The following is a 229,479-nucleotide window of genomic DNA, read 5'->3' as shown; positions in this document are numbered from 1 at the left end:
CGAGCGGCGCGGCGTCGTGGAGGTCACCGTGCGCGACGACGGCGTCGGTTTCGACACCGCCGCACGCGCGCACGGCTTCGGCATCGAGGGGTTGCGAGCACGCCTGAGCGCCCTCGGCGGGTCGCTCGAGGTCGACGGCACCCCCGGGGCGGCGAGCGTGCGGGCCGGGGTTCCGGTGACGGCGGGGCGCTCGTGATCCGCGTCGTCGTCGCGGACGACCACCCGATCGTGCGCGCCGGGCTCGTCGGCATGTTGGACGCCGCCGACGGCATCGACGTCGTCGGAGCGGCATCCGACGGGGTGGAGGTCGTGGCCCTCGTCGAGAAGGAATGTCCCGATGTGGTGCTGATGGACATGCGGATGCCGCGCCGCGACGGCGACGAGGCGACCGCGATGCTGCGCGAGAGCGCACCCGCGACGCGTGTCATCGTCTTGACGACCTATGAGAGCGACGACGTCATCATGCGTGCGATCGCCGCGGGTGCAAGCGGATACCTGTTGAAAGCCGCCCCCGAAGCGGAGCTGCTCGCCGGTATCCGCGCGGTCGCAACCGGCGAGGTCGCTCTCGCGCCGAGTGTCGCCCGGGTGCTGGTGGCGCAGGCGGGGCGGGCGCCCGACGCGCCGACGCTGACCCCTCGAGAGGTCGAAGTGCTCTCCCACGTCGCGCAGGGGCTGAGCAACCGCGAAATCGGCGCTCGTCTCCACCTCGGCGAGGCGACGATCAAGACCCATCTGCTCAAGGCCTACGCGAAACTCGACGTCGCGGATCGCACACGCGCGGTCACGAGGGCGATGGAGCTCGGCATCCTGCGATCGCCCTCGTGAGAGGTCGGAATTGGTCGCTCCGCTCTCTGACAGGCGACACCCTCCGGCCCCTCACGCCGACATCCGGATGCCGCGGCCCCGGTGTCGGTGGCCGGGTCTAGCGTGGAGGAATGGTCGCTTATCGCTATCTCGGCAACAGTGGATTCAAGATCTCGGAGATCACCCTCGGCAACTGGGTGACCCACGGCTCGCAGGTCGGTGACGACGCGGCGATCGCCACGGTGCACGCCGCCCTCGACGCGGGCATCACGACGTTCGACACCGCCGACACCTACGCCAACACGGCCGCGGAGACCGTCCTCGGCAAGGCTCTCGAGGGGCAGCGGCGCGAGTCGCTCGAGATCTTCACGAAGGTCTACTTCCCGACCGGTCCGAAGGGACCCAACGACACCGGCCTCAGCCGCAAGCACATCATGGACTCGATCAACGGGTCGCTCAAGCGCCTCGGCACCGACTACGTCGACCTCTACCAGGCGCACCGCTTCGACTACGAGACGCCGCTCGAAGAGACCTTCCAGGCGTTCGCCGACATCGTGCGCCAGGGCAAGGCGCTCTACATCGGCGTCTCGGAGTGGACGGCCGAACAGCTGCGCGACGGACACGCGCTCGCGAAGCAGCTCGGCATCCAGCTCATCTCGAACCAGCCGCAGTACTCGATGCTGTGGCGCGTGATCGAGGGCAAGGTCGTGCCCACGAGCGAAGAGCTCGGCATCTCGCAGATCGTCTGGTCGCCGATGGCCCAGGGCGTGCTGAGCGGCAAGTACCTGCCCGGTCAGCCCGTGCCCGAGGGCTCGCGCGCGACCGACGAGAAGAGCGGGGCCACGTTCATCAAGCGGTTCCTCGCCGACGACACCCTCGAGGCCGTGCAGCGACTCAAGCCCATCGCCGACGAGGCGGGGCTCTCGATGCCCCAGCTCGCGATCGCGTGGGTGCTGCAGAACCCCAACATCTCCGCAGCCCTCGTCGGAGCGTCGCGACCCGAGCAGCTCGCCGACACCGTGAAGGCCTCGGGCGTGACCCTGGATGCCGACACCCTCGCCGCGATCGACTCGGCCCTCGGCGATGCGGTGTTCTCCGACCCCGAGAACACCTACGAGGTGTCGCCGAAGCAGCGCGTGGCCTGACCCGCGCAAGACGGTGGGGCGGGGCTTCGGCTCCGCCTCACCGTCTCCCGTTGCGCGAAGAGGGGCGCTCGGCTGCGCCTCAGGCCGCGCTCAGGAGAGAGCAGGGTGGGCGTCGTACCCTGTGCGAATGTCCTTTTCCGCTCACCGGCCGGGCCGCTTCGGCTCCGATGGCCGCATCGAGTTCACGACGGACGAGGAACGCGAGCAGTATCTCGACGACATCCTCGCCGCGCAGAACGCGGCCCACCGCCCCGCCGAGGCCCAGGACCACACGTCCGAGCCATGGGGTGCGCCGCGCGCCGACGACGAGCCCGTCGACCCGTTCGTTTACGACGCACGCGACGCCGAGCCGGCCGAGACCCCCCGCGACGACGCCCCCGCCGACGACCACGACACCGTGGTGATCGACCGCGCCGAGCGCGCCCGCGCCGACGACGAGACCGCGGTCATCTCCGACGAGGAGCCCGAGCGAGAGCTCGAGCCCGTGGCATCCGCCCCCGTCTCTTCGGAGCCGCGCCAGCCGCGCCTGCGTCGGCACGACCCGCGGCGGCCGCGCCTGTCGCTCATCCGTCGCATGGCAGTGCTCGGCGGTGCCGACAACGACGTGCTCGACGAGGTGCCCGAAGAGGTGCCGCGTTTCGTGCAGATGTTCCTCGTGCTCGCCGGAACCGCGCTGGTGTCGGCCCTGTCGATGATGTTCGCGCTGCTGACCGGGGTGCGCGTCAGCATCCTTCTCGCGATCCCCCTGGCCCTCATCTGGGGCCTCATCATCTTCAACCTCGACCGCTTCCTCACCTCGACGATGCGCTCGACCAAGAACATCTTCCGGCTGCTGGGCCTTGCCATGCCCCGCGTGATCATGGCCGCGCTCATCGGCATCGTGGTGGCCGAGCCGCTCGTGTTGCAGGTGTTCCAGAACGACATCGCGCGCGAGGTCAACGCCACCAACATCACCCAGGCCCTGGGCGACCAGGACGCCGTGACCAGCGGCCCCGAGAAGCAGGCCCTCGACGCCGCCAGCGCACAGGTGTCGGCGCTCGAGAATCAGGCCGCGACCGGCATCGTCACCGGAACCTCGTCGACCTCGGCCGAATCCGCCGCCGCGCAGCAGACCGTCGACCAGCTCACCCAGCAGCTCGCGGCGCAGCAGACGGTGATCGACCAGGCCCGCGCGGTGTACCAGTGCGAGCTGACCGGCCAGGGCGCCGGCACCGTCCCCGGCTGCACGGGCGTCGCCGGCAACGGCGCAAGTTCCGACGCCGCCCAGGCCCAGCTGCAGCAGGCGCAGTCGGCGTACGACGCGCTGTCGACGCAGCTGCAGCAGGCGCAGTCGACCCTCGCCTCGGCCAACTCCGCCGGTGCCGAGGCCGCGGCTTCGTCGGCCGACGCCAACAAGCAGCAGGCCGAAGACCAGCTGCCCGCGGCCCGCGCGCAGTACGAATCGGCGCTCGCCGCGTACAACCAGCGCGCGTCGTCGATCGCCGACGGAAACGCCGGCGCCGTCGGTCTGCTGAGCCAGATCACCGCCCTCGAACGCCTCTCCGACCGTGAGCCGGTGCTCCGCTGGGCGCACTACCTGATCGCGGCGCTGTTCTTCATGATCGAGCTGCTGCCGGTGCTCGTGAAGGTGCTCACCGGATTTGGCGGACCGTCGCTGTACGAGAAGGCCGAGAAGATGCGCGGACAGATCGCCCTCGACCGCGTCTCGGCCCGCACGTTCCGCAAGCGCGCCGACATCATCGCCGACGAAGCGAACCGGGTGCCGGCCACCGTCACCTGATGGTCGTGTGGAGTGCGGGACTGCTGCTGTACCGGCTGACGCCGGAGCCGCAGGTGTTCATCGCGCACATGGGCGGCCCGTTCTGGGCCAAAAAGGACGCCGGCGCCTGGTCGATCCCCAAGGGCGAGTTCGACCCCGAATCCGAGGGTGCTCTGGACGCCGCGCGCCGCGAGTTCCGCGAGGAGCTCGGCGTCGAGCCGCCTGAGGTCGAGTGGGCCGAGCTCGGCACCTTCGCGTACTCGAGCGGCAAGAAGGTGGTCGTCTTCGTGGGCGACGGCGCCGGGTTCACGGCATCCGGAGACAATTTCACCTTCGGGGAGTTCGAGATGGCCTGGCCGCCTCGGTCGGGACGCACGGCCTCGTTCCCCGAGGTCGACCGTGCGGAGTGGATGGCTCCGGATGCCGCGCGCGAAGCACTCGTGAAGGGCCAACGCCCCGCGATCGACGCGCTCGAAGCTGCGCTGGCGGAGCTGCCCGGGTCGTGACGCGTCGCGGATGCCCGCGGTCCCGTCGAGTGTCCACGACACGCCGCATTCCGTCGCGTGGGGCGGCGTGTTTCGGACACTGAACCGGGGGTTCGCGCCAGCGGGGGACCGCCGCGGCACCCGCTCAACGCGCGAGTGTCCAGAACACCCGGACGTTTCGAAAAACGGTCCGGGTGTTCTAGACACTCAGGGGTGGCGGCGGGGCCCCCGGCGCCGCGAGGCGCGCGGCGCGACCAGCCTCACGGGCGCAGCAGCACCTTGCCGACGCGGGGCGAGTCGCTCGCGCGGGCGGCCTCGCGGGCGTCCTCGAGACCGAAGGTGGCCGCGACCGGGAGCGTCAGGGTGCCGTCGGCGAGGTAGCGCGACAGCTCGCCGAAGAGGGCGCCGCGGGTCTCGGCATCCATCGTCTTGCTGACGACGCTGCCCCAGAAGCCCTTCACGGTGGCCTGGCGGAAGATGATGTCACCGGCGCCCAGCTCGAGCTTGCCGGCGCCCATCGACCCGAAGATCACGAGCGTGCCGTTCTCGCTCAGGAGCGACAGCACCTGACCGGCGGCGGGTCCGCCGACCGAGTCGACGCCCGCGACGATGCGCGCACCGTCGGCGAGGGCGAGGGCCTTGTCGCGCCAGTCGTCGGCATCGGTCGACACGACGTTGTCGATGCCCTGCTCGGCGAGCTCGGCGACCGCGCTCTCGCGGCGCACGAGGCCGATGACGTTGACGCCGCGCGCCTTGGCGATCTGCGCGACCATGCGGCCGACCGCGCCGTTGGCGGTGTTCTGCACGATCCAGTCGCCCGCCTTCAGGTCGAGCGAGTGCAGCAGGCTGATGGCGCTGAATGGCATCGAGACGAGCTGTGAGGCGACCTCGTCGGACAGGCCCTCGGCGACGGGGATGAGGCCCGCGGCCTTGGTGATGACCTGCTCGGCCCAGACGCCGAAGGTGCCGCCGGTGGCGACGCGCTGGCCGACGGTCAGGTTCTCGACGCCTTCACCGAGCTCTTCGATGACGCCGACGGCCTCGGTGCCGGCGCGGGCGGGCAGCTCGGGCTTGAAGCCGTAGGTGCCGCGGATGGTCCACAGGTCGTGGTTGTGGATGGGCGACAGCAGCACGCGCAGCCGCACCTCGCCGGGGCCGGGGGTCGGGGTCTCGACCTCTTCGACGCCGAGGACGTCGGCGGGCTCGCCGAACTCGTGGTGGATGACTGCGCGCATGGAATGCCTCCTGTGGTTATTTTGTAACGACTGGTCTAATATAGACCCGGAAGAGCTAAAGAGAAACCGTGAGGACCCTGAGCCCGTCGAAGGGTCCGGTGGCTTCGACAGGCTCAGCCACCCGTGGGAGGCTCAGCCACCCGTGGGAGGCTCAGCCGCCTTGATGAGGGAGAGAACATGGGACGGATGCCGAGCTTCGAACGCTCCACCGTCGTCGACGCCGCGCGTGACGTGTTCTGGCGCCGCGGCTACGCCGAGACCGGTATCGCCGAGCTCGAGCAGGCGACCGGGCTCACCCGGTCGAGCATCTACAACGCCTTCGGCAGCAAGCGCGGACTCTTCGACGCGGTGCTCGCGGCGTACCTCGACGATGTCGTGCGCACGCGCCTGCGGCCCCTGGGCGGGGGAGACCCCGGCGCGCTCGAGGCGTACATCGCCGAGATGCGCGAGGGCATCGAGCACGACACCCCCCGCGCCCGTCTCGGCTGCCTGTTGCTGAATGCCGGGTCGTCGTCGCTCGCCACTGACGACGCCGAGGTGCGCACCACGATCTCGTCCTACGCCGCCGAGATGCGCGGAGCCATCCGCGCCGCCGTGGCCGACCGTCGCCCCGATCTGACTCCGGATGCCGTGGACGCCCTGGCCGCGGTCTGCGCCTCCCTCGTCGTCGCGGGCCTCACCCTCGCCCGCGCCGATCGTGACGGAGCCCTGGCGACCCTGGCATCCGTCCCCACCACCCTGGAGTCGTGGGGTCGCGTCTGATCGCGTGCCGGCGCGCGTCACCGGTCGGCGACGACCTCGCGGCGACGGATGCCGAGCACGGCCGCTCCGCCCGCCACGATCACGACGATCGCCCAGACGACGGCGCCGCGCGGATCGACCGTGTCGCCGCTGACGACGGGGACGGATGCCAGCGGTGAGGCCCGCACCACGGCATCCGGCAACCCGAGGAGCGGGCCGAAGAGCCCGACGATCGCGGCGATGCCGACGACCGCCCATCCGATGACCACCGCGAGACGCGGCACGAAGACGAACGCGAGGGCCGCGATCACGGCGATCGCCGCTGCCGCGAGAGCTTGGCCGCCGGCGCTCACGACGGCGTCGCGCAGCAGCGAGGTGTCGCCACCGTCGGTCGTGGCCAGGCCCACGGCCGCGCCCACGACGGCCGCACCGAGCACGCCGATGATCGCCGCGGCGCTGAGGGCGAGCCCCGCGCCGAGCCAGCGCGAGCGACTCACGGCGGCGGCCAGGAGGGGTTCGGCGAGGCCGGCCGCCTCGTCCTGACGCAGGCGCGCGATCATCTGCACGCCCGCACAGGCGGCGAGGATCCCGGCGAGGGTGAAGAACACCTCCACCGCGCCCTGGGCGAGCGAGCCCTGCGCGGCGAGGGCCTGCAGTACGGCCTGGACCGAGGGGATCGTGTCGCCGATCTGCGCGATGACCGACGACAGACGCGTGGCGAGGAGCCCGACGACGAGGCCGCCCACCGTCCAGCCGATGACGGCACCACGGCCCTCGCGCCACGCCAGACCGAGGGGGCCGGAGAGCAGGCGTCCGGCCGCGGCGGCGCCGCGCGGCGCGGGCAGGAGAGAAGCCCCCAGATCGCGCGAGCGGTGCAGCGCGAACGCGACGAGAGCGCAGACCACCGTGAGCGCGAGCGACAGCAGCAACGGCCGGGCGTCGTCGGCGTCGAACGCCCGCACGTTCTCGGCCCAGCCGTAGGGCGAGATCCACGCCAGGGGAGCGCTCCGCATCCGCTGCAGATCGGCGCTCGGGGTGCCGAGGGCGTTGCCGAGACCGCAGACCAGTAGCCCGATCAGCACCGCCCACACCCCGATGGCGTTCGCGACGCGCGAGGTGCGGACCACCTGCGCCGCGACCAGCGCCACGGCGAAGAAGACGAGTCCGGTCGCCGTGACCGACAGGCCCAGCACGAGGCTGCCGCGCGCGGGGTATCCGAACCCGAGGAAGGCGAGTGCGACGAGCGCCCCGAGAACGACGTCGGCCAGGATGCCGTGCCACACCGTCGCGATCAAGGCCGCGGAGCGCCCGGCCGGGGTCGCCGCGATCAGCTCGGCTCGGCCCGTCTCCTCGTCGCCGCGGGTGTGCCGGACGGCGAGGAACGTGCTCATGAGCGCGGCCAGCAGCATGAGGAACGGCGCGATGAGGAACGTCGCGAACGCCGCCTCGTCGCTCCCCGAGGGGAGCCCCCGGAAGAGCAGGATGACGGGATTGGCGATCGCGGCGGCGAGCAGGCCCTGGCGGTCCTCGACCGTGGGGAACTGTCCCCGCACCCCCACCACGGCCGCGGCGGCGAGGGCCAGCGTGCAGGCGATCCACAGCGTCAACTGCACGGCGTCGCGGCGCAGACGGGCGCGCAGCAGCGGCCCGATGACGTTCATTCGCCCACGCCTGCGTCGACCCGCTCGCCGTAGCGGCGCAGGAAGAGCTCCTCGAGCGACGGCGGCTCGACCCGCAGGCCCGTGACGCGCGCCGCGCCGAGGGTGGGGAGCACGGATGCCACGTCGTCGCTGTCGACGGTGAAGCGCACGCGTCCGTGGTCGCGCTCGACGTCGTGCGCTCCGGGCAGCGGCGGCAGGGCCGCCCCGGTGTCGGCGAACGACACCTGCGTGCGCGTGAGCTGACGCAGGTCGTCGAGGGTTCCGGTCTCGGCGACGCGTCCCGCCCGCACGAGGCTCACGCGATCGCACAGCTGCTCGACCTCGGAGAGGATGTGGCTCGACAGCAGCACGGTGGTGCCGTGCTCGTGCACGCGGCGGAGTTCCTGCTGGAAGACGACCTCCATGAGAGGGTCGAGGCCGCTCGTGGGCTCGTCGAGCAGCAGCAGATCGGCCGGGCACGCGAAGGCGGCGACGAGGGCGACCTTCTGGCGGTTGCCCTTCGAGTAGGCGCGGCCCTTCGTGCGGGGATCGAGGGCGAAGGCGTGCAGCAGGCGGTCGCGCTCGCGACGGTAGGCGGACGACCGGCCGTAGCCGCGCAGCCGTGCGAGCAGGTCGATGGTCTCTCCGCCCGAGAGGTTGGGCCACAGCGTCACGTCGCCGGGCACGTAAGCGAGACGCGCGTGCAGCGACGCGGCGTCGTGCCAGGGGTCGGCCCCGAGCACCTCGGCGGTGCCGTCGTCGGCCCGCGCGAGGCCGAGCAGGATGCGGATCGTCGTCGACTTGCCCGCTCCGTTGGGGCCGAGGAAGCCGTGGATCTCGCCGGGGGCGACCTCGAGGTCGAGGTCGTCCAGAGCCACCGTGCGGCCGTAGCGCTTTCGCAGGCCCGCGGTGCGGATCGCGGTACTCATGTCGCGGACGATACGCCGGGTGAAGTCACCCTTCAAGGGGTGTCTCTGTATACGCAGGACCCCCTCCGGAGGGTGGCGGCCCGACGGAACGGTGCGTAATGTATACACGACGGAGGTCATGATGAGAGCAGGCGAGCGCGCGTACGCGACCCTCCTCGACGAGATCCAATCGGGCACCCTCAGCCCCGGAATGGTGCTCGGCGAGGTGGAGCAGGCGACCCGTCTGGGCGTCAGCCGCACGCCGCTGCGCGAGGCCCTGCGCCGCCTGGCATCCGACGGTCTCGTCGTACAGACGTCGCCGCGCGTGACGGTGGTCGCCGGCATCGACGTCGACGACATCCGCGCACTCTTCGAGTTGCGCCGCGCCCTCGAGACCGAGGCGGCCCGCCTGGCCGCGGTGCGCGCCGAACGTCGCATCTTCGCCGCCCTCGCGCGCGAGTTCGCGGACGTCGACACCGTCGACGCCGACACCTACTACTCCCTCATCTCGCGCTTCGACGCGGCCATCGACACCGCCGTCGACAACGCCTACCTCGCGGGCGCCCTGCGCAGCGTGCGCACCCATCTCGTCCGCGTGCGCCGCATGGCCCGCGACAACCCCCAACGTCTCACCGCCTCGGCGAGCGAGCATGAACTGATCGCGCGAGCGATCGCCGCCGGCGAGCCCGACCTGGCCGCCCACGCCACGCACGTGCACCTGCACAACGCCGTGTCGACCATCCTCGAAGCCCTCACGGAGGAGCACTCATGACGATCACCCACCACGTGCGCGTGCACCGCAGCGACGAGAACCTCGCCCGAGAGGGTCAGCTCGCCTGGGCCCTGGCCCGCGTCGCCGTCGATCCCGTCGCCGTCGACGACGACGTGACCGAGATGATCGTCAACCGCCTCATCGACAACGCCGCGGTCGCCGCGGCCTCGCTCACGCGTCAGCCCGTGAGTGCCGCGCGCCAGCAGGCGCTCGACCACGCCGTGTCGATCGGCGGAGCGGGCTCGACGGTGTTCGGCTGCGCCCTCGAACGGCACTCGAGCCCCGAGTGGGCGGCCTGGGCCAACGGCGTGGCCGTGCGCGAGCTCGACTACCACGACACCTTCCTCGCCGCGGACTACTCGCACCCCGGCGACAACATCCCGCCCGTGCTGGCCGTCGCCCAGCACACCGGTCGCGACGGCGCCGCCCTCGTGCGGGCGCTCGCCACCGCGTACGAGATCCAGATCGATCTCGTACGCGCCATCTCGCTGCATAAGCACAAGATCGACCACGTCGCCCACCTCGGCCCCGCCGCCGCGGCCGGCATCGGCACCCTGCTCGATCTCGACCAGGAGACGATCTACCAGGCCATCGGTCAGGCCCTCCACGTCACCACCGCCACGCGCCAGTCGCGCAAGGGCGAGATCTCGACGTGGAAGGCGCACGCCCCCGCCTTCGCCGGGAAGATGGCGATCGAGGCCGTCGACCGGGCGATGCGCGGCGAGACGAGCCCCTCGCCGATCTACGAAGGCGAAGACGGCGTGATCGCCTGGATGCTCGACGGCCCCGACGCCTCGTACGACGTGCCCCTGCCCGGCGAGGGCGAGAGCAAGCGCGGCATCCTCGACTCGTACACGAAGGAGCACTCCGCCGAGTATCAGGCGCAGGCCTGGATCGACCTCGCCCGCCGCCTCGGCACCGAGCGCCCGGAGCTGCGCGACCCCGCCCACGTGGCATCCGTCGTGCTGCACACCAGCCACCACACGCACTACGTGATCGGTTCCGGGGCGAACGACCCGCAGAAGTACGATCCGACCGCGTCGCGCGAGACGCTCGACCATTCGATCCCGTACATCTTCGCCGTGGCCCTGCAGGACGGCGCGTGGCACCACGTCGACTCGTACACCCCCGAGCGCGCGGGCCGCGCCGACACCGTCGAGCTGTGGCACAAGGTCACCACCGCCGAAGACGCCGAGTGGACGCGCCGCTACCACTCCGAAGACCCTCAGGAGAAGGCGTTCGGCGGCCGTGTCGTCATCACGCTGACCGACGGGTCGACCGTCGAAGACGAGATCGCCGTCGCCGATGCGCACCCGCTCGGTGCGCGGCCGTTCGCCCGCGAGGACTACGTGCGCAAGTTCCGTCTGCTCGCCGAGCCCGTGCTGCAGCCGGAAGAGATCGAGCGCTTCCTCGAGCTCGTGCAGCGCCTGCCCGAGCTGACCCCGGCCGAGGTCATGCAGCTCTCGATCGTCGCCAAGCCCGGCGTGCTGGCTCTGGCGCCCGCGCCGAAGGGGCTGTTCTGATGCGCGGCGGCGGGTGCGCCCCCGAGAAGCCCGAGCCGCCGGTGCGCGAGATCCACACGACGAAGCGAGGTCGCTGATGCTCTACGCCCAGACCACCGCGCAGCAGAAGCGTCGCGCGTTGCGCGAGAAGTTGGCATCCGGAGAACTCGTGCGGATGCCGGGAGCCTTCAACCCGCTGTCGGCTCGACTCATCGAGCGCAAGGGCTTCGAGGGCGTCTACATCTCGGGCGCTGTCATCTCGGCCGACCTGGGCCTGCCCGACATCGGACTCACGACGCTCACCGAGGTCGCCGGTCGCGGACAGCAGATCGCCCGCATGACGGAGCTGCCGGCGATCATCGACGCCGACACCGGGTTCGGCGAGCCGATGAACGTCGCGCGCACGATCCAGACGCTCGAGGACGCGGGGCTTGCGGGCACCCACATCGAAGACCAGGTCAACCCGAAGCGCTGCGGTCACCTCGACGGCAAGAGCGTGGTCGATGCCGACACGGCGATCAAGCGCATCCGCGCGGCGGTCGATGCCCGGCGCGACCCCGACTTCCTCATCATGGCCCGCACCGACGTGCGCGCCGTGGAGGGGCTCGATGCCGCGATCGACCGCGCGAAGGCCCTGGTCGACGCGGGCGCCGACGCGATCTTCCCCGAGGCGATGCGCGACCTCGGCGAGTTCGAAGCGATGCGCTCGGCGCTCGAGGTGCCGATCCTCGCGAACATGACCGAGTTCGGCAAGAGCGAGCTGTTCTCGACGCAGCAGCTGCGCGATGCCGGCGTGAACCTCATCATCTGGCCGGTCTCGCTGCTGCGCCTCGCGATGGGCGAAGCGGGTCGGGGCCTCGACGCCCTGGCATCCGAGGGACACCTCCGCGACAAGCTCGGGCAGATGCAGCACCGCGCCGACCTCTACGACCTCATCGACTACGAGGGCTACACCCGCTTCGACGCCGACGTGTTCGACTTCACCGTCGAGCGCTGAGGCCCCGCGCGGGCAGTGAGGTGACCATGTCCCGAAATGCGCAAACCATGTCCCGAAAGTGGTCGTCTGGACACGGCTCAGACAGCCGAAATCGGGACATGAGCCCCCGTACGAACACCGCACACGACTCAAGGGAGAGACGATGACCGACATCAAGAAGGGCCTCGCCGGGGTCACGGTCGACGAGACCGCCGTCAGCAAGGTGAACCCCGAGACGAACAGCCTGCTCTACCGGGGTTACCCCGTGCAGGAGCTCGCGGCCACGCAGTCGTTCGAGGCGGTGGCGTACCTGCTGTGGAACGGAGAGCTTCCGGATGCCGCGCAGCTCGCCGACCTGCGCCGCACCGAGCGTGAGCACCGGGCATTGGGCCACGACGTCCGCGCCGCGATCGACCTGCTGCCGACCAGCGCCCACCCGATGGACGAGGCGCGCACCGCCGTCAGCGTCATCGGGGCGCGCGAGACGGCCGGCATCTCGAACGTGATGGATGCCGTGGGCACCCCCGCAGAGAACCTCGAGCGCAGCATCCGTCTGTGGGCGCAACTGCCCGCGGTGGTGGCCTACGGCCAGCGTCGCCGCCGCGGCGAGGAGCTCATCGAGCCGCGCGACGACCTGGACTACGCGGCCAACTTCCTGTGGATGACCTTCGGCGAGGAAGCGGACGAGGTCGTCGTCGACGCGTTCAACCGCTCGATGATCCTGTACGCCGAGCACTCCTTCAACGCCTCGACCTTCACCGCGCGCGTGATCGCGTCGACCCTCAGCGACCTGTACTCCGCCGTCGTCGGCGCGATCGGCGCCCTCAAGGGCCCGCTGCACGGCGGCGCCAACGAGGCGGTGCTGCACGTGTTCACCGAGATCGGCTCGGCCGAGAACGTCGGGCCGTGGCTCGACACCGCCCTCGCCGAGAAGCGCAAGATCATGGGCTTCGGACATCGCGTCTACAAACGCGGCGACTCGCGCGTGCCCACGATGAAGGCCGCGCTCGACACCCTGGTCGCGCACTACGACCGCCCCGACGTCGCCGCCCTCTACGACGCGCTCGAGTCGCAGTTCGTCGAGCGCAAGGGCATCTACCCCAACCTCGACTACCCCTCGGGCCCCGCCTACGACCTGATGGGCTTCGACACGCTCACCTTCACCCCGCTGTTCGTCGCTGCGCGCGTGACGGGCTGGACCGCGCACATCCGTGAGCAGCAGGCCTCGAACGCGCTGATCCGCCCGCTGTCGGAGTACGTCGGTGCCGACGAGCGGCACATCGAGGGCTACGTTCCGGATGCCGACGACCTCGAGGCCCAGAAACGCCCCGAGGAAGCCGCGGGCTGATGTCGGCGCCGAAGATCGTCCTCGTCTCGGGAGCGCGCACGCCCATCGGGTCGTTCGGCGGTGCCCTGTCGGGCGTCGACTCGTACGAGCTCGGTGCGGTCGCGGTGTCGGAGGCCTTGCGCCGCGCCGGAGTCGCGAAAGACGACGTCGACGAGGTCGTCATGGGCTGCATCGCCCAGAACGGCCCCGACGCCTACAACGCGCGTCGCGTCGCGCTCGCCGCGGGACTGCCCACGCGCGTGCCCGCTTTCACGGTGAACCGGCTCTGCGGCTCGGGCCTGCAGGCCATCTGGTCGGCGGCTCAAGAGCTGCGTTGGGGCGGCATCGACGTGGCCGTGGCCGGTGGCGACGAGAGCATGTCGCGAACGCCGTTCCTCGAGTACGGGGCCCGCGGCAACTCCCGCCTCGGCGACCGGACGCTGCTCGACGGCACGCTCGCGATCCTCACCGACCCCTTCAGTGGCCGGCACATGGGAACGACGGCCGAGGTCGTGGCATCCCGATACTCCGTCTCGCGCGAGGAGCAGGACGCCTTCGCCGTCGAGAGTCAGCGGAGAGCTGCGACGGATGCCGCGCGCGCGGCCTTCGCGGAAGAGATCGTGCCCGTGACCACCGGTGGCCGGAAGCCCGTCGAGGTCTCGGTCGACGAGCACCCGCGGCCGGGGACGACCATGGAGGCCCTGGCGGGGCTTCGGCCCGCGTTCGAGAAGGACGGGTCGGTCACCGCCGGAAACTCCTCGGGCATCAACGACGGTGCCGCAGCGACGGTGCTGATGCGCGAGGACGACGTGCGCGAGCGCGGGCTGACCGGGCTCGCGACCCTGGAGGCCGTGACCACCGCGGGCGTCGACCCCGAGATCATGGGCTACGCCCCCGTCCTGGCCTTGCAGCGACTGTGGGAGCAGACGGGGCTCAGCCCCGCCGACGTCGACGTGATCGAGCTGAACGAGGCCTTCGCGGCCCAGGCTGTGGCGGTCATCCGAGACGGCGGTCTCGACCCCGAGAAGGTGAATCCCTACGGCGGCGCGATCGCCCTCGGCCACCCCGTCGGGGCGACGGGCGCGATCCTCACCGTGCGCGCGGCCCTCGACCTGCAGCGCCGCGACCTCGAGTACGCGGTCGTGACGATGTGCATCGGCGGCGGCCAGGCCCTCGCCGCGCTGCTGCGGCGGTACTGACCGGGGTCGCGCCCGCGCGCCGCCTCGCCGGATCGTGCCGTCGTGCGGATGCCGGCGGTGACACGCCGGTCGGGAGGGGCCGTGGGGCGGCGTGTCGGGTGCGGGGTCCGCAGGACGGTCGGGTCGGGAGGGGATCGGCCCACCTCGCCGGATCGTGCCGTCGTGCGGATGCCGGCGGTGACACGCCGGTCGGGAGGGGCCGTGGGGCGGCGTGTCGGGTGTGGGGTCCGCAGGACGGTCGGGCCGGGAGGGGCGAAGGCGGAACCCCCAACCCTCGAGCGTGGAACCGCTGTCCGCCCGCGCCCCGGGATACTGGGCGCATGAGTGTTTTCCTCCTGGGCGGCGGTCGCGACCTCGCGCGCTGCGGCGACCTGCTGCGTCCGTTCGTCACCGAGGCGCGGCAGCGGGCCGCGCATCGCGCCCCCGTGATCGCCCTGCTGCTCGTCCTCGAGGCCGACGACGACTCGTCGGTCGCGCGCTTCACCGCGATGCTCGAGGCGGCCGGCGCCGCGGCGGAGGAGATCCGCGTGGAGTCGATCGTCGAGGGCGAGGTCTACGAAGCCTCGGCGCTGGACGCCGACGGGCTGTTCGTCGGCGGTGGCCTCACCCCGGCATACCTGAACGCCTTCGGACGGATCGGGGATGCCGTGATCCACCGAGTCCTGGAGGGGGTCCCCTACGCCGGGTTCTCGGCCGGTGCGGTCATCGCCGCCGCCCCGGCGCTCGTCGGCGGATACCGCGTCGGCGGGGTCGAGGTCGTGTCGCAGGACGCGAGCGAAGAGCTCGACGAGGTCGAGGTGCGCCCGGGTCTCGGACTCCTCGACTTCGCCGTCGACGTGCACGCCGCCCAGTGGGGCACCCTCTCGCGTCTGGTCGCGGCGGTCGATGCCGGCCTCGTCGCCGAGGGCGTGGCGATCGACGAAGACACGGCCCTGGTGGTCTCGGCGCAGGCGGCCCCGACCGTTCGCGGCAGCGGGCAGGTCTGGCGCGTCGAGTCCGCGGCATCCGGGGTGCACGTTCAGGTGCTCCGCGCCTGAGCGCCGCGCCCGCGTGAGGGGTCGACAAGTGTCGCCTGGCGCGCATCCAGGTGACACTTTCCGACCCCTCACGCGAACGGGAACGGCCCCCACCCGCGAGGGTGAGGGCCGTTCCGGTGTCGGGCGTCAGACGGTGCGACGCTTGCGCAGGGCGAAGGCGAGACCGCCCGCGACCACGAGGAAGCCACCCGCGAGGGCGATGCCCCAGGGTGCCTCGACGCCGGTGTTGGCGAGTCCCTCGCCGGGAGTGCCCGCCGGCTGGCCGGGCTGGGCGCCGGGCTGACCGGGCTGACCGGGCTGCGTGCCGGGGTCGCCGGGCTGCTCGCCGGGCTGACCCGGCTCACCGGGCGCGGGCGTCTCACCCGTCGACAGCATCGCGCGGCCGAGCGGAGCGGGGTCGACCACGGGGGTCGCCTCGAAGTACGCCAGGGTCGCGTCGAGGTCGATCTGACCCGTGTCGGTGCGGTCGGTGCCGGCGGCGAAGGTCGGGAAGCCGTCTCCGCCGTTGGCGAGGAACGAGTTCGTCACGACCGTGAACGTGTCGGTGTCGGCGATCGGCTGGCCCTGGTAGGCCATCGAGACGACCGAGCCGACGCGCGGGTTCGCGGCGTCCTGCACGTACTCGTAGGTGAAGCCGTCCGAGACGCCGAGGTGCAGCTTCGGGCGGTCGCCCTCGGCCTTCCACTGCTCGTTCAGGATCTCGCGGATCTGCTCACCCGTGAGGGTCACCGTCACCAGGGTGTTGGCGAAGGGCTGCACGAGAGCGGCCTCCTTGTAGGTCACCACCCCGTCGTCGCCCTTCAGCAGGTCGGCGCGGAGGCCGCCCGGGTTCATCAGCGCGATCTGCGCCGTGGTGCCGGCGTAGGCGGGGTTCTGCGAGGTCGCCCACAGGTAGACGTCGGCGACCCAGTTGCCCATCGACGACTCGACGCCGCGGTCGGAGCCCGAGGGGGTGCCACCGCGCAGGATGTCGCCGCTGATCTCGCCGACCGGCTTCGCTCCGATCACGTCGGCCTGTGCGACGTACTCGGCGACCTTGGCCTCGATCGCGGCATCCGGAGCGAACGCTCCCGCGAGGGGGAACGTCGTGCCCGAGACGGATGCCAGGGAGTCGGTGCGGGTGTTCCAGCTCAGCGACAGCTGGCCCATGGCCTTGCCGTACTCCGAGGCCTGGATCACCGGTCGGGTGCGGTCGGTGCCGGCGACCGGCACGTCGCAGGCGTAGGTCTGGTGCGTGTGCGCCGAGACGATCGCGTCGATCTCGGGCGAGGCGTTCACGGCCAGCTTGCCGAATCCGGCCTGGTCGGCCTCGAGCGCGGCGCAGTCGTTCGACGAGGCGGCACCCGAGTGGGTGAGCAGCACGATGACGTCGGCGAGGTCGCCGGCTGTGATCTCGTCGGCCACGCGGTTCGCGGCCTGGAGCTGGTCGCCGAACTCGAGGTCGGCGATGCCGGCCGGGTCGACCATGGTCGCGGTGTCGGGGGTCACGGTGCCGATGAAGGCCACGCGCACGCCGTCGACGTCTTTGATCGCGTACTCGTCGAGGACGGGCTCCTTCGTGCCCTTCTTGTAGACGTTCGCGCCGAGGCCGAACTCGCCGCCGCCGTACTCGGGGAGCACGCGATCGGTCAGGTCGGCGAAGCCGCGGTCGAACTCGTGGTTGCCGACGGCCGAGACGTCGAGGCCCAAGGCCTTCAGCGTGTCGATCGTGGGGGAGTCGTCCTGGATGAGCGAGGTGAACGTCGACGCGCCGATGTTGTCACCGGCCGAGACGAACAGCGTGTTCGGGTTCGCGGCCTCCTTCGCCTTCACGGCGCCGGCGATGACGGCAGCGCCGGCCTCGCCCTGCGATCCCGCCTCGAGGCGGCCGTGGAAGTCGTTGATCGTGAGGATGTCGATGTTCTTCACGTTCGGGTTCTCGACGGAGAAGACCGTCGTGGTGCCCGAGACCTCGTTGCCGACGGCCACGAGCGGGCGACCGGTGGGCGAGTTCTCGGCGGCGATGAACTCGACGCCCTCGGGGCCGAGGTCGCCGGCCTTGGCCAGCAGCTCGCGGTCGGCGGTCTCGTCGCCCGTCAGCTGGTCTTCGACCGAGATCGAGAAGTCGCGGTTGTTGACGTAGCCCGCGTAGGTCGCATCGGAGGGGGCGGTGATGTCGTAGGTCATCACGCCGCCGACGCGCTCGAGGCCGATGAAGGCGTAGGTGCGTCCGTCGACCTGGCCGATGGCGAGGTTCTCGGGCTCGGGGCCCTTGTCGTCGCTGCGGCCCTCGAGGTTCGAGGCGGAGTGGTTCGAGTTGAAGAACTCGGGGTTGGCGTCGTGCGTGATGCGCTCGAAGTCGGAGCCGGAGTCGAAGACCTGCTCGCCGTCGGTGGTCCACACCGAGAAGCCGCGGCCGCCGAACGTGTACAGCTCGGAGTAGCAGGTGCCGTCGGCGTTCAGGCCCATGTCGGTGGCGACGTTGAGGCGACCCAGGTCGGCGTCGTCGAGCGAACCCGCGAGTGGGCTGTCGGCGCAGACGGGGGCGAGGCCGTCGTCGCCGAGGTCTTTCACGCGAGCGGTGTCGTTGAAGTCGCCCCACTCGCGGCCGTCGCCCTCGTTGGCGGTGACGAGGTAGGTCTCGCCGTTCGCCTCGTAGGCCTGGATGCCGTCGGGCATGTACATGCCGAACAGCCCGGGATAGCTCTTCTCGGTGTAGGTGGGGGCGTCCTCGGGGTCGCGGTCGCTGGCGTCGAGCGTCTGCACGCCGTAGTCCTTGAACCCCAGGGGGTGGATGCCGGTGACCTCGGCCGACGCGAGGTCGACGACCGCGATGGCGTTGGCCTCCTGCAGGGCGACGAAGGCGGTGGAGCCTGCGATCGTCACGAACTCGGGCTCGAGGTTGCGGCTGACGCGGTTCGCGGCGAGCGGGGTGCTGCCCTGGTCGGGGGCGGCGACGTCGGGTCCGAAGACGCGGACGGCGGGGTCCAGGGTCTTCGACCCGCCCTGCTCGAACGCGGCGAATCCGGCGGTGCGCACGGCGCTCTGGGCCGGGGCTGCCTTGGCGGTGGGCAGCGAGACGACGCCGACCGAACCCTCGGGGTCCACCGAGAAGTCGTCGGCGGGCTCCGCCTCGTTGGCGACGACCGCGGAGGTGCCGTCGTCGGAGATCGACACCATGTCGGGCAGAGCGCCCACGGTGACCTCTCCGAGGATCGTCGGCTCCGCGGCATCCGCGTCGAAGAACACCAGGCGACCGGGCGCGGTCTTGTCGACGTCTTCGAGCGCGATGACGCCGAGGCCGTCGGCGCGGACGGCGAGGGAGTTGGCGACGCCGGTGCCGGTGATCGAGTACAGCTTCGTCGGGGCCGCGGGGTTGCCGTTGTCGAGCACGTCGACGGCGCCGGCCTGCGCGTTGACGACGAACAGACGGTTCTTGTAGGCGTGCACGATCTCGGCGGCCGACTGGTCGAACACCCCGGTCTCGTAGCTGCCGAGCGGGCGCAGGCTCACCGCGCTGTCGGCGGGAGCGTCGCGGACCGGGTCGGGGACGATGGCGGCGGATGCCGCGGAGGCACTCGATAGCGCGAGTGCGCACACGGCCGCGGTGGTCGCGCTGAACGCGACCGCACGGCGGAGGAGGGGCGAAGGCATGCTGTGTCCTCGGGTACGGGGAGAAGGCGATGCGCGGTGTGGCGGGGGCGCACCGATCCGCGGCGGAGGCGCGCGGACGCAGCGATCCTCGCGGGGCTCGGTGACCCGCCGGTGAACGAAGGGCGAACGCCTCCCCCTCCGGTGCGGCGCAAGCCCGTCCCGCCGTCGGTGGGCGGGTCTACCCTGACCGCATGACGACAGCGAACGGGGCTCACTCCGACGAGCCGCACCGCCAGGGACTCTCCCAACGACTCAACTGGCTGCGCGCCGGGGTGCTCGGCGCCAACGACGGCATCGTCTCGACGGCCGCGGTCGTGGTCGGTGTCGCGGGGGCGACGCGCGACACCGGTCCCGTGCTCATCGCGGGTCTCGCCGCTCTCGTCGGTGGGGCCATCTCGATGGCGCTCGGCGAGTACGTCTCGGTCTCGAGCCAGCGCGACAGCGAGCACGCCCTCATCCAGAAGGAGAAGCGCGAGCTCGCCGAAGAACCCGAGGCCGAGCTCGCCGAACTCGTGGGCATGTACGAGGCCCAGGGCCTGTCGCGCGACACCGCGACGCGCGTGGCGACCGAGCTCACGGCATCCGACGCCCTCAAGGCCCACCTCTCGGTCGAGCTCAACATCGACGCCGAAGACGTGGTGAGCCCGTGGGCCGCGGCCTTCGCCTCGGCGGTCGCCTTCACGATCGGTGCCCTGCTGCCGCTCGCGACGATCCTGCTCGCGCCGGTCGAGATCCGCGTGCCGCTCACCTTCGTCGCGGTGCTCATCGCGCTCGCGATCACGGGCTACGTCGCGGCGGTGCTGGGCGGAGCGCGGCGCGGTCGAGCGGTGCTGCGCACGGTGATCGGCGGGGCGCTCGCGCTCGCCGCGACCTACGCGGTCGGCGCGTTGTTCGGGGTCTCCGCCTCGTAGTCGGTACCTCTACCAATTAGTAGGACGTCCAGGTAATCTGGCGGGAGCGACGACGCCGTCGCTTTCCGAAGGAGAGCCGCATGGACACCACCCCTGCTCCCGCGCTCGACGCCCCGTCGACCGGCACCCTGAGTTCCGACGAGCGCGACGCCATCCTCGACGCCGTGCGCGACTTCGCCGCGACCGAGTTCGCCCCGCACACCCTCGAATGGGATGCCGAGAAGCACTTCCCCCGCGACGTGCTGCGCCGCGCGGGGGAGCTGGGCCTCGGCGGCGTCTACGTCAATGACGACGTGGGCGGCGCCGGGTTGTCGCGCGCCGACGCGGTGGCGATCTTCGAAGAGCTCGCCTACGGCGATCCCACGGTGACGGCCTACATCACGATCCACAACATGGTGGCGTGGATGATCGACACCTACGGCACCGCCGAGCAGCGCGAGCGGTGGCTGCCGTCGCTTGTCGCCATGGAAGACCTCGGCGCCTACTGCCTCACCGAGCCCGGCGCGGGGTCGGATGCCGCCGCGATCACCACCTCGGCGATCCGCCACGGCGACACTTACGTGCTGACGGGGGTCAAGCAGTTCATCTCGGGCGCCGGCGAGGCGTCGGTCTACGTCGTCATGGCCCGCACGGGGGAGCCCGGAGCGCGCGGCATCAGCGCCTTCATCGTGCCCGCCGACTCCGAAGGGCTGTCGTTCGGACCGAACGAGAAGAAGATGGGCTGGAACGCTCAGCCCACTCGCGCCGTGATCCTCGACGAGGTGCGGGTCCCCGCCGAGAACCTGCTCGGCGGCGAGGGTCGCGGCTTCTCGATCGCGATGAACGCCCTCAACGGCGGCCGCCTCAACATCGCCACGTGCTCGATCGGCGGGGCGCGCTGGGCGCTCGACCGTGCGATCTCGTACGTGCACGAGCGCTTCACCTTCGGCGAGGCCCTCGCCGAGAAGCAGTCGGTCGTGTTCGCGGTGGCCGACATGGCGACCGAGCTCGAAGCCGCGCGCCTGCTCGTGCGCGATGCGGCGACCGCGCTCGATGCGAAGACTCCGGATGCCGCGACCCGGTGCGCCATGGCGAAGCGGTTCGCGACCGACGTGGGCTTCCGCGTCGCCAACGAATCGCTCCAGCTGCACGGCGGCTACGGCTATCTGCAGGACTACGGCATCGAGAAGGTCGTGCGCGATCTGCGCGTGCACCAGATCCTCGAGGGGACCAACGAGATCATGCGGCTCATCGTGGGCCGCAGCGTCCTCGCGGCGTGAGGGGGCCCTTATTCCGTTTGGGGCGGATTCCGTCGCTTGGGGCGTGAATTCCCCGCCCCGAACGACAGGATCCGCCCCGAACCGGGCCGACGCCGCCGCGAAGAGCGCTGCCGCCGACGCCGTGCGGCAAGACCCTCGATCGATGTCGGTGGGGCGTGCGAGCATTCGAGGGCGGGAGAAGCCGCTGCGACCATCACTCGAGACGACGGGAGTCACCATGACCGAACCGGATGCCGGATACGAGACGATCCGCGTCGAGCAGCGAGGCCGCGTGGGGTGGATCTTCCTCGACCGGCCCGAGGCGCTGAACGCGCTGAACACGCAGTCTATGCTCGACGTCGTCGCGGCTGCCGAAGCCTTCGACGTCGACGAGGGTGTCGGGGCGATCGTTGTGACGGGGAGCGAGAAGGCCTTCGCCGCGGGCGCCGACATCAAAGAGATGGAGCAGAAGTCGGGTCTCGACATGATGCTCACCGACCACTTCGGCGCGTGGGCGCGCTTCGCGGCCGTGCGCACCCCCGTGATCGCGGCGGTGTCGGGCTACGCCCTGGGCGGAGGATGCGAGCTCGCCCTCATGTGCGACGTCATCCTGGCCTCGGATCGCGCGAAGTTCGGCCAGCCCGAGGTGCAGCTGGGCGTCATCCCGGGAATGGGCGGCACGCAGCGTCTCGTGCGGGCGCTCGGCTATTACAAGGCGGCCGAGCTCGTGCTGACCGGCCGCATGATCGACGCCGCCGAGGCCGAGCGCGCGGGACTCGTCTCGCGCATCGTGCCCGCGGCCGAGCTGCTCGACGAGGCCGAGAAGGTCGCGCAGACGATCGCCGAGAAGCCGCTACCCGCCCTGTACGCGGCGAAGGCGGCCCTCGACGTCGCGCTGGAGTCGACCCTCGCCGAGGGCGTGCGGTTCGAGCGTCAGGCCTTCGCGGCCCTGTTCGACACGGCCGATCAGAAAGAGGGGATGGCGGCGTTCCGCGAGAAGCGCGCGCCGTCGTTCACGCACCGATGAGTGCTCAGAGCGGGTCGGGCACCGGGGCGGGGTCGGCGAAGTCGCCCGCACCCTTGCGGAAGCGCGCGATGATCCGCACGAGCGCCCTCGCATCGTCGTCGTCGAGGCCGAGGTCGGCGAACACGGCGTTGAGCGCGTCGGTGGCTTCGTCGACTCGGCGTCGGCCGGCGTCGGTCAGCGCGAGCAACGCCGCGCGGCCGTCGGTCGGATGCGGCTCGCGCGTCACGTACCCGTCGCGCGCGAGGCGCTCGACCGTGTTGGTCACGCTCGTCGGGTGCACCTGCAGGCGCGCGATGGCGCTGGCCATCGGCATCCGCCCCTCGCGCGTGAAGGCGAGCAGCCGCAGCATCTCGAAGCGCGAGAACGACAGGTCGAAGGGCTTGAGCGCGCGGTCGATCGCCGCCATCAGCAGCTGGTGCGCGCGGATCACCGAGGTCACCACGGTCATGCCATCGGCGGCGTCGTCCCACCCGTGCGCGAGCCACTGGCGCTTCGCCTCGGCGATCGGGTCGACAGGCAGTCGTCGCGTCATCGGTCCTCCTCGCGATTCACGGTACCGCTCGGGCGGGTCGGGGACCTCACGTGAGCGGTGGCTGAGCCTCTCGAAGCCCCCGGTCCCTTCGACAGGCTCAGGGACCTTGCTTTCGCGGCGGGGCCTGTCCGGACTCTCGCGCCCGGCCCTGGTCCCTTCGACAGGCTCAGGGACCTTGCTTTCGCGGCGGGGCCTATCCGGACTCTCGCGCCCGGTCTCGGTCCCGTCGACAGGCTCAGGGACCTTGCTATCGCGGCGGGGCCTGTCCGGACTCTCGCGCCCGGTCCCGGTCCCGTCGACAGGCTCAGGGACCTTGCTTTCGCGGCGGGGCCTGTCCGGACTCTCGCGCCCGGTCCCGCTCCCTTCGACAGGCTCAGGGACCTGGGGTTCGCGCCTCGCACTCACACGCTGCCGCGATGCAGCGGCATCCGCCCTCTCTCCGAAGGAGCCCCGTCGATGAAGATCGTGGTCCTGATCAAAGAAGTGCCCGACACCTGGGGCGAGCGTCGGCTCGACCTCGAGACCGGGCTCACCGACCGCGCGGGAGCGGCGGCCGTGCTCGACGAGATCGGCGAGCGGGCCGTCGAGGCTGCCCTCGCATATGCCGACGCGCACGCGGGCACCGAGGTCGTCGTCGTGGCCATGGCGCCCGCCTCGGCCACGGCGACCGTGCGCAAGGCCCTCGCGATGGGGGCGACCTCGGCCGTGCACGTGGTCGACGACTCCCTGCGCGGGGCCGACCTCGTGCTCACCGCCGAGGTGCTGGCCGCGGCGATCCGGCGCACCGGTTTCGACCTGGTGATCGCGGGCAACCTGTCGACCGACGGGGGAGGGGGCGTGTTGCCGGCGATGGTCGCCGAGCTGCTGGCAGTACCGCAGCTCACGGCCCTGTCGCGCCTCGAGGTGTCGGACGACGCCGTCTCCGGCGACCGCGTGAGCGACGCGGGCACCATGCGTGTCTCGGCGGCGCTGCCGGCCGTCGTGTCGATCACCGAGGCGATGCCCGAGGGGCGGTTCACGACCTTCAAGGGGATCATGGCGGCCAAGAAGAAGCCGTACGAGACCGTGGATGCCGCCGAACTCGGCGTCGAGGTCGAGGATCCCGCCGTCGCGCGGTACATCATGCTGTCCGTCGACGAGAGGCCACCGCGCGCGGGCGGCACGAAGATCGTCGACGAGGGCGATGCGGGCGAGAAGCTCGCAGCCTTCCTCGTGGCCGAGGGGGTGGCGTGATGACCGCGGCCCTCGTGCTGCTCGAGGTGCTGCCCGGCGGGGCGTTGGCCGCCTCCGCCCCCGGCCTGCTCGCCGCCGCCGCGACCGTCGGAGACCCCGTCGCTCTGATCGCCTCCACGGCCGATGTGCTCGAACGGGCGTCTGCCGAGGCGGCGGAGCTCGGCGCGACGCGCGTGCTCACGGCCGTCACCGATGCCGATGCCCTGACCGGTCCGGTCGTCGACACGCTCGCCGCGGCGGTCGCAAAGGAGAGCCCCGACCTCGTGCTCGCGTCGCACGCGGTCGAGTCGCGCGACGCGCTCGCGCGACTGGCCGCACGCCTGCGCATGCCCCTCGCGACAGACGTCGTGGGCGTCGGCCGCGACGACCTCGGCGTGGTCGCCCATCACGCGGCGTTCGGCGGCGCCTTCACCGTCGACGGGGCACCCACCTTCGGCCCCCTCGCGGCGACGCTCCGCCCCGGATCCGTCGAAGAGCGTCTCGATGCGCGACCGCTCGTCGTCGAGAGCCTCGAGGTCGCGGCATCCGGAACCCCCCACGCCCGCGTCGAAGGGTTCGCCGAGACCGCTGTCGCCTCGTCGCGTCCCGAACTGCGCGGGGCCGCGGCGGTCGTCGCCGGCGGTCGCGGAGTGGGCTCGCGCGAAGACTTCGCCCTCGTCGAGCAGCTCGCCGACGCCCTCGGTGCGGCGGTCGGCGCTTCGCGGGCCGCGGTCGACGCGGGGTACGTGCCGGCCGCCGCGCAGGTCGGACAGACCGGGGTGACGGTGTCGCCGCGGCTGTACGTGGCGCTCGGCATCTCGGGGGCGATCCAGCACCGCGCGGGCATGCAGACCGCGCGCACGATCGTCGCGATCGACAAGAACCCGGAAGCCCCCATCTTCGAGATCGCCGACTTCGGTATCGTCGGAGATCTGTTCACCGTCGTCCCGCAGCTCCTCAGCGCGCTGAACGCCCACAAGAAGTAATCCCGAGAGTAGATGGCGTCCACACCCCGCACCCCGCGACGCGGGCTGCCGCGCACCCCCGGCGGGGAGCCCTGGCCGCCCGCGGCCTCGAGCGTGCCCGGAGCGGGTGACGCCGACGGCGCGGACGCTGCTCTGGCCGCAACGGATTCGGACCCGCGCGACGGATCCGGATCCGAGACGCCCGGGGATCGGCGTCCGGTGCACCCGTCCGGCTCTGTGGCGCCCGCGTCCGCGCCGACCCCTCCTGCCTCGCCCGAGGCCGAGACGTCGCCCGCTTCCGTGTCGCCTGAGGCCGAGGTACCGACCGCTCCCGCGCCGGCCGCGGCGGGCGGTGTGCGTCGCGGACTGCCGCGCGAGCCCGGCGGGGAGCCGTGGCCGTCGGCATCCGCCGTTCCGTCCTCCACTGGACGTCCTGGTGCCGCAGCAGAACCGGGGAACCGCCCCGGGACCGGATTGGCCGAGCCCGCGCGCCCGGTCTCGGTGGGTGGATCCGACCCGGGTGCGGATGCCGGGAACCCGGCGCCCTCGACGGCGAGCGGTTCCGGCGCCGAGGCCCCGACGGTGAGCGCTTCCGGCCCAGGATCGGATGCCGCGACCCCCGCGGGCGAGGAAGCGGCCGGCATGCGTCGGGGACTCCCGCGCGAGCCCGGCGGGGAGCCCTGGCCGCCGGCATCCGCCGTTCCGCCCTCGATCCAGCACCCCGACACCGCCCGAGAAGCGCAGAATCGCGGCGCGCTCGGAGAGGTCGATCCCGAGCGTCCGATGTCGGTGGGCGGATCCGATTCCGGTGCGGATGCCGAGACCCCGGCGACCGCGACGGTGAGCGGATCCGATGCGGACCTGGACGCCGTGCCTGCGGCGAGTTCCGACGAGACCGCTCGCGCGACGGCGGCGTCCGCGACCCCGGCCCCGGCCGCAGACGCCCGACCATCGACGCCATCCCCGCGCCCGCCCCTCACCGTTCCGCGCACGGTCTGGCCGGGAGCCGCGGCCCGGAACCGCGCGACGACGCCGGCGCTCACGCAGAAGCGCCCCCCGGCGGCCCCGCCACGTGCGGCAGCAGCAGGTACCCGCCTCGCCGACTTCTCACCCGTGCAGCTGCTGGGCTCGACCGCCGTGCTCGGCGTCTTCGCGCTGGCACTCGTCGGCATCGTCGTGCTCGTCGCGCGCTTCGTGCTCGCGATCGGGCCGGGCCGCGAGTTCCTCGCGGCGTTCCCCGGCGAGTACCACCTGCCCGAGTCGGCGCCGGTCGGGCTCCCGGCCTGGCTGAACTGGTCGCACTTCCTCAACAGCTTCTTCCTGCTGCTGATCATCCGCACCGGCTGGCAGGTGCGCCGCGAGAAGCGCCCGGCCGCGTTCTGGTCGCCGCGCAACAACAAGAAGCGGCGCATCAGCCTGGCGCTGTGGTTCCATCAGGCGCTCGACGTCCTGTGGATCGCCAACGGCGTGATCTTCGTCGTGCTGCTATTCGTCACCGGACAGTGGATGCGGATCGTGCCGACCTCGTGGGAGGTCTTCCCCAACGCGCTGTCGGCTGCCCTGCAATACGCCTCACTCGACTGGCCGACCGAGAACGGGTGGGTGAATTACAACAGCCTGCAGCAGCTGTCGTACTTCGCCATCACGTTCGTCGCCGCGCCCCTCGCGATCATCAGCGGCGTGCGTCTGTCGGGGGTGTGGCCCAAGAACGCCGAGAAGCTCGACAGGCTGTATCCGGCCGAGTGGGCGCGCAAGGTCCACTTCCCCACGATGCTCTTCTTCGTCGCGTTCATCGTCGTGCACGTCGCCCTCGTGCTGGCCACCGGGGCGCTGCGAAACCTCAATCACATGTACGCCGCACGCGGCTCGGAAGACCCCGCCGCGTACACGAGCGACCCGACCGGTCTGCTGATCTTCGCGGCCTCGCTCGTGGTGATGGCCGCGGCGTGGGTGGCGGCGCGGCCGGCGGTGCTGGTGCCCATCGCGCGGTTGTTCGGCGACGTCAAGCAGCGCTGAGGCCGGCGCGGGTCGAGACCGCCGCTCCGACGCAGCGAAGGCACGTCAGACGCGTCCGCGCGCCCGCAACCCCGCGGCGATGAGCTCGAGCCCCGAGGCGAAGTCGTCGGCGGCCAGTCCGCCCGCGGCGCCCTCGCGAGCTCCTGTGCTGTCGTATTGCAGGCGCTGCTGCTCGTGCCACACGAAACCGAGCACGTAGTGCAGCACGGTGGTGGCGACCCGGCGGGCGGTCTCGTCGTCGAACCCGTCGGCGACCACGGCCGCCGCGAGTCGGTCGTGCGCCACCGTCGAACCGAGACCCATCGCCAGGGTGCTCGAGACCACTTCGGCGCCGTCGCGGTACGCCAGGAGGGCCTCGCGCAGGGCGCGGGCTTCCGCCACGAGGTCGACCGAGGGGCCGGATGCCATGCGCCCGACGATGCGGTCGGAGAGACCGGCGAGCAGTGTCTGCTTGTTCGGGAAGTGCCAGTACAGCGCGCTCGGCTGCACCTCGAGGGCGGCGGCGAGGCGCCGCATCGTCAGGTCGGGGAGCCCGTGCTCGTCGAGGATCCGCAGCGCGGTGAGGGCGACGTCGTCGGCGGAGTGTCCTCGGGGAGCCATGGTGTGAGTATAGTGAACGCCGTTCAGGTGAACACTGTTCAGGAAGGCTCCTCATGACTCGCACCCTCGACGCCACCGACCTCGCCCGCGTCGCCGTCTTCTCCGCTCTCATCGCCGTGCTGGGGTTGCCCGGCAGCTTCCCGGTGTTCGGCGGCGTGCCGATCACGGCGCAGACCCTGGGCGTGATGCTCGCCGGGGCCGTGCTCGGGCCGTGGCTCGGCGCGCTCTCGGTGACCGTGCTGCTGGCGCTCGTCGCCGTGGGGTTGCCGTTGCTCGCCGGAGGCCGCGGCGGGTTCGGCGTTTTCGTCGGGCCGACCGCCGGCTACGCGCTGGGGTGGATCCTGGGTGCCGCGGTCATCGGTCTCGTCGTGCACGCGGGCGCTCGTCGCCCGGTCGTCTGGCGCACGGCGCTGGCCATGATCGTCGGGGGCGTGCTGGCGATCTACGCGATCGGCATCCCGGTGCAGAGTCTCGTCACGCGCCTGCCGCTCGGTGAGACGGCGCTGTCGAGCCTCGTGTTCGTGCCGGGCGACCTGCTCAAGGCCGCCGTCGCCACCCTTGTCGTGACGACACTCGTGCGCGCCTACCCGCGCGGATTCCGCCGCACGTGGCGGGTCGCGGCGCCCGATCGGGGTCGGGTCGGCGTCGCGGCGTGAGCGTGATCCGCTGCGCGGGGCTGGGCGTCCGCCTCGGCGGGCGCGAGGTGCTGCGTGACGTGTCGCTCGACCTGTCGGCGCGCACGATCGCCCTGATCGGCGACAACGGCTCGGGCAAGTCGACGCTCGCCCGGGTGCTCGCGGGTCTCGTGCGGCGCACGGAGGGAGACCTGCGCGTGCTCGGGTGCGACCCCGACCGCGATCCCGCCGCGCTCCGCGCGAAGGTCGCGCTGGTGCTCAGCAATCCCGACGCCCAGATCATGATGCCCACCGTCGCCGAAGACGTCGCGCTGTCGTTGCGCGCGGCACGTCTGCCGCGGCGCGAACGTGACGCCCGCGTCGAGGCGGCCCTCGCGCGGTTCGGACTCGACGGGCTGGGCGACCGCCCCGCTCAGGATCTGTCGGGTGGACAGAAGCAGCTGCTCGCCCTCTGCGGTGCCTTCGTGCGCGAACCCGCGCTGGTGATCGCCGACGAGCCGACGGCCTTGCTCGACGGGCGCAACGCGCGCCGCGTCGCCGATCACCTGCTCGCCGACGCCGGACACGCGCTCGTACTGGTCACGCACGACCTCGCCCTGGCCCGACGCTGCGAGAGCGCGGTGCTCATCGCGGACGGCCGGGTCGCGGCATCCGGTGCCTCCTTCGACGTCGTCGACGCCTACGAGGAAGCGCTCGCGTGCTGAGCCTGTACGTCCCCGCGACGGGATGGCTGCACCGGATGCCGGCGGGTCCGAAGCTCGCGATGCTCGCGCTGGTCGCCATGGCGGTCGCGGCGCTGCCGTCGACGTGGGTCACGGCGATGGTGCTGTTGCTGCCGCTCGTCCTGTATGCCGGGAGCGGCATGGGGGTCGGGCGGGGCCTGCGCGTCTTGGCGGAGTCGGTGTGGGGGCTGCGGTGGGTCATCGTCGTCACCGCCGCCGGTCAGCTGATCTTCCTCGGCCTCGAACCCGCGGTGGCGAACACCGGTCGCGTCGTGGCAGCGCTGCTGGTCGTGAATCTCGTGCCGGTGAGCACGCCGGTCTCGGCGCTGCTCGACGCCCTCGAGCGGGGACTCGCTCCTCTCGCGCGGTGCGGTGTCGATCCCGGCCGCGCCGCGCTGCTGCTGACCCTGACGATCACCACGATCCCCGTGATCGCGCGGCTCGCCGCCGAGGTGCGCGATGCCCAGCGGGCGCGGGGGCTGCGTCCCTCACTGCGGCGCGGTGCGCTGCCGCTGCTGGTGTCGGCTCTGCGCCACGCCGATGACCTCGGCGAGGGCCTTGCGGCTCGCGGCATCCGCTGAGCTTCCGCGCCCCGGCCGCCCGACGCGGGAGCATGTCCCACTTCTGGCTGCCTCGAAGGGCTCCACCCAGCCATAACTGGGACACGGTCTGCGCATATCGGGACATGGTCCCGTCGGCCCCGCCCGCGGTGGAGAGGCGCCCGCGGCATCCGCTGAGCTCCCGGCCCTGGCCGCCCGACGCGGGAGCATGTCCCACTTCTGGCTGCTTCGGAGGGCTCCAGCCAGCCATAACGGGGACACGATCTGCGCATATCGGGACATGGTCCCGTCCGCCCCGCCCGCGGTGGCGAGGCGTCCGGCAGCCCGACGCGCGACGCCAGCCCGACGCGCAACGTCAGCCCGACGCGCAACGTCAGCCCGACGCGCAAACGTCAGCCCGCGACGCCAGCCCGTCGTGCTCAGCCCGCGGCGTCTCGCCCCGCGGCAAACCCCTCGGCGTACGCTTCGTCGGCGCCCTGGCGGAACATGTCGCGCACCGGATCCCGCACGATCGAGCGCGCACCCGGCAGGTCGAGGTCGCCCACGAGGTCGGCGCGCCCGCGCACGATCGCGACGGGGCGCCGCGCGGCCTTGCCCTTGACCAGGTCGGTGGCGGCGGCGATCTCGTCGGCGACGCACGGCAGGGTCACCACGAGGGGGCGGCCTTCGGCATCCGTCGTCCCGCGGAGGTCTTCGAACACGTGGACGCCGCCGGCCCCGATCGCGTGATCGGTCTGGCCCTCGCGCCACGCGCGCCCGAGCGTGTCGGTGATGATCACGCCCACGTGCGCCCCGGTCGCGGCGCGCAGTCCGGTCGCAAGGGCGCGGGCCGAGGCGTCGGGGTCGACCGGCAGCAGCAGCACGGTGCCCTCGGGGGTGTTGCTCGCATCGACGCCGGCCGCGGCCGAGACGATGCCGAGCGGATTCTCGACGATGCGCGTCACGTGCCCGGTGGGGGAGGTGCGGGATGCGACGAGGCGCACGGTCTCGCGCGTGATGGCGTCTTCGCGGTCGTCGGCGCGGATGATGCGCCCCTCGGCCTTCGACACGACCTTGCTGGTGACCACGACGATGTCGCCGTCGCGCAGGGGGTCGCCCACGGCATCGAGGATCGCCTGGACGAGGTCATCGCCCGGGGTGATCTCGGGGATGCCGTCGAGGGCCCAGATCTGCAGCACGTCAGCGGACGAAGCGCACCTCGGTGAGCTCCTCACCGAGGAACGGCTCGGTGTGCGAGGCGCCGTCGAGCGTGAATCCGTTGCGCTGGTAGAACCGGTGCGCGCGCGGGTTGTCGTCGGCGACCCAGAGGTATAGTCCTTCGCCCTCTCCGACGGCGGCGTCGAACAGGCGCTGGCCGATCCCGGTGCCGTGGTAGGCGTCGAGCAGGTAGATGAAGTACAGCTCGCGCTCGCGCGGGGCGTCGTCGTCGCGTGCGGGGCCGGAGCCGACGAACCCGACGATCTCGCCGTTCACGAGGGCGGCGTACATGCGGTAGTCCTCGCCCTGAGCGGCCCAGTGGGTCCAGAGCTCGGCCATGCGACGAGGCGACACGGCCTCGAGGGCGGCGGTGCTGATGAGGTGGTCGTAGGTCTCGTGCCAGCAGGTGGCGTGCACGCGGCCCAGGGCCTCGGCATCCACGTCGCGCACCGGACGGACGACGATGTCGGCTCGGATTTCCGCAGTCATGGCGCGACTCTACGCGCGGCATCCGTCCAGGGTGAAATCGACCGCCGGAGCCCGTCTCGTGCGGTACAAGCGGCACTTTGTCAGACGTGCGTGCCAGCATGACCGCCGTGTCGGAACGCCCCCGGTTGACCTCCGTCGAGGCGCGTCTCGACGCCCTCGCGAACCGTCTGCTCGCGACCGCTCCGGCCCTGGGTGCCCGAGCGCGTCTGGTCGAGTTCGCCGTCTTCGTGCTCAAGCAGGCGTGGGCGTGCGTGTTCGGCGCCGCGTTCCTGGCCGTGGTGCTCGCGGCGAAGCTCTGGTACCCGGATGACGCGCCGCTGGCGCGCAACGACGCCCTCACGATCGCGGCCGTCCTGATCCAGGTCGTCATGGTGCTCGGACGTCTCGAGACCCTGCGCGAGCTGCGCGTGATCGTCACGTTCCACGTCGTCGGGACGCTGATGGAACTCTTCAAGACCGACGTCGGGTCGTGGATGTACGCGGCCGACGGCGTGCTGCGCCTCGGCGGGGTGCGGCTGTACAGCGGGTTCATGTATGCGGCGGTCGGCAGCTATATGGTGCGCGTGTACCGCCTGTTCGACCTCCGCTTCACGCGTTACCCGCGCAGGTGGATCACGGCGGTCGTCGCCGTGGCGATCTACGCCAACTTCTTCACCCACCACTGGATCGTCGATCTGCGCTGGGTGCTGATCCTCGCCGTCGTCGTGTTGTGGGGTCGCACGATGATGCATTTCCGCTTCTTCCGCGGGCGGTTCCGGATGCCGATCCTCCTGGCCTTCGCGGGGGTGGCGGTGTTCATCTGGCTGGCCGAGAACATCGCGACTTACGCCGGAGCCTGGCTGTACCCGTCGCAGGTCGGGGAGTGGCATCCGGTCGACGTATCGAAGCTCTCGTCGTGGTTCCTGCTCATGATCGTGTCGGTCGTGCTCGTGACCTGGGTCTACCCGCCGCGGGAACCGCAGAGATCTGTACGGGGCGTGGACCGGGCACTTGTGGACTGAGCACAAGGCAATCGTCGATCCGTGGTCGGATCGCTACGCTCGCCCCTCGTGAACGTCCTCTGGCGCACCCTGCTGGTGCTCGCTCGTGCTCGCCGTCGCCTCCGTCGCGAAGGCCCCATCGACCCCAGCACGGTGACGCGCATGCGCATCCGCGTGCTGCCCACCGACATCGATCTGCTGCGCCACATGAACAACGGGCGCTACCTGTCGCTGTTCGACCTCGGGCGGTGGGACCTGCTGACGCGATCGGGACTCGTCGAGGCGATGACGAAGCAGGGCTGGTACGCCGTGGTCGCCGCTGAGACGATCACCTTCCGTCGCTCGCTCGAGCTCGGTCAGCGCTTCGACCTCGAGACGCGCATGATCGGCCACGACGACCGCGCGGTGTACCTCGAGCACCGCGCCCTCGTGCGCGGCGAGATCTACGCCCGCGCGATCATCCGGGCGCGGATCCTGCGCCGAACCGGTGGCACCGTGCCGCACGACGAGCTCTTCGCCGCCGTGGGTCGGCCCGAGGGTCTTCCTGACATCGAGTCGTGGGTGCACGACTGGGCCGCGGGCTCCGCCCTGCCGTCGACGAAGCGCCCGGCGCCCAGCGTCTGGGAGTGAGCCCGCGGCTCAGCGCCCGAAGCGGGCGTCGAGCCAGGCCACCTGCTTCATCCAGTGGCGGTAGCCGCCACCCTCGTGCCCGTTGTAGGCGTACTCCTCGAGGGCGGCGTCGTCGGATGCCAGGGCGTGGAAGGCCGCGAAGACGCCCGACGGCAGCACGATGTCGTCCATGAGGGCGACCGAGAACAGCGCGGGCGCGGTGATGCGCCGGGCGAGGATCGCGCCGTCGACGTACGACAGCGTGCGCAGCACGTCGGCCGCGGCGTCGCGGTGCACGGACAGGTAGCGCGTGATCTCGGTGAACGGTGCCGACGGCGTGCGCTGGATGGCGCTCGGGAAGTCCGACAGGAACGGCACGTCGGGCATGACGGCCGCCACCGCGTCGCCGGCCAGCGCTGCGGCGGCGATCGCGAGCCCGCCGCCCTGGCTGCCGCCGGTGACGGCGATGCGCGTGGGATCGACCCCGGCGAACGTGCGCACCTCGTCGACCAGGCGCACCGCGTCGGTGTATAGCCGGCGGTAGTAGTAGTCGTGCGGGTCGCGGATGCCGCGGGTCATGACGCCCGGGAAGGCGGCGGCCGATCCGTGCGGGTCGGGGGTCTCGCCCACGCTCCACGTCGAGCCCTGCCCGCGGGTGTCCATGATCACGTGCACGTAGCCGGCGGCGGCCCAGGCGGTCTTCTCGCCGGGCAGGCCGCGGCCCCCGCCGTAGCCGATGAACTCCACGACCGCGGGGAGAACCTCGTCGCCGTGCGGGCGCACGACCCAGCCGCGGATCTCGTTGCCCGCATAGCCCGTGAACGTCAGGTCCTGCACCCGCAGCGCGCGCAGCGGGCCGTCGACGTCGACCAGCGTGCTCGGTCGGGCGGCGGCGCGGGCCTCGGCGAGGGTCTCGTCCCAGAACGCGTCGAGGTCGTCGGGCGCGGTGAGCTCGGGGCGGTAGGCGCGCAGGAGCTCGAGGGGCATGTCGGTGAGGGTGTGAGCCATGGCGGATCCTTCGTCGGTGCGGGGACGGGACGACAGTAGCGAAGCCGTGCCGATCGCGGGCGGCCCGGGGTCGCGGAGCGTCACGCGGATGCCGTCTGCACGGTCGTTCCGCCGCCGCTCGGCGGGCCGCCGGGCCAGCGCGCGCGGCGTGCTTAGGCTGTCGATCATGAGCCCCGTCGACCCGCCCGCCACCGGTCCCGCGCTCTCGTCCGACCTCGCCTCGCGGGCCGCGACACGCGCAGCCGCCCTCGTGCCCCGCGCCGGGGCCACCGACCCCGCGACGGCGCGTTTCGTCGCCTCTGCGGTCGACGGCGTGCTGCGTCCCGAGAGCACGACGGCCGCCGCCTCCGCTCTGCACCGGCTCGCCGCCGACATCCCCGCCGAGCTGCCGTGGTTCGTGCGCGGAGCCGTGCACCTCGGCGGAGCCGTGGCCCCCGTGCTCCCCGCCCCGGCCGTTCCCCTCGCGCGCCGTGCGCTGCGCGACCTGCTCGCCGGCCTCGCCCTCGACGCGCGCCCCGAGCGTCTGGGTGCCGGCCTGGCGGGTCTCGCCGCCGACGGAACCTCGGTCGAGGTGCGCCTGGTCGGGCCCGCCGTGCTCGGTGAACAGTCCGCGCGGCGCCGGCTCGACGGCATCCGTTCGCTCGTGCAGCGCGACGACGTGAGCCGGGTGTCGCTGTCGGTCGCCGACGCCGTGGCGAACCCGTCGCCGTGGGCGTTCGACGCCGACGTCGAGCACGCGGCCGAACGGCTGCTGCCCTTGTTCCTCGATGCCGCCGCCGCCGACACGCACGTCACGCTCGTGGTCGAGGGGCGGAGCGACCTCGACCTCGCCGTCGCCGTGCTGACCCGCGTGCTCGAGGAGCCGCGCCTGAGCGGCCTGCGCGCGGGCATCCGCCTGCCGATCGCCGTGCCCGAGAGCCTCGCGGCCGTCGGCGAACTCGCCGCCTGGGCGCGCGTGCGCGTCAGCGCCGGGGGAGCGCCGCTCACCGTGCGGCTGAGCGACGCGGTGATCGAGACGACGGATGCCGTGGACGCCGCCCGCCACGGGTGGCTCGCCCCGGCCGTCACCGCCCGCGACGCCGTCGACGCCCAGCTGGTGCGCGCCCTGCGGGAAGCCCTGACCGACCGAGGCCGCGAGGGGCTCTCGCTCGAGATCGCCACCGTCGACCCCGAGCGCGCCGCGCTGGCGCTCGCCCTCGTCGACGAGGCCGGAGCGGACGCCCTTCTGGTACTGCCCGCAGCGGCATCGTGGGCTCCCGACGCCCCGCACGTGGTCGCCGTCGCCGCGGCCCACCCCGACGACCTCGACGACGTCGCCGCTCGCCTGGCCCGCGCGCACGTCGAGGCCGTCACCGCCGCGCCCGCCCTTCCCTCGGCGGTGCCCGCGGCCTCCCTCGCCGCGGACGGCGTCGACGAGATCGACCCGCCCGAGACGCGGGGTGTCGCTGCGCGCGCCCTTCGCGCGCTCGCCGCGGCCGCCGATCCGGCCCCGCCCGCCCGAGCGCCGCAGCGCGACCTCGCGGAGGAGCAGGCGATCCTGCGCGAACGCGCTGCCGACGACGCGGAAGAGGCCGGGCTGACGCAGGCGGTGCTCGGCATCGCCCGTGAGGCCGCGGCATCCGGGGACACCTCCGCCCTGGGCCCCGACGTGCAGCAGATGCTCTTCGGCGGGCAGGCCTTCGTCGACACCGCGGTGTTCTCGGCGCGCGAGAGCGCGGAGCTCGCCGGGGGAGCCCCCGGGTTCCGCAACGTCGCCGACACCGATCCGGGCGTCGCCGCCGATCGCGACTGGGCGCTCGCGGTGCTCGATCGCGTCGCCGGCTCCACCGCCGGAGACGCCACCGCCGCCGCCGGCCGCATCGACGACGAAGCCGGACTCGACGCCGTGATCGCCCGGGTCGCCGAGGCCGCCGAACAGTGGGGTGCGCTCGCCGCCGCGGAGCGCGCCGTCGTCATCGGCGGGGCCGCGCGCACGCTGGCACAGCGCCGAGCAGAACTGATCGAGGTGCTCGCCGCAGAGAGCGGTGCCCTCGTGGGCGAGGCCGACGCCGAGGTGAGCCAGGCGGTCGACGCCGCCGCCTACGCCGCGGCGACGGCGAAAGAACTCGACCGGGTGCCCGGCGCCGTCTTCGTGCCCGACCGCGTCACCGTCGTGGCTCCGCGCTGGAACTCCTCGGTCGGCCTCTGCGCCGCCGAGACCCTCGCCGCCCTCGTCGCAGGCTCCGGAGTGCTGCTGACGCCGTCGCCCCGCGCCCGCCGCGCCGGCGCGGTCGTGGCCGAAGCCCTGTGGGCCGCCGGGGTTCCCCGCGACCTGCTCGCCTTCGTCGACCTGAACGAAGACGCCTCGGGCCGGGCGCTCGTCGTGCACCCGGGCATCGACCGGGTGCTGCTCGCGGGAGCCCGCACGACCGCCGAGCGCTTCGCGACGTGGCGGCCCGACCTGCCGATGCAGGCGCTGACCGCCGGCCGCAACGCCACGATCGTCGCGCCCTCGGCCGACATCGACCAGGCCGTCGCCGACATCGTCGCGGGCGCCTTCACCCGTGCGGGGCAGGCGGCGACCGCGACCTCGCTGGTGATCCTCGTCGGAGCCGTCGCACGCTCGACGCGCTTCGCCGACCAGCTGCGCGACGCCGTGCTGTCGCTGCGGGTGGGGCCCGCCGACGACCCGCTGTCGGACGTCGGTCCGCTCGTCGAGGAGCCGAGTGGCGAGGTGCGCCGCGCGCTCACGGTGCTCGGCGACGGCGAGCACTGGCTCGTCGAGCCGCGCGAACTCGACCTCGGCCCCGAGACCGCCGGACGCTTCTGGTCGCCCGGCGTGCGCACGGGCGTGACCGCCGGATCGCACCTCACCCGCGCCGCCGTGGCCGCCCCGGTGCTCGGCGTGCTGCACGCGCCCACCGTCACCCGCGCGATCGAGCTGCAGAACGCGATCGGGTCGGGCTTCGTCGCCGGACTGCACACCCGCGACACCGCCGACCTCGAACTGTGGCTCGGCACCGTCGAGGCGGCCGTGCTGCGCGTGAACCGCCCGTCGACCGGTGCCGTCGTGCAGCGCGAGCCGATCGGCGGCTGGGGCGCGTCGACCGTCGGCGGCGGCGCGATGTCGGGCGGACCCAACCGGCTCATGACCCTCGGCTCGTGGCGGCCCTCGTCGGGCGGGGCGGCGTCGTCGACCCTGCACCTGCGCGGGCTCGACAGCCGCATCACGGGCCTGATCGAAGCCGCGCAGCCCTCGCTGTCGTACGAGGCGTTCGACTGGCTGCGCCGCGGAGCGCTGAGCGACGCCGTCGCCTGGGACCGCGAGTACGGACGCGTGCGCGACGTCTCGCGCCTCGGCGTCGAGCGCAACCTGCGCCGCTACCGCCCGACCGACGTCGCGATCCGCGCCACGGCCGACGCCGCGTGGCAGGCCGTGCTGCGCGTGCTCGTGGCCGCGGTGCGCTCGGGCTCGACCTACAGCCTCAGCACCCCGGTGGGGCTGCCCGCCGCGGTGCGGCACCTGCTCGGCGACAGCGGCGTACCCGTGTCGGTCGAGAGCGACGAGGAATGGCTGCAGCGGCTGTCGGGTGTGGTTCCGGATGCCGCGGAGGGCGAGGCTCTCGAGACCTTCCAGGCCGCGCCGCGCCCGACACGCGTGCGGCTGGTCGGCCCGGCGTCGACGGTGGCGGCCGTGCGCTCCGCCGTCGCCGAGGCGGTGGGTCCCGACGTCTCGCTGACCCTGTACACCGACGAGGTGACCACCGCGGGCCGCCTGGAGCTGCTGCCCTTCCTGCGCGAGCAGGCCGTGTCGATCGGGGCGTTCCGCTTCGGTCGGCCCGACCCGTGGAGCGCCGAGGCCATCTGAGGCGGTGGCTCCCGAACCCGACGGTTCGAGCGGCCGACGACTTCCTCACCCCGCATCCCGCCGTGCTGCGGTGCGCTCGTTCTCGTGGGCTTCGCGCGAGTCTTTCCCGGGTGTCCGGGGCACTCGATCTGACGGGTTCGGGCCCGCCCGGCGCGCGACAGCGCAGACCGAGCGGGCCCGGGCCGTTACTGAATGCCCTCACGCACCAGACGCCACTGCTGGCACGTGAGACCGTTGGCCGTCCATTGCTGGGCGATGGCGCCATCGGCCGTGGAACAGCCATCGATCTCGAGCATCTTTCCGCTGTTCGCATTCGCGAAGGTCCACCAGCCGTTGCTGGTCGAGGCGTTCCAGTTCTGCGTCGCGTTGCCGGTGGGGCCCCATTGCGCGGCGTCGACGCCGTCGCCGGTCGCCGCTCCCGGGATCTCGAGCAGTTTGCCGCTGTTCACGTTCACGAGCTGCGTGGCGACTCCGTTGGGACGCAGTGTCCATCGTTGCGTAGCGTTCTCGGTCGGACCCCACTGGCCCACGGCCGCGCCATCGGCGAGGGAAGCCGACGCCACCTCGAGGAGCTTCCCGCTGTTGCGGTTCACGACCTGGAACTGCGGGTCGAGCGCGCTCGAGCGCCACACGTGCAGCGTGTCGATCTCGGCGAAGCCCGTGCCCTTGGCGAACCGGACGGTGTTGACCCCCGCATTGAGGGTCACGGTCTTCTGCGCCCACGCGTAGCGGCCCCAGTCGACGGTCGCGGGGTACGAGATCGACGAACTGGTCCCGCCGTTGACGCTGACGCCATGGGTGGACGTGCTGCCGCTGCCGTTGTCGTACCGGACGTTCAGCGTGTACGAACCCGCAGCGGGGACGCGGACGGTGAACTGCACCGAGCTCCCCGCGTTGTTGATGTTGCCGACCTTGCGACCATTCGACGCCTGCACGTGCGTCACGATCGTCGCGTCCGTGATCGTCGCCTTCTCGGCCTCGTACTGCTGGGCATCGACCGGGATCGATCCGACGCGGATGTCATTGAGCCCGGTTGCGGTGTTCTCGACGTTGGTCGCCTGGTAGAGCGTGCGTCCGTCGGTGCCGACGTCGAGGCCCTGGGCGAAGCCGCTGAAATTGCCCCCCTGCGTGTCGCTCGCGTCGTACGTGACGGGCATGGGGAGGCGCTCCCAGGCTCCAGCGCCGAGGTTGTAATTGACGTAAAGGTTCTGACCGCCGTCGATGGCGCCCGACGAGGTCAGCGACCACTTGGAGGCCACGATGACCATGCCCTTCGGGCCTCCGCCCGGCACCCACTTCACATATGGCGACGAGCCGATGCCGCGGCCGTCGGCGAGCCGGATCGGCGCACCGATGCTGGTCGTGTCGCCCCAGTTGAGCCCATCTGCGGAGGTCTTGAAGTAGACCGGTGCAGTGTTCTGCGACTGGCTCGGGCGGTTCACGACCTCGAAAGTGGCGAGGTAGCGCCCGTCGGGGAGCTTGGTGACGGTGATCATTCCGGGGCGGTCACTGTGGTTCGGCGGTGCCGACACGTTGGACAGCGCACCCCACGTCTGGCCGCCGTCAGTGGAACGACGATAGGACACAGCCTGGAGGACACCGGACGCCTTCTGTCGCTCGTCGGAGTAGTACGCGACGAGACCGCCGCCGCCGTCGATCGCGAAGGAGGGCTCCCAAACGGTGGTCGTCGTCGAGGAAGGGCTGGGGTCGTACACGGCGGGGCCGCCGGAATCGATCGTGCTCAGGAACGACCAGGTGGCGCCTCGATCCGCGCTCTTGTAGACGACCAGTCGGCTGCTCGAGCGGTCTTCTGGCATGATCATGCCGGTCAGAAGGAGCGTTCCCGCGGGGAGCGGGCCGGATGCCTGGGGGAGCTCGTAGAGGAACGGTTGCGCGGTGCGCGTGTATCCGGGAAAGGTGCTGCTCGGGTCGACATCGGCGATCTTCGTCCACGACGATCCGTCGTCGGTGCTGCGATAGATCGGATAGACCTGTCGCCCGTTCTGAAGGACGAGCTTGTCGAAGGTGACGAGTTGCGTGCCGTTGTTCGCCCCGTTGTTTTTCAGGACGACGATTTTCGCGTAGGTCGTGCCGGCGGGGGTGCCGCCCTCCGGGTTGAAGGACGAACCCGCAGGGGGTGAGTAAACGACCGAGCCGTTGCCGGTCGTCACCGCCGCGGCCGGGCCTGCGGCGGCGATCCCGCCGACGGCGAGGACCGCGACGGTCAGCGCTGCGGCGAGAAGACGCATCGTCGTCGCGCGGGGGAAGAAGGATGTGGCATGTTTCGTGCTCCTCTGGGTGGAAGCGGCTGCCGGTGCGCGCCCGCGTCGGCGCAGCGACCCGCTCGGTGCGGATGGAGTCTCGACCGCGCTACTACAACGTTGTAGAGACGGCACGACCGTAAATGGCGGAGAGCTTCGCCGTCAAGGCTCGCTTGTGCAACGTTGTAGAGTCTCGACCAGAGCAAGGGGGATGCCATGACTGCGACGCTGCACGACGTGGCCCGCGCGGCCGGTGTGTCGATCAAGACGGTGTCGAACGTGATCAACAACTATCCGCACGTGCGCGTGACCACACGCGAGCGGGTGGAAGCGGCCATCGATCAGCTGCAATACCGCCCCAATCAGGCGGCGCGTAGTCTGCGCTCGGGTCGTGCCGACATGATCGGGCTCATCGTCCCCGACCTGCGCAATCCCTACTTCGCCGAGCTGGCCGACGACGTGATGCGGGCGGCGCGAGCGCGCGGTTTCTCGGTGCTCATCGAGCAATTCGACGCCGATCGCGAAAGCGAGCTCGCCGCACTGCGGGGCGCGCGCCGCCGGGGACTCGATGGCGTGCTGTACTCGGTGCTGTCGCTCGGTGAAGACGACGCGGAGCTGCTCGATGAGGTCGGCATGCCCATGGTGTTGCTGGGGGAGCGCATCTTCCACTCCGCCCACGATCACGTGACGATGCGCAACACCGAGGCGGCGCAGGCGGCGACCGCGCACCTGCTGCGGGGCGGCCGGAGCCGCATCGTGGCCCTGGGCTCGCACCCGGGCGAGGTCGTCGGCTCGGCCGGCCTACGTCTGCGCGGATACGAGGCGGCGATCGAGGCCGCGGGATTGACCGTCGATCCCGCACTCGTCGTGCCCGTGGACCGGTGGCACCGCATCGACGGCGCCGAGGCCATGCGCGCCGTGCTCGACGCCGGGCTCGCCTTCGACGGGGTCGTGGCTTTCAACGACTCGATCGCCTTGGGGGCGATGCGCGTGATGCTCGAGCGCGGAGTGACGATCCCCGACGACGTCGCCCTGATCGGCTTCGACGATCTGGACGAGACGCGGTACTCGCTGCCGGCTCTGACGACGATCGATCCCGGCCGTTCCGAGATCGCGCGGGTCGCGGTCGATCTGCTCGTGGACCGCATCGTCGGCGACGACGGTGATGCGCCGCGGGAGATCCTGGCTGAGTTCCGGCTGGTCGAGAGGGAATCGACGTCGCGCTGAGAACTCGCGCTTGACATCGCCCGACGGTCGGGCGATCATCCATTTACAACGTTTACCTCCATCGTTGTAAATTTGTTTCGCACCAGCCTCGGCACCCGAGCCGAAACGACGACGCAGTCACATGAAAGGCATCGAAGATGATGAAGCGCGCACTCCCCGCCCTTGCGACGGCGGGGGCCGTCGCACTCCTGCTGGCAGGTTGCTCAGGCTCGTCCGCCCCCGCCTCCGACGGCCCCGCTGAAATCACGTTCTGGCACGGCTACACCGAAGCCGACGGCAAGGTCCTCGACCAGATCGTCGCCGACTTCAACGCCTCGCAGCAGAAGTACAAGATCACCACCGAGACCAAGACCTGGGCGGTCATCGACGACACCCTGCTGCCCGCGCTGAGCTCCAAGGAAGGCCCGCAGATCGTCGCCATGCCCGCCGAGCGCATGCCCGTCTACGCCGACCGCGGCGCATTCGCCGACCTGAGCGACTTCTACGCCTCGTCCGATAGCAACACCGCCGACCTCGTTCCGCAGGCGGTCGACATGGTGAAGGTCGGTGGGACCCCGTATGGCGTTCCCACCGGTTTCGTTCCGCTGGCCATGTTCTACAACAAATCGCTCTTCTCCGCCGCCGGGATCACGGAGGCCCCCACGACGTGGGACGCCTGGGTCGCCGACGCGAAGAAGCTCACGGTCGACGAGAACGGCGACGGCACGCCCGAGCAGTACGGCGTCGCGATCCCCGACCACGCGACCGTGGCGAACGGCCTGTGGCAGAGCCTTCTGCTCAGCGGTGGGGGGCAGATCGTCGACGGTGACAAGGCCGTGATCGACTCGCCCGAGAACGCCAAGACCATCCAGTACTGGACCGACGCGATCACGAAGGACAAAATCTCTCCCACCGGCCTCGATGGAATCGCCGCCGACCAGTTGTTCAGCTCGGGCAAGGCCGCCATGCACGTGGGCGGTCCCTGGATGGCCTCGATCGCCAAGGACAACAACATCGACTACGGCATCGCCGCGATCCCGGCCGGTCCCGCCGAGCAGGCTGCCTCGGCGATCGGTGTCGCGATGGGTGTCACCGAGTCGGCCGACGACGCTCAACGCGCGGGAGCCGAGGCGTTCTTCTCCTACTTCTTCCAGAAGGACGTGGCGACGAAGTGGTCGCTGGCGTCGGGGTGGCCCCCGCTGCGCACCGACATCCCGCTCAGCGACGTCTCGTCCAACCCCGTCGTGGCCGCCCTCAGCGAGATCGCGCCGACGGGTCGCGCGCTGCTGCCGGGCGTGGTCAACAGCACCGACGTCATCTCCGACATCGACGAGCTCACCCAGAAGGCCGTCGCCGGCGGGAACGTGGACGAGCTTCTCTCGACGGCGCAGACGAAGATCCAGCAGGCCATCGAGTGATCAACGCACGGGAGGGGTGCCCGCGTCGCCCCTTCCGTGTCCTCACCTCCGCTTCTCGAACAGGACGACCATGACCACTCACGCCCCGAGCGCGCCGCCCCGTCGGCGCGGGGCCTACCGGCCGCCAGCCCCGATCGGCGGTCGCGGACCCCTCCGGCATAGCCCCCGCCGGCGTCTCACCGTCGTCGCCTTCCTGACCCCCGCGATCGTCATCCTCACGGTCTTCGTCGCGTGGCCCATGATCTCGGCGCTGCGACTGTCGTTCACGGATGCCAGCGGCTTCGGCCGCGAGAAGTTCGTCGGTTTCGAGAACTACGTTCGCGTGTTCACCGACGAGGACATCCTGCGAGCGATGGGTAACACCGCGCTGTACGCGCTGCTGTTCACCCCGATCGCGATCGCCCTCGCCCTGGGCTTCGCGCTCCTGCTGAACAACCCTCTGCTGCCGCTGCGGGGCGTCTTCCGTACTGCGCTCTTCACCCCGTTCATCGTCTCTCTCGCGGTGGCCGCCTTCGCGTGGTCGTACCTGCTCGACCCCCAGATCGGACTGCTGAACTACTGGCTCCGAGGTCTCGGCATCCAACTCGGCAATGTGCTGCAAGACCCGACCCTCGCCATGCCGGCCGTCGTGCTGGTGGCGGTGTGGAAGAGCTTCGGCTTCTACATGGTGATCTTCCTCGCCGGTCTGCAAGACATCCCGACGAGCCTCTACGAGGCCGCCCGCGTCGACGGAGCGAGCGCGGGGCAGCGCTTCCGCAGCATCACCTTCCCGATGCTCGGCAACACCATGGGCTTCGTCGTCATCGTCGCGCTCATCGCTGCTTTGCAGGCCTTCGACCAGATCTACGTGATGACCGGCGGCGGCCCCTACGGCAGCACGCAGACGATCGTCATGGAGATCTACCAGTCGGGCTTCCGCAAGCTCGAGCTCGGTTTCGCCTCCGCACTGTCGTACGTGCTCCTGCTCATCACCCTGGTGCTGAGCCTCACCCAGTTCCTCTTCTTCTCGCGTCGAGAGAAGGACGCCGCATGACCGCCCTCGCCGCCTCGCCCGCCGTCACGGCATCCGAAGCCCCCTCCCGCCGCGTCTCGCCGCAGCGACGTCGCCGCCGCCTGGTCTCCGCGCTGCTGCTGGTGGTGGTGGCCGCGTCGACGCTGGCCTTGATGCTGCCAATCCTGATCATCGTGTTCACGGCCTTCAAGCCCGTGGCGGAGGTGAACGCCTACCCGCCGACGTTGGTGCCGGGAGCCTGGACGCTCGACAACTTCACGCGCATCTTCACCGAGCTGCCGTTCGCGCGGCTCATCGCGAACAGCTTCGTCTTCGCCGGCGGGGTCACCGCCTTCGCGCTGGTGTTCGACTCGCTCGCCGCCTATGCGCTGGCGCGGCTCGACTTCCGCGGCAACAAGATCTTGCTCATCGCGATCATCGCGAGCCTCATGATCCCGTTCCAGGCGACGCTCATCCCGATCTACCAGCTCGTGTCCGATCTCGGGTGGGTCAACTCCTACGCGGGACTCATCGCGCCGCGCGCAGCCGACGCCTTCGGCATCTTCTTCCTGCGTCAGTTCTTCCTGTCGCTGCCGCGCGATCTCGACAACGCCGCACGCATCGACGGCGCCGGCGAACTGCGCATCTTCGGCAGCATCGTGTTGCCCAACGCCGTTCCGGCGTTGCTGACCCTGGGCATCTTCACCTTCGTCAACAACTGGAACGACCTGCTCTGGCCGCTGGTGTTCACCACCGACGCCGAGATGGGGACGGTCACCTCGGGGTTGACACTGCTGACGGGCCCGGGCGGCATCATCCCCCAGGGCGTGATGATGGCCGGCTCGCTCATCGCGCTGCTGCCACTGGCCATCCTGTTCCTGATGATCCAGAGGCGTTTCGTCGAGAGCGTCGGAACGTCGGGACTGAAATGAGAGAGCGACGGATGCCGAGCACCCCCTGGTACCGCGATGGACGCCTGCACTTCGGGGCGGGGATCGAGAACACCTTCGTGCCGCAGGAGCGGCCCGGGGAGCGCGCGATCGACGAGTACGCCCTCACCGAGCACTACGACCGGTGGAGCGACGACCTCGATCTGGCGGTCTCGGTGGACGCCGAGTTCCTCCGCTGGGGGATCCCCTGGCACGTAGTTTCCCCCGAGCCTGGCCGGTGGGACTGGTCGTGGACCGATCGGGTGCTCGACGGCTTCGCCGAACGGGGACTCCGCCCCATCGTCGACCTGCTGCACTACGGGACTCCGACCTGGGTCGAGGGAGAGTTCACCCACCCCGACTACCCGCGGTTCGTCGCCGAGTACGCCCACCGCGCGGCTGAGCGTTACCGCGATCTCGCCACCGACTACACCCCGGTCAACGAGCCGATGCTGCACGCCCTGTTCAGCGGCGAATACGCCTACTGGCCGCCGTACCGCGCCGGCATAGAGGGTCTGGTCGAGGTCTCTACGGCGATCGCACGCGGCTTCGTGCTCACCCAGGAGGCCGTCGCGGGGGTGCTCGGCGAGGCTGCGACCTTCGTGCACGTCGATGCATCGATGCGGTACGCGGGAGACATCGATGCGCCCGAGCACCGCGACACCGCTCACCGGTACGCGCACCAGGCCTTCCTCGTCGAAGACCTGGTCACCGGTCGCGTCGGCCAGGACCACCCGCTGCTGCCCGTCCTCCGCGACAACGGCATGGCCGATGAGACCCTCGCCTGGTTCGCCGAGAACGCCGTGCAGCCCGACGTCATGGGGGTGAACTACTACCCACGGCACTCCACGGAGCTGTTCGAGGCCGGCGTGCACCACGTGGGCGGCTTCGCCGATCCACGACCGACGCGCGACGACGGTGTGGGCGGCCTCACCGAGATGCTGCGCACGTACGCCGCGCGCTACGGGGCTCCGGTGATGCTCGCCGAAACCTGCGTGACTGACGATGTCGGGACGCGGCTGGACTGGCTCGATGCCTCGGTCGCGGCCGTGGAGGGCCTTCGCTCCGACGGCGTCGACGTCGTCGGGTATACGTGGTGGCCCCTGTTCGACATGTACGAGTGGACCTACCGGCACAGCGACCTGCCGCGATCCGCCCACCTTCTCACCATGGGTCTGCACGACCTCGTGGAGACCCCTGACGGGCTCGCGCGCCGCCGTAACCCCGTCGCCGACCGATTCGCCGCACACGCATCCCGAGGAGCACGATGACCACCGCCCGACTCACCGTCGACCCCCGCTTCCCGATCGGGGCCGTGCGCCGCCGTCTGTTCGGCGGGTTCGTCGAGCACCTCGGCCGCCACGTCTACGACGGCATCTACGAACCCGGCCATGCCGAGGCCGACGAGCAGGGCTTCCGCCGCGACGTGCTCGAGCTGGTGCGCGAGCTCGGCGTCTCGATGATCCGCTACCCCGGCGGCAACTTCGTCTCGGGCTTCCGCTGGGAGGACAGCGTCGGTCCGCGCGAGCAGCGCCCCCGCCGTCTCGACCTCGCGTGGCACTCGACGGAGACGAACGAGGTGGGCCTGCACGAGTTCGCCGACTGGCTCGACAAGGCGGGCAGTGAGCTCATGCTGGCCGTCAATCTCGGCACCCGCGGCGTTCTCGAGGCGCTCGACCTGCTCGAGTACAGCAACGTTCCCGGCGGCACCGCGTTGTCGCAGCAGCGCATCGACAACGGCCGCACCGAGCCGTTCGACGTGCGTGTCTGGTGCCTCGGCAACGAGATGGACGGACCGTGGCAGCTCGGCCACCGCTCCGCGGACGACTACGGCAAGCTCGCGGCTCAGACCGCCAAGGGCATGCGGCAGATGGACCCCTCGATCGAACTCGTCGTGTGCGGGTCGTCGGGCGCCGCGATGCCCACGTTCGGCGAGTGGGAGCGCGAGGTGCTCACCCACACCTACGACGACGTCGACATGATCTCGTGCCACGCGTACTACCAGGAGCACGACGGCGACATCGACTCGTTCCTCGCCTCGGCCGTCGACATGGACCGCTTCATCGAGGCGGTGGTCGCAACGGCCGACCACGTCGGAGCCGTGCGCGGGAGCGACAAGAAGATCGACATCTCGTTCGACGAGTGGAACATCTGGTACCAGACCCGCTTCCACGACGTCGATCAGCTCTCCGGGATCGACAACTGGCCGGTCGCCCCGCGTCTGCTCGAAGACGTGTACTCGGCGGTGGACGCCGTCGTGTTCGGCAGCCTCATGATCTCGCTGCTCACGCACGCCGACCGCGTGGCATCCGCCTCTCTCGCCCAGCTGGTCAACGTGATCGCGCCGATCATGACCGAACCGGGCGGGCCCGCGTGGCGGCAGACGACGTTCTTCCCCTTCGCGATCACGTCGCGCCTCGCGCAAGGCGACGCGGTGCGTCTGCGGGTCGAGGCGCCCACGATCGACACGGTGAAGCACGGCACGGTGTCGGCGGTGGATGCCGTGGCCACGCATGACGCCGAGACGGGCGCGAGCGCGATCTTCCTCGTGCATCGCGGTCGCGGTGAGGCGGTCGAGCTCGCGATCGACGTCAGCGGCCTGGGCGACGTCGAGGTCACGGAGGCCCATGTGCTGCACGACGACGACCCCTACGCCCGCAACACGCTCGACGACCCCGAGCGGGTGGGACCGTCGACGCTCGAGACGCGCCTCGCCGACGGCATCCTGCACGTCACGCTCCCGCCCATCTCGTGGGCAGCACTGGCGCTGCGCCGCGTCGGCTGACGACGCCGCCATCAGCGGTTCGGGGCGGATTCTGTCGTTCGGGGCGGAGAATTCACGCCCCGAACGGCGAATCCCGCCCCGAACCGGGGCCGCAGGGCCAGGATGGTCGCGACATCCCGCACGTGGAAACGCCCGCTCCGCGCAGTCCCCGAGGGGAGCCGCGCGGAGCGGGCGTTCGTGCGTGCGTCAGACCAGCTGCGCGCGACGCGCGGAGAGCTGGTCGAAGCTCGCGAACGACTCCGCGATGGGGCTGCCGGTGAAATGGCCCACCCAGCCGTCGTCGTCGTGGAAGAAGCGCACGCTGACGTAGTGGGGCGAGGTGCCCATGTCGAACCAGTGCGTGGTGTTGGCCGGCACCGAGATGAGGTCGCCCGCCTCGCAGTACACGGCGTGCACCTTCTCGTTCGCGTGCAGGTAGAACACGCCCGCGCCCTTGGCGAAGTAGCGGTCTTCGTCGTCGTCGTGCTTGTGCTCCGACAGGAACTTCTCGCGGAACGGCGTCTTCACCTCGTCGTAGTCCGCCTGCGCGGGGTCGAGGGCGACGACGTCGACGAGGGTGTAGCCCTCTCGCTGCTTCACCTCGTCGATCTCGCCCTGGTACAGCGCGAGCACCTCGCCTTGCGAGGCGCCGGGGGCGACGTCTTTGACCTCCCAGCGCGAAAAGCGCGCGCCGAGGCCGGCGAGCGCCTCGCGGATCTCGGCTTCGTCGGTGGTCTCGAGCACGGGCGTGCTCGGGTCGGTCTCTTTCCAGACGGTCAGGAGCGTCACGGCTCCTCCTCTCGACGCGATATGAGCGGAATGACTCGATTGTGTCTCCGATCCGCACCGAATGCCCACTCCCGAGGCCTCATCCGCCTCGCGGGTGTAACAAAGTGCAACCTCGACTAACCGGCCGATCGCGCCTGCTGCTTGACTGCTCGACGGCCGCCCGGACCCGCCCGCGACGCGCCCCCACTCCGCTCCCTCGACGAAGGGGACCCCGTGTCCATTCGATCCCACCGCTGGGCGACGCTCGTCGCGACCGCCGGCATCGCCGCCCTCGCCCTGACCGGCTGCGCGCAGCAGAACACTTCGACCCCGGCGGCATCCGCGGCTCCGGTGCAGAAGCTCGCCGACCTGCCCGCGCCCTTCGACGGGGCGCCGCTGAAGGTCGCGCTCGTGCAGCAGTCGGGAGCCGGCGACTACTTCACCGCGTGGACGGCCGGCGTCAAGGCGCAGGCGACCGCCGCCAACATCGATCTGACCGTCTTCGACGCGCGCAACGACAACGCCAAGCAGGCCTCCGACCTCGAGCAGGCGATCGCCTCGAAGCCCGACGCGATCATCGTCGACCACGGTCAGACCGACACGATCGAGCCGGGAGTGCACGAAGCGGTGGATGCCGGCATCCCGGTCATCATCTACGACCTCGCCCTCAAGGACACCGACGGCGTCATCGTGACCTCGCAGTCCGACGCGTCGATGGCGCAGGGCGTGCTCGACCAGATGATCGCCGACGTGGGCGACGGCGCGAAGGTGGGCCTGGCCAGCACCGACGGCTTCGCCCCGCTCGAGCGCCGCAAGAAGGTGTGGGACGAGGTCGTCTCGGAGCACGGTCTCGACCAGCTCTTCTTCACCGGCAAGGTCACCGAGTCGACCGCGACCGACAACATCCCGCTCATCGACGCGGCGCTGAAGTCGAACCCCGGCGTGCAGGCGATCTTCGCCCCCTACGACGAGATCACCAAGGGCGTCGTGCAGGCCGTGCAGCAGAACAACCTGCAGGACAAGGTCAAGGTCTACGGCATCGACATCTCGAACGCCGACATCGAGGTCATGACCGCCGACGGCAGCCCCTGGGTGGCCACGAGCGCGACCGACCCCTCCGCCGTGGGCGCCGCCGTCGTGCGCGCCCTGGCGCTGAAGCTCGCCGGTCAGCTCGACGAGACGAGCGTGCAGTTCCCCGCCGTCACGATCACCCGCGACTTCCTGCTCGAGAAGGGCATCACCAACGTCGCGCAGCTGCGCGAGGCCGAGCCGTCGCTGCTGCTGGGCGACACCGTGGTGGCCGACTGGCTGCCCGCGGTCTCGGGATGACCGAACCCCTCCACGACGCCGCTCGGACGCACGACACCTCGGTCGTGCGCCTGAGCGGCGTCGGCGTGCGCTTCGGCACCAACCAGGTGCTGCGCGGCGTCTCGCTCGCCCTCGATCCCGGCAGCATCACCGCGCTGCTCGGCACGAACGGCGCGGGCAAATCCACCCTCATCGGCGCCGTCTCGGGAGCCAACGCGGGGTACACGGGCGACATCGCCGTCGGGGGAGAGGTCCTGCGGCTCTCGTCTCCCGCGCGTGCCCGCCGCGCCGGGATCGAGACGGTGCACCAGCGCATCGCCGACGGCATCGTGCCGGGGCTGAGCGTCGCCGACAACCTCGCTCTGACCGACCTCGCCACCGGCGGTCACCGTCTCGTGCGCCGGGCCGAGGCGGAGCGGATCGCGCGGGCGGCCCTCGAACGCCTGGGGCTGTCGTGGTCGGATGAGGTCTTGAGGGCGGATGCCGCCCGCTTGGGCACCTCCGACGCCCAGCTGCTCGTGCTGGCCCGGGCTCTGCGTTCGACTCCTCGACTGCTCATCCTCGATGAGCCCACGTCGGCGCTCACCGCCGCCGAGGCCGACCGCCTGTTCGCGGTGCTGCGGACGCTGCGCGACGAGGGCCTGTCGATCCTGTTCGTCAGCCACCGCTTCGGCGAGATCGAGCGTCTCGCCGACCGCATCGTGGTGCTACGCGACGGCCGGCTCGAACTCGACGCCACGCGACCCTTCGACTGGCACGCGGCGCTGGAGGCCATGCTCGGCGTCCCCACCGAACTGCAGCAGCACATCACCGAGCCGCTCCCCGCGACCGGCGAGGTGCTCGCGGTCGAGGGGGCCGCGTTGCTCCCCGGCAGCGACCCGCTCAGTCTCTCGGTCGCGGGAGGCCAGGTCACCGGCATCCTGGGCCTGCTCGGAGCCGGCAAGACCGAACTCGCCGAGGTCATCGCGGGGGTGCGTCCCGCGAGCGGCGCGCGCCTCGTGCTCGACGGGGAGACCTACCGGCCGACCTCGCCCGCGGCCGCGATCACCGCCGGCGTGGTGCTCGTGCCCGAGGACCGTCAGCGCCAGGGCATCCAGCCCGGCTGGTCGATCGCGCATACGGTCGGCCTGCCCGTGCTGCGCGCCCTGTCGCGCGCGGGCGTCATGGCCACGCGCCGCGAGCACGCCGCCGCTGACGAGGTGATCGACGCCTACGGAGTGGTCGCGCCCTCGGCCGACGCGCGGGTCGACGACCTCTCGGGCGGCAACCAGCAGAAGGTCGTCGTCGGCCGCTGGCTGCGCACCGGTCCGCGGGTCGCCGTGCTCGACGAGCCGTTCCGCGGCGTCGACATCGGCGCCCGCCGCCGCATCGGCGACGCCGCCCGCGCGCGGGCCGCCGAGGGCGCCGCCGTCGTCGTGCTCTCGAGCGACGTCGACGAAGTGCTCGACGTCGCCGACCGCATCGTCGTGCTCGTCTCGGGACGCATCGTGCTCGACACCCCCGCCGGAACCCTCGACCGCGCGCGCATCGTCGCCGCCCTGCTCGACGACCCCGGCCACCGGAAGGAAATCGCATGACCAGCGTGTCCACCGCCGCCCCCGTGCGCGCGGGCCTCGGCTCCCGCGCGATCGACGCCGTCGCGAAGTGGGGCTTCGTCGCCGTCACGGTGCTTCTCATCGTGTTCTTCGCCCTGACCGAGCCGGCGTTCGCGACCCCCGAGAACGTGTTCGGGATGCTGAAGTACATCGCCCCGATCGGCATCGCCGGTCTCGGGGTGACCCTCGCGATGACCGTGGGCGGCCTCGACCTCTCGGTCGGCGCCAACGCCGGGTTCGCCGTGTCGATCGCCGCGTGGACCCTCGTCATCGCCGGTCAGGTCGGCGGGATCGCCGTGGGCGTCGTGCTCGTCTCGGGAGCGCTCATCGGCGCGGTCAACGCCGCGCTGATCGTGTTCGCGCGCATCCCCGACCTGCTCGCGACCCTCGCCACGATGTTCACCGTCGTGGGGCTCAAGCTCATCATCGTCGACGGCAAATCGATCTCGTCGCAGATGACCCTCGACGACGGCACCACCGCTCCGGGCAGATTCACGCCCGACTTCCTGTGGTTCGACCGCGGCGCGATCGGCCCGGTCTCGGTGCCCGTGCTGCTCTTCCTCGGCCTCACGATCGTGCTGTGGTTCGTGCTCGACCGCACGCGGTGGGGCCGCGCGCTCGCCGCGGTGGGCTCGAACCCCGAGGCCGCCCGGCTCGCCGGCATCCGGGTCCGTGCCTATCGCGCCGCGGCCTACATCGGCTGCGGCATCCTCGCCTCGATCGCCGGTCTCGTGCTGGCCGCCCGCATCGGTCAGGGCGACGTCTCGGCCGGCAACAGCCTGCTGCTCGACGCCGTGGCCGTCTCGCTCGTGGGGGTGTCGGTGCTCGGTATCGGTCGCCCGAACGCGTGGGGCACGGCCCTCGGCGCGGTGCTGATCGCCGTGATGGTCACGGGGTTCTCGATGATGGGGCTGCCGTACTACATCCAAGACTTCGGCAAGGGAGTCGTGCTGCTGGTCGCCCTGCTGTTCAGCTTCACGTTCCGCCGTCGCAAGACCACCATCGTCGCCGGGAGCACCACCGCATCATGACCCTCGTCACCGATCAGCTGACCAGCGGCACCGTCGCCGCCTACCTCGCCGCCCGCCCGCACCTCGCGGGGCCGGTCGATCCGGCATCCATCGTCTCGGTCGACGAGGTCGGCGACGGCAACCTGAACCTCGTCTTCATCGTGAAGGATGCCGCCGGCAACGGCGTGGTCGTCAAGCAGTCGCTACCGCACGTGCGCGTCGACCCGACCTGGCCGCTCACCCGCGAGCGCGCGGCCCGCGAAGCCGTCGTGCTCGGCGCGCACGAGCGCATCGACCCCGCGCACGTGCCCGGGTTCTACGGCTTCGACGCCGAGAACCTCGCCCTCTCGATCGAAGACCTCAGCGACCACTCCGTGTGGCGCGGAGAGCTCAATGCCGGTCGCCTGCACCCCTATGCCGCGGCGCACCTCGGCGAGTACGTGGGCGCCGTCGGCTTCGCCACCAGCGTCTTCGGCACGCCGGGGCCCGAGCGACGTCGTCGCATCGCCGAGGCGACCAACCCCGAGCTCAGCGAGATCACCGAAGACCTCGTCTTCACCGAGCCCTACGTCGACCACGAGCACAACGGCTGGCTCGACGCGAACGCCGACGACGTGCGCGCGCTGCGCGCCGATCGCGCGTTCGTGCGCGAGATGGGCCTGGCCAAGCAGCGCTTCCAGGAGAGCACGCAGAGCCTCATGCACGGCGACCTGCACACCGGGTCGGTGTTCGTGCGGGCCGAGGGAGAGTCGGTGCGCGCGTTCGACTCCGAGTTCGGCACCTACGGCCCGACCGGCTTCGACCTGGGCGCGGTGTGGGCGAACCTCGTGATCGCCGCCGCCCGCGCACACGTGCTCGGCCGCACCGCTGACGCCGAGACCCTGCTGCGTCTGCCCGTGCCGCTGATCGAGGCGTTCGAGGCGGAGTTCCGCCGCCGCTGGCCCGACCGGGTGGACCCGCGCGTGTACGGCGACGAGGTGCTCGAGCACACGCTCGCGCAGGTGCGGTCGGATGCCGCGGTGTACGGCGCCGCGAAGGCCGTGCGCCGCATCGTGGGATTCTCGAAGGTCGCCGACATCCTCACCCTGCCCGCGCCCGAGCAGGCGGAGGCCGCCCGCCTCGTGCTGCGCGCCGCGCGCCGACTCGGCACCGCGCGGTTGGACGACAGCGACCCGCGCACCCTCACCGCGCTGACGGTCGAGCTGCTGGGCTGAGGCGGGCTCAGCGCGTGGCGACGGCGAAGCGCAGCAGCCACTCCGCGATCTCGAGGTGGCGGCGGGCCGCGGCGACGTCGACGCCCCAGGCGTACATGCCGTGGCTCGCGACGATGAGCGCGGGCACCTCGGGCACCTCGGCCGTCGAGGGCACGTAGACCTCGTCGAAGCGGGCGGCCTCGACCCGCATGTCCTGGTCGTTCGCGATCACCGGGACCGTGACGGTCTCGCCGTGCGCGAGGTGGCCGATGCCCTTGAGCATCTCCATGTCGCGGATCTCGACGCCCTCGGGCCAGCGGTGACCGGCGACCACGGCGTCGAACGCGTGCACGTGGAAGACCGCGCCCGCACCCGTGCGCGCGGCGATGTGGGCGTGCAGGCCCGCTTCCGCCGACGGCGGCCGGGTGTCGTCCGGGTCGAGCGCGTTGCCTGCCTCGTCGATGAGCACGACGTCGCGATCGGTGAGCTCCGACTTGTCGAGGCCCGAGGCGGTGACGGCGAGTACAAGCGGGTCGCGCTCGATGACGACCGAGAGGTTGCCCGAGGTGCCGCGCATCCAGCCGTACCCCGAGAAGCGCGAGGCCTCGGCCGCGAGGGCGGCTCCGGCCGCGCGCACCCGGTCGGGGTGCGGGAGCGTCATCGCGCGACCTCGAGCTCGTCGAACGAGGCGACCGTCTCGGTGCCGAAGGCGGATCCGGCCCAGGGCTCGCCGGCGCGGTCGAGGGCGACGACCTGCCACCCGGCGGCGCGCGCGGCGGTGACCTCGTCGGGGTGGTCGGTGAGGAAGAGCGCCCGCTCGGGGGCGACGCCCAGGGCAGCGGAGATGCGCTCGTACGAGGCCGCTTCCTTCTTGGGTCCGGCGCTGACGGTGTCGAAGAAGTCCTCGACCAGCACCGTCAGATCGCCCTGGGGCGCGTGGCGGAACCACGGCACCTGCGAGGCGATCGAGCCCGACGAGTACACGGCCAGGCGCACACCGTCTTCGTGCCAGGCGCGCAGGCGCGGGGGCACGTCGTCGAAGAACTGCGAGTGGATCTCGCCGGCGGCGAAGCCCTCGGCCCAGATGATGCCCTGCAGCGTCTTGAGCGGGGTGGATTTGACGTCGGATGCCATGAGTCCGCGCAGCGCTTCTGCGATCTCGGCGTCGGTGGCGTCGGCATCCAGCCCCGTCTCGACGATCGCGTCGGCCCGCGCCGCGCGCACGGTATCGTCGTCGCGGCCCAGCACCTCGTCGAGGCGGGGGCGCGCGTAGTCGTAGAGGTCGCCGAGGATGAAGCCGGCAGCACTGGTGGTGCCCTCGATGTCGAGCACGACGACGTCGGCGGAGATGCGGGTCATTCGGGGGCCTCTTCGGTGGGGGTGATCGGAACGGGGTGGAAGGCGATCGTGTCGGGCTGCACGGTCGCGGCGACGGGTGCGGGCTCGTCGAGGGCGCGGCGGCGCACGACCGCCGGAGTCGGCGCGGGCGCGTCGGCGTCGACGCTGAAGTGGTCGCCGACGCGAGCCGGCTCGAAGGTGCCGCGGCTGGTGGCGATGCGGGTCACGAGGCGCGGGGGAGTGACGTCGAACGCGGGGTACCAGGCATCGGTCACGAGGGGGCTCGCCGTGCGCTGACCGAGCACCTCGAGCACCTCGCGCGGATCGCGGTCTTCGATGACGATGTCGGCGCCGGTCGGAGCACCGGGATCGGGTGCCTCGACCATCGCGAAGTAGGGGACGCCGAACGCCGCCGCCGCGGCGGCGTGGGCGAGGGTGCCGACCTTGTTGACCACCGAGCCGTCGAGGGCGACGCGGTCGGCGGCGGTGACGACCGCGTCGATCGGACCCGAGCCGACACCCCGCGGAGAGGCGAGGGCGGCCGCGGCCATGCCGTCGGTGATGAGCGTCACCTTCTGGTCCAGCTCGCGCAGCGAGTGCGCCGTCAATCGGGCGCCCTGGAGGTAGGGACGGGTCTCGGTGGCGATCCACTCGATCTCGCGTCCCGCCTCACGGGCGGCGGCGACGAGTCCGAACAGGTAGGCGTCGGCCCAGCAGTGGGTGAGGATGCGCGGCGACTCCGGCAGCAGCGACAGCGTCGCGCGGCCCAGGCGCAGGCTCGCCTCGCGGTAGTCGCGGTCGACGGCGGCGGCGGTGTCGACGGTGGCGGCGACCAGGGCGGCGGTGTCGTCGGTATCGCGCCCCGCGGCGAGGATGCGGGCCACGGCGTCGCGCGGGTGGGCGTTGGTCGGTCGGGCCGTCGCGAGCGCCCGACCCGCGCGGCCGAGAGCGGTGCGGGCCTCGCCCACCGGCAGCTCGCGCGCCTGCAGGGCGGCCAGGGCCATGCCCGCGGTCGCGGCGTACAGCGGACCCGAGCTCTGGGTCACCATGTCGCGGATCGCAGTGGCGACCTCGTCGGGCGTCGCGGCATCCACCCACTCCACCCGGGAGGGGAAGACGCGCCGATCGAGGATGCGGACGACCCCCGCGGCCTCGTCGAGGACGACGGAATGTTCGAGGGTGGCAGACATCGCCGCCATCCTCCCACGGGGCGGTGCGGCGCATGCGGTGCATGACGCCGTGCGACGGCCGCCGGGCCGAGCCGCCGCGTCGCTCGCGCCCCTCCGCGCGCGCGTGCGAGAATGACACCGGCGTGCTCGGACCGACCTTTCCCCGCACGGCGCCTCATGAAGCTGGTGAGCGCCGCCGGGTTCGAAGGGCCACCGAGCCCCAGGACAGCGTCCGCCGCACCTTTCCTCCGAGGAGCAGAGATGTCCGCTACCCCCACCGCCACGCCCACATCGAACGTGGCCTCCGCGACGGCGACCGAGCGGGTGCAGCAGCACCGCCGGTACCTCATGTGCCGCCCCTCGCACTTCACGGTGAGCTACAGCATCAACCCGTGGATGGAGCCCTCGCGGCCCACCGACACCGACCTCGCGGTGAAGCAGTGGCAGGCGCTCTACGACACCTACGTCGCGCTCGGCCACGAGATCGAGCTCATCGACCCGCTCGAGGGCCTGCCCGACATGGTCTACACGGCCAACGGCGGCTTCGTGATCGACGGCATCGCGTACGGCCCGAAGTTCCGCTTCCGCGAGCGCGCCGCCGAGGCGCCCGCGTTCATCGACTGGTTCGCGGCGAACGGCTTTGAGGTCGCCGAGCCCGTCGAGGTCAACGAGGGCGAGGGCGACTTCCTGCTCGTGGGCGACACGATCCTCGCCGGCACGGGCTTCCGCTCGACCGGAGACAGCCACCGCGAGGTCGGCGAGGTGTTCTCGCGCGAGGTCGTGTCGCTGACGCTGACCGACCCGCGGTTCTACCACCTCGACACCGCGATCTCGGTGCTCGACCCCGTCGAAGGCCCCGGTGGAGTGGAGAAGGCCAACATCGCGTACCTCCCCACCGCGTTCGACGAGAAGAGCCAGGCGATCCTGCGCGAGCGCTACCCCGATGCCATCCGGGTGTCGGATGCCGATGGCGCGGTCTTCGGCCTCAACTCGGCCAGCGACGGCAAGAACGTCATCATCTCGCCGCGCGCCGTCGGCTTCGAGGCGCAGCTGCGCGAGCGCGGCTACACCCCCGTCATGGTCGACCTCTCCGAGCTGCTGCTCGGCGGCGGCGGCATCAAGTGCTGCACGCTCGAACTGCGAGGCGGATCGCGATGAGCACCACCGTCGACGACCTCGGCGCACGTCTCATCGCCGAAGAGGGCGCGCACCTCGCCCACAACTACCACCCGCTGCCGGTCGTCGTCTCGCGCGCCGAGGGCGTGTGGGTCACCGACGTCGAGGGCAAGCGCTACCTCGACCTGCTCTCGGCCTACTCCGCGCTGAACTTCGGACACGGTCACCCCGCGATCCTGGCCGCCGCGCGCGAGCAGCTCGAACGCCTCACGCTCACCAGCCGCGCGTACCACAACGACCGTCTCGGTCCCTTCGCCACGGCGCTCGCGCAGCTCTGCGGCAAAGACACCGTGCTGCCGATGAACACCGGTGCCGAGGCCGTCGAGACCGGCATCAAGGTCGCGCGCGCCTGGGGCTACCGCACCAAGGGCATCACCCCCGATGCCGCGACGATCATCGTCGCGAACGGCAACTTCCACGGCCGCACCACCACGATCGTCGGCTTCAGCGACGACCCCACGGCGCACGACGACTTCGGTCCGTACGCGCCGGGCTTCGTGCACGTGCCATACGGAGACGCGGATGCCATCGCCGCGGCGATCGACGAGAACACCGCCGCGGTGCTGATCGAGCCCATCCAGGGCGAAGCGGGCGTCGTGATCCCGCCCGAGGGGTTCCTGCAGCGCGTGCGTGAGATCTGCACCGAGAACAACGTGCTGTTCATCGCCGACGAGATCCAGTCGGGTCTCGGACGCGTGGGCGAGACCTTCGCGTGCGACCGCGAGGGCGTCGTGCCCGACGTGTACCTGCTCGGCAAGGCGCTCGGCGGCGGCATCCTGCCCGTGTCGGCCGTCGTCGCGAACGACGACGTGCTCGGCGTCATCCACGCGGGCGAGCACGGCTCGACCTTCGGCGGAAACCCGCTGGCAGCGGCCGTGGGTCTGCGGGTCGTCGAGATGCTGGTATCCGGAGAGTTCCAGACCCGCGCGAAGGCGCTGGGCGCCCATCTCGAGGCGTCTCTGCAGACGCTCATCGGCCACGGTGTCACCGCTGTGCGCATCGCAGGCCTGTGGGCCGGGGTCGACATCGACCCGTCGTACGGCACCGGGCGCGAGGTCGCCGAGAAGCTGCTGGCCCGCGGCGTGCTCGTGAAGGACACGCACGGTCAGACGATCCGCATCGCTCCGCCGCTGACGATCCGTGCGACCGAGCTCGACTGGGCTGTCGAGCAGATCCGGCACGTGCTCGCGGCCTGAGCGCGCTTTCCCCGCGTGAGGGGTCGTTTCCTGTCGCCTCCGGACGCCGCACGCGACCGAAGATGACCCCTCACGCGACCGGGGGCCGGGTCAGGCCACCGACACCGTGCGCTGGTCCCAGCCGGTCGCGCCGTCGGGAGCGGGCGCGGCCGTGTCGGAGGTCTGGGTTTCGCCGGTGGCCGACACCGCGCGGCACCGGATGACGTGCGAGCCGCTCGCGGCGTTCCACGGCAGGCTCCACTGCACCCACGTGTCGGCCGAGATCGCGGTCGCCAGCGTCGCCTTCTGCCAGGGGCCGTCGTCGACCTGCACCTCGACGCCCGAGACGCCGACGTGGGTCTGCCAGGCGACACCGGCGATGACGGTCTCGCCCGCCGCGACCTGCGCGCCCGAGCGCGGCACGTCGATGCGCGACTGCAGCTTCACGGGTCCCCGCTCCGACCAGCCGCGCGAGGTCCAATACCCCTCGGCGCGGTCGAAGCGGGTGACCTCGAGCTCGCTCACCCATTTCGTCGCCGACACGTAGCCGTACATGCCCGGCACCACGAGGCGCACCGGGAAGCCGTGCTCGATCGGCAGCGGTTCGCCGTTCATGCCGATCGCGAGCAACGCGTCGCGGTCGTCGGTGAGGGCTTCGAGAGGGCTGGATGCCGTGAACCCGTCGACCGATCGCGAGAGCACCATGTCGGCCTCGGCCGTCGGCTTCGCTCGCGCGAGGATGTCGCGGATCGGAACGCCGAGCCAGCGCGCGGTGCCGATGAGCGACCCGCCCACCTCGTTGGAGACGCACACGAGGGTCGCGACGGTCTCCTTCTGCGGGAGGGCGATCAGGTCGTCCCACCGCAGCACGACCTCCTGTTCGACGAGGCCGTGCACGCGCAGGGCCCAGGTGGCGGGGTCGACCTGGGGCACGATCAGCGCGGTGTCGATGCGGTAGAAGTCGGCTGAGGGCGTGACGACGGGTGCGAGCCCGTCGATCCCGAGGTCGGCCGCGGCGGGGACGGTCGTCGTCGTGGCGGGCGACGGCAGGCGCAGCGCGGCCCGCACCGCGCTGACGGCCCGGGCGCCCCCGCTCAACGCGAACGACCCGGCGGTGGCCATCACTCCGGCCAGCACCGCTACGCCGGAGAGGGCGAGAACGCCGCGGCGGGTGACGCCGTCGTCGTCACCGGATGCCGCAGACGCGCGCCCGCGACGCAGCCGGGCGATCAGCACACCGGCCACCAGGGCGGCGGCCGCCCCGGCGATCAGCGACGGCACGGGGGAGAGGGTGCCGGCATCCGCCCGCGTGAACGACACGATCGCCCCGACGACGCCGACGGCGACGAGCGCGACCCGACCCCACGGGGCCTTGCGCCGCTCGAGGACGCCCGCGGCGCCGGCGACGACGAGCAGCAGCACCGCGATGCCCACCAGCAGGGCGGCCTTGTCGCCCGTGCCGAAGAGGTCGATGGCCAGGTCTTTCGCCCACGCGGGGGCGAGGTCGATCATGCCGCCGCCGATGACGGCGAACGGGCTCGCGGTGGGCGCGACGATCGCCGCGGCGAGCTCTCCGAGGCCGGCGCCGAGCACGGTGGCCGCGATCGACGCGACGATCGCCGGCAGGTCGCGGCGGCGGGAAGATGCGGGGGTCACGCACGGAGCCTATGGAGCGCCGGACGCGATGGCTCCGGGCGCGCGGGATTCACAGCCAACCGGAATCACCCCGGGTGAGGGGGCTGGGTCTCGCGGGTGAATAGGCCTGCCGTTCGTTGACTCGCCCCACAGCGGGTTCTTACCGTCTTGGGAGCGCTCTCACGGGCGCCCCGCGAGCCCGACTCGCGGACCGCCACCCCCGATCGATGAGGACGAGGATGACCGTTACACCCAGACCCCTATGGAGCCGCGGATTCGCCGTGGCCGCCCTGACGGGCTTCGTCGCGACAGGGCTCGCGCCCACCGCGGCGCAGGCCGACGACGACACCGTCGACACGCTGTACTCCTTCGAGGACGGCACCTCCGACCACGTCCAGTGGGGCGCCGCCGGTGCGGGAGTGGAGCGCCTGGCCGACTCCGGCCTCGCCTCGTTCTCGAGCGCACCGAACGCCGCTGTGCTGTCGTACGGCTTCGATCTCGGGCTCGACCCGCACTACGGCGGGATCGGCTTCGAGTACACCGGCTCCCGCCCCGCGCAGAACTGGAGCGCCTCCGACGGCGTGCAGTTCTGGTTGCACAGCGACGGCAGCGGCTCGTCGATCCAGGTCGAGATCGTCGACGCGACCTCGGCGACAGCCACCGTCGGCGACCGTTGGGACACCGTCGTCCCGCTCGGCAGCGCGGGATGGCACCTGGTGCGCATCCCGTTCTCGCAGTTCTCGTATGCGACCGACCACCAGGACGCCGGAGCGCCGAACGACGGCACCCTCGACCTCTCGTTCGTGCGCGGTCTGCTGTTCCCTGCGAACAGCGGAGCGGCCACGGTCAAGCTCGACGAGATCGGTCTCTACACCGGCGCTTCCGACCCGACCGACCCGACCGACCCGACCGACCCCGACGAGGGCGGCACCGCGCCGACCGGACGGGTGATCGAGGACTTCGAGTCCGACCTGCGCCGCGGCGACCCCTCGGCCGTGCCCGCCCTCGGATGGTTCACCGCGCAGGGTGCGGGCAACGTCCCCACCTTCGACCGGGTGGCGGACGCCGAGCGCCCCTCCGCCGCCGCCGACAACGACGTGCTCGACGTGGGCTTCGACACCCGGTCGTGGGCGGTTCTCGTCGACGCCTTCACCCCCGACGGACAGACGTGGGTGCCGCAGGACTGGAGCGCCTTCACCGGCGTCGGGTTCTGGATGAAAGGCACCGGTTCGGGAGCGCCCCTGTTCTTCGACCTGATCGACAACCGCAACCCCGACTCGACCGTCGACGACGCCGAGCGTTTCTCGACCCGGTTCGTCGACGACGTGGCGGGCTGGCGGTTCATCGAACTGCCGTTCGCCGACTTCACCCGCAAGAACATCGGCAACGGCGCCCCCGACGACGGGCTCACCCTGACCGACGTGCACGGCTTCGGCATCGGCGTCGAGCAGTCGTCGCCGGTCGTCGCCCCCGACCTCCGTTTCGACGACGTCACTCTCTTCGGCACGGCCGACCCGAACCGACCGATCGCGGTGAACCCGGCGCGCGCCGTCTTCACGGTCGAGGAGGGCGCCGACGCGCAGGTCGGCGTGCGACTCTCGCGCACGAGCGACACCGATGTGACGGTGAGCTGGCGCACCGAGGCCGCGACCGAGCGCACCTCGACCGAGGACCTGCCCGCCACCCCCGACCGCGACTACGTGTCGGGGTCGGGTACCGTGACCATCCCCGCGGGCTCGCGGGAGGCGACGATCACGGTCCCCACGATCGACGACGGCAAGGACGAGGTCGACGAGACCTTCCTCGTGCGCTTCTCGGATGCCGTGGACGCGCAGCTCGGCACGGTTCCGGTGGCCCGCGTCAGCATCACCGACAACGACGCCCCCGTCGACGGGTTGATCGACGACTTCGAGAACGGCACCACCGGCCTGGACGGTCTCGGCGAAGCGGGACTCGCGACGCGCGAGATCGCGGCATCCGCCCCCGACGCCTACCCGGGTCAGGACTCCTTCGAGAACGTCCTCGACGTGACCGGCGCGGGCGGCTACGCCCACCGCTTCGCCCAGCCCCAGGACTGGAGCGCGAAGAACGGACTGGGCTTCTGGTACGACGGTCGCGGTGACGGCAGCCGGGTGACGGTGGGCCTCGACGACGGTGCCGGAGCGGGCGCCGCCGCGCAGGGCTCCCCCGAGGACTGGGTGCTGCAGTGGTCGGACGAGTTCGACGGCGCGGCCGGGACTCCCGCCGACCCCCGCTACTGGACCTATGAGACCGGCGGATGGGGCTGGGGCAACGACGAGCTGCAGTACTACACCGACTCGACCGAGAACGCCGCCCACGACGGGAACGGCAACATGGTCATCACGACCAGGGCCGTCGACGACCCGGCCGCATCGGGCCTGTCGTGCTGGTACGGACCGTGCAAGTACACGTCGGCGCGACTGATCACCGAGGACAAGTACACCTTCCAGCACGGCCGCGTCGAGGTGCGCGCCAAGATGCCCGACGGCGAGGCGGGGATCTGGCCCGCGATCTGGTCTCTCGGCGACGACTTCCGCGAGGTCGGATGGCCCCAGACGGGCGAGATCGACATCATGGAGTACGTCGGCAAGCTCCCCACCGAGATCTTCGGCACCATCCACGGCCCGGGCTACTCCGGTGGTCAGTCGTTCGGCGGTACCCACGACTTCGGCACCGACCTCAGCAACCAGTGGCTGACGTTCTCGGTCGAGTGGGAACAAGGGCAGATCCGCTGGTACGTGCAGCGCGACGGCGGCGAGCGGATCCTCTTCCACACCGCGACGCCCCAGGACGTCGCCCCGAACGAGTGGGTGTACGAGCACCCGTTCTTCCTCCTCATGAACATGGCGGTCGGGGGCAACTTCGGCGGGGCACTGTCGAGCGACCTCACCTTCCCGCAGGAGCTCGCGGTGGACTACATCCGCGTGTACCAGGCTCCCGATGCCGCTGAGCGTTTCGAGACGACGTTCGTCGACGACCAGGCGGGGTGGCGCTGGGTCGAGCTGCCCTTCGCCGGCTTCTCCCGTGCGGGCGAGCAACCCGAGGGGGCGGCCGACGACGGTCTCGGTCTGACGGCGGTGACGGGGTACCAGGTCGAGGTCGCGGGCACGGCATCCACCGGTCCCGTGTCGATCGACCGCGTGCGTCTGTTGAACGCCATCTCGGCGACGGGCGGCTCGGGCACGACGACGGCCGCCGAAACGACCACGCCGACCGCCGTCCGGGCGAGCACCGTCACGGCCTCCGCGGCAGCGGTGGGGACGGCAGCGCCCGCGGCCCTTGCTTCGACGGGGGCGGAGAGCCCGCTCGGTGGCCTGGCCGTCGCTGCGGCCCTGCTCGGGGTCGGGGTCTTCGCCGGGCACCGCGTCAGACGGCGCCGCCTCGGCTGAGGGTCACCGTCAGAGCCGACTCCGGAGCGCCGCGGCATCCGGAGTCGGCTCTTGCGCGCGGGTCAGGTCCAGGCGTCGGCGACGCCCGCGAGGGGGAGGGAGGCGTCCCAGACGCGATCGGTCTCGGCGAGATCGCGCAGCGGCCGGTACAGGGGGTGGGTCCCCGGGGCGCCGCCCAGGTTGCCGAGGCCGGTGGGGCCATAGAGCACGTCGCTGCGCGGTGAGGCGGTCGTCGCCGCGGCCAGGGCGGGGAGCGCGGCGGTCTCGACCGTGCCGAGCAGCAGTCCACGCGCCGAGAGCCAGCGCACCACGCGCACCCCGACGGTGTCTTCGTCGCGTCCGAGCTCGGGGCGGGCGGCGAGCAGGTTGGTCGGGGCGACGCCGGGGTGCGAGACGACGCTGCGCACGCCCCATCCCTCGCGCCTCGACCGCTCGTCGAGCGCGCGGGCGAACAGTCCGAGCGCGATCTTCGAGCGGCCGTAGGCGCGCGCACCGTCGTACGAGCGCTCGCTGTCGAGGTCGTCGAAGGAGAGGCGACCCGTGCGCGCCGCGACGCTCACCTGCGACACGATGCGCGCGTTCCCGGCCCGCAGCAACGGCCAGAGGTGCCCGACGAGAGCGACGTGAGCGAGGTGGTTCGTGCCGAACTGCAGCTCGTGGCCGTCGGCCGTGACCTGGCGCGAGGGCGGGGTCATCACCCCGGCGTTGTTGACCAGCAGGTGCACCGGCGCCCCCTCTGCCCGAAGGGCCTCACCGAAGGCGGAGACGGATGCCAGTGACGACAGGTCGAGATCGTGCACCGCGACCCGCGCGGAGGGGGTCTTCTCGCGCAGCCGCGCGACGACGCCCTCGCCCTTGGCGCGGTTGCGCACGGGCAGCACGAGCTCGGCGCCGGCGTCGACGAGGCGCTCCGCCATCACCACGCCCATGCCGTCGCTTCCGCCGGTGAGCACGACGCGACGGCCGGTGAGGTCGGGGAGGGTGATGTCGATGTCGCTGCGGGCCATGTCGGTCTCCTTGGTCGGTGTATCCCCAGCGTCGCGCGATCGACGCCGCCGTGACAGGGCCTGGCGATCCGAGGCTGCCCGGGGCACGGCATCCGCTCAAAGGGGGGATCGACGCGTCCTGGCACCGCCCGGGAGCGCCGGGTAGACAGGAGGCCGAGGGGGACACCGTGATCGATCGAGTCGCACTGGCGCATTTCCTGCGCACCCGCCGTGAGGCACTGCAGCCCGAAGACGTGGGGCTGCCGCGCGGCGCGCGTCGGCGCACCCGGGGCCTGCGCCGCGAGGAGGCGGCCGCGCTCAGCCACATGTCGGTCGACTACTACGCCCGGCTGGAGCGCGAGCGCGGACCACAGCCGTCGGAGCAGATGCTGGCCTCCATCGCCCAGGGCCTGCACCTCTCGCGCGCCGAACGCGACCACCTGTTCCGCCTCGTGGGGCACGTACCCGCCGATCGCGGCACCGGAGGTGAGCACATCAGTCCCGGGCTGCTGCGCGTGCTCGACCGCCTCGACGACACCCCGGCAGAGGTCGTCACCGAACTCGGCGAGACGCTGCGGCAGTCCCGCCTGGGCGTGGCGCTGACCGGCGACGCCTCCCTGCGCCGCGGCGCGCACCGCAGCCTCGGCTACCGATGGTTCGCCGACCCGGCCTCGCGTGCGGTGTACGACCCGCGCGACCACGCGTTTCTCAGCCGGCTGTTCGCCGCGGGGCTCCGCGAGCTCGTCGGGCGCCGCGGGCCGCAGTCGCACGCGGCCGACCTCGCCGACGACCTGCGCGGGCGCAGTGCCGAGTTCCGCGACCTCTGGGACCGGCACGAGGTGGGCCTGCGCCCCGTCGAGACCAAGCGTTTCGTGCACCCGAGCGTGGGCACGATCGAGGTGCACTGCCAGACCCTCGTCGATCCCGAGACGGCGCATTCGCTGCTCGTCTACACCGCGGCCCCGGGCACCGAGAGCGCCGAGAAGCTGCGGCTGCTGGCGGTGCTCGGGCCGTCGGTGCCGGCGTGAGGGGCGGCTCGGGCGCGGTGGGGCGCTGAGACGGCATCCCGCTGACGAGTCGGCTGCAGCTCGACACCGTTTCGTCAGCGAGATGCAGCCTCGGCGCCCTCGCCGTTCCACGTCCCCGCGGGCCGGGCGCGAACACATCGGACGAACGCGGCACGTGTCAAGCATCTAGGTGCCGCACGGTGGCTCGGCGGATGCTCGGGAGGTGACCGACGGTTCCCCCCTCCCGTTCCCCCTGCTCTTCTCCTCCGACTCTCTCGACGAAGCCGCGCTCGACGGCGTCCGCGAGGTGCTGCGCGCGGCGGATGCCACGCACGCGCTCGGCCGCGACATCACGGCGACGATGGAATGGGCGAGCGGAGTCCGCCTGCCGTCGACGCTCGCCGCCCGGTGGGAGCTGCTCGCCTCGGTCGCGGCGCGCGATGTGGCGGCCGCCCGCGTGCTCGAGCCGCACCTCGACGCGCTGTCGATCCTCGACGAAGCGGCATCCGCCGGTCTCGAGATCGCCGTGGATCCGGATGCCACGTGGGGGGTCTTCGCCGCGGAAGGCGCGGGCATGCGCCTCGAGGCCCGGAACGACGGCGGCGCGTGGACGTTGCACGGCACGAAGCCGTGGTGCTCGCTGGCCGCCCACCTCTCGCACGCCCTCGTCACGGCCTGGGTCGACGACGACCGCCGACAGCTCTTCGCCCTCGACCTGCGCGACCCCGCGGTCACCGCGCGGCCCGGGCCCTGGCATGCCCGCGGGCTCGCGCAGGTCGTCAGTGCGCCGATCGACGTCGACGGCGCCGTCGCGCTGCCCGTCGGCGACCCCGGGTGGTACCTGCGGCGCCCCGGCTTCGCGCACGGCGGCGTCGGCGTCGCCGCGTGCTGGTGGGGCGGGGCCGTTCCGCTGCGCACGGCGCTGCGCGACGCCGCGCGGTCGGAGAGGGCGGATCAGGTGGCGGCGATGCACCTCGGCCGCGCCCACGTCGCGCTGTGGGCGGCGCGGGCCGCCCTCGTCGAGACGGCGGACGTCTTCGCGGCGGGAGACGCGGCCGGCCAGGGCCTGCGCGCAGCCCGCGCGCGCACCGTCGTGGCCGACGCGGTCGAGACGGTCATCGCGAGCTCCGCGCACGCCCTGGGCCCGCTGCCGCTGACCGCCGACGAGTCCCACGCGCGGCGCGTGGCCGACCTGCAGGTGTACGTGCGGCAGCATCACGCGGAGCGCGACCTCGCCCGCATCGGGGCCGACGTCGCGGCGGGAGACGGCGCATGGTGAGCTTCGACCACCGCGACCCGGGCACCGACGAGTCGATCTGGGCGGCCGCGCTCGCCGCCCGCGACCTGGTGACGCTCGACCTCGACGTCGACCGGGTGATCGTCGTGGCCGCGCACCCCGACGACGAGAGCCTCGGAGCCGCCGGTCTGCTCGCGAGCGCGACGGCCCGCGGCATCCGCGTCGAGATCGTGATCGTGACCGACGGCGAGGGCTCGCACCCCGACTCGCCGACCCACAGCCCCGCCACCCTCGCTCTCGTGCGCAGGCGCGAGGTCGCCGTGGCGGTCGAGGCGGTGGGGGTCGCGGGCGTGCCGCGGTTCCTCGACCTGCCCGACGGGGGCACCGACGCGCACCGCGACGACATCGCCGCGGCGCTGCACGAGGTGCTCGACCGCGCCGGCGACGACCGCGTGCTGGTGCTGTCGTCCTGGCGCGGAGACGGCCACCGCGACCACCGGGTCGTGGGCGAGATCGTCGAAGAGGTCTGCGCGCAGCGGGGCGTGCGTTCGCGCGCGTTCCCGATCTGGCTGTGGCACTGGGGGAGTCCCGACGACGTGCCCTGGGCCCGCGCGGAGCGCCTGGCCCTCGACGACGCGGCCCGGGATGCCAAGGCCCGCGCCCTGCGCGCGCACGAGAGCCAGCTGTCGGCCCTGTCGGCCGCGCCCGGCGACGAACCGATGATCCACGCGCGCATGCACGCCCACTTCACCCGCGACGAAGAGGTCTTCTTCGCCCCGGAACCCGCCGCCGCGAGCGTCGGCCCCGAGTACTTCGACGGCATGTACGCCCGCCACGACGACCCCTGGGGCTTCGACTCGCGCTGGTACGAGCAGCGCAAGCGGGCGGTGCTGCTCGCGGCCCTGCCCCGGCGGCGGTACCGCGCGGTGTTCGAGGCGGGGTGCTCGACCGGCGCGCTGACGGGGGAGCTCGCCGACCGCGGTGACCGGGTGCTGGCCGTCGACCTGTCGCCAGCGGCTCTGGAGCGGGCAGCGCGCCGACTCGAGGGGCGGGCGAACGTCGAGCTGCGCGTCGCCTCGCTCCCCGCCGACTGGCCCGACGGGGTGTTCGACCTCGTCGTCCTGTCGGAGGTGGCCTACTACTGGAACGACGCCGACCTCGCGGCCGGACTGACCGCGGCGGCGTCGGCGCTCGAGCCCCAGGGCCATCTGGTCGCCTGCCACTGGCGGCATCCGGTCGCCGAGTACCCGCGCTCCGGTGACAGCGTGCACGCCGCGCTCGCCGCGGTGCCGACCCTCGTGCGCCTCGTGCGACACGAGGAAGACGACTTCGTGCTCGAGGTCTACGGCCGCTCCGGGGCCCGGTCGGTGGCCGTCGAGGCGGGACTCGTGCCGTGAGGGCCGTTGTGGTCGCGATCCCCGCGCACGACGAGGAGGCGCTGATCGGGCGGTGTCTCGCGACGGTCACCCGCGCCGTCGCCCATGCCCGCGAGCGTGAGCCCGATCTCGACGCGCGGATCGTCGTCGTGCTCGACGCGTGCACCGACACCACCGCGATGCAGGTGCGCCGGTGGCCGGTCGAGGCGGTCGAGATCTCGTCGCGAGTGGTCGGTACGGCCCGCCGCGTCGGAGTGGCCCACGGTCTCGCCGCGCTCGACGCGGATCCCGAACGCACGTGGATCGCGATGACGGATGCCGACTCCACGGTGCCCCGCGAGTGGCTCACCCATCAGCTCGACCTCATGGACGCCGGTATCGACGTCGTGCTGGGTACGGTGCGCCCCGACTTCGCCGACCTCAGCGATCGCCACGCGGCGTACTGGCGTGCCACCCACCCGCGCGGTCGCCCGGCGGGGAACGTCCACGGCGCGAACCTCGGCATCCGGGCCCGCACGTACCTCGAGGTCGGCGGCATCCGGGATCTCGCCCTGCACGAGGACGTCGCCCTCGTCGACGCCGCACGGGCGATCGGCGCGCGGGTGCGGGCGAGCGACGAGCACGAGGTCGAGACCTCGGGGCGCTTCACCGGACGCACGCCCGCCGGATATGCCGCGTTCCTGCGCCGCGTGCACGCGTGGATCGACGCGCCCCCGCTCGCCGCCGAGGGCGCCTAGGGCTGCGCGCCGGGCTCGTCAACCACCTCACGCCCGTCGGCGCCGCACGCGCAGACTGGCTGTTCCCCCGCAACGAAAGGCACGACCATGAAGGCACTGACCTGGCAGGGCAAGCGCAACGTGAGCGTCGAGGAGGTCCCCGACCCGCAGATCCTCGAACCGACGGACGCGATCGTGAAGATCACCTCGACGGCGATCTGCGGCTCCGACCTGCACCTGTACGAACTGTTCGGGCCCTTCATCGATAAGGGCGACGTTCTCGGACACGAGCCGATGGGCGTCGTGGTCGAGGTCGGCTCGGCCGTAACGAACCTCGCCGTCGGCGACCGCATCGTCGTGCCCTTCAACATCTCGTGCGGGCACTGCTTCATGTGCCGCCGCGGCCTGCAGTCGCAGTGCGAGACGACGCAGGTGCGCGAGTACGGCAGCGGCGCCGCCCTGTTCGGCTACACCAAGCTCTACGGCCAGGTGCCGGGCGGCCAGGCCGAGTACCTGCGCGTGCCGCTCGCCGACTACAACCACATCCGCGTCGGCGACGACCTGCCCGACGACCGCTACCTCTTCCTCAGCGACATCGTGCCCACCGCCTGGCAGGGCGTGCAGTACGCCAACGTGCCCGAGGGCGGAACGCTCGCCGTGATGGGCCTCGGCCCGGTCGGCCAATTCGCGGCCCGCATCGGTGTGCACCTCGGCTACCGCGTGCTCGCGATCGAGCCCGAAGCCGAGCGTCGCGCCATGGCCGAGCGGCACGGCGTGCTCACGTACGACCTCACCGACACGGTGGTCGACGAGCTCCTCGACCTCACGGAGGGTCGTGGGGCGGATGCCGTGGTCGACGCCGTCGGCATGGAGGCGCACGGAAACGGCGGGATCAAGTTGGCGCAGAGCGCCGTGGGCCTTCTGCCCGACCCGATCGCGCAGAAGCTCATGGACAAGGCCGGACTCGACCGCCTCGCCGCCGTCTACGCCTCGATCGACCTCGTGCGCCGCGGCGGCACCGTCTCGCTGAGCGGCGTCTACGCGGGTGAAGCCGACGTGCTGCCCATGAAGACGATGTTCGACAAGCAGCTGAACCTGCGCATGGGCCAGTGCAACGTCAAGCGCTGGATCGACGACCTGCTGCCCCTCGTCGAAGACCCCGCCGATCCGCTCGGGGTCATGGACCTGGTCACGCACCACGCCCCGCTGGAAGATGCGCCCGGCCTGTACGAGACGTTCCAGAAGAAGGAAGACGGCTGCATCAAGGTCGTGCTGCGCCCCGGCGCCTGACGGGTGCCGCCCCGGCGGGCGGCGCCGTCGTGCGGAGTCCAGCGGCGACACGCCGGGGGTCGGGCGGCCGGCCCCGGTGTGTCGGCCGCGGCGTCCGCACGACGGAGCCTGGGGCGCGAGTTCCCGGCTCCGCTTGCGCGACGGGCGCGCGAGAGCGCGGGTGGGAAACGTATCCGCAACACGTCGCTGGGTAAGGTCGACGCATGGGTGACCTGTTCGACGGTTACGGCTCCACGCTGGCGCCGCGCAAGACCGCATCCGGCATCCCGGCGTTCGACGAGATGTTCGGCGTTCCGGCGAGTCCCGGAGAAGCCGCCCCCTCGCGCGAGGCGTACCGGGAGCTGTACCAAGCGCTCGCACAGATGACGCAGGAAGAACTGCGCGGGCGCACCGAATCGCTCGCGAGTTCGTACCTCGCGCAGGGCGTGACGTTCGACTTCGCGGGCGAGGAACGACCGTTCCCGTTGGATGCCGTGCCCCGGGTCATCGCGTACGACGAGTGGTCGCGCATCGAGGCCGGTGTCAAGCAGCGCGTGCGCGCGCTCGAGGCGTTCCTCGACGACGCCTACGGCAACCAGCACTGCGTGCGCGACGGCATCCTGCCCGCGGGCCTCATCTCGTCGTCGCAGTACTTCTACCGCCAGGCCGCCGGCATCCGCAGCGCCAACGGCGTGCGCATCCAGGTGTCGGGCATCGACCTCATCCGCGACGAGCACGGCGAGATGCGCGTGCTCGAAGACAACGTGCGCGTGCCCTCGGGCGTCTCGTACGTCATCTCGAACCGCCGCGTCATGGCGCAGACGCTGCCCGAGCTGTTCGTCTCGATGCGCGTGCGCCCCGTCGGCGACTACCCCAACAAGTTGCTCGCCGCCCTGCGCGCCTCGGCCCCGCCCGGGATCGACGACCCGAACATCGTCGTGCTCACGCCGGGTGTCTACAACTCCGCGTACTTCGAGCACACGTTGCTCGCGCGCCTGATGGGCGTCGAGCTCGTCGAGGGACGCGACCTGCTCTGCGTCGGCGGCAAGGTGTTCATGCGCACCACCCGCGGCCCGCAGCGCGTCGACGTGATCTACCGCCGCGTCGACGACGACTTCCTCGACCCGCTGCAGTTCCGCGCCGACTCGATGCTCGGGGCTCCCGGCCTCATGCTCGCCGCGCGCCTGGGCAACGTCACCATCGCCAACGCGGTGGGCAACGGCGTCGCCGACGACAAGCTGCTCTACACGTACGTGCCCGATCTGATTCGGTACTACCTCGCCGAGGAGCCGATCCTGAAGAACGTCGACACCTGGCGGCTCGAAGATCCGGGCGCCCTCGAAGAGGTGCTCGACCGCCTGCCCGAACTCGTCGTGAAGCCGGTCGACGGCTCGGGCGGCAAGGGGCTCGTGGTGGGTCCCGACGCCTCTCCCGCCGAGCTCGACGCCCTGCGCAAGCGGCTCAAGGCCGACCCCCGCGGCTGGATCGCTCAGCCCGTGGTCATGCTCTCGACCATCCCGACGCTCGTCGAAGACGGGATGCGCCCGCGTCACGCCGACCTGCGTCCCTTCGCGGTCAACGACGGCGACGACATCTGGGTGCTGCCCGGCGGTCTGACCCGCGTGGCGCTTCCGGAGGGTCAGCTCGTGGTCAACTCCAGCCAGGGCGGCGGCTCGAAGGACACGTGGATCGTCGGCGGCTCGGCCCCCTCGCACGTCGAGTACGGCCAGGGCAACGGCGTCTCGGGACTCGTCGCCGACCAGGCCGCGGTCACCGAGGCGATCCCGATCATCTACGACGGGCAGCCGACGCCCGCCACGGCACCGCGCGACCTGCACCCCGACCGCGACCAGCAGGAGCAGCAGCAGCAGGCGGATGCCGGCGTGCAGCACGGTCCGCAGGCCGAGCAGCAGCAGCAGGCGCGCGAGCAGGGCGAGGAGGTTCCGGGATGCTGAGCCGTATCGCAGAGAGCCTGTTCTGGATCGGGCGCTACATCGAGCGCAGCGACGGAACCGCCCGCATCCTCGACGTGCACCTGCAGCTTCTGCTGGAGGACCCGTGGATCGACGAGGACACCGCGTGCCGATCGCTTCTCAGCGTGATGGGCTCTGCCCTGCCCGAGAACGTCGAAGCCGTGCGCCGCGACGACGTGCTCGCCCGTCTCGCCGTCGACCGCATGAACCCCTCGAGCATCGCCTACTCGCTCACCGCCGCGCGTGAGAACGCCCGCCGCGCGCGCGAGATCGTGTCGACGGAGTTGTGGGAGATCCTCAACACCACGAACGCGCGGATGCCGCGACGCCTGCAGACCGACAAGGTGCACGAGTTCTTCCAGTGGACCCGTGAGCGCGCGGCGCTCGCGATCGGCATCGTCGACTCCTCGACCAACCGCGACGAGGCCTGGCAGTTCTTCACGCTCGGTCGCAGCATCGAGCGCACCGACATGACCGCGCGTCTGCTCGCGACACGCTCGCTGACCGAGGTATCGGGGCCGTCGTGGACCACGATCCTCCGCTCGTGCGGGGCGTACGAGGCGTACCTCCGCACCTACCGCGGCATGCCGAGTGCCCGCAACGCCGCGGAGTTCCTGCTGCTCGACCGCCTCTTCCCGCGCTCGATCATCTACTCGATCCAGCGGGCCGAAGACTGCATGAGCGCGATCGACCCGCGCGCCGACCGCGTCGGTCACTCCAACACGGTGCTGCGCGCCCTCGGGCAGATCCGCAACGATCTGGAGTACCGCCCGATCAGCGACATCCTCGCCGAGCTCCCCGAGCACATGCAGCGCGTGCAGACGGTCACGCGCGAGGCGTCGGAGGCGATCCGTTCGCGCTTCTTCCCGACGCAGGCTGAACCGTCGTGGATCGGAGAGATCTCGTGAAACGCCTGCGCATCGAGCACCAGACCGGGTTCGTCTACCCCGGCGACGTCGTCGCGTCGTACAACGAGGCGCGCATGCTGCCGCACTCCACCGACAGTCAGTTCGTGCTGAGCTCGTCGCTCGACATCGAGCCCTCGACCTCGGTGAACCAGTACGTCGACTACTTCGGCACGCGCGTCGCGGCGTTCGACGTGCTGTCGCCGCACTCGTCGCTGACGATCACGGCGCGCTCGCTCATCGAGGTGCGCCCGCGGCCGATCGAGCACGCCGACATCACCTGGGAGCAACTGGCCGCCGAGGCGGGGCGGTCGATCTCGACCGTCGAGCAGTTGACGCAGACGAGGCGCACGGCGCCCCACCCCGAGGTGGCCGAGCTCGCCCGCTCGATCGCGGCGCAGCACGATCGCCCGGGTCCCGCGGCCCACGCGATCGCCGAGGCGATCGGCGACGCGATCGACTACATGCAGGGCGTCACCGGCGTGACCTCCACGGCCATCGACGCGTGGGAGGCCCGCAAGGGCGTGTGCCAGGACATCGCGCACATCGCGATCGGCGCTCTGCGCGAGGTCGGCATCCCGGCGCGCTACGTCTCGGGTTACCTGCACCCGAAGCCCTCCGCCGAGGTGGGCGAAGCCGTCACGGGTGAGTCGCACGCCTGGGTGGAGTGGTTCGCGGGCGACTGGCAGGGCTTCGACCCCACGAACAACATCGAGATCGGCGACCGCCACGTGCTCGTCGGTCGCGGGCGCGACTACAACGACGTGCCGCCGCTGCGCGGCGTCTATGCCGGCCCCGGCAAGAGCAACCTCAAGGTGAGGGTCACGATCACGCGCGAGACCTGAGCTCCAGGCCCCTGAAATATACGCCATACGTATACTTGAGGGTGTTGGGGGTGCTCATGGGCTCAGATGTGGACATCGTCCGGTCTGTCGCCGCTTCTCCGCTGCGAACGGTCCGGTTGAAGGACGTTCCCCCGTTCGTGCAGAACATGTGGCGGGCGGTCGAAAGTCTCACCGATCGTGGCGCATTGCTGCGCCTGGGACACGGCATCTACACGGCGCCGCCCGACGGTGAAGACGGGCGTCTCTGGCGGCCGTCGCTCGAGTCGACCGCGCTCGCCATCGCCACGGCCCGCGCCGGTGAACGATCCGCGGCTCTCATGGGCGTCAGCGCGGCACGCCACTGGGGCGTCCTGCCTCGAGCGATCGGCGTGGCGACGGTCGCCGTGGACCGGGGGAAGCGCGCTGTCGTCGAGCTGGATCAGGGGGGAGCGGTCCAACTCGTTCCGCGTCCTCTCGATCTGCTCGATCTCGTTCTCGAGCGCATGAGCCTGGGGCAAGGGCTGGTGGCGACGAAGGCGCAGACCTTGTTCGATCTCGTCTCGCGCAGGCCCGTCGACGGGCTCGCGAAGGAGATCGGACAGGCGAAAGAGAACCTCATGGTCGTGGTGGAAGTCGAGGACTACGCAGACGTGTTGGCGCGTGCCGTGCGGCCGAATACGGCCGCACGTGCCGCCCTGGAACGCTTGCGGCACATGCATGGCTGAGCGGCGCTCGGCGCCCGCGGGGATGGAGTCGACCCCGGGCATCCTGGACGAAGCGGAGCGGCTCGCGGTACAAGCGGTTTTCGGTGTCGATGCAGTGCGTCGAGCATCAGCTTCGTCGAGCTCCCGACACCCACGGAGTGGGAACGGTCGCTGGGGCATCAGTGCGTCGTCACGGTCGCCCCGCACGAGGCTGCGGCTGTCGTTGCTGCCGCCGTGGAAGACGCGGCCCGTGCCCTCGAGGCTCGATCCGAGACCTGAGCTCTAGGCCCCGGCGGCGCGGGTGAGCCTGCTCTGCACGTCGCGGTGCAGGTCGACGAGCGTTCGCGTCTGCCCCTGGTCGTGCAGGCGCGCCCACTCGTCGAGGGTGGTGCGCATCTCGAGCCCCGCGATGCCCAGCGCCGTGCGCACGTCGAGCTCGACGAGCCCGATCCGCTTGGCGAGCTCGGGAACGAAGCGGTCGGCCGAGGTGACCTCGCGACGCACCGCGGCGCCGAGGAGAGACGGCTCGTGGGCGATGAGTCGGCGCACCCGCAGGTAGCGCTCGCGCGCCTGTGCGTCGGCGTCGAGCAGCTCCAGCTCGCGGGCGAAGACCTCGCGGAGCGCTGAGAGGAGCGCGCGGATGTCGTCGCCGACGTCGGCGACTCCGGCCAGGGCGTCGGCGAAGCGCCCGTCGTCGATGAAGACCGCGTCTTCCTTCGTGCCCGCCAGGCGGAAGAAGGTGCGCGGCGAGACTCCGGCGCGCGCGGCGATCTCGTCGACCGTGGTGCCGTGCACGCCTTTGGCTTCGAAGAGGTCGAGGGCCGCGGCGCAGATCTCGATCGACGTCTCTCGGCGTCGTCGGTCGCGGAGTGCCTCGACGGGTGCATCCGGGACGGTCATATCGGCTACAGTAGTCGATGTCGTATTGGCAGTGACTGCCAACATGGCCCCGCCTGCTTAGATTGGTCGCCCATGGTCTCCACCGGAACACTCCCCACCGCCCCGTCGTCGCGCCCCGCCGCGCGCCCCGGGGCGGTCATCGCCCTGCTCGTCGTCGCCGCGTTCGTCGTCATCCTCAACGAGACGATCATGGGCGTCGCTCTGCCCGAGCTCATGCGCGAGCTCGACATCGCCGCCGCCACCGCTCAGTGGCTCACCACCGCGTTCCTGCTCACGATGGCCGTCGTCATCCCCACCACGGGCTTCCTCATCCAGCGCTTCCCGCTGCGCGGATTGTTCTTCGCCGCGATGGGGCTGTTCACCCTCGGCACGCTCATCGCCGCGGTCGCCCCGGGCTTCGGGGTGCTGCTGCTCGGGCGCATCGTGCAGGCCTCGGGCACCGCGATCATGATCCCGCTGCTGTTCACCACCGTGCTCAACGTCGTGCCGGCGAACCGCCGCGGACGCATGATGGGGCTCATCTCGATCGTCATCTCGGTGGCGCCTGCCGTCGGCCCGACCGTGTCGGGCTTGATCCTGTCGGTCTTCCCATGGCGCGCGATGTTCATCGTGATGATCCCGATCGCCCTGATCGCGATCGCCCTCGGCGCGCGCTGGGTGCAGAACCTCACCGAGACGCGTCGCGTGACCCTCGACGTCGTGTCGGTCGTGCTGTCGGCCCTCGCCTTCGGCGGCCTGATCTTCGGGCTCTCGAGCATCGGCGAGGCCGCCCGCGGTCACGCGCTCGTCCCCGTGTGGATCCCCCTCGTCGTCGGAGCCGTGGCCCTCGCCGCCTTCGTCGTGCGGCAGCTGCGCCTCGGCTCGACCGATCGCGTGCTGCTGAACCTCGGGGTGTTCCGGCACTCGAGCTTCACCGTCGCGGTGATCCTCGTGGTCGTGGCGATGACGACGCTCTTCGGCGTGCTCATCCTGCTGCCGCTCTACCTGCAGAACGTGCTCGGTCTCGGCACCCTGCCCACCGGGCTCATGCTGCTGCCGGGTGGTCTGCTCATGGGTCTCATGGCGCCCCTCGTCGGCAACCTCTTCGACCGCTTCGGGGCTCGCCCGTTGGTGCTCCCGGGCGCCGTCGTCGCCAGCGTCGCCCTGTGGGGCTTCGCCACGCTGTCGTCGACCACGCCGATCGCGTTCGTCATCGCCGTGCACTGCGTGTTGAGCCTGGGTCTGGCGTTCATGTTCACACCCCTCATGACCTCGGCCCTCGGTTCGTTGCCGCCGGCGCTGTACCCGCACGGATCCGCGATCGTGTCGACCGTGCAGCAGCTCGCGGGGGCCATCGGCACCGCGGTGTTCGTGACGTTGATGACGGTCGGTGCCGCGGGAGCGGTGGCGAACGAGGGAGTGTCGATGGTGGATGCCACGGCCTCCGGCATCCACACCGCCTTCTTCGTCGCGGCGTGCCTGTCGCTCGCGGTGATCGTGCTCGCGGCGTTCGTGCGGACGGCGAAGCAGGTCGACGGCGTCGAGGGGATGCCGGCGCACTGACGCCCGCCGGTGGGTGCCGCGATGCGGTGCCCGCCGGGTGGTCGTGGGGCAGAAGGGCTTGAATCGATTCAGGAATCGACCCGGATCACGGCATTCCGCCGCTCGTCGACGCCCGCGCGATGAGCTGCGGAGAGAAGACCGTCTGGCGCGTCGGGCGGTCGGGGTCGAGAGCCTCGTCGAGCAGGATCCTCATGGCGGTACCGCCGATGAGGGCGCTCGGCTGACGGACGGACGTCAGGGGCACGGCGGCCGCCGCGGCGAACGAGATGTCGTCGAAACCCACCACCGCGATCTCGTGCGGCACGAGCATGCGGCCGTCGACGACCAGGCTCTGCAGCAGGCCGAGGGCGAGAAGGTCGTTCGCGGCGAACACCGCGTCGGGGCGATCGCGACGCTCTCGGGCGAGCAGCCGACGCCCCGCCGACACGCCCTCCTCCACCGTCATCGCGTGGGTGGGGACCACTTCGAGCGTGGCGGTGTGCTCGCTGTTGTCGACCGCGCTGCGCGCACCGGCGAGGCGGTCGGTCACCTGGCGGATGTCGAACCCTCCGCCGACGAAGGCGATGCGCCGGCGCCCGCGCTCGAGCAGGTGCTCGGCGGCGAGACGTCCGCCGGCGACGCTGTCGACCGACACCGATGAGACCGACCCGTCGCCCGAGAACCTGTCGATCAGCACCGAGGGGATGCCGCGGGCCCGAAGGCGCTTCAATCTCGCGGTGACGTCGCCGAACGGGGCGATCAGCAGGCCGCGCACCATCTGCTGCTCGAACAGGTCGATGTACAGCGACTCACGCGCGGCGTCCTCATCGCTGTTGCCGTGCAGGAGCGCGAGTCCCCGGCTGGTGGCCTCGTTCTCGGCCCCGGCGACGACGTCGGCGAAGAACGGATTGCGTCCGTCGAGGGCGACGAAACCGACCGTTGTGCTGATGCCGGCGCGCAACTGGCGGGCGGCGTCGTTGCGCACGTATCCGAGGGTTTCGATGGCGGAGTTCACACGCTCCACGGATGCCGCCGACACGGCATCCGGTCTGTTCAGCACGTTCGACACCGTGCCCACCGAGACTCCGGCGAGGGTCGCGACGTCGCGGATGCTCACCGTCACAGCGGCTCCTCCCGTCACGATCCGGTCTCGACACGATCCTGACTTGACCGCGTCGTCGGCATCACCCTACAGTGACTGGCATCCGATCTGAAACGATTCAGATTGCGCCGGGCAACCGGCTCCACCCTCAACGAGGAGGCAGCATGGCTGACGCGATGGCCGCGACACCCGCCACGCCCGATCACGCCCTCGAACTCCGGCGCGTGATGAAGTCGTTCGGCCCGGTGGTCGCCCTCCGGTCGGGGAGCCTCGTGCTCGATCGCGGTTCGATCCACGCCCTGATCGGCGAGAACGGCGCGGGCAAGTCCACGCTCGTCAAGATCATCGCGGGCCTGTACCGCCGCGACGACGGCGACTTCCTTCTCGACGGCGAGAGCGTCGACTTCGCCAGCACGGCGCAGTCCAAGGCCGCCGGCATCGCCGTCATCTACCAGGAGCCCACGCTCTTCCCCGACCTGTCGGTGACCGAGAACATCTTCATGGGGCGCCAGCCCACCGGTCGCCTCGGACGCATCGACCGTGCGGCCATGCGCGAAGAGGCGACGCAGATCTTCCAGCGTCTCGGCGTCGCGCTCGACCCCGACCGGGTGACCGAGGGCCTGTCGATCGCCGACCAGCAGATCATCGAGATCGCCAAGGCCATCTCGCTCGACGCGCGCGTGTTGATCATGGACGAGCCGACGGCGGCCCTCAGTGGCGTCGAGGTCGAGCGGCTGTTCGCGGTGGCGCGCAGCCTGCGCGACGAGGGCCGCGCGCTGCTGTTCATCTCGCACCGCTTCGACGAGGTCTTCGCCCTGTGCGACACCGTCACCGTCATGCGCGACGGGGCGTACGTCCACACCACGCCGCTGGCGGACACGACCGTCGACGACCTCGTGCGCCAGATGGTCGGCCGTGATGTCACCGAGCTCTTCCCCAAGCTCCCCTCCACTCCCGGAGACGTGGTGCTCGAAGTCGACGGGCTCACGCGCAAGGGCGTGTTCCGCGACGTGTCGTTCTCGCTCCGCGCGGGCGAGATCGTCGGCCTCGCCGGCCTCGTCGGGGCGGGACGCAGCGAGGTCGCCCGAGCGATCTTCGGCGTCGACTCGTACGAAACGGGCACCGTCCGGCTGAACGGGGCCGTGCTGCCGAAGGGCGACGTGCGTCGCGCCACCGCGCGCGGCCTCGCTCTGGTCCCGGAGGACCGACGCAAGCAGGGACTCGTGCTCGACGAGGGCGTCTCGCGCAACATCACCCTCGCCATCCGGGCCAAGCTGTCGCGCTGGGGCCTTCTGCGCGCGGCCGACGAGAACCGCGCCGCCCGCGAATGGGCGAGTCGCCTCGAGGTCAAGACCGCGGCGCTCGACGCCACGACCGGCACCCTCAGCGGCGGCAATCAGCAGAAGGTCGTCATCGGCAAGTGGCTCGCCACCGAGCCCAAGGTGCTGATCGTCGACGAGCCCACCCGCGGGATCGACGTGGGGACCAAGTCCGAGGTGCATCGCCTTCTCTCCGAACTCGCGCAGCAGGGCCTCGCGATCCTCATGATCTCGAGCGAGCTGCCCGAGGTGCTCGGCATGGCCGACCGGGTGCTCGTCATGCGCGAAGGACGCCTCACCGGTGAATTCGCGCGAGCGGATGCCACTCCCGAGGCCGTCATGTACGCCGCGACCGCCGAAGCGGGGGCCTCTCTGTGATCGCGTCGCGTCAGCTGCTCACCCCGTCCACCCCTGAAGCGGAGGGCCTCCGATGAGCACCGCCACCCCTGTCCGCCCGGGCACCAGTCCCGCCGCGAAGCTCGTCTCGCACGTCGCCACGGCGCGCGAGAGCGGCATCGTGCTCGCTCTGGTGCTGATCATCGTCGTCGCGACGCTCAACAACCCGACGTTCCTGTTCTCGTCCGACGGCTTCCGCGACCTGCTGCTCACCCCGTCGCTGCTGCTGCTGGTCGCCGTGGGACAGGCGATCGTCATCATCACGCGCAACGTCGACCTCTCGGTCGGTTCGGTCGTCGGGCTGACGGCCTACCTGACCGGTCGGCTGTTCATCGACGTGCCGGGTATTCCCCTCGTCGTCGTCTTCATCGCCGGCATCGTGGTCGGCGGCATCCTGGGCTTCGTCAACGGTGCCCTCGTCGCCTACGCCAAGGTGCCCGCCCTCGTCATCACGCTGGGCACGATGTACATCTACCGCGGGATCAACGTCGCGTGGGCCGGCAGCAACCGCGTCAACGCCTCCGACCTGCCCGGCAGCTTCCGCGACCTCGGCACGGGCCAGGTGCTCGGCATCCCGCTGCTGACGATCCTCGCCGTCGTCGTGCTCATCGCCGCCGCCTGGTATCTGCGCAACCTCCGCAGCGGACGCGAGCTGTATGCGATCGGCTCCGACCCGGCCGCCGCCCACCTCTACGGCCTCAAGGTCAACCGCCGCATCATCGGAGCCTTCGTCACCAGCGGGGCCCTGGCGGGCCTGGCCGGTGTGCTCTACGCCGCGCGCTATGGCACCGTCGCCTCGAACGCCGGGTTCGGCTGGGAACTGCAGGCGATCGGCGCGGCCGTCATCGGCGGCGTCGCCATCTCGGGCGGCGTGGGCACGGTCTGGGGCGCGGCCATCGGCGCTTACCTGCTGCTGACCATCAACCGCGCCCTGCCGATCCTCGGCATCGATGACTTCTGGCAGCGGGCGGTGGTCGGCGCGCTGATCCTCGGCGCCATCGTGCTCGACCGCGTGCTGGCCGTCCGCCAGTCGCGCAAGCTCACCGCAGAGAGGGAGACGGGTCGATGACCTCCACCACCGTCGACGAACGCGCCCGGACCTACCGCGCGCACGCCCGACCGTTCTGGCGCCGTGCCGTGCTCACGCGTGAGGCCGCGATCATCGGCATCCTGCTGCTGGTGATCGTCGTGTCGCTGGCGACCGTCCGCAACTTCGACAGCCCCCTGACGGTCACCTATCTGCTGCGCGACATCGCACCGATCCTGTTGATCGCGCTGCCGATGACCCTCATCATCATCACCGAGGAGATCGACCTCTCGGTCGCGAGCATCGTCGGCCTGTCGAGCGTCACCGTCGGCGTTCTCACCCAGGCGGGGTGGCCGTTCGAACTCGCGGGCCTCGCGGCGATCATCGTCGGCGTCGTCGCGGGGGCCGTCAACGGATTCCTCGTCACCGTCGTCGGCCTGCCCTCGCTCGCCGTCACCATCGGCACGCTCGCACTATTCCGCGGAATCGCGGTGGGGCTGCTCGGGACCGAGGCCGTCACGGAGTTTCCCGAAACGTGGACCGACCTGGCCAAGGCCAACATCCCCGGCACGCCGCTGCCGCTCATCATGATCCCGTTCGCGGGGCTGGCGATCGTGTTCGCGGTGCTGCTGCACCTCACGCCCTTCGGTCGCTCGCTGTACGCGATCGGCCTGAACAAAGAGGCGGCGCAGTTCTCGGGCATCGACGTCGGCCGCACCAAGTTCGTGCTCTTCGTGATGAGCGGAGCCGTATCGGGCTTCGCCGGCGTGTACTTCACCCTGCTCTACAGCAACGCCCGCGGTGAGAACGCGATGGGCATGGAACTGCAGGTGATCGCCGCCGTGCTGCTGGGCGGAGTGTCGATCTTCGGTGGCCGCGGCGCCCTGCACGGCGTCATCGCCGGTGTGCTGCTCATCGGCACCCTGGGCAGCGCGCTCCGCCTCGCCGGCGTGACGAGCGACATCATCAACGTCATCACCGGACTGCTGCTCGTGCTCTCGGTGGTGTCCGCCAGCCTCCTCGCCGCGTTGCAGGCCCGACGGGCCGCCGCGATCGGCCGCAGGAGGGGCGCGCGCTCCGCCACCCCGACGTCGACCGACTGACCCGCACCCCACTCGCACCACCATCTGTCCCCTGGAAGGAAACAACGATGTTCGAATTCACACGCAAGACCCGCGTCGGCACCGCAGCCGCCGCCCTGGCCCTGGCGGTCACGCTCGTCGCCACCGGCTGCTCCGGCGGCAGCGCCGGAGGAAGCGCCGGCGGTGACGGCGGCAACCTCGCCATCACCTTCCTGCCCAAGAACCTGGGCAACCCCTACTTCGAGACCTCGAACAAGGGCGGCGAAGAGGCCATCACCGAGTTCGGCGGCACCTTCGAGCAGGTCGGCCCGAGCGAGGCGACCCCGACGTCGCAGGTGCAGTACATCCAGACCGCGGCCCAGCAGGGCGTGGGCGGCCTGGTCATCTCGGCCAACGACCCGTCGGCCATCTGCGACGCGCTCGACGAGGCGCGCAGCGCCGGGGTCAAGGTCGTCACCTTCGACTCCGACACCGACGCGAAGTGCCGCGACCTCTTCATCAACCAGGCCACCGCCGAGGGCATCGCCAAGGCGCAGGTCGACCTGATCTCGGAGCAGATCGGCGACTCCGGTCAGGTCGCGATCCTCTCCGCCGCAGCCAACGCCACGAACCAGAACGCCTGGATCGAGCTCATGAAGAGCGACCTCGCCGCGAACCACCCGAACATCGAGCTCGTCGACGTCGTGTACGGCGATGACGACGACCAGACGTCGTTCGACCGCACCGCGGCGCTGCTGCAGACCTACCCGAACCTCAAGGGCATCGTGTCGCCGACCACCGTCGGCATCGCCGCCGCCGGTCGCTACCTGTCGACCTCGGAGTTCAAGGGCAAGGTCGCCCTCACGGGCCTCGGCACGCCGAACCAGCTGCGGGAGTACGTTCAGGACGGCACGATCACCTCGTTCGCGCTGTGGAACCCGGCCGACCTCGGCTACCTGAGCGCCTACGCCACCAAGGCCCTCATCGACGGCACCATCACCGGCAAGGAAGGCGACTCGTTCGAGGCCGGCAAGCTCGGCACCTTCACGGTCGAGGCGGACGCCACCGTGCTGCTCGGCGACCCGTTCGTCTTCACCAAGGAGAACATCGGCGACTTCGACTTCTGATCGATCGCCACGCAGGGGCCCCGGCCGTCATCGAGACGGTCGGGGCCTCTGCGCGTCACCGGTTGCGCCGCACGCAGGCCGATCCTGCCCCGGTCGCGTCGCGCGTACCGGAGGGCGACCCCGCGACGGTCGCGTCAGCCGCTCGAGGCCCGCACCACGAGCTCGGGGCGGAAGCGCACCTGCCGCTCGGCCGGGTCGAGTTCGCCGTCGAGCTGGCGCAGCAGCAGGTCGACGGCCGTGGCGCCGAGCTCTTCGGCCGGCTGGCGGACCGAGGTGAGGGGCACGACCGTGGCCGCGGCGAAGTCGATGTCGTCGTAGCCGACGAGCGCGATGTCGTCGGGAACGCGGATGCCGCCGAGCATCGTCAGCGCCTGCAACAGGCCGACGGCGAGCAGGTCGTTGGCGGCGAAGACTGCGTCGGGGTGATCGCCGCGCTCGCGCAGCGCTTCGCCGGCGGCACGGCCGGCCAGCACCGTCATGGCATCGGTCTCGATGACCTCGAGGCTGGCCCCGTCGACCTCGGCGACGGCGCGGCGCGCACCCTCGAGGCGGTCGGCCACCTGACGGGTGGTCAAGGGACCGGCGACCACGGCGATGCGGCGGCGCCCCTGCGCCAGCAGGTGGGCGACGGCCAGGTGGCCGCCCTCGACGTCGTCGACCGAGACCGTGCACGCGGCATCCGAATCGGTCTGCTCGTCGACCAGCACGAGCGGAACGCCAGCGCTCGCGAGGTGCTGCACGACGTCGCCCTCGGGAACGGCCGGGGTGAGCAGGACGCCGGCGACGCGCTGCTCGCGGAACTGGTCGAGGTACAAGCGCTCGTGGTCGGCGTCGCCGTCGCTGGAGCCGAGCAGCACGACGTAGCCGTCTTCGGCGGCGCGGGCCTCGGCGCCGCGGGCGACGGCGGCGAAGAACGGGTTGCCGACGTCGAGCACGATGAGGGCGATGCTGCGGCTGCGTCCGGCGCGCAGCTGGCGTGCGGCGTCGTTGCGCACGTAGCCGAGCGCGTCGATCGCGGCGCGCACTCGTTCGGCGGCGGCGGGAGAGACCGTCTCGCGGCCGTTGAGCACGTTCGAGACGGTGCCCACCGAGACGCCGGCGTGGGCTGCGACGTCTTTGATCTTGACCGCCATCGACGACCGTGCCTTTCCCGCGAGCTCTGGTCGACGATATCGCAGGCGCCCGGCGTCACGTCCGGCGTGGTCGCCAGGTGTTGCGCCGGCGACCAGGCGGTTCTATAGTGCAATGAAACGATTCATTCTCGAGCAAGGGAAGCTCCACCCGATGACCGCCCACCCCACCCGCGTCTGCTTCGAACTGCGCGTGCGGCCCGAGCTCGTCGACGACTACGTCGCCCGCCACACCCCGGTGCGCGCCGAGATGCTCGCCGAGATCGCCGCCGCAGGTCGCCGCAACTACTCGCTGTTCCTCGGCGAGGAGGGGCGCCTGATCGGCTACTACGAGACCGACGACGACGCCGCCGCCCAGGCCTATCTCGCCGCCTCGCCCATCGCCGCCGCGTGGGAGGCGGAGATGGCCCCCTACTTCGTCGGCCTCGCCGGTCGTCCCGACCAGGCAGCCATACCGCTCACCGAGGTCTTCCACCTCGCCGACCAGCTCGCAGACGCGGGAAGGACCCTGTCATGACCACCCTGAGCCCCCAGATCCTCGACGCCCTCGCGGCGCAGGCCATCGAACTGCCCTCGTGGGCGTTCGGAAACTCCGGCACCCGCTTCCGCGTCTTCCCCACCGCGGGCACCCCGCGCGACCCCTTCGAGAAGATCGCGGATGCCGCGGAGGTCAACCGCCTGACCACGCTCGCCCCCACCGTCGCCCTGCACATCCCGTGGGACCTCGTCGACGACTACTCGGCACTGCGCCGTCACGCCGAAGACCTGGGCGTGAAGCTGGGCACCGTCAACTCGAACACCTTCCAGGACGAGGACTACAAGTTCGGCGCCCTCACCCACCACGACGACCGCATCCGGCGCAAGGCGATCGACCACCACCTCGAGTGCATCGACGTGATGGATGCCACGGGCTCGCGCGACCTGAAGATCTGGCTCGCCGAGGGCTCGAACTACCCCGGCCAGAACGACATGCGCGGCCGCCAGGACCGCCTGCAGGACTCGCTGCAGCAGATCTACGCACGCCTCGGCGACGACCAGCGCCTCGTGCTGGAGTACAAGTTCTTCGAGCCGTCGTTCTACCACACCGATGTTCCCGACTGGGGGACCTCGTACGCGCAGGTGGCCTCGCTGGGAGAGAAGGCGATGGTGTGCCTCGACACCGGCCACCACGCGCCCGGCACCAACATCGAGTTCATCGTCATGCAGCTGCTGCGCCTCGGGAAGCTCGGCTCGTTCGACTTCAACTCGCGCTTCTACGCCGACGACGACCTCATCGTGGGCGCGGCCGACCCGTTCCAGCTGTTCCGCATCCTCGTCGAGGTCGTCCGCGGCGGGGGCCTGAACAACCCCGACGTGGCGTTCATGCTCGACCAGTGCCACAACATCGAGGACAAGATTCCGGGCCAGATCCGCTCGGTGCTGAACGTGCAGGAGATGACCGCGCGTGCCCTGCTGCTCGATCGCGACGCCCTCACCGCGGCGCAGGACGCGAACGACGTGCTCGGTGCGAACGCCGTGATGATGGACGCCTTCTACACCGACGTGCGTCCGGCCCTCGCGGAGTGGCGCGAGTCGCGGGGCCTTCCCGCCGACCCGATGGCCGCGTTCGCGGCATCCGGATACCTGCCCCGCATCGCCGACGAGCGCGTCGGCGGCACCCAGGCCGGCTGGGGCGCCTGAGCCCTCACCCTTTCGTCGCACGGATGCGCGCGACGACCCGATCGCCGGGGCGGCGGACCCTGAATCACCGTCGCCCCGGTTCCCTTTACCGTCGCTCTCACCCGTGAGGAACGTCATGACCAGCTCCACCGCCGCCGACCTCGTCGCGCGCAGCAACCGCCTCGGCTCCGACCCGAAGGTCACCAACTACGCCGGCGGCAACACCTCCGCCAAGGGCGCCGACATCGACCCCGTCACCGGTCAGCCGGTCGAGCTGCTGTGGGTCAAGGGCTCGGGTGGCGACCTGGGCACCCTTACCGAGAAGGGCCTGGCGGTGCTGCGCCTCGACCGCATGCGGGCGCTGGTCGACGTGTACCCCGGCATCGAGCGCGAAGACGAGATGGTCGCGGCCTTCGACTACTGCCTGCACGGCAAGGGCGGGGCCGCCCCCTCGATCGACACCGCGATGCACGGTCTCGTCGACGCCGCGCACGTCGACCACCTGCACCCCGACGCCGGCATCGCGATCGCCACCGCCGCCGACGGCGAGAAGCTCACGACAGAGATCTTCGGCGACAAGGTGGTGTGGGTGCCGTGGCGCCGCCCCGGCTTCCAGCTGGGCCTCGACATCGCCGCAATCAAAGAGCGGAACCCGCAGGCGATCGGCACGATCCTCGGCGGTCACGGCATCACCGCCTGGGGCGACACCTCGGAGGAGGCGGAACGCAACAGCCTCTGGATCATCGACACCGCGCAGGCCTACATCGACGAGCACGGCGCGGCCGAGCCCTTCGGCGGCGTGCGCGCGGGCTTCGCGGCCCTGCCCGAGGCCGAGCGTCACGCGAAGGCGGCGGCGCTGGCCCCCACCATCCGCGGGCTCGCCTCGACCGACAAGCCGATGGTCGGTCACTACACCGACTCCGCCGCGGTGCTCGACTTCTTGGCATCCGAGAAGGCCCCCGCCCTCGCCGCCCTCGGCACCAGCTGCCCCGACCACTTCCTGCGCACCAAGGTCAAGCCGCTGATCCTCGACCTGCCCGCCGACGCCTCGATCGACGACGCGATCGCGCGCCTGCAGGAGTTGCACCTCGCCTATCGCGAGGACTACCAGGCGTACTACGACGCGCATGCTTCGACAGGCTCAGCAACCGAGCAAGCGAGCCCCGCGATCCGCGGCGCAGACCCGCTCATCGTGTTGATCCCGGGCGTGGGCATGTTCTCGTACGGCGCCAACAAGCAGACGGCGCGCGTGGCGGGCGAGTTCTACGTCAACGCCATCAACGTGATGCGCGGAGCCGAGGCCCTCTCGACATACTCTCCGATCTCGGATGCCGAGAAGTTCCGCATCGAGTACTGGGCGCTCGAAGAGGCCAAGCTGCAGCGGATGCCCCGGCCCAAGACCCACCAGGGCCGCATCGCGTTCGTCACGGGCGCGGCATCCGGGATCGGCAAGGCCATCGCGACCCGCCTCGCCGCGGAGGGCGCGTGCGTCGTCGTCGCCGACCTCGACCTCGAGAAGGCGCAGGCCGCCGCGGCCGAACTGGGCGGCACCGACGTCGCGATCGGGGTGGCGGCGAACGTCGCGGATGCCGAGGCCGTGCAGGCCGCGATCGATGCGACAGTGCTGGCGTTCGGCGGCATCGACCTCGTCGTGAACAACGCGGGGCTGTCGCTGTCTAAGCCGCTGCTGGAGACCACCGAGAAGGACTGGGACCTGCAGCACGACGTCATGGCGAAGGGCTCGTTCCTCGTCGCGAAGGCGGCGGCGAAGGCTCTCATCGCGCAGAAGATGGGTGGCGACGTCATCTACATCTCGTCGAAGAACTCGGTGTTCGCCGGCCCCAACAACATCGCCTACTCGGCGACCAAGGCCGACCAGGCCCACCAGGTGCGCCTACTGGCGGTCGAGCTGGGCGAGCACGGCGTGCGCGTGAACGGCATCAACCCCGACGGCGTCGTGCGCGGCTCGGGCATCTTCGCCGCGGGCTGGGGCGCCAACCGCGCCGCCACCTACGGCGTCGACGAGAAGGACCTCGGGCAGTTCTACGCCAACCGCACGATCCTCAAGCGCGAGGTCGTGCCCGAGAACGTCGCCGATGCGGTGTACGTGCTCACCGGTCCCGAGCTCTCGCGCACGACGGGCCTGCACATCCCCGTCGACTCGGGCGTCGCTGCGGCGTTCCTGCGATGAGCGACGCCGGGTCGGGTGCTGCGGGGTTGCAGCCGTCGCCCGCGGCCGGGGTCGGCGCTTCGCGGCCGGTCCGCGCCGTCGCGGCCGTCGACCTCGGCGCGACCAGCGGCCGCGTGATGATCGGCCGCGTCGGCGAGGGAGTGCTCGAGCTCGAGCAGGTCGCGCGCTTCGCGAACGGACCCGTCGAGTGCGCGGACGGCTGGCACTGGGACGTCGAGGCCCTGTGGACTCACGTGCGCGCGGGCCTGGCCGAGGCGCTGCGCCGCGAACCGGCGATCGAGAGTGTCGGCATCGATTCGTGGGCGGTCGATTACGGTCTGCTGCGCGACGGCGAGCTCATGGCGGAGCCGTTCCACTACCGCGACGAGCGCACCGCGCGCGGGGTGGATGCCGTGCACGCGATCGTTCCGTTCGAGGAGCTGTACCGCCGCAACGGCCTGCAGTTCCTGCCCTTCAACACGGTGTACCAGTACGCCGCCGACGCGCAGCTCGCCGCGGCCGAGGCGAGCCTGCTGATCCCCGACCTCTTCGCCGAGCGCCTCACCGGTCGCCGCGTCGCCGAGCGCACCAACGCCTCGACGACGGGCCTGCTCGACGTGCACACGGGGGAGTGGGACACCGAGCTCGCCGCGACGTTGGGCATCTCGGCATCCGTGCTGCCCCCGCTCGTCGACCCCGGCGAGACCGTGGGCCGCGCCACCGACCTCGGCGGACTGCCTGTCGTCGCCGTCGGCTCGCACGACACCGCCTCGGCCGTGGTCGCGGTGCCGATGTCGTCGGCCAACGCGGCCTACATCTCGTGCGGGACGTGGGGTCTGGTGGGTCTGGAGCTCGAGGCGCCGATCGTGACGGATGCCGCCCGCGCGGCCAACTTCACCAACGAGGGCGGCGTCGACGGGCGCATCCGCTTCCTCCACAACGTCACCGGTCTCTGGCTGCTGAGCGAGACGGTGCGGGCGTGGTCGGAGGCCGACGGCGCCCCCGTCGACCTCGGTCGGCTGCTGGCGGCGGCGGGCTCGGTCTCGGTGCCGGCGCGGCTGTTCGACGCCGACGACCCCTCGCTCGCGGCTCCCGGCGACATGCCGACGCGCATCGCGGCGCTGCTCGGGCGCGACGCCCCCGGTCGCTCGGAACGCCCGATGTTCGCGCGCATCATCGTCGAGAGCATCGCGCAGGCGTTCGCCACCACCCTCCGCGCGGCGGCGGCCCTCGCGGACCGCGAGATCGACGTCGTTCACCTTGTCGGCGGCGGAGCGCTCAACACCCTGCTGTGCCAGGCGACGGCCGACCGCTCGGGGGTTCCCGTGCTGGCGGGTCCCGTCGAGGCGACGGCGCTGGGCAACGTGCTCGTGCAGGCGCGGGCGCTCGGCGCTTTCGATGCGGATGCCTCGCTCACCGACCTGCGGGCGCGCGTGGCCGCGGCCTTTCCTCCGCGGCGCTACGAACCGCGTTTCTGAAACCCCTTCCCGCCCTGTCGGAGCGGGCGTACGATGTGGTCAGACCACACGAAAGAGAGATCCCCCATGGTTCAGCGTCAGCTGCCGAAGGTCGGCGAGCTCCTCGAGCTCATGCAGTTCAAGAAGCCCGAGCTCGACGCGCGCAAGCGCCGCCTCGACGCCGCGCTCACGATCGCGGACCTCCGCACGATCGCCAAGCGCCGCACGCCCAAGGCCGCGTTCGATTACACCGACGGCGCCGCCGAGGGCGAGCTGTCGCTCGACCGGGCCCGCCGCGCCTTCGAGGACGTCGAGTTCCACCCCGACATCCTGCGCCCCGCCGCCGACGTCGACACCTCGTGCCAGATCCTCGGCGGTCCCTCCGCCCTCCCCTTCGGCATCGCGCCCACCGGCTTCACGCGTCTCATGCAGACCGAGGGCGAGACGGCCGGAGCCTCCGCGGCCGCCGCCGCCGGCATCCCATTCACGCTCTCGACCCTCGGCACCACCTCGATCGAGGGGGTGAAGGCCGCCAACCCCGTCGGTCGCAACTGGTTCCAGCTCTATGTGATGAAAGACCGCTCGATCTCGTACGGCCTCGTCGAGCGCGCGGCGAAGGCGGGCTTCGACACCCTGCAGTTCACCGTCGACACCCCCATCGCCGGCGCCCGCCTGCGTGACAAGCGCAACGGCTTCTCGATCCCGCCGCAGCTGACGGTCGGCACCATCGTCAACGCGATCCCGCGCCCCTGGTGGTGGATCGACTTCCTCACCACCCCCAAGCTCGAGTTCGCCTCGCTCAGCACCACCGGCGGCACGGTCGGCGAGCTGCTGAACGCCGCGATGGACCCCACGATCAGCTACGACGACCTCGACGTGATCCGCGGAATGTGGCCCGGCAAGATCGTCGTCAAGGGCGTGCAGAACGTGACGGATGCCGCGCGCCTGGTCGACCTCGGCGTCGACGGCATCGTGCTGTCCAACCACGGCGGCCGCCAGCTCGACCGCGCGCCCATCCCCTTCCACCTGCTGCCGAAGGTCGTGCGCGAGGTGGGCAAGGACGCCACGGTCATGGTCGACACCGGCATCATGAACGGCGCCGACATCGTGGCATCCATCGCCCTCGGCGCGAAGTTCACCCTGATCGGCCGCGCCTACCTGTACGGCCTCATGGCCGGCGGGCGTCAGGGCGTCGACCGCACGATCGCGATCCTGCGCAGCGAGATCGAGCGCACGATGACCCTGCTGGGCGTCTCGTCGCTCGATGAGCTCGAGCCCCGCCACGTGACGCAGCTGACGCGACTGGTGCCCGTGGCCGACCAGGCGGTCGACGCGCGGGTGTGACGGCGGGTGCGGAACCTCAGCGATCCGCGCATCCTCGGCTCGATGGGGGCGCGTGCGGCTGAGGTTGAGCGGATCGCGGAGCCGGCGTGCCGGCGCAAGCGCCGGGCGGCGGCGGCAGAACCTCAGCGATCCGCGCATCCTCCGCCCGGTGGGGGCGCGTGCGGGTGAGGTTGTGCAGATCGCGGAAGGTGTGCGGGGATGGCCGGGGTTCGACTGTCGCGGAGCCCGTCAGCCCGCGTCGCCCCGAGCGCGCCGCCGCGCGAATCGCGGAGCGTGCGCGGCGCGCCACCTCGAGTCAGCGCGGCGGAGCCAGCAGCCCGCCGAGCGCACCCAGCGATCGGGCGAGCGGCAGCGACGGGTCGAGCAGCCACTGCACCTGCAGGCCGTCGGAGGCGGCGATGAGGAGGGCGGCGACCTGGTCGGGGTCGCAGTCGGCGCGCACGAGGCCGTCGGCCTGCTCCTGGCGCAGTCGCGCGGCGAGGTCTTCGCGCAGGCGTGCGAAGCGGGCCGTGAAGTACTCGCGCGCGGTGGCGCTGTCTTCTTTCAACGACGTCGCGACGAGGGTCGTGTAGAGCTCGACCAGCCCCGGTACCGCGGTGTTGTGCTCCGCGGCATCCGTCAACGACGACAGCGCCGTGGCGTCGGGCGCGGGCGGGCGTTGCCGGTTGGCGTGGTCGTACACGGCCACGAGCAGCTGCTCGCGCGAGTCGAAGTAGTGCAGGAGCGCCGCGTGCGAGACGCCCAGCGCCCGCGCGATGCTGCGCAGCGATGCGCCGTCGGCGCCGCGCTCGGCGAAGACGTCGATCGCGCGGTTGAGGATCTCCTGCCGGCGTGCGACGCCTTTCGAGTACGCCCCGGAGCGGCCGAGGCGATCGTCGTCGAGGGCGTCATCGCCGGGGGAGTCGTCGCCGAGGGTCACCGGGTCAGTCTAAGCGCCGGGTGAGAGAGAAAGCATCCACTGGTCGGTTTTCTGGTAGCGTTCCCACTGAGCCGCTCGCGCGGTGATCTCGACGACGAGCAAGGAAGGTTCGATGTTGCTCCCCACCCCCTCCGTTCAGCTGTACACGCTGGCCGATCAGTTCAGCGCCGACCCGCAGGGGTCGCTCGACCGCCTCGCGGCCATCGGCCTGCGCAACGTCGAGGCGTTCGACTTCGTGCGCCGCCCCGCCGAGATCCGCGCCGCGCTCGACGCGAGCGGCCTGGCCTCGCCTACCGGGCACGCACCCCTGCTGTCCGATGAGCTGTGGACGCCCGACGGGTCGATCCCCACCCCCGCCCCCGAGGCGGTCTTCGCGGCCGCGGCCGAGATCGGCATCAGCACGGTGATCGATCCCTTCGTCGCCGCCGATCGCTGGCTGACCGCCGACGGCGTGGCCGACATCGCCGAGCGCATGAACGCCGCAGCAGACCTCGCCGCCACCTACGGACTGCAGGTCGGCTACCACAACCACGCGCAGGAGTTTCTCGCCGACGTCGACGGTCGCAGCGCGTTCGAGCACTTCGTCGCCCTGACCGACGAGCGCGTCGCCATCGAGCTCGACCTGTTCTGGGCGCTCACCGGCGGCCAGGACGTGCCCGCTCTCGTGAGCCGCCTGGGCTCGCGCCTGCTGGCCGTGCACGTGAAGGACGGCATCGTGCCGGCCGAGAACCCCTTCGCCCCCGGCGCCGACCTCGGCGTCACGCGCACCCTCGACCAGCGCCACCCCGGCGACGGCCAGGTGCCCCTCGTCGAGGCCATGCGGGCTGCCGAATCGGTGCGCTGGGCCGTCATCGAGTACGACCGCGCCCCCGGCGACGTGTTCGACGATGTCGCCGCCAGCTACGCCTTCCTGCTCGAGAACGGCCTCGCCGCGTGAGCGCCCCCGTCGGCGTCGGCATCATCGGCGCGGGTGTCATCAGCGACACCTACCTCGAGAACCTCACCTCGTTCCCCGACGTCGACGTCCTCATCGTCGGCGACCTCATCGCCGAGCGCGCGCGGGCCCAGGCCGCGCAGTACCGCGTGCCCGCGTGGGGCACGGCCGACGACGTTCTCGCCCACCCCGACGTGCAGGTCGTCGTCAACCTCACGATCCCCGCCGTGCACGTCGAGGTGTCGTCGAAGGCGATCGCCGCCGGCAAGCACGTATGGACCGAGAAGCCCCTCGGCCTCGATCGCGAGGGCACCGCGGAGCTCCTCCGGCAGGCGGATGCCGCGGGCCTGCGCATCGGCTCGGCGCCCGACACGCTGCTGGGCCCCGGCTTCCAGTCGGCCAAGCGCGCGATCCTCGACGGCGCGATCGGCCGGCCCCTGTTCGCGCAGGCGTCGTTCCAGACGCAGGGGCCCGACCTGTGGCATCCGGGACCGCAGTTCCTCTTCGCCCGGGGCGCCGGTCCGCTGCTGGACATGGGGCCGTACTACGTCTCGGCGCTGGTCAGCCTCTTCGGCCCGGTCGACCGGGTCGCCGCCGTCGGCACGCGTCCGCGCGTGCAGCGGAGCATCCGCACGGGGCCGGCAGCGGGCGAGGTCTTCGACGTCGAGGTTCCCACCACCGTTCAGCTGATCGCCTCGTTCGAGGGGGGAGAACAGGCGCAGGGGCTGTTCAGCTTCGACTCCGCGCTCGAACGGGCCGGCGTGCTCGAGGTGCACGGAACCGAGGGGTCGATGTTCTTGCCCGATCCGAACCACTTCGTCGGCGAGATCTCGCGCGTGGAGCCCCTCGGCGTGCTCCTCGACGACTTCCGTCCCCAGCAGGAGCGCCTCGAGGTGCCGCTGCAGGGCGCGGAGGTCGGCCGCGGACTCGGTCTGCTCGACATGGTGCGCGCGATCGCCGAAGGGCGTCCGCACGTGGCCTCGGGCGAGCTCGGGCATCACGTGCTCGACGTGCTCCTGTCGGCCGAGGAATCGGCCGCCGGCGCGGGCTTCGTGACCGTCGAGAGCACATTGGGCGCTCCGGTGCCCGTGCTGCCGGCCGACTTCGACCCGTTCGCGCGCACGCTCTGAGCCGGAGCCCCGGCGGTCAGCGGCAGAAGGGGCGGCCGAAGCCGAGGAACACCCCGCCGACGGGGACGGATGCCGACGACTCGGCCGACCAGGCTTGCCCGGCGGTCGTGCGCACGGTGACTCGATCGGTGCGGAACAGCGAGTACGAGCCGTCGTTGGGGACGCGGGCGGCCCGCGCCCACGGCGGGATGCCCGACGCGACGACGCGGCCGTTCACGAGCAGGTCGAAGCCGCGCGGCTCCGAGCCGTCGTACGCCCAGGTGACGACGGCGCCGCCGTCGTTGACGCACCCCAGTCGCGTGGGCGGCGAGAGGGTGGCGGCGACGATGCTCCCGGGCGCTGCGGTGACGTCGGCCAGCGCCGCCCACGCGGGGGTCGCGCCGAGAGCCGCGGTCACCGCGAGGGAAGAGGCCAGACCGAACGCTCGGCCGATCCGCACGCGGGCGGGGGCCCGTCGTCGCTGTGCGCGCAGGCTCCGACGCGTCACCGGAAGGCTGCGGTGCGGCTCGTCGGGGTCGGCAGGCGGCCGGGGGTCGTCGTCGTCGCCGCGACGCAGGGCGAGCAGGAGGCACAGGGCGAACCCGACCGTCACGGCACCGAGCGGCACGACGTCGGCGGTCTTCACCCACACCACGGGCAGCCCGACCCACGGCACCCTCAGCACCCCGACGCCGCGGACGGCGTCGGGGTGCAGGGGTGACGAGTCGGCCGACGGGTTGGCGTCGCCCTTGGTGATCAGTGCCCCGTCGACGTCGATCCCGGCGATGCGGTGCAGCCGCAGCCGGTCGGACCAGTCGGGATCGTCGGCCAGCACGACCCGGCCCGGCAGCAGGGCGTCGGGCGGCATCGGGCGCGACACCACGACGTCGCCCACCTCGATCGCCGGCGTCATCGACGCCGTCATCACGGTGGTGGGCAGCCACCCGAGCGCGACGGGCGCCGCGGCCCAGAACCCCAGGGCCAGGGCGAGCGTCACCACCGCTCGGGCCGCCGCCACCGCCGCGACGAGCAGCACGCGACTCGCGGGCACCGACTCAGCTGTTCTGGGCTTCCCAGACGAGCGCGGTCGAGGCGGTGCCCCCCTGGACACTGTTCGGCGCGTCGTCGGCGAGCGTCCACGAGATGCGGAAGGTGCGCGACTCCGCCTCCGCTCCCGTCGGGCTCCAGGTCGCGGCCCCGGTGGCGAACGAGGAGTGCGCTCCAGTGAAGCCCGCGAGGCTGCCGTCGAACACCGTGCTCTGCGCGGTGAAGCCCGTGCAGGTGCCGTAGCCCCCACCGGTGCCCTGCTCGATGGTGAGAGCGAGGTGGTCGGCGAGGCCGGCGGTGCCGGTCACCTCGTCGGCGTAGAGGCGCACCTGCGAGGCGAGGGTGCCGGTCGAGGTGACCGCGATGCACGTCGTGCCCCCGTCGCCGGGCTTGGCGTTGGGCGCGGTGAAGAGCGTGCGTCCCGCGGCGTCGTCGGCGAGCTGCACGGTGCCGGCGCGCCAGCTGTTCTGCTCGTTCGAGGTGGTGTCGGAGAAGGCGGCGTACGAACTCGTCGACACCAGAACGCCCGCCGCGACGACGGCCGCGGGTAGGGCGATCGCGGTGGCGATGCGAGAGGAACGGCGTGTGAACTTCGGCATGATGGATCTCCCCACGAGATCAAGAGCGGATGGTCACCTGCACAGTAGGAAAACCCCTCCTCGTGGAGGAGAAGCGGGTGGAGGCTTGACAAGTCGCCACCCGCCGTGGTTGCCATTCGAGCGAATGGACCCCTACGCAGCCGTCTCCTTCTCGGGCTCGCGCCGCCGTGCGCCCGCGCCGAGCGTCAGGGTCGAGGCCAGGCCCAGCGTGAGGAATGCCGCCGCGGTGAACGCCGCCGCGCGCGTGCCGTCGCTGAAGGCGGCACGTGCGTCGATCGCGAGGTCCTGGGTCTGCGGCGAGGCCGCGAGGCCGCCGATCGCCGCACCGGCACTGTCGACCACCTGCGAGACGACCTGGTCGCTCTGCGCCGTGGGCACGCCGCGATCGTCGAGGCGCGCGGTCAGCGCCCCCGCGGTGGTCGAGAACAGCACGGTGCCCAGCACCGCCACCCCGAGAGCCGCGCCCAGCTGACGCGAGGTCGACTGGGTGCCCGAGGCCTGCCCGCTCGCAGCCGGGGGCACGTCGGCCAGCACCACGCCGGTCAGCTGCGCCGTGGCGAGGCCGACGCCGACGCCGTAGACGAAGAGGAAGGGGATGAGGGGTCCCCATGTGGCATCCGGAGAGATGGTGAAGGCGACCCCGGCCACGCCGATGATCTCGGCGAGCAGGCCGCCGCGCACGATCCAGACGGGGGTGACCTTGCCGCTGAGCGCCCCGGCGATGCCGCTCGCGACGAACGAGCCGATCGCGAGCGAGAGCAGCAACAGGCCGGTCTGCAGGGCGTCGAAGCCGACGACGAACTGCAGCCACAGGGGCAGGGCGAGGATGATGCCGAACTCGCCGAGCGAGACGACGGCCGCGGCGATGTTGCCGTTGCGGAACGACGTGATGCGGAACAGGCCGAAGGCCAGCAAGGTTGAACGCCCCGCGCGTTGGCGCCGCAGGCCCCACGCGACGAAGGCGATCAGCGCGACGAGCGCCACGGCGAAGGCGATCGGCACGGGGGAGAGCGAGAGCGGCCACGTCCAGTCGCCGATCGCGGGCGCGGTGTCGACGGTCCACCATCCGTAGGTGCGGCCCTCGATGAGGCCGAACACGAGCGGGGCCATCGTCAGCACCGACAGCAGGGCGCCGACGCCGTCGATCGCCTCGACGCGGTCGCTGCGCGATTCGGCGACGGTCAGGGCGACGCCGATCACGATGATCACCCCGAGGGGGATGTTGATGCCGAAGGCCCAGCGCCACGAGAACGCCGTGGTCAGCCATCCGCCGAGCAGGGGGCCGACCGCGGCCATGCCGCCGATGGTGGATCCCCAGACGGCGAAGGCGATGCCGCGCTCGCGTCCGCGGAAGGTGGCGTTGATGATCGAGAGGGTCGTCGGCAGGATCATCGCTCCGCCGATTCCCTGTACCAGGCGCGAGGCGATGAGCAGTCCGCCGGTGGGCGCGAGGGCCGCTGCGATCGAGGCGAGGGTGAAGATGCCCACGCCGATCAGCATGAGCCGGCGTCTGCCGAAACGGTCGGCGAGCGAGCCGAAGACGAGCAGGAACGAGGCGAACACGAGGGTGTAGGCCTCTTGTACCCACTGCACCTCGGTCGAGGAGATCGTGAGCTCTTCGACGATCGAGGGCACGGCGACGTTGACGATCGTGGAGTCCACGATGATCAGCGAGACGGCGATGCTGATGAAGACGAGCCCCGCCCAGCGGCGCCGATCCTTGGTGTCGTTCATATCGCTAGCTTATCTAGCGATATCGGACGAGGGAAGGGCTTGCACGCACGACGACCAGGCGGATGCCGAGGGGTGCGGCATCCGTTCGATCGAGGTCGGGCCCCGGCTCAGGCGCTGTGGCGCGGGCGCGGGGTCGCGCGCGGACCGCGCTCGCCGGGCGGCAGCGGGATCGGCGTCGTGCCAGCGATCTCGTCGCTGAAGTCCTCGGGCTCGGGCGCGATCGTCTGGATCGGCCGGGTCTCGTCGACCGTGAGCAGGAACCGCTTCGTCTCGTGGCGGTGCACGCGCCCCGACGCGAGCGTCCAGCTCACTCCGATCGCGCAGGCGATCACAGCGACGACCGCGGCGAGCCCGATGGCCACGCGCGGTCCGAACTGCGCAGCCACAGCGCCCACGATGGGGGCGCCCACGGGCGTGCCGCCCAGCAGGATCGCCATGTACAGCGCGAGCACGCGGCCGCGCAGCACGGGGTCGGTCGTGGTCTGCACGTAGCCGTTCGCGGTGGTCAGCGTCGTCACCACGCAGAACCCGGTGAGCACCAGGGTGGCGGCATAGGCCTCGTAGCTCGGGGCGAAGACCGAGAGGGCGGATGCCACGGCGAAGCCGCCGGCGCCGACGATCACCACGCGCATGCGGGCGCGCTCGCGACGCGCGGCGAGCAGGGCTCCGGCGAGCGAGCCGATCGCGACGAACGAGCTGAGCAGGCCGAACCCGTCGGCGCCGCGGCCGAATTCGAGGGCCATCGTCGAGGCGAAGATCGGGAAGTTCATGCCGAACGCACCGAGCAGGAACACCATCACGAAGATCACGACGAGATCAGGCCGTCTCCCGACGTATCGGAAGCCGTCGGCCAGGCGCGCCGGTCCGCCGCGGCGGTGGCGGGCGACGAGCTCGTGCGGCCGCATGATCAGCAGGGCGCCGAGCATGGCGAGGAAGGTGACCGCGTTGACGAGGAACACCCACCCGGTGCCGACGATCACGATCATGACGCCCGCGACGGCCGGCCCGATCAGGCGGGCCATGTTGAACGACGCGGCGTTGAGGGCGACGGCGTTCGAGGCGTTCTCCTGTGACACCAGGTCGGAGACGAACGCCTGTCGGGCGGGGTTGTCGAAGGCGGTGACCACGCCGAGGGCGAGAGCGAAGCCGAACATCAGCGGCAGAGTCATCACGCCGGTCAGCAGCAGCACGCCGAGCGTGACGGCCAGCAGCAGCAGGGCGCTCTGGGTGCACATAATGAGCTTGCGCCGGTCGAACCGGTCGGCGACCCACCCGGTCACGCTCACCAGCAGCAGGGGAGGGGCGAACTGCAGCGCCATCGTGACGCCCATCGCGGCGGCGTCGTTGTCGGTCAGCTGCGTCAGCACGACCCAGTTCTGGGCGGTGGCCTGCATCCAGGCGCCGACGTTGGAGACGAGGGCTCCGATGAACCAGACGCGGTAGTTGAAGATCGACAGCGACCGGAACATCGACGTGCTCATCTGTCGGCCACCTTCCTCATGATCACCGTGGCGCGGGCCAGCGCGTCGCGTTCTTCCGGGCTCAGCTCGGCGAGGGCCTCCTCGAGGAAGGCGTCGCGCCGGCGCACGGTCTCGTCGACGATGCGACGGCCGAAGTCGGTGAGGTCGATCGTCACGCGGCGGCGATCGGCCTCGTCGGGGATGCGCGTGATGTATCCCGCCTCCTCGAGGAGCGACACCGTGCGGTTCATCGACGGCGCCGTGACGCGCTCACGCTCGGCCAGTTGGCCGAGCGTGTGCGCGCCGTGCACGGTCAGTGCGGCGAGGACGGCGAACTGTCCATCGCTCATGGAGTCGACCGCCCGCTGCGCTCGCAGGCGTCGAGCGAGGCGGAAGGTCGCCATGCGCAGCTCGGAAGCCGCGGCGCTGAAGTCATGACTCAGGTCGGGAAGGGGGGATTCGTCGACGCGATCATTCATATCCGTGATGGTGAGGTTAGCTCATTAGCCTTGCTAACGGAATAGTCCTCGTCCGTGCAATCCGGTCCCAGCCCTAGACTCCCCCCATGCCAGAGTTCGACGACGCCTACGGCATCCGCATCGTCTACGACGTGTACGAGGCGGTCGAGCCCCGCGCGGTCGTGCAGCTGCTGCACGGGGTGGGCGAGCACGCCGGCCGCTACACCGCCCTCATCGAGGCCCTCGTCGAAGCGGGCTACACCGTCTACGCCGACGACCACCGCGGCCACGGCCGCACGGGGCTGGGGCAGTGGCGAGGCGATCACGCCAAGCTCGGTCGGCTCGGACCCGGCGGTCTCGGCGCCGCCCGCGACGCGGTGTGGACCCTCTCGCAGCGCATCCGCGAGCAGTACCCCGACCTGCCTCTCGTGCTGCTCGGGCATTCGTGGGGCTCGTTCCTCGCGCAGATGCTGCTGGATCGGCATCCGGATGCCCATGACGCGGTCGTGTTGAGCGGTTCGGCCCTGCGCTGGCCGGGGTCGTTGAACGCGGGCGACCTCAACGCCCCGTGGAAGCACCTCGGCGGCTCCGGGATGCAGTGGCTCTCCAGCGACGAACAGGTGGGGAAGGACTTCGTCGCCGATCCGCTGACCACATCGACGCCGTTGGCGCGGCTGTTCGGCCCCCTCGAGACGCTGAAGCTGCTGGGGCGCCCGCGGCGCGACCTCGGCCGCGACGTGCCGATGCTGCTGATGGTGGGGCGCGACGACACCGTGGGTGGCCCGCGCAGCGTGCATCGCCTCGCCGACGCCTACCGGCAACGGTCGGGCCTGACCGACGTGACGACCCTGGTGTACCCGGGGGCGCGGCACGAGATCTTCGCCGAGCGCGAGCAGGCCGCGGTGCGCGCCGACCTGCTGGCCTGGCTCGACGAGCGGATCGCGTCGCGCGTCTGACTCACTGACGCGTGCCCGGGCTCCGAACGCCGCGAGACTGCAACTCGCTGACAACCCGGCGTCACCCTGACACCCTCTTGTCAGCGAGTTGCAGTCTCGCCGCCCGCGGCTGACTCCCGCCCGAACGGAACGGGGCCGGACGCCCCCCGGCATCCGGCCCCTCGTCATCGCTCCGGCTCGTCGCCCCCGATGACCCGCGCTCAGCGTGTGCTGAACGCCGCGTCGAACGCCGCCCCCGAGGGCTCGTACGACGACAGCTTGCGCACGAAGCCGAGTGCCTCGGGCGCCCCGACCAGGCGGTCCATGCCCGCGTCCTCCCACTCGACCGACAGCGGCCCGTCGTAGCCGATCGCGTTGAGCATGCGGAAGGCGTCCTCCCACGGCACGTCGCCGTGGCCGGTGGAGATGAAGTCCCACCCGCGGCGCGGATCGGCCCACGGCAGGTGCGAGGCCAGCCGGCCGTTGCGGCCGTTGGTGAGGCGCTTCTTCGTGTCCTTGCAGTGCACGTGGATGATGCGGTCGCGGAAGTCCCAGAGGAAGGCGACCGGGTCGATGTCCTGCCACACCATGTGCGAGGGGTCCCAGTTGAGCCCGAACGCCTGGCGATGGCCGATGGCCTCGAGGGCGCGCGTCGCGGTCCAGTAGTCGTAGGCGATCTCCGAGGGGTGCACCTCGTGGGCGAAGCGCACGCCGACCTCGTCGAAGACGTCGAGGATCGGGTTCCACCGGTCCGCGAAGTCGCGGTAGCCGGCCTCGACCATCTCTTCGGTGGCGGGCGGGAACATCGCGACGTACTTCCAGATGCTCGAGCCGGTGAACCCGGTCACGATCTTCACGCCGAGCTTTGCCGCGAGCCGCGCGGTGTTCTTCATCTCTTCGGCCGCGCGCTGCCGCACTCCCTCGGGGTCGCCGTCGCCCCACACGCGGTCCGACACGATGTCGCGGTGGCGCTGGTCGATCGGATCGTCGCAGACGACCTGGCCCTTGAGGTGGTTGGCGATGGCGAACACCTTCAGCCCGTGGCGCTCGAGCACCTCGAGCCTGCCCTGCACGTACGACTCGTCGTCCCAGCGCCACGGGTCGAGGTGGTCGCCCCAGCAGGCGATCTCGAGGCCGTTGTAGCCCCACTCTCCGGCGAGGCGCGCCACCTCCTCGAACGGCAGGTCGGCCCACTGGCCGGTGAACAGCGTGATCGGTCGCGTCATTGCGTTCGTCCTCTCGGTCTCGGTCAGGATGCCGCGAAGGCGCGGTCGTCGGCGGGAACGTCTGCGGGGGCGGGGTCGGCCTCGACACCGGTCCAGACGCCGTCGGCGTCGGAGCTGCGTGTGACGGCGTCGAGCACCTGCTGCACGTGCAGGCCGTCGGCGAACGACGGCCGCGGGTCGTGGGAGGCCGCGACGGCCTCGACGAAGTCCTTCGCCTGGTGCGAGAACCCGTGCTCGTAGCCGATCATGTGACCGGCCGGCCACCACGCGCTCATGTAGGGGTGCTCGGGCTCGGTGACGAGGATGCGTCGGAACCCCTGCTCGGTCGCGGGGGCGGTCGCGTCGTAGAACTGCAGCTCGTTGGGGCTCTCGAGATCGAACGCGAGCGAGCCGAGCGCGCCCGAGATCTCCACGCGCAGGGCGTTCTTGCGCCCGGTGCGGAAACGCGAGGCCTCGAACGAGGCCAGGGCTCCGCCGTCGAAGCGGCCGAGGAACAGAGCGACGTCGTCGACCGTGACGGCGGCGCGCTCGGCACCGGCCGACCCGGAGAGGCCGGAGCGCTCCGCCAGCACGGGGCGCTCCGAGACGATCGTCTCGACGACGCCGGCCACGCGGGTCAGGCGGCGTCCGGTCATGAACTCGGCGATGTCGATCGCGTGGGCGCCGATGTCGCCCAGGGCGCCCGAGCCGGCGCGTTCCTTCTGCAGGCGCCACGTGAGCGGGGCCTCGGCGTCGCTGAGCCAGTCCTGCAGGTACTCGGCCCGCACCTGGCGGATCTCGCCCAGGCGGCCGTCGGCGATGAGGTCGCGGGCGAAGGTGGCCGCGGGAACGCGGCGGTAGGTGAAGCCGACCATCGAGCGCACGCCTGTCGAGCGGGCGGATGCCGCGGCCTCGGCCATGCGCCGCGCCTCGGCGACGGTGTTGGCGAGGGGCTTCTCGCACAGCACGTGCTTTCCGGCTTCGAGGGCGGCGATGGCGATCTCGGCGTGCGAGTCGCCGGGGGTGACGATGTCGACCACGTCGATGTCGTCGCGCGCGATCACCTCGCGCCAGTCGATCGAGCTCTCGGCCCAGCCCCAGGTGTCGGCGGCGGATCGGGTGCGCTCGGCGTCGCGGCCGACGAGCACGCTCATGCGGGGAGTGAGGGGGAGGTCGAAGAAGCGGGGTGCGACGCGCCATCCCTGGGAGTGCGCGGCGCCCATGAATCCCGCGCCGATCATGGCGATGCGAAGGTCCTGGGTCACGGTAGGGTCTCTCTCTGCGAAAGGGTGCGGGGCGCCCGCGGTTGCCGCGGGCGCCCCACGGTGGTCAGGACTCGAACGAGAGGTCGATGAAGTCCGCCACGTTGTCCTTGGTGACGACGGGCGCATCGAGCACGATGCGATTCGGCACGCTCGGGGTGATGAGGTCGCCCGCGGTCTTACCCTGCGCGATGAGGCGGGCCAGCGCGATGCCGTCGGCGGCCTGCGTCGACGGGTAGATGACGGTGGCCTGCAGGGGAGTGTCTCCGGCCTGGATCGCCTCCATGGCGTTGCGGCTGCCCGCGCCGCCGACCATGAAGAACTCGTCGCGACCGGCGGCGGTGATGGCCGCCAGCACGCCGATGCCCTGGTCGTCGTCGTGGTTCCAGATCGCGTCGATCTTGGGGTTGGCCGACAGCAGCTGCGAGGTCACGGACTCGCCGCCCTGCACCGTGAAGTCGGCGGCGACGCGGGGGCCGACCTTCAGGCCGCAGTCGTCGAGGGCGTCGGCGAATCCGGCCGAGCGGTCCTGCGTGAGCGGGAGGGAGTCGATACCGGCGATCTCGGCCACGACGGCGTCGCTCTGGCCGCTGAGCTGACCGCAGATGTAGGTTCCGGCGCTGACGCCCATGCCGTAGTTGTCGCCGAGCACGGTGGAGCGGGCGGCGAAGGGGCTCGAGAACTCGCGGTCGACGTTGATGACGGGGATGCCCGCCTCCATCGCCTTGGTGGCGACCTCGGTGAGGGCCGCGCCGTCGCTGGGCAGCAGCACGATGGCATCCACCTTGTTGTTGATGAAGGTCTCGACCGCGGCGATCTGCGCGTTGACGTCGTTGGTACCCTCCGCGACCTGCAGGTCGACGTCGGGGAAGCTGTCGGCGGCGGCGAGGGCGCCGGAGTTGATGGCACCGAGCCAGCCGTGGTCGGCGGCGGGGCCCGAGAAACCGATCGTGACGGTGTCGCCGGTGGCGGCGTTCTCTTCGGTGGTGGTGCCCTGGTCGACGATGTTCTCGGCGTCGTCGTTCGAGCCGGTGCAGCCGGCGAGCAGGGTGGCCGATGCGAGTACGGCGACGCCGGTGAGAACCAGACGCGAGCGCGACTTCAGCTGTGAGCGCATGTACTTCCTCCTTGAAATGTGATGCGGCAGGCGCCATCGCAGGCCCCGAATCGAGGAGGTGTCCACGGTGACGCGGCTCACGCTAGCAGAAAGGTTTTGAAAGCAGTCAACTTTTGTTTGCTAAATGGCAGAAGCAGAAAGACGGGCCGCGTCGGGTGTTTTCGCGTTGCGTATTGCGGCCTTCGCGCCGTGATAACGATCCTCGCCAGGCGATCACGGGCGTGTTATGGTCGCCGCGTGATCAAAGTTGACCATGAACCGCCATTACTCGCCGTGCGAGGCGTGACGAAGTCCTTCTCCGGGGTCCAGGCGCTCCGCGGCGTCGACCTCGAGGTGCGCGCGGGCGAGGTGCACTGCGTGCTCGGCCAGAACGGTGCGGGCAAGTCGACGCTCATCAAGACGCTCGCCGGCGTGCACCGCCCCGACGGGGGTGAGATCAGCTGGCAGGGCGAGGGCGTCGAGATCGCCGACCCGCAGGCGGCCATCGACCTCGGTATCGCCACGATGTACCAGGAGCTCGACGTCGTCGACGGCCTGACCATCGCCGAGAACATCTTCCTGGGCCACGAGATCGCGCGCGGAGGGTTCACCAAGCGCTCCGCGGCGGCCAAGCAGACCACCGAGCTGCTGCGCCGGCTCGGGCATTCGAGCCTCTCGCCGCACACCGAGGTCGGCTCGCTGAGCGCCGCCAACAAGCAGATCGTCAGCATGGCGCGCGCGCTGTCGCACGACATCAAGCTGATCATCATGGACGAGCCCTCGGCCGTCCTCGACAGCGAAGAGGTCAAGAACCTCTTCGCCGTCGTGCGCGAACTCACCGCGGAGGGCATCGCGGTGGTCTACATCACGCACCGCCTCGAAGAGATCCGCGCGATCGGCGATCGCATCACGGTGCTCAAAGACGGGCGCACCACCGCGGTGGGGCTGCCCGCCGCCGACACCCCGACCTCCGAGCTCATCCGTCTGATGACCGGCCGCGAGATCACCAACGTCTTCCCCGAGCGCGTCCCGGTCGCCGTCGATGCGCCCGTCGTGCTCGAGGTGAGCGACCTCGCCCTCGCCGGGGTCTTCTCCGATGTGTCGTTCTCGGTGCGCGCGGGAGAGGTCGTGGGGCTCGCGGGCCTGGTCGGCTCGGGACGGTCCGAGATCCTCGAGACGGTCTACGGCGCGCGGCGCTCGAGTGGCGGCAGCGTGAGCGTCCGCGGCCGGACCCTCACGCGGGGGTCGGTGTTCGACGCCGTGAAGGCGGGCGTCGGTCTCTCGCCCGAGGAGCGCAAGAGCCAGGGTCTGGTGCTCGACGAGCCGATCTTCGTCAACGCGACCCTCGCGACCATGACGCGCTTCGCGAAGGGCGGGTTCCTCGACGACCGATCGGCACGGCGCGCCGCGCGCGAGCAGCTCGAGACGCTCGAACTGCGCCCGGCCGACCCCGACCGCCCCGCGCGCACGCTCTCCGGCGGCAACCAGCAGAAGATCCTGCTCGCGCGCTGGCTCATCCACGGCACGAACGTGCTGCTGCTCGACGAGCCGACCCGCGGGGTCGACGTCGGCGCCCGCGCCGAGATCTACGCTCTCATCCGCGACCTCGCCGCCGCCGGCAATGCCGTCGTCGTGGTCTCGAGCGAGATCGAAGAGGTGCTCGGACTGGCCGACGTCGTGCTCGTCGTGGCCGACGGCCGGATCCTCCGCACGCTCCCCTCCCACCAGATCGATGAGCACGGTGTGCTCGACCTCGTCATGAAAGGATCCGCCGCGTGAGCGAGCCGACCACCCCGACCCGTGCGCGCACGGTTCCCGCCGAGGCCGGCCAGGCGCCGTCCTCCTCGTCCGCGGGCTCTCCCGTGCGGGCGTTCTTCTCCGGCTCCGCCGGCCGCAACATCGGTCTCGTCGTCGCCCTGGTGGTGATGCTCATCGTCGGCGCCATCACGGCTCCCGGAACCTTCCTCACGGTCGACAACGTCTTCGTGATCCTCCGCCAGGCCTCCATCACCGGGGTCGTCGCGATCGCCATGACGCTGGTGATCATCGCCGGCGGGATCGACCTCTCGGTCGGGTCGGTCGTGGGCCTGGCATCCGTCGTCGGCACCCTCGCCGTCGTGCAGGACCTGGCCGACTCGATGCACTGGATCGTGTTCGTGATCTTCGCGCTCGCGGTGGGGGCGGCCGCCGGCCTCATCAACGGCATCGTCATCGCCTACGGCAACGTCGTCGCCTTCATGGCGACCCTCGCCATGCTCGTCGGGGCCCGCGGTCTCGCCGAGATCCTCGCCGAGCGCCGCACCCTCGTGGTCGAGGACCGCAGCTTCATCACCTTCATGAACGCCGACATCCTCGGCGTCAACATGCTGATCTGGATCTTCGCGATCGTCGCGGTGCTCGGGTGGGTGCTGCTGAACCGCACCACCTTCGGCCGTCGCACGGTCGCGATCGGCGGCAACCGCGAGGCCGCGCGCCTGGCCGGTATCAACGTCAAGCGCCACGTCATGTGGCTCTACGTGCTCGCGGGGCTGGCCTCCGGCATCGCCGGGGTGATGTTCCTGGGCCGTACGACCGCCGGGAGCTCCACGAACGGCCAGCTGCTCGAGCTCGACGTCATCGCCGCGGTGGTCGTGGGCGGCACCCTGCTCGTCGGCGGACGCGGCACCATCACCGGCACCGTGTTCGGCGTGCTGATCTTCGCCACCCTCACCAACGTCTTCATCCAGAACAACCTGTCGTCGTCGGTGCAGGCCGTGGCCAAGGGCGTCATCATCGTCGTCGCGGTGCTGCTGCAGCAGCGCTTCTCGAGGCCGCCCGGGCGCGGCTGACGAACGTCGACCGGCGGCGGCTGCGTAATGTGCGCAGCCGCCGTCGGCCTATGGATGGAACGCATGTCTGGTGATGGTGTACTGAGGGCGTGAGAAGGATGACCACAGATGCGGTGCAGACGGGCAACGGCGTGAGCCAGCTGTTCCAGCTGCTGCGAGACGGGGTTCCGCGCACGCGCGCGGAGCTGGCGAAGTCGACAGGTCTCGCCCGCTCGACCGTCGCGGTGCGCGTCGACGAGCTCATGCGCATGGGCCTCATCACCCCCGTGGCCGAAGCGGCCTCCACCGGGGGGCGCCCGCCGTCGCAGTTCGCGATCAATCCCGCCGCGAAGGTGGTCGTGGCCGCCGACGTCGGCGCCTCGCACGCCACCGTCGCCATCTCCGACCTCGCGGGAACGGTGCTGGCCGAGAAGACGACCGACCTCGACGTCGCTCTCGGTCCGGTTCCCGTGCTGACCTGGTTGGTCGAGGGGGCGCTGCAGCTGCTCGCCGACTCCGGGCGCACCTCCGCCGACGTCGCCGCGATGGGCATCGGCGTCCCCGGCCCCGTCGAGCACTCCACCGGGCAGCCGGTGAACCCGCCGATCATGCCGGGGTGGGACCGCTTCGACATCCCCGCGTGGGTCTACCAGCACCTGCCGGTTCCCGTGCTCGTCGACAACGACGTCAACATCTCGGCGCTGGGCGAACGCGCGACGGCATGGCCCGCGGTCGAGCACCTCATGTTCGTCAAGGTCGCCACAGGCATCGGCACCGGCATCATCTCCGACTCCCGTCTCCTGCGCGGGGCGCAGGGCATCGCCGGCGACATCGGTCACGTGCAGGTCGCCCGCGGCGCCGACATCCCCTGCCAGTGCGGCAATCGCGGATGCCTCGAGGCCTTGGCATCCGGCCCCGCCATCGCCCGCGCGCTGCGCGCTCAGGGCATCGAGGCGCACACCGGCTCCGACGTCGTCGACCTCGTCAAGCGCGGCAACGTCGACGCGATCCAGGCCGTGCGCCAGGCGGGCCGCGACATCGGCGAGGTGCTCACGACCTGCGTCAGCGTGATGAACCCCTCGGTGATCGCGGTGGGCGGCTCGATGGCCCGGGTGGGCGAGCACCTCATCGCGGGCGTGCGCGAGGTTGTCTACACGCGCTCGACGCCGTTGGCCACCGAGTACCTCTCGATCGTGCAGTCGGTCGCCGCCCAGCAGGCCGCCGTGATCGGGGCGAGCATGCTCGCGATCGAGCACGCCCTGTCTCCCGAGTCGCTGACCGCCGCCTTCCTCTCGGCCTGAGCCGACGCCTCGCTCCTCGCGAGGACGTTTCCGGATGCCGTTCGGCCGGCGTCCCGCCGACGGCGCGGTGTTCTGGCGCCCGCGGACTCGTCAGCGGGCGGCGGTCTCGACGGAGGTCGGGATCCCGCCGGTCGTCCCCGAGCGCTCCGCCGCGCGCGCGACCGCGACCAGCGCCGCCAGCACCCGGCGCACTGCCGCGTAGGCGAGCGCGTCGGGGCGGGTCAGGGCGTCGACGTGGCGCACGAGGTCGAGGTCGACCAGCGGCCGCAGCACGAGGCCGTCGACGGCGAGGGGGGTCGAGGTGGTGCGCGGCATGATGGCGATCGCGGCGCCCGCGCGCACGACCTCGGCCGTCACCGAGAACTCGTTGATGCGGTGGGCGATGCGCAGCGGCCGCCCCACGTGGGCGGCGAGGTGGTCGAGCACTCCGGCCAGGGGGAAGCCCTCGTGCACCGACACCCAGGCCTCGTCGGCCACATCGGCCGCGTGCAGCACGCGGCGCGCGGCGAGGGGATGCGTGGCCGGGAGCGCGACGTCGAGCGGTTCGGTCAGCAGCGGGGTCGTCACCACGCGATCGGCCGGCCAGGGCTCGTCGTGCGCGAGGCGGTGCGCGAGCACGATGTCGTGGTCGGCGGTCAGACCGGGAAAGTCGCGGTGCGCCACGTCGGCGTCGGCGAGGTGCAGGGGCGGTGTCCCGGCGAGCTCTCGGAGCAGCGGGCCGAACAGCGCGAGCCCCGCGCTGTGGAACGCCGACACGCGCACGGGGCGGTCGGCGCTCTCGACGAAGGCGCCCACCGCCTCGCGGGCCTCGGTCAGCGCTTCGTCGACGCGGGTGCCGGCGGCCGCGAGCGCCTCACCGGCCGAGGTCAGAGCGAGCACGCGACCGCTGCGGGTGGTCAGCGGCACGTTCACGCGCGCCTGCAGCGCGGCGAGCTGCTGCGACACGGCCGAGGGCGACACGTGCAGGGCGGCAGCGACGGCGGCCACGCTCCCACGGTCGCGGAGCTCGCGCAGCAGGCGCAGGTGGACGACATCCATAAGTCCGAACTTACGACACGATGAAGAAGCTCGACGTTGTTCTTCCGGGAGGCCTCCCGCACGCTGGAGGCGTGACCCGCCGAACACCCGAACTCCTCGTCGACATCCTGCTGATCGCGGTCGCCGCGGTGTGGGGCGCGAGCTTCCTCGCCGCCAAAGACCTCGCCGCCGAGACCGGGGTCGCCGCGGCGGTGTCGCTGCGCTTCCTCGTCGCCGCGCTCGCCCTCGGCGTCATCTGCCTCGTGAGGAGAGAACGGATGCCGCGCGGTCGCGGCCTCGCGATCGCCGCCCTCCTGGGCTGCTCGCAGGCGGCGGTCATCGGGCTCGAGACCGCCGGCGTGCACCTCACCTCGGCGACGAACGCAGGCCTTCTCATCAGCCTCGCGCTCGTGTTCACCCCCGTGCTCGAGAGCGTCGCGGCACGGGCCTGGCTGCCGCGGTCGTACTTCGTCGCCGCCGTCGCCGCGATCGTCGGCGTCGCCCTGCTGGTGTCGGGCGGAGGGCTGCGCACCCCCTCGATCGGCGACGCGCTCGTGATCGCCGCCGCGGTCGTCCGCGCCGTGCACGTCACCGCGAGCGCGCGTCTCACCCGCGGACGCCACGACAGCACCCTCGCGGTCGTCTTCGTGCAGATGCTCGTGTGCGCCGCGACCTCGTCGGCCGTGGCCGGCGCGCAGCTGCCGCGCGCGGTCGCCGGCCTCACGGCATCCGGATGGCTCGACGTCGTCTTCCTCGGCGTGATGTGCTCGGTCTTCGCCTTCGCGGTGCAGCTGTGGGCGGTGCGGCGCACCTCGGCGACCCGCGCGAGCATCCTCATGGGCACCGAGCCGGTGTGGGCGCTCGCCGTGGGCGTCGCGATCGGCGGCGAGGCCGTGGGCCTGCCCGGCTACCTCGGGGCCGCGCTCATCATCGCCGCGTCGTACGCCGGCCAGGCGATCGAGCGCCGCCATCGCCGCTCCGTCGCCGCGGCCGCCTCCCGCCCCACCCCGCCCGCCGGTTCCGCCGCGCCCGCCGCCCCGCGGGCGGCCTCGACCCCCGAGACTGCATCTCGCTGACATCCCCGCGTCAACCTGACACGGACTCGTCAGCGAGATGCAGTCTCGCGCTCGCCGGCGGTGCCTCGGCGGCGCCCCGGCCCGGCCCGCTCCGGCCCCGCGCGGCGACCGCCGCCGTGGTCGGGCCCCCGCCGCCGTAGGCTGGAGGCATGCACGGCGAGTACAAGGTCCCCGGCGGAAAACTGGTCGTCGTCGACCTCGAAGAGCGCGAGGGCCGCATCCACGGCTTCCACCTGGCGGGTGACTTCTTCCTCGAGCCCGACGACGCCCTCGACGACATCGATGCGGCCGTCAACGGCATGCCGGTCGAGTCCGACGTCCCCACGCTCGCCGCGGCGATCCGCGCGGCGCTGCCCGAGGGGGCGCAGCTGCTCGGATTCACCCCCGAGTCGGTCGCCACCGCGATCCGCCGCGCCCTCGTCACGGCCCCCGGCTGGGGCGACTTCGAGTGGGAGGTCGTGCACGACGGCCCCGTCTCGCCCCGCATGAACCTCGCGCTCGATGAGGTGCTCACCGCGCGCGTGGGTGCGGGGCTGCGCAAGCCGACGCTGCGCCTGTGGGAGTGGAACGAGAACGCCGTCGTCATCGGATCGTTCCAGTCGCTGCGCAACGAGGTCGACCCCGAAGGCGCCGCGAAGCACGGCTTCGACGTGGTGCGCCGCATCTCGGGCGGGGGCGCCATGCTCATGGCCGCGAACTCGATCGTGACGTACTCGCTGTACGTTCCCGCGTCGCTGGTGGCGGGCATGACCTTCGCCGATTCGTACGCCTTCCTCGACGACTGGGTGCTGCAGGCCCTGCGCTCGCTCGGCATCGACGCGGTCTACCAGCCGCTCAACGACATCGCCGGTCCTCACGGCAAGATTGGCGGCGCAGCGCAAAAGCGCCTCGCCAACGGCGGAGTGCTGCATCACGCGACCCTGAGCTACGACATGGACGGCCAGGTGCTCACCGAGGTGCTGCGCATCGGCCGCGAGAAGCTCAGCGACAAGGGCACCGTCTCGGCCGCCAAGCGCGTCGACCCCCTGCGCAGCCAGACCGGTTTGCCGCGCGATGAGGTCATCGACCGCTTCATCCAGACCTTCACCACGCTCTACGGCGCGACCGAGGGTCACATCTCCCAGGAGGAGTACGCCGAGGCCGAAGCCCTGGTCGCCTCCAAGTTCTCGACCGAGCAGTGGCTGCAGCGCGTCCCGTGAGCGTCGACGCCCTGCCCGACGCCCCCGCCCCCGGCAGCGTCGCGATCCACCACGCCGACAACCTTGCGGTGACCCCGGGCCTGGCCGACGGCAGCTTCGCCCTCGTCTACCTCGACCCGCCGTTCAACACCGGCCGCACGCGCTCCAAGGCGGTCGAGTCGGCGACGCGCAAGCTCTCGGCCGAAGAGGCTCCGGATGCCGAGGAGCCCGACGCCGCGCCCGAGACCGCAGCATCCGTCGACGATCCCAACATGCTCGACTTCCCCGAAGAGGAGCCGCCCCCGCCGCCGGTGGTGCAGCGCGGCTTCCACGGCCGGGAGTACGCGCGCCTGCGCGGCGACCTGCGCACCTACGACGACCGGTTCGACGACTACTGGGGCTTCCTCGAGCCGCGGCTCGTCGAGGCCTGGCGCCTGCTCGCCGACGACGGCACGCTCTACCTGCACCTCGACTACCGCGAGGTGCACTACGCCAAGGTCATGTGCGATGCGCTGTTCGGTCGCGACCACTTCTTGAACGAGCTGATCTGGGCCTACGACTACGGCGCCAAGACCAAGCGCCGCTGGCCCACCAAGCACGAGACGATCCTCGTCTACGTCAAGAACCCGTCGGCGTACTTCTTCGACTCCGACGCCGTCGACCGCGAGCCGTATATGGCCCCGGGGCTCGTGACGGCCGAGAAGGCCGCGCGCGGCAAGATGCCCACCGACGTCTGGTGGCACACGATCGTGCCGACCACGGGTCGCGAGAAGACCGGCTACCCGACGCAGAAGCCCGAGGGGGTGCTGCGCCGCATGGTGCAGGCCTCGTCGCGCCCCGGCGACAGGGTGCTCGACATGTTCGCCGGCAGCGGCACGCTGGGTGCGGTGGCCGCGCCCCTCGGGCGCGACAGCGTGCTGATCGACGACAACGCCGACGCGGTCGTCGTGATGCGCAAGCGTCTCGCGGCCTTCGGCGACTGACCCCTCAGGCCCGCGAGCCCACGAGCGCGTCGACGAGTCCTTCGATCTCTTCCTCGCCCACGGCGTAGGGCAGCACGGGGTGGCCGCTCGTGGCGATGAGTACGGCGACGGGGCGCTGCGAGCCGAGGTCGAGCGCTTGCGCGAGTGCGCCGCCGAGGTCGAGCGCGGCGCCCGTGCGGGGGCCGTCGGCCTGGCGGGCGGGGGCGTTCCAGTCGAGCCCCGGCCCCACCGCGTAGACGATGCGGGCGTCCATGAAGCCGGCCAGCGCGTCGTGGTGCCGGTCGAGCACGGCGGCCGCGCGCTCGCACTTGCCGCAGAGCGGCTGCGTGAACAGCAGCAGTTGCGCGCGCCCGCGCACGGCCTCGGTCACGACGTCGATCACGAGCCCGTCCGCGCGCAGCAACGGCGGACGGTGGTTCAGGATGTCGGGTGAGGGCAGGCCCCCGCGTCGGCCGGCGCGGGCAGCCACGAACCCCGCGACCACGAGTGCCACGCTCGCGCCGAGGGTCAGCGCGCTCGCCACCGGGGCGACGACGAGAAGCGTGACAGCGGAGGGCACGCCCGCCGCGGAGGCGGCGGAGGCGGCACCCGCCATCACCAGCGCGCCCAGCGTGAAGACGCCGTTGCGGCGCACGAGGGCCGCCGACACGGGCGTATCGGCCCACCTGCCGAAGCATCCGCAGTCCTCCGCCGACCCGCGCTCGACCGCACGCGTCACCACGACCGTGAACGCCGCGAGCAGCACCACCACGGCGCCGGCCGCGGCGACGCGCACGAACCCGTCGCCGATCGCCAGCGCGACGCCGAGCACGATCTCGACCACGGAGACCGCGGCGACGCTCGCGCGCGCGGCCCTCTGGGGCAGGCGCAGTGCCGAGAGCGTCCGCGGGGCGTCGTCGAGGGCGACGAGCTTGGCGATGCCGCTGGTCGCGAGTGCGGGAGCGGCGATGCAGACGAGGGCGAGGATGACGGGGGCGAGGGCGGACGTGGACGGCGTCATGATCCCCAGGATGTCGCCGCGCGGGAGGCCCACCGGTCGTGGCGCCCCTCGGTTCACCCGGCGGGGTCGCTCACCTCGCCCGCCCCGCCCGGGTTCGGCCTCCGACCGGCCCCGCGATCGTCGCTCGGGCCTAGGGTGAGGCCATGGACTTCGGCATCTTCGTTCCGCAGGGCTGGCGCTTCGACCTCGTGGGGATCGACCCCGCAGAGCACTGGCGGGTGATGAATTCCCTCGCCCAGAGCGCTGACGACGGCCCCTGGACCTCGCTGTGGGTCTACGACCACTTCCACACCACCCCCGTGCCCAGCAGCGAGGCCACGCACGAGGCGTGGACGCTCATGGCCGCCTTCGCCGCCGCGACCGACCGCGTGCGCCTCGGCCAGATGTGCACGTGCATGGGCTACCGCAACCCTGCCTACCTCGCGAAGGTCGCGGCGACGGTCGATGCGATCTCGGGCGGTCGCGCCGAGATGGGCATCGGCGGCGGCTGGTACGAGCACGAGTGGAAGGCCTACGGCTACGGCTTCCCGCCCATCGCCGAGCGCCTCGGGCGCCTCCGCGAGGGCGTCGAGATCATGCACCAGGCGTGGACCACCGGCGAGGCCACCCTGTCGGGGAAGTACTACGAGGTCGACGGCGCGATCGTGCAGCCGAAGCCCCTGCAGCCCGGCGGCATCCCGCTGTGGATCGCCGGCGGCGGTGAGAAGGTCACGCTCAAGATCGCGGCCAAGTACGCCTCGTACACCAACTTCGGCGGCTCGCTCGAGGAGTTCGACCACAAGTCCGAGGTGCTGCGCGGGCACTGCGAGACCCTCGGCCGCGACGCGTCCGAGATCACCCGCTCGACGAACTTCAACACGATCGTCGCCGCGACCGAGGCCGAGGCCTCCGATCGCCTGGCCGCCGTCGTCGCGCGCCTGCGTCCGCACGTGGGCGACGAGCGGGCGGATGCCATCGAGGCCGACTACCGCTCCTCCGACGCGTTCGGCACGCCCGAGCAGATCGTCGAACGCCTGCGCGAGCGGGCCGACCACGGCCTCGGCTACGCGATCCACTACTTCCCCGAGGCCGCGTACGACACCTCGGGCATCTCGCTGTTCGAGCGCGAGGTCATCCCGCAGCTCTGATCGTCGCCCCCTCCCGCGTGAGGGGGCGTTTCCTGTCGCCGCGCAGACGCCTGAGCGACACGAAGTGACCCCTCACGCCGGAGATCGCGGGTCAGACCAGCGGCGCGACGTCGGCGTACGCGTCGGTCTCGACGGCGGGGGCGGATGCCGCGGTGCCGAACACCCGCGCGCGCCGGGTCGTGGCATCCCACGTCGGCCATCCTGGGTCTCCGTCGCGTGCGAACGCGACTGCCGCGGCGTGCATTTCGGCGGCCAGAGCCGCCGGGGGAGTCCCGCCCGCGATGCGATCGACTCCCTCTGCGCCCAGGTGGTCGAACCAGAACGGCACGTCGAGGCAATGCCCGGCGATCCCCAGCGACGGCGACCGCCACGCGAAGCGGTAGAGCCAGGTGGCGGCTTCCGCGCGGGCCCGCGCCGCACGCAGCACCGTCGCGCGGATCACGCGATCGCTCGCGTACCCGCCGAGCACGGCCGCGGCGCCCCGGCGTTTCGTGCGCTCGAGGTAGGCGCGGCGGCGCGAGCGCCCGAGCCCCAGCACCGCCAATACGAACGGAACCGGCACCAGGCGCAGCACCGCCCGAAACCGGGCGGTCAGCCCGGTGAACTCGTCGTCCGTCGACCCGATCACCAGCGGGATCTCGGCCGAGGAGCCTCCGGCCAGAGCGTCGGGAGGGGCCACCGGCAGCAGTTCGCCGTCGATGACCGGTCCCAGGGGCAGCCCGTCGTCGAGCAGCGCGGTGAGCCCGGTCAGACGCGCCCCGCGCTCGGGCTTCTGCGCCGCGCGCTGCAGGGCGAGGAGGCGCTCCTCGGGCACCCCGGCGAACCCGTCGCGGTCGGCCGGGACCCCGGCCAGCCGCGCCACCCGGTCGGCGAAGCGGCGCGCTGTCGATCCCGCGACGGCGCCCACGGCGGGCGAGATCGCCATCGCGGCGTGGAAGAGTCCGGATGCCGCGGGGCTGGCCATCAGCGCGAGCACCGACCCGCCGCCCGCGGACTGCCCCGCGATCGTCACGCGGGCAGGGTCGCCGCCGAACGCGCGGATCTCGTCGCGCACCCACTCGAGCGCGGCGATCTGATCGCGCAGACCCCGGTTCGCGGGTGCGCCCTCGATGGCGCCGAACCCGTCGAAGCCCAGGCGGTACGAGAGCACGACCGTCACGACGCCGTCGCGCGCGAACGCGTCGCCGTCGTACCAGCGGCTGGCAGGCGACCCCGACACGAAGCCGCCGCCGTGGATCCACACGAGCACCGGCAGCGCGGCATCCGGAACCGCATCGGCGGGAGCGAAGACGTTGACGTTCAGCGTGGCCTCGCCCGGCACGCTCGGCTCGGGGATCAGCGTGATGCCGGCGTCGCCGCGTTGCGTCGTGGCGCCGTAGGTCGTGGCCTCGCGCACCCCGTCCCAGGCCTCGACGGGCTCGGGGGCGGCGAAGCGCAGCGCACCCACGGGGGCCTGGGCGAACGGGATGCCGAGGAACACGGCCGTCCCACCCCGACGGAACCCCCGCACCTCACCCTTCGACGTGTGCGCGAGCGGAGCGGCATCCATGCCCCTCATCCTGCCGCGTATCCCGCGTGAGGGGTCGAAAAGCGTCGCTTCCGCACTCCCCGAAGCGACAGAAGACGACCCCTCACGCCGAAGCGCGTGCGCCGTCCCACCAGCGCAGCACGCGCAGCGCGAAGAACGTCAACCATCGCGAGGGCTCACCCGCGGGCACGTCGACCGGGAACCACACGGCGCCGTCCATCGGATACGCCTGGTGCCACGTGCCGTCGGGGTCGCGCGAGGCGCGGACGCGATCGACGGCCTCGGACAACCGCGGATCGGGTGCCTCGCCGTCGTGCAGAGCGGCGGCGCGGAAGTGGTCGAGGGCGCGCAGCGCGCTGTACCGGTGGCGGAACGGGTAGCCGAGGTGGTGCGCCCACACGTGACGCTCGCCGGTGGAGAGCCGGTAGAGCAGGCGTCGCTCGAGCAGGTACTCCTCACCGGCCTTGCGGGCGGCGTGCAGTTCGGGAGTGCCGCCGCTGCGCCACTCGTCGTCGAGGATCCCGATCACCGCGTTGAGCGTCGAGTGGAACGACGATTTCGTCGAGCCCTCCACCCACTCGCAGTTCCAGCCGCCGTCCGGCAGGCGGTGCGTGACGAACCAGTCCCGGATGCCGCTGACGTCCGCCCCGAGCCACGCTCCGCTGGCGAGGGTGAAGGCGTTGATGCACGCGTCGACCTCACCGTCCCAGAAGGGGAGGTCGTCGTACTCCCAGCGGGCGTTGCGCTTCAGGAGCCCGGCCGTGTCGGGGCGGAGGGCATCGGCATCCACCCCCCATTCCCGAAGACTCATGAGCGACCACGACGTCGCGGTCCAGGGCTGCGGCTCATCTTCCGAGAAGTCGGCGGGGAAGTGCGCGCCGCCCGCCCAGAGTCCGTCTTCGCCCTGCGCGGCGAGCAGCTGCGCCCCGAAACCCTCGTGGGCGACACGGGCGCGGGCGGCCTGCCAAGTCGCCTCGGGTTCATCGAGAAGGTCGCGCTCGACCTTCCACCGCAGGCTCGGGTCGCTGTCGCGCAGCCAGGCCAGTACCTCGTCGTCGCCCATGCGGGCAGGGTACGCCCGGGCCCCCGCAGGCGGTGCACAACTCAGGAGATTCGCGTCGGTTCCGGGCCTGGGGGAGGCGGATGGGCCGGTGTGCGGCCGAATCTCCGGAGTTGTGCACGCGGCGACCGGGCGGCCGGTCCGGGTCTCGCGTGGGCCCGCCGTCAGGTCGCGTCGGCGGCAGACGCTGGCGCCGACGGTACACAACTCAGGAGATTCGCGTCGGTTCCGGGCCCGGGGGAGGCCGATGGGCCGGTGTGCGGCCGAATCTCCGGAGTTGTGCACGCGGTGACCGGGCAGCCCCGCCGGCCGGTCACGCGTCGCGGCGGGCGCCCTCCGAGGGGGTCACGGTGAAGACGTTCGGGGCGCGGTATCCGGATGCCGAGAACGCGGCGTGCACCGCGTCGGTCGCCGCCTCGATGAGCCCGACCGGCATGAGGGCGATGGCCGCCCCGCCGAAGCCGCCGCCGGTCATGCGGGCACCGAGCGCACCGTTCACCAGCGCCGTGTCGACGGCGAGGTCGAGCTCGGGCACCGAGATCTCGAAGTCGTCGCGCATCGAGACGTGCGAGGCGACCAGCAGGTCGCCGATCGTGGAGGGACCGTCGGCGTCGAGGGCGGCCACGGTGTCGAGCACGCGCTGGTTCTCGGTGATCACGTGGCGGACGCGGCGGAAGGTGACGTCGTCGAGCAGCTCCTGAGCGCGCGGCAGGTCGTCGACGGTGAGATCGCGCAGCGAGGCCACGCCGAACGCGGCCGCTCCCCGCTCGCAGGCCTCGCGACGCTCGCGGTACCCGCCGGTCGAGTGCGCGTGCTCGACGAGGGTGTCGACGACGAGGATCGACAGACCGGCGTCGGCGAAGCCGAGCGGCACGGGGCGCGTGTCGAGCGTGCGGCAGTCGAGGAAGGTCGCGGCGTCGGCGACGCCGAGCATCGAGGCCATCTGGTCCATGATCCCGGTGGGCGCGCCCACGGCGTCGTTCTCGGCGACGCGGCCGACGCGGGCGAGGGCGACCTTGTCGAGACCCGTTGCCCAGACGTCGTTCAGGGCGGATGCCACGGCTCCCTCGATCGCCGCCGACGACGACAGTCCGGCTCCCACCGGAACCTCCGAGGCCAGGGCGATGTCGACGCCGCGGGTCACGGCATCCGGAACCTCGCGACGCAACGCCCACGCCACACCGAGCGGATACCCGGCCCAGTCGAGGCCGCCGGCGGCGATGCGGTCGTCGAGCTCGGCGAGCGAGACCTCGACGGGCGCGTCGGCGAACGTCGAGCTCACGCGGATCACGTCGTCGTCGCGCAGGGCCACGGCGGCGGCGGTGCGCTGGGCGATCGCGAAGGGGAAGACGAAGCCCTCGTTGTAGTCGGTGTGCTCGCCGATGAGGTTGGCGCGGCCGGGGGCCGACCACACTCCCGCGACGGGCGCGTCGGTCAGGGTGGCGAGAAGGGCGCGGGCGTCGTCGACGGCGGTCATGCCGTCACCTCCGGAACGGTGTCGAGGGCGGCGCGCAGGCGCTCGGCCTGCGACTCGGGGGTCACGTCGCCGATCCAGGCGCCCATGGCGGACTCGGATCCGGCGAGGTACTTCAGCTTGTCCGCGGCGCGGCGCGGCGAGGTGATCTGCAGGTTGAGGCGGATCGCGTCACGCGCGCGGTCGACCGGGGCCTGGTGCCACGCGGCGATGTAGGGCGTGGGGGTGTCGTACAGCGCGTCGATGCCGCGCAGCAGTCGCAGGTAGAACGGCGCGAGTTCGTCGCGCTCGGCGTCGGTCGTCTCGGACAGATCGGCGACGTGGCGGTGCGGCAGCACGTGCACCTCGACGGGCCAGCGGGCGGCGAACGGCACGAACGCCGTCCAGTGCTCGCCTCGCAGCACGACGCGCTCGCCGGCCTGCTCGAACTCGAGGATGCGGGCGAACAGATCGTCGGAGGTGCGCGAGATCGTGTCGAGCAGGCGCTGCGTGCGCGGCGTGACGTAGGGGTAGGCGTAGATCTGGCCGTGCGGGTGGGGGAGGGTGACGCCGATGTCCTTGCCGCGGTTCTCGAAGGGGAACACCTGACGGATGCCGGGGAGCTGCGACAGCGCGGCGGTGCGGTCGGCCCACGCCTCGATGACGGTGCGAGCGCGCGTGCGCGACAGCGAACCGAACGACCCCTCGTGCTCGGGGCTGAAGCAGACGACCTCGCAGCGACCGACCGAGGTGCGGGTGCGGCCGAGGCCGAGGTGCTCGAGGTCGTCGGCGCCGCGCGGGGGATCGACGGCTGCCGGGGCGTCGCCGACCGCGGCGTCGAGAGCGGGGCCGAACGAGGGCGACTTGTTCTCGAAGACCGCGACGTCGTAGAGCGAGGGGATCTCCGACGGGTTGGTCGGTGTCTGCGGCGAGAGCGGGTCGAGGTGCGCCGGGGGGAGGAACGCCCGGTTCTGACGATTGGATGCCACGGTGATCCAGTCACCGGTCAGCACGTCTTGACGCATGGTGGCGGTGGCGGGCCGCGGGTCGAGGGTGCGGGCGTCGACCGCGCGCTCGGCGCCGAGCGTCGTGCCGGGATCGTCGAAGTAGATCAGGTCGCGGCCGTCGGCGAGGCGCGTCGGTCGCTTGACGACGCCGGCGCCCAGCTCGATCGCGGTGGGGGTCTCCGTGTTCACGATAACACGCTACATCTGGCGCGTGATATCGTCAACATGAAGGGGGCGCGATGCGTGTATCCATGGCCGACGTGGCCGAAAAGGCCGGGGTTTCGGCGCAGACGGTGTCACGCGTGGCCAACGGCAGCCCCCGCGTCGACCCCGCCACCCGCGTGCGCGTCGAGAAGGCCATGGCCGACCTCGGCTACCGCATGCACCGGGCCGCGCGCGCCCTGCGCACCGGGCAGACCTCCACGATCGGCCTCGTCGTGTCGACCCTCGCGTCGGTCGGCAACTCGCGCATGCTGCAGGCGATCTCCGAGGCCGCGGCCGAGCGCGAGTACGCCCTCGCCGTGGTGACCGTCGGCGAACGCGGCATCCGCGACGCCTTCGCACGCCTGCGGTCGCAGGGTGTCGACGGAGCGGTCGTGCTCAACGAGGCGACCGAGCTCGCGCGCGACGTCGAGCCGCCCGCCGACCTGCACCTCGTCGTCGTCGACTCCCCGCCCGACGCTCGCTTCTCGATCGTGCAGACCGATCATGCCGGGGGAGCGCGGGCCGCGACCGCGCACCTGCTCGGCCTCGGACATCGCACGGTGCACCACCTCGCCGGGCCCGCGGGGTCGTTCGCCGCGGCGGAGCGCGAGCGCGGATGGCGGGGGGCGCTGCTCGAGGCCGCCGCGACGGTGCCCGCACCCGTCCGGGGCGACTGGACCTCGGCATCCGGTCACTCGGCTGCGGCCGCCCTCGCGGGCGCCACCGCGATCTTCGTGGCCAACGACCAGATGGCGCTGGGGGCCCTGCGCGCCCTCGCCGACGCGGGCCGGCGGGTGCCCGACGACGTCGCCGTGGTCGGCTTCGACGACATCGCGGATGCCGCGCAGTTCCGCCCACCGCTGACCACTGTGCGACAGGACTTCGACGCCCTCGGTCGTCGCGCGGTCGCGGCCCTGATCGCCGCGATCGAGGGCGGGCAGCCGATCGCCGAGTCGGTGCCCGCGGCGCTGGTGGTGCGCGAGAGCAGCACGGCGGTCTGACCCGCCCAGGTGGTACACCGGACACCTCGGTGGTACACTCGGCGCATGCCGACGACCCGACTGCGCACGCAGGTGACGCACACGCGCGACGTCGAAGAGGCCCTCCGCATCGCGCGTTCGCTCTGGCCGGACGAGTCGCCGAGCGCACTGCTCCTGCACCTCGTCGTGAGGGGCGGCCAGGCGATCCGCGACGAGCAGGCGCAGAACGCACGCGCCCGTCGCGGGGCGGTGGATGCAGTGGTCGAGCGGTTCGCGGGGATCTACCCCGAGGGGTATCTTCGTGAGCTCCGCGCGGACTGGCCCGAGTGATCGTGCTCGACGCCGGGGTCGTCATCGCCCTGTTCAGCCCCGGCGACGCGCACCACGACCGGGCGAAGACCCTGTTCGCGGAGCAACCCGGCCCCTTCCTCATGCACTCCCTGACCGCGGCGGAGGCTTTGGTCGCCGCCGCCCGCGTCGGGCGCGACGAAGAGCTGTGGGGTGCCCTCCGCGATCTCGGGGTGGACGTCGCGCCGATGGGTCCCCACGAACCGCTCGTTCTCGCTCGGCTGCGCGCGCGGCACGCGCTCAAGATGCCCGACACGTGCGTCCTCGCGGCGGCGGTGCACCATCGCGTTCCGCTCGCGACATTCGATGCGCGTCTCGCCGCCGTCGCCGAAGAGATGTCGCTCGGACTCGCCGTGCCGGCGGTCGACTGACCACCGCGTCCGCCGGCAGCCCGCGGCATCCGGAAACGAAGAACGCCCGCGGATGCCGGAGCATCCGCGGGCGTCTCTCGTGGGGAGAGTCTGTTACTTCTTGACCGGGATCGACTGCGACTCGAGCGTGCTGATGGTCGAGTCCTGACCCTTCTGCAGCGCGTCGGCGAGGGTGCCGCTGCCGCTGACCGCCGCCTTGAAGCCGTCGGAGACATCGGCGTAGGTCTTGGTCATGGTCGGGCCCCACACGAAGTCGGGGTTCACCTCGGTGGCCGCCTTCGCGAAGACGTCGTAGATCTTCTGGCCGCCGTAGAAGTCCACACCGTTGGCCAGCGAGGGGAGCTTGAGGCCCTCGGTGGTGGCCGGGTAGAGGTTGGCCTCTTCGTTCAGCGCGGTGAGCGCCTCTTCCGAGGTGTTCAGCCACAGGGCGAACTTCGTCGCCTCGTAGGGGTGCTCGCTGCCCTTGAGCACGGCGATCGACGATCCGCCCCAGTTGCCCGCGACGTTCTCACCGGCCGACCACTGCGGCAGGTCGGAGACGGCCCAGCCGCCCGCGGTGTCGGGAGCGCCGCTCGAGATGGAGTTGGCACCCCACACGGCGGAGTTCCAGGTCCAGACCTGGCTCGAGTTGTAGGCGTTGTTCCACTCGTCGGTCCACGCGGGGTAGGTCGAGACGAGGTCCTGGTCGATCAGCGACTGCCAGTAGTCGGCGACCTTGGTCGAGGCGGGGTCGGTCAGCGAGACGGTCCAGCCCTCGGAGTCGTTGCCGAACCACTGTCCGCCGGCCTGCCAGACGAAGCCGGCGAACTGGTTGATGTCGGACTGCGAGAAGTTGGTGATGTAACCGCCGAGCGCGCGGATCTTCTTCGCGGCCTCGGTGTACTCGTCCCACGTGGTGGGGATCGCGATGCCATTCTTCTCGAAGAGGTCCTTGCGGTAGAACAGCGCCATCGGGCCGATGTCCTGGGGGATGCCGTAGACGGCGTCGTCCTGACCGAGCGCGACCTGGTTCCAGGCCCACGGCACGAACTGGTCCTTCGCGGCGACCACGTCGGCGCAGCCGGCGATGTTCTCGATGCCGTCCTGCACGAGGAAGTTCGGCAGGGCGTCGTACTCGATCTGGCCGAGGTCGGGGGCGTTGCCGGCCGCGATCTGGTTGAAGAAGTTCTGGTAGGTGCCGCTGTTGCCGTTGGGGCCGGTCTGCACCTTGACCTGGATGTCGGGGTTCTCCGCGTTCCACATATCGACGACCTTCTCGATACCGGGGATCCACGAGGTGAACTCGAGCGTGACCTGTCCGTCGGCCGGAACGCAGTCGGCTGCGGCCGCGGCGCCGTCGCCGCTTCCGCCGCCGGCGCAACCGGCCAGGAGCAGAGCCGACAGCGCGACGCCCGAGGTCGCGGCGAGGATTCTGTGCTTCATGGGAATGCCTTTCTCTGGGTGCCCGGGCGGGCCATTCCGCCCGGGATGAGGGGCGGCCGGAGCCGCCGGAGGGTTTACTTCAGGGCGCCGGTCCCGAGACCGTTGCGCCAGAAGCGCTGGAGGAGCAGGAAGATGACGATGAGGGGGATGACCGACAGCAGGGCGCCGATCAGTACGAGTCCGCGGAGCTCGGGGATCTGGTTGAGCTGGTTGTTCCAGCCGTAGAGGCCGAAGACCACGGGGAACAGCTCTTCGCTGCGCAGCATGATCAGCGGCAGGAAGAAGTTGTTCCAGATCGCGACGAACTGGAAGAGGAACATCGTGACCAGCGCGGGGCTCATCAGACGCAGGCTCACGGTGAAGAACGTGCGGATCTCGCCCGCGCCGTCGAGGCGGCTGGCCTCGAGCAGTTCGTCGGGCACCGACGAGGCGGCGAAGATGCGTGCGAGGTAGACCCCGAACGGGCTGACCAGCGAGGGCAGGAACACGGCCCAGAAGGTGTTGGTCAGCTGCACCTGGCTGAAGATGAGGAACAGCGGCAGGGCCAGGGCGGTCGCCGGCACCAGCACGCCGCCGAGCACGACGTCGAACACCAGCTCGCGGCCCGGGAAGCGGTACTTCGCCAGGGCGTAGCCCGCCATCGCGGCCAGCAGCGTCGCCACCGCTCCGCCGAGGCCGGCGTACAGCAGGGAGTTGCCGAGCCAGCGCAGGAAGATGCCGTCGCGGTACGCGAACAGGTCGCCGATGTTCGAGAACAGGCGCATGTCGGCGAACCACAGCGGGTTCGTGGTGAGGATGTCGCCCGTGCTCTTGCTCGAGGCCACCAGAAGCCACCACAGCGGCAGCAGGAAGTAGACCGTGAACACGGCCATGACGAGCATCGCCGAGGTGCGCGAGACGAGGGGTTCGCGCACGGCGCCCGAGCGGATGCCGGCCGGGCGGGAGGAGCCCGAACGGGGGCTGCGCGCGGGGCGGGGGGTGGTGACGGCGCTCATGCGTTGCCCTTCTTCTGCATCCACTTCATGAAGCCGAACGACAGCACGAAGGTGGTCACGGCCAGCACCACCGAGAACGCGGCGGCGAGATTGGCGTTGGGGATGGATGCCGTGGCGTAGACGGTCATGTTGGGGGTGAAGGTGCTGGTGACGGCCGAGCTGAAGGACCGGAACACCTGGGGCTCGGCGAGAAGCTGCAGCGTGCCGATGATCGAGAAGATCGCGGTCATCACGATCGCGGGGCGCACGAGGGGGATCTTGATCGACCAGGCGATGCGGAACTGCCCGGCACCGTCGAGGCGGGCGGCCTCGTAGATCTCGCTGGGGATCGACAGCAGCGACGAGTAGATGATCAGCATGTTGTAGCCCACGTAGACCCACGTCACGACGTTCGCGATCGACCACAGCACGAGGTCGGCGCCGAGGAAGTCGACGTTCTTGGTCAGCGCGGTGAAGGGCGAGAGGTTCGGCGAGAACAGCGAGCCCCACATGATCGCGGCGATGACGCCGGGGACGGCGTAGGGCACGAAGAACGCCAGGCGGAAGAAGCGCTTGCCCTTGAGTAGCGGCGAGTCCAGCAGCAGGGCGAAGATCAGCGCGAGGCCGAGCATGACCGGCACCTGCACGACGCCGAAGGCGAGCATGCGCAGCATCGACGACCAGAACGCCTCGTTCTGGAACACCTGCACGTACTGAGACAGGCCGCCGAAGACGAGCTCGGCCTTGCCGAAGGTGCCCTCGCGGCGAACCACGAGCAGCGACTGCACGATCGCGAAGATGATCGGCAGCACGTAGAACAGCACGAACAGCACCGCGAAGGGGGCGAGCAGGATGAGGATCGCGCTCTTGAACGGCACCCGCGGGCGTCGCGGCCGCGGTGCGTTCTCGCGCGCGGCGCGCGGCGGGGCGGAAACGGTGGTGGTCACGAGGCCTCCTCGATGATGCGGACGGCACCGCCGACGACGACGACGGTGCCGTCGACGGCCTCGTCGGTCATCGCATCGCGCCCGTGCGCTGCGATCTCGACCGACTCGGTGGTGTGGTTGATGACGAAGACGAACGAGCGGTCGTCGCTCGCACGGCGGATGATCTCGACCCCGGGGAGAGCGTCGACGGTGCGGATGCCGGCGTCCTGGGCGACCCGCGACAGCAGCTCGCGGTAGGCCGCGGCGGCGGGGAGGGTGGCGAGGTACCAGGCGGACCCGGCGCCCACCCGGCGGCGGGTGCGGGCGGGCAGGCCCGCGGCGGGACCGTCGACGAAGCGGGCGTCGACCTCGGCGTCGACGGGGCGCAGGCGCTCCGACCAGACGGCGCCGCTCGTGCCGTCGTCGAGGGCGACGACCTGGCCGGGGCCGAGGGGCGAGAACTCCTCCGACACGATGCCGAGCAGGTCGCGGAACGCGCCGGGGTAGCCGCCGAGGCGCACGCGGTCGTCCTGGTCGACGATGCCGCTCGCGAAGGTGATCACGGCGGTGCCGCCGTCTTCGACGAAGCGCGCGATCGCGTCGGCGTCGGCGTCGCGCACGAGGTGCAGCGCCGGCACGACGACCAGGCGGTAGGCCGACAGGTCGGCGGAGGCCGAGACGACGTCGGTCGAGATGCCGGCCGCGGCGAGGGCCGCGTGCGCCGCGTGCACCTGGTCGAGGTAGCGCAGGTCTTCACTCGGACGACCCTCGTTCTCGATCGACCACCAGCTCTCCCAGTCGAAGAGCACGGCGGCATCCGAGGCCACTCGTGTTCCGGCGATCGGCTGCAGCCGGCGCAGGGTGCGTCCCACCTCGAGCACGCTCCGCCACTGGGCGGTGTCGGTGCCGGCGTGGGGGAGCAGGGCCGAGTGGAACTTCTCGGCGCCCTGGGCCGAGGCGCGCCACTGGAAGAAGCAGATGCCGTCGGCGCCGCGCGACACGTGCGAGACGACGTTGCGCAGCAGCTCGCCCTCGCCCTTGGCGAGGTTGTGCGGCTGCCAGTTGACGGCGCCGGTGGAGGTCTCCATCAGCAGCCAGGGGGCGCCGTCGGCGAGACCGCGCGTGAGGTCGGCCGCGAACGACAGCTCGGCGAGGGGTTCGGGAAGGCGTCGGTCGAGGTAGTGGTCGTTGGCGATGACGTCCATCTCGCCGGCCCACGAGAAGTAGTCGAGCGCACGGATGTGCGCGGTCACCATGAAGTTGGTCGTGACCGGAGCGGTGCTGAGCTCGCGGATCACGCGCGCCTCGGCGCGGTACAGCTCGAGCTGCTGGTCGGACGAGAAGCGCTGGAAGTCGAGCAGCTGCGCCGGGTTGCGCAGCGAGAGCGCGGCCATCGGCGGCAGGATCTGGTCCCACGCGCTGTAGCGCTGGCTCCAGAACGAGGTGCCCCACGCGGTGTTGAGAGCGGCGATCGTGCCGTAGCGGGCCTCGAGCCACTCGCGGAAGGCCGTGGCGCTGGCGTCGCAGTAGCAGAGGGCGTTGTGGCAGCCGAGCTCGTTCGACACGTGCCACATCGCGAGGGCGGGGTGACCGGCGTAGCGCTCGACCACGCGACGGCTGAGCTCGGCGGCGTACCCGCGGAAGATCGGCGAGCTCGGGCAGTAGGCCTGACGTCCGCCGGGGTAGCGGCGCGTGCCGTCGACGCTCACGGGGAGGATCTCCGGATGCCGCGTGGTCACCCACGGGGCGGGGGAGGCGGTCGCGGTGCCGAGGTTGACCCGGATGCCGTGGGCGTGGGCGAGGTCCATGACCTCGTCGAGCTCGGCGAAGTCCCACTCGCCGTGCGCGGGGTTGATCCACGACCAGCCGAAGATGTTGATCGCGATGAGCCCGACGCCCGCTTCGACCATGAGGCGCATGTCGTCGTCCCAGACGGCGCGGTCCCACTGCTCGGGGTTGTAGTCGCAGCCGAAGACGAGACCCTCGCGGGTCAGCTCGGCCAGACGGTCGCCCGCGCGGGTCGGGTCGCTCGCGCGGGTCGGGTCGGTCGCACGATCGCTCTCGCGATCGAGCGGGGCCAGATGGTCGACGGCAAGCATCCGGGAGGCGCTCCTTTGCGTGGTTCTGTGAACGTGCACACAGTCACGCGCCCGAGTCGAGGGCGGTTAATGTGTGAACGTGCACATAGTGACACGGAGCGCGGTGGATCGTCAACTCGCACGCCCCGATAGGCTGACGACATGACGCCTCCTCCGCCCGGGCGCCGGCGCAGCACCGTGCACGACGTGGCCCGTGCCGCCGGGGTGTCGAGGGGCACGGTCAGCCGCGTCCTCAACGGCGGCTACGTCTCGGAGCACGCCCGCGAGGCCATCCAGACGGCCATCCGCGAGGTCGGGTACGTGCCCAACAACGCCGCCCGCACGCTCGTGCGCCAGCGCACGCAGGCCGTCGGCTTCATCGTGCACGAGCCGCACTCGCTCTTCCTCGAAGACCCCAACATCGGCGGCATCCTGCTCGGTGCCAACACCGCGCTGTCGAAGGCCGATTACCAGATGGTGTGCCTCGTGATCGACACCGATCGCGACACCGAGCGGGTCGCGCGCTACCTCAGCGGCGGCTTCGTCGACGGCGCGGTCATCGTGTCCGCGCGTCACCACGACCCCATCACCGACGTGGTCGAGCGCCTCGGACTCCCCGTCGCCTACGTGGGCCACCCTCCCGGCATCCGTCGCCCCTGGGTCGGCATCGACAACCTCGGCGCCGCGCGCGCGATCACCGCACGCGTGCGTGCGTCGGGGCGTCGCCGCATCGGCATGATCGCCGCCGCCCTCGACCGCGACTCCGGCAGCGACCGACTGGCGGGCTTCCGCGACGCACTCGGCGAAGACTTCGACGAGTCACTGGTCGAGCCCGTGCCGCTCTATGCCTTCGCCGACGGCGAGGCCGGCATGCGGCGCCTGCTCGAGCGCGCGCCCGACATCGACGCGGTGTTCGGCGCCTCGGATGCCGTGGCCGCCGGCGCCGTGCAGGCCCTTCGCGCGGCCGGGCGACGCGTGCCCGACGACGTCGGCGTGGTCGGCTTCGACGACAGCGCGTGGGCGGTGCGCACCGACCCGCCGCTCACCACGGTCGACCAGCCCGCCGAGGGACTGGGTGCCGCGGCCGCCGAGACCGTGCTGCTGCAGCTGTCGGGCGGTGTGGCCGATGCCGGCGGCATTCTGCTCGACGCCCCGATCGTCTGGCGCGCCTCGGTCTAACAGCACCGGCGCGCGCTCTCGCCGTCGGTCGCGCATCCCGGGTTTGGGGCGAGATCTGCAGCTTGGGGCGTGAATTCTCCGCCCCGAGCGACGGAATCCGCCCCAAACCGCCGTGCTCTCGCGCGTCGGTCGCTGTGGTGGGTTTGGGGCAGGATCTGCAGGTTGGGGCGTGAATTCTCCGCCCCAAGCGACGGAATCCGCCCCAAACCGCCGTGCTGTCGCGCGCCGGTCGCTGTGGTGGGTTTGGGGCAGGATCTGCAGCTTGGGGCGTGAATGGTCCGCCCCAAGCGACGGAATCCGCCCCAAACCGCCCTCCGGGCCCAGCGTCAGCGCGGCTCGCGCCATCCCCGCTCGAGGATGCGGAAGCCCGCCTCGATCGTCTCCGCGGCGTCGTCGTGCTCGAACGCGAGGATCTGCAGCTGCAGCACCATGCGCGCGTAGACCCGGGTCTCGGCATCCGGTGCGCTCTTCCCCGTCGTCTCGGCGATCGCCAGGGCGAGGGCGTCCTCGTGGCGGAGCCACATGCGCGAGGCGTAATCGTGCAGGGCGGGGGTCTCGGTGATCAGCTTCATGAACTGCCGGCGGTGATCGCCCGTGGGGTCGAAGGCCAAGCCGATGAGCTCGCGCCGGTAGAGCTCGCGCAGGGCGTCCGACACCGAGGTGCCCGGGGCGCGGTCGCGCACGGCGCCCACGAGCAGGTCGCGCTGGGCATCGTCTTCGTCGAAGACGAGCGCCTCCTTCTGCGGGAAGTGCGCGAACACGGTGGTCGGCGACACGTCGGCGGCGTCGGCGACCTCGCGGATGCTGACCTCGTCGAAGCCCCGCTCGACGAAGAGCATCGTCGCGGCGTCGGAGATGGCCTTGCGGGTGGCGGCCTTCTTGCGCTCTCGGCGACCCACGTCTGTGCTCATGTGGGGCAGTCTACCGGTACCGATCGGAAACTGCATTGACAACGAAACTGGTACGAGTACAGTTACGGCGTGACTTCACTTTCTCCTTCCCCTCAGCAGGGTCGCCGCTCCTGGATCATGCTCGTCGTCATCACGACGCTGACCACCGCCGGGATGACCGTTGTCTTGCCCGTGCTGCCCTTCGTCGTGCTCCGCTACGTGTCGAACCCCGCCGATCTGGCCGTCTGGGTCGGCATCCTCGAGACCGTCAACGCGCTCTGCGCCTTCCTCGTCGCCCCCTTCCTCGGGCGCATCTCCGACCGCTTCGGTCGCCGACCGGTGATCATCGTCGCCGGATTCGGCGCCGCCCTCGGCTTCCTGCTCTTCGGCATCGGCGGGGCGCTCTGGGTGCTGCTGCTCGGCCGCATCGTGCAGGGCGTCACCGCCGGCGACCTTCCCGCCCTCTTCGCCTACCTCGCCGACATCACCCCGCCCGACAAGCGCGCCCGCCGCTTCGGCGTGCTCGGAGCGACCGCCGGCATCGGCACGATGGTCGGCCCGGCCCTCGGCGGCACCCTCGCCGCGATCGACGTCGACCTGCCCGTCTTCGTCACCGCGGGACTCGCGCTGACGGTCGCGATCCTCAGCATCCTCCTGCTGCCCGAAAGCCTCGCGCCGGCCAAGCGCATCACCTCGCTCGACCTGCGGGCGGTGCACCCGTTCGCGGTGTTCCGTGGGGTGTTCCGCCGGCCCGAGCTGCGCGGGATCATGATCGGCCTGATCCTCGTGGGGCTGCCGTTCGGGTTCTTCGTCAACAACTTCAGCGTGCTCGCCCTCGACGCCATCTCGTGGAACCCCACCGCGATCGGCCTGCTCACCGCGTGCGTCGGCATCATCGACATCGCGATCCAGGGCGTGCTGCTCGGATTCCTGCTGCCGCGCATCGGCGAGCGGGGCGTCGTGGTCAGCGGCATCGTCACCCAGGCGGTCGGACTCGTCGCCCTCGCCGGGGTCGCGTCGCTGCTCGCCCAGCCGTGGCTGTTCGTCGTCGGTGCCCTGACGCTCGCGGCGGGCCAGGGTGCAGCCCAGGCCACGATGGACGGCCTGCTCTCCAACGCCGTCGGCGACGACGAGCAGGGCTGGATCGCCGGAGCCGCGCAGTCGCTCAACGCCGCGGTCGGAACCGTCGCCCCACTCGTCGCGGGCCTGCTCTACGCCCACGTGGCCCACGCCGCGCCCTACGTGCTGGGCGCTGCGCTCATGGTCGCCGCCGCCGTGGTCATCGGGCGGGCGCGCTTCACGAGCCCCTCGCTCACGGCGAAGGTTCCGGATGCCGCGGAGCCCGTGCCCGTGACGGAGTGACGCTCCCGATCGAAGGGTGATTCCGGATGCCGCGCGCCGCGGCATCCGGAATCTTCTACGCCGAAGGGCCCCAGGGCATCGGCCGCTCGGGGTCGCGCGTGCTGTCGTCGGGGATGTGGGGGAGGGCCTCGCCGCCCGCACGGATGCAGAGCCAGCGCAGCTCGCCGTCGCTCTCGGGCAGCGCGCGCCAGGTGCGCCAGACGTCCTGCCCGACCCGCACGACGCTGCCCGGGCCGACGTCGACCACGTCGTCGTCGAGGCCCATCTGGCCGCGGCCCTCGAGGAACACGTACAGCTCTTCGACGCGGGAGTGCGTGTGCCAGTACCCGGCCTCCTCGCCGGGGGCGAGGGCGTTCGCCGTCATGCCGATGAACTGCATCGTCAACTCGTGGTCGACCACGCGGCGCCCGTCGCGCGAGCGGGCGGGGACGAACCCGCCGAAGTGGTCGCGCCAGGCGTCGAGCCCGCCGATCTCAATGATCTCGTAGTCGCTCATCGGTTCTCGCTCTCGGGGGAGGTCAGCTGCCAGCCGTCGTCGGTGCGACGGTAGATCGTGCGGAGGTGCTTGCGGTCGGAGGAGCCCTGCCAGAACTCCACGCGGTCGGCGACGAGGCGCCACAGCACCCAGTCGCCCGGGCCGATGCCGTCGCGCGCGGCGGCCGAGCGTGCGGCGAGATCCGCCGCCGAATCCTCGGCCGAGGCCTCCACCACGCGCCCGCGCACGCGGACGGAACGCAGCACCGCCGGCCACCAGAAGGTCAGCGCCGCCGCGGGATGAGCGGCGAGCTGCGCCGCCTTCGCCGAGGCGCGCGGCCCGGCGAAGGCCCATCCGCCGGGCCCGAGGTCTTTCAGGATCAGCGTGCGGGCGTCCGGGATGTCGTCGGCATCGACCGTCGCGAGAGTGGCACCGTGCGCCTCGGCCACGCCGGCGTCGACGGCCTGCCGGATCCACCGCTCGAACAGCTCCTCCGGCTGGTCGGGGAGGGGCTCGGCATCCGGAGTCGGAGCGGTGCCGGTGAGGGAGGGGAGCGAGCGGAGCCAGGGGGCCATCGTCATGCCTCCATCGTGCTCCTCCTCGGGCGTGCTCCGCGTGGGCCGTGTCACGAGGACAGGACGCCGAAACGAGAACAGGCCGATCCGCGCGGGACCGGCCTGTTCTCGACGCACGCGCCTGTTCTCGCGGCGCGTTACTCCTCGAGCTGCCCGAGCGACGGCTCCGCGACGAAGCGCGCGACCGGCTCGACCGCGTGCTCGAGCTCGAGCACGACGATCTCGTTCGCCCCGGCGCGCGTCGCGGGGCCCGGCACGTACAGCGTGTTCTGCGGCACGGTGTTCCAGTAGCGGCCGAGGAAGAAGCCGTTGACGAAGGCGAAGCCCTTGCCCCACCCCGTGGTGTCGAGGAACAGGTCGGCGGGGGCATCGAGGTCGAACGATCCGCGCAGGAACGCCCGGCCGATCGAGCCGGTGCCGGCGCCTTCGACGGTGTCGAGGTCGATGGGCGACGCGGTCCAGCCCGTGAGCGGTTCGCCGTTCAGGGTGACTGCGCCGATCAGTCCCTTCGCCTCGCCGAGGCGGTCGGCGTAGTTCACCCGGCCCTGGTCCTCCACGAGCACCGTCAACCGCGAGCCGGCGGGGATCGTCAGCGCACGCTCGTGCAGCGCGCGCGACAGGCGACCGACGGGAGTGCCGTCGACGTGCACCCACGCGAGGTCGCGCACCTCGTCGAACACCACCGCCGCGGGGCCCGAGAACGCGGGCAGGTCGACGTCGTAGCGCACGAGGGGCCCGAGGTGCGCGAGCTGCTCGAAGGTCGCGGGAGCGGGCGAGACGGGACCGGTGGCTGCCGGCATCCACTCGCCCTCGCCCGACAGGGCGACCTCGAAGACGGGCGCATCGGGCCGGGGCTCGGGGACGAGGTCGGGCACGGGCGCGTACTTGGCGATGACCTCGCGGAACGCGTGGAACTTCGCCGTCGGGTGGCCCGACTCGTCGATCGGGGCGTCGTAGTCGTAGGACGTGACGATGGGGTCGTAGCGGCCCTTGTCGTTCGCACCGTTCGTGGTGCCGAAGTTCGTCCCGCCGTGCACCATGTAGATGTTCACCGAGGCGCCCGCGGCGAGCAGCACGTCGAGGTCGTGGGCGGATGCCGCGGGGTCGGTCGTGTGGTGGATGCTGCCCCACCAGTCGAACCACCCGTCCCAGAACTCGCTGCACATCAGCGGGCCGGTGCTCTGGTGCTCTCGGAGGGTCGCGAGGCGGTCCTCGCTGCGTGAGCCGAACGAGCCGGTGAGGTGCAGTTCGGGCAGGCTGCCGGCCTCGAGCATCCACGGCATCGGCTGGTCGACGGTGGTCAGCGGCACCGTGATGCCGGCGTCCTTCGTCACCCGCACGAGCTCGCTCAGGTAGTCCTTGTCGGAGCCGTAGGCGCCGTATTCGTTCTCGATCTGCACGAGCACGACGTTGCCGCCTCGGTCGATCTGGCGCGGGGCCACGATCTCGTACACGCGACGGAGGTACTCCGACACCGCCTCCATGAACTGCGGTTCGGAGCGACGGATGCCGATGCCCGGCGTCGACGTCAGCCACACGGGCAGCCCGCCGTTGTGCCACTCCGCGCAGATGTAGGGGCCGGGTCGCACGATCGCGTGCAGGCCCTCTTCGGCGATGAGGTCGAGGAAGCGGCCCAGGTCGTTCCACCCGGTGGCATCCCACTCGCCGCGGACCGGCTCGTGCGCGTTCCACGCGACGTAGGTCTCGATGGTGTTCAGCCCCATCGCCTTGGCCGTGCGGATGCGGTCGGCCCAGTGCTCGGGGTGGATGCGGAAATAGTGCAGGGTTCCGGAGATGACCTGGTGGGGCTTCCCGTCGAGCAGGAAGTCGGTCTCGCCGATGGAGAAAGTCGTCACGGTGTCTTTCGGGTCAGTCGATGAGGCGCGCGGTCAGGCGCACCCAGGCGAGGGCGGGGAGGGTGAAGCGCAGGATGCCGTCGGAGCCGGCCTCGACCGCGAGGGTCGCCGGCGCGACGGGCTCGCCGTCGGCGGAGTTGGTGGTGTGGCGGTCGCCGCCCTCGGGGATCGTGACCACGACCGCCTCGACGTCGGCGACACGGCCGAGGTCGAGCTCGACGGAGGTCGCGGCGTCGAGGGCGCGGTGCGCGAGGAACACCGACACGGCATCGCCGTCGACGGTCGCCACGGCGTCGACCGCGTCGACGGTGCCGTGGCGGGCGGTGTCGATCGTGTCTCCCTCGACGCGGGGGTGCACGACCCGACCGGTGGCGGCCGGGGCCGTCAGGGCGAAGGGATGGAACGTGCTCTGTCGCCAGGCGGCGCCGCCACCGGGCTCGGTGCGGATCGGCGCGATGACGTTGACCAGCTGCGCGAGGTTCGCCATCGAGACGCGGTCGGAGCGGCGGATGAGCGTGATGAGCAGGGAGCCGACGACGACCGCGTCGGTGACGGTGTAGTCGTCTTCGATGAGGCGCGGGGCGATCGGCCAGTCGCCGGTGAACACGCGCGGCTTGTCGACCTCGTTCCAGCGGGTCTGGTTCCAGACGTTCCACTCGTCGACGCTGATGCCGATCGTGCCGCCATCGGGGGTGGTCGCGCCGACCTCGTCGATGATGTCGGCGACCTCGCCGATGTAGCGGTCGAGGGCTGCGCCGCTGGCGAGGAAGCTCGCCGGGTCGGAGGGGTCTTCCTCGTAGTACGCGTGCACCGAGATGTGGTCGACGAGACCCGCCGTGTGGCGCAGCACGCTGCGCTCCCACGCGCCGAACGTCGGCATCTCGTGGTTCGAACTGCCCGCGGCGACCAGCTCGATCGAGGGGTCGAGGAAGCGCATCATGCGCGCGGTCTCGGCGGCGAGGCGGCCGTACTCGTCGGCGGTCTTGTGGCCGATCTGCCACGGGCCGTCCATCTCGTTGCCGAGGCACCACAGGCGGATGCCGAAGGGCTCTTCGCGGCCGTTCTCACGGCGACGGTCGCTGAGCGCGGTGCCGGAGGGGTGGTTCGCGTACTCGAGCAGGTCGGCGGCCTCGGCCACACCGCGGGTACCGAGGTTGACGGCCTCCATGACCTCGAGCCCCGCGGCATCCGCCCACTCGGCGAACTCGTGCAGGCCGACCTGGTTCGTCTCGGTGCTGTGCCACGCCGCCTCGAGGCGCACGGGGCGCTGGTCGCGGGGGCCGACGCCGTCTTCCCACCGGTAGCCCGAGACGAAGTTGCCGCCGGGGTAACGCACGACGGTCGCGCCGAGCTCGCGCACGAGCTCGAGCACGTCGGCGCGGAAGCCGTTCGCGTCGGCGGCAGCGTGCTCGGGGGAGTGGATGCCGTCGTAGACGCAGCGACCCATGTGCTCGACGAACGAGCCGAACAGGCGGCGGGGGACCTCGGCTCCGAGCGCCGTGCGGTCGACCGAGATGAGGGTGGGGGAGGTCATTCGGGTCTCTCCTGCGGGGAAGGGAAGGGCGGGTCGCATGCGTGCACGCGACCCGCCCCGGTGTTCTGCTGACTTACTTGTTGACCGAGAAGCCCTGGTCGTTGCCGTACTGCACGAGCTGGTCCTGCCAGGTCGAAAGCCCCGCGTTCAAGTCGCTCTTGTTGGCGTAGGCCTGGCCGACGGTGTCGCTGAAGATGCTGTTCGCGTAGACCTGGAAGGGCAGGTAGCTCCAGCCCTCGCGGACCTCGCTCGAGGCCTGGGTGAGCACCTCGTTGATCTTCTGTCCGCCGAAGTAGTCCGAGGCCTGGTCGACGAACTCCGGGTCGCTCAGCTGAGCGGTGGTGGAGGGGAAGCCGCCCGACTCCGCGAAGATCTTGATGCTGTCTTCGTCGTTGTTCAGCCACTTCAGGAAGCCGGCCGCGAGAGCGGGGTTCTTGCTCTGCTTGACCACGGCCTGACCGCCGCCACCGTTCTCGGCCGTGACGGGCGTGCCGTCGTAGGTCGGGATGGGCGCGACGGCCCACTTGCCGGAGCCCTCGGGAACCGAGGCCTCGAGCGAGCCGGGCATCCACGCGCCCGTGATGAGCGTCGCGATCGAACCGTCACCGAGGCCCTTGAACCACTCGTCGCTCCACGCGGGGGTGTCGGCGAGCAGGCCGCCCTCGATGAAACGGTTCCAGTTGTCGGCGAAGGTCTTCGAACCCTCGTCCTGCAGGTCGACGGTCACGTCGGTGCCGGAGGTCTTGAAGGGGGTGCCGCCGGCCTGCCAGATCATGCTCGTGGCGAAGCCGGAGTCGCCGGTGTCGGAGGTGATGTACTTCGACGGGTCGGCGGCGTGCAGCTTCTGCGCTGCGGCGTAGTACTCGTCCCACGTGGTGGGCACGGAGATGCCGAACTGGTCGAAGACCTCCTTGTTGTAGAACAGGGCCATGGGGCCCGAGTCCTGCGGGAGGCCGTAGATCTTGCCGTCGAACTGCACCGAGTTCCACGGCCCCGAGCTGTAGTCGCCCGAGAGGTCGCCGAAGCCGTACGACGACAGGTCGAGCAGCGAGTCGGAGAGGGCGAACTGCGGGAAGGCGTAGTACTCGATCTGCACGACGTCGGGGGCGCCCGAGCCGGCCTTGATGGCGTTCTGCAGCTTGGTGTACTCGTCGGTGTTGGTGCCCGCGTTGACGAGGTTGACCTTGACCTTGGGGTACTTCTCCTGGAAGGCCTTGACCTGCGCCTCGGCCGAGGGGGTCCACGACCAGTACGTGATCTCGCCACCGGCCTCGAGGGCCTTCTCGATGTCGTCGGCCGAGCCGGCGGCACCACCCCCGGCGCCACCTCCCGAGCACGCGGTGAGCGCGCCCACCGACAGGGCGGTGGCGGCGACGGCGAAGACGGCCCGCCGCGCGGCGGATCCCTTGCGCATGAATGTCATCGGATTCCTCTACTTCGTTGTTGTGGATGTGGTGCGGGTGCAGGTGCGGCGACCCGGAACGGATGCCGCGGGGAGGGGAGTCAGGGGGTCACTGCTTGACGCTGCCGGCGCTCAGGCCCGACTGCCAGAAGCGCTGCAGCACCAGGAACGCGGCGACGATCGGGATGATCGACAGCAGGGCGCCGGTGATGACGAGGTTGTAGATCGGCTGGGCGCCGACGCCGGTCGCCTGGGCGTTCCACTGGTTGAGTCCGACGGTCAGCGGGTACCAGGCCGGGTCGCTCAGCATGATCAGCGGGAGGAAGTAGTTGTTCCACGTCGCGACGACGGCGAACAGCAGCACGGTGACGATGCCGGGGGTCAGCAGCCGGATCGAGATGGTGAAGAAGGTGCGGAACTCACCCGCGCCGTCCATGCGCGCCGCCTCGAGCAGTTCGGTGGGGATGGCATCCGAGGCGTAGACCCAGATGAGGTAGAGCCCGAACGGGCTGATGAGCGAGGGGATGATGATCGCCCACGGGGTGTTGGTGAGTCCCAGCTGGCTGAACAGCAGGAAGGTCGGCACCGCCAGCGCGGTTCCGGGCACGGCGATCGCGCCCAGCACGACCGCGAAGACCGCCTTGCGACCGCGGAAGTTGTACTTGGCCAGGCCGTAGCCGGCGAGGGTGGCCAGCAGGGTCGCCCCGCCCGCGCCGACGACGACGTACAGCAGCGTGTTGCCGAGCCAGCGCACGAAGATGCCGTCGCGGTAGGTGAGGGTCGCGGCGATGTTGTCGAACAGGGCGAAGCTGTTGCCCGGGCCCAGGCCGAACGTGGTGAACAGGTCGGGCTGGGTCTTGGTGGCGTTGATGAGCAGCCAGGCCAGCGGCACGAGCGTGTACAGCAGGTACAGGCCCATCACGATGCTCAGCACGACCGACTTCTTGCTGCGCGGCGTGGAGCTGCGGGCGAAGCCACGGGGACGGCGGGCCGCGGGGGCGGTCGCGCTGACGGTATCGGTGCGGGGTGCGGTCGCGGTGGTCATCGCGCCTCCTGACGTGAGCCGCGCAGCTGCACGACGTAGGCGATGACGGCCGTGACGATGCCCATGATGATGGCGATCGTGGCCGCGTAGTTGTACTGCTGACCGGCGAACGAGAGGTTGTACGCGTACATGTTCGGCGTGAAGAACGTCGAGATCGTGTTCGGGGCCAGGGGCTTGAGGATGTTCGGCTCGTTGAAGAGCTGGAAGCTGCCGATGATCGAGAAGATCGTCGCGATCACGATCGCGCCGCGGACCGCGGGGATCTTGATCGAGAAGATGGTGCGCCACGCTCCGGCACCGTCGATGGATGCCGCTTCGTACAGCTCGTTCGGAATCGTCTTGAGCGACGAGTAGAAGATCAGCATGTTGTAGCCGACGAACTGCCAGGTGACGATGTTGCCGATCGACACCAGCATCCACTCGGGCACGAACGGCTGCACGACGTTGCCGCCGAGCAGGTCGTTGAGGTTGCGGGTGAGACCGAACTGGTCGCCGTAGATGTACCCCCACATCAGCACCGCCACGACGGCGGGCACGGCGTAGGGCAGGAAGATCACGATGCGGTAGAAGCCGGCGGCGTGCAGGCGCGCGCTGTCGATGGCGAGCGCCGCGGCCAACGCGAGCAGCAGCATGACCGGCACCTGCACGACGAGGAAGATCGCCACGCGCCCCAGGCCGTCCCAGAACTTCTCGTCGCCGAGGGCGGTGACGTAGTTGTCGAGGCCGACGAAGGCGTTGCCGCCGATCAGCTGGTCGCGGAACAGGCTGAGGTAGATCGAGAACGCGAGCGGGGCGAGGAACACCAGCGCGAACACGAGCGCGAACGGTGCCACGAACAGCCAGCCGCGGTCGTCGATACGGGAGCGCCGCTTGCGTTTCGGGGTGCGCAGGGCGGGCGGGGGTGCCGCGGTGGTCGTCATCGTCCGGTGCCTCTTCGTTGGTGCGCATCCGAGTCGGGGTGGCTCGGATGTTGACGTAAACATAACCAGGTTCGCGCTAGGGTGTCAACGTCAACATCCCAGAGGGGGCCCGCATGAGCGAGACGACGACGACGTCGCCCGCGATCCCGGCGCGAGGGCGCCGCCGCGAAGTGTCGATGGCCGATGTGGCTGCGGCCGCGGGCGTGTCGGGCCAGACGGTCTCGCGCGTGGCGAACGGTCGCACCAACGTCGACCCCGACACCCGGCAGCGCGTGCTCGATGCGATGGCGACCCTCGGCTACCGCCCCAACAGCGCGGCGCGGGCGCTGCGCTCCGGGCGCTTCCGCAGCATCGGCGTGATCATGTTCTCGCTCAGCTCCTACGGCAACACGCGCACCCTCGACGCCCTCGCGTCGGTGGCCGCGGCATCCGGATACTCCATCACGCTCATCACGCTGCACTCCGCGTCGCAGTCCGACGTGTCGGGGGCCTTCCTGCGCCTGCGCGAACACGCCGTCGACGGCATCGTGATCCTCATCGAGACGCACCGCCTCGGCGAGAACGAGCTGTCGATCCCTTCGGGGTTGCCGGTCGTGGTCGTCGACTCCAGCGCCGACTATCCCTACGCGGTCGTCGACAACGACCAGGCGCAAGGCGCCCGGCTGGCCACCGAGCACCTGCTCGACTTGGGCCACGAGAGCGTCTGGCACGTGTCGGGCCCGCTCGAATCGTTCGCCGCCGAGCGTCGTCGCGTCGCCTGGCGAGCGGCCCTCGAGTCACGCGGATGCCGCGTGCCCGACGTGCTCATCGGCGACTGGACCGCGGAGTCGGGCCATCGCATCGGCGCTGATCTCGCGCAGCGACCCGAGGTGACGGCGGTGTTCGCCGCGAACGACCAGATGGCGCTCGGGGTGATCCGCGCCCTGCACGAGGCGGGTCGAGCCGTGCCGGGCGAGGTCAGCGTGGTCGGTTTCGACGACATGCCCGAGGCCGCGAACTTCTGGCCCCCGCTGACCACCGTGCGTCAGCGTTTCGAGCGGGTAGGCGAAGAGGCCATGAGCGCTTTGATCGCCGACATCGAGGGATCCGGCGGCGAGCACGCCCGCACCCTCGTCCCCACCTCGCTGGTCGTGCGCGCGAGCTCCGGCCCGCGCTGACGCCCCGGGCGACGCGGGTTCCGTGGGACCTCCCGCGGGCCTCAGAGCGGTGCCGGCTCGGGCCGGTGCACCCCGCGCGGGCGAAAGCCCAGGGCGTCGGAGGCCTCGAGCAGGTCGGCGAGGTGCCAGACGATGGTGAGCCACATCTCGGTGCCCTGCAGCCCCGGATCGTCGGCGTCGAGGCGGAACGCCGCGCCGGCGCCCTCGCGCCAGCCGGTGAGCGCGTGACGCAGCAGCTCGCCCGCCAGTTCGCGCACCTCCGCGCGGCGGTACCCCGTCTGCCGGGTGAGCCAGAGGGGGTGGGCGATGTCGAGCACCGTGCACGCGTCGCGGCGGTCGGGGCGCATCCACCGGTCATCGCGCGCGTGGCGCAGCACGGTGTCGATGACGGCTTCGGGGTGGGCGGGCGCGACGCCGAATTGGGCGAGGGTCCCGCGCGAGGCGCGGTAGAAGCCGTTGACCACCAGCCGCAGTCCCTCGTCGGGCCGGGCGGAGCCCCACATGCCGGTGCCGGGATCCGCGCGCAGCGCGAGCCACCCGAAGAGGGCCTCCGCCGTCCCGGGGGCGACGGGGTCGCCGCGCCGGCGGCTCCACCGCAGGGCGGTGCCGAACGCGTCGACGTGATGGCCGGCCCGCCAGGGATCGTCGGTCCACGGCAGGTCGTCGAGTCGCGCGACGACGGCAGCCGCGTCGTCGGCGACGTCGACGAACGGATGCCGGAACCCGGCGCCCAGCAGATCGAGGGCGTACCCCGCGCTGAGTACGCCGTAGGCCGCCTCGGGGTCGTCCCAGAGCGAGGCGGCATCCGTCATCAATCCCGTGTGCGGTCGCTGCTGCCCCGCGATGCGTTCGACCCATTCGTCGCGCGAGCCGCCCGGCGGAGGCTCCGCCGTCAGCAGGTCGCTCAGTTCGACCGCGTCGCACAGCGCCCGCAGTGACGAGGCGGCGCCCGCGCGATCGCGGAAACCGTCGTCGGTCGCGCTCGCCGCGAGGATCGCGGGAAGGTCGGCGCGCGCGGTGTCGGCGAACCGGCGCAGGTCGTCGTGCAGGGAGGGCGCAGCGGATGCCGGCTGCACGCGCCACCGCAGCAGCCGGGCCGGATTGCCGCCCACGATCGCGCCCGCCGGCACGTCCTTCGTCACGACCGCCCCCGCCGCGAGCACCGCGTGGTCGCCGACCGAGACGCCGTCGAGCACCACGACGTGCGAGCCGATCCAGACGTCGGAGCCGATGCGCACGCCGCGCGAGGTCAACGGTTGGCGGAAGACCTCCACCCCCGGCTCGAACGAGTGGTTGAACCCGATGATCGAGGTGTGCGCCCCCACGCGCACCGCATCGCCGAGGTGCACGTCGCCGCGCACGACCGTGTACGGGTTGATCGAGCAATCGGCACCGATCCGCAGCGACCCGGTGAGGTACGCCCCCGTCGCGATGTACGAGCGGTCGCCGAGGGTGAGGTCGTCGGCATCCACTCCTGCGTGCTCCGACACGAACACCCCGTCGCCGAGCGACCACCCCGGGTGCGCGGTGCGCAGCTCGTCGAGGTGCGCGCCCTGGCGCCGCCGTTCGGCGGGCGACGCCGCGCCGGGGAACGTCCACGGCGAGAAGTCGTGGGCCGCAGGGCCTGTCATGACCGCGGGGCCGCCGTCGAGGCGCGGATGTTCAGGCGCGGGCTGAGCTGCACGCGGTGCACGGGACGGTCGGGCTCGGCGATGCGCCGGGCCAGCAGCTCGACGGCCGCCTCGCCGACGCTCGCGCGCGGCGGGCTGACGGCGGTGAGAGCGGGGGTGAACAACTGCGCCACCTCGTCGTCGTACGCGATGATCGACAGGTCGTCGGGCACCGAGATGCCGCGGGTCAGGGCCAGGTCGACGAAGGCCATCGCCTCGGGGTCGGAGTGCACGAGCAGAGCCGTCACCCCGGTCGCGAGCGCCGAGTCGAGCGTGGCGTTGACGACGGCGGAGAAGTCGGGGCTCGTGCGGTCGGGCAGGGTCTGCTCGAAGTGATCGGCCGGCGTGAGCTCGAGCTCCTCGCACGCCGTCTGCCAGCCGCGCGCGATCTTGCGCGAGGTGGGGGAGTGGCGCGACAGGATGAGCCCCACCTTGCGGTGGCCGAGGGTGGCGAGGTGGCGTGCGGCCAACAGCGCGCCGAGGGCGTGATCGGTGGTGACCGACTCCATCGGCGTCCCGCCGGGCTCGAGCACGGCGTCACGTTCGACGAGCACGCTGGGCACCGGGCAGTCGGCGAGCCAGGCCATGACGTCGCGGGCGTGGGCGGTGTCGGTGTTGGGCGCGACGATCAACCCGCGCACGTCGCCGCCGGTCACGAGGCGCTCGAGCACGGGGCGTTCGTCCTGCAGCTCGTACGAGGCGCCGCGCAGCAGCATCTTGTACCCGAGCCGGCCGGCCGCGTCTTCCATCCCCCGCACCACCCCGGGCCAGTAGTAGGCCAGTGAGGGCACCAGCACGGCGATCGAGCCGACAGCGGTGTCGGCGCCGTCGGCGTCGTGCGCGGACCGCGCGGGCGCGGTCTCGCCGGGCACGGCGCCGCCGTGCACGCGGCGCAGCACCCCCTCCTTCTCGAGCTGGGCGAGGTCGCGCCGCAGCGTCACGGTGGCCACACCGAGGTCTTCGGTCAGCTGCGAGATGCGCACGGCTCCCTCGGTGCGCAGGGCGCTCACGATGTGGGCGCGACGCTCTGCGGCCAGGGGCGCGTGCGGGGTGGTGTCGGTCATGGGGTGTCCTCGGTCGGTGTGTCCAGTTCTACCGTGAGCCGGAACGTGGTGCGGGATGCCAGGGGCAGGGCGAGCCGCGTGAGTCGCGGTCCCCACACCTCGGTGAGCAGGGGGTCGTCGAGATCGCGCACCTCGGCGCGCGCGTCGATGTCGTCGGGCCACCGCACGCGGACGGCGCGGCCGTCGGCGATCGGGCGGACGAGCGCCGCGCCGGTATCGAGGTCGACGTCGCCGGCGACGACGAGGTGCAGCACCGTGTCATCGCTGGTCGAGGCGCCGTCGTCGAACCGCCAGTCGTCGGCGATCTCGACGCGTGCGGCATCGCGGTCGAGCTCGGCGCGTCGTCGCCACTCGGCGAGCCCGGCGTCGGGATACGCCCCGGCCAGGTCGACGGAGAAGACCGAGCGGTCGTCGCCGATCACGGCTGCGGCGTCGCGGGCCGCGGCATCCGCCCCCGGAGGCTGGTCCGTTCCGCGCACGACGGGCACGTTGTGCCACGCGCTCTGCATCGTCCAGATGTCGTAGCGGTCGGGGCCGAAGGTGGCCGCGGTGTAGGTGGGGCGCCCGGCATCGACGATCACCGGCACGCCGTCGACCGCGATGACGAACGAGCCGACGTCGTTGTGGTTGTGGTGCTCGCCGTTGTGGCCGCCCTTGGCGACGAGCGTGAGTCCGCGCGGGGTTCCCGCGCTCTCGCGGGCGAGGAAGACCTGGGTCGAGGGGAGCCATACGTCGCGGGGGAGGGGCGCCTCGGTCGGAGCCGCCGCGAGCCAGTCCGGGTCGGTGAGCCCGCGCAGCAGCCGTCCGAGGCCCTCCCGCTCGGTCGCCGCCGGTGCAGCGGGAAGGCGATGCGAGGCGGCCAGGGCGGCGGCATCCGCGTCGCCGAACCGGCGTGCCGCGCGGTGCAGGGCGTGCCAGGGCTGGTCCGCCGGCGGACGGGCCTGCCCGTCGGCGTGGTTGACGTACCAGTCGCCGCCGAGATGGCTGCGGTGCGGAAAGGCCACGGTCTCGCGCAAGGCCGGGATTCCGGTGGCGTCCCAGGCCCCGTCGGTGGCGTGAGCGAGCACGTCGAGCACCTCGTGGGCTCTGCAGGCGCCGTTCCACCAGTAGGCGTAGCCCTCGTCGATCGCGCCGTCGGCGGGGAGGGAGGCGACGTAGCGGTCGAGTCCCTCGACGGCGAGGGCGATGATCGCCGCCCGTTCCTCCCCTTCGTCGGGCTGGTCGAGCAGGCGGAGTGCTGCGACGACGATGTTGCCGTGGATCCACGGATTCCAGTTGTGCACGTCGCCGTCGAGCCCGATCCAGTGCCAGTCGCGCCGTCGCAGGAACGGCTCGAAGATGCGCGTGCGCGCCTCGTGCCGCACGCGGGCGCGCAGGCCCGGGGCACGCTCGTCGAGGGCGGAGGCGAGCAGGTGATCGATCCAGGCGAGCTGCGCCACCGCTTCTCCGGCACCGAGGTCGACGAACGGGTCGGTGACCGTGGCGAGCACGGACCCGTGCATGCGGAAGCTGTCGTCGTGCGCGGGCCAGCACCACGCGCTCTGCTCGCACAGCATCACGACCCCGTCGACGACCTCGTCGATCCAGGTCTCGTCGAGGGTCACGGCGGCCAGAGCCGTGACGCGGCTCAGCCGGCGCTGGCGGGCGAAGGCGGCGTCCTCCCAGGCCGTGCGGTCACCGTCGCGGTGCACGCGGGCGGCGTCGCTCGCGCGGGGGTGGGGCCAGGCGGTCGTCCGCTCGGCCTCCGCGATCGCGCGAAGGGCCTCGATGCCGGGGGCGTCGATGATGCCCCCGGGAGCCCAGGTGTCGCGGTCGGTCGCCGGGCGGAGGGGGAGCGCCTCATCGGGGTCGCGCAGCACGGTCGCTGCGGGCGCCGTGAACGCCTCGGCGAGGGGCCCGCGGAACACGGGGGACGGGAACGACATCGGTCTCCTTCAGCGGGGTGGGCCGCTAAATCGATCATAAACGATCAGGACCATTCAAGAAACATGTTGTGGTGTTCTTTTTTGGTTGATACGCTCGCCATCGTTCACTCATACCCGCGGGTGGACGACGGTCTTCAAAGGAGAACCCGTGGCGATGAACGCCCTGCCCCGCCTCGCCGGCGGCCAGCGCGACGACTGGCTCGCCGTCGCCGACGCGCTGCTCGGCGCCGCGCAGGAGCACGCGACGCCCGGCCACGGACGCATCCAGTTTCCCGGAGACGAGGGCGGCTACGGTCGCGACGTCGACGGCCTCGAAGGCTTCTCCCGCGTCTTCCTCCTCGCGGGCCTGCGCATCGCCGGTGCCGAGGGCCAGGGCGTCGACGACCTCATCGCCTTCTTCACGCGCGGCGTGCGCTCCGGCGTCGACCCCTCGGCCCCCGACCGCTGGGTGCGCATCGACGAACACGCGCAGGCCAAGGTCGAGGCGGCCTCCCTCGCCCTGGCGCTCGATCTCACCCGCCCCTGGATCTGGGACCGGCTCGACGAAACCACCCGCACTCGGGTCATCGCCTATCTCGCGCCCGTCGTGGGCGACGACACCTACCCGCAGACCAACTGGGTCTGGTTCCGCATCGTGGTCGAGACCTTCCTTCGCTCGGTCGGAGGCCCCTGGTCGGCCGACGACATCGCCGCCGACCTCGACCGGCACGACTCGTTCGTGCGCACCGACGGCTGGCTCGCCGACGGCGAAGAGCGCGCGTTCGACCACTACGTCGGCTGGGCGCTGCACGTCTACCCGGTGCTGTGGCCGCGCATGACCGGCGCCGCCGAGCTCGCGGGCGGCCGCACCACGGCAGACGTCGCGCGTCTCGATCGCTTCCTCCTCGACGCCCTGCACCTCGTCGGCGCCGACGGCTCGCCCCTGCTGCAGGGCCGCAGCCTCATCTACCGGTTCGCCGCCGCGGCGCCGTTCTGGGCCGGCGTGATGGCCGAGGTTCCCTCGGGCAGCCCGGGGCGCCTGCGCGGAGCCGCCGCACGCATCATCGACCACTTCACCGGGAACGGGGCTCCGGATGCCGAGGGCGTCCTCACCCTCGGGTGGCACGGTCCGTGGCGCGCGCTGGCGCAGTCGTACTCCGGCCCCGGTTCGCCGTACTGGGCGGTCAAGGGCCTGCTCGGCATCTGCCTGCCCGCCGACCACCCCGTCTGGGCCGCAGCCGACGAGCCGCTGCCCGTCGAAGAGGGCGACGACCTGCGCGCGATCGACGCGGCCGGGTGGATCGTCTCGGGCACGCGTTCCGACGGCATCGTGCGCGTGTTCAACCACGGCACCGACAAATCGCTCCCCGGCGCGCGCACCGCGGACTCGCCCCTGTACGCCCGCATCGGCTACTCGACCGCCACCTCGCCCCTGCTCGACGACCTCGCGTGGACCGAGCCGCTCGAGCAGTCCGCCGCGCTGGTCGACGCCGCCGGGCGGGCCACGCACCGCACCGCGCTCGAACCCCTCGGCGTGCGCGTCGTCGACGGCGTGGGCATCGCCTCGAGCGTGTCGGACGTGCACTGGGTCGAGCCCTCGCCCACCGGCCACCGCCACGGTGCGGGGCTCGCGGGCGAGATCCGTTCGGCGGGCCGCATGAGCGTGCACTCCCTCGTGCGCGGCCCGTGGGAGATCCGCATCGTGACGGTCGACGAGCTCTCCGACGACCTCGACGCGTCGGATCTGCGCCTGCGCATGGGCGGGTGGCCGATCGCGGCCGCCGAGCCCGCGCACCTCACCTCGACCGGCGCCGCCGAGGCGCGCGCGAACGACCGGGTCTCCGGCATCCGGGCCCTGGTCGACGACGCGACCTCGCAGGTGGTGGTCCGCCGCGACGCCAGCCCGCTCGGTGTCGCCGCGGCCGTGCCGGTGCTGTCGTGGGACGCGCGCGTCGGCGTTCCCTTCGCGGCTCTCGTCTCGCTGGCCGCCGAGCCGGTCGAGACCGTCGCGACCCTCGACCTCGACGAGATCACCGGGACTGCGCTGGTGACGTGGCCCGACGGGCTGCGCACGCGCACCCCCCTCACAGACTCCGGAGCCTCCCGTAGGGCGCACCGGCACTCTCGGGCCCGAAGCGGCGCCCGGAACGCAATCGCAAAGGAGCAGCACGCATGAAGCGCAAGATCATCGTCGCGACCGGGGTGGGCATCGTCGCCGCCCTGTCGCTGACCGCCTGCAGCGGCGGATCGTCCGAGGCGCCCGCCGAGTCGGGCCCCGTCACCCTGTCGATGTCGGGCTGGAGCCTCAGCACGACGCCGGAGTTCCAGGCCCTCGCCGATAAGTTCCACGAGGAGAACCCCGACATCACCGTCGAGGTCAAGGAATACGACGCGACCAACTACGACACCCTGATGACGGCCGACCTCGCCGCAGGCACCGGCCCCGACATCATCACGCAGAAGAACCTCAAGTCGTTCATCACCTACCAGGCCGGCAACCAGCTGGCCGACGTCTCCGACGTGAGCCTGCCCGACGGCATCGGCGGCGCCGGCGCGTTCCAGGTCGACGGCGCGACGTGGGCGGTGCCCTACCGCCAGGACTCGTGGGTGCTTTTCTACAACAAGGACCTCTTCACCCAGGCCGGCGTCGCCGAGCCCGACGGTTCGTGGACGTGGGATGACTACGAGAAGGCCGCGAAGGAGCTCACCACCAAGCTCGGCGCCGCCGGCTCCGCAGCCCTCGGCACGTACCAGCACAGCTGGCAGTCCACTGTCCAGGGCTTCGCCAACGCGCAGACCCCCGACGTGAACATCCTCGACGGCGAGTACGACTACATGAAGCCGTACTACGAGCGCGTGCTCGACCTGCAGTCGGCGGGTGCGCAGGTGGAGTACAACACCGTCACCGCCAACAAGCTGACCTACCAGGCCGAGTTCGGCAAGCAGTCCGCCGCGATGATGCCCATGGGCACCTGGTACGTCGCGACCCTCATCGCCCAGCAGGCCAAGGGCGAGGCCGACGCCTTCTCGTGGGGCTTCGCGCCCATCCCGCAGTTCGACTCCTCGACGACGGGCACCTCCGAGACCCCGGTGACCTTCGGCGACCCGACCGGCTTCGCCGTGAACAAGGCGGCGGATGCCACCAAGCTCGCCGCCGCGAAGAAGTTCCTCGCCTTCGCCGCCGGTGAAGACGGCGCCCAGGTGCTCGCGGGTCTGGGCATCACCCCCGCGCTGACCAGCGACTCCGTCGCCGACACGTACTTCGCCGTCAAGGGTGCTCCGACCGACGAACTGTCGAAGTTCGCCTGGTCGACGCACGACACCAAGCCGGAGAACCCCACCTCGGCCAAGACCGCGGCCGTGCAGAACATCCTGCTCGACCTGCACACCGCCGTGATGTCGGGGTCGACGTCGATCGACGACGCCATCAAGACGGCTCAGGACCGCGTGAAGAGCGAGGTCGGCGTCGGCTGACGACACCCCCTGGTGGCCGGTCCGCTCCCGGGCCGGCCACCCCTGAGACCCCCTCGAGACCTGGAGACACCATGGCGACCATCGCCGACACCCGCAAGCGGGCGCCGAAGACCGGGCCGGACCGGCCGCGGAGCCGCTCCCGTCTGACGCTGCGCAGCACCCTCATCGGGTGGAGCTTTATCCTCCCCAACTTCGTGGGGTTCGCCGCCCTCACGCTCGTGCCCGTCGTGACGTTGTTCTACATGTCGATGACGAACTGGAACGTCTTCGGGTCGTCCGCGTTCGTCGGGATCGCGAACTTCCAGCGGCTCCTCGGCGACGGTAGCTTCCGCATCGCCCTGTTCAACACGCTGTACTACGCCGCTCTGCACATCCCGCTGACGATGATCGTCGCGCTGGGACTCGCCCTGCTGCTGAACAACAAGCTGCGCGGAGTCGCCTTCTTCCGCACCGCGGCGTTCTTCCCCTACATCACCTCTATCGTCGCGATCGCGGTCGTCTGGAACCTGCTCTTCAGCCCCGAGTACGGGCCCATCAACGAGATCCTGCGGTTCTTCGGCCTGCAAAACCCGCCGGGGTGGCTCACCTCGTCGGAGTGGGCGATGCCCGCCGTCGTCATCATCAGCACGTGGCGCGACATGGGCTACTACATGATCCTGTTCCTCGCGGGCCTGCAGACCGTGCCGCGCGAGTTGCACGAGGCCGCCCGCGTCGACGGAGCCAACGTCTGGCAGCGCTTCGTCAACGTCACGCTGCCGTGCCTGCGCCCGACGACCTTCTTCGTCACGGTGATGCTGACGATCAACTCGTTCAAGATCTTCGATCTGATCCTGGTGATGACCCAGGGCGGACCCGGCCAGTCGACCCTCGTGCTGTCGCAGTTCATCTACCAGAAGGGCTTCCAGGAGAACCAGTTCGGGTACGCCTCGGCGGCCTCGATCGTGCTCTTCCTCCTCTGCATCGTGGTGACCCTGGTGCAGTTCTTCATCAACAAGAAGCGGGACGCCTGATGACCGACCTCCTCGTTCCCGACGCCACCCGCACGCTCGTCACCGCGGGGGCCAAGCCGCCGCGCCGTCGTCCCGTCGCGGGGGCGAAGCGCCCCGCGCGCCGCATCGGCCGCGTCATCGGCTACGCCGTGATGATCCTCGCCGCGGTGGCGCTGCTCATGCCGTTCTTCTGGATGATCATGAGCTCGCTCAAGACGCCCAACGACGTCTTCAGCGCCCCCGTGAAGTGGTTCCCCGAGACGTGGGTGTGGAGCAACTACGTCGACATCTGGACGCAGTCCGGCATGCTGACGTGGATCCGCAACACGCTCGTGCTGGCGGTGGTCGTCACCTTCCTGCAGGTGCTGACCGGCTCGTTCGCCGCTTACGGGTTCTCGCGCATGCGCTTCCCGGGCCGCGACGTGCTGTTCCTCGTCTACATCGGCACGATCGCCGTGCCGTGGCAGTCGTACATGATCCCGCAGTTCATCCTGCTCTCCAACGCCAAGGTCTCGAACACCCTCTGGGCGATCATCCTGATCCAGGCGTTCGGCGCCTTCGGGGTGTTCCTGATGAAGCAGTACTACGACACCATCCCCGAAGACCTCTCCGAGGCTGCGCGGCTCGACGGACTGAGCGAGTACGGCATCTGGGCCCGCATCATGCTGCCTCTGTCGGTCCCCGCGATCGCGAGCCTCACGCTGCTGACCTTCGTGAACACGTGGAACGACTACCTCGGGCCGCTCATCTACCTGCGCAGCCCCGACCTGTGGACCATCCAGCTGGGGCTCCAGAGCTTCGTGAGCACCTTGTACGACGCCAACTACGCCCTGCTGTTCGCCGGGCTCACCATGTCGGTCGTCCCGATCGCGATCGTCTTCCTCTTCGGACAGAAGTACTTCGTCGAGGGCATCGCGACCAGCGGAATGAAGGGCTGAGCCGTGCGCCGCATCTCCCACGACACGTACGCGAGCGTCTTCGCGACGGTCTACCTCGGGCTGATCGTCAACGTGATGCTGGCCGTCGCGTGCGCGCCGTTCCTCATCGTCGCCATGACGACCGACCCCGCGGCATCCTGGCCGCTGCTGCTGCTGACCGCGCCCCTGTGCGCACCGGCGCTCGCGGGGGCCCTCACCGCGTTCCGTGCGCACGGCATGGGGGAGGGGCGCGTCGTGCGCGTCTTCTGGGCCGGATGGCGCCGGACCGCCGGCAAGTCGCTCGCGATCGGCGCTCTCGCCGCCGTCGTGGTGACGCTGGCGCTGATCGACGTGCGCGCCGTCGCCACGGCCTCGTGGGGCGTGCTCGTCGTGCCGTTGTGCCTGAGCGTCGTGCTGCTCGCGCTGGCCGTCGCGCCGGTCGCGCTGACCGCCCTGGTCGAGGCTCCCGGCACGCCGCTGCGCGTGCTGCTGTCGACGGCCGCGGTGTTCGCCGTACGCCGCTGGTATCTCAGCGCCGTCAGCCTGCTGGTGCTCGCGGGGCAGGCCGTGCTCTTCACGACCTCCCCTGCGCTGGCCCTGGGCCTGACGGCCGCCCCCGCTCTCTACCTGGTGTGGGCCAACGCCCGCTTCAGCCTCCGTCCCGTGCTGCCGGCCGACGCCGCCGTGGCCGTCTGACCTGAAGGATCCCCCGATGACGACCTCCCTCCCCACCGCTCGCGTGGACACCGACCGCGCGATCGCGCAGGTGCTGGCCACGGTGCGGGCCAACATCGACGCCTTCGGCGCGCGGTACCCCGACGACACGACCCGTGAGAACCGCTATCCGCTGCGCCCCGCCGTGCCCGGCTTCGCCGAGGGCGCGAACCGCGGCTGGACCACGAGCTTCTGGCCGGGCATGCAGTGGATCGCCTACGACCTGACCGGCGACGACGTGTTCCGCGACGCCGCGCTCGGCCACGCCGCCGACTTCGGTCGCCGCGTGCGCGACGAGGACGACCTCGACACCCACGACCTCGGCTTCCTCTACACGCTGTCGTGCGTGGCGCCCGCGCGCCTCCTCGACGACGCCGAGGCCCGCGCGAGCGCCCTGTCGGCGGCCGAGCACCTCATGACGCGCTACCTGCCCTCGGCCGGGATCATCCAGGCCTGGGGCGACCTCGCCGACCCCGCGCAGCGCGGTCGCACGATCATCGACAGCCTCATGAACATGCCGCTGCTGACGTGGGCGGGCGAGCAGACCGGCGACCCGCGTTTCAGCGAGGTGGTGTCCCGGCACACGGCCGAGCTCCGCACCCGCATCCTGCGCCCCGACGGCTCGACCTTCCACACCTTCTACTGGGACGCCGAGACGGGCGAGCCGCTGCGCGGAGCGACCGAGCAGGGCGCGTTCGACGACTCGTGCTGGGCGCGCGGACAGGCGTGGGGCATCTACGGCTTCGCGCTGAACCACCGCGCCACCGGCGACGAGGCGCTGCTCGAGGCTTCCCGCACGTGCGCCGAGTACTTCCTCTCGCACCTGCCCGCCGACGACGTCCCCTTCTGGGACCTCGTGTACAACGACGGCGCCGAAGCCCCGCGCGACAGCTCCTCGGGCGCGATCGCGGTGTGCGGACTGTTCGAGCTGGCCGAGGCCGACCCCGAGAACGCGCCCCGCTGGCGCGCGGCGGCCGAGCGCATCCTCACCTCGCTCATCGCCCACTACACCCCGGCCCGGGCCGACGACGCCGACACCGTGCTGCTGCACGGCGTCTACGACCTGCCCAAGAACGTCGGCGTCGACGAGGGGACCCTCTGGGGCGACTACTTCTACTTCGAGGCGCTCGCGCGCGCCTCGCGTCCCGACTGGCGGCCCGTGTGGTGAGGCTCGCGCGCATCGACGGCGGCGCCGGCGAGCGGTCGGTGGCGGTCGTGGCGGGAGCGACCGGCGACCACGTGCTCGACCTCGGCCCGCGACCGCTGAGCGAGCTCTTCGCCGAGCTCGACGGCATCCGGGATCTGATCGAGACGACGGATGCCGAGACCCTGCCGACCCTCGACCCCTCGAGCCTGCGCGCGCCGGTGCGGCCGCGCATCCTCGCCTGCCTCGGGTACAACTACCGCGGTCACGTGCCCGACGGCGTCGACCCGACCACCGACGACCCGGCCACGCCCGACGTGTTCGTGAAGACGGCGAACACGCTCGGCGGGCCGAACGATCCCGTCGTGGTCCCCGCCGTCGCCGACGACGTCGACTACGAGGGAGAGGTGGCGGTGGTCATCGGGCGCCGCGCGCACGCCGTGCCGCTGGCCGAGGCGATGTCGTACGTCGCCGGGTACACCGTGCTCAACGACGTGTCCGACCGCTCGTGGCAGCGCAAGCAGAGCCAGTGGGCGCTCGGCAAGTGCTTCGACGGCTTCGCGCCCCTCGGCCCGTGGCTCGTGACCGCCGACGAGGTCGACCCGCAGGACCTGCTCGTCGAGGTCGTGCGCGACGGGGTCGTGACCGTCTCGCAGTCGACGGCGACGACCATCTTCTCGGTCGCCTTCGTCGTGCATCACCTGAGCCAGGTCATGACCCTCGAGCCCGGCGACGTCGTCTCGACGGGCACGCCGCAGAAGCTCCCCGACGCCCAAGAGGCGCACCGGCCCCTCGCCCCCGGCGACGCGGTGACCGTGCGCATCTCGGGCCTCGGCGAGCTCACCACCACCTTCGTCGCACCCCCGGGAGACTCCGCATGATCCTCGACACCTTCCGCCTCGACGGCCGCGTCGCCGTCATCACCGGTTCGAGCCGCGGGCTCGGCCAGGGCGCGGCCCTCGCGCTCGCCGAGGCCGGAGCCGACCTCGTGCTGATCGACCGCGGCGACGCCTCGCACACCGCCGAGCTCGCGCGCGGCCTCGGGCGGCGCGTGCACACGGTGCAGCGCGACTTCGCCACGGCCACGCCCGCCGAGCTCGCCGCCGCGATCGACGAGGCCGCCGATGCCCTCGGCCGTGTCGACATCCTCGTCAACAACGCCGGCACGATCCGTCGCGCCCCCGCCGCCGAGCACGCGACGAGCGACTGGGACGAGGTCATGGCGGTCAACGTCGACGCGGTGTTCTACCTGTCGCAGGCCGCCGGTCGCCGCATGATCGACCAGGGCTGGGGGCGCATCGTCAACGTCGCCTCGATGCTGTCGTTCCAGGGCGGCATCCTCGTCCCGGGCTACGCGGCGAGCAAGCACGCGGTCGCGGGGCTCACCAAGGCGCTGGCGAACGAGTGGGCGGCATCCGGAGTCACCGTCAACGCGATCGCCCCGGGCTACATGGCCACCGACAACACCGCGCCCATCCGCGCCGACGCCGATCGCGAGGCGTCGATCCTCGCCCGCATCCCCGCCGCCCGCTGGGGCACCCCGGCCGACCTGCAGGGTGCCTTCGTCTTCCTCGCCTCCGATGCCGCCGCGTACGTCACCGGCGCGGTGATCCCCGTCGACGGCGGGTGGCTGGTCCGCTGACGCGCGCCGCCGCCCGCCCCTTCCACCCCCGATCCAGGAGATTCGCATGACCGCCTCCATCCCCCAGCGCTACGCCACCCACCCCGAGCAGATCCCCGGCATGGACACCGCGCAGCTGCGCGAGCGCTTCCTCATCGACGACGTCTTCGTCGCCGGCGAGGTGCGCCTGACGTACACCCACCACGACCGCATCGTGCTGGGCGGAGCGGTGCCCGCCGGCTCGCCCCTGCCGCTCACGGGCTACCCCGAGATCCGCAGCGAGTACTTCCTCGAGCACCGCGAGCTCGGCATCGTCAACGTGGGCGGCGCCGGAACCGTCACCGCCGACGGCGAGGTGTACGAGCTCGTCACCGGAGCCTGCCTGTACCTCGGTCGCGGCATCCGCGACGTGGTTTTCGCCGATGGGGCGGATGCCGCGGGCGCGCAGTTCTACCTGTTCTCGGCCCCCGCGCACACGGCCTACCCCGCCGCCCTCGTCTCTCCGGGCGAAGGCACGGTCCGCGAGCTGGGCGACCAGCTCACGAGCAACCGCCGCACGCTCAACCAGTACATCCACGAGAACGGCGTGAAGAGCTGCCAGATCGTGATGGGTGTGACACAGCTGCATCCGGGATCGATGTGGAACACCATGCCGGCCCACACCCACGACCGCCGCACCGAGTGCTACCTCTACTTCGACCTGCCCGAGGAGGCGCGCGTCGTGCACCTCATGGGCGAGCGCGAAGAGACGCGTCACCTCATCGTCGGCGACCGCCAGGCGATCATCTCGCCGAGCTGGTCGCTGCACTCGGGAGTCGGCACCGCCGCGTACTCATTCGTGTGGGCGATGGCGGGCGAGAACCAGTCGTTCGACGACATGGATGCCGCGCCCATCACCGACCTGCGCTGATGAGTCCCGTGCTGCTCGCCGTCGGCGAGACGATGGCGATGCTCGCGCCCGCCGACGGGGCGGGAGTGGTCGAGGCGACCGGCTTCCTCGTCGACGCGGGCGGAGCCGAGTCGAACGTCGCCGCGCACGCCGCGGCCCTCGGCGTGACCGCACGCTGGTGGAGCCGCCTGGGCGTCGACGCACTCGGTGACCGCGTGCTGCGGCAGGTCGCGGGCCGTGGTGTCGACGTCTCGCTCGTCGAGCGCGACGCGGCGCACCCCACCGGGCTGTACGTGAAAGACCCGGGGCGCGGGGTGAGCTATTACCGCCGGGGCTCCGCGGCGTCGTGCTTCTCGAGGGCGGATGCCGCGACCCTGGCCCTCGACGGCGTCGACGTGCTGCACGTCTCGGGCATCACCGCCGCGTTGTCCGACACCGCGCGCGACTTCCTCGACGCCGCGATCGGCCGGGCGCGCGACGAGGGCGTCACCGTCAGCTTCGACGTGAACCACCGCGCCGCGCTGTGGTCGGCGGCCGAGGCCGCGCCCGTGCTGCGCGCCCTCGCCGCCCGGGCCGACCTCGTGTTCGTCGGCCGCGACGAGGCCGAGGTGCTCTGGGGCACCCCCACCGACGCCGACGTGCGCGCGCTGTTCCCGGGGATCGCCGAGCTGGTCGTGAAGGACGGCGACGTCGGCGCGACGGTGTTCGCGGGCGAGGAGCGCGTCTTCGTCCCCTCGCTGGCGGTCGAGGTTCTCGACGCCGTGGGGGCGGGTGACGCCTTCGCCGGGGGATACCTCGCCGCGCGGGCGACCGGCGCCACGGCATCCGATCGCCTCCGCTCCGGCCACGAGCGCGCCGCGCTCACCCTCCGCACCTACGGCGACTCGCTGCACGATGCCGCCCACCCCGACAGGACGCCCGCATGACCCCTCCCGATGCCACCGCCGCCTGGTTCGACGACACCTTCGCCTCCGCCCCGCTCATGGCGATCCTGCGGGGGATGGGCCGCGAGCGTTCGCTCGCGCTCGCCGCGACCGCGTGGGACCTCGGCATCGACAACGTCGAGGTTCCCCTGCAGACCCCCGCCGACGAAAAGGCCCTGCGCGCGGTGTGCGCCGCGGGAGCCGAGCGCGGGCGGATCGTCTGCGCCGGCACGATCATCGACCCCGCGCAGGTGCCGATCGCCGTCGCGGCCGGTGCGCGCTACCTCGTCTCGCCCGGGCTCGACCCCGCCGTCGTCGCCGCGGCCCGAGCGCACGGCATCCCGATCCTCCCGGGCGTCGCGACCCCCAGCGAGGTGCAGCTCGCCGTCTCGCTCGGGCTGCGCTGGCTCAAGGCGTTCCCCGCGACCTGGTTGACCCCGGCGTGGTTCCGCATGATCCGCGGACCCTTCCCCGACGTGCGGTTCGTCGCGACGGGCGGTCTCGACGCCGGCAACGTCGCCGACTACCTCGACGCCGGGGTGCGCGTGGCGGCCGTGGGCTCGGCCCTCGAGGACTCCTCGCAGCTGCCGCGCCTCGCCGCCCTGTTGTCGCCCGCCGCCTGAGGCCCTCCTCCTCTGACACTTCGCGCACATCCGTGCAAGCCCGTCCCTCGGCGGCGTCGGCGGGAGAAGATTGACCGTCCGCAACGATCCCCCACTGAGGAGACCCATGCACGTCAACGCCTACGCGGCGTCGTCCGCGACCTCACCCCTCGAGCCCACGACCATCGAGCGCCGCGACGTCGGCCCGAAGGACGTCCTGATCGACATCGCCTACGCCGGCATCTGCCACTCCGACATCCACACCATCCGCGGCGAGTGGGGCGACGTGCCCTACCCCCTGACCGTCGGCCACGAGATCGTCGGTACGGTCGCCGAGGTCGGTTCCGAGGTCACCAGCCACAAGGTCGGCGACCGCGTCGGCGTCGGCTGCATGGTCAACTCGTGCCGCGAGTGCGAGAACTGCCTCGCCGGCGAGGAGCAGTACTGCGAGAAGGGCAACATCGGTACGTACGGCGCGAAAGACGTCGACGGCACGATCACCCAGGGCGGCTACAGCGAGAAGATCGTCGTCGACGAGCACTTCGTGCTGCGCGTTCCCGAGTCGATCCCCTACGAGAAGGCCGCGCCGCTGCTGTGCGCCGGCATCACGACCTACTCGCCGCTGAACCACTGGAACGCCGGCCCCGGCAAGAAGGTCGCCGTCGTCGGTCTCGGCGGACTCGGCCACATGGCCGTCAAGATCGCCCACGCCATGGGCGCCGAGGTCACCGTGCTCTCGCAGACGCTCAGCAAGAAGGACGACGGCCTGAAGATGGGCGCCGACCACTACTACGCGACGAAGGACGACGAGACCTTCGACAAGCTCAAGAAGAGCTTCGACCTCATCATCAACACCGTCAGCGCCCCGCTCGACCTCAAGCAGTACCTGGGCCTGCTCGCCCTCAACGGCACGATGGTCAACGTCGGCGCCCCGCCGGAGCCGCTGCCCATCCAGGTCTTCACGCTGTTCACCAACCGTCGTTCCTTCGCGGGTTCGTCGATCGGCGGCATCCGCGAGACCCAGGAGATGCTCGACTTCTGCGCCGAGAACGGCATCGCGCCCGAGACCGAGCTCATCTCGGCCGACCAGATCAACGAGGCCTACGAGCGCGTGCTGAAGAGCGACGTGCGCTACCGCTTCGTGATCGACGCGAAGACCTTCGCCCCCGCCTGATCCCGGCTTCGGCCCCGGATGCCACGGCCCCGACGTTCTCCGGAGCGTCGGGGCCGCGGCGTTCCCGCCCCGGTCGGGCGTCCCGTCCCGTCCGGCCCCGCCCCTTACGGCGGCCCGCCCGCCCCGCCGGGTGCCGTCCTGCGGAGTTCGAGGCCGACACGCCGGTCTGCGGGCCCGGGGTCGCGGCGTGTCGCCGTCGACTCCGCACGACGGTTCCTGAGGGGGCGGTCGGCGCGGTGCCGTCCCCGTCCCGTCTCGGTCCCGTCCCGGTCCCGTCCCCGTCCAGGTCCCGTCCCCGTCCCGGTCCTCCCGCCGCCCCGCCGGGTGCCGTCCTGCGGAGTTCGAGGCCGACACGCCGGTCTGCCGGCCCGGGGTCACGGCGTGTCGCCGTCGACTCCGCACGACGGTTCATGAGGGGGCGGTCGGCGCGGTGCCGTCCCCGTCCCCGTCCCGGTCCCCGTCCCGGTCCCGTCCCCGTCCCGGTCCTCCCGCCGCCCCGCCGGGTGCCGTCCTGCGGAGTTCGAGGCCGACACGCCGGTCTGCGGGCCCGGGGTCACGGCGTGTCGCCGTCGACTCCGCACGACGGTTCATGAGGGGGCGGTCGGCCCGCTGCCGTCCCCGTCCCGTCCCCGTCCCGGTCCCGTCCCCGTCCCGTCCCGGTCCCGGTCCCGGTCCCGTCCCGGTCCCGGTCCCGTCCCGGTCCCGTCCCGGTCCCGGTCCCCGTCCCGGTCCCCGTCCCCGTCCCGGTCCTCCCGCCGCCCCGCCGCCCCGCCGGGTGCCGTCCTGCGGAGTTCGAGGCCGACACGCCGGTCTGCGGGCCCGGGGGTCGCGGCGTGTCGCCGTCGACTCCGCACGACGGCTCGTCGCGCCGACCCGGTACACGCGAAAGCGGCGCCGCCCCGAAGGGCGACGCCGCTGACGAACCGTGCGGATCAGGCCTGGCCGAGCGCGGCCGAGACGACCGCGCGTGCTTCTTCCTGCACCTCGCGCAGGTGGTCCTCACCGCGGAGCGACTCGGCGTACAGCTTGTAGACGTCTTCGGTGCCCGAGGGGCGCGCGGCGAACCACGCCGACTCGGTCTGCACCTTCAGCCCGCCGATCGCGGCGCCGTTGCCCGGCGCGTGCGAGAGCTTCGCGGTGATGGGTTCACCGGCGAGTTCGGTGGCCGACACGGCATCCGGAGACAGCTTCGACAGCGCCGACTTCTGTGCGGGCGACGCGGGCGCATCGACGCGCTGGTACGCCGACGATCCGAACTGCTGCTCGAGCTCGGCGTAGCGCTGCGACGGGGTCTTGCCGGTGACGGCGAGGATCTCGGCGGCCAGCAGGCAGAGCAGGATGCCGTCCTTGTCGGTCGTCCAGACCGTGCCGTCCTTGCGCAGGAACGACGCACCCGCCGACTCCTCGCCGCCGAACGCGACGGAGCCGTCGAGCAGGCCGGGGACGAACCACTTGAACCCGACGGGCACCTCGAGCAGCGTCTTGCCGAGGGCGTCGGCGACGCGGTCGATGATCATCGACGACACGAGCGTCTTGCCCACGGCGGCGTCGGCCGGCCAGTTCGGGCGGTGCGAGAACAGGTAGTCGATCGCGACCGCGAGGTAGTGGTTCGGGTTCATCAGCCCCGCGTCGGGGGTGACGATGCCGTGGCGGTCGGCGTCGGCGTCGTTGCCGGTGAGGATGTCGTAGTCGGCGCGCGCGGCGACGAGCGAGGCCATGGCCGAGGGCGACGAGGGATCCATGCGGATCTTCTCGTCCCAATCGAGCGTCATGAACTTCCACGTCGGGTCGACCTCGGGGTTCACGACCGTGAGGTCGAGGCCGTAGACCTCGGCGATGAGCGCCCAGTACTCCACCGACGCACCGCCCAGCGGGTCGGCGCCGATGCGGACGCCGGCGTTCTTGATGGCGTCGATGTCGATGATGGATGCCAGATCCCGCACGTACGCGTCGCGGAAGTCGTACTGGCCCAGGCCGTCGAGGTCGATGTCGGCGTGACGCGTGCGGGTGACGCCGTCGAGGCCGGCGGCGATGAGCTCGTTCGCACGGTCGGCGATCCAGCCCGTGGCGTCGGTGTCGGCCGGTCCGCCGTGCGGGGGGTTGTACTTGAAGCCGCCGTCGCGCGGCGGGTTGTGCGAGGGCGTGACGACGATCCCGTCGGCGCGGCCGGGGTCGGAGGCGTCGAGGTCGCGGTTGTAGGTGAGGATCGCGTGGCTGAGCGCGGGGGTCGGCACCCACGCGTCGCGCGAGTCGACGCGCACGTCGACGCCGTTGGCCACGAGCACCTCGATGGCGCTGCGTTCGGCCGGGAGCGACAGCCCGTGGGTGTCGCGGCCGAGGAACAGCGGACCGGTGATCCCCTGCGCGGCGCGGTAGTCGACGATCGCCTGGGTCGTGGCGAGGATGTGGTCTTCGTTGAAGCTCGTACTCAGCGAGGATCCGCGGTGACCGCTCGTTCCGAAGGCGACGCGCTGCTCGGGCACGGCGGCGTCGGGCTTGCGGTCGTAATACGCGGCGATCAGTTCGTCGATGTCGATGAGATCGGACGCCTCTGCGGGCTGCCCTGCGCGACTGCTCATGCGTCCAGTCTGCCCGCTCCCTCCGACATGCGCACACGCCGTGACGCATTCTGAGAGAATCCGTCACCGCGCCGCGGGCGGTCGCCCGTCGACCGAGCCCCGGACGGTGGCGGGGGCCCGCTGACGCGGCATCCGGAATCATCCCCCAGGTCTAGGCTGGACGCCGTGCTGCCCGACACAGAGACCGTGCCCGCCCGCCGTACCTACAGCTACCTCGGCCCGGCCGGCACGTTCACCGAGGCGGCCCTCGCGCAGGTGCCCGAGGCGCGCGATCAGATCTGGCGTCCCGTCCGCAACGTCGGCGAAGCGCTGGCCGACGTCGTCGAGGGGCGATCGGATGCCGCGATGATCGCCATCGAGAACTCCGTCGACGGCGGTGTCTCGACCGCGCAGGACGCCCTCGCCACCGTGCCGGGTCTGCGCATCGTGGGCGAATACCTCGTGCCGGTGAACTTCGTGCTCGTCGGTCGCCCCGGCGCCACCCTCGCCGACGTCTCGCTCATCGCCGCCCACCCGGTCGCCTACGGCCAGTGCCTCGGATGGCTCAGCAAGAACCTCCCCGCCCACGCGCACCTTCCCGCCGAGAGCAACGTCGCGAGCGCGCTGGGCGTGCTCGATGGGACGAGTGCGGCGGATGCCGCGGTGGCGGCCCCCGGCATCGTCGCCCACCACGACGTCTCGGTGCTGGCCGAGAACATCGGCGACAACCCCAATGCGGTGACGCGTTTCGTGCTGGTCAGCCGCACGGTCGCGCCGGCGCCGCCCACCGGTGCCGACAAGACCTCGCTCATCGTCGAGCTGCCCGAGGACCACCCGGGTGCCCTGCTCGAGCTGCTCGAGCAGTTCGCCACGCGCGGCATCAACCTGAGCCTGCTGGCCTCGCGCCCCATCGGCGACGCCCTCGGGCGCTACCGCTTCGTCATCGACGCCGACGGGCACGTGCACGACGAGCGCATGGCCGACGCCCTTCTGGGACTCCGCCGGTTCAGCCCGAAGGTCATCTTCCTCGGCTCGTATGCCCGCGCCGACCGCGCGATCGTCCGCTACCCGCAGCGCTACAGCGACGACGTGTTCGTCGAGGCCCGCGACTGGCTGCGCGGCCTGCTGAGCGGCGAGCCCGAGGCCTGACCCGTCGCGAGGTCCCTGAGCGTGTCGAACGGCCCGTCGCAGCCCAGGTCGCTGAGCCCGTCGAAGGGCCCGGGACCCGCGGCGCCCTCGGTGGCCTCGACAGGCTCAGCCACCTCGCGTACGGCAGAGGTCCCTGAGCGTGTCGAAGGGCCCGGGACCCGCGGCGCCCTCGGTGGCTTCGACAGGCTCAGCCACCTGTCTCTCGCGCAGCCCAGGTCCCTGAGCGTGTCGAAGGGCCCGGGACCCGCGGTGGCCTCGGTGGCTTCGACAGGCTCAGCCACCTGGCGTTACGCAGGTCCCTGAGCTTGTCGAAGGGCCCGGGACCCGCGGCGCCCCCGGTGGCTTCGACAGGCTCAGCCACCTGTCTCGCGTCAGGCCGCGACGGTCGCGGGAGCCGCGATGAGCTCGAGCGTCTGCACGCGGCCTTCCGACCCCTCGCCTTCGTATGCTCCGGCGACGGGCGAGACCATGATCTCGTCGACGCCGTGCTGCGCGGCGAACGCGGCGAGCTGGCCCTGCACCTCGGCTCCGGTGCCGACGAACCACTTCTGCCGGGTCGAGGCCATGATCGATTCGGCCATCGCGTCGAACGGCTCGGCCTTCGCCTGCTCGATGGTCTCGAGCGGCACCATGGGGCGGTTCGTGCGCAGGCGCGCCATCATGCGCAGCTGCGGCAGGGCGCGTTCTTCCGCCTCTTCGGCGGTCGGCGCGGCGACGACGTTGGCGGTGACGAAGGTGCGCGGGCCTTCACCCGACTCGTTGGGCACGAACTGGTCGCGGTACACCCCGAGCGCGTGGGTGAGCCCCTCGCCCGAGAAGTGGTTCGCGAAGACGTAGGGCAGACCGAAGCTGGCCGCGAGTTGCGCCGAGTAGTCGCTCGAGCCGAGCAGCCACACCTGGGGGGTTCCGGATGCCGCGGGCGTCGCCTTCACCTGGTACTCGGTGCCCGAGGTGAAGCGCACCGTCGCCCCGTCGGGCGAGGTGAGCGCCATGATGTCGGTCACGTGGTCGGGGAAGCGCGAGACGTCGCTCGTGGTGCCCGAGCGGTTCAGCAACTGGGTGATGACCGGGTCGCTGCCGGGGGCGCGGCCGATGCCGAGGTCGATGCGGCCGGGGGCCAGGGCCTCGAGGGCGGCGAACTGCTCGGCGACGATGAGCGGGGAGTGGTTGGGCAGCATGACGCCGCCCGACCCGACGCGGATGCGCGAGGTGCGCGCCGCAGCCGCGGCGATGAGCACGGGGGGAGTGGTCGACGCCACCGAGGGCATGTTGTGGTGCTCGGCGAACCAGTAGCGCCGGTAGCCGAGGCGGTCGGCCCGCTCGACGAGGTCGAGGGCGGCGCTCACCGCCTGCGCGCTGCTCTGCCCGTGGCGCACGGGAACGAGGTCGAGAACGGAGAGGGAAGGCATGGCGTCGTTCACCTCGGATCCAACCGGTTCGTGCCCTCTCCTATTCCTCCGGCGCGAGAGCGCAACCCCCGTGACCTCCGCCGATGACGCGGCCTACCGTCCCGCGCATGGGGACCGAGACGATGGTGCGCACGCAGATCGCGATAGGCGAGAACTCCTATCTCCTCGCTCAGGGGCAAGACCTCGGCGACCTCGAGCGACGAATCGAGGAGGCGGTGCACGCGGGCGGGAGGTTCGAGCGGTTCGTCGTGGTCGGCGATCGCGAGGTGTGGGTGCTGTTCACTCCGCACACGAGTGTGACGCTGTCGGTCGAGACCGTCGAGATCGATCCGCGCGACACGGGGGACGCCGGCGAGCCCTTCGGTGACTTCTTCGGCGGATGACCGACGGTCAGGATCCTCTCAGGAAGATTCCGTGACGAATGGTGCTCGGCGTGCGTCCTACCTATGACATCGCGGGACACACGGTCCCGGAACGACGGAAGGAAGCGAACATGGCTGAGAACACCACCACCACCGCCACCCCCACCCCTGCCACGAAGGACGGCGGCTCGACCGTCATCGTCGACGCCGTCGTCGCCAAGGTCGCCGGCATCGCCGCGGCCGAGGTTCCCGGCGTCCACGCCCTCGGTGGCGGAGCGGCCCGTGTGATCGGCAACATCCGTCAGGCCGTCGGTGCCAAGGACCACGCCCAGGGTGTGAGCGTCGAGGTCGGCGAGACCGAGGTGGCCGCGGACATCGCGATCCAGGTCGACTACCCCGAGCAGCTTCAGCGCGTGGCCTCCAACGTCCGCGCGGCCGTGCACCAGGCCATCACCGAGCTCGTGGGCATGAAGGTCGCCGAGATCAACGTGACCGTGGTCGACGTCTTCATCCCGGGCGACGACGACGACGAGGACGCCGCCGCCGAGCAGCGCGTCAACTGACACCCGTCTCGAAAAGGGGCGTCACCGTGAGGTGGCGCCCCTTTCGCGTCCCCGGATGCCGTGAGCTTCGCGATCCGTCGAAGCGGGTTCCGGCTCAGCCCCCGTGGCGCACGTGCGAATACGCGTCGAGCGCCCGCTTACGCGTCTCGCCGAGGTCCACCATCGGCTCCGGCGGGTTCTCGCCGAGGTACTCCGGGGCCCACTCCTTGACGTAGGCGTCGTGCGGGTCGAACTTCTTGCGCTGCGTGTCGGGGTTGAACACGCGGAAGTACGGAGCGGCATCCGCACCGCTTCCCGCGACCCACTGCCAGTTGAAGGGGTTGCTCGCGGCATCCGCGTCGACGAGGCAGTCCCAGAACCACTGCTCGCCGTGACGCCAGTCGATGAGCAGGTTCTTGATGAGGAACGACGCCGTGACCATGCGCACGCGGTTGTGCATGACGCCGGTGTGCCAGAGCTGGCGCATGCCGGCGTCGACCACGGCCACGCCCGTCTTGCCCTGCTGCCAGGTCTCGAGGTGCGACCGGTCGAGCTCCGGCCAGGGGAAGGCGTCGAAGGTGCGGCGCCAGTTCACCGTCGCGATGTCGGGGGAGTGGTAGGTCACGTGCCAGGCGAACTCGCGCCACACGAGCTCCGAGAGGAAGCCGCTCGCGCTCTGCGCGTGCTGGCCCGATCCCCGGTGCTCGAGGGTGTCGTGCCACACCTGGTAGGGGCTGAGCTCGCCCCAGCGCAGGCGGGGCGACAGGTTCGAGGTGGCGCCGCCGGCGAACTCGTCGCGGTACTTCGAGTAGTCGCCGAGGTCGTCGTCGAGGAACTCCTTCAGGCGCGCCTTCGCGGCGGGCTCTCCGGGCTCCCACGTCTCGCGCAGGCCCCCGGCCCAGTCGGGCTTCGTGGGCAGCAGCCCCCACGCGCCGAGGTCGTCGCCGTCGACGCTGCCGTCGAAACCGGGGATCTTGCGCGCCTCCGGCATCGGCGGGCGCGGGGCGGGAAGCTTCTGCACGGCCCGCGCGAAGGGGCTGTACACCCCGTACGGCTTGTCGGACTGGGTGCGCACCGTCCACGGTTCGTAGAGCAGGTTGGCGGCGAACGAGGCGACGGTCACGCCGTCGTCGCGCAGTTTCTCTTTGATGCCGGCGTCGATCTCGCGCTCCACTCCGCCGTAGCGCCGGTTCCAGAACACCGCTCCGGCGCCGACCTCCTCGACCAGGGCGGGGACGACCTCGGCCGCCTTGCCGCGACGCAGCACCAGCGACCCTCCGCGCTCGCTCACGCGCTCGCCGAGCGAGGTCAACGAGCCGTGCAGCCACCAGCGGGCCGCCCCGCCGATCTCGCGCACGCCGTCGGATTCCTCGTCCAGCAGGTACAGGGCGACGATCGGTTCGTCGCGGTCGAGGGCTGCGCGAAGCGCCGGGTTGTCGGTCAGGCGCAGGTCGTCGCGGAACCAGACGATCGAGGGTGAAGCCATGCGTCGACGCTATCCACCGCGGCATCCGGTGCTTCGGGCTTGACACCCGCGCGCGGCCGCCGCCCCGAGAAGGTCAGAGCGACGAGGTGTCGTGGCCCTTCGGCAGAGCGACCACGAGCCCGCCGGCGACGATGCGGGTGTACACGCGCGTCGCCTCGCCGAACTCGTCGCCGTCGAGCTCGATCGGCTGCGCGGGAGCGGTCGCCAGCTCGATGCCCGTGCCCCGCAGGTAGCGCACCGAGGTGTCCTTGCGGCGCTCGAGCACGCGCCGCCCGGCGCGGAACTTCCGGAGCACCGAGTTGTCCCACACGATGCTCCGCCACACGCCGAGCCAGCCGAGAACGCCGCTCGGCTGCAGCACGGCCACGTCGAGGCTGCCGTCGGCGATGGAGGCGTCGGGGATCAGAGCCACGCCGCCCTGCAGGGCGCCGCAGTTCGCGAAGAGAACGCTCTGCACCTTCGCCGAGTGCAGGCGGTGCCCGTCGAGCTGGTACATGACGCGGAAGGGCTTCGCCGAGACGAGCGACCGCGCCGCTCCGTCGACGTAGGCGACCCAGCCGACCTGCTTTTTCAGGTCGTCGCGGGTGTTCTGGATCATCGCGGCGTCCAGGCCGATGCCGGCCATGACCGAGAAGCCGTGCTCCTCGATCTCTCCGCCGGCGCGACGGATGCGCGCGATCCCGGTGTCGATCGAGAGGACGTCGCCCTCGAAGGTCGAGCGGATCATCGCGTCGCTGTCGGAGAGGGGCAGGTTGAGGTTGCGGGCGAGCAGGTTGCCCGTGCCGCTCGGAATGATCGTCAGGGGCACTCCCGACGAGGTCAGCGCCTCGGCGACGGCGCGGACGGTGCCGTCGCCGCCCGCCACGAGCACGGCGTCGACCTTCTCATCGAGGGCGGCGCGGGTGACGTCGTCGCCCAGGTCGTCGACCGTCGTCTCGTAGAACAGCGGTTCGGCCCAGCCGGCCTCGGCCGACAGCTCGGCCGTGCGGGTGCGCAGGGCGTCGGGGTCGACCTTGACGGGGTTGTAGATGAGGGCGGCCCGCTTCTTCTGCGTGGTCTCGGCGTCGATCGGGGCCTCCTCGCCCTCGAGGTCGACGCGCTGCGTCTTGCCGGGCAGCTCGGCCGACGAGTCGGGGTCGACGTCCTCGGGCTGGTGGATGGTGTCGTCGGGCTCCGCGGCGTCCTTCGGGTGGGGGACGTCTTTGCGCGGGTGATCGGCGACGTCGTCGCCGAGGCGCGCGGCGTGGAAGTGCTCGTCCGAGCCCTGGGCCGCGGCGGCATCCGCCTTCACCTCGTCGGGAGCGTCGGCGGAAACGGTCTCGGGGGACTCCGCGTCGTCACGCGGCTCGTCAGGGGCGGCCATGGGGTCAACCATAGGACCGCCCCGCGCGCCGGAACGGCGCGGTGGGGTGGGCTTGACGGGCGGATGCCGAGCACCCCGGTGTGCGCGCGCGATTCCGCGGGTCGTGGCGCGGGCTGCCCCCCGGGGGAGCGAAGCGGCACGCGACGCCGACCGTAGGATGGACGCGTGATCGACCTGACCCTGCTGCGTGAAGATCCCGAGCTCGTGAAGCGCTCCCAGATCGCCCGCGGGGAGTCGCCGGATTCGGTGGACGACGCCCTCGCCGCCGATCGCGACCGCCGCGCCGCCATCACCGCCTTCGAAGAGCTCCGCGCCGCGCAGAACGCGCACGGCAAGCGCGTCGCGCAGGCGCCGAAAGACGAGAAGGCCGCGCTCGTGGCCGAGGCGAAGCAGCTCAGCGAGCAGGTGAAGGCCGCGCAGCACGCCGCCTCCGAGGCCGAGGCCGCCGCCGAAGCCGCCCTCGCGAAGATCGAGAACATCGTCATCGACGGCGTCCCGTCGGGCGGCGAAGAGAACTTCGTCACCCTGCGCACGCACGGCGAGGTCCCGACCTACGACTTCACCCCGCGCGACCACCTCGAGATCGGCGAGTTGCTCGGCGCGATCGACATGGAGCGCGGCACGAAGGTCTCGGGCAGCCGCTTCTACTTCCTCACCGGCATCGGCGCCCGCCTCGAACTGGCGCTGATGACACTGGCCCTCGACCGCGCGCTGCAGGCGGGCTTCACCCCGATGATCCCCCCGACGCTGGTGCGTCCCGAGGTCATGCGCGGCACCGGCTTCCTCGGCCAGCACGCCGACGAGGTCTATCACCTGCCGAAGGAAGACCTCTACCTGGTCGGCACGAGCGAGGTGCCCCTCGCCGGGTACCACATGGACGAGATCCTCGACTTCGATCGCGGCGCCAAGCGCTACGCCGGATGGTCCACCTGCTACCGCAGCGAGGCCGGCTCCTACGGCAAGGACACCCGCGGCATCATCCGCGTGCATCAGTTCAACAAGCTCGAGATGTTCGTCTACACCGACCCGGCCGATGCCGAGGCCGAGCACGACCGCCTCGTCGCGATGCAGGAGGGCATGCTGCAAGACCTGGGCCTCGCCTACCGCGTGATCGACGTGGCCGCCGGCGACCTCGGCTCGAGCGCCGCACGCAAGTTCGACATCGAGGCCTGGGTGCCCACGCAAGACGCCTACCGCGAGCTGACGAGCACCTCGAACTGCACGACCTACCAGGCCCGTCGCCTCGAGACCCGGTTCCGCCCGGCCGACGGCGGCAAGACGCAGCCGGTCGCGACCCTCAACGGCACGCTCGCCACCACGCGGTGGATCGTGGCGCTGCTCGAGACGCACCAGCGCGCCGACGGATCGGTCACGGTTCCCGAGGTCTTGCGGCCCTACCTCGGTGGGCTCGAGGTCATGGAGCCCATCGCGTGAGCGACGAGGCCGCCCTTCCCCGCACCGGAGACATCGACGCGTCGCCGCAGGACGAGGCGGCCGAGCTCGTCGCCGACGTCGCCCGTGAGGCGCCGGTCGGACGCATGCTCATCGCCCTCGACATCGACGGCACCGTGCTCCTCGAAGACGAGACCCTCAGCCCCGGTGTCGTCGACGCCGTCCGCCACGCGCAAGAGGCGGGGCACGAGGTCATGCTCGCCACCGGCCGCAGCTGGGACAGCACGCATGGCGTCATGGAGCGCCTCGGCATCCGTCCCGAGTACGCCGTCTGCTCGAACGGCGCCATCGTGATGCGCAGGGGCGGCGAAGCGGATGCCGCAGAGTACGAGCGTGCGCACGTCGAGACGTTCGACCCCACCGAGGTGCTGACGCTGCTCGGCGAACACCTGTCCGGAGCGCACTTCCTCGTGGAGCTGCCCGACGGCAAGCGCCTGTTCACGGACTACCTCGACGACTGGAACCTCGTCGGCGCGAACAAGGTGACCTTCGCGGAGCTCTCGGGCCAGCCCGTCTGTCGCGTGGTCGTGGTCGCACCGGAGCAGACCGATAAGGACTTCCTCGAACTGGTCGAGCGCATCGGCCTGACCCAGGTGTCGTACGCGATCGGCTGGACCGCGTGGCTCGACATCGCCCCGCAGGGCGTCGACAAGTCCACCGCGCTCGAACTCGTCCGCGGCTGGCTCGACATCGCCCCCGAGAAGGTCCTGGTGATGGGCGATGGGCGCAACGACATCGAGATGATGCAGTGGGCGGTGCGCAACGGCGGCCGTGCGATCGCGATGCACCAGGGTCCGCCCGAGGTGCACGCCGCGGCCGGCGAAGTCGGCCTGTCGGTCACCGAGGGCGGCGTCGCGGCGGTGCTCCGGGCGCTCTGACGGCGCGCGGACCGACGCAGCGCCGGCCCGCGCCCCGCTTCACACTCGCGCGGACCCGCTCGCCACGTGGGCGGCTCGGTCGGCCAGGTACGCGGTGCGATCGACCGCGCTCAGGGGGCGGATCGTAGCGCGGTGATCGACCACACGTGCGGCCTCCCAGGCGACCAGGCCCACCGGCGGCAGCAACAGCAGGGCGGTCGCCCATGCGGCCTTGAGCCCGACCGACGCGTGCGGGTCTCGCACGGCGACGACCGCGGCGAGGACGGATGCCGCGTAGACGAGCGCGAACACCGCCAGGACGATCTGCGAAGACATGCTGGTGACGATCATGGTGACCTCCTCATGTCAGACGGCCCGTGGGTCGTGAACGACTGATGAGACCCGGTCTACTCCTCGCGGAGGGCGCCCTCAACGGCGCGTGGTCACGCCGAAGGGGATCGATAGCCCGGCCATAGCGCGCTGTCAGGAGCGCCGGTCGTCGACCGATCCCGCGGCGACGTCCCGCCAGGCGCTGCGCGCCGATCCCTCCAGCATCCGACGGTCGCCTCGGGGGAGTTCGCGCCGGCTCCGCTGGAGCGCCTCGCGCGCGGCATCGCGGAACAGCCGTGCATTCCGAGGGGCGGATGCCGCGAGCGCGGCGAGACATTTCTGCAGACGCACCTGCACCTCGACGAGTCCCGCTCCGTCGCGCGCCAGTGGGCGGAACGCGTCGTCGACGAGATCCGCCAGGCGCGGAGCCGGCACGAAGACGTGCTCGTGGGCGACGTCGTCGTCCGCCTCGGTACGCAGAGCGCGCGCGAAGACGCGCTGGAGCGCGGCGATCACCTCGATCGCCGTCCCCGGGTCGTTGGTCGACGGCGAGAGCGCCCGGCTGCCGATCTCCGTGAGTGCGATCACACCGAACCGGGGATCCCGTTCGTACGTGCGGTGGTGCTCGATCCTGAATGCGCGACGGATGCCCGCGATCACGTCGTCGTCGAGCTTCCCGACGACCTTCGCGAGGGGGACGCGGGCGTCGGCGATGCGTCCCGGCGTCGCCCGCACGTGGATGTCGACGGAGAAGCGCTCGGCGATGCGGCCCAGTCCCGCCACGTCGACGTGGGTGACGTAGCCGACGTCCGCAGCGTAGACGGCTCTCGCCCGGGCGGGGATCTCGACCGCGGCGCGGGCACCGAGCGTCGGCCTCTCGGCGTAGACCTCCAGTGACTCGGTGGCCGCCTTCTCGACGCGGTCGATCACGTCGGCCATCCGTCCGAAGGTCGACAGGTGCGAGATCCATCGCAGCAAGGTGACGATGACGATCACGATGATGACCAGCGTCGCCACGAACAGGATCGTGCGCCCCTGGCTCTGGTAGTACCCCGTCTCGAGGGCGACGATGCCGACCAGTGAGAAGGCGAAGGCCCCGACGAACGTCGACACCGCGTTCTGCGAGGTCGGGTCGGCGATGAGCAGCTGCGTCGACCGCGCGGTGGCGGTCGTGGTGGCCGACGAGAACGCCGTGACCATCGCGGTGACCGAGAACGTGCTGACGGTGAGCATCGCGGTCGCGATGATCTGCAGCAGCGAGCCGACGGCGTCGTCGGCGAGCCCGAAGCTGAACGAGAACGGCAGCAGGGGCCCGACGAATCGGGCGGCCAGCACCACGACGATCCCGACGACGGTGAACACGGCGGCGCGCACCCACACCTGCCGGCCGAGCCGGAGGAAGAACGAGGTCAGGGGGCTGCGCGCGATCGGTGCCATAGGCGCGACGGTATCCGGATGCCGTGCCCGCGCCCGGGGGCTGGACTCGATGTTGCGACGTGCTCGGTAGACTCGTCGGGTCCGGGAGGGTTGTCCGAGCGGCCGATGGACCTGGTCTTGAAAACCAGTGGGCAGCAATGTCCCGTGGGTTCGAATCCCACACCCTCCGCAACGCAGAACGGCGGGCCCCGCAGGGGTCCGCCGTTCTGCGTTATGACCGGTTGAGCGGGAGTCGAACGTAGTTGGGCCCACGCCGCCCGAGGCTCCGCGCGCCGCGCAGCGGCGCGTGGAGGGGCGGTGGGGAGAATCCCACACCCTCCGCAACGCAGAACGGCGGGCCCCGCAGGGGTCCGCCGTTCTGCGTTATGACCGGTTGAGCGGGAGTCGAACCTTGGTTGGGCCCACGCCGCCCGAGGGCCCCCGCCGCGCGGGTGAGCGCGCCTGTCAGCGGGGCGAGAAGCGCCGATGAAACGCCAGGTCTTCACGCCATTCACAGCCGCCCGTCCCTAGTATTGCTGCGACCTCCGGCCGTGCCGGAGCGTGACGTGCTGCCGGGCCGGCGGCATCCGTCGTGAAAGGACCCGAGTGATCAAGACCACCCCTTCGCGCGGTCAGCGGACCGTCGCGCGCCATGGGCGACTCACGTCGCCGGGCCCCGTCGCCCAGTTGCTGCGCGGCCTCGCGATCGCCCTCGCCGTCGTGCTCGTATCGGGTGGCACGGTGCTCGCCTACGCCGCCGTCGACCTCACACGCAGCTTCACCGCCGACGCCGTCGACCTGAAGAACCAACCGGCCGTCCCGCCCGACATCGGCGAGCTGCAGGGCGGCGTCAACATGATGCTGGTCGGCACCGACGAGTGCGAGCCGGCGTTCGCGCAGTACTTCGGCGATCGATGCACAGGTCCCGACTCCGACGGCAGCTTGAACGACGTCAACCTCCTCATCCACATCTCCGACGCGCCTCGGCGCGTGACGGTCATCTCGTTCCCGCGTGACCTGATGGTGCCGATCCCCGCGTGCACCAACGCCGACGGGCAGGAGAACTCCGCGCGCAGCTTCGCCCAGATCAACAGCGCGTTCGAAGACGGCGGCCTGTCGTGCGTCGTGCAGACGGTCTCCGAGCTCAGCGGACTCGAGATCCCGTTCGCGGCGAAGGTCAGCTTCGGCGGCGTCATCAACATCACGGATGCCATCGGCGGCGTCGACGTCTGCATCGCCAACGGCATCGAAGACCCGTACACCGGCATCGACTGGCCCGCCGGCATCCGCACGGTGAAGGGCTTCGACGCCTTGCAGTTCCTGCGCACGCGTCACGGTGTCGGAGACGGCGGCGACCTCGGCCGTATCTCGAACCAGCAGCAGTACATGTCGCGACTGGCCAACAAGCTGAAGAGCCAGGAGGTGCTGTCGAACCCGGCGACCCTCTACAAGCTGGCCTCGACCGCGCTGCGCAACGTCGACCCCTCGACGTCGCTGACCAACCCGCTGACGCTCGTCCAGATCGCCTCGGCGGTCAAGGATGTGCCGTTCAACGAGATCGTCTTCATCCAGTACCCGACCGGTACCGACCCGTCGAACCCGAACCGCGTCGTGCCGAACGAAGACGATGCCAAGACGCTCTGGGCCGCGCTCGCCGCGAACCAGCCGCTGCAGCTGTCGGGCAACCTCAGCGACGGTGATGGAGTGGTGGCCGACCCCAACGCGACGCCCGCTCCGACCGCGACCGATACTCCGGCGCCGACCGAGACGTCGACCCCGACCGACGGTGCCACGCCCACACCCGACCCGAGCTCCGGAACGGTCGTGCTGCCCGAGGGCATCGCCGGGCAGACCGCGGCGCAGGCGACGTGCTCGAACGGTAACGTCCGCGAGTGAGTCCTCGCCGCCCGGCATCGCGAACGTGGTTCGAATGCCGGGCGGCATCCGGTTAGTATTGAGCGGTGTGCTCGCGCCGAGAGGCGTCGATCACCTGGAGACGTCGCATAGTCAGGCCTAGTGCACCACCCTGCTAAGGTGGAGTCCCCGTAAGGGGACCGAGGGTTCAAATCCCTCCGTCTCCGCCGAAAAAGCCCCGGTTCGCCGGGGCTTTTCGCGTGGTGTCGACATTGACCGTACGAGGGGCCGCCCGACGCGCGCCGTACCGACTGTGGGCCGAGCCCGAGGCTTCTCCCCAGAGACGATCTCGCCGCGATCCTCCCCAGATCGCCCATGCGCCCGCCGGACGTGACCCCGTGGTGGCAATGCTGTGGCCATGGGAATTCGCTACTACGCATACGCTTTCGACGCTGTCCACGCCCGGCAGGCGATCGAAGACCCCCGCAGTATCTTGTCCAGCGACCCGCTCGCCGACGCGTGGGGCTTGGAGCCGCACGCCACGGTGAGCTTCACGACCTTCGAACAGGTCCCGCCCAAACGCGACATGCTGTATCTGGACAAGGCGTGGGCCGCGCTTCACGACCTGACCCTGCCCGATTCGAAGACGGATGCCGCAGCGTCATGCCACCGGATTTTCGAGGGGAACGTCACTATGACGGGGTTCGGGTGGGAACCGTTCATCCGAACCATTCTCCCCACGGAGATGCCGGCCATTCACTCAGACCTCGCTCTCTTCGACGAGTTTCGTGTTCGTGCGTGGGCCGACGGGTGGAGGAGCCCGCACGGGGCGAACCGCGATGACGAGCTTCGCTACGTCCTCGATTACCTCGAGAAGGCGCAGCAGTTCGTCGAAGCCCTGACCGCGGACGGTCGGGGCATGGTTTACCTGATCGGGTGATGCGACCGGCAGCTTCAGCCAGCGGCGTCTCTCAGACCTGCCGCTCGAAGACCATCGTCGCTTGGATGCGATCACCCCCGCCGAACCCGGTGCTGCCCGACGATGCAGTCGTGATCGTGTGCAGGCGGAACCCGAGCGCCGCTTGACGGTTGATGACGCCCTCGAGTTCGGTCAGGTTGTTCGAGCCGCTGCCGAAGAGCTTCTCCTTCAGCACCACCTGGAGCACCACGTAGTTGTAGCCGTTCTGGGCGGGCCGCGGCTGTGCGCCGGCCACCGCGTCGGCCTGCGCCCGTTCGATGAAACCCGCGACGCCCGGCTGCGGAGGGGTCGGCTCCTGGAACCGCTCGGTCCACCGCTGTCCGTCCCACCAACGCGTCCGCCCGGAACCGTCGTCGTACCACCCTGCCTGTGCGTCGCTCATCGCCCACCCCCTGTTCTTCGCTCCGGACCCCCGTGGCCGGATGCCGATCAGCGCCGAGTATTCCGGGGCCGGATGCTCCGTCGCAACGCGAGCGGTCAGGCGCGGTGCATCTCCACCGCGCTCACGCCCGAAAGCCCCAGCCACGAACGGCCGTCGGGGCCGTCGACGACGGTGAGGAGCACGGCGTCGCACCCGCGACATCGCGCCACGATCCCCATGGCCGAGGCGTACACCGTCGCCGTGGCGAGCAGTCCCGTCAGCCCGCAGTGGGTGCATCGCACCCCGGATGCCGTGGCATCCCATCCGAGCAGGTCGTCGAGGCGACCGGCCAGGGCATTGCCGTCGAGAAGCGTCATCACGAACCTCCGAAACGTTCGGTGCGGATGCGGGCGGCTGAGTGGCCCGCCTCGATGAGCCAGCCCGAGACCGCCTCGACGAAGGGGGTCGGTCCGCAGACGAAGACGCGCGGCCGCTGGTCGGCCGGGATGACCGCGGCACGCAGGCCCTCGACGGTCAGTCGTGCGGGGGCACACTCCGCGTTCGCGGGGGCCCGGCGGGTGTAGACGAGGTCGAGGGCGAACCGTTCGCCGACCAACGCCTCGAGCTCGTCAGCGAAGAACACGTCGTCGGGGGTGCGAACGGAGTAGAGCAGCCGGAAGGGGGTCGCGTCGGCGCTCGCCGCGTGCGCCGAGGCCATTGCGAAGAGGGGGACGACCCCGGAGCCGCCCGCGATCAGTTGCACCGGTGCGGGGTCATCGGAGGGCATCCACACGAAGAACGCCCCGAGCGGCCCGTGCACCTCGATCTGGTCGCCGTCACGCAGGTCGTGCACGAGGAAGGGCGAGACCTCCCCGTCGGGCACCTCGTCGACGGCGAGGACGATGCGCGTACCCGGGCCGGCCGAGGCGATCGAGTACGACCGGCTCGCCTGGTAGCCGTCGGGTGCGGTGAGGCGCACGTCGAGGTGCGAGCCCGCCTCGTTGCCCGGCCAGGTGGGCACCTCGAGCTCGATGCGCCGGGCCGTCGCGGTCTCGGGGCGCGAGGCGACGACGGTCGCGGCGTGCCAGGCCGCGGTGCGCGCGGTCACCCGTACCGTTCCTCGCGCCAGGGGTCGCCGTGCAGGTGATAGCCGTTCTGCTCCCAGAAGCCGGGCTTGTCGGCCGGCATGGTGATGAGCCCCTGCACCCACTTCGCGCTCTTCCAGAAGTACAGGTGCGGCACGAGCAGGCGCGCGGGGCCGCCGTGCTCGGGCGTCAGGGGTGCCCCGTCGGCCTCGAAGGCGATCCAGCTCTTGCCGCCGAGCAGGTCGTCGAGGGCGACGTTCGTCGTATAGCCGCCGAAGGAGTGCACCATCGCGAAGCGATGCGAGGTCTCGACCCCGGCGAAGAGGCGATCGAGCGAGACACCGCGCCACGGCATGTCGAGCTTCGTCCAGTGCGTGACGCAGTGGATGTCGACGGTGATGTCCTCGACGCCGAGGGCCTCGAGCTCGGCGCGGCTCCAGCGGTGCACGCCGTTCTCGGTGCCGATCGCGAACTCCCAGTCGTCGTCGGCGATGCGGGGCGTCGGCCCGGCCGACAGCACGGGCCAGTCGCCCACGAGGGTTTGACCGGGTGGGAGTCGAGGATCGCGCTCGCGTCGTCGTCCCGAGAATCCGCGTGTGATGAACGACATGGCTCTCCTCTGCGGGTGGCGGTGGCTTCACCCTAGCGACGGCCGCGCGGCGACGACAGAGTGCCGACGCCGGCGCCACCCCGTCGGCGACGACCCCGCACCCCGATAGGGTCGTGCCTGCGGTGCGCACCTCGCGCGCCCTCGCACCCCGGGAGAAGCGCATGTCCGTCGGACTCCTCGCCGTCGTCGATGACATCCTCAGCGCCGCGATGCGCGCGAGTGCCAAGACCGCCGGCGTCGTGATCGACGACGCGGCCGTCACCCCGCAATACGTGCAGGGGCTGACGCCCGCGCGCGAGCTGCCGGTGGTGTGGAAGATCGCGCTGGGCAGCATCATCAACAAGTACGTGATCATCATCCCGATCGCGTTGCTGCTCACCGCGTTCGCTCCGTGGGTGCTTCCCTACCTCCTCATCATCGGCGGCGGGTTCCTCTGCTTCGAGGGTGCCGAGAAGGTGCTCGAGTGGTTCGGCGTCCACCACTCCGAGGGCGACGCCGACGAGCCGCGCGACGAGAAGAAGCTCGTGCTGGGCGCCGTGCGCACCGACCTCATCCTCAGCACCGAGATCATGCTCATCGCCCTCTCGAGCCTCGACCCCGACTTCGGCATCTGGATGACGCTGGGGGCGCTGCTCATCATCGGTCTGGCCATGACCGTCGTCGTATACGGCGCGGTGGCCCTGCTGGTGAAGATCGATGACATCGGTCTGCGCTTCATGAAGAGCGAGTCGCGGGGCGTTCGACGCTTCGGCGCCCGGGTCGTGGCATCCATGCCCGCCGTCTTCCGCGTGATCAGCGTCATCGGCACGGTCGCAATGCTGTGGGTCGGTGGGCACCTGGTGCTGCAGAACCTCGCCGACACCTTCTGGTCGGGTCCCTACGACCTCGTCCACGTCGTCACTCACGCGATCGAGGCCGCAGGCCCGGTCGTCGAGTGGATCGTCGAGACGGCCATGTCGGCGGTGTTCGGGTTGATCCTCGGCCTGATCATCGTGGGGATCGTGACGGGCATCTCGCGGCTGACGCGCCGCGGAGCGACCGCCGCGCACTGACGCTCAGGCGCGGGCGGGTCGCTCGCGCAGCTCGACCCTCGACGGCGACATCGGCCACCGCGACGTGTTCTCCCGCGAGCGGCAGAAGAACGCCCGCTCGAAGATGTGCTCGTGGGAGAGTACGAAACGCGGTGCGGTGGTCGACATCGTCACGACGTAGGGCGCTCCTCAGTGACGGGCCTCGCCGGCCGCGACGGTGCGCGCGATCCCCGCGACCAACTCGGGCCAGAGCTCCGGCACGATGTAATGCCCCATTCCGGGGTGCACCTGGAGCTCGGCGGCGACGAGGGCCTCGGCCATGTCGACCGCGGCGCTCCAGTGCAGCACGTCGTCATCGCGGCCGTGGAACACCAGAACCGGGACGTCGACGTCTCGCAACAACTCGAGCCTCTCGGGCGCGCGCATCAGCGCCGCCCATTGCCGCGAGAACCCCTCCGGAGAGTAGCCGCGGTCGAACGCTTCGCCCGCGGCCCAGGCGTTCCACTCCACGTCGAGCGGGTACCGCTGGCCGGCGGTGGCGGCCGCGAACGCCGAGGCGCCGGCCACCACCTCGTCACGCGTGTAGCGCGCCGGGGCGCCCGTCAGATCGGGTTCGGCGTGCAAGACGTAGCGCGGGTCGCGCCCCGGGATCGTCGACAGCAGCCCCAGGCTCGCCACGCGATCCGCATGTCGCAGCGCGGTCATCTGCGCCATCATTCCGCCCATGGAGTGACCGACCAGATGCGCCCGTGCGACCCCGAGATCGTCGAGCACGCGCACGACGTCGTCGCCCATCTCCTCGAGGCCGTACCCGCCGTCGATGTCGTCGACCCCGCCGAAACGCGCCGAGAGGCCGACGTCGCGATTGTCGATGCGCACCACGTGCAGGCCACGGTCGACGAGCTGGGCGACGAGATCCACGTGCCAGGCGATGAGCTGCGCCCCGCCGCCGGCGATGAGCACCACCGTCGGATGGGCCGCGTCGCCGTCGGTGACGTAGTGGATCGCGGGTTCGGGGGTCAGCGGCATCCGGAGGCCTTCTCTCGTTCGCAGCGACGATAGTCGGAGTCAGCGGGAGGGCGGTATGGATGCCGCGTCCACCGCCTCGATGGAGCCGCTGGAGGCCGCGTACGTCGCGCCCAGATCCTCGGACAGCCTCGCGGCGAGCATGCGGGCAGCTTCCTGCAGCTCGGGAAGGCGCATCGAGACGTCCTCGGTCGCGCCGACGATGCAGGCGGCTGCGGCGACGAGCCCGGCGGCATCACGGACGGGGGCGCTGATCGACGTGATCCCGAACTCGTCGACGGAGCGCATGGTCAGCGTGCCGTCGGCGCGTACCCGCTGGACGCGTCGGACGAATTGGTCGTACTCCGATGCTCCGTGCCGCCGTGGGAACAGGTGGGCGAGCTGAGCGGCGTCGAAGTCCATGGCGAGGGTGGGCCCGCCGTCGGAGCCGACCAGGGGGTGGGGGCGGCCGAGCCATGGGGCCATGAGCAGGCCCTCACCCATCGGCTCGATGTGCTCGACGACGGTGAAACTGCGCATGCCCGCGAGGGTCGTCACGAAGACGCACGCGCCGACGCGTTCGGCCGTCGCCATCGCGCGCGCGGACCCCCTGCGGGCGAGTGAGGGGAGGAATGCCGCCCGATGCCAGGCGTGGATCGCCGGGTCGACGTGCAACGCGTCGGTCTCGGAGTCGCGGGCGAGCAAGCGCGAGCGCACGAGAGCGTCCACCAGGCGCCGAGCGCGGTCGGGCCGCAACCCCGCGGCCGCGGCTGCGGCCGTCGCCGAGCCAGGGGCGACGGCGAGGTGCTCGACCAGACGCAGGGCGGCTTCCTCCGTCCGGACGGACGTCGTGATCGTCGAGCGATCGAGCGGGGGCGGGACGACGGGACCGCGATGCCCTTCGGCGAGGGCACGTTCGAAGGCGCGGCGGGCGTCGGCGAGCAGACGTCGGATGCGAGGACGCGCTCGAGCGGCACGGTAGACGGGAAGGGCGATGGCCAACGACAGCAGGCGGCGTCCGTCTGGAGCGGTGAGGGGGACGGCGATCTCGACAGCACGGCCCGCCTGCGACTCGACCACCGCCTCCTCCGCGTCGCCCGCAAGAGCGCGGATCACCGCGCGACGGGCGTCGGTGACCACGTCGCCGACCGCTGCGGGGACGTGCAGGGTCCACCCGGAGCCGACCGAGGCGATGATGCGTGCACCCGTGCCCTCGGCGGCGGAGAGGATCACGGTTTCAGCGGTCTCCTGCGCGAGCCGGTGCAGCTCGAAATGAACGGTCGGCCCGAGCGCGGCGGCGGCGCTCCCGGACAGCGCTAACGCGCGAGGCCCCGTCGCGAAGGTCCCATAGGCTTCGCCTCGCTCCAACATGCCGCTCTCGACGAGTCCCGCGCACACCCGCGAGGCCGTGCTGAGTCCCGCTCCGACGGAAGCGGAGATCGCCGCCAGGGGGAGGGGAGATGTCGGGTCTGTGCGTCCGGCGACGGCGCGGAGGATGGCCACGGCTTGCTCGACGCGTGCGGTCACAGCGGTCTCCTCGCATAACTGCAATCCCGACGGCCGAGTATTGCAGCTGATGGTGACCGTAACAGCGCCGCGACGGGCGGTTCGAATAATTACCGGTATCCGTCGCGGCATCCGTTCCCGCCGGTGGAAGGGACCCGTCATGGAGGAGTTCGACGTCGCCGTCGTCGGCCTCGGCGCGCTCGGCAGCGCCGCTGCGTACCACCTGGCCCGCCTCGGCGCGCGCGTCGTCGCCTTCGAGCAGTACGAGCTCGGTCACGTGCGCGGAGCCTCGCACGACACCTCGCGGATCGTCCGGACCTCCTACGGTGCCGCGGCGTACGTGCGGTTCGCGCAGGCGGCGTACCGGGAGTGGGCGGCGCTCGAGGTCGCGACCGGTGAGCGGCTGCTCACGGTGACCGGGGGAGTCGTGTTCATCCCCGACGACGGTCCGTACGACGCCGACGACTTCGCCCGGAGTCTCGCCGAGAGCGACGTACCCTTCGAACTGCTCGACCCCGACGCGGTGCGGAGCCGATGGCCGCAGTTCGCTATCCCCGCGGGTGTCACGACCGTCTTCACACCCGATTCGGGCATCGCCCACGCGGCCCGCACCGTTGCGACCCTCCATATCCACGCGCGGGTGCTCGGCGCCGACCTCCGTGACCGGACGCGCGTCGAGGGGCTGACGCCGGTGGACGGCGGGGGAGTCGTCGTCACCACCGACGCCGGTCAGGTGCGCGCGCGCCGCGTCGTCGTCGCGGCGGACGCCTGGACGAACACGCTGCTCGAGCCGCTCGGCATCCGGATCCCGCTCGAAGTGATGCAGGAGCAGGTGACGTATTTCGCCCCGGGTGAGCCGGGAGCGTTCGACCCTTCGCGCTTCCCGGTGTGGATCTGGGAAGACGAGCAGTGCTTCTACGGCTTCCCCACGTACGGCGAGCCGACCGTGAAGGCGGCCCGCGACGTCTCCGAGAACCTCATGACTCCTGCCGAGCGCACCTTCGTCCCTTCCGGCGAGCGCCTCGCCGAGCTCACCGCGTTCCTCGGGGCGGTGATTCCGGGGAGCGGACCGGCCCTGCGGACGGTGACGTGCCAGTACGCCCTGACGCCCGATCGGCGGTTCGTGCTCGGCCCCCTCGTCGAACACCCCGACGTCGTCGTCGCCCTCGGGGCCGGTCACGCCTTCAAGTTCACCCCCGCGTTCGGACTGGCTCTGGCAGAGCTCGCGACCGGTCGCCCGACCACCGACGACGTGTCGGCCTTCGCGGTCGACGCGACGGTCGTCCCGGCGATGCGAGCGACGTGCTGATCCAACGACGCGACGAAGCTCACCACGACTGGACCCTGTACGAGGGCGAGGGGCGCGTGGGCATCGAATGGTATTTCGCGGATGCCACCGCCCTCGGAACCCAGGTGATGCTGTACCGGCTCGACCCGGGGGCGTCGGAGGGGGAGCATCGGCACCTCGCCGGAGCCGAAGACAGCTGTTCGGCCGAGAGCAGCGACGAGCTCTACGTCGTCACGTCGGGAGAGATCGTCTTCACCGCGGACGGTGTGGACCGTGTCCTCACGGTGGGAGACGCGGCCTATGCGCGCGCCGGTGTCACCCACGGCGTCCGCAACGATTCGGCCGCCTCCGCCGAGCTCGTCCTCGTCTTCGGGCCGGCGGTGCGCTGATGAGGTACACCCCCGACTACGCCCTCGACGACGTCGACGCCGTGCGCGCTCTCGTGCGCGAGAACCCCTGGGCGACGCTGGTCAGCCATGTCCCGGGACGCGGGCTCGTGGCATCCCACTATCCCGTCCTCGTCGATGATGCGGAGCCTTTCGCGCTCGTCAGTCACGTCGGACGCCCCGACGAGGCGCTGCACGAGCTCGGCACGCGCGAGGTGATGGTCGTCGTGTCCGGTCCGAGCGGATACGTCTCACCGAGCTGGTACGACACCTCTCCCGCCGTGCCGACCTGGAACTTCGTCGTGGCGCACCTGTACGGGACGCCGGAGCTGCTGAGCGACGAAGAGAATCTCGCCGTGCTCGACCGGCTCGTCGCGCACTTCGAGGCACCGTTGCCGAATCCGTTCTTGATGCACCGGACGCTCGAGAACACCGCGTACGCCGAGCGCATCGTGCACGGAACGGTTGGCTTCCGGCTGCCGGTGACACGGTTCGAGGCGAAGCAGAAGCTCAGTCAGGACAAGCCCGACGCGGTGGTCGACCGCGTGGTGGCGGCGCTGCGCGCCCCCGGACCCTACGAGAATTCGGCCCTGGCCGATCGGATGGACGCCATCCGCACCCGAGAGGAAGAAGCACGATGACCGGATTCGTTGGCGTGGATGCAATGGTGCGGTGGGTCTCCACGCACGGCGCCGAGCGGCTCATGTCCGAGATGGTCTCCTATCTGGAGGCCGACTACCGCCGATGGACCTCGTTCGACAAGGTCGAGCGCATGGCCAGCCACACGCCGTTCGGCGTGATCGAGCTGATGCCCGTCAGCGATCCCGACACGTATGCGTTCAAGTACGTCAACGGCCACCCCTTCAATCCCGGTCGCGGATACCAGACCGTCACCGCCTTCGGCGTGCTCGCCGACGTGCACAACGGCTACCCCGTGTTCCTGTCGGAGATGACGCTGCTGACGGCCCTTCGCACCGCGGCCACCTCGGCGATGGTCGCCCGACACCTGGCTCGACCCGATGCGCGAACGATGGCGATGATCGGGGCCGGCAGTCAAGCCGAGTTCCAGGCCCTCGCCTTCCGCGGTGTGCTGGGGGTGGATCGACTCCGCGTCTACGACGTGGACCCCGCGGCCACGGCCAAGCTGGTCCGCAACCTCGCCCCGATGGGCTTCGACATCGTGGTGTGCGACTCCGCGGCCGAGGCAGCACGCGGCGCGGACATCGTCACGACGTGCACCGCCGACAAAGCCTCCGCGACCGTGCTGCACGATGAGGACGTGGCATCCGGGATGCACATCAACGCGATCGGTGGAGACTGCCCCGGCAAGACCGAACTCGACCCCGCGATCCTGTCCCGCGGACCGGTGTTCGTCGAGTACACCCCGCAGACCCGGATCGAGGGCGAGATCCAGCGCGTCGCCGCGGACTTCCCCGTGACGGAGTTCTGGGAAGTCCTCGCCGGGTCGCGGGCGGGGCGCACGTCGGCCGAGCAGGTCACCGTGTTCGACTCGGTCGGCTTCGCGATCGAGGATTTCTCGGCCCTTCGCTTCTTGCGCGACAGCGTCGCCGGAACGGATCTCGCCCAACAGATCGACCTGGTGGCCGCCCCCGACGATCCGAAGGATCTGTTCGGCATGGTCGGCGCTCCGGTGCCCGCGCTGTGAACGCCCTCACCCTGCGCGGCGGACGCGCCTACGACGGGGCCGACCCGATCGACGTCGTGCTGAACGACGGGACGATCGCCGCCATCCGGCCGACCGGTGGTCCCGTCGCAGGCGAAGTGGTCGACCTCGATGGCCGCTTCGTCGGTCCGGGCCTGTGGGATGCGCACGTGCACTTCACGCAGTGGGTGATCTCGAGTCGGCGCATCGATCTCGCGGACACTCGCAGTCCTGAAGATGCGATCGCCGCCGTCCGTCGGGCCGTCGCGACCGACGCTCCGCGAACCGACGGGGTGCTCGTCGGCTACGGCTATCGCGATGGTCTGTGGTCGACCCCGCCCTCGCTCGCGGCGCTGGACGAAGCCTTCCCCGACGATGCGGTGGTGCTCGTCAGCGGCGACCTGCACGCCGGGTGGATGAACACACGAGGTGCCGAACGGTTCGGGCTGCGGCCGGACGCGACCGGAGTCGTGTCCGAAAGGGACTGGATCGGCTCGCTGCAGAGGTTCCAGGAAGCCGCCTCCATCCCCGTAGAGGCGTTCGCGCAGGTGGCGGATGCGGCTGCCCGCCGCGGCGTCGTCGGCGTCGTCGATTACGAGAACGTGCCCAACTTCGCCGAGTGGCCCGCACGAGCAGCGGCAGGGGTGCGTTCGCTCCGCGTCGACGCGTCGGTCTGGCCGGATCGCCTCGAAGAGGCGATATCCCTCGGCCTGCGCACCGGCGACGTGCTCGATGGCGAGGGACTCGTGCGGATGGGCAGGCTCAAGGTCGTCGTGGACGGCTCGCTCAACACCCGCACCGCCTGGTGCTGGGACCCCTACCCCGGCTCCGGCCCTCACGCCGAGCACGGCTGCGGCGTGCAGAGCGTTCCCGTCGACGAGCTGCGCCGGTTGCTGCTGCGTGCCCGGGAAGGCGGCATCCTGCCCGCCGTCCACGCGATCGGTGACCGGGCGAACACCGAGGTCATCGAAGTGTTCGAAGAGCTCGGGATGCCGGGGATCATCGAGCACGCGCAGCTCGTGCGCGACGAGGATTTCGCGCGCTTCGTTCGAGCCGGTCTCATCGCGAGCGTGCAGCCCGAGCACGCGATGGACGACCGCGACATCGCGGACGTGCATTGGGCGGGACGCACCGCGCGCGCGTTCGCATTCGGGTCGCTGCATCGGTCGGGCGCTGCCCTGCGTCTCGGATCCGACGCCCCCGTCGCACCTCTCGATCCGTGGCACGCAATCGCCTCGGGCACCACCCGCAGTCGTGGTGACCGCGACGCCTGGCACCCGGAACAGCGCCTCCCGCTCGACGTCGCCCTGGACGCGAGCACGCGCAGTCGCCTCGCGGTGGGCCAGCCCGCCGACCTCGTCGTCGTCGAACGCGACCCGTTCGCGAGCGAACGCGACGAGTTGCGCGAGATGCCGGTGGCGGCGACGCTGCTCGGCGGGCGTTTCACGCACCGGGCCGTGTAAGACGGGGGCGCCCTGGCGGCGCCGCGCGCGCGAATTCCGTGCGCGGAGGGGAGCGCCCACGCCCCGGCGTCGCGTGCCGTGCTCAGACGTCGAGGACCAGCGCCTCGCCGGACCGTGCGCGCGAGACGCACGGGTAGATCACACGCGCGTCGTCGTCGGTCGTGAGCGAGTCGCGGTGCTCCACGGCTCCCGCGAGCACGGGGACGGCGCACGAACCGCACACCCCGCGCAAGCACGAGCCGCTGACCGCCACCCCGGCCCCCTGCAGGGACTCGAGCAACGATCTCGTCGGCGGCACGTCCACGGTGACTCCGGACCGAGCCGCTGTCGCGGTGAACGCCTCGTTCGGGCTGAATTCCCGCGCGCGCGGGACGAAGCGTTCGAGGTGGATGCCCGAACCCTCCGGCAGCGTCGGAGCGAGGGCATGAAGCGCGTCGGTGAAAGCGGCGGGGCCGCACGCGTAGACGTCGGTGCCCGGTGCGATGGTGCCGAGCAGGGTCGAGAGGTCGAGACGACCCTCCTCTGCGCTGACATGCACCGTCGCGCGTTCGCCCAGCGCGCCGATCTCATCGGCGAACGCGACCCCGTCGCGCGTGCGGGCGGCGACGATCATGCGCCACTCGGCATCCACGGATGCCAGGTGCCGCGCCATCGCAAGGATCGGGGTGACACCGATCCCGGCGGCCAGCAGCAGATAGGCCCGAGCCTCACCGAGCTCGAAGAGGTTGCGGGGAGGGCGCACCCACACGGTCGCACCCTCGCGAAGGAACGCGTGGATGTAATGCGAGCCACCGCGAGAGAGTTCCTCTCGGCGGACCGCGACACGGTAAGACGCGACATCGGCCGGGTCGCCGCACAGCGAGTACTGACGCTCGTGGCGCGTGATGAGCTGCAGGTCGACGTGGGCCCCCGGCTGCCACGCAGGGAGGGGCGACGCGTCGGCGTTCTGCATCCGGATGCTGACGATGTCGGGCGTCTGACGCGTGATCTCCCGGACCACCAGGGGCATCAGGCCTTCACGGGTGCGCATTCAGTACAGCGCCCGGTAAGCGCCGGACATCGCGTCGTCGATGACGTCGCCGACGGCGCTGTCCCAGCCCGACGTGCTCGCCCAGATCTGTCCGGACGTCGGCACCTGGGTCGCGAGGTCCTGCATGTCTGCGTCCCAGAGACCGCCGCGCAGAAGTGCGCGCCCGCAATGCAGGTAGACCTGCTCGACGTGCACGACGATCGCGAGGTCGGGAACGCTGTGGTCCTGCTCCAGCGCGCGCAGCAGAGTGGGGTCGTCGGTCACGACGGCTCGGCCGTTGATGCGCAGTGTCTCGATCATGCCCGGCACGAAGCAGAGCAGAGCGGCGTGACCGTTGTCGGCGATGTTGCGCATCGAATCGGCGATCTTGTTGCCGAGGCGATCGGGGATCACGATGGTGCGGTCGTCGAGTGCTCGCACGAACCCGGGGTAGTCCCCGCGCGGCGAACTGTCGCAACGGCCCTCCGCGTCCGCCGTCGCCAGGGTGGCGAAGGGGGAATGGGCGAGGAAGCGCAGGCAGTTCTCGTCGAGGCGGTCCGTGATCTTCTGAATCGAAGGGCCCTCGGGCTCGCCCAGAGTGGCGCGGATGTCCTCGAGCCCGAGCACGCGGAAGTCGCTGGAAAGCATGCCTTCGACGCTATCCGCCGCCCGCCGATGCCTCTTCGTCTTCCCGGCACAGCATCGGTGGTCGCGAGTGTGCCACGGGCACAGGGGACTCAGCGGGTGGAACCGATGAGGCGCACGCGGCAGGCGAGTTCGACGGCGAAGCGCGTGTCGGGGTCGTCGAGGTCGACGTCGAGAACCTCGCGCACGCGACGGATGCGGTAGCCGACCGCGTTCGGGTGCAGGTTGAGTTCCCGCCCGGCTTGGGTGAGCGAGTTGCGGTTGCCGAGGTACGACAGGAGGGTGCGAACGGCCGTGGCCGATCGCTGCGGGCCGAGAGCATCGAGGGGGTGCAAGAGGTCGTCGAGCAGGTTGCGGCTGACGGGCGAGGCGTAGAAGTCCAGCAGGAGGCGTCGAAGTCCCGTCACGTCTGTGAGCTCGACGGCGTCGAGCCGTCCGGCCGCGATCGCGGAGTCGGCGGCCACACGCGCCTCGGCGGCCGACTGGCGTAGTCCGGCCGCGCCCGTTTGAGGAGTGCCGAGACCGACCGTGTAGGTCCATCCATCGCCGATGAGCCGACGCGCCTGCGCCTGCACGCGCACGATCACGTCGCGCAGGCGGCGCTGATGATCGCCCGCGCCGTGGTCCTCGCTGCTGACGAGGATGACGTCGTCCTGCAGGAAGGCGATGTGCCAGAGCTCGGGACGATCGTCGATGAGCTGGAGGGTGAACAGTTCGAGGGCCGCCTCGACGAAGCGCGGGGCGCGCAGTCCCGGGTCCACGCGGTGCTGCGGGCGCATCCACGCCACCGCATGGGACAGCTGCAGCGGCAGGCCGAGTCGCGCCGCGGGGGCGACGAAGCCGTCGACGCGTCCGGCCTCGGCCAGGATCAGTTCGACGATGAGGTCGGCGCGCGATTGGTTCGGGGCGAATCGATCCTGCAAGTGTCGCTGCATCGCGCGCGACACGAGCGAGGCGACGACGGGGAGCGCGACGGTGGCCGCGGGATCGGAGGTCTCGGCGATGAGACGTCCGATCGGCACCTCACCGGCGAACACGGCGTCGGCGTCGGTCCACGACGTGCCGGGGTCGTCTTGCAGACTCACGCGCACACCGAGTGCGGTGCCGGCGGCCTCCAGAATGGCGGCCACGGCATCCGTCTCCCCCGCGGATGCTGCGGCGGTGGCCTTCTCGACGGCGAAGGCCGCGCGGGTCATCGACTCCGCAGCCCCGCCGCTGATGACGCGATCGATCGTGACGGCGAGGTCGGGGGCGCGGGCCGCCGAGGAGACGAGCACGGGGACGCCCCCGCGGTCGGCCAGCACCGTCGCCGTCTCGGCCGCGGTGAAGCCCACCGGCATCACGAGTCCCGCGAGACCTCGGGCACTGGCCTGCCGGAGGGCCACGTCGACGAGGTACGAGGCGGGCGGCTCGTCTCCGGCGACCACCGCGAGCGTGCCGGCGGGCAGGGAGGGGAGCTCCGACAAGGCGGCGACGTCGACGCGTTCGATGGTCGCGCCTGCCGTCGGGCCGGCGACGTGCGAGATACCCAGGCGTTCTGCCTGAGCAAGGAGGTCGGCGGTGGTGAGCTGTGCCACGAGCACAATGTACGCCGATTCCCTGGTACCCGAGCACATTGTCGCTCCGGGAAGTGGTCCCTAGGGTCGACTCATGGCATCCCCGTCCCTCGTCCCGCCCGCCGCCCGGCGCGCCCCCGAGCACGTCACGGCCGACGACATCGCCGCCCTCGCAGCGGGGGCCGCGATCTTCGGCACCGGTGGCGGCGGTGCGGTGTACACCTCGCAGCTGACCACCGAGCGCGCGATCCGCGAGCACGGCCCCGTGCGCCTGCTCTCCGTCGACGACCTCGGTCCCGACGATGCCGTGATCATGATGAGCGGCATCGGCGCTCCGACCGTCGGCATCGAGATGCTCTCGTCGGTGCGGCAGATCGAGACGCTGCTGGACGAGGCCGAGCGCGTTGCGGGCCGAAAGATCACGGCGATCATGCCCGCGGAGATCGGCGGCAGTAACGGCGTCTCCCCGGCCGGGTGGGCCGCGCGCCTGGGCGTGGCACTCCTCGACGCAGACGGCATGGGCCGCGCCTTCCCCGAGGCGACGATGATCTCCACCAACGTCGCCGGTGTGCCGTGCGACTTCGCCGTGCTCAGCGACGTGGTGGGCAACCTCGTCACCCTTCGCACCGTCGACCTGTCGTGGCTCGAGCGTCACGCACGGGCCGTCACCGTGGCCGCGGGCGGAATCTGCCTCGGCGCGCACTACCTGCTCACGGCCGACACGGCGGCGGGCGCGGTCATTCCGAACACCATCAGCACCGCGATCCGCGTCGGGCACGCCCTGCTCGAATCGACCGAGCCCGTACGCGCCGTCGCCGATGAACTCGAAGCCGACGTGCTGATCACCGGCAAGATCACCGACGTCTCCCGTCGAACCGAGGGCGGGTTCGTGCGCGGTTCCCTCACGATCGCCGGCATCGGCGACGACCGCGGGCGTCTCCAGCGCGTCGAACTGCGCAACGAGAACCTCGTGGTGCTCGAAGACGGTGAGGTGCTCGCGACAGTCCCCGACCTCATCACCGTCGTCGACCTCGAGACCGGTCATGCCATCTCCACGGAGATGCTGCGCTACGGCCAGCGCGTGTCGGTGCTCGCGTGGGCATGCGATCCGCTGTGGCGCACCGAGCGCGGTCTCGAGCTCGCAGGGCCCCGCGCCTTCGGATACGACCTCCCCTACGTCCCCTTCGAACGGAAGGACTCGCGATGAGCGCCGTTCGCGACCTGTCCATCGGCGTCGACGTCGGCGGCACCAACACCGACGCGGTGGTGGTGGACGCCGCGGGGTCCGTCATCGCGTGGACCAAGCAGCCCACGACCGCCGACGTCATCGGCGGGATCCGCGCCGGCATCGCCGCGGTGCTGGCGCAGATCGGAGGGGATCGCGATCGCGTCTCGCGCGTGATGCTGGGCACCACCCACGCCACGAACGCGATCGTCGCCCGCCGGGGTCTCGACAAGGTCGCCCTCGTGCGCCTCGGGGCACCGGCCGCGACCGAATGGCCCCCGCTCACCGGCTGGCCGACCGATCTCAGCGAGCAGGTACTCGCCGGAGCGGCGATGCTCGGCGGCGGCCACATGGTCGACGGTACGCCCATCGCCCCGTTGGATCGCGACGGCATTCGTCGCTTCCTCGACCGCCTCGGCGGCACATTCGACAGCGTCGCGATCTGCGGCATCTTCAGCCCTTCCTCGCCCGAGCAGGAGCGTGAGGTCGAGCAGCTCGTGCACGACCACCTCGGCGAAGCGATGCCGGTGTTCCTCAGCCAAGACATCGGGCCCGACGGCCTCCTCGAGCGCGAGAACGCCACTGTCCTCAACGCGGCGCTGCGCGGTGTGGCGAGCGAGGTGACGCGCGCACTCGTCGACGTCGTCGCCGAAGAAGGGCTCGACGTGTCGACCTTCTTCGCCCAGAACGACGGCACGCTCATGTCGCTGGACTACGCGGTGCGCTACCCCGTGCTGACGATCGGCTCCGGACCGGCCAACTCCATCCGCGGGGCGGCATTCCTTTCCGGCGCGAAGAACGCCATCGTCGTCGACGTCGGCGGCACCACGAGCGATCTCGGCGTCCTCGTCGACGGCTTCCCCCGTGAATCGACCCTTCCTCGCGACATCGGCGGCGTCCGTACCAATTTCCGCATGCCTGACATCCTGAGCCTCGGCATCGGCGGTGGCACGGTCATCGACCGGCGCACGGGCGCCGTGGGGCCCCGGTCGGTCGGCTACCGCATCACCGAGGAAGCTCTGCTCTTCGGCGGTTCGACGGCGACCCTCACCGACGCCGCAGCCGCGGCGGGTCAGGGGATCCCGGGCCGCTCGTTGCCGCCGCTCTCGAGCGCCCAGCGCGACATGCTGTCCGCCGCGCTCGCCCACGCCCACGAGCGCATCGAGGAGGCGGTCGAGCGTCTGTCGCTCGGTCGCCTCGACCTGCCGCTGGTCGTGGTCGGCGGCGGCGCCCTCCTCGTTCCCGACGACCTGCCGGGTGCCGGCGACGTTCTGCGCCCCGACCGGGCCGACGTCGCGAACGCGGTTGGAGCGGCCATCTCCCTCGCCGGGGGCCGCGCCGAGCAGATCTCCGACGCCGACGACCGGCATGCTGCCATCGCGGCCGCCTCGGAAGCGGCGATCGCCAAGGCCATCCAGGCGGGGGCCGATCCCCTCGCGGTCGAGATCGTCGATGTCCTCGAGACATCGCTGTCCTACACCGCTCGTCCGACCTTGAAGGTGTCGGTGAAAGCCGCCGGCCCCCTGAGTCACCTCGCCGCGCCCATCCCCGCGCGCTGACCCGCCCGCACCACGCCCACTCGCACCACCCCTCGAGCACCACGTCTGGCACCACTGACGCTTCACCCGAATCAAGGAGCAAGGCAATGAAACGCAGCACCGTCGCCCCGGCCGCCGCCGGGGTCGTCCTCCTCGCACTGACACTGGCGTCGTGCGCCGCACCCTCCGAGAACGGCGGAGGTGGGGGCTCGGTCGTGTCGGGCGGCACCTTCGTCAAGGCGATCAGCGACGACCCGGGCGATCTCGACCCGATGAAGACGGTCTCGCCCGACACCTTCGACGTGGTCACCATCGCCTACGAGTCGCTCATCTACGTCACCCCTGACGGCGAGTACGAGCCCTGGCTCGCCGAGAGCTGGACCGATGAGGGCACCTCGGCCACCTTCACCCTGAAAGACGGCATCACCTGTGCCGACGGCTCGCCCTTCACGGGGCAGACCGTGGCCGACAACCTCAACTACAACGCCGATCCGGCCAATGCGACCTTCTCGTACGGCACCGTGATCACCGAGGCCGTCTCCGCCACGGCCGAGGGCAACGTCGTCACAGTGACGAGCACCGTCAACGATCCGTTCCTCTCGGTCAACCTCGGCTCGATCATGATGGTCTGCGACGCGGGCCTCGCCGATATCGCGTCGCTGTCCGACACCACCGACGGCACCGGTCTGTTCCAGCTGAGCGAAGCCCGCCCCGGAGACGCGTACGTCTTCACCAAGCGCGACGGGTACACGTGGGGCCCGTACGGGGTCACCGGCGAGACCGAGGGCCTGCCCGACACGATCGAGGCCCGCATCGTGTCCGACCAGAGCACCGTGACCAACCTGCTGCTCTCCGGTGAGCTGAACACCGGTGTGGTCACCGGCCCCGACCAGGACCGCCTCCAGGCTGCCGGTATCGAGTACACGGGAGTCCGCAATCCCGTCGGCCAGATCCTCTTCAACGAGCGCGAAGGACGGCCGTTCTCCGACCCGCTCGTGCGAGAGGCGCTGTCGACCGCGATCAACCGCGACGAGGTGGGGCCGGTCATCGCCGGTGCCACCGGTCTGCCGTCGTCAGGTCTCGTGATGAAGACGCCCCTGCTCTGCGTGCAGGACCCGCCGAGCTGGTCGCTGCCCGACACCGACCTCGATCGTGCGGCGGAGCTGCTCGATCAAGCCGGGTGGACGCTCGGCTCCGACGGCATCCGCGAGAAAGACGGCAAACCGCTGGACGTGAAGTTCATCTACGACGCCCCGACCGCCTCGCACGCGCCGGCTGCCGAATTCGTGAAGGAGACATGGGACAAGCTCGGCGTCGTGACCGAGCTCTCCGCGAATGACGCCGCCGCCTGGTCGGACCAGCTCTACACGAGCTTCGACTGGGACACGGGCTGGGTTCAGATCGCCCCGGGCAGCCCCGTCGTGCTCGACCTGTTCTTCGGCGGGGCGACCCCCGATCAGGGCGGACTGAACTTCATGTTCGTCGACAATCCCGAGTACAACGCGCTCGCCACCCAGGCCAAGACCGCCTCTCCCGACGCGGCATGCGGGCTGTGGCAGCAGGCCGAGCAGAAGCTCATCGAGCGGTTCGACACCTTCCCTGTCGTCGACAACATCCTGCCGAACTACATGAGCGGCGCGACGTTCGAGCAGCCGAACTTCCTCAACCCCACCTCGATCCGGATGCAGGGCTGATCCCGTGACTGCGACCCCTCCGCCCGCCGTCGCCGACATGGCAGGCGCTCCGACCGCCGCCCTCGCGGTGCGGGCGGAGGGGCGCGTCCGCGGCCCGCAGCTCTCGCCGCGCGCCGCGTTCCTCCTTCGACGGATCGGCCGTCTGCTCGTCTCCCTCGTCGTCGTCGTGGTGGCCTCGTTCTTCCTGGTGCACCTCGTGCCGGGCGACCCGGTTCGCGCAGCCCTCGGTATTCAGGCTTCGCCTGAGCTCGTCGCCGCGACCCGTACGGAGCTCGGCCTCGACAAGCCGATCCCCGTCCAGTTCCTCGACTACGTCACGAACCTGCTGCGCGGCGACTTCGGCGACTCGATCCGCACCGGGCGCCCCGTCGCCGAGACGATCGGTCAGCGTTTTCCTGCGACCGTGACCCTCGGTGTACTCAGCTTCCTCGTGGCGCTCCTCGCCGCGGTGCCGATCGGCATCGGCGCGGCGGTGGCCCTGCAGCGGCCGGGACGGAAGCTCGCCGACGCCCTGATCTCGGGCACTCTCGGAATGCTGATCGCCGTCCCCGGCTTCCTCCTTGCGGTAGGACTCATCGCCCTGTTCGCCGTGCAGCTGCGGTGGCTGCCGGCGGCGGGATGGGGCAGCCCTCAGGATGCCGTCCTCCCCATCCTCGCCTTGGCGCTCGGTCCGCTCGCGTACCTCGCCCGCATCGTGCAGGTCGAGATGTCGGGAGTGCTCGGCGCCACCTACATGACCACCGCCCGCGCGAAGCGCCTGCCCGGGCGGCTCGTCTACCTGCGGCACGCCCTCCCGAACATCATCACCGCTTCGCTCACCGTCAGCGGGTTGCTGCTGAGCGGCATGATCGCGGGCACCGTGTTGATCGAGACCATCTTCGCCATCCCCGGCATGGGCGGCGTGATGGTCCCGGCAGTGGGGGCGAAGGACTACCCCATCGTGCAGGGGCTGGTCGTCGTCTATGCGCTCATCATCCTCGGCGTGAACCTCATCGTCGACCTCATCCTCGTGACCGTCGACCCGCGGTCCTCGATCACGGAGGGCTGACCCATGACCTGGCGCTCCCGTCTGCTGTCCCCCTCCGGTATCGCCGCGGCGGTGGGCGTGCTGCTTTTCCTCTTCGTCGCGATCGCGGGAGGCTCGATCTTCCTGGCCGCCGCCGAGACCTCGAATGTTCCCGCCCGTCTGCTGCCGCCCAGCCTCGAGCACCCGTTCGGCACCGACGACCTCGGCCGCGACATCTTCGCACGCGTGCTCGTCGCGGCACGCGTCTCTCTTCTACTCACCCTCGGGGCGACGGCCGTCTCCACGGTCGGCGGCATCGCCTACGGGCTGATCGCGGGGATCCTTCCTCGCCACGTTCGACGTCTCGCGACCGGGTTGCTCGACATCCTCCTGGCCTTCCCATGGCTGCTGATGGTTCTCTTCTTCACCGTGATCTGGGGTGCCAGTGCGACGAGCGCGATGTTCGCCATCGGAATCTCCGGCATCCCCTTCATGGCGCGCCTGGTCTACAACCTCGCCTCATCCGTCTCGGGGCGCGACTACGTCCGCGCGGCACGCGTCGTGGGGGTGGGGCCTTTCGGCATCCTCGTCCGGCACATCCTGCCCAACATCGCCAACCCCCTCTTCGTCAACGCCGCCGCTACCGCGAGCGTCACGCTGCTGTCATTCGCCGGTCTGTCGTTCCTCGGCCTCGGCGTGCAGGCGCCCGAGTACGACTGGGGTCGATTGCTGCAGGACGGCATCACGCGCATCTACGTCAATCCGCTCGCCGCGATCGGCCCCGGCATCGCCGTCGTGCTCGCCGGCCTCGTCTTCACCTTCGTGAGCGAGGCCCTCGCCGACACGCGTGGCGGCGGACGCGGCGCCGTGGCCCGCTGCGCTCTCGGCGCGGTGTCGCCGACCCGCCGCGCGAGAGGGGCGGTCGCGTCCCGCGCGGGGGCGGCGCCGGGCGAGCCGATCGCCGAGATCGCCGACCTGCGTGTGGCGTTCGCGACGGCCGACGGTGGCGAGGTCGAGCGAGTGCGTGGCGTGAGCGTGCGGATCCAGCCGGGCGAGGTGGTCGGCATCGTCGGCGAATCGGGCTCGGGCAAGTCGCTCACAGCCATGGCGCTCGCCGGTCTTCTCGGGCCGGATGCGCGCATCGACACGAGCACGCATCGCTTCGACGGCATCGACATGACCCGCCCGCTGACCGCCGCGGACCGCTCGACCCTGGGCGTCGAGCTCGGCATGGTCTTCCAAGACCCGCTCACCTCACTCAACCCCGCTTTGACCATCGGGCGCCAGCTCACCGAGGTCCCGGAGGTGCACCTGAAGATGTCGCGTGGTGCGGCCCGCGCCCATGCGACCGCGGCACTCGAGGCCGTCGGCATCGCCGACGCTGCACGGCGACTGGGACAGTACCCGCACCAGTTCAGCGGCGGCATGCGGCAACGCGCGATGATCGGCCAGGCCCTCACCGGCCGCCCCAAGCTCATCATCGCCGACGAGCCGACGACGGCCCTCGACGTGACCGTGCAACGCCAGGTGATGGGTGTCCTGCGTCGTGCGCAGCGCGACACGGGAGCGGCCATCGTGTTCATCTCCCACGACATCGCCCTCGTTTCGGCGTTCTGCGATCGCGTGCTGGTGATGAAGGACGGAATCGTCGTCGAAGAACTCGACGCAGAGCGCATCCGCGAGGACGCGACGCATCCGTACTCGCGTGCTCTGCTGGCCTGCCTGCCCGACATGACGTCGGACCGCACCCGGCCGCTCCCGGTGATCCCGCCCGAGGTCGCCGCTTCCGCTCTCGCCGAGGAGGTGGGGGTGTGAACGCCCTCGAAATCGATCGCCTGTCCGTCCGCTACGGCCGAGCGACGGTCGTCGATGACGTCTCGCTGGTCGTCCCCGCCGGGCGCACTCTCGGTCTCGTGGGGGAGTCGGGGTCGGGTAAGAGCACGATCGCCGCCGCCGTCGTCGGGCTCGTCACGCCCGCCTCGGGCGCGGTGCGGGTGGGCGGGGTCATGGCGTCCGGCCACGGAGCCGCCGCCCGCGCGGCCAGACGCCGTTTGCAGCTCGTCTTCCAGGATCCGTTCTCCGCACTGGATCCCCGCATGACCATCGGCGACTCGATCGCCGAGGCGCTGCGGGCCAGCGGCAAGACGTTCTCGCGCGATGCGCGCGTGGACCGGGTGCGCGAGCTGTTGAGCCTCGTGCATCTCGACCCCGATCGCGCGGGAGACACCCCGGCCGCGTTCTCGGGCGGGCAGCGGCAGCGCGTCACGATCGCGCGCGCCCTGGCAGGGGAGCCGAGCGTTCTCATCGCCGACGAGGTGACCAGTGCCCTCGACGTGTCGGTGCAGGGGGCGATCCTCAACCTGCTGCGTGAGCTGCAGGAGCGGTTCGGGCTGTCGATGCTGTTCATCTCGCACAATCTCGCGGTGGTCCGGTACATCAGCGACGAGATCGCGGTCATGCGTCACGGCCGCATCGTCGAGTCGGGCCCGACCGAGCAGCTGCTCGCCGCTCCCACCGAGGCGTACACCCTCGACCTGCTCGACGCGGTGCCGGTGCTGGGTGTGCGGATGACGACGGAATGACCGCCTTCGCCGCCGCCGCGGCGGGCCTGGTTCCCGAGCTCATCGCGGTCCGACGCGAACTGCACGCTCTCGCCGAGACGGGGCTCCAGCTTCCGCGGACCCAGGCCGTGCTCTTGCGCGAACTACAGGGGTACGGTCTCGAGGTCTCCACGGGAGACGGCTTGTCGTCCGTCACCGCGGTTCTCCGGGGCGGGCGGCCGGGGCCCGTGGTCCTCCTCCGGGCCGACATGGACGCTCTCCCGATCACCGAGGCGACGGGTCTCGACTTCGCCGCCACCGACGCTGCGATGCACGCCTGCGGGCACGACCTCCACATGGCGGGGCTACTCGGCGCCGTCCGCCTGCTGGCCGCGCGCAGGGATGAGCTGGCCGGCACTGTCGTCTTCATGTTCCAGCCCGGCGAGGAGGGGTTCGCCGGGGCGCGTCTCATGCTGGAGGAAGGGCTCCTGGATGCCGCGGGTGCGGCGCCCGTGGCGGCATACGCCCTGCACGTGGACACCATGACCGACGCCGGGACCTTCGTCACCCGTCCAGGACCCATGATGGCGAGCGTGAGCGCCGCGACGGTGACCGTGCGGGGGACCGGCGGGCACGCGGCGATGCCGCACCAGGGCGTCGACCCCGTGCCGGTCGCGGCGGAGCTCGTGCTGGCGGTCCAGACGTTCGGCGCGCGGCGCCTGCCGGCTACCGACCCCGCCGTGCTCTCGGTGACGGGCATTCGCAGTGATTCTGCGGCGGGCAACGTCTTGAGCGAGACCGTGACGCTCGTGTTGAACGTGCGGACCTTCTCCGCGACGACGCGCGACCGCGTGCGCGACGAGCTCCCCGCGCTCCTCAGCGGGATCGCGGGTGCACACGAGTGCACTCTCGACGTGGACTGGGTCGACTCCTATCCCGTCACCGTCAACGACCCTCGCGAGACCGACCTCGTCCTCGCGACGCTGCGCGCCGCCCACGGCGATGAGCGGGTGAGCGTCCTGGCCGCCCCCTCCCCGGCGTCCGAGGACTTCGCCTACGTGCTCGAGCGGGTGCCCGGCGTGCTCGTCTTCCTCGGCGTCGCGCCCGCGGGTCGGCGGGCGCCCCTGCACTCCGATCGCGCGGTCTTCGACGACGGACAGCTCGGCCTGCACGCCGCGACCCTCGCCGATCTCGCCTGGAGCCGCCTGCACGGCCGGGGAGCGTGAGTCGACGGTGCCGTCGTCGAATCCCACCCCGCCGTCGCCCGCCCCGGGCGTCGACGATGTCGCGGGACTGCGCCGCCGCACGGCCGAGTTGACGGCGCTGTTCGCCAGCGCTCGCGAGTTGACGGCGGTCCGTGACACCGATGCCGTGCTCGCCCGCCTCGTCGAACGCGCCCAGGAGCTGCTCGCGGCCGACGTCGCTTATCTCTCGGAATTCGACGACGTCGATGCGACGCTGCGAGTGCGGGCGACCCGCGGTGCGGTCACCACGGCGCTACGCGAACTCGTGGTCCCTCCCGGGCGAGGGCTGGTGAGTGCGATCGCGGAGAGTCGGATGCCACGGGCGGTGCGCCGCTACGACCTCGTCGCCGCGGAACGTCATTCGATCGGGGTGGATGCCGCGGTGACCGGCGAGGGCATCGTGTCGATGCTCGGGGTGCCCCTGCTATCCGATCCGCGGGTATTGGGCGTGCTGTTCGTCGCGGAGCGACGCGAGCGCGTCTTCACCCCCGATGACACCGCCCTGCTGGCGGCGCTCGCCGACCATGCCTCGGTCGTGCTGCAGACGGCCGCGGCCCTCGCCGATGCCCGACGGCAGGCTGATCTCGCGCGCGCCGCCGTCGCCGAGCTCACCGCTCACGTGGCCGCTCGCGACCGCGCCAACCGCGTGCACCGCGAGCTCGTCGATGCGGTGCTCGCGGGCGGCGGTCTCGCCCCCGTCGCCGGTGCCCTCGCGCACGCTCTGCAGGCGCCGATCGTGATCGTGGACGCAGCGGGGTCGATCCGCGCGGCCGACGGCGGGGCCGACGCCGATCTCGCGAGTGGCGCGCTCGGCCCCGTCGGCGACGCGGAAGACGCCCACGAGCGCACCGTCAGCCTCCTCACCGCCGGTGGGCGGGTGCTGGGCGCGATCGTCGTGGGGACGCCCGCTCGTCCCCTCGACGACGTCGATCGCCGCACGATAGAGCGTGCGGCGCAGGTCGCCGCCCTCCTCGCCCTGTCGGAGGAGGCGGTGGCCGAGGCCGATCACCGTCAGCGTTCCGATCTGCTCGTCGACCTGGTCACCGCGTCGCCGCAGAGACGTGCCGACGTGGCCTCGGCCCTGCGGCGGGCCGGGGTCGAGGAAGAAGCGCTCACCGCGGTGACGGCCTTCGCGGTGGTGGGGATCGAACGCGCGGCGACGGCCCGCGCGGTGGCGCATCATCTCGGAAGTTCCGCCCTGGTCGGCGAGCTCGATGGTCTCGTGGTGGCTGCGCACGCGACGGCTCTCGACGCGGCTGCGTTCGCCGCGCTGCGCGAGCATCTCGACACCGAGGTGTTGGCGGTCACGGGCACGGTCGACGACGGAGGGCCGTCACGGGCGGCAGGGCAGGTCCGCTCCGCCCTCGCCCTGGCTCGCGCCCTCGGTCTCCGCAATGCCCTCGTCCCTGCCGACGAGATGCTCCCCTACGCGGCGACGATCGGAGCGGACCGCCGCGCGTTGCTCTCGTTCCTCGACGCGTCGCTCGGGGCGGTGCGGCGACATGACGACGCCCGTGGAAGCGACCTGCTCGCGACGCTCCGTGCGTTCGTCCGCCATGGAGCGAGCCCCACCCGCACGGCCCGCGCGCTGACGTTCCACACGAACACGATCCTGCAGCGGCTCGAGAAGCTCGACGCGCTGCTCGGTGAGGGGTGGCGCGACGACGAGCGCTTCTTCCGTCTGTCCGTCGCGGTACGGCTCGACGAACTGCGCGAGCGGATGGAACGCGGTGCGGGTGGATGAATCGCCCACCCGCGGTCCTTCGGTGTGTGCGACCCGTCCCTACTCGGCCGGCCCACGTCGACCTAGCGTCGAAGGGACGCCGCGGTCGACGCGGCTCATCACCGCCCGCAAAGGAGCCCGCGTGACCCCCACCAGCCGACTCTCCGGACTCCGCGACCACGACCCGCTCGAGCGTCGGGCTCTCGTCGAAGAAGGCGCCGGCCTCGGACCCGGGGCTCTCGCCTGCCTCGACCCGGCTCAGGGGCTCACGCTGTCTCAGGCCGATCACATGGTGGAGAACGTCGTAGGGATTCTCGGCGTGCCCGTGGGCATCGCGACGAACTTCCGCATCGACGGTGTCGACCGACTGGTCCCGATGGCGACCGAGGAGCCGTCCGTCGTCGCAGCCGCGTCCAATGCGGCGCGCATCGCCCGTGCGACCGGCGGTTTCTCCACCTCGACGACGGGCGATGTCATGATCGCGCAGGTACAGGTGGTCGACGCCGTCGACCCCGAAGGGGCGCGGCTGCGTCTGCTCGAAGCCCGAGACGAGCTGCTCGCGCTGGCCGACGCCCAGGACCCCCTGCTCGTCTCTCTCGGCGGCGGAGCGAGCGACATCTCCGTGCGGACGCTCCCCACCCGCACCGGTACGCAGGTCATCGTGCACCTGCACGTCGATGTGCGCGACGCGATGGGCGCCAACGCGGTGAACACGATGGCGGAGGCGCTCGCTCCGCGGGTCGCCGAGATCGCCGGTGCCCGCACCCTCCTGCGCATCCTCACCAACAAAGCGGACCTGCGTCTCACCCGTGTACGGGCCGTGTTCCCCGCCGATCTGCTGGGCGGCGCTCAGGTGGTGGCCGACATCGAGGCGGCCAGCGCGTTCGCCGAGGCAGACGCCTACCGCGCCGCCACCCACAACAAGGGCATCATGAACGGCATCACGGCCGTGGTGCTCGCCACGGGCAACGACACCCGCGCAGTGGAGGCCGGATGCCACTCGCACGCGGCCCGTGACGGTGCGTACCGGTCGCTGTCCCGGTTCGAGCGCACGCCCGACGGCGACCTCGTCGGAACCCTGGAGGTGCCGCTGGCGGTGGGACTGGTCGGCGGTGCGACCCGCGCGCACCCGACGGCCCGCGCGGGCGTCGACCTCCTGCGGATCGATTCGGCCCGCGAGCTCGCCGCGACGATCGCCGCAGTGGGGCTCGCGCAGAATCTCGCGGCGTGCCGGGCCCTCGCCGCAGAGGGCATCCAGCGCGGTCACATGACCCTCCACGCTCGCACGATCGCCGCCAGCGCGGGGGCGACGGTGGGGGAGATCGCCGAGGTCGCCGCGCGCATCGTGGCGGACGGACGCATCCGCGTCGAGCATGCCGCCGAGGTGCTCGCCGATCTGCGCAGGAGCTCGTCGTGAGCGATCCCTCGCCGGTACGCCGTCCCCGGCCCGTTCCTGTCGAGGGGATGCCGGCTGCGGTCAGTGTCTACGAGGTCGGACCCCGCGATGGGCTGCAGGCCGAGAGCGACGTCATCCCCACTGCGGTGAAGGTCGCACTGTGCTCCCGCCTGTATGCCGCGGGGGTGCGCGCCCTCGAGGTCACGAGCTTCGTGCCGCCGTCGTGGATCCCGCAGCTCGCCGATGCGCGCGAGGTCGTGGCATCCGTCGACGTGCCTGACGGCGCGCGAGGTGTCGCCCTCGTCCCGAACCGTCGCGGACTCGACGACGCCCTGTCCGCGGGGGTGCGGGAGGTCGCCGCCGTCGTGAGTGCGACGGACTCGTTCGCGCGGGCGAACCTGAACACCGACCGGGCGGGATCGATCGCCCGCGCGACCGAGGTCGTCGCGGAGGCTCGGGCGGCCGGCATCCCCGTCCGCGGGTACGTCTCCATGTCGTTCGGCGACCCCTGGGAAGGGGCGGTCGACACCGCAGCCGTGGTCGATGCCGCCTCCGCGTTGAGCGCATCCGGATGCCGCACGCTCGCTCTCGGCGACACGATCGGGGTCGCGACGGCGGGCCACGTCGAGCGCATGATCGATGCGGTGGCGGCCGCCGGGATCTCCCGTTCCGCTCTCGCGCTTCACCTGCACGACACGTACGGCCAGGCCCTCGCCAACGTCTACGCGGGCCTTCGCAACGGCGTGGTCGAGTTCGACTCCTCGGTGGGTGGGCTCGGCCGCTGCCCTTACGCCCCGGGGGCCACCGGCAACCTCGCGACCGAGGACCTCGTCTGGATGCTCGAGGGCCTCGGCATCCGCACGGGAGTCGACCTCGTCGCCCTCGCGCGCACGAGCGCATGGCTTTCGAGGATCCGCGGGCGCCCGTACGCCTCCCGGGTCGCCGCCGCACTCGACGCCTCGCCCATTCCCGACCGGGAGGAGACCCCCGCATGACCACCCCTCTCGACCCCGGTGCCGGCTCGCTCAGCGGCGTCGTCGTGCTCGACCTGTCGCGCGTGCTCGCCGGGCCATACGCGGCGCAGATGCTCGCCGACCTCGGCGCGACCGTGATCAAGATCGAGAACCCCCGCGACCCCGACGTCTCCCGCGGGTTCCCGCCCTACCTCACTGACGGCGACGAAGAGTTCAGCGGGTACTACGCGCAGTACAACCGCGGCAAACTCGGCGTGGGACTCGACCTGACGGCCCCCGGCGGCGTCGAGACGCTGCGCGAGCTGGTGCGTCGCGCCGACATCCTGGTCGAGAACTTCCGCCCTGGCACCATGGCGAAGCTCGGCGTGGGCTACGAGGTGCTGCGCGAGGTGAATCCGCGGCTGGTGTACGTCGCCATCTCCGGGTACGGCCAGACCGGATCGCGCAGCCGCCGTCCCGCCTTCGACAACACCGCGCAGGCGGCCGGCGGGCTGTGGTCGATGAACGGCTACCCCGATCAGCCGCCCGTACGCGTCGGCGTGACCATCGGCGATCTCTCCGCCACGTTGTTCGCCGTCGTGGGAACGCTCGCAGCGCTGCGTCACGCCGAGCGGACGGGGGAGGGGCAGTTGGTCGATGTGGCCCAGGTCGACAGCGTGCTCGCCCTCACCGAGACGGCGGTCGTCGACTACACCGTGCGGGGAGTCGAAGCCACGCCGGCCGGCAACGAGCACGCGTGGGTGCGGCCCTACGAACTGTTCGACTGCGCCGACGGACAGGTGTTCTTCGGGGCCTACACCGACAAGCTGTGGCGCGCGAGCTGCGAACTCTTCGGTGACCCCGAGGCCGCCGACGACATCGAGATCGACACGATGCGCAAGCGGTTCGACCCCGAGGTCTACGCTCGGCGGGTCAAGCCGCTGGTGAGCCGCTGGCTTGTCACCCGCACCAAAGACGAGCTCGAGGAACTGGCGGGAGATGTCATCCCGCTCACCGCCATCAAGACCATCGGAGAGGTCGTCGACGACCCGGGCACCGCCGAGCGCGACATGGTCGTCGAGGCCGATTACGGTCCACTGGGCGTGCTGCGCATGTTCGGACAGCCGATCAAGCTCAGCGCCACCCCGGCGACTCCGAACCGTCGGGCCAACCGCTTCGCCGAGCACTCGGACGCCGTGCTGATGGGTCTCGCGGGGTACGACGCCGAGCAGATCGCCCGACTCCGGGCGACGGGAGCGCTGTCATGACGGTCGTGCGCACGCAGGCGGTGGACGCCGCGCATGCGGAGGGCTATCGAGGCACTTTCGCGGCGGGGCAGTCGCCTCTGACCGCATCGGGGGCGCTCCCTCCCGCGTGGGAGGGGATCCTCTTCCCCTTCGCCGTGCCCTTCGCGGATCTCCGGCCGGATGGAACGCCCGCGCGCGACGGCATCCTTCCCGAGATCGACCTTCCTCGCCGCATGTATGCGGGGGAGGACACGGTCTTCGAGGCTCCGCTCCGCATCGGCGACGATGTGACGCAGGCGGCGCGGGCCGGGACCCTCACGGAGAAGAGCGGCGCCCGCGGGCGGCTCGTGTTCGCCGACATCGAGCGCACCTTCGCGGTCGGAGGCCGCGTCGTCGCGCGCAGCACCTGGCACGACGTCTTCCTCGGCGCGGCGGACGGCCCTCCCCGCTCACCGCGCATCGACTCCGCCGCAGTGGCCGACGCCGACTGGATCGAACTCGTTCATCTCGACGCCCGGCATCTGTTCCGGTTCTCGGCGCTCACCGGCAACACCCACCTCGTGCATTACGACCGGCGGTGGGCGCAGGACGTTGAGGGACTCGCCGACCTTCTCGTGCACGGGCCCCTGCTGCGGATCTTGATGGCGGACGCCGCGCGTCGTCACGCGGGGGGCCGTCGTATGACGGCGTTGAGCGTGCGGATGACGGCGCCCGCCTTCGTCGACACGGACATCCGCCTATGCGGCAGTGCCGAAGCGTCCCGTGTGCTCGCCGTCGGCCCGGGCGACGAGGTGCTGGCGACAGCCGAGATCGCCTTTTCCGACGCCGGGGCGTTCTGACCCACATCCACGCGGAGAGGTAGATTCCGTCCACGGCGGAAGGAGCGCGGATGCGGTGGAGACTCGCGGTGATCCCCGCGCTCGTGCTGTGCCTCACGGGATGCGCGCCGACCGCCCCGGCCGAGCCCGCCCCCGCACTGTCGGCCGACCTGTACCAACCCCGCTCCGACATCGCCAAGGGGCGCATCGCCGTCAGCGTCACCAACGGCAGCGAGCGCGCCGTGACGATCAGGGGCGTGCGACTCGTCTCGGCGGACTACCCCGGCGACCCGGCGTGGGATGGTCGGCCCGTCGACCTCGAGCCGGGCAAGGGATCGCCCGACCTGCGGATCGCGCTTCCGGATGCCGTCTGCGGCGAGCAAGCGGCATCCGCCGTCGTCGAGGTGGACTGGCGGGATGCCGCGTCGTCGGGCACGCAGACCATCACGCCCGGCGACCGGTTCTCGTTCCTCCCGGCAGCTCACGCGACAGCGTGCTTCACCGCTGCGGTCGACGAGGTGGCGACGATCGAGTCGGCCGACTTCGAGGGCGGCGGGCCGGGGACCCCCGCCGACCTGGTCGTGGCCATCGGCGCGGGCGGCGGTGACGGATCGTTCACCATCGACTCCGTCGAGGGGACGACGTTGCTGGCGCCGTGGGACGGCACGGGTGGGGCCCCGACGGTGATGATCTCGCGCGTCGTGCGGGGGACCGACGCCGCAAGCGAGCTGCGCGTGCCCTTCGTCCCCAACCGCTGCGATGCGCACGCGCTCGCCGAAGACAAGGTCGGCACGCTCATCCCGTTCGCCGTCACCACGGCCGACGGCCAGACGGGGACGGTGCGACTGACGGCGTCCGACGACCTGCGCCGCAAGATGTACGACTTCTACGCGGCGTTCTGCGGCCTTTGACGCGATTTCGCGGGGCCCTTCACGCTGAGACTGCATTTCGCTGACGAGTCCGTTGCAGCCTGACGCCGGGTCGTCAGCGAGTTGCAGTCTCGCCGGCCGAGGCGACCGAGCCGGCCGAGCCGACCGAGCCGACCGAGGCGGGCCGGCCCCGACCCACTGGGATCAGTCGAGCCGCGAGTGCTCGCCGAGGCGGTGCCAGGTGCGGTTGTGGTAGACCAGCGCGGCGCCGGGCTCACCGGGCTCGAGGTCGCGCTCGACGTCGACCTGCAGGGCTTGGGCGGCGATGACCGTGGAGCCGCCGGCATCCATTCGGCTGACGATCTTGCACCGCAGCCACGCCCGCACGCCGTGGTAGACGGGCTCGCCGGTGGCCAGGCGCGACCAGGTCGACGTGTCGGCGAAGCGGTCGAGGCCGCTGGTCGCGCCCGCGCGGGCGAGCGAGATGTCTTCGGCGTCGAGCAGGTGCACCACGATCGTGTCGGCCGCGATGATCGTGGGCGTCGCCGACGACAGCGCCGACACCGAGAAGATCAGCAGCGGCGGATCGGCGCTGACCGACGACACCGACGAGGCGGTCAAGGCGACGGGGCCGTTCTCTCCGTACGCGGTGATGACCGCGATCCCGCCCGGGTGCCCGCGGAACGCGCGCTTGAAGTCGTCCGCCGAGACCGAGGTGCCGATGGCGGGAGTGCTCTCGGGGGCTGCATGCGGAAGGGAAGTCATACATCCACGGTAGGCGCTCACCGGGCGCGGGGCATCGCTGGGCGCAACACGACGAAACGCTCCCGTGCCCGTCATCGACCGTTCGTGCGCGGATCCCCGGCGGGCCGGCGGCCGCACTCGCGCCGTCGCGCCCCGGCGGCGAAGGCCCCCGTCGCCCCGCCATGCGCCCAGTGTGAAGCTTCACATTTATCAATCCGTGACACTTGCGGGAGCGAGATTGCTTGACAGCACGCGTTGTGTGAGCGCTAACATTCCAACACGGCGCACCCGAGGTGCTGCACACATGACACCGGCACAGGCGCCGGCGAAACGAGGAGGTTTCATCATGAAGGCGAACAAGATCATCGCGGGCGCAGCGCTCGTCGGAGCGATCGCACTCACCGCGACCGGCTGCGCAGGCGGCGGGGGAGCAGCGGCGGGCGGCGGCGGAGGCGGCAGCGACGTCATCACGGTCGGCTTCGCGCAGACCGGCTCCGAGAGCGGCTGGCGCAGCGCGAACACCGAGTCGATGAAGGAGGCGTTCAGCGAGGCCAACGGCTTCAACCTCATCTTCAACGCGGCCGACAACAAGCCCGAGGCGCAGATCGCCGCGGTCCGCAGCTTCATCAACCAGGGCGTCGACGCGATCGTGCTCGCTCCCATCGTCACCGACGGCTGGGACGACGTGCTCAAAGAGGCCAAGGACGCCAACATCCCGGTGATCCTCGAAGACCGCACGGTCTCGGCATCCGAAGACCTCTACGCCAGCTGGGTCGGACTCGACTTCAAGAAGGAGGGCGAGACGGCCGGCAAGTGGGTGGCCGACAACTTCGGCTCGACGCCCACCAACATGGTCGTGCTCGAGGGCACCACCGGATCGTCGGCGGCGACCGACCGGGCCGAGGGCTTCAACTCCGCGATCTCGGGCACTGACATCAAGGTGCTCGACTCGCAGACCGGCAACTTCACCCGCGCCGAGGGCAAGACGGTGATGGAGGGCTTCCTGCAGAAGTACGGCTCGCAGATCAACCTGCTCTTCGCGCACAACGACGACATGGGTCTCGGCGCGCTCGAGGCGATCAAGGCGGCGGGTCTCACGCCCGGCACCGACATCAAGATCGTCACGATCGACGCTGTCAAAGACGGCATGACCGCGCTGTCCAAGGGCGAGTTCAACTACATCGTCGAGTGCAACCCGCTGCTGGGTGAGAAGGCTGCCGAGATCGTGAAGAAGGTCGTCGCGGGCGAGTCCGTCGACAAGAGCTACATCGTCGAAGACCAGGCCTTCGACCAGGAGCAGGCCGCCAAGGTCCTCGACAGCCGCCCCTACTGATCCGCAGGGATCGGCCGTCGTTCCCACGGCGGCACCCGTCCGATCGCCACGGCATCGACGGAACATCCTCCCCGGCGTGCGGGGCCGGGCCCTCCCCGGTCCCGCACGCCACCGATCAGAGAAAGCGATCGACATGACACCCGAACGATCCGCCGTGGTCGAGATGAGCGGCATCACGATCCAGTTCCCCGGGGTGAAGGCGCTCGACGACGTGGACTTCACCCTCCGCGCCGGCGAGGTGCACTCGCTGATGGGCGAGAACGGAGCCGGCAAGTCCACTCTCATCAAGGCGCTGACCGGGGTCTACGGCATCGACGCGGGCAGCATCCGCGTCGCCGGTGAGGAGCGGCACTTCCGCACCACCGCCGACGCACAGGCCGCCGGCGTCGCCACCGTCTACCAAGAGGTCAACCTCTGCCAGAACCTCACCGTCGGTGAGAACGTCATGCTCGGCGCCGAGATCCGCCGAGCGGGCATGGTGGATTGGAAGGCCACGCACGCCGCGGCCGCCACCTACCTCGCCGAGCTGGGCGTGCACATCGACACGCGTTCGATCCTCGCCAGCCACTCCATCGCGGTGCAGCAGCTGGTCGCCATCAGCCGCGCGATGGTCGTCGACACCAAGGTGCTCGTGCTCGATGAACCGACCTCGAGCCTCGACCGGGGCGAGGTGGAACAGTTGTTCTCGGTGATCCGCGACCTGCGCGACCGGGGGGTGGCGATCCTGTTCGTGTCGCACTTCCTGGACCAGATCTACGAGATCTCCGACCGGCTGACGGTGCTGCGCAACGGCACGCTCGTCGGCGAGTACGCCATCACCGAGCTCGGCCGCGAGCAACTCGTGGCCAAGATGATCGGCCGCGAGCTGGGGGAGCTGGAATCGCTCTCCGCCAGTGCCGAGCGGCCCATCGACCGCACGGGTACGCCCGTGCTGCGGGCCTCGGGCCTCGGCCGCAAGAACGCCCTCGAGCCCGTCGATCTCGAAGTGTTCGGGGGCGAGATCGTCGGGCTCGCAGGGCTCCTGGGTTCGGGTCGCACCGAGCTCGCGCGACTGCTCGCCGGTGCGGACCGTCCCGACCAGGGATCCGTCGACGTCGGCGGCACCGCATCGCGCACGGGCTCGCCCCGTCACGCCCTCGACCGCGGCATCGCGTTCTCGTCGGAAGACCGTCGTGCCGAGGGCATCGTCGGCGACCTCACCGTCGCCGAGAACATCGTGCTCGGCATCCAGGCCCGACGCGGGGCGATGCGCCGCATCAGCGCCGCCGAGAAGCAGGCGGTCGTCGACGAGTACATCACCGCCCTCGGGGTGCGGCCCGCCGACCCGAACGCCCTCATCCGCAACCTCTCGGGGGGCAACCAGCAGAAAGTGCTGCTCGCCCGGTGGCTGGCCACCGCCCCCGAGCTGCTCATCCTCGACGAGCCCACGCGCGGCATCGACGTCGGCGCCAAGGCCGACATCCAGCGCAAGGTCGCCGAGCTCGCCGAGAAGGGCCTGTCGGTCGTCTTCATCTCGTCGGAGCTCGAGGAGGTGCTGCGCATCGCCCAACGGGTGGCGGTGCTGCGCGACCGTCGTAAGATCGGCGAGCTGGCCACCCGCGACGTCGATCTCGACGCCCTGGTGACCTACATCGCCGAGGGGCAGTCGCAGCAGGCCGCGCCCACCGTACCCGAGACAGTGTCGTCCGATCGGGAGAAGATCGCATGAAGAAGTTCCTCGCGCACCGCCTCGTCTGGCCGATCGCCGCGCTCCTCGCGCTGATCGCCGTCAACACGATCTCGCGCCCCTCGTTCTTGAGCGTCACCGTGCAGAACGGTCAGCTCTACGGCTCGCTCATCGACATCCTGCGGAACAGCGCACCGTTGATGCTGGTCGCGCTCGGTATGACCCTGGTCATCGCCACGCGCGGCATCGACCTCTCGGTCGGGGCGATCATGGCCGTCTCGGGAGCCGTCGCGCTCACCGTGATCGAGGCCTCACCCGACCCGGGCAACCTCGGCGTCGTCTTCACCGCGATCGCCGCGGCCGTGGGCGTCGCCCTTCTGCTCGGGGTCTGGAACGGGTTCCTCGTCTCGGTCCTCGGCATCCAACCCATCATCGCCACGCTCGTGCTCATGCTCGCCGGTCGCGGTGTCGCCCTGCTGATCACGGGCGGCTTCATCACGACCATCAACAGCGATCCGTACAAGTTCATCGCGGGCGGGTACGTCCTGGGACTGCCGTTCGCGTTCTACGTCTCGATCGTCGCGGTGCTCGTCATCGGCGTGCTCGAGCGGCGAACGGCCCTGGGCATGCTGACCGAGGCGGTCGGCATCAACCCCGAGGCGAGCCGTCTGGCGGGCGTCCGCTCGCGCGGCATCATCTGGGGCGCCTACATCGCCAGCGGTGCCTTGGCAGGCATGGCGGGAATCCTCTACAGCTCGAACATCATGGCGGCGGATGCCAATGCGGCAGGGCTCTACATCGAGCTCGACGCGATCCTCGCCGTCGTCCTGGGCGGCACCTCGCTCGCGGGCGGCAAGTTCAGCCTCGCGGGCACCGTCGTGGGCGTCTTCACCATCCAGACGCTCAAGAGCACGATCACCTTCCTCGGTGTGCCGCCCGCGGTCAGCCCCGTGTTCATGGCCGTGGCCGTGCTCATCGTGGTGCTGCTGCAGTCGCGTCGGTTCCGCGCGTACTTCCACACGGCGGGCCGCTCCGCGGCGCGCCCGCTCACCCGACGTCCTGACGCAAAGGTGCTGTCCTGATGGCCACTCTCACCGAAGAACGGCGCACGGCGTCGTCGTCGCCCACCTCGACCTACCGTCGCTTCCTCAGCCGCCACATCTCGTGGGTGCCGGTGTTCGCCGCGGTGATCATCCTGGTCGTGATGATCGCGGGGGCCATGTACTGGTTCCCCAATTTCCAGCTCCCGCGCATCATGTCGTCGATCCTGCTCGACAACGCGTACCTGCTCGTGCTGGCCGTCGGCATGACCTTCGTGATCCTCACCGGGGGCATCGACCTGTCGGTCGGAGCGGTGATGGCCTTCACCGGCATCCTTTGCGCGAAGATGCTCTCCGACGGCGTTCCCGTCGCCGTCGCCCTCCCCGCGATGGTGCTCATCGGTGCGGCGATCGGCCTGCTGATCGGCGTGCTCGTGCAGTTCTTCGACGTGCAGCCGTTCATCGCGTCGCTCATCGGCATGTTCCTCGCGCGAGGTCTCGCGTTCGTGGTGAGCCTGGAGTCCATCAAGGTCGACAACGAGGGTCTGCTGTGGCTGCAGTCGACGCGCTTCTCGTTCGCCGGGTGGTACATCACCCCCACCGGCATCATCGCGCTGCTGGTCGTCGCGCTCGCCGCCTTCGTGCTGCGGTACACGCGCTTCGGCCGCACCGTGTACGCGGTGGGCGGCAACGAGCAGTCGGCACGCCTGATGGGTCTGCCCGTCGTCCGCGCCAAGCTGTCGGTCTACGTCATCAGCGGGGTGTGCGCGGGGCTGGCGGGCATCGTGCTCACGGCCTACTCCGGTGCGGGATATCCGCTGAACGGTGTGGGCACCGAGCTCGACACGATCGCGGCGGTCGTCATCGGCGGCACGCTGCTCACCGGCGGCAGCGGCTTCGTGGTGGGCTCCATGATCGGCGTCTTCGTCTACGGCCTGATCCGCACGATCATCTCGTTCTCGGGTGCCGAGCAGTCGTGGACGCGCATCACGGTGGGTGCCCTGCTGCTGCTGTTCGTCGTCGTGCAACGGGTCATCGTGTCGCGCTCGGCGCTGAGTCGGTGATTCTTCCGGGTCGTGTCGGCGCAGCAGGTGCGGCGCGGGCATGATTGACCCCATGTCCGCCGTCGCTCCGCCCCTCCTCGAGGTGCGCGGAGCGACGGTGCGTTTCGGGGTCGAATCGGCCCTCGCCGACGTCGACTTCCGGTTGCTGCCCGGCGAGGTGCACTCGCTCATGGGCGAGAACGGCGCCGGCAAGTCGACCCTCATCAAGGCGATCACCGGGGCGTTGCGCCTCGACGCCGGCGAGATCGCGCTCGACGGCCGCGTCGTGCGGCTGTCGTCGCCGGCCGACGCGCAGGCCCGTGGCATCTCCACCGTCTACCAAGAGATCGACCTGCTGCCCAACCTGACCGTCGCCGAGAACATCTCGCTCGGCCGCGAACCCCGCCGCTTCGGCGTCATCGATCACCGGGCCATGCGGCAGCGGGCCGACGAGGCGCTCGCGGCGCTCGGCGTCGACATCGACGCGGCCTCGGTGCTGTCGTCGCACCCGCTGGCGGTGCAGCAGCTCGTCGCGATCGCCCGTGCCGTCTCGACCGACGTTCGCGTGCTCGTGCTCGACGAACCCACCTCCAGCCTCGACGCCGACGAGGTCGCCGAACTGTTCCGCGTCATCCGCGACCTCAAGGCGCAGGGGATCGCGATCGTGTTCGTCTCGCACTTCCTCGACCAGGTCTACGAGATCTGCGATCGCGTGACGGTGCTGCGCGGAGGACGCCTGGTCGGCGAGTACGGCACCCGCGAACTCCTGCGCATCGATCTCGTCGAGAAAATGCTCGGCGCCACGGCCGAGGCGCTCGCCCCGCTCGGCCAGCGCTCCACCGACCCGGCCGAGGGCCCCACCGTGCTGAGCGCCCGGGGCATGGCATCCGGACCCCGCCTGCGCGGCGCCGACCTCGACATCGCTGAGGGCGAGGTCATCGGAGTGGCGGGCCTGCTGGGCTCGGGTCGCAGCGAGCTCGCGCGGGCGCTCACCGGCGTCGACCACCCCGACGCGGGCGAGCTGCGCATCGACGGCGACCCCGTGCGTTTGGCGACTCCGCGAGAGGCGATTCGGCGTCGCGTCGCGTACTCGTCTGAGAACCGGCGCACCGAGGGGGTCATCGGCGACCTCAGCGTGCTCGACAACATCACCCTGGCGCTGCAGGCCCAGCGGGGCGTGTTCCACCGACTGAGCACGGCGCGGCGGCGCGAGCTCGCGATGAGCTGGGTCGAGGCGCTGCACATCCGCCCCGCCGACATCGATCGTCCCGTCTCGACGCTGTCGGGCGGCAATCAGCAGAAGGTGCTCCTCGCGCGCCTCCTCGCGCTGTCGCCGCGCCTCATCGTGCTCGACGAACCGACCCGCGGCATCGACGTCGGCGCCAAGGCCGAGATTCAACGCCTCGTCGGTGAACTCAGCGACAACGGCCTGTCGATCGTCTACATCTCCGCCGAGCTCGACGAGGTGCTGCGCGTGGCCCATCTGGTGGCCGTGATGCGCGACGGCGAGCTCGCCCAGATCGTGCCGGCCGCCGATCTCACCTCCGACGCGCTGCTCGCACTCGTCGCCGGTCACACCACCCCGGAAGCGGGTGACGGTGGCTGACGACAAGACCTCCCGCACCGCCAACATCTTCGACGTCGCACGCCTGGCGGGGGTGTCGCACCAGACGGTGTCGCGCGTGCTCAACAACATGCCCAACGTGCGCCCCGCCACCCGCGCGCGCGTCGAGCAGGCGATCGCGCAGCTGCGGTACAGCCCGTCGCCGGCCGCACGCGCGCTGGTCACGCGGCGCACGCGCACGATCGGCCTCGTCACCCCCGGCACGGTCGACTACGGCCCGTCGTCGATCGCGACGAACTTCAACTTCGCCGCCCGCGCGGCGCGCTACAACGTCGACGCCATCAGCTCGCCGCAGAACGACGTGGCCGCGGTGCGCACCGCCATCGACGGGTTGTTGAAGCAGCGAGTGGATGCCATCGTGCTCGTCGTGGTCGACACCGAGGTGCTCGCGGCGGTGCAGGCCCTCGACATCGACATCCCCGTCGTCGCCTCGGCCAGCAGCGCCCGGCCGCACCCGCGCCTCGTCGCGATCGACCAGTACCGCGGGGCTCGGGGAGCGGTGCGCCACCTGCTCGAGGCGGGCTACGACACGGTGCGCCACATCGCCGGCCCGGCCCGCAACCCCGATGCCGTCGAGCGTCTGCGCGGATGGCGCGACGAGGTCGCGGCGGCGCGCGCGCAGTCGACCCCGGCCGTGCACGGCGACTGGTCGGCGGCGAGCGGCTACCGCATCGCGTCGGAGGCCGACCTCACCCCCGGCGAGGGGATCTTCGTCGCCAACGACCACATGGCGATCGGCGTGTTGTCGGCCCTGCGCGAGCGGGGCCTGCGGGTGCCCGAAGACATCGGCGTCGTCGGCTTCGACGACGTGCCCGAGGCCGCGTTCGTCTACCCCTCGCTGACCACGGTGCGGCAAGACTTCGCCGCTCTGGGCGAGATCCTCATGCAGAAGGTGCTGCTGCTCGTCGAAGAGCCCGACACCGTCACCGAGAGCACGCCCCTGCCGACGCGCCTGATCGTGCGCGCCTCGGCCCCGCCCGCGCGCTGAGTCGTTCCCACGAGAAAACCCCGGATGCCATGGCATCCGGGGTCTCGTCGCATTCGGGCCTCAGCCCAGCAGAGGCACCGCGCCGACGAGCACGCCGACCGCGAGCATCACCAGCGAGACCACGGTCGCGCGCCACAGCACCTTCTTGTGGTGGTCGCCGAGGTTGACCCCGGCGAGCGAGACGAGCAGCAGGATCGCGGGGACCAGCGGGCTCTGAAGGTGCACCGGCTGGCCGGTGATCGAGGCGCGGGCCATCTCGACCGGGGCGATGCCGTAGTTCGCCGCGCTCTCGGCCAACACCGGGAGGATGCCGAAGTAGAACGCGTCATTCGACATGAAGAACGTGAACGGGATCGACAGCACACCCGTGATGACGGCGAGGAACGGCCCCATCGACGCGGGGATGACCTGGGTGATCCAGTCGGCCATGGCGGTGACCATGCCCGTGCCGTTGAGCACGCCGACCAGCACGCCGGCCGCGAGCACCATCGACACGACCCCGACGATGCTGGGTGCGTGGGCGACGATCTCGTCGGCCTGAGAGCGCAGCTTCGGGAAGTTGATCACGAGCGCGATCGCGGCGCCGACCATGAACACGAAGGCCAGGGGGAACAGGTCGAGCACCAGCAGCACCATGACCGCGATGGTCAACGCGAGGTTGAACCAGATGAGCTTGGGTCGCAGGGTCGCGCGGTTGGGGTCGAGCATCGTGTCGGCCATCGCCGTGTCGGCGGCCTCGACGAGCTGCGGGGCGGCGACGGCGGCCCCGCCACCGCGGACGGTGACGATGTTGCCTGTGCGCAGCGACGCGAGGGCGCCGGGCTTGTGCTCGGCTCCGCGGAAGATCTTCGGGGCGCCGAGGCGACCGAAGCCTCCCGGGCCGTCGATCTTGTCGGTGTCGATCGCGCCGGCGAGGCGCTTGCGCTCCGACAGGCCGAGGAACCAGGCGAAGGCGAGAGAGACGACCAGGCCCGCGAGCAGTGAGGGGATCATCGGCACGAAGACGTCGGTGGGCTGCAGGCCGAGGGCGGTGGCGGCGCGAACGGTCGGGCCACCCCACGGCACGATGTTCAGCGTGCCGTTCATGAGGCCCGCGACGCAGGTGAGCACGACGGGGCTCATGCCCAGGCGCAGGTAGAGCGGCAGCATCGCCGAGGTGGTGATGATGAAGGTGGTCGAGCCGTCGCCGTCGAGCGAGACCGCGCCGGCGAGGATCGCCGTGCCGAGCACGATCTTGGCCGGGTCGTCGCGCAAGAAGCGCGTGATGACGCGGATGAGCGGGTCGAACAGTCCGACGTCGATCATGATGCCGAAGTACATGATGGCGAACAGCAGCAGGGCCGCCGTGGGGGCCATCTTGCCGATCGCGTCGATCACCATGTCGCCCAGGCCGAAGCCGGCGCCCGCGATGAGGCCGAACACGGTGGGCACGATGATGAGGGCGACCATCGGGGTCATGCGCCGCGTCATGATCAGCGCCATGAACGACAGGACCATGAGGAAGCCGAGGGCGACGAGCACTCCGTCGGCGGGCGTGTAGGCCACCGCGTACTCTTCGGCTTCGGCCGCAAGGATCAGGGGGGTCATCGCGACTCCTTCGTCGTGGATGCCGGCACGGGGCGCGCCGTCGATTCGGTGACACTACGGACGCGGGGTGCTCGGCCGCGCGCTTGCTCGCATTGCGGGGCGTTATGCGCGTACCGTGTGTTCTGCGCATTTCGCGCACAGAGCCGTGCGCGCCGCCCCGTGCGCCGAAGACGACGAGCGAGGAGGTGCGCATGCGGTTCGCCACGCGGATGCTCCTCGTGCAGATCGCCACCCAGCTCGTGGTCGTTGTCGTCTGCACCGCCGTCTTCGCCTGGCTCGGCGTGCAGCAGCTCAAGGCCGAGGCCGATTCCTCCGCCCTCAACATCGCCCGCTCCGTGGCCGAGGCGCCCGAGGTGCGCGAGCGCGTGGCGCAGTACTCGGCCGATCCCGGGACTCCGGATGCCGCGGACCTCCGCGGCGGCGCGCTGCAGCAGTACGCGGCCGATGTGACCGCCCGCACGCAGGGCCTGTTCGTCGTGATCACCGACGACCACGGCATCCGCCTCGCCCATCCCGATCCGAATCGCTTGGGCGAGGTGGTCAGCACGAGCTTCGCCGACGCTCTCGCCGGGCGCGAGGTCGTGACGTGGGAGACGGGGACGCTGGGCGAATCGGCCCGCGCCAAGGTGCCGGTCTATCCGCCCGGCGGGGGAGCGCCCGTGGGCGAGGTGAGCGTCGGCTTCGAGCGCGCGAGCGTGTTCGACGACCTCCCTGCCCTCATCGGCGGGATCGCGGTGGCCGTGGCGCTCGCCGTGGCGATCGGGGCGGTGGTCGCCCTGCTCATGCGCCGACGGCTCGAGCGACTGACCCTGGGCGTCCAGCCCGAAGAACTCGTCTCGCTCGTGCAGACGCAGACCGCCGTGCTCGAGAGCGCCGACGAGGGAGTGCTCGCCCTCGACGACGCCGGTGTCGTGCGGGTGTGCACGCCCTCCGCCGAGCGGCTTCTCGGGATCACGGATGCCGTCGGCCACCGCCTCGACGAGCTCGGGCTCCCGCCCGCCGTCGTCGCCGCCCTGTCGGCACCGGGTGCGTCGAGCGGGCTCCCGCTGGGAGATCGCGTGGTCTTCCTCGACGTGCGTCCGGTGCGCCGCGGCACGCGGACACTCGGCCGGGTGGCGACGCTGCGCGACCGCACCGACGTCATCGCCCTGTCCGGCCGTCTCGACAGCGTGCGCGCCATGGGCGATGCCCTGCGCGTGCAGCGCCACGAGAACGCCAACCGCCTGCACGCCGCGGTGGGCCTTCTCGACGCCGGACGCATCGACGAAGCACGCGCGTTCCTCGCCGATCTCGTCGACCGCGGATCGGTGGACTGGGCCGTGCCCGGCATCGAGCTCGTCGGCGACCCCATGCTGCAGTCGTTCCTCGGTGCCAAGGCGCTGTCGGCGCGCGAACGCGGGGTCGCCCTGCGCGTGGCTGACGACACGTTCTCGAGCGCGCCCATCGACGACGTCGAAGATGTGGTCGCCGTGCTCGGCAACCTCATCGACAACGCCGTGACGGCGGCGGCATCCGCTCCCGAACCCCGTGGGGTCGAGGTGAGCGTGCTCGACGACGCCGACGCGGTCGTGCTGACGGTGGCCGACACGGGACCGGGCATAGCCGACGTCGAGGCGATCTTCGCGCCGCGCGAGCGCGGAGACGATCCCGATGCCGTGCACGGACTGGGTATCGGACTCCCGCTCTCGCGCGAGTTCGCCCGACGCCGGGGCGGCGAGGTGTGGGTGGTCGACGCCGGGTGCGGTGATCACGGCGCGGTGGTTGCGGCAAGACTGCCGGGCGTGCGGGGCGGGACGAGCGAGCGAGAGGGAATCAGCGAGTGAACGGCATCCGGGTTCTGGTCGTCGACGACGACTTCCGCGTGGCGGGGCTCCACCGCGATGCGGTGGCGGCGCGGCCGGGCTTCGTCGCGCTCGAACCGGCGCGCACGGTCGGCGAGGCTCGCGCCGCGGTGGCCGCGCACGCGCCCGACCTCGTGCTGGCCGACGTGTACCTGCCCGACGGCGACGGCATCGAACTCGTGCGCTCGCTCGACGTCGACGCGTTCGTGCTGTCGGCGGCGACGGATGCCTCGACCGTGCGCCGCGCGTTCTCGGCCGGTGCGCTGGCCTATCTCGTCAAGCCGTTCGACACGCGCGTGCTCGCCGAGCGCCTCGACCGCTTCGCGCGCTACCGCAATCTGCTGTCGAGCCCGCGCCCGCTCTCGCAGGATGACATCGATCGGGCAGCCGCCGCGATGCGGGGCGAGCGCGACGGACCCTCGCTCGCGCGGTCGGCGACCGAGCAGACCGTGCTCGCCGCGCTCGGCGCCGACGAGGCGTCGGCGACCGAGGTGGCCGAGCGCATCGGGGTCTCGCGTGCGACGGCGCAGCGCCACCTCACGGCGCTCGCCGAACGCGGGCTCGTGCAGGTGAGCCTGCGGTACGGCAGCACCGGTCGCCCCGAGCACCGCTTCCGCGCCGGCGCCTGACGCGGTCGCTGAGCCTGTCGAAGCGCGGTCGCTGAGCCTGTCGAGGCGTCCGCGGTCGTCTGCGGGTCCTGGTCCCGGTGAGCGGTCGCTGAGCCTGTCGAAGCGCGGTCGCTGAGCCTGTCGAGGCGTCCGCGGTCGTCTGCGGGTCCCGGTCCCTTCGACAGGCTCAGGGACCTCGCTGTCGGCTCAGGGGCCTCGCTGTCGGCTCAGGGACCTCGCTGTCGACTCAGGGGCCTTGCTGTCAGCGCAGGGACTCAGCCCTCCAGCACCGCCCACCCGCGCGGGCCGAGCTCGACCCGCCCGTCGGCGAGGCTCCCGTCGCCGGTGACGACCGTGCGCGCGTCGGCGGCGGGCACCGACACCGCCTCGTCGCCGATGTTCAGCGCCACCACGACCGCGTCGTCGCCGACCGCGGTGCGCAGCACGATCGCGGCGTTGGCGACCTCCACCACGTCGGTGTGCGCGCGCCAGAGCCACGGCTTGCGGCGGCGCAGCGCGATGAGCGCGCGGTGCGTCTCGAGGATCCGCTCGTCCACCTCGCCGACCTCCGCGGCCGATGCCGGAAACTCCGGCCGCACCGCGTCGTCGCCGCCCTCGCGCTCCTCCTTCACGCCGGTCCACCCGAACTCGTCGCCGGCGTAGACCGACGGGGTCCCCGCGACAGTGAAGAGCACGGCGAGGGCGTGCGGCACGAGATCGGATCCGATGGCCGAGGCGATGCGGGTGACGTCGTGGTTGCCGACGAACGTCTGCGGCGCGAAGGTGGCGAGCAGTTCGTCGTGCCGCTCGATCGCGTGACTCAATTCGAAGAGGTTTCCGTCGGCGATGCCGTGCCAGATGCCCTGCCACAGCTCGTACTGCGTCAGCGAGTCCATCGTCGAGGCGCGCACGATCGCGGGGCCGTCCCCGTGGATGACCTCGCCGACGAACCACGCCTCGGGGAACCTCTCGCGCACCCGCGGAAGCACCGCGGCCCAGAACTCCGGCGGCACCGCGTACGCGGCATCCAGTCTCCACCCGTCGATCCCGCGCTCGAGCCAGTGGCACATCACGTCGACCACGAGGTCGGCGACCGCCGGCGACGAGTGGTCGAGGGCGACGAGCGCGCCGTGCCCCTCGAACACCTCGGCCTCGAACCGTCCGTCGACCCACCGCCCGCGGAACAGCTGCGGACCGTCCTCGGTCGCGGTCCGGAACGCGGGGTGCGCGCGCCCGACGTGGTTGAAAACCCCGTCGAACAACACGCGGATGCCGCGCTCCCGAGCCCCCGCGAGCAACCGGTCGAGATCGCCGTCGTCGCCGAGTCGCGGGTCGATGCGCAGGTGGTCGACAGTGTCGTAGCCGTGGGTCTCCGACGCGAACACCGGGCCGAGCAGGAGCCCGTTCAGGCCGAGCTCGATGACGTGGTCCAGCCAGGGGTCGAGCAGGCCCAGACGGTGCACGATCTCGGCATCCGGCCCCTCGCCGTCGCGGATCGGTGCGCCGACGAAGCCGAGCGGGTAGACGTGCCACCACATGACGTGTTCGGGCCACGAAGGCATGAGGTCTCCACCTGCCCGGGGATCGGACCGGACCCCTCGACGCTATCCGTCCGCGCGATCCGCGCCGCGGGGGTTGTCCTGTCGTTCCGGATGCCGTGACTCAGGCCCGCACGCGATCCTCGGGCAGCGCGAAGACGGGCAGATCGAGGGCGTTCTCGCGCGCCGCCTCGACGGCGGCAGCGACGGCGCCGATCGAGACGATGTCGGCGCCGAGGGCCGAGGCGACGATCTCGGGGGCGGGCAGGTCGAGAGCTCGCGGAAGGGCGGCGATCGCGGCGTCGATGATGGGACCCGCGCCCGCGGCGATCGCTCCCGAGACGATCACGCGGTCGACGTCGAAGAGGCTGCCGAAGATGCCGACCACGCCGGCCAGCGCCCCGCCCACCCGACGGGCGATGGCGAGCGCCCCGGCGTCCCCCGCAGCGGCGAGGTCGAGCACGGTCTTGGCGTCGAGGGACTCGGGGTCGATCCCGCGCAGCGCGCTGTCGGCCGGAAGGCTGCCGTCGGCGAGCGCCGCCCGCGCCGCGTCGACGCAGCGGGGCGCGAGCCCCTCGGCGCTGCCCACGCCCTCGACACGGTCGAAGGCGACGGTCTCACCGGCGCCGCCGTGTTTTCCGCGCAGAAGGCGGCCGTCGAGGTGGACGCCGGCGCCGAAGCGCTCCCCGGCGAGCAGGGCGACGAAGTCGTCGCAGCCGACGGCGGCTCCCCGTGCGCGCTCGGCCACGGCGGCGAGAGAGGCGTCGTTCTCCACGCGGACGACCGGCGACCAGGCCTGGAACGTGTCGACGAAGCCGGGGTTCATGCGCTCCCAGAACCGGTCGTGGTGCACGGGCGAGCGTCCGTGACGGTCGACGGGGGCGGGCACCCCGACGCACATCGCGACGATGTCGCTCCTTTCGCGTCGCGCGCGCGTGAGGGTCGCGTCGACGATCGTCTCGGCAGCGCGTCGGCGTCGCTCGGGGGAGTCGCGTTCGGGGTCGACGGCCAGGCGGGAGGTCGCGAGCGTCGCGCCGCGCAGGTCGGCCACGGTGGCGGTCACGTGCCCGCGACCGGCGTCGACGCCGACGATAACGCCGGAGCCGGGCTGGAAGGCGAAGCGTCGCGCGGGCCGGCCCTTGGAGTACTCCCCGACGGCGCGGGCGTTCGGCATCTCGGCCAGCAGTCGTCGGGCCGTCAGCTCGTCGAGCACGTCGATCGCCGTCGACCGGGTCACCCCGACGGTCGCGATCACATCGCTCGCGGTGAAGGCGTCGACATCCCACGCGTGGCGCAGCACGGCGTCGAGGCTGTGCCGACGCAGCGAGGGCGTGGCGGTCACGGCGTCCATCGGCATCCGCCCCTCTGTCGCGTCGCGCCCGGTGCTCTTGACCGGCCTGCGTCCCGATGCAATACTGCCTCCACGACATTGATTTGGCGACTAGATTTAGTCGCTGATACAACATATTCGCAGTGCGGCGGAGGAGGAAACCAGGTGTCGACGAAGACCAGAGCCGGGCGACGATGGCTCGCGGCGACCGCGGTGGGGGTGCTCGGGGCGAGTCTGCTCGCGGGATGCTCGGCCGACGGGCGCGAGACCATCCGCTTCACCTTCAGCAAGCGCGAGGCGCTGTCGTTCATGAACGACGTCGTCGCGCAGTACAACGCCTCTCAAGACGAGGTGCGCGTCGAGATGGACAGCTCGGGTGTCGACGTCGTGTCGGCGAGCTTCGTCCGCGGCAACCCGCCCGACATCATGCTCGCCAACTACAACTACGAGGTCGCCCGCTTCGTCCAGCGCTGCGCGCTCAGCGATCTCAGCGGCACCGCGGCCGCCGCGAGCGTCCGCGAAGACCTCCAGCCGCTCATGGACCAGTACGGCTCGTGCGCGGGTCGCACCAGCGCCCTGCCGTACTCGGTGATGGCGGCATCCGTCATCTACAACACGCAGATCTTCGACCAGCTCGGGCTCCAGGTGCCCACCACCTACGACGAGCTCATCCAGGTCGCCGAGACCCTGACGCAGAACGGCGTGACCCCGTTCTACGGCACCTTCAAAGACGACTGGACCGTCGCGCAGGGCTGGTACGACTACTCCGTGGGCGGCTCGCTCGACGTCATCGACTTCTTCGACGGCCTCGCCGGCGAGGGCGCGCAGGTCGGGCCTGACTCGCCGGTGTCGTTCGCGAAGGACTTCACCGAGCCCATGAACCGCATGCTCGAGCTGGCGCAGAACTACACGAATCCGGATGCCGAGAGCCGGGCCTACGGCGACGGCAACCTCGCCTTCGCCCAGGGCGAGGCGGGCATGTACCTGCAGGGACCGTGGGCGCTCGGCGAGATCGCCAAGACCGCGCCCGACCTGCCCGTCGGCACGTTCCCGCTGCCCATGACCGACGACCCGGCCGACCTCAAGGTGCGCGTCAACATGGACCTCGCCGCGATCATCCCCGAGGCCTCCCGCCATCAGGACGCCGCCCGTGACTTCCTCGAGTACCTCTACCAGCCCGAGATCATCGAGGCGTACAACGAGTCGCAGCTCGGGTTCGCCCCCACCACGGACGCCCCCTCACCGAGCGACCCGCGCGTGGCCGGGATGATCCCGTACTACGACGAGGGGCGCATCTACCAGGGCGCCTCCGTCCTGGTGCCCAAGACGATCCCGACCTTCAACTACGCCCAGGCGATGATCTTCGGCGCCTCGCCCGAGGCCACCCTGCGCACGATGGACGAGGACTGGTCGCGCCTGGCGTTCCGCCAGCCCCCGGCCTCGACGAACGATGCCGCTGGCGAGGAGGCCGCGCGATGACCACCACCACCACGATCGTCACGGGAGGCAAGGCGACAGCGCGTCGCAGCTCCCGTCGGGTCGAGCCGATCTACTACCTGTTCCTGCTGCCGACGCTCGTGCTGTTCACGCTCGCGATCACGGTTCCGGGTCTCATCGGCATTTTCTTCAGCTTCACCGACTCGATCGGCCTGGGGGAGTGGAACTTCACCGGGCTCACCAACTACATCGCGATCTTCAGCGACCCGGCCATCCTGCAGGCGTATCTGTTCACGTTCGGCTTCTCGGTCGCGACCGTGATCGTCGTCAACGTGGCGGCGTTCCTGCTCGCCGTCGGGCTGACCGCGCAGATCCGCTTCAAGAAGGCGCTGCGCACGGTCTTCGTCATCCCGATGGTGATCTCCGGCATCATCATCGCCTACGTCTTCAACTTCCTCTTCAGCAACTCGGTGCCCGAGGCGGGGGCGGCCCTCGGCATCCCGTGGCTCGAGACGAGCCTGCTCGCCAACCCCGACCTCGCATGGGTCGCGATCGTGATCGTCACCGCGTGGCAGGCCATCCCCGGCACGCTCCTGATCTACATCGCGGGTCTGCTGGCGGTGCCCGGCGACGTGTACGAGGCCGCCGGCCTCGACGGGGCGAGCAAGACCCAGCAGCTGCTGCGCATCACGCTGCCGCTGGTGGCCGGGTACGTCGTGATCAACGTCATCCTCGGCTTCAAGGGCTTCTTGAACGCGTACGACATCATCGTCGGTCTCACCGGCGGTGGCCCCGGCACCGCGACCCGCAGCGTCGCGATGTCGATCATCTTGGGATTCAACGGAGGCGACTACGCCTACCAGATGGCCAACGCCGCGCTCTTCTTCGTGGTCGCCGTCGTCATCTCACTCCTGCAGCTCTCGCTGACCCGGGGAAGGAACACCCTGTCATGACCGCCCTCAACCAGCCCGCCCTCGCCGTCGAGCAGGCGGAGCTCACCCTCCCCGAGCGTCAGGGGCCTGCTGGCTTCGAGCCCTCGCGCCGCCGCTCGCGTCGCGTCGGCATGGAGCGCGTCAACTGGCCCACGACGACCATCCTCGTGCTGTGCGCCCTCACCGTACTGCTGCCGCTGTACGTCACCGTCTCGATGGCGTTGAAGAGCGGCACCCAGGTCGTCGACGGCAACGCGTTCTCGTTCCCCTCGCCGATCAGCTTCGACGGGTTCGTCCAGGCATGGACGCTGACGAAGTTCCCGGTGGGCCTGGCGATCTCGCTGCTGGTCACCGCCGGCACCGTCGTCGCCACGATCATCCTCGCGGCCTTCGCCTCCTACGCGATCGCCCGCAACTGGGATCGCAAGCTCTTCCGCTACTCGTTCTTCTACCTGCTCGCGGCCATGTTCATCCCGTTCCCCGTCGTCGCGCTGCCGCAGATCCAGCTGACGGGCCGGGTCGGGCTCGACAACCCGCTGGGCGTGATCATCCTCGCCACGATGTTCCAGCTCAGCTTCAGCGTGCTGCTGTTCACCGCGTTCCTGCGCTCGATCCCCCTCGAACTCGAAGAGAGCGCGCGCATCGACGGCGCGACCACGTGGCAGACGTTCTGGCAGCTGATCTTCCCGCTGCTGGCGCCGATGAGCGCGACGGTCGGCATCTTCGCCTTCCTCTACGCGTGGAACGACTTCATGATGCCCTCGCTCATCATCAGCGACCCGGCCTTGCAGACCCTGCCGGTGCGTCAGAACCTGTTCCAGACGCAGTTCTCCAACAACTACAACGTCGCCTTCGCCTCGTACCTCATGGCCATGGCCCCCGCGATCGTCGCCTATCTCTTCACCCAGCGATGGGTGATGGCGGGCGTCACGCAGGGCGCCGTCAAGGGCTGACCGACCATCCCCTCGAAAGGACAACCGTGACCACCGCAGCACCGTCCGCACACGCTCGCGAACTCTCCGACGCCCCCGACTGGTGGCGCCAGGCCGTCGTGTACCAGGTCTATCCCCGCAGCTTCGCCGACACGAACGGCGACGGCCTGGGCGACATCCCCGGCATCACCTCGCGCGTTCCGTACCTGGCCGAGCTGGGGGTGGATGCCATCTGGCTCAGCCCCTTCTACCCCTCGGCCCTCGCCGACGGCGGCTACGACGTCGCCGACTACCGCGACGTCGACCCGCGGCTGGGGACCCTGGCCGACATGGACGAGCTCATCGCGCAGCTGCACGCCCACGGCATCCGCGTCGTCGTCGACATCGTGCCGAACCACACCTCGAACGACCACGCCTGGTTCCAGGAGGCCCTGGCCGCCGGCCGCGGGTCGGCCGCCCGCGAGCGCTACATCTTCCGCGAGGGCACCGGACCCGACGGGGCCGAGCCGCCCACCGACTGGGTGTCGGTCTTCGGCGGATCCGGGTGGGAGCGCGTCGCCGACGGCCAGTGGTACTTCCACAACTTCGACGTCTCGCAGCCCGATCTGAACTGGTCGAACCCCGAGGTGCGCGCCGACTTCGTGAAGACCCTGCGGTTCTGGAGCGACCGCGGCGTCGACGGGTTCCGCATCGACGTGGCGCACATGCTCACCAAAGACCTCAGCGAGCCCCTGCCCTCGCAGGCCGAGCTCGACGCGATGCCGATCGATGGGAACCACCCGCTGCTCGACCGCGACGACGTGCACGAGGTCTACGCCGAATGGCGCGCGGTGTTCAACTCGTACGACCCGCCGCGCACCGCCGTGGCCGAGGCGTGGGTGCACCCCTCGCGCGTGCCGCTGTACGCGAGCGCCGAGAGCCTCGGCCAGTCCTTCAACTTCGACCTGCTCGAGGCCGACTTCGATGCGCGCCAGTTCCGCACGATCGTGGCCGACAACCTCGCCCTCGCCGCGACCTCGGGCTCGTCGACCACGTGGGTGCTGTCGAACCACGACGTCGTCCGTCACGCCACGCGGTACGGCCTTCCCGACGCCGAGCGCGGCGACGACGGGCGCCCGACGCTCAAGCACGGCAACGAGTGGCTGCTCTCGGGTGGGCAGTCGCCGACCCTCGACGCCGAGCGAGGCGAGCGCCGTGCGCGCGCGGCCGCACTGTTCGTGCTGGGCCTGCCCGGCTCCGCGTACCTGTACCAGGGCGAGGAGCTCGGCCTGCACGAGGTGGCCGAGATCCCCGACGACCAGCGCCAGGACCCGACGTTCTTCCGCAGCCGCGGAATCGATCAGGGACGCGACGGATGCCGCGTGCCGTTGCCCTGGTCGGAGTCGGGAACCGCTTTCGGGTTCGGAGAGGGCGGGGCGCACCTGCCGCAACCGGACTGGTTCGCCACCTACGCCGTCGATCTGCAGGACGGCGACCCCGCGTCCACCCTCACGCTCTACCGCCGCGCCCTCGGTCTGCGGCACGAACTGCAGACCGACGAGCAGCTCACGTGGGTCGACGCGGCCGGCGACGAGGTCGTGGCGTTCGAGCGCCCGAACGGCTGGACCGTGGTGACCAACTTCGGCGACCAGCCGGCGCCCCTGCCCGCCGGCGAGGTGCTGGTGTCGAGCCGCGCGCTCGACGGCGACACGCTGCCGGGCGAGACGACGGTCTGGCTGCGTCGCGCCTGACGCCCTGACTGCCCGTCGCGTCCCGGCTCCCGCCCCGTCCCGCGCCCCGCGATCCGTGTGGGGAGCGGGGCGGCGGGCGCCTCGCACACACCGCTGAGCGTCCACGACACCCGGTCCGGGTCTCCCGGCACTCCGGGTGTCGTGGACACCCCGCAGGCCTCAGGCCGTGCGCACCCACTCGTCGCCGCGGCGCTCGATCGCCCCGGCCGCGGCGAAGGCGTCGAGCCATCCGCCCATCGGCCACGACCCCCATCGGCGGTGGAACGTCGCACCGTTGCGCAGGATGTCGTCGAGATGCTGCCACGGGGGAGACGACACCGGATGCCACTGGTGGAACGCATCGGCCCCGCCCACCCAGTGCATCTCGACGTCGGCGTCGCGAGCCGTCCAGGCGAGGTCGGTGTCTTCGGCGCCGTAGCCCTCGTAGTCGGCGTGGAAGCCGCCGATCCGGGCCCAGGTCGCGGGTGTCACCGCGAACGACAGCGACCAGAACAGGTCGTACTCCGGCGGGGCCGCGGGTCGCGTCCACCCCGACGGCAGGGCCGGTCGCGCCCGGTGAGGGCGTACGAGGAACGGCAGGTCGGATGCCGACTCCGGGCGTTGCACGCTCGCCAGGTACGTCACGGCTCCGGCCAGGATCGCGTCGGGGTGCGCGGCCGCGGCGGCGCGGTACGTGGGCAGGAGGTCGGGACCCGGCAGGCAGTCCACGTCGAGGAAGACGAGAAGTTCCGCACCCGCTTCCAGGGCCCGTGCGGCGGCGCGGTTGCGCCCTTCGCCCACGCGCATTCCGTGCGGCCCCGGCGGCACGTGCAGCGTGAGGGTGTCGGCATCCGGAACCTGCGTCGGGGGCGTCTCGTCGAGCCACGCCTCGACCCGTACGATGTCGTCCGCCACCTCCGCCAGCACGCGTCGCTGTCGTTCGAGGTGTTCCTGCCGCGCCGCCGAGGCGACGGTGATGACGGCCGTCTTCACGGCAGTACCGCTTCGATGGCCGAGGCCATGCGCCGGGCGGCTCCCGCGACCTGCCAGAGCGCCCAGTCGGGGTCGTCGCCGGCGGCGCTCTCGACGAGGGTCACGAGGTCGTCGGCCGAGACGGTCTGATCGGCGCGACGCGCGAGCCCCCATCGGCCGAGGGCGTCGGCGGTGTGGTGCTGCTCGTCGAACGGTCGGTCCTGCGAGATGACGACGGCTCGAGATCCGGATGCCGCGAGGTCGGCGACGCTGTTCTGGCCCGCCGCGCTGACCACGACGGTGCTGCGCGTGAGCAGGGGCCACGGGTCGTCGATGCGGGAGGCCTCGTCGTGCCCGATCGCGGTGACCTCCCACCCGCGGGCGCGCAGGCGGTCGGTCGCCTCTTCGCGGATGTCGTCGTCGAGCACTCGACCCAGCAGCAGCACGGATCGCTCGTCGCGGGCGCCGTCGTCGGGCCGGCCGTCGTACCGTGAGATCCCACCGGTCCACATCACGCGGTCGGCGTGCTCCGCGAGTCCCGTGGTCGAGACGGCGCCGTGGGCCCAGGGCGCGACGATGCGGTCGGCCAGGGCGTAGGCCAGGGCGTGCGGAAGGTCCGTGCGTTCGCCGGGCTGCGTCACCGCGACGGTGTGCAGTCCGAGCAGGCGCCCGAAGGCCACGACCTCGGCGCTCACATCGACGACGAGCACGCGCAGGTCGCGGTCATCGGCGGTGGCCGCGATCGCCGCCAAGCGCGCGCGATGCCCGGGGTGCCCGTGCGGGGCCCAGTGCAGGTGTCCGCGGGCGGTCGGCTCGGCGTGACGCGGATCGACGATCGTGCCGTCCGCGTCCTCGAACGAATCGGCGTCCGGGGGCAGTTCGATCCACTCGACCTCGGGCGACAGGCCCGCCGGCCGCGGCATCGACGAGAACGCCACGACGGGCTCGTGCAGGTGCGGTGAGACGGCGAGGAAGCGGGCGACGTGCCCGTATCCGTGGTGGTGGACGTACCAGCCGATCACCACGACACCGCCGGCACGCGGCGCGCCGGTACCGGCTGCGCGATGTGGGCGAGCACGCGCTCGACCTCGCGGTGGCGCTGCGCGAGCGAGTGCTGCCGCACGGTGGCGCGACGCGTCCACACGCGGGTGAGCGGCTCGCGTGCACCGGTGGCGGCGAGATGAGCAGCGGCCTGGGCGAGGGCCACGACGTCCCCGGCGGTGACGGTGATGGCGCCGGGGATTCCGGCGATCACCTCCGACACCCCGCCGATGTCGAACGCCGCGACGGGGGTCCCCGTCGCGAGGGCCTCGACGATGACCAGACCGAACGGTTCCTCCCACATCGGGGTGACCAGGGCGACGGCCGACGAGCCGACCAGGCGGCAGAGATCCGGTTGCCGCAGCGGTCCCACGTACCGCGCGTGCACTCCCAGGCGCGGAACGATCTCCTGCTCGAAGTAGTCCACGTCGCCGATGCGGCCGGCCAGCACGATGTGCGCTCCGGCTTCGCGGGCGGCCTCGATGGCGAGGTGCGGCGCCTTCTCGGGCACGACGCGCCCCGTCCAGACCCACGAGGTCCCGCCCGCGCCACGGGTCCACTGCTCGGTGTCGACGCCGTTGGGGAACACGAACGCGTCGACCCCTTCGACCGACCACGCCCGCGCCGTCGCCTGGCTCACCGCGACGAATCGATGCGAGCTGTCGCGCACGTCGGCGGCGGCTTCGAGCAGAGGCTCGAGCGGAGGGGTGTGCAGCGTCGTGACGACCGGGATGTCGGCCTCGCGGCTCCAGCGGATGGGAGCGGGGTGCAGGCTGTGGTTGTCGACGACGTCGTAGAGGTGACGGTCGGCGATGAGGCGGTCCCGCGCGACGGCGAAGGCGGCGTCCACCGCGTCGGCGTAGCCGCTGGGGTAGTCGGTGTCGGAGGCGTCTTCGGGCCGTGTCCACTCGGGGGTCGGCAGGCGGAACTCCGCGGTCTCGCCCAGGAAGTCCGAGCCGTCGGCGGCGCACAGCGTCACGTCGTGGCCGCGGGAGCGCAGCCAGCGCACGCGATCCCAGACGGCCGCTTCGAGTCCGCCGGCGTGCGGCTGCCGCAGGGCGTAGCGCGAGGGTGCGACCACGAGCACGCGCAGCGGTCGCTGCCCGCGGATCACGCGGCCACCTCCGCCGAGAGAGCCCGTCGGTAGACCTCGCGGTGCGCCGCGCGCACCGCCGCCCACTCCGTGAGGCGGTCGGCTCGGCGCCTTTCGACCTCGGCGGCGCGACGCCGTGAGCCCGGTGTCGACCACGCGGGATCGGTCGCGCCGACGATGGCGCGGGCGAGCGAGAGCGGATCGCCGACGCCGAAGGTGTGGAAGTCGCCCGGGTGCTGCGCCGCGATGTGACCGACGCGCGTGCCGATCACGGGAACGGCCAGGTCGTAGCAGAGTTCCGCCCAGCCCGACTGGGTGCCGTGGCGGTAGGGAAGCAGGCACGCGTCGAGGTCGGCGAGCCACGTCGAGAGCTCGTCGTCGTCCTGCCGCGGACCGCGTTCGACCCGCACGCCGTCGCACTTCTCGGCGAGCAGGGCGATGGATGCCGCGGCCTCGTCGTCGCGGACGCGTTCGTTCATCCGCACGACGCCCTCGACGCGCGCATCTTGCGCGCGCAGGTCCGCGATCGCACGCACGAGGGTGGCGACGGTGCCGACGCCGTCGATGTTCGGACGCAGGTCGCGCAGATGCACGCCCACCCGCGTCAGATCGTGTGCGGTGCCCATCGGCCGCTCAGCCTCGCCCAGCAGCGTGGGGTGCGCGATGACCGTGGGGGAGCGGTGCGCGATCGCGCGGACCTCCTCCGCGGCGGTGTCGGTCAGGGTGATGAGCTCGTCCGCGGCCTCCGCGAGCACGGCGACCGAGGCGCGATGCTCCTCCTGGGCGCTCAACTGCGGGTTCTCGAGGTCGTGCACCGTGTAGACCAGCGGCTTTCCGAGGCGGCGCAGGGTTGCGACGGTGTCGGCGAGCTCGTCGGGGCGGTACGACTCGATGCCGAAGTGCACGTGCACGAGGTCGAACTCCGCGGCGTGCTGCTCGAGCCACGTCGGCAGCAGCACCTGGGGCGGCCACCATTGCCCGGCCGGAGCGCCGGGCGGCGGCGGATCCGCCAGCAGGTGCACGTGCGCGGGGTCGGCGACGGCGGTGACGTAAGGGTGGGCCGAGGGAACGGCGGCGACTCGAACCGGGGGGACGGTGGTGGCGACGATCTTCTCCTCCTCGTGGCGTTGCGTGCGTAGGGATGCGCGTACCGCATCACCAGGCACATCGCAATGCAACGGGGCGGTTGTGACGACGATGGCACCGACGGATACGTTCCTCATCATGGGTGGCGAGAGGCCGGGGCTGCACAGCCTTGCGGATCACGGCGACGCGGTGATAGCGCGCCGGGCGCACTACGCCGCCTTCTTCGGCGACGCGGCTCCCCCCGCGGGCTTCGGGCTCGTCGTGGGCAACTGCCAGGCGGAGTCGCTGCGCCTCGTCATCTCCTCCGACGGGCTGCCGGCGATCCGCGTGCCGGCGGTGCACGAACTCGACGCGGCCGACGCGGAACGCCTGCACGCATTGCTGGCCGAGGCGGCGTTCCTTGTCGTCCAGCCGATCCGCGACGACTACCGCGGACTCCCGCTCGGCACCGCGCAGCTGCGCGCGGCCCTGCCGTCCGGGGCCCGCACGGTCACCGTCCCGGCCGTGCGCTTCGCCGGCCTGCATCCCTTCCAGGCGGTGCTGCGCCTCCCCGATTTCCCCGAAGATCCGCCGATCGTGGCGTATTACGACGTGCGCACGGTCGCTGCGGCGGCGGGGATCGCGGTGCCCCCGCGACTTCCGGCGCGCACCGTCCGCGAGATCGCCGACGCCTCGATCGCCGAACTGCGCCGCCGCGAGGCGATGGGGCTCGACGTCTCGGCATCCGACCTCTTCTCGCCCGTCGTCTCCGACCTCGCCCGCACGGTGAACCACCCTGGCAACGCGCTGTTCCTGCCCCTGGGCGAACGCATCGTGGCCGCGCTCGGCCGCCCGGGCCGGGTCGTCGACCCCGGCCGCCCGATCCTCGCGTCGGTGCGCGCGCCCCTCGAGTCGTGGGTCGTCGACGCGTGGGATCTCGACGACGCTCCCGAGCCCGACTGGATCGTCGCGGGGGAGCGCATGTCCGCGGAGGCCGTGCGCGACGCGCAATCGGCGTACTACGCCGCGCATCCCGCCCTGCTTGCGGCCGTCGTCGAGCGCATGACCCCACTCCTGCGCACCTGGGCGGCTGCGGCGTGACCGCGACGTCTTCGGTTCCGGATGCCGCCCCGCCCGTGCTCCTCGCGCCCCCGGGGCCGCACGGCGTCGCCGTCTACGCCCGGCAGATCGCGGCGGAGGTCGTGCGACGGGAGCCGTCGACGCGCACGGTGACGCCCGATGCTCTCGCCGAACTGCCGAGCGGGACGCCCGTTCACGCGCACGTGACCGACCGCCTCTGGGGCGCCTCGCCCGAGGACGCCGCGCGGGCCGTCGAGGCCCTCGCTTCCCGCCACCCGCTCACCGTCACCCTGCACGACGTGCCGCAGGAGTCCGATGGGGAGCAAAACCGCCCGCGCCGCCGGGCGTTCTACCGCGCGGTGGTCGAGGCCGCGCGCGGCGTGGTCGTCAACAGCGCCCATGAGCGCGAGCTGCTGCGTGAAGAGGGGGTGTGGAACGGCCCCGTCGCGGTCGTGCCGCTTCCCGTCGATTCCCCCTCGGACACCTCGGCCGGGCCCCTCGATGATTCGGTCGGTGTCCTGGGCTTCTTCTATCCCGGCAAGGGCCACGACGAGGCGCTGGACGCCGCGGTCGAGGCCGGCATGACGCGCCTCACCGTGCTCGGTCGCGCCTCCGACGGACACGCCGACGACCTCGCCGCCTTCGAGCGGCGCGCCGCGGATCGCGGAGTCCGGGTGGAGGTCACGGGGTGGCTCGACGATGTCGACATGGCCACGCGCGTGGGCCGGGTCGCGGTGCCGGTGATCGCGCATCGCCACGTCTCGGCATCCGGATCCCTCGCGTCGTGGATCGGATGGGGTCGCCGCCCTCTCGCCGTGCGCAACCGCTACGTCGACGAGATGGCCGCCCTGCGGCCCGGGACCCTGTCGCCCGTCGAGCCCGACGCCCTCGCGGCTGCCGTCTCGGCCGCGCGCGCCGATCCCGGGTCCACCTGGCACGGCCTCGACCGGGTGCCCTACGGTCGCGCCGACGCCGCGCGTGCCTACCTCGACTGGTGGAAGCAGGCGAGCGCGTGAGCGAGTCGCCGACCGGCGCATGGAACGACCGGATGCCGTGGGTGCCGGGCAACCGGTGGGATCTGCTCGCGCACCGCGAGCCCGAGCCGGTCCGGGTGAGCGTCATCGTCACCCACTACGACCAGCCCGCCGAGCTCGCCCGCACCCTCCTCGCCCTCGGCGCGCAGAACTATCCGGCCGATCTGCTCGAGGTGATCGTCGCCGATGACGGATCCCCCGACGAGCCCGTCGTCCCCGCCGGTGTCCGTCTCGTCCGGCAGGACGACCGCGGGTTCCGCGCCGCGGCGGCCCGCAACCTCGGGGTCGCGGCCGCCACGGGCGAGGTGCTGTGCTTCCTCGACGCCGACACGACACCCGAGCCCGACTACGTGCGCAAGATGGTGCGCCTGCCGACACTGCTCCCCGAAGCGGTGACCGTGGGACGCCGCCGCCACGCCGACCTCTCGGAGGCCCCGCTCGACGCTCCGATCGCGGAGGTGGCTCCCGCGCGAGAGCTCGACGAGCCCGCATGGCTGCGCGACGCCTATGCGCGCAGCGGAAACCTGCTCGACGCCGACGACCGTTCCTACCGCTACGTCATCAGCGCGGTGCTCGCGTGTTCGCGGAGCTTCTTCGCGGAGTCCGGGGGGTTCGACGAATCGTTCTCGTCGTACGGCGGCGAGGACTGGGAGTGGGCGCATCGTGCGTGGCAGGCCGGCGCGGTGTTCGCGCACGTCCCGGATGCCATCGCCTGGCACGACGGCCCGGATTGGGCCGGCCGGGAATCGGGCGACCATCGTCGCGCGGGCAACGAGCAGACCCTGCGTCTCGCATCGCTGATCCCCGTGGACGGGTCGTCCGCGCGAGGACTGCTGCCGGCTGCGCACGACCTCGAGGTGCGCCTACCCGCGGGGGTGGGGACCGCTGCGGCGTTCGTCTGCGTCGATTCCCTGCTCGTCGCCTTCCCCCGTGCACGAGTGGTGACGGATGCCGCGCGCGAGTCGGCGGTGCTGGGCCAGGACCCCCGTGTGTCCGCCGAGGCGGAGGACGACGTCCGCGTCGTGCTCGAGCTGCGTGTACCGGTGGTGGTGCTCGACCCCGAGCCTCTGGTCCGTGCGATCGCCGTGTTGAGTGGCGCGTCGGTCGGCACCGTGGAACTGGTGTCGCCCGAGGGAACGACGCTGGGCCACGCGATCAGTCGACGCGCGCTCCAGCGCCGACGCCGCTGGGACATGAGTGACGGGCATCACGTACGCACCGTCATCGTCGACGGAACGCACGCGGTGGGGCCGGAGCCCCACGTGGAGGCGTGGGTCGGGGGATGGGGCGGAGCAGACCGCTTCGCCTGAGAACCCGCATCCTTCCGCGGCCCCGGGGGCGCGACACGCCCGGGGAGTGGCTGGATTCGACGGGTCGGCCGTTCCCGCGTAACTTATTACTTGTTCGCCCCACAGGGGAGAGCGGAGCGGCCGGAAGGCCCCGCAGCCCCTCAAGTAGCGAACCACCCCCCAACACCAGATGTTGAGAGTTTCGACTCTTTGGTCTACAGTTGGGATCCTGCCAATCGGCACATATCCCCAGCAGAACATCTCCGTCCGGAGTTTTCGTGCTGTCGGTCGTGCCGAATCGGCAATCTAGTGAACTGCCTCACGGGTAGGTCGGAAGACTGTTTCCTGTGGGTGCGTCCGTTCCTTGAGAACTCAACAGCGTGCACTTGTCAAATGCCAATTTATTCCTCGTCGGTCCGTGTATTCGGATTGCGAGAAATTCCTTTGGATCAAAGACCAGCCCTTTTGGGGGTTGGCATATGGATACGTCAGTAATGATGTTTCTCTTTGGTCAGTTTCAAACTCGCTGCGGCCCCGTTTTCCCGGTGGTTGTATGCATTTCTTTTTTACGGAGAGTTTGATCCTGGCTC

General features: G+C 71.2%; 197 protein-coding genes and 2 tRNA genes (1 of these 199 only partly in view). 127 read left to right on the top strand and 72 right to left on the bottom strand.

Features of this window, described 5'->3' with window-relative positions:
• The 5 genes from RWH43_RS12740 to RWH43_RS12720 all read left to right on the top strand — a co-directional run.
• Positions 1-196 carry the 3' portion of a sensor histidine kinase gene (locus tag RWH43_RS12740; protein ID WP_316001670.1) on the top strand. 1,028 nt of this gene lie to the left of the window's left edge, so 196 of the gene's 1,224 nt are visible here — the last part of the coding sequence; its start codon lies off the left edge, out of view; it ends in the stop codon at positions 194-196.
• Positions 193-825 (top strand): response regulator transcription factor, encoded by a 633-nt coding sequence (locus tag RWH43_RS12735; RefSeq protein ID WP_230705324.1) that lies wholly within the window; start codon positions 193-195, stop codon positions 823-825. Before RWH43_RS12740 ends, RWH43_RS12735 begins: the two co-directional genes overlap by 4 nt.
• A 110-nt stretch (positions 826-935) precedes the next feature.
• On the top strand, positions 936-1,949 hold the full coding sequence (locus tag RWH43_RS12730; RefSeq protein WP_230705323.1) for an aldo/keto reductase family protein: 1,014 nt from the start codon (positions 936-938) through the stop codon (positions 1,947-1,949).
• Between the two features lie 127 nt (positions 1,950-2,076).
• Positions 2,077-3,729 (top strand): DUF4407 domain-containing protein, encoded by a 1,653-nt coding sequence (locus RWH43_RS12725; protein ID WP_230705322.1) that lies wholly within the window; start codon positions 2,077-2,079, stop codon positions 3,727-3,729.
• Positions 3,729-4,214, top strand: coding sequence for an NUDIX hydrolase (locus RWH43_RS12720; RefSeq protein ID WP_316001669.1), 486 nt, complete (start codon positions 3,729-3,731; stop codon positions 4,212-4,214). The genes RWH43_RS12725 and RWH43_RS12720 overlap by 1 nt, the downstream gene beginning before the upstream one ends.
• A 239-nt stretch (positions 4,215-4,453) precedes the next feature.
• Here the strand turns inward: RWH43_RS12720 and RWH43_RS12715 are convergent, their stop codons facing one another.
• Positions 4,454-5,428 (bottom strand): zinc-binding dehydrogenase, encoded by a 975-nt coding sequence (locus RWH43_RS12715; RefSeq protein ID WP_316001668.1) that lies wholly within the window; start codon positions 5,426-5,428, stop codon positions 4,454-4,456.
• A 186-nt stretch (positions 5,429-5,614) separates the two neighbouring features.
• Here RWH43_RS12715 and RWH43_RS12710 point away from each other — a divergent pair, with 186 nt between their 5' ends.
• A complete protein-coding gene (locus RWH43_RS12710; RefSeq protein ID WP_316001667.1) occupies positions 5,615-6,190 on the top strand; it encodes a TetR/AcrR family transcriptional regulator in 576 nt (191 codons plus the stop codon).
• 17 nt (positions 6,191-6,207) lie between these two features.
• Here RWH43_RS12710 and RWH43_RS12705 read toward each other — a convergent pair whose 3' ends face one another.
• On the bottom strand, positions 6,208-7,830 hold the full coding sequence (locus RWH43_RS12705) for an efflux permease Rv1217c-related protein (RefSeq protein WP_316001666.1): 1,623 nt from the start codon (positions 7,828-7,830) through the stop codon (positions 6,208-6,210).
• Positions 7,827-8,738, bottom strand: coding sequence for an ABC transporter ATP-binding protein (locus tag RWH43_RS12700; protein ID WP_316001665.1), 912 nt, complete (start codon positions 8,736-8,738; stop codon positions 7,827-7,829). The genes RWH43_RS12705 and RWH43_RS12700 overlap by 4 nt, the downstream gene beginning before the upstream one ends.
• 121 nt (positions 8,739-8,859) lie before the next feature.
• On the opposite strand from RWH43_RS12700, the gene RWH43_RS12695 reads away from it, so the two are divergent.
• The 6 genes from RWH43_RS12695 to RWH43_RS12670 all read left to right on the top strand — a co-directional run bounded on the left by RWH43_RS12695 (position 8,860) and on the right by RWH43_RS12670 (position 15,530).
• Positions 8,860-9,489, top strand: a complete 630-nt coding sequence (locus RWH43_RS12695; RefSeq protein ID WP_316001664.1) for a GntR family transcriptional regulator — start codon at positions 8,860-8,862, stop codon at positions 9,487-9,489.
• Entirely contained in the window at positions 9,486-11,012 is a 1,527-nt protein-coding gene (locus RWH43_RS12690; RefSeq protein WP_144834428.1) for an MmgE/PrpD family protein, read from the top strand. The genes RWH43_RS12695 and RWH43_RS12690 overlap by 4 nt, the downstream gene beginning before the upstream one ends.
• Before the next feature lie 76 nt (positions 11,013-11,088).
• The gene (gene prpB / locus RWH43_RS12685; RefSeq protein ID WP_154097689.1) at positions 11,089-11,988 is read left to right on the top strand and encodes a methylisocitrate lyase; all 900 of its coding nucleotides are present in this window, start codon (positions 11,089-11,091) and stop codon (positions 11,986-11,988) included.
• A gap of 142 nt (positions 11,989-12,130) precedes the next feature.
• Positions 12,131-13,315, top strand: a complete 1,185-nt coding sequence (locus tag RWH43_RS12680; protein WP_316001663.1) for a bifunctional 2-methylcitrate synthase/citrate synthase — start codon at positions 12,131-12,133, stop codon at positions 13,313-13,315.
• Positions 13,315-14,493, top strand: a complete 1,179-nt coding sequence (locus RWH43_RS12675; protein ID WP_316001662.1) for a thiolase family protein — start codon at positions 13,315-13,317, stop codon at positions 14,491-14,493. The genes RWH43_RS12680 and RWH43_RS12675 overlap by 1 nt, the downstream gene beginning before the upstream one ends.
• A gap of 320 nt (positions 14,494-14,813) precedes the next feature.
• Complete coding sequence (locus tag RWH43_RS12670; RefSeq protein WP_154097686.1) at positions 14,814-15,530, top strand: Type 1 glutamine amidotransferase-like domain-containing protein; 717 nt, start codon at positions 14,814-14,816, stop codon at positions 15,528-15,530.
• Between the two features lie 126 nt (positions 15,531-15,656).
• Here RWH43_RS12670 and RWH43_RS12665 read toward each other — a convergent pair whose 3' ends face one another.
• On the bottom strand, positions 15,657-19,163 hold the full coding sequence (locus tag RWH43_RS12665) for a choice-of-anchor I family protein (RefSeq protein WP_316001661.1): 3,507 nt from the start codon (positions 19,161-19,163) through the stop codon (positions 15,657-15,659).
• Positions 19,164-19,354: 191 nt separating this feature from the next.
• On the opposite strand from RWH43_RS12665, the gene RWH43_RS12660 reads away from it, so the two are divergent.
• From RWH43_RS12660 to RWH43_RS12650, 3 genes are all read left to right on the top strand, one after another.
• Positions 19,355-20,074 carry a VIT1/CCC1 transporter family protein gene (locus RWH43_RS12660; RefSeq protein ID WP_316001660.1) on the top strand — a complete coding sequence of 240 codons (720 nt, stop codon included), beginning with the start codon at positions 19,355-19,357 and terminating at the stop codon, positions 20,072-20,074.
• A gap of 80 nt (positions 20,075-20,154) precedes the next feature.
• Positions 20,155-21,333, top strand: a complete 1,179-nt coding sequence (locus tag RWH43_RS12655) for an acyl-CoA dehydrogenase family protein (RefSeq protein WP_316001659.1) — start codon at positions 20,155-20,157, stop codon at positions 21,331-21,333.
• A gap of 217 nt (positions 21,334-21,550) precedes the next feature.
• On the top strand, positions 21,551-22,339 hold the full coding sequence (locus tag RWH43_RS12650) for an enoyl-CoA hydratase-related protein (protein WP_154097682.1): 789 nt from the start codon (positions 21,551-21,553) through the stop codon (positions 22,337-22,339).
• 4 nt (positions 22,340-22,343) lie between these two features.
• On the opposite strand, the gene RWH43_RS12645 is transcribed toward RWH43_RS12650, so the two are convergent.
• Positions 22,344-22,871, bottom strand: coding sequence for a MarR family winged helix-turn-helix transcriptional regulator (locus RWH43_RS12645; protein WP_144834444.1), 528 nt, complete (start codon positions 22,869-22,871; stop codon positions 22,344-22,346).
• Between the two features lie 456 nt (positions 22,872-23,327).
• Here RWH43_RS12645 and RWH43_RS12640 point away from each other — a divergent pair, with 456 nt between their 5' ends.
• From RWH43_RS12640 to RWH43_RS12630, 3 genes are all read left to right on the top strand, one after another.
• Complete coding sequence (locus tag RWH43_RS12640; protein ID WP_316001658.1) at positions 23,328-24,104, top strand: electron transfer flavoprotein subunit beta/FixA family protein; 777 nt, start codon at positions 23,328-23,330, stop codon at positions 24,102-24,104.
• Positions 24,104-25,069, top strand: coding sequence for an electron transfer flavoprotein subunit alpha/FixB family protein (locus tag RWH43_RS12635; RefSeq protein WP_230705311.1), 966 nt, complete (start codon positions 24,104-24,106; stop codon positions 25,067-25,069). Before RWH43_RS12640 ends, RWH43_RS12635 begins: the two co-directional genes overlap by 1 nt.
• A gap of 561 nt (positions 25,070-25,630) precedes the next feature.
• Entirely contained in the window at positions 25,631-27,064 is a 1,434-nt protein-coding gene (locus RWH43_RS12630; RefSeq protein ID WP_316001657.1) for a cytochrome b/b6 domain-containing protein, read from the top strand.
• A 45-nt stretch (positions 27,065-27,109) separates the two neighbouring features.
• Here RWH43_RS12630 and RWH43_RS12625 read toward each other — a convergent pair whose 3' ends face one another.
• On the bottom strand, positions 27,110-27,664 hold the full coding sequence (locus RWH43_RS12625; protein ID WP_316001656.1) for a TetR/AcrR family transcriptional regulator C-terminal domain-containing protein: 555 nt from the start codon (positions 27,662-27,664) through the stop codon (positions 27,110-27,112).
• Positions 27,665-27,717: 53 nt separating this feature from the next.
• On the opposite strand from RWH43_RS12625, the gene RWH43_RS12620 reads away from it, so the two are divergent.
• Genes RWH43_RS12620 through RWH43_RS12610 form a run of 3 tightly spaced genes read left to right on the top strand, consistent with a single transcriptional unit; the run spans position 27,718 to position 29,602 of the window.
• Entirely contained in the window at positions 27,718-28,320 is a 603-nt protein-coding gene (locus tag RWH43_RS12620; RefSeq protein WP_144834455.1) for a biotin transporter BioY, read from the top strand.
• Positions 28,317-29,003 (top strand): energy-coupling factor ABC transporter ATP-binding protein, encoded by a 687-nt coding sequence (locus tag RWH43_RS12615; protein ID WP_316001655.1) that lies wholly within the window; start codon positions 28,317-28,319, stop codon positions 29,001-29,003. The genes RWH43_RS12620 and RWH43_RS12615 overlap by 4 nt, the downstream gene beginning before the upstream one ends.
• Positions 28,997-29,602 carry an energy-coupling factor transporter transmembrane component T family protein gene (locus RWH43_RS12610; protein WP_154097678.1) on the top strand — a complete coding sequence of 202 codons (606 nt, stop codon included), beginning with the start codon at positions 28,997-28,999 and terminating at the stop codon, positions 29,600-29,602. The genes RWH43_RS12615 and RWH43_RS12610 overlap by 7 nt, the downstream gene beginning before the upstream one ends.
• Positions 29,603-30,000: 398 nt before the next feature.
• Here RWH43_RS12610 and cofE read toward each other — a convergent pair whose 3' ends face one another.
• Entirely contained in the window at positions 30,001-30,759 is a 759-nt protein-coding gene (cofE, locus tag RWH43_RS12605) for a coenzyme F420-0:L-glutamate ligase (RefSeq protein ID WP_144834459.1), read from the bottom strand.
• A gap of 1 nt (position 30,760) precedes the next feature.
• Positions 30,761-31,267, bottom strand: a complete 507-nt coding sequence (locus tag RWH43_RS12600; RefSeq protein WP_144834461.1) for a GNAT family N-acetyltransferase — start codon at positions 31,265-31,267, stop codon at positions 30,761-30,763.
• A gap of 98 nt (positions 31,268-31,365) precedes the next feature.
• Here RWH43_RS12600 and RWH43_RS12595 point away from each other — a divergent pair, with 98 nt between their 5' ends.
• Together RWH43_RS12595 and RWH43_RS12590 are read left to right on the top strand one after the other, a co-directional pair.
• Positions 31,366-32,268, top strand: a complete 903-nt coding sequence (locus RWH43_RS12595; protein WP_251507794.1) for a DUF817 domain-containing protein — start codon at positions 31,366-31,368, stop codon at positions 32,266-32,268.
• A 48-nt stretch (positions 32,269-32,316) separates the two neighbouring features.
• Complete coding sequence (locus tag RWH43_RS12590; protein ID WP_154097675.1) at positions 32,317-32,877, top strand: acyl-CoA thioesterase; 561 nt, start codon at positions 32,317-32,319, stop codon at positions 32,875-32,877.
• Positions 32,878-32,886: 9 nt separating this feature from the next.
• Here the strand turns inward: RWH43_RS12590 and RWH43_RS12585 are convergent, their stop codons facing one another.
• A complete protein-coding gene (locus RWH43_RS12585) occupies positions 32,887-33,864 on the bottom strand; it encodes an acetylxylan esterase (RefSeq protein WP_144834467.1) in 978 nt (325 codons plus the stop codon).
• 166 nt (positions 33,865-34,030) lie between these two features.
• Here RWH43_RS12585 and RWH43_RS12580 point away from each other — a divergent pair, with 166 nt between their 5' ends.
• Positions 34,031-37,711 carry a proline dehydrogenase family protein gene (locus tag RWH43_RS12580; protein WP_316001654.1) on the top strand — a complete coding sequence of 1,227 codons (3,681 nt, stop codon included), beginning with the start codon at positions 34,031-34,033 and terminating at the stop codon, positions 37,709-37,711.
• Positions 37,712-37,896: 185 nt separating this feature from the next.
• Here RWH43_RS12580 and RWH43_RS12575 read toward each other — a convergent pair whose 3' ends face one another.
• On the bottom strand, positions 37,897-39,960 hold the full coding sequence (locus tag RWH43_RS12575) for an RICIN domain-containing protein (protein ID WP_316001653.1): 2,064 nt from the start codon (positions 39,958-39,960) through the stop codon (positions 37,897-37,899).
• 228 nt (positions 39,961-40,188) lie between these two features.
• On the opposite strand from RWH43_RS12575, the gene RWH43_RS12570 reads away from it, so the two are divergent.
• From RWH43_RS12570 to arfA, 6 genes are all read left to right on the top strand, one after another.
• Positions 40,189-41,199, top strand: coding sequence for a LacI family DNA-binding transcriptional regulator (locus tag RWH43_RS12570; protein ID WP_154097672.1), 1,011 nt, complete (start codon positions 40,189-40,191; stop codon positions 41,197-41,199).
• 137 nt (positions 41,200-41,336) lie between these two features.
• Positions 41,337-42,596 carry an ABC transporter substrate-binding protein gene (locus RWH43_RS12565; protein ID WP_316001652.1) on the top strand — a complete coding sequence of 420 codons (1,260 nt, stop codon included), beginning with the start codon at positions 41,337-41,339 and terminating at the stop codon, positions 42,594-42,596.
• 70 nt (positions 42,597-42,666) lie between these two features.
• The gene (locus RWH43_RS12560; RefSeq protein ID WP_154097671.1) at positions 42,667-43,629 is read left to right on the top strand and encodes a carbohydrate ABC transporter permease; all 963 of its coding nucleotides are present in this window, start codon (positions 42,667-42,669) and stop codon (positions 43,627-43,629) included.
• Positions 43,626-44,519: a carbohydrate ABC transporter permease gene (locus RWH43_RS12555; protein WP_316001651.1), complete on the top strand. Its 894-nt coding sequence runs from the start codon at positions 43,626-43,628 to the stop codon at positions 44,517-44,519. Before RWH43_RS12560 ends, RWH43_RS12555 begins: the two co-directional genes overlap by 4 nt.
• A gap of 11 nt (positions 44,520-44,530) precedes the next feature.
• Positions 44,531-45,787, top strand: coding sequence for a family 1 glycosylhydrolase (locus tag RWH43_RS12550; protein WP_144834476.1), 1,257 nt, complete (start codon positions 44,531-44,533; stop codon positions 45,785-45,787).
• On the top strand, positions 45,784-47,301 hold the full coding sequence (arfA, locus tag RWH43_RS12545) for an arabinosylfuranosidase ArfA (protein ID WP_316001650.1): 1,518 nt from the start codon (positions 45,784-45,786) through the stop codon (positions 47,299-47,301). Before RWH43_RS12550 ends, arfA begins: the two co-directional genes overlap by 4 nt.
• A 186-nt stretch (positions 47,302-47,487) precedes the next feature.
• Here the strand turns inward: arfA and RWH43_RS12540 are convergent, their stop codons facing one another.
• Positions 47,488-48,069 carry a 1,2-dihydroxy-3-keto-5-methylthiopentene dioxygenase gene (locus RWH43_RS12540; RefSeq protein WP_316001649.1) on the bottom strand — a complete coding sequence of 194 codons (582 nt, stop codon included), beginning with the start codon at positions 48,067-48,069 and terminating at the stop codon, positions 47,488-47,490.
• Between the two features lie 213 nt (positions 48,070-48,282).
• Here RWH43_RS12540 and RWH43_RS12535 point away from each other — a divergent pair, with 213 nt between their 5' ends.
• Genes RWH43_RS12535 through mtnK form a run of 4 tightly spaced genes read left to right on the top strand, consistent with a single transcriptional unit; the run spans position 48,283 to position 53,175 of the window.
• Positions 48,283-49,377, top strand: coding sequence for a substrate-binding domain-containing protein (locus tag RWH43_RS12535; protein ID WP_154097669.1), 1,095 nt, complete (start codon positions 48,283-48,285; stop codon positions 49,375-49,377).
• Entirely contained in the window at positions 49,374-50,933 is a 1,560-nt protein-coding gene (locus tag RWH43_RS12530) for a sugar ABC transporter ATP-binding protein (RefSeq protein ID WP_316001648.1), read from the top strand. Before RWH43_RS12535 ends, RWH43_RS12530 begins: the two co-directional genes overlap by 4 nt.
• Positions 50,930-51,982, top strand: a complete 1,053-nt coding sequence (locus RWH43_RS12525; RefSeq protein WP_230705298.1) for an ABC transporter permease — start codon at positions 50,930-50,932, stop codon at positions 51,980-51,982. Before RWH43_RS12530 ends, RWH43_RS12525 begins: the two co-directional genes overlap by 4 nt.
• Positions 51,979-53,175, top strand: coding sequence for an S-methyl-5-thioribose kinase (mtnK, locus tag RWH43_RS12520; RefSeq protein WP_230705297.1), 1,197 nt, complete (start codon positions 51,979-51,981; stop codon positions 53,173-53,175). The genes RWH43_RS12525 and mtnK overlap by 4 nt, the downstream gene beginning before the upstream one ends.
• Before the next feature lie 7 nt (positions 53,176-53,182).
• Here the strand turns inward: mtnK and mtnB are convergent, their stop codons facing one another.
• From mtnB to RWH43_RS12505, 3 genes are read right to left on the bottom strand one after another with little or no spacing between them, the layout of a single operon-like run.
• Positions 53,183-53,815, bottom strand: a complete 633-nt coding sequence (mtnB, locus tag RWH43_RS12515) for a methylthioribulose 1-phosphate dehydratase (RefSeq protein WP_316001647.1) — start codon at positions 53,813-53,815, stop codon at positions 53,183-53,185.
• Complete coding sequence (gene mtnC, locus RWH43_RS12510; RefSeq protein ID WP_316001646.1) at positions 53,812-54,513, bottom strand: acireductone synthase; 702 nt, start codon at positions 54,511-54,513, stop codon at positions 53,812-53,814. The genes mtnB and mtnC overlap by 4 nt, the downstream gene beginning before the upstream one ends.
• The gene (locus RWH43_RS12505; RefSeq protein WP_144834491.1) at positions 54,510-55,682 is read right to left on the bottom strand and encodes a translation initiation factor eIF-2B alpha/beta/delta subunit family protein; all 1,173 of its coding nucleotides are present in this window, start codon (positions 55,680-55,682) and stop codon (positions 54,510-54,512) included. The genes mtnC and RWH43_RS12505 overlap by 4 nt, the downstream gene beginning before the upstream one ends.
• 240 nt (positions 55,683-55,922) lie before the next feature.
• Here RWH43_RS12505 and ddaH point away from each other — a divergent pair, with 240 nt between their 5' ends.
• Both ddaH and rocD read left to right on the top strand, forming a co-directional pair.
• Positions 55,923-56,819, top strand: coding sequence for a dimethylargininase (gene ddaH, locus RWH43_RS12500; protein ID WP_144834493.1), 897 nt, complete (start codon positions 55,923-55,925; stop codon positions 56,817-56,819).
• A complete protein-coding gene (gene rocD / locus RWH43_RS12495; RefSeq protein ID WP_316001645.1) occupies positions 56,816-58,033 on the top strand; it encodes an ornithine--oxo-acid transaminase in 1,218 nt (405 codons plus the stop codon). Before ddaH ends, rocD begins: the two co-directional genes overlap by 4 nt.
• 90 nt (positions 58,034-58,123) lie before the next feature.
• Here the strand turns inward: rocD and RWH43_RS12490 are convergent, their stop codons facing one another.
• Positions 58,124-59,668, bottom strand: coding sequence for a molybdopterin-dependent oxidoreductase (locus tag RWH43_RS12490; RefSeq protein ID WP_316001644.1), 1,545 nt, complete (start codon positions 59,666-59,668; stop codon positions 58,124-58,126).
• A 260-nt stretch (positions 59,669-59,928) separates the two neighbouring features.
• Here RWH43_RS12490 and RWH43_RS12485 point away from each other — a divergent pair, with 260 nt between their 5' ends.
• Positions 59,929-63,057: a carbohydrate binding domain-containing protein gene (locus RWH43_RS12485; RefSeq protein WP_316001643.1), complete on the top strand. Its 3,129-nt coding sequence runs from the start codon at positions 59,929-59,931 to the stop codon at positions 63,055-63,057.
• A gap of 62 nt (positions 63,058-63,119) precedes the next feature.
• Here the strand turns inward: RWH43_RS12485 and RWH43_RS12480 are convergent, their stop codons facing one another.
• Positions 63,120-64,064 carry an SDR family oxidoreductase gene (locus RWH43_RS12480; RefSeq protein WP_316001642.1) on the bottom strand — a complete coding sequence of 315 codons (945 nt, stop codon included), beginning with the start codon at positions 64,062-64,064 and terminating at the stop codon, positions 63,120-63,122.
• A gap of 167 nt (positions 64,065-64,231) precedes the next feature.
• Here RWH43_RS12480 and RWH43_RS12475 point away from each other — a divergent pair, with 167 nt between their 5' ends.
• The 9 genes from RWH43_RS12475 (at position 64,232) to RWH43_RS12435 (ending at position 74,075) form a co-directional block, all read left to right on the top strand.
• A complete protein-coding gene (locus RWH43_RS12475) occupies positions 64,232-65,071 on the top strand; it encodes a helix-turn-helix transcriptional regulator (RefSeq protein WP_316001641.1) in 840 nt (279 codons plus the stop codon).
• A gap of 202 nt (positions 65,072-65,273) precedes the next feature.
• Positions 65,274-66,329: an acyl-CoA dehydrogenase family protein gene (locus RWH43_RS12470; RefSeq protein WP_316001640.1), complete on the top strand. Its 1,056-nt coding sequence runs from the start codon at positions 65,274-65,276 to the stop codon at positions 66,327-66,329.
• Positions 66,323-67,684: a PIG-L family deacetylase gene (locus RWH43_RS12465; RefSeq protein ID WP_316001639.1), complete on the top strand. Its 1,362-nt coding sequence runs from the start codon at positions 66,323-66,325 to the stop codon at positions 67,682-67,684. The genes RWH43_RS12470 and RWH43_RS12465 overlap by 7 nt, the downstream gene beginning before the upstream one ends.
• The gene (locus RWH43_RS12460) at positions 67,681-68,400 is read left to right on the top strand and encodes a glycosyltransferase family 2 protein (protein ID WP_316001638.1); all 720 of its coding nucleotides are present in this window, start codon (positions 67,681-67,683) and stop codon (positions 68,398-68,400) included. Before RWH43_RS12465 ends, RWH43_RS12460 begins: the two co-directional genes overlap by 4 nt.
• 87 nt (positions 68,401-68,487) lie before the next feature.
• Entirely contained in the window at positions 68,488-69,669 is a 1,182-nt protein-coding gene (locus tag RWH43_RS12455; RefSeq protein WP_144834504.1) for a zinc-dependent alcohol dehydrogenase, read from the top strand.
• A gap of 203 nt (positions 69,670-69,872) precedes the next feature.
• Entirely contained in the window at positions 69,873-71,603 is a 1,731-nt protein-coding gene (locus RWH43_RS12450) for a circularly permuted type 2 ATP-grasp protein (protein WP_144834505.1), read from the top strand.
• Positions 71,597-72,529: an alpha-E domain-containing protein gene (locus RWH43_RS12445; protein WP_144834506.1), complete on the top strand. Its 933-nt coding sequence runs from the start codon at positions 71,597-71,599 to the stop codon at positions 72,527-72,529. The genes RWH43_RS12450 and RWH43_RS12445 overlap by 7 nt, the downstream gene beginning before the upstream one ends.
• Entirely contained in the window at positions 72,526-73,371 is an 846-nt protein-coding gene (locus RWH43_RS12440; RefSeq protein WP_144834507.1) for a transglutaminase family protein, read from the top strand. The genes RWH43_RS12445 and RWH43_RS12440 overlap by 4 nt, the downstream gene beginning before the upstream one ends.
• Positions 73,372-73,517: 146 nt before the next feature.
• Positions 73,518-74,075: a hypothetical protein gene (locus tag RWH43_RS12435; RefSeq protein ID WP_316001637.1), complete on the top strand. Its 558-nt coding sequence runs from the start codon at positions 73,518-73,520 to the stop codon at positions 74,073-74,075.
• Positions 74,076-74,336: 261 nt separating this feature from the next.
• Here RWH43_RS12435 and RWH43_RS12430 read toward each other — a convergent pair whose 3' ends face one another.
• A complete protein-coding gene (locus RWH43_RS12430) occupies positions 74,337-74,954 on the bottom strand; it encodes a TetR/AcrR family transcriptional regulator (protein ID WP_316001636.1) in 618 nt (205 codons plus the stop codon).
• 72 nt (positions 74,955-75,026) lie between these two features.
• Between RWH43_RS12430 and RWH43_RS12425 the strand changes: the two genes are divergently transcribed.
• On the top strand, positions 75,027-76,496 hold the full coding sequence (locus RWH43_RS12425; protein WP_316001635.1) for an MDR family MFS transporter: 1,470 nt from the start codon (positions 75,027-75,029) through the stop codon (positions 76,494-76,496).
• A gap of 85 nt (positions 76,497-76,581) precedes the next feature.
• Here RWH43_RS12425 and RWH43_RS12420 read toward each other — a convergent pair whose 3' ends face one another.
• Positions 76,582-77,598, bottom strand: a complete 1,017-nt coding sequence (locus RWH43_RS12420; protein WP_144834511.1) for a LacI family DNA-binding transcriptional regulator — start codon at positions 77,596-77,598, stop codon at positions 76,582-76,584.
• A 143-nt stretch (positions 77,599-77,741) separates the two neighbouring features.
• On the opposite strand from RWH43_RS12420, the gene RWH43_RS12415 reads away from it, so the two are divergent.
• From RWH43_RS12415 to rhaS, 4 genes are read left to right on the top strand one after another with little or no spacing between them, the layout of a single operon-like run.
• Positions 77,742-79,274, top strand: a complete 1,533-nt coding sequence (locus RWH43_RS12415; protein ID WP_316001634.1) for a sugar ABC transporter ATP-binding protein — start codon at positions 77,742-77,744, stop codon at positions 79,272-79,274.
• A gap of 52 nt (positions 79,275-79,326) precedes the next feature.
• Positions 79,327-80,361 carry an ABC transporter permease gene (locus RWH43_RS12410; RefSeq protein ID WP_144834514.1) on the top strand — a complete coding sequence of 345 codons (1,035 nt, stop codon included), beginning with the start codon at positions 79,327-79,329 and terminating at the stop codon, positions 80,359-80,361.
• The gene (locus tag RWH43_RS12405; RefSeq protein WP_230705283.1) at positions 80,358-81,422 is read left to right on the top strand and encodes an ABC transporter permease; all 1,065 of its coding nucleotides are present in this window, start codon (positions 80,358-80,360) and stop codon (positions 81,420-81,422) included. Before RWH43_RS12410 ends, RWH43_RS12405 begins: the two co-directional genes overlap by 4 nt.
• A gap of 47 nt (positions 81,423-81,469) precedes the next feature.
• Complete coding sequence (rhaS, locus tag RWH43_RS12400; RefSeq protein WP_316001633.1) at positions 81,470-82,507, top strand: rhamnose ABC transporter substrate-binding protein; 1,038 nt, start codon at positions 81,470-81,472, stop codon at positions 82,505-82,507.
• A gap of 134 nt (positions 82,508-82,641) precedes the next feature.
• Here rhaS and RWH43_RS12395 read toward each other — a convergent pair whose 3' ends face one another.
• Positions 82,642-83,640, bottom strand: a complete 999-nt coding sequence (locus tag RWH43_RS12395) for a LacI family DNA-binding transcriptional regulator (RefSeq protein ID WP_316001632.1) — start codon at positions 83,638-83,640, stop codon at positions 82,642-82,644.
• A gap of 151 nt (positions 83,641-83,791) precedes the next feature.
• Between RWH43_RS12395 and RWH43_RS12390 the strand changes: the two genes are divergently transcribed.
• From RWH43_RS12390 to RWH43_RS12370, 5 genes are all read left to right on the top strand, one after another.
• Complete coding sequence (locus RWH43_RS12390) at positions 83,792-84,154, top strand: L-rhamnose mutarotase (protein ID WP_316001631.1); 363 nt, start codon at positions 83,792-83,794, stop codon at positions 84,152-84,154.
• Complete coding sequence (gene rhaI, locus RWH43_RS12385) at positions 84,151-85,317, top strand: L-rhamnose isomerase (RefSeq protein ID WP_316001630.1); 1,167 nt, start codon at positions 84,151-84,153, stop codon at positions 85,315-85,317. Before RWH43_RS12390 ends, rhaI begins: the two co-directional genes overlap by 4 nt.
• A gap of 115 nt (positions 85,318-85,432) precedes the next feature.
• The gene (locus RWH43_RS12380) at positions 85,433-87,487 is read left to right on the top strand and encodes a bifunctional aldolase/short-chain dehydrogenase (protein WP_316001629.1); all 2,055 of its coding nucleotides are present in this window, start codon (positions 85,433-85,435) and stop codon (positions 87,485-87,487) included.
• Positions 87,484-88,944, top strand: a complete 1,461-nt coding sequence (locus RWH43_RS12375; protein ID WP_316001628.1) for a rhamnulokinase — start codon at positions 87,484-87,486, stop codon at positions 88,942-88,944. Before RWH43_RS12380 ends, RWH43_RS12375 begins: the two co-directional genes overlap by 4 nt.
• 66 nt (positions 88,945-89,010) lie before the next feature.
• Positions 89,011-90,267 (top strand): alpha-hydroxy acid oxidase, encoded by a 1,257-nt coding sequence (locus RWH43_RS12370; RefSeq protein WP_144834527.1) that lies wholly within the window; start codon positions 89,011-89,013, stop codon positions 90,265-90,267.
• A gap of 295 nt (positions 90,268-90,562) precedes the next feature.
• Here the strand turns inward: RWH43_RS12370 and RWH43_RS12365 are convergent, their stop codons facing one another.
• Entirely contained in the window at positions 90,563-91,186 is a 624-nt protein-coding gene (locus RWH43_RS12365; protein ID WP_144834529.1) for a TetR/AcrR family transcriptional regulator, read from the bottom strand.
• 112 nt (positions 91,187-91,298) lie between these two features.
• Between RWH43_RS12365 and RWH43_RS12360 the strand changes: the two genes are divergently transcribed.
• Both RWH43_RS12360 and RWH43_RS12355 read left to right on the top strand, forming a co-directional pair.
• Positions 91,299-92,123: a sugar phosphate isomerase/epimerase family protein gene (locus tag RWH43_RS12360; protein ID WP_316001627.1), complete on the top strand. Its 825-nt coding sequence runs from the start codon at positions 91,299-91,301 to the stop codon at positions 92,121-92,123.
• Positions 92,120-93,250, top strand: coding sequence for a Gfo/Idh/MocA family protein (locus RWH43_RS12355; RefSeq protein ID WP_316001626.1), 1,131 nt, complete (start codon positions 92,120-92,122; stop codon positions 93,248-93,250). Before RWH43_RS12360 ends, RWH43_RS12355 begins: the two co-directional genes overlap by 4 nt.
• A 16-nt stretch (positions 93,251-93,266) precedes the next feature.
• Here RWH43_RS12355 and RWH43_RS12350 read toward each other — a convergent pair whose 3' ends face one another.
• The 5 genes from RWH43_RS12350 to RWH43_RS12330 all read right to left on the bottom strand — a co-directional run bounded on the left by RWH43_RS12350 (position 93,267) and on the right by RWH43_RS12330 (position 98,548).
• Positions 93,267-94,280: a S24/S26 family peptidase gene (locus RWH43_RS12350; RefSeq protein ID WP_316001625.1), complete on the bottom strand. Its 1,014-nt coding sequence runs from the start codon at positions 94,278-94,280 to the stop codon at positions 93,267-93,269.
• Positions 94,281-94,284: 4 nt separating this feature from the next.
• Positions 94,285-94,875: a TasA family protein gene (locus RWH43_RS12345; RefSeq protein WP_144834537.1), complete on the bottom strand. Its 591-nt coding sequence runs from the start codon at positions 94,873-94,875 to the stop codon at positions 94,285-94,287.
• A gap of 132 nt (positions 94,876-95,007) precedes the next feature.
• Positions 95,008-96,609, bottom strand: coding sequence for a DHA2 family efflux MFS transporter permease subunit (locus RWH43_RS12340; RefSeq protein ID WP_316001624.1), 1,602 nt, complete (start codon positions 96,607-96,609; stop codon positions 95,008-95,010).
• Between the two features lie 107 nt (positions 96,610-96,716).
• Positions 96,717-98,090, bottom strand: coding sequence for an MFS transporter (locus RWH43_RS12335; protein ID WP_144834541.1), 1,374 nt, complete (start codon positions 98,088-98,090; stop codon positions 96,717-96,719).
• On the bottom strand, positions 98,087-98,548 hold the full coding sequence (locus tag RWH43_RS12330; protein WP_230705276.1) for a MarR family winged helix-turn-helix transcriptional regulator: 462 nt from the start codon (positions 98,546-98,548) through the stop codon (positions 98,087-98,089). Before RWH43_RS12330 ends, RWH43_RS12335 begins: the two co-directional genes overlap by 4 nt.
• Before the next feature lie 86 nt (positions 98,549-98,634).
• Between RWH43_RS12330 and RWH43_RS12325 the strand changes: the two genes are divergently transcribed.
• Positions 98,635-99,483 carry an alpha/beta fold hydrolase gene (locus tag RWH43_RS12325; RefSeq protein ID WP_316001623.1) on the top strand — a complete coding sequence of 283 codons (849 nt, stop codon included), beginning with the start codon at positions 98,635-98,637 and terminating at the stop codon, positions 99,481-99,483.
• A 200-nt stretch (positions 99,484-99,683) separates the two neighbouring features.
• On the opposite strand, the gene RWH43_RS12320 is transcribed toward RWH43_RS12325, so the two are convergent.
• The 3 genes from RWH43_RS12320 to RWH43_RS12310 all read right to left on the bottom strand — a co-directional run bounded on the left by RWH43_RS12320 (position 99,684) and on the right by RWH43_RS12310 (position 103,046).
• On the bottom strand, positions 99,684-100,688 hold the full coding sequence (locus RWH43_RS12320) for a sugar phosphate isomerase/epimerase family protein (protein WP_316001622.1): 1,005 nt from the start codon (positions 100,686-100,688) through the stop codon (positions 99,684-99,686).
• 23 nt (positions 100,689-100,711) lie between these two features.
• Positions 100,712-101,908 carry a Gfo/Idh/MocA family protein gene (locus RWH43_RS12315; protein WP_316001710.1) on the bottom strand — a complete coding sequence of 399 codons (1,197 nt, stop codon included), beginning with the start codon at positions 101,906-101,908 and terminating at the stop codon, positions 100,712-100,714.
• An 88-nt stretch (positions 101,909-101,996) separates the two neighbouring features.
• Complete coding sequence (locus RWH43_RS12310) at positions 101,997-103,046, bottom strand: substrate-binding domain-containing protein (protein WP_154097636.1); 1,050 nt, start codon at positions 103,044-103,046, stop codon at positions 101,997-101,999.
• A gap of 282 nt (positions 103,047-103,328) precedes the next feature.
• Here RWH43_RS12310 and RWH43_RS12305 point away from each other — a divergent pair, with 282 nt between their 5' ends.
• The 3 genes from RWH43_RS12305 (at position 103,329) to RWH43_RS12295 (ending at position 107,133) form a co-directional block, all read left to right on the top strand.
• Positions 103,329-104,804 (top strand): sugar ABC transporter ATP-binding protein, encoded by a 1,476-nt coding sequence (locus RWH43_RS12305; RefSeq protein WP_154097635.1) that lies wholly within the window; start codon positions 103,329-103,331, stop codon positions 104,802-104,804.
• Complete coding sequence (locus RWH43_RS12300; RefSeq protein WP_144834560.1) at positions 104,801-105,853, top strand: ABC transporter permease; 1,053 nt, start codon at positions 104,801-104,803, stop codon at positions 105,851-105,853. Before RWH43_RS12305 ends, RWH43_RS12300 begins: the two co-directional genes overlap by 4 nt.
• Positions 105,854-105,951: 98 nt before the next feature.
• Positions 105,952-107,133: an ROK family transcriptional regulator gene (locus RWH43_RS12295; RefSeq protein WP_144834562.1), complete on the top strand. Its 1,182-nt coding sequence runs from the start codon at positions 105,952-105,954 to the stop codon at positions 107,131-107,133.
• Between the two features lie 90 nt (positions 107,134-107,223).
• Here RWH43_RS12295 and RWH43_RS12290 read toward each other — a convergent pair whose 3' ends face one another.
• A complete protein-coding gene (locus RWH43_RS12290) occupies positions 107,224-108,171 on the bottom strand; it encodes a LysR family transcriptional regulator (protein WP_230705270.1) in 948 nt (315 codons plus the stop codon).
• 71 nt (positions 108,172-108,242) lie between these two features.
• Between RWH43_RS12290 and RWH43_RS12285 the strand changes: the two genes are divergently transcribed.
• The 3 genes from RWH43_RS12285 to RWH43_RS12275 all read left to right on the top strand — a co-directional run bounded on the left by RWH43_RS12285 (position 108,243) and on the right by RWH43_RS12275 (position 111,387).
• Positions 108,243-109,226: a DMT family transporter gene (locus RWH43_RS12285; RefSeq protein WP_316001621.1), complete on the top strand. Its 984-nt coding sequence runs from the start codon at positions 108,243-108,245 to the stop codon at positions 109,224-109,226.
• 149 nt (positions 109,227-109,375) lie between these two features.
• A complete protein-coding gene (gene lplAB / locus RWH43_RS12280) occupies positions 109,376-110,425 on the top strand; it encodes a lipoate-protein ligase LplAB (protein ID WP_316001620.1) in 1,050 nt (349 codons plus the stop codon).
• Positions 110,422-111,387 (top strand): DNA-methyltransferase, encoded by a 966-nt coding sequence (locus RWH43_RS12275; protein WP_316001619.1) that lies wholly within the window; start codon positions 110,422-110,424, stop codon positions 111,385-111,387. The genes lplAB and RWH43_RS12275 overlap by 4 nt, the downstream gene beginning before the upstream one ends.
• A 4-nt stretch (positions 111,388-111,391) precedes the next feature.
• Here RWH43_RS12275 and RWH43_RS12270 read toward each other — a convergent pair whose 3' ends face one another.
• On the bottom strand, positions 111,392-112,387 hold the full coding sequence (locus RWH43_RS12270; protein ID WP_316001618.1) for a MauE/DoxX family redox-associated membrane protein: 996 nt from the start codon (positions 112,385-112,387) through the stop codon (positions 111,392-111,394).
• Between the two features lie 143 nt (positions 112,388-112,530).
• On the opposite strand from RWH43_RS12270, the gene RWH43_RS12265 reads away from it, so the two are divergent.
• Entirely contained in the window at positions 112,531-113,514 is a 984-nt protein-coding gene (locus tag RWH43_RS12265; RefSeq protein ID WP_316001617.1) for an LLM class F420-dependent oxidoreductase, read from the top strand.
• A gap of 91 nt (positions 113,515-113,605) precedes the next feature.
• On the opposite strand, the gene RWH43_RS12260 is transcribed toward RWH43_RS12265, so the two are convergent.
• The 4 genes from RWH43_RS12260 to galT all read right to left on the bottom strand — a co-directional run bounded on the left by RWH43_RS12260 (position 113,606) and on the right by galT (position 118,751).
• On the bottom strand, positions 113,606-115,063 hold the full coding sequence (locus RWH43_RS12260) for a carboxylesterase/lipase family protein (protein WP_316001616.1): 1,458 nt from the start codon (positions 115,061-115,063) through the stop codon (positions 113,606-113,608).
• A gap of 82 nt (positions 115,064-115,145) precedes the next feature.
• The gene (locus RWH43_RS12255; protein ID WP_316001615.1) at positions 115,146-116,105 is read right to left on the bottom strand and encodes a squalene cyclase; all 960 of its coding nucleotides are present in this window, start codon (positions 116,103-116,105) and stop codon (positions 115,146-115,148) included.
• A 310-nt stretch (positions 116,106-116,415) separates the two neighbouring features.
• Entirely contained in the window at positions 116,416-117,579 is a 1,164-nt protein-coding gene (galK, locus tag RWH43_RS12250) for a galactokinase (protein WP_316001614.1), read from the bottom strand.
• Positions 117,576-118,751, bottom strand: coding sequence for a galactose-1-phosphate uridylyltransferase (gene galT / locus RWH43_RS12245; protein WP_144834579.1), 1,176 nt, complete (start codon positions 118,749-118,751; stop codon positions 117,576-117,578). Before galT ends, galK begins: the two co-directional genes overlap by 4 nt.
• Before the next feature lie 50 nt (positions 118,752-118,801).
• Here galT and RWH43_RS12240 point away from each other — a divergent pair, with 50 nt between their 5' ends.
• Genes RWH43_RS12240 through RWH43_RS12230 form a run of 3 tightly spaced genes read left to right on the top strand, consistent with a single transcriptional unit; the run spans position 118,802 to position 120,465 of the window.
• Positions 118,802-119,767, top strand: a complete 966-nt coding sequence (locus tag RWH43_RS12240; protein WP_144834580.1) for a LacI family DNA-binding transcriptional regulator — start codon at positions 118,802-118,804, stop codon at positions 119,765-119,767.
• 45 nt (positions 119,768-119,812) lie between these two features.
• Entirely contained in the window at positions 119,813-120,076 is a 264-nt protein-coding gene (locus RWH43_RS12235; protein WP_144834582.1) for a hypothetical protein, read from the top strand.
• The gene (locus RWH43_RS12230; RefSeq protein ID WP_186325560.1) at positions 120,073-120,465 is read left to right on the top strand and encodes a type II toxin-antitoxin system VapC family toxin; all 393 of its coding nucleotides are present in this window, start codon (positions 120,073-120,075) and stop codon (positions 120,463-120,465) included. The genes RWH43_RS12235 and RWH43_RS12230 overlap by 4 nt, the downstream gene beginning before the upstream one ends.
• 93 nt (positions 120,466-120,558) lie before the next feature.
• On the opposite strand, the gene RWH43_RS12225 is transcribed toward RWH43_RS12230, so the two are convergent.
• The 4 genes from RWH43_RS12225 to RWH43_RS12210 form a co-directional block, all read right to left on the bottom strand.
• On the bottom strand, positions 120,559-121,887 hold the full coding sequence (locus RWH43_RS12225) for an ABC transporter substrate-binding protein (protein WP_316001613.1): 1,329 nt from the start codon (positions 121,885-121,887) through the stop codon (positions 120,559-120,561).
• A gap of 74 nt (positions 121,888-121,961) precedes the next feature.
• On the bottom strand, positions 121,962-122,882 hold the full coding sequence (locus RWH43_RS12220; RefSeq protein WP_222123939.1) for a carbohydrate ABC transporter permease: 921 nt from the start codon (positions 122,880-122,882) through the stop codon (positions 121,962-121,964).
• On the bottom strand, positions 122,879-123,808 hold the full coding sequence (locus RWH43_RS12215; RefSeq protein ID WP_316001612.1) for a carbohydrate ABC transporter permease: 930 nt from the start codon (positions 123,806-123,808) through the stop codon (positions 122,879-122,881). The genes RWH43_RS12220 and RWH43_RS12215 overlap by 4 nt, the downstream gene beginning before the upstream one ends.
• A complete protein-coding gene (locus RWH43_RS12210; protein ID WP_316001611.1) occupies positions 123,805-125,886 on the bottom strand; it encodes a beta-galactosidase in 2,082 nt (693 codons plus the stop codon). The genes RWH43_RS12215 and RWH43_RS12210 overlap by 4 nt, the downstream gene beginning before the upstream one ends.
• Positions 125,887-126,027: 141 nt before the next feature.
• Between RWH43_RS12210 and RWH43_RS12205 the strand changes: the two genes are divergently transcribed.
• Positions 126,028-127,044 (top strand): LacI family DNA-binding transcriptional regulator, encoded by a 1,017-nt coding sequence (locus tag RWH43_RS12205; RefSeq protein ID WP_316001610.1) that lies wholly within the window; start codon positions 126,028-126,030, stop codon positions 127,042-127,044.
• A 326-nt stretch (positions 127,045-127,370) separates the two neighbouring features.
• On the opposite strand, the gene RWH43_RS12200 is transcribed toward RWH43_RS12205, so the two are convergent.
• A complete protein-coding gene (locus tag RWH43_RS12200) occupies positions 127,371-127,955 on the bottom strand; it encodes a TetR/AcrR family transcriptional regulator (RefSeq protein WP_154097619.1) in 585 nt (194 codons plus the stop codon).
• 69 nt (positions 127,956-128,024) lie between these two features.
• Between RWH43_RS12200 and RWH43_RS12195 the strand changes: the two genes are divergently transcribed.
• The gene (locus RWH43_RS12195; RefSeq protein WP_260979772.1) at positions 128,025-129,296 is read left to right on the top strand and encodes an MFS transporter; all 1,272 of its coding nucleotides are present in this window, start codon (positions 128,025-128,027) and stop codon (positions 129,294-129,296) included.
• Positions 129,297-129,351: 55 nt separating this feature from the next.
• On the opposite strand, the gene RWH43_RS12190 is transcribed toward RWH43_RS12195, so the two are convergent.
• The 7 genes from RWH43_RS12190 to RWH43_RS12160 form a co-directional block, all read right to left on the bottom strand.
• Positions 129,352-129,792, bottom strand: coding sequence for a cupin domain-containing protein (locus RWH43_RS12190; protein WP_316001609.1), 441 nt, complete (start codon positions 129,790-129,792; stop codon positions 129,352-129,354).
• On the bottom strand, positions 129,789-130,352 hold the full coding sequence (locus RWH43_RS12185) for a pyridoxamine 5'-phosphate oxidase family protein (RefSeq protein WP_316001608.1): 564 nt from the start codon (positions 130,350-130,352) through the stop codon (positions 129,789-129,791). Before RWH43_RS12185 ends, RWH43_RS12190 begins: the two co-directional genes overlap by 4 nt.
• Positions 130,353-130,483: 131 nt before the next feature.
• Positions 130,484-132,202, bottom strand: coding sequence for a glycoside hydrolase family 35 protein (locus RWH43_RS12180; RefSeq protein WP_316001607.1), 1,719 nt, complete (start codon positions 132,200-132,202; stop codon positions 130,484-130,486).
• Between the two features lie 13 nt (positions 132,203-132,215).
• Complete coding sequence (locus RWH43_RS12175) at positions 132,216-133,736, bottom strand: alpha-N-arabinofuranosidase (protein ID WP_316001606.1); 1,521 nt, start codon at positions 133,734-133,736, stop codon at positions 132,216-132,218.
• A 73-nt stretch (positions 133,737-133,809) separates the two neighbouring features.
• Positions 133,810-135,159 (bottom strand): ABC transporter substrate-binding protein, encoded by a 1,350-nt coding sequence (locus tag RWH43_RS12170; RefSeq protein ID WP_144834600.1) that lies wholly within the window; start codon positions 135,157-135,159, stop codon positions 133,810-133,812.
• Positions 135,160-135,247: 88 nt separating this feature from the next.
• Positions 135,248-136,183, bottom strand: a complete 936-nt coding sequence (locus RWH43_RS12165) for a carbohydrate ABC transporter permease (RefSeq protein WP_187358484.1) — start codon at positions 136,181-136,183, stop codon at positions 135,248-135,250.
• Positions 136,180-137,103: a carbohydrate ABC transporter permease gene (locus RWH43_RS12160; RefSeq protein ID WP_144834602.1), complete on the bottom strand. Its 924-nt coding sequence runs from the start codon at positions 137,101-137,103 to the stop codon at positions 136,180-136,182. The genes RWH43_RS12165 and RWH43_RS12160 overlap by 4 nt, the downstream gene beginning before the upstream one ends.
• 113 nt (positions 137,104-137,216) lie before the next feature.
• Here RWH43_RS12160 and RWH43_RS12155 point away from each other — a divergent pair, with 113 nt between their 5' ends.
• Positions 137,217-138,260, top strand: coding sequence for a LacI family DNA-binding transcriptional regulator (locus tag RWH43_RS12155; RefSeq protein ID WP_186325562.1), 1,044 nt, complete (start codon positions 137,217-137,219; stop codon positions 138,258-138,260).
• 41 nt (positions 138,261-138,301) lie between these two features.
• On the opposite strand, the gene RWH43_RS12150 is transcribed toward RWH43_RS12155, so the two are convergent.
• From RWH43_RS12150 to RWH43_RS12140, 3 genes are read right to left on the bottom strand one after another with little or no spacing between them, the layout of a single operon-like run.
• Positions 138,302-139,891, bottom strand: a complete 1,590-nt coding sequence (locus tag RWH43_RS12150) for an acyltransferase (RefSeq protein ID WP_154097615.1) — start codon at positions 139,889-139,891, stop codon at positions 138,302-138,304.
• Positions 139,888-140,994, bottom strand: a complete 1,107-nt coding sequence (locus RWH43_RS12145) for a substrate-binding domain-containing protein (protein WP_144834605.1) — start codon at positions 140,992-140,994, stop codon at positions 139,888-139,890. Before RWH43_RS12145 ends, RWH43_RS12150 begins: the two co-directional genes overlap by 4 nt.
• Positions 140,991-142,919 carry a heparinase II/III domain-containing protein gene (locus RWH43_RS12140; protein WP_316001605.1) on the bottom strand — a complete coding sequence of 643 codons (1,929 nt, stop codon included), beginning with the start codon at positions 142,917-142,919 and terminating at the stop codon, positions 140,991-140,993. Before RWH43_RS12140 ends, RWH43_RS12145 begins: the two co-directional genes overlap by 4 nt.
• 154 nt (positions 142,920-143,073) lie before the next feature.
• Between RWH43_RS12140 and RWH43_RS12135 the strand changes: the two genes are divergently transcribed.
• From RWH43_RS12135 to RWH43_RS12080, 12 genes are all read left to right on the top strand, one after another.
• Positions 143,074-145,074, top strand: coding sequence for a DUF2264 domain-containing protein (locus tag RWH43_RS12135; RefSeq protein ID WP_316001709.1), 2,001 nt, complete (start codon positions 143,074-143,076; stop codon positions 145,072-145,074).
• Complete coding sequence (locus RWH43_RS12130; RefSeq protein WP_144834608.1) at positions 145,071-146,372, top strand: ABC transporter substrate-binding protein; 1,302 nt, start codon at positions 145,071-145,073, stop codon at positions 146,370-146,372. The genes RWH43_RS12135 and RWH43_RS12130 overlap by 4 nt, the downstream gene beginning before the upstream one ends.
• 71 nt (positions 146,373-146,443) lie before the next feature.
• Complete coding sequence (locus RWH43_RS12125) at positions 146,444-147,382, top strand: carbohydrate ABC transporter permease (protein WP_144834610.1); 939 nt, start codon at positions 146,444-146,446, stop codon at positions 147,380-147,382.
• Positions 147,382-148,299 carry a carbohydrate ABC transporter permease gene (locus tag RWH43_RS12120; protein WP_230705248.1) on the top strand — a complete coding sequence of 306 codons (918 nt, stop codon included), beginning with the start codon at positions 147,382-147,384 and terminating at the stop codon, positions 148,297-148,299. The genes RWH43_RS12125 and RWH43_RS12120 overlap by 1 nt, the downstream gene beginning before the upstream one ends.
• A 3-nt stretch (positions 148,300-148,302) precedes the next feature.
• Positions 148,303-148,974 carry a YesL family protein gene (locus RWH43_RS12115; protein WP_154097610.1) on the top strand — a complete coding sequence of 224 codons (672 nt, stop codon included), beginning with the start codon at positions 148,303-148,305 and terminating at the stop codon, positions 148,972-148,974.
• A 16-nt stretch (positions 148,975-148,990) separates the two neighbouring features.
• The gene (locus RWH43_RS12110) at positions 148,991-150,160 is read left to right on the top strand and encodes a glycoside hydrolase family 88 protein (RefSeq protein ID WP_316001604.1); all 1,170 of its coding nucleotides are present in this window, start codon (positions 148,991-148,993) and stop codon (positions 150,158-150,160) included.
• Positions 150,157-151,017, top strand: a complete 861-nt coding sequence (locus RWH43_RS12105; protein WP_316001603.1) for a fumarylacetoacetate hydrolase family protein — start codon at positions 150,157-150,159, stop codon at positions 151,015-151,017. Before RWH43_RS12110 ends, RWH43_RS12105 begins: the two co-directional genes overlap by 4 nt.
• Positions 151,014-151,778, top strand: coding sequence for a 2-dehydro-3-deoxy-D-gluconate 5-dehydrogenase KduD (gene kduD / locus RWH43_RS12100; protein WP_230705244.1), 765 nt, complete (start codon positions 151,014-151,016; stop codon positions 151,776-151,778). Before RWH43_RS12105 ends, kduD begins: the two co-directional genes overlap by 4 nt.
• Before the next feature lie 46 nt (positions 151,779-151,824).
• On the top strand, positions 151,825-152,667 hold the full coding sequence (kduI, locus tag RWH43_RS12095; RefSeq protein WP_144834622.1) for a 5-dehydro-4-deoxy-D-glucuronate isomerase: 843 nt from the start codon (positions 151,825-151,827) through the stop codon (positions 152,665-152,667).
• Entirely contained in the window at positions 152,667-153,572 is a 906-nt protein-coding gene (locus RWH43_RS12090) for a sugar kinase (RefSeq protein ID WP_316001602.1), read from the top strand. The genes kduI and RWH43_RS12090 overlap by 1 nt, the downstream gene beginning before the upstream one ends.
• The gene (locus tag RWH43_RS12085) at positions 153,569-154,192 is read left to right on the top strand and encodes a bifunctional 4-hydroxy-2-oxoglutarate aldolase/2-dehydro-3-deoxy-phosphogluconate aldolase (RefSeq protein ID WP_316001601.1); all 624 of its coding nucleotides are present in this window, start codon (positions 153,569-153,571) and stop codon (positions 154,190-154,192) included. Before RWH43_RS12090 ends, RWH43_RS12085 begins: the two co-directional genes overlap by 4 nt.
• A gap of 106 nt (positions 154,193-154,298) precedes the next feature.
• Positions 154,299-155,345 carry an NAD(P)-dependent alcohol dehydrogenase gene (locus RWH43_RS12080; RefSeq protein ID WP_230705241.1) on the top strand — a complete coding sequence of 349 codons (1,047 nt, stop codon included), beginning with the start codon at positions 154,299-154,301 and terminating at the stop codon, positions 155,343-155,345.
• A 932-nt stretch (positions 155,346-156,277) separates the two neighbouring features.
• On the opposite strand, the gene pgm is transcribed toward RWH43_RS12080, so the two are convergent.
• On the bottom strand, positions 156,278-157,924 hold the full coding sequence (gene pgm, locus RWH43_RS12075) for a phosphoglucomutase (alpha-D-glucose-1,6-bisphosphate-dependent) (protein WP_154097603.1): 1,647 nt from the start codon (positions 157,922-157,924) through the stop codon (positions 156,278-156,280).
• A 165-nt stretch (positions 157,925-158,089) separates the two neighbouring features.
• Here pgm and pheA point away from each other — a divergent pair, with 165 nt between their 5' ends.
• On the top strand, positions 158,090-159,052 hold the full coding sequence (gene pheA, locus RWH43_RS12070) for a prephenate dehydratase (RefSeq protein ID WP_144834634.1): 963 nt from the start codon (positions 158,090-158,092) through the stop codon (positions 159,050-159,052).
• Positions 159,053-159,423: 371 nt separating this feature from the next.
• Here pheA and RWH43_RS12065 read toward each other — a convergent pair whose 3' ends face one another.
• A complete protein-coding gene (locus RWH43_RS12065; protein ID WP_316001600.1) occupies positions 159,424-160,461 on the bottom strand; it encodes an LLM class flavin-dependent oxidoreductase in 1,038 nt (345 codons plus the stop codon).
• A gap of 107 nt (positions 160,462-160,568) precedes the next feature.
• Between RWH43_RS12065 and RWH43_RS12060 the strand changes: the two genes are divergently transcribed.
• On the top strand, positions 160,569-160,844 hold the full coding sequence (locus RWH43_RS12060) for a hypothetical protein (RefSeq protein WP_316001599.1): 276 nt from the start codon (positions 160,569-160,571) through the stop codon (positions 160,842-160,844).
• A 110-nt stretch (positions 160,845-160,954) separates the two neighbouring features.
• Positions 160,955-161,386, top strand: a complete 432-nt coding sequence (locus RWH43_RS12055) for an Asp23/Gls24 family envelope stress response protein (RefSeq protein ID WP_144834640.1) — start codon at positions 160,955-160,957, stop codon at positions 161,384-161,386.
• A gap of 94 nt (positions 161,387-161,480) precedes the next feature.
• Here RWH43_RS12055 and RWH43_RS12050 read toward each other — a convergent pair whose 3' ends face one another.
• A complete protein-coding gene (locus RWH43_RS12050; RefSeq protein WP_316001598.1) occupies positions 161,481-162,851 on the bottom strand; it encodes a cryptochrome/photolyase family protein in 1,371 nt (456 codons plus the stop codon).
• Between the two features lie 73 nt (positions 162,852-162,924).
• Positions 162,925-164,214: a diacylglycerol/lipid kinase family protein gene (locus RWH43_RS12045; protein ID WP_316001597.1), complete on the bottom strand. Its 1,290-nt coding sequence runs from the start codon at positions 164,212-164,214 to the stop codon at positions 162,925-162,927.
• Between the two features lie 165 nt (positions 164,215-164,379).
• On the opposite strand from RWH43_RS12045, the gene serS reads away from it, so the two are divergent.
• Together serS and RWH43_RS12035 are read left to right on the top strand one after the other, a co-directional pair.
• Entirely contained in the window at positions 164,380-165,648 is a 1,269-nt protein-coding gene (gene serS / locus RWH43_RS12040; RefSeq protein ID WP_230705235.1) for a serine--tRNA ligase, read from the top strand.
• Positions 165,645-166,544 (top strand): HAD family hydrolase, encoded by a 900-nt coding sequence (locus RWH43_RS12035; protein ID WP_316001596.1) that lies wholly within the window; start codon positions 165,645-165,647, stop codon positions 166,542-166,544. Before serS ends, RWH43_RS12035 begins: the two co-directional genes overlap by 4 nt.
• 39 nt (positions 166,545-166,583) lie before the next feature.
• Here the strand turns inward: RWH43_RS12035 and RWH43_RS12030 are convergent, their stop codons facing one another.
• Both RWH43_RS12030 and RWH43_RS12025 read right to left on the bottom strand, forming a co-directional pair.
• Complete coding sequence (locus tag RWH43_RS12030; protein ID WP_144834646.1) at positions 166,584-166,874, bottom strand: PLDc N-terminal domain-containing protein; 291 nt, start codon at positions 166,872-166,874, stop codon at positions 166,584-166,586.
• Between the two features lie 132 nt (positions 166,875-167,006).
• The gene (locus RWH43_RS12025) at positions 167,007-168,290 is read right to left on the bottom strand and encodes a DUF2254 domain-containing protein (protein ID WP_316001595.1); all 1,284 of its coding nucleotides are present in this window, start codon (positions 168,288-168,290) and stop codon (positions 167,007-167,009) included.
• Between the two features lie 84 nt (positions 168,291-168,374).
• On the opposite strand from RWH43_RS12025, the gene RWH43_RS12020 reads away from it, so the two are divergent.
• The 4 genes from RWH43_RS12020 (at position 168,375) to RWH43_RS12005 (ending at position 171,063) form a co-directional block, all read left to right on the top strand.
• Positions 168,375-168,459: transfer RNA gene (locus RWH43_RS12020), tRNA-Ser, on the top strand.
• A gap of 416 nt (positions 168,460-168,875) precedes the next feature.
• On the top strand, positions 168,876-170,165 hold the full coding sequence (locus tag RWH43_RS12015; RefSeq protein ID WP_144834650.1) for an LCP family protein: 1,290 nt from the start codon (positions 168,876-168,878) through the stop codon (positions 170,163-170,165).
• 96 nt (positions 170,166-170,261) lie between these two features.
• Positions 170,262-170,350: transfer RNA gene (locus tag RWH43_RS12010), tRNA-Ser, on the top strand.
• Between the two features lie 191 nt (positions 170,351-170,541).
• Positions 170,542-171,063, top strand: a complete 522-nt coding sequence (locus RWH43_RS12005) for a DUF1877 family protein (RefSeq protein WP_316001594.1) — start codon at positions 170,542-170,544, stop codon at positions 171,061-171,063.
• A gap of 31 nt (positions 171,064-171,094) precedes the next feature.
• Here the strand turns inward: RWH43_RS12005 and RWH43_RS12000 are convergent, their stop codons facing one another.
• The 4 genes from RWH43_RS12000 to RWH43_RS11985 form a co-directional block, all read right to left on the bottom strand.
• Positions 171,095-171,484 carry a DUF2510 domain-containing protein gene (locus RWH43_RS12000; protein ID WP_144834651.1) on the bottom strand — a complete coding sequence of 130 codons (390 nt, stop codon included), beginning with the start codon at positions 171,482-171,484 and terminating at the stop codon, positions 171,095-171,097.
• A gap of 95 nt (positions 171,485-171,579) precedes the next feature.
• Positions 171,580-171,840, bottom strand: coding sequence for a DUF6510 family protein (locus RWH43_RS11995; protein WP_144834653.1), 261 nt, complete (start codon positions 171,838-171,840; stop codon positions 171,580-171,582).
• Positions 171,840-172,571 carry an FAD-binding oxidoreductase gene (locus RWH43_RS11990; RefSeq protein WP_186325564.1) on the bottom strand — a complete coding sequence of 244 codons (732 nt, stop codon included), beginning with the start codon at positions 172,569-172,571 and terminating at the stop codon, positions 171,840-171,842. Before RWH43_RS11990 ends, RWH43_RS11995 begins: the two co-directional genes overlap by 1 nt.
• Positions 172,568-173,158: a molybdopterin-dependent oxidoreductase gene (locus RWH43_RS11985; RefSeq protein ID WP_230705229.1), complete on the bottom strand. Its 591-nt coding sequence runs from the start codon at positions 173,156-173,158 to the stop codon at positions 172,568-172,570. The genes RWH43_RS11990 and RWH43_RS11985 overlap by 4 nt, the downstream gene beginning before the upstream one ends.
• Before the next feature lie 161 nt (positions 173,159-173,319).
• On the opposite strand from RWH43_RS11985, the gene RWH43_RS11980 reads away from it, so the two are divergent.
• Complete coding sequence (locus RWH43_RS11980; RefSeq protein ID WP_316001593.1) at positions 173,320-174,210, top strand: DUF808 domain-containing protein; 891 nt, start codon at positions 173,320-173,322, stop codon at positions 174,208-174,210.
• Positions 174,211-174,378: 168 nt separating this feature from the next.
• On the opposite strand, the gene RWH43_RS11975 is transcribed toward RWH43_RS11980, so the two are convergent.
• Positions 174,379-175,218: an alpha/beta fold hydrolase gene (locus tag RWH43_RS11975; protein WP_230705227.1), complete on the bottom strand. Its 840-nt coding sequence runs from the start codon at positions 175,216-175,218 to the stop codon at positions 174,379-174,381.
• Between the two features lie 39 nt (positions 175,219-175,257).
• Positions 175,258-176,721, bottom strand: a complete 1,464-nt coding sequence (locus RWH43_RS11970) for an IclR family transcriptional regulator domain-containing protein (RefSeq protein ID WP_316001592.1) — start codon at positions 176,719-176,721, stop codon at positions 175,258-175,260.
• Between the two features lie 139 nt (positions 176,722-176,860).
• Between RWH43_RS11970 and solA the strand changes: the two genes are divergently transcribed.
• From solA to RWH43_RS11945, 5 genes are read left to right on the top strand one after another with little or no spacing between them, the layout of a single operon-like run.
• Positions 176,861-178,009 (top strand): N-methyl-L-tryptophan oxidase, encoded by a 1,149-nt coding sequence (gene solA / locus RWH43_RS11965; protein WP_316001591.1) that lies wholly within the window; start codon positions 176,861-176,863, stop codon positions 178,007-178,009.
• Entirely contained in the window at positions 178,003-178,377 is a 375-nt protein-coding gene (locus tag RWH43_RS11960) for a cupin domain-containing protein (RefSeq protein ID WP_316001590.1), read from the top strand. The genes solA and RWH43_RS11960 overlap by 7 nt, the downstream gene beginning before the upstream one ends.
• Positions 178,377-179,015, top strand: coding sequence for an FMN-binding negative transcriptional regulator (locus tag RWH43_RS11955; RefSeq protein WP_316001589.1), 639 nt, complete (start codon positions 178,377-178,379; stop codon positions 179,013-179,015). Before RWH43_RS11960 ends, RWH43_RS11955 begins: the two co-directional genes overlap by 1 nt.
• Positions 179,012-180,040 (top strand): ornithine cyclodeaminase, encoded by a 1,029-nt coding sequence (gene ocd / locus RWH43_RS11950; protein WP_230705222.1) that lies wholly within the window; start codon positions 179,012-179,014, stop codon positions 180,038-180,040. The genes RWH43_RS11955 and ocd overlap by 4 nt, the downstream gene beginning before the upstream one ends.
• Entirely contained in the window at positions 180,037-181,500 is a 1,464-nt protein-coding gene (locus RWH43_RS11945; protein WP_316001588.1) for an amidohydrolase, read from the top strand. The genes ocd and RWH43_RS11945 overlap by 4 nt, the downstream gene beginning before the upstream one ends.
• An 82-nt stretch (positions 181,501-181,582) precedes the next feature.
• Here RWH43_RS11945 and RWH43_RS11940 read toward each other — a convergent pair whose 3' ends face one another.
• The 3 genes from RWH43_RS11940 to RWH43_RS11930 form a co-directional block, all read right to left on the bottom strand.
• Positions 181,583-182,509, bottom strand: coding sequence for a PDR/VanB family oxidoreductase (locus tag RWH43_RS11940; protein WP_316001587.1), 927 nt, complete (start codon positions 182,507-182,509; stop codon positions 181,583-181,585).
• Between the two features lie 21 nt (positions 182,510-182,530).
• Complete coding sequence (locus RWH43_RS11935) at positions 182,531-183,157, bottom strand: MSMEG_1061 family FMN-dependent PPOX-type flavoprotein (RefSeq protein ID WP_316001586.1); 627 nt, start codon at positions 183,155-183,157, stop codon at positions 182,531-182,533.
• Between the two features lie 89 nt (positions 183,158-183,246).
• Complete coding sequence (locus tag RWH43_RS11930) at positions 183,247-184,731, bottom strand: PucR family transcriptional regulator (protein ID WP_316001585.1); 1,485 nt, start codon at positions 184,729-184,731, stop codon at positions 183,247-183,249.
• Between the two features lie 73 nt (positions 184,732-184,804).
• Between RWH43_RS11930 and RWH43_RS11925 the strand changes: the two genes are divergently transcribed.
• From RWH43_RS11925 to RWH43_RS11865, 13 genes are all read left to right on the top strand, one after another.
• Complete coding sequence (locus tag RWH43_RS11925; protein ID WP_316001584.1) at positions 184,805-185,917, top strand: S-methyl thiohydantoin desulfurase family protein; 1,113 nt, start codon at positions 184,805-184,807, stop codon at positions 185,915-185,917.
• The gene (locus tag RWH43_RS11920; protein ID WP_316001583.1) at positions 185,914-187,494 is read left to right on the top strand and encodes a hydantoinase/oxoprolinase N-terminal domain-containing protein; all 1,581 of its coding nucleotides are present in this window, start codon (positions 185,914-185,916) and stop codon (positions 187,492-187,494) included. The genes RWH43_RS11925 and RWH43_RS11920 overlap by 4 nt, the downstream gene beginning before the upstream one ends.
• Positions 187,495-187,580: 86 nt before the next feature.
• On the top strand, positions 187,581-189,167 hold the full coding sequence (locus RWH43_RS11915; RefSeq protein WP_316001582.1) for an ABC transporter substrate-binding protein: 1,587 nt from the start codon (positions 187,581-187,583) through the stop codon (positions 189,165-189,167).
• A 4-nt stretch (positions 189,168-189,171) separates the two neighbouring features.
• A complete protein-coding gene (locus RWH43_RS11910) occupies positions 189,172-190,215 on the top strand; it encodes an ABC transporter permease (RefSeq protein WP_316001581.1) in 1,044 nt (347 codons plus the stop codon).
• A gap of 3 nt (positions 190,216-190,218) precedes the next feature.
• On the top strand, positions 190,219-191,988 hold the full coding sequence (locus RWH43_RS11905) for a dipeptide/oligopeptide/nickel ABC transporter permease/ATP-binding protein (RefSeq protein WP_316001580.1): 1,770 nt from the start codon (positions 190,219-190,221) through the stop codon (positions 191,986-191,988).
• Entirely contained in the window at positions 191,985-192,755 is a 771-nt protein-coding gene (locus RWH43_RS11900) for an ABC transporter ATP-binding protein (RefSeq protein WP_154097753.1), read from the top strand. The genes RWH43_RS11905 and RWH43_RS11900 overlap by 4 nt, the downstream gene beginning before the upstream one ends.
• Positions 192,752-193,939 carry a M20 metallopeptidase family protein gene (locus RWH43_RS11895; protein WP_230705214.1) on the top strand — a complete coding sequence of 396 codons (1,188 nt, stop codon included), beginning with the start codon at positions 192,752-192,754 and terminating at the stop codon, positions 193,937-193,939. The genes RWH43_RS11900 and RWH43_RS11895 overlap by 4 nt, the downstream gene beginning before the upstream one ends.
• A 7-nt stretch (positions 193,940-193,946) precedes the next feature.
• Positions 193,947-195,701 carry a helix-turn-helix domain-containing protein gene (locus RWH43_RS11890; protein ID WP_316001579.1) on the top strand — a complete coding sequence of 585 codons (1,755 nt, stop codon included), beginning with the start codon at positions 193,947-193,949 and terminating at the stop codon, positions 195,699-195,701.
• 121 nt (positions 195,702-195,822) lie between these two features.
• Positions 195,823-197,097, top strand: coding sequence for a hydroxymethylglutaryl-CoA reductase, degradative (locus RWH43_RS11885; protein ID WP_316001578.1), 1,275 nt, complete (start codon positions 195,823-195,825; stop codon positions 197,095-197,097).
• Entirely contained in the window at positions 197,094-198,071 is a 978-nt protein-coding gene (locus RWH43_RS11880) for a hydroxymethylglutaryl-CoA lyase (protein ID WP_316001577.1), read from the top strand. The genes RWH43_RS11885 and RWH43_RS11880 overlap by 4 nt, the downstream gene beginning before the upstream one ends.
• Entirely contained in the window at positions 198,068-199,297 is a 1,230-nt protein-coding gene (locus RWH43_RS11875; RefSeq protein WP_316001576.1) for a CaiB/BaiF CoA transferase family protein, read from the top strand. The genes RWH43_RS11880 and RWH43_RS11875 overlap by 4 nt, the downstream gene beginning before the upstream one ends.
• A complete protein-coding gene (locus tag RWH43_RS11870; RefSeq protein ID WP_154097748.1) occupies positions 199,294-200,115 on the top strand; it encodes an HTD2 family dehydratase in 822 nt (273 codons plus the stop codon). The genes RWH43_RS11875 and RWH43_RS11870 overlap by 4 nt, the downstream gene beginning before the upstream one ends.
• A 50-nt stretch (positions 200,116-200,165) precedes the next feature.
• Positions 200,166-201,005, top strand: coding sequence for a hypothetical protein (locus RWH43_RS11865; protein ID WP_316001575.1), 840 nt, complete (start codon positions 200,166-200,168; stop codon positions 201,003-201,005).
• A 162-nt stretch (positions 201,006-201,167) separates the two neighbouring features.
• Here RWH43_RS11865 and RWH43_RS11860 read toward each other — a convergent pair whose 3' ends face one another.
• Positions 201,168-201,728 (bottom strand): flavin reductase family protein, encoded by a 561-nt coding sequence (locus tag RWH43_RS11860; protein ID WP_144834659.1) that lies wholly within the window; start codon positions 201,726-201,728, stop codon positions 201,168-201,170.
• Positions 201,729-202,053: 325 nt separating this feature from the next.
• Between RWH43_RS11860 and RWH43_RS11855 the strand changes: the two genes are divergently transcribed.
• The 6 genes from RWH43_RS11855 to RWH43_RS11830 all read left to right on the top strand — a co-directional run bounded on the left by RWH43_RS11855 (position 202,054) and on the right by RWH43_RS11830 (position 209,401).
• Positions 202,054-203,040, top strand: a complete 987-nt coding sequence (locus tag RWH43_RS11855; RefSeq protein WP_144834661.1) for an ABC transporter substrate-binding protein — start codon at positions 202,054-202,056, stop codon at positions 203,038-203,040.
• Between the two features lie 133 nt (positions 203,041-203,173).
• On the top strand, positions 203,174-204,748 hold the full coding sequence (locus RWH43_RS11850) for a sugar ABC transporter ATP-binding protein (RefSeq protein WP_251507557.1): 1,575 nt from the start codon (positions 203,174-203,176) through the stop codon (positions 204,746-204,748).
• Complete coding sequence (locus tag RWH43_RS11845; RefSeq protein WP_144834665.1) at positions 204,745-205,788, top strand: ABC transporter permease; 1,044 nt, start codon at positions 204,745-204,747, stop codon at positions 205,786-205,788. The genes RWH43_RS11850 and RWH43_RS11845 overlap by 4 nt, the downstream gene beginning before the upstream one ends.
• Complete coding sequence (locus tag RWH43_RS11840; RefSeq protein WP_251507554.1) at positions 205,788-206,810, top strand: ABC transporter permease subunit; 1,023 nt, start codon at positions 205,788-205,790, stop codon at positions 206,808-206,810. The genes RWH43_RS11845 and RWH43_RS11840 overlap by 1 nt, the downstream gene beginning before the upstream one ends.
• A gap of 52 nt (positions 206,811-206,862) precedes the next feature.
• Positions 206,863-208,395 (top strand): sugar ABC transporter ATP-binding protein, encoded by a 1,533-nt coding sequence (locus tag RWH43_RS11835; protein ID WP_144834669.1) that lies wholly within the window; start codon positions 206,863-206,865, stop codon positions 208,393-208,395.
• Entirely contained in the window at positions 208,388-209,401 is a 1,014-nt protein-coding gene (locus RWH43_RS11830; RefSeq protein WP_154097743.1) for a LacI family DNA-binding transcriptional regulator, read from the top strand. Before RWH43_RS11835 ends, RWH43_RS11830 begins: the two co-directional genes overlap by 8 nt.
• Before the next feature lie 60 nt (positions 209,402-209,461).
• Here the strand turns inward: RWH43_RS11830 and RWH43_RS11825 are convergent, their stop codons facing one another.
• A complete protein-coding gene (locus tag RWH43_RS11825; RefSeq protein ID WP_316001574.1) occupies positions 209,462-210,988 on the bottom strand; it encodes a CitMHS family transporter in 1,527 nt (508 codons plus the stop codon).
• A gap of 191 nt (positions 210,989-211,179) precedes the next feature.
• On the opposite strand from RWH43_RS11825, the gene RWH43_RS11820 reads away from it, so the two are divergent.
• On the top strand, positions 211,180-212,811 hold the full coding sequence (locus tag RWH43_RS11820; RefSeq protein WP_186325566.1) for a sensor histidine kinase: 1,632 nt from the start codon (positions 211,180-211,182) through the stop codon (positions 212,809-212,811).
• Positions 212,808-213,458 carry a response regulator gene (locus tag RWH43_RS11815; RefSeq protein WP_144834674.1) on the top strand — a complete coding sequence of 217 codons (651 nt, stop codon included), beginning with the start codon at positions 212,808-212,810 and terminating at the stop codon, positions 213,456-213,458. The genes RWH43_RS11820 and RWH43_RS11815 overlap by 4 nt, the downstream gene beginning before the upstream one ends.
• A gap of 254 nt (positions 213,459-213,712) precedes the next feature.
• Here the strand turns inward: RWH43_RS11815 and RWH43_RS11810 are convergent, their stop codons facing one another.
• Together RWH43_RS11810 and RWH43_RS11805 are read right to left on the bottom strand one after the other, a co-directional pair.
• On the bottom strand, positions 213,713-214,999 hold the full coding sequence (locus RWH43_RS11810; RefSeq protein ID WP_251507548.1) for an alpha-amylase family glycosyl hydrolase: 1,287 nt from the start codon (positions 214,997-214,999) through the stop codon (positions 213,713-213,715).
• 100 nt (positions 215,000-215,099) lie between these two features.
• Positions 215,100-216,326, bottom strand: coding sequence for an ROK family protein (locus RWH43_RS11805; RefSeq protein WP_316001573.1), 1,227 nt, complete (start codon positions 216,324-216,326; stop codon positions 215,100-215,102).
• A gap of 144 nt (positions 216,327-216,470) precedes the next feature.
• On the opposite strand from RWH43_RS11805, the gene RWH43_RS11800 reads away from it, so the two are divergent.
• The 4 genes from RWH43_RS11800 to RWH43_RS11785 all read left to right on the top strand — a co-directional run bounded on the left by RWH43_RS11800 (position 216,471) and on the right by RWH43_RS11785 (position 221,336).
• The gene (locus tag RWH43_RS11800; RefSeq protein WP_316001572.1) at positions 216,471-217,784 is read left to right on the top strand and encodes an ABC transporter substrate-binding protein; all 1,314 of its coding nucleotides are present in this window, start codon (positions 216,471-216,473) and stop codon (positions 217,782-217,784) included.
• Positions 217,781-218,695 (top strand): carbohydrate ABC transporter permease, encoded by a 915-nt coding sequence (locus RWH43_RS11795; RefSeq protein ID WP_144784467.1) that lies wholly within the window; start codon positions 217,781-217,783, stop codon positions 218,693-218,695. Before RWH43_RS11800 ends, RWH43_RS11795 begins: the two co-directional genes overlap by 4 nt.
• A gap of 110 nt (positions 218,696-218,805) precedes the next feature.
• Positions 218,806-219,627 carry a carbohydrate ABC transporter permease gene (locus RWH43_RS11790; protein WP_144784729.1) on the top strand — a complete coding sequence of 274 codons (822 nt, stop codon included), beginning with the start codon at positions 218,806-218,808 and terminating at the stop codon, positions 219,625-219,627.
• On the top strand, positions 219,585-221,336 hold the full coding sequence (locus RWH43_RS11785; protein WP_437127389.1) for a glycoside hydrolase family 13 protein: 1,752 nt from the start codon (positions 219,585-219,587) through the stop codon (positions 221,334-221,336). Before RWH43_RS11790 ends, RWH43_RS11785 begins: the two co-directional genes overlap by 43 nt.
• 159 nt (positions 221,337-221,495) lie before the next feature.
• Here the strand turns inward: RWH43_RS11785 and RWH43_RS11780 are convergent, their stop codons facing one another.
• From RWH43_RS11780 to RWH43_RS11765, 4 genes are read right to left on the bottom strand one after another with little or no spacing between them, the layout of a single operon-like run.
• Positions 221,496-222,308, bottom strand: coding sequence for a glycosyltransferase family 2 protein (locus RWH43_RS11780; protein ID WP_144834684.1), 813 nt, complete (start codon positions 222,306-222,308; stop codon positions 221,496-221,498).
• Positions 222,305-223,312 (bottom strand): hypothetical protein, encoded by a 1,008-nt coding sequence (locus RWH43_RS11775; RefSeq protein ID WP_316001571.1) that lies wholly within the window; start codon positions 223,310-223,312, stop codon positions 222,305-222,307. Before RWH43_RS11775 ends, RWH43_RS11780 begins: the two co-directional genes overlap by 4 nt.
• Positions 223,306-224,442, bottom strand: a complete 1,137-nt coding sequence (locus tag RWH43_RS11770; RefSeq protein WP_230705196.1) for a glycosyltransferase — start codon at positions 224,440-224,442, stop codon at positions 223,306-223,308. Before RWH43_RS11770 ends, RWH43_RS11775 begins: the two co-directional genes overlap by 7 nt.
• Positions 224,439-225,587, bottom strand: coding sequence for a glycosyltransferase (locus RWH43_RS11765; protein WP_186325569.1), 1,149 nt, complete (start codon positions 225,585-225,587; stop codon positions 224,439-224,441). The genes RWH43_RS11770 and RWH43_RS11765 overlap by 4 nt, the downstream gene beginning before the upstream one ends.
• Before the next feature lie 31 nt (positions 225,588-225,618).
• On the opposite strand from RWH43_RS11765, the gene RWH43_RS11760 reads away from it, so the two are divergent.
• Genes RWH43_RS11760 through RWH43_RS11750 form a run of 3 tightly spaced genes read left to right on the top strand, consistent with a single transcriptional unit; the run spans position 225,619 to position 228,910 of the window.
• The gene (locus RWH43_RS11760; RefSeq protein WP_316001570.1) at positions 225,619-226,587 is read left to right on the top strand and encodes a WcbI family polysaccharide biosynthesis putative acetyltransferase; all 969 of its coding nucleotides are present in this window, start codon (positions 225,619-225,621) and stop codon (positions 226,585-226,587) included.
• Positions 226,584-227,582, top strand: a complete 999-nt coding sequence (locus RWH43_RS11755) for a glycosyltransferase (RefSeq protein WP_230705194.1) — start codon at positions 226,584-226,586, stop codon at positions 227,580-227,582. The genes RWH43_RS11760 and RWH43_RS11755 overlap by 4 nt, the downstream gene beginning before the upstream one ends.
• Positions 227,579-228,910 (top strand): glycosyltransferase family 2 protein, encoded by a 1,332-nt coding sequence (locus tag RWH43_RS11750; protein WP_316001569.1) that lies wholly within the window; start codon positions 227,579-227,581, stop codon positions 228,908-228,910. Before RWH43_RS11755 ends, RWH43_RS11750 begins: the two co-directional genes overlap by 4 nt.
• Positions 228,911-229,479: the final 569 nt, after the last annotated feature.

Origin of the sequence: Microbacterium algihabitans (genome assembly GCF_032464975.1) — a bacterium.
GTDB lineage: Bacteria > Actinomycetota > Actinomycetes > Actinomycetales > Microbacteriaceae > Microbacterium > Microbacterium algihabitans.
The sequence above is the reverse complement of the archived record's forward strand: the minus strand, read 5'-3'. Positions and strand labels throughout refer to the sequence as shown.

What these genes read in the sequence shown, in the direction of transcription:
- RWH43_RS12730 (WP_230705323.1), top strand. Translation starts at nt 936, where the DNA reads ATGGTCGCTTATCGCTATCTCGGCAACAGTGGATTCAAGATCTCGGAG.
- RWH43_RS12725 (WP_230705322.1), top strand. Translation starts at nt 2,077, where the DNA reads ATGTCCTTTTCCGCTCACCGGCCGGGCCGCTTCGGCTCCGATGGCCGC.
- RWH43_RS12720 (WP_316001669.1), top strand. Translation starts at nt 3,729, where the DNA reads ATGGTCGTGTGGAGTGCGGGACTGCTGCTGTACCGGCTGACGCCGGAG.
- RWH43_RS12715 (WP_316001668.1), bottom strand. Translation starts at nt 5,428, where the DNA reads ATGCGCGCAGTCATCCACCACGAGTTCGGCGAGCCCGCCGACGTCCTC.
- RWH43_RS12710 (WP_316001667.1), top strand. Translation starts at nt 5,615, where the DNA reads ATGCCGAGCTTCGAACGCTCCACCGTCGTCGACGCCGCGCGTGACGTG.
- RWH43_RS12705 (WP_316001666.1), bottom strand. Translation starts at nt 7,830, where the DNA reads ATGAACGTCATCGGGCCGCTGCTGCGCGCCCGTCTGCGCCGCGACGCC.
- RWH43_RS12700 (WP_316001665.1), bottom strand. Translation starts at nt 8,738, where the DNA reads ATGAGTACCGCGATCCGCACCGCGGGCCTGCGAAAGCGCTACGGCCGC.
- RWH43_RS12695 (WP_316001664.1), top strand. Translation starts at nt 8,860, where the DNA reads ATGAGAGCAGGCGAGCGCGCGTACGCGACCCTCCTCGACGAGATCCAA.
- RWH43_RS12690 (WP_144834428.1), top strand. Translation starts at nt 9,486, where the DNA reads ATGACGATCACCCACCACGTGCGCGTGCACCGCAGCGACGAGAACCTC.
- prpB (WP_154097689.1), top strand. Translation starts at nt 11,089, where the DNA reads ATGCTCTACGCCCAGACCACCGCGCAGCAGAAGCGTCGCGCGTTGCGC.
- RWH43_RS12680 (WP_316001663.1), top strand. Translation starts at nt 12,131, where the DNA reads ATGACCGACATCAAGAAGGGCCTCGCCGGGGTCACGGTCGACGAGACC.
- RWH43_RS12675 (WP_316001662.1), top strand. Translation starts at nt 13,315, where the DNA reads ATGTCGGCGCCGAAGATCGTCCTCGTCTCGGGAGCGCGCACGCCCATC.
- RWH43_RS12670 (WP_154097686.1), top strand. Translation starts at nt 14,814, where the DNA reads ATGAGTGTTTTCCTCCTGGGCGGCGGTCGCGACCTCGCGCGCTGCGGC.
- RWH43_RS12665 (WP_316001661.1), bottom strand. Translation starts at nt 19,163, where the DNA reads ATGCCTTCGCCCCTCCTCCGCCGTGCGGTCGCGTTCAGCGCGACCACC.
- RWH43_RS12660 (WP_316001660.1), top strand. Translation starts at nt 19,355, where the DNA reads ATGACGACAGCGAACGGGGCTCACTCCGACGAGCCGCACCGCCAGGGA.
- RWH43_RS12655 (WP_316001659.1), top strand. Translation starts at nt 20,155, where the DNA reads ATGGACACCACCCCTGCTCCCGCGCTCGACGCCCCGTCGACCGGCACC.
- RWH43_RS12650 (WP_154097682.1), top strand. Translation starts at nt 21,551, where the DNA reads ATGACCGAACCGGATGCCGGATACGAGACGATCCGCGTCGAGCAGCGA.
- RWH43_RS12645 (WP_144834444.1), bottom strand. Translation starts at nt 22,871, where the DNA reads ATGACGCGACGACTGCCTGTCGACCCGATCGCCGAGGCGAAGCGCCAG.
- RWH43_RS12640 (WP_316001658.1), top strand. Translation starts at nt 23,328, where the DNA reads ATGAAGATCGTGGTCCTGATCAAAGAAGTGCCCGACACCTGGGGCGAG.
- RWH43_RS12635 (WP_230705311.1), top strand. Translation starts at nt 24,104, where the DNA reads ATGACCGCGGCCCTCGTGCTGCTCGAGGTGCTGCCCGGCGGGGCGTTG.
- RWH43_RS12625 (WP_316001656.1), bottom strand. Translation starts at nt 27,664, where the DNA reads ATGGCTCCCCGAGGACACTCCGCCGACGACGTCGCCCTCACCGCGCTG.
- RWH43_RS12620 (WP_144834455.1), top strand. Translation starts at nt 27,718, where the DNA reads ATGACTCGCACCCTCGACGCCACCGACCTCGCCCGCGTCGCCGTCTTC.
- RWH43_RS12600 (WP_144834461.1), bottom strand. Translation starts at nt 31,267, where the DNA reads ATGACTGCGGAAATCCGAGCCGACATCGTCGTCCGTCCGGTGCGCGAC.
- RWH43_RS12595 (WP_251507794.1), top strand. Translation starts at nt 31,366, where the DNA reads ATGACCGCCGTGTCGGAACGCCCCCGGTTGACCTCCGTCGAGGCGCGT.
- RWH43_RS12585 (WP_144834467.1), bottom strand. Translation starts at nt 33,864, where the DNA reads ATGGCTCACACCCTCACCGACATGCCCCTCGAGCTCCTGCGCGCCTAC.
- RWH43_RS12580 (WP_316001654.1), top strand. Translation starts at nt 34,031, where the DNA reads ATGAGCCCCGTCGACCCGCCCGCCACCGGTCCCGCGCTCTCGTCCGAC.
- RWH43_RS12575 (WP_316001653.1), bottom strand. Translation starts at nt 39,960, where the DNA reads ATGCGTCTTCTCGCCGCAGCGCTGACCGTCGCGGTCCTCGCCGTCGGC.
- RWH43_RS12570 (WP_154097672.1), top strand. Translation starts at nt 40,189, where the DNA reads ATGACTGCGACGCTGCACGACGTGGCCCGCGCGGCCGGTGTGTCGATC.
- RWH43_RS12565 (WP_316001652.1), top strand. Translation starts at nt 41,337, where the DNA reads ATGATGAAGCGCGCACTCCCCGCCCTTGCGACGGCGGGGGCCGTCGCA.
- RWH43_RS12560 (WP_154097671.1), top strand. Translation starts at nt 42,667, where the DNA reads ATGACCACTCACGCCCCGAGCGCGCCGCCCCGTCGGCGCGGGGCCTAC.
- RWH43_RS12555 (WP_316001651.1), top strand. Translation starts at nt 43,626, where the DNA reads ATGACCGCCCTCGCCGCCTCGCCCGCCGTCACGGCATCCGAAGCCCCC.
- RWH43_RS12550 (WP_144834476.1), top strand. Translation starts at nt 44,531, where the DNA reads ATGCCGAGCACCCCCTGGTACCGCGATGGACGCCTGCACTTCGGGGCG.
- arfA (WP_316001650.1), top strand. Translation starts at nt 45,784, where the DNA reads ATGACCACCGCCCGACTCACCGTCGACCCCCGCTTCCCGATCGGGGCC.
- RWH43_RS12530 (WP_316001648.1), top strand. Translation starts at nt 49,374, where the DNA reads ATGACCGAACCCCTCCACGACGCCGCTCGGACGCACGACACCTCGGTC.
- RWH43_RS12525 (WP_230705298.1), top strand. Translation starts at nt 50,930, where the DNA reads ATGACCAGCGTGTCCACCGCCGCCCCCGTGCGCGCGGGCCTCGGCTCC.
- mtnK (WP_230705297.1), top strand. Translation starts at nt 51,979, where the DNA reads ATGACCCTCGTCACCGATCAGCTGACCAGCGGCACCGTCGCCGCCTAC.
- mtnB (WP_316001647.1), bottom strand. Translation starts at nt 53,815, where the DNA reads ATGACGCTCCCGCACCCCGACCGGGTGCGCGCGGCCGGAGCCGCCCTC.
- mtnC (WP_316001646.1), bottom strand. Translation starts at nt 54,513, where the DNA reads ATGACCCGCATCTCCGCCGACGTCGTCGTGCTCGACATCGAGGGCACC.
- RWH43_RS12505 (WP_144834491.1), bottom strand. Translation starts at nt 55,682, where the DNA reads ATGTCTGCCACCCTCGAACATTCCGTCGTCCTCGACGAGGCCGCGGGG.
- ddaH (WP_144834493.1), top strand. Translation starts at nt 55,923, where the DNA reads ATGTCCGCTACCCCCACCGCCACGCCCACATCGAACGTGGCCTCCGCG.
- rocD (WP_316001645.1), top strand. Translation starts at nt 56,816, where the DNA reads ATGAGCACCACCGTCGACGACCTCGGCGCACGTCTCATCGCCGAAGAG.
- RWH43_RS12480 (WP_316001642.1), bottom strand. Translation starts at nt 64,064, where the DNA reads ATGGCCCGCAGCGACATCGACATCACCCTCCCCGACCTCACCGGCCGT.
- RWH43_RS12465 (WP_316001639.1), top strand. Translation starts at nt 66,323, where the DNA reads ATGGTGAGCTTCGACCACCGCGACCCGGGCACCGACGAGTCGATCTGG.
- RWH43_RS12455 (WP_144834504.1), top strand. Translation starts at nt 68,488, where the DNA reads ATGAAGGCACTGACCTGGCAGGGCAAGCGCAACGTGAGCGTCGAGGAG.
- RWH43_RS12450 (WP_144834505.1), top strand. Translation starts at nt 69,873, where the DNA reads ATGGGTGACCTGTTCGACGGTTACGGCTCCACGCTGGCGCCGCGCAAG.
- RWH43_RS12445 (WP_144834506.1), top strand. Translation starts at nt 71,597, where the DNA reads ATGCTGAGCCGTATCGCAGAGAGCCTGTTCTGGATCGGGCGCTACATC.
- RWH43_RS12435 (WP_316001637.1), top strand. Translation starts at nt 73,518, where the DNA reads ATGTGGCGGGCGGTCGAAAGTCTCACCGATCGTGGCGCATTGCTGCGC.
- RWH43_RS12430 (WP_316001636.1), bottom strand. Translation starts at nt 74,954, where the DNA reads ATGACCGTCCCGGATGCACCCGTCGAGGCACTCCGCGACCGACGACGC.
- RWH43_RS12425 (WP_316001635.1), top strand. Translation starts at nt 75,027, where the DNA reads ATGGTCTCCACCGGAACACTCCCCACCGCCCCGTCGTCGCGCCCCGCC.
- RWH43_RS12415 (WP_316001634.1), top strand. Translation starts at nt 77,742, where the DNA reads ATGGCTGACGCGATGGCCGCGACACCCGCCACGCCCGATCACGCCCTC.
- RWH43_RS12410 (WP_144834514.1), top strand. Translation starts at nt 79,327, where the DNA reads ATGAGCACCGCCACCCCTGTCCGCCCGGGCACCAGTCCCGCCGCGAAG.
- RWH43_RS12405 (WP_230705283.1), top strand. Translation starts at nt 80,358, where the DNA reads ATGACCTCCACCACCGTCGACGAACGCGCCCGGACCTACCGCGCGCAC.
- rhaS (WP_316001633.1), top strand. Translation starts at nt 81,470, where the DNA reads ATGTTCGAATTCACACGCAAGACCCGCGTCGGCACCGCAGCCGCCGCC.
- RWH43_RS12395 (WP_316001632.1), bottom strand. Translation starts at nt 83,640, where the DNA reads ATGGCGGTCAAGATCAAAGACGTCGCAGCCCACGCCGGCGTCTCGGTG.
- RWH43_RS12390 (WP_316001631.1), top strand. Translation starts at nt 83,792, where the DNA reads ATGACCGCCCACCCCACCCGCGTCTGCTTCGAACTGCGCGTGCGGCCC.
- rhaI (WP_316001630.1), top strand. Translation starts at nt 84,151, where the DNA reads ATGACCACCCTGAGCCCCCAGATCCTCGACGCCCTCGCGGCGCAGGCC.
- RWH43_RS12380 (WP_316001629.1), top strand. Translation starts at nt 85,433, where the DNA reads ATGACCAGCTCCACCGCCGCCGACCTCGTCGCGCGCAGCAACCGCCTC.
- RWH43_RS12375 (WP_316001628.1), top strand. Translation starts at nt 87,484, where the DNA reads ATGAGCGACGCCGGGTCGGGTGCTGCGGGGTTGCAGCCGTCGCCCGCG.
- RWH43_RS12370 (WP_144834527.1), top strand. Translation starts at nt 89,011, where the DNA reads ATGGTTCAGCGTCAGCTGCCGAAGGTCGGCGAGCTCCTCGAGCTCATG.
- RWH43_RS12360 (WP_316001627.1), top strand. Translation starts at nt 91,299, where the DNA reads ATGTTGCTCCCCACCCCCTCCGTTCAGCTGTACACGCTGGCCGATCAG.
- RWH43_RS12345 (WP_144834537.1), bottom strand. Translation starts at nt 94,875, where the DNA reads ATGCCGAAGTTCACACGCCGTTCCTCTCGCATCGCCACCGCGATCGCC.
- RWH43_RS12340 (WP_316001624.1), bottom strand. Translation starts at nt 96,609, where the DNA reads ATGAACGACACCAAGGATCGGCGCCGCTGGGCGGGGCTCGTCTTCATC.
- RWH43_RS12335 (WP_144834541.1), bottom strand. Translation starts at nt 98,090, where the DNA reads ATGAGCACGTCGATGTTCCGGTCGCTGTCGATCTTCAACTACCGCGTC.
- RWH43_RS12330 (WP_230705276.1), bottom strand. Translation starts at nt 98,548, where the DNA reads ATGAATGATCGCGTCGACGAATCCCCCCTTCCCGACCTGAGTCATGAC.
- RWH43_RS12325 (WP_316001623.1), top strand. Translation starts at nt 98,635, where the DNA reads ATGCCAGAGTTCGACGACGCCTACGGCATCCGCATCGTCTACGACGTG.
- RWH43_RS12320 (WP_316001622.1), bottom strand. Translation starts at nt 100,688, where the DNA reads ATGACGCGACCGATCACGCTGTTCACCGGCCAGTGGGCCGACCTGCCG.
- RWH43_RS12315 (WP_316001710.1), bottom strand. Translation starts at nt 101,908, where the DNA reads ATGATCGGCGCGGGATTCATGGGCGCCGCGCACTCCCAGGGATGGCGC.
- RWH43_RS12310 (WP_154097636.1), bottom strand. Translation starts at nt 103,046, where the DNA reads ATGCGCTCACAGCTGAAGTCGCGCTCGCGTCTGGTTCTCACCGGCGTC.
- RWH43_RS12295 (WP_144834562.1), top strand. Translation starts at nt 105,952, where the DNA reads ATGACCACAGATGCGGTGCAGACGGGCAACGGCGTGAGCCAGCTGTTC.
- RWH43_RS12290 (WP_230705270.1), bottom strand. Translation starts at nt 108,171, where the DNA reads ATGGATGTCGTCCACCTGCGCCTGCTGCGCGAGCTCCGCGACCGTGGG.
- lplAB (WP_316001620.1), top strand. Translation starts at nt 109,376, where the DNA reads ATGCACGGCGAGTACAAGGTCCCCGGCGGAAAACTGGTCGTCGTCGAC.
- RWH43_RS12270 (WP_316001618.1), bottom strand. Translation starts at nt 112,387, where the DNA reads ATGACGCCGTCCACGTCCGCCCTCGCCCCCGTCATCCTCGCCCTCGTC.
- RWH43_RS12265 (WP_316001617.1), top strand. Translation starts at nt 112,531, where the DNA reads ATGGACTTCGGCATCTTCGTTCCGCAGGGCTGGCGCTTCGACCTCGTG.
- RWH43_RS12260 (WP_316001616.1), bottom strand. Translation starts at nt 115,063, where the DNA reads ATGGATGCCGCTCCGCTCGCGCACACGTCGAAGGGTGAGGTGCGGGGG.
- RWH43_RS12255 (WP_316001615.1), bottom strand. Translation starts at nt 116,105, where the DNA reads ATGGGCGACGACGAGGTACTGGCCTGGCTGCGCGACAGCGACCCGAGC.
- galK (WP_316001614.1), bottom strand. Translation starts at nt 117,579, where the DNA reads ATGACCGCCGTCGACGACGCCCGCGCCCTTCTCGCCACCCTGACCGAC.
- RWH43_RS12240 (WP_144834580.1), top strand. Translation starts at nt 118,802, where the DNA reads ATGCGTGTATCCATGGCCGACGTGGCCGAAAAGGCCGGGGTTTCGGCG.
- RWH43_RS12235 (WP_144834582.1), top strand. Translation starts at nt 119,813, where the DNA reads ATGCCGACGACCCGACTGCGCACGCAGGTGACGCACACGCGCGACGTC.
- RWH43_RS12225 (WP_316001613.1), bottom strand. Translation starts at nt 121,887, where the DNA reads ATGAAGCACAGAATCCTCGCCGCGACCTCGGGCGTCGCGCTGTCGGCT.
- RWH43_RS12220 (WP_222123939.1), bottom strand. Translation starts at nt 122,882, where the DNA reads ATGAGCGCCGTCACCACCCCCCGCCCCGCGCGCAGCCCCCGTTCGGGC.
- RWH43_RS12210 (WP_316001611.1), bottom strand. Translation starts at nt 125,886, where the DNA reads ATGCTTGCCGTCGACCATCTGGCCCCGCTCGATCGCGAGAGCGATCGT.
- RWH43_RS12205 (WP_316001610.1), top strand. Translation starts at nt 126,028, where the DNA reads ATGACGCCTCCTCCGCCCGGGCGCCGGCGCAGCACCGTGCACGACGTG.
- RWH43_RS12200 (WP_154097619.1), bottom strand. Translation starts at nt 127,955, where the DNA reads ATGAGCACAGACGTGGGTCGCCGAGAGCGCAAGAAGGCCGCCACCCGC.
- RWH43_RS12190 (WP_316001609.1), bottom strand. Translation starts at nt 129,792, where the DNA reads ATGAGCGACTACGAGATCATTGAGATCGGCGGGCTCGACGCCTGGCGC.
- RWH43_RS12185 (WP_316001608.1), bottom strand. Translation starts at nt 130,352, where the DNA reads ATGACGATGGCCCCCTGGCTCCGCTCGCTCCCCTCCCTCACCGGCACC.
- RWH43_RS12175 (WP_316001606.1), bottom strand. Translation starts at nt 133,736, where the DNA reads ATGACCTCCCCCACCCTCATCTCGGTCGACCGCACGGCGCTCGGAGCC.
- RWH43_RS12170 (WP_144834600.1), bottom strand. Translation starts at nt 135,159, where the DNA reads ATGACATTCATGCGCAAGGGATCCGCCGCGCGGCGGGCCGTCTTCGCC.
- RWH43_RS12165 (WP_187358484.1), bottom strand. Translation starts at nt 136,183, where the DNA reads ATGACCACCGCGACCGCACCCCGCACCGATACCGTCAGCGCGACCGCC.
- RWH43_RS12160 (WP_144834602.1), bottom strand. Translation starts at nt 137,103, where the DNA reads ATGACGACCACCGCGGCACCCCCGCCCGCCCTGCGCACCCCGAAACGC.
- RWH43_RS12155 (WP_186325562.1), top strand. Translation starts at nt 137,217, where the DNA reads ATGAGCGAGACGACGACGACGTCGCCCGCGATCCCGGCGCGAGGGCGC.
- RWH43_RS12150 (WP_154097615.1), bottom strand. Translation starts at nt 139,891, where the DNA reads ATGACAGGCCCTGCGGCCCACGACTTCTCGCCGTGGACGTTCCCCGGC.
- RWH43_RS12145 (WP_144834605.1), bottom strand. Translation starts at nt 140,994, where the DNA reads ATGACCGACACCACCCCGCACGCGCCCCTGGCCGCAGAGCGTCGCGCC.
- RWH43_RS12140 (WP_316001605.1), bottom strand. Translation starts at nt 142,919, where the DNA reads ATGTCGTTCCCGTCCCCCGTGTTCCGCGGGCCCCTCGCCGAGGCGTTC.
- RWH43_RS12135 (WP_316001709.1), top strand. Translation starts at nt 143,074, where the DNA reads ATGAACGCCCTGCCCCGCCTCGCCGGCGGCCAGCGCGACGACTGGCTC.
- RWH43_RS12130 (WP_144834608.1), top strand. Translation starts at nt 145,071, where the DNA reads ATGAAGCGCAAGATCATCGTCGCGACCGGGGTGGGCATCGTCGCCGCC.
- RWH43_RS12125 (WP_144834610.1), top strand. Translation starts at nt 146,444, where the DNA reads ATGGCGACCATCGCCGACACCCGCAAGCGGGCGCCGAAGACCGGGCCG.
- RWH43_RS12120 (WP_230705248.1), top strand. Translation starts at nt 147,382, where the DNA reads ATGACCGACCTCCTCGTTCCCGACGCCACCCGCACGCTCGTCACCGCG.
- RWH43_RS12110 (WP_316001604.1), top strand. Translation starts at nt 148,991, where the DNA reads ATGACGACCTCCCTCCCCACCGCTCGCGTGGACACCGACCGCGCGATC.
- kduD (WP_230705244.1), top strand. Translation starts at nt 151,014, where the DNA reads ATGATCCTCGACACCTTCCGCCTCGACGGCCGCGTCGCCGTCATCACC.
- kduI (WP_144834622.1), top strand. Translation starts at nt 151,825, where the DNA reads ATGACCGCCTCCATCCCCCAGCGCTACGCCACCCACCCCGAGCAGATC.
- RWH43_RS12090 (WP_316001602.1), top strand. Translation starts at nt 152,667, where the DNA reads ATGAGTCCCGTGCTGCTCGCCGTCGGCGAGACGATGGCGATGCTCGCG.
- RWH43_RS12085 (WP_316001601.1), top strand. Translation starts at nt 153,569, where the DNA reads ATGACCCCTCCCGATGCCACCGCCGCCTGGTTCGACGACACCTTCGCC.
- RWH43_RS12080 (WP_230705241.1), top strand. Translation starts at nt 154,299, where the DNA reads ATGCACGTCAACGCCTACGCGGCGTCGTCCGCGACCTCACCCCTCGAG.
- pgm (WP_154097603.1), bottom strand. Translation starts at nt 157,924, where the DNA reads ATGAGCAGTCGCGCAGGGCAGCCCGCAGAGGCGTCCGATCTCATCGAC.
- RWH43_RS12065 (WP_316001600.1), bottom strand. Translation starts at nt 160,461, where the DNA reads ATGCCTTCCCTCTCCGTTCTCGACCTCGTTCCCGTGCGCCACGGGCAG.
- RWH43_RS12060 (WP_316001599.1), top strand. Translation starts at nt 160,569, where the DNA reads ATGGGGACCGAGACGATGGTGCGCACGCAGATCGCGATAGGCGAGAAC.
- RWH43_RS12055 (WP_144834640.1), top strand. Translation starts at nt 160,955, where the DNA reads ATGGCTGAGAACACCACCACCACCGCCACCCCCACCCCTGCCACGAAG.
- RWH43_RS12050 (WP_316001598.1), bottom strand. Translation starts at nt 162,851, where the DNA reads ATGGCTTCACCCTCGATCGTCTGGTTCCGCGACGACCTGCGCCTGACC.
- RWH43_RS12045 (WP_316001597.1), bottom strand. Translation starts at nt 164,214, where the DNA reads ATGGCCGCCCCTGACGAGCCGCGTGACGACGCGGAGTCCCCCGAGACC.
- RWH43_RS12030 (WP_144834646.1), bottom strand. Translation starts at nt 166,874, where the DNA reads ATGATCGTCACCAGCATGTCTTCGCAGATCGTCCTGGCGGTGTTCGCG.
- RWH43_RS12025 (WP_316001595.1), bottom strand. Translation starts at nt 168,290, where the DNA reads ATGGCACCGATCGCGCGCAGCCCCCTGACCTCGTTCTTCCTCCGGCTC.
- RWH43_RS12005 (WP_316001594.1), top strand. Translation starts at nt 170,542, where the DNA reads ATGGGAATTCGCTACTACGCATACGCTTTCGACGCTGTCCACGCCCGG.
- RWH43_RS12000 (WP_144834651.1), bottom strand. Translation starts at nt 171,484, where the DNA reads ATGAGCGACGCACAGGCAGGGTGGTACGACGACGGTTCCGGGCGGACG.
- RWH43_RS11995 (WP_144834653.1), bottom strand. Translation starts at nt 171,840, where the DNA reads ATGACGCTTCTCGACGGCAATGCCCTGGCCGGTCGCCTCGACGACCTG.
- RWH43_RS11985 (WP_230705229.1), bottom strand. Translation starts at nt 173,158, where the DNA reads ATGTCGTTCATCACACGCGGATTCTCGGGACGACGACGCGAGCGCGAT.
- RWH43_RS11980 (WP_316001593.1), top strand. Translation starts at nt 173,320, where the DNA reads ATGTCCGTCGGACTCCTCGCCGTCGTCGATGACATCCTCAGCGCCGCG.
- RWH43_RS11975 (WP_230705227.1), bottom strand. Translation starts at nt 175,218, where the DNA reads ATGCCGCTGACCCCCGAACCCGCGATCCACTACGTCACCGACGGCGAC.
- solA (WP_316001591.1), top strand. Translation starts at nt 176,861, where the DNA reads ATGGAGGAGTTCGACGTCGCCGTCGTCGGCCTCGGCGCGCTCGGCAGC.
- RWH43_RS11955 (WP_316001589.1), top strand. Translation starts at nt 178,377, where the DNA reads ATGAGGTACACCCCCGACTACGCCCTCGACGACGTCGACGCCGTGCGC.
- ocd (WP_230705222.1), top strand. Translation starts at nt 179,012, where the DNA reads ATGACCGGATTCGTTGGCGTGGATGCAATGGTGCGGTGGGTCTCCACG.
- RWH43_RS11940 (WP_316001587.1), bottom strand. Translation starts at nt 182,509, where the DNA reads ATGCCCCTGGTGGTCCGGGAGATCACGCGTCAGACGCCCGACATCGTC.
- RWH43_RS11935 (WP_316001586.1), bottom strand. Translation starts at nt 183,157, where the DNA reads ATGCTTTCCAGCGACTTCCGCGTGCTCGGGCTCGAGGACATCCGCGCC.
- RWH43_RS11925 (WP_316001584.1), top strand. Translation starts at nt 184,805, where the DNA reads ATGGCATCCCCGTCCCTCGTCCCGCCCGCCGCCCGGCGCGCCCCCGAG.
- RWH43_RS11920 (WP_316001583.1), top strand. Translation starts at nt 185,914, where the DNA reads ATGAGCGCCGTTCGCGACCTGTCCATCGGCGTCGACGTCGGCGGCACC.
- RWH43_RS11915 (WP_316001582.1), top strand. Translation starts at nt 187,581, where the DNA reads ATGAAACGCAGCACCGTCGCCCCGGCCGCCGCCGGGGTCGTCCTCCTC.
- RWH43_RS11905 (WP_316001580.1), top strand. Translation starts at nt 190,219, where the DNA reads ATGACCTGGCGCTCCCGTCTGCTGTCCCCCTCCGGTATCGCCGCGGCG.
- RWH43_RS11895 (WP_230705214.1), top strand. Translation starts at nt 192,752, where the DNA reads ATGACCGCCTTCGCCGCCGCCGCGGCGGGCCTGGTTCCCGAGCTCATC.
- RWH43_RS11875 (WP_316001576.1), top strand. Translation starts at nt 198,068, where the DNA reads ATGACCACCCCTCTCGACCCCGGTGCCGGCTCGCTCAGCGGCGTCGTC.
- RWH43_RS11870 (WP_154097748.1), top strand. Translation starts at nt 199,294, where the DNA reads ATGACGGTCGTGCGCACGCAGGCGGTGGACGCCGCGCATGCGGAGGGC.
- RWH43_RS11865 (WP_316001575.1), top strand. Translation starts at nt 200,166, where the DNA reads ATGCGGTGGAGACTCGCGGTGATCCCCGCGCTCGTGCTGTGCCTCACG.
- RWH43_RS11860 (WP_144834659.1), bottom strand. Translation starts at nt 201,728, where the DNA reads ATGACTTCCCTTCCGCATGCAGCCCCCGAGAGCACTCCCGCCATCGGC.
- RWH43_RS11855 (WP_144834661.1), top strand. Translation starts at nt 202,054, where the DNA reads ATGAAGGCGAACAAGATCATCGCGGGCGCAGCGCTCGTCGGAGCGATC.
- RWH43_RS11850 (WP_251507557.1), top strand. Translation starts at nt 203,174, where the DNA reads ATGACACCCGAACGATCCGCCGTGGTCGAGATGAGCGGCATCACGATC.
- RWH43_RS11845 (WP_144834665.1), top strand. Translation starts at nt 204,745, where the DNA reads ATGAAGAAGTTCCTCGCGCACCGCCTCGTCTGGCCGATCGCCGCGCTC.
- RWH43_RS11840 (WP_251507554.1), top strand. Translation starts at nt 205,788, where the DNA reads ATGGCCACTCTCACCGAAGAACGGCGCACGGCGTCGTCGTCGCCCACC.
- RWH43_RS11835 (WP_144834669.1), top strand. Translation starts at nt 206,863, where the DNA reads ATGTCCGCCGTCGCTCCGCCCCTCCTCGAGGTGCGCGGAGCGACGGTG.
- RWH43_RS11825 (WP_316001574.1), bottom strand. Translation starts at nt 210,988, where the DNA reads ATGACCCCCCTGATCCTTGCGGCCGAAGCCGAAGAGTACGCGGTGGCC.
- RWH43_RS11820 (WP_186325566.1), top strand. Translation starts at nt 211,180, where the DNA reads ATGCGGTTCGCCACGCGGATGCTCCTCGTGCAGATCGCCACCCAGCTC.
- RWH43_RS11810 (WP_251507548.1), bottom strand. Translation starts at nt 214,999, where the DNA reads ATGCCTTCGTGGCCCGAACACGTCATGTGGTGGCACGTCTACCCGCTC.
- RWH43_RS11805 (WP_316001573.1), bottom strand. Translation starts at nt 216,326, where the DNA reads ATGGACGCCGTGACCGCCACGCCCTCGCTGCGTCGGCACAGCCTCGAC.
- RWH43_RS11795 (WP_144784467.1), top strand. Translation starts at nt 217,781, where the DNA reads ATGACCACCACCACCACGATCGTCACGGGAGGCAAGGCGACAGCGCGT.
- RWH43_RS11790 (WP_144784729.1), top strand. Translation starts at nt 218,806, where the DNA reads ATGGAGCGCGTCAACTGGCCCACGACGACCATCCTCGTGCTGTGCGCC.
- RWH43_RS11785 (WP_437127389.1), top strand. Translation starts at nt 219,585, where the DNA reads ATGGGTGATGGCGGGCGTCACGCAGGGCGCCGTCAAGGGCTGACCGAC.
- RWH43_RS11760 (WP_316001570.1), top strand. Translation starts at nt 225,619, where the DNA reads ATGGCACCGACGGATACGTTCCTCATCATGGGTGGCGAGAGGCCGGGG.